Origin of the sequence: Halobacillus sp. ACCC02827, assembly GCF_030291935.1 — a bacterium.
Lineage (GTDB): Bacteria > Bacillota > Bacilli > Bacillales > Halobacillaceae > Halobacillus.
The window spans coordinates 1,048,221-1,270,961 of the sequence record NZ_CP128168.1 but is presented as its reverse complement, the minus strand read 5'-3'; the positions used below and the strand labels follow the sequence as shown (position 1 = coordinate 1,270,961).

Genomic DNA, 222,741 nt, shown 5'->3' with positions numbered 1-222,741 from the left:
CATAATACCCGTAGAAGGAGATGGCTGCGGCGATCGTTGTGTCCGCTTCTTCAAAACCCGGCTGGTACACAGGATCATTGACTGTCAGTGCGGCCATCGTGGCCAAATGACCGCCTGCCGAATTCCCTGCTAGGAAAATCTTATCAGGGTCTATATTGTACGTGCCGGCATGCATGCGCACCCAGGCAATCAGCTTCTTCACATCGATGAGCGGTTCCGGGAACTCCGCATTGGGAAGAAGCCTGTAGTTCGCACTGATGCAGACCCATCCACGCTTTACAAAGTGCTGGATCATCGGCAGCGATTGGGTGCTTTTCTTCCCGCTGACGAAACCGCCTCCATGCAGGTGAATCAAAACAGGAGCTCGATCCGGACAACGTTTGTGCCGGTATAGATCCATGCGGTTGCGTGAACCCTTATCCGCATAAGCAATATTGCGGGTCCTCTTCACTCCTCTCCATATCCGGAAAGGACCGAGGAATGCACGGACGGAAAAACTGTGCCTGATGCCGGCTTGCGCACCGGTTCGGCGCCATCCTTCAAGGTGTTCATCAAAAGCATGCCGGAGGATGGACGCTGTTTTTAAACTTTTTGAGATGCCCCATAGGACGGCCGCAGCAGATGCAGCCATGATCACCAAGGATACGGGGCCGAGAACCGAATTCAAATCCCCTTCGATTACAGCAAGAAAGGTGGATAAAAACAAAAACAACAGCAGATGAAAAGGTAGCTCGGTAAACATCAGCAGATACTTCCCCGGCGACCGAAAAGGCAGCGCCCACTTTCTTGGTACGACCGCAAAACAGACACCCGACGCATACAGCAGAGCTGTCACAAAGTAGCCCACCGGTTCCACTACGTCACTTCCTTCCACTATACAATGCCCTTCTCTCTATACCATTCAAGAATCTCCGCAGTGATTCCTTCTATTCTCGTTTGGATAAAAAAACAGGATCGCCTCCAATTAAGAGACAACCCTGCGTTTATTTTAGGATACAGCCTTTTCTGATGTTTTGCCTGTGAAGCGGCTATCCAATGCGAGCGGACCGCTGCCTCCGATAAGGAGTGCGATGGACATACTCAGAAGAGCAAGATCGAACTCGACTCCTCCGACGAAGCCTTGACCGATTTTAACAGTGAAGATCGCCCCTAGCATAACGATCATGAACAAGCCGGCGATGACACGGGTAGCGAGCCCGAGAATCATCAGCGCCCCTCCCAGAAGCTCAATGACGGCGACGGCATACGCCATCACCCCGGGAATGCCGAGACTGTCAAAGAAACCTGCTGTGTTGGATATTCCTCCGGAAAACTTCTGTGCTCCGTGGACGAGGAATATGATTCCCAGAACCACCCGTAAAATAGTCATACTTGTCGTTGTCTTCATTATTATTTCCTCCTTGATACACTACACTATGTAGTGCTTTGATTTAAAAATTTTTAGGGAAGGGCGATGATGAACATCCCCGTCATCCCTAAAAAGATGATGAAAGATAACAGTGCTGATCCTAATGGAACCGCTACTTTGACCTGCTCGTCCGGCTTAACCAGCTGCTGGATCCTATAATTGACCGCGGTATCGGCAAAAGAAACAGCGAACGAATGCGCCGCTTTTCCTTGTCCATTCCTGACGAGCTTCAAGAGCGCGGCACTCAGATACAAATCATTGTCCATCTGGTCAATCGAATATTGATCGGCTGCCAGCTCCTTACAGACATGATATTGTTCCGCCACCCACTTTAGTATCGGAATATACCAGAATGCTGCGGTAAGGGTCTGGATGAGTAATTTCTTCAACGGATCGAAATATCTTTGGTGATACCCTTCATGATAAACGACCGCACGAAGTTCATCCTTGTCCAAACCTGTTACCATTTCGGACGAGAGAATGATTTTCGGTTTCAGGAACCCGCATGTGAGCGCCATCCACTCGTCACTTTGGACAACGATCAGGTTCTTGTTCCCAAAGCCGGTCGCCTCTCTGACCTCGGTAGTCAACGGTTCATCACGCAGGGCTTCCATCCTCCGGTTAAACCGGTGATGGAGCCGGAACTGCCTTCCGATTTGGATCAGAAAAAGTACAATTGTCGAGATCGCAAGCAGCTGGAGAAGAGCATTCAGCGGCGACACGTCGATGGCCTGCAGCCAGTTGTGACAGACTTTTGCGATGTTTAAAAATAAATTATGGCTCGTCACCACATAGAAGCCGTACCATGACATCTGAGCAATGACCGCACTGATCAACAGAAACGACAGGATAAAAAGAAACTTGAGCTCCCTGATTTTCATTCTACTTCTCCTTATTCAGCTGCTGCACCTTCTTCTCCAGCTTCTCAAGCAAGCCGGGGTCCGCTTCCTCCAAGGCATCCAGCATGTGATTGACGGCAAGCGAACCGAATTCATCCATGATTCCTTTGGTCAGCTCTTTCGATTGATCGTTCAGGAATTCCTCTCTTGTAAGGACAGGAGTATATAACGATTTCCGCTTCTCTATCCGCTTTGTAAGCACACCTTTATCAACGAGACGGTTCATCACGGTCATGACCGTATTGAACTTCGCCTCCTGCTCCTGATCGAGTCTTTCTTTGACAGCTTTGATCGACATTTCAGATCCGTTCCAAAGCACATCCATTACACGCGCTTCCAGCGGTCCAAAGAAACGGTTCAGCCCTTTTTCATTTGTTTTGAACGGTTGAATTTTCATCTCTACACCTCTCAACTACAGATTGTAGTGTAGACTTCCCTCCCCGTCAAGACGCGAATTTTCCCCTTTGACTTTTCACACTACATCATGTAGTGTCTTGGTGAAGGAACTTTCCACTCTTTTTTAGAGGAAGAAGAAGCTTCCACACGATCGATAAGGGGAACAAGTACAACAGCAGAATCCCTGACCGATCATACGTTTACACGAAGGACAGGAGGACAACTCATGAAGAAGCCATGGATATGGATGTTGGTTTTTCTCGGCATCGTAGTCATCGCAGGAATCATCGGGGTCTATGCAGCAACGAATTCCGATGATGATACAGGGTCCGGGGATGCACCATCCGCAGACACCTATGAAGGACAGCCTTATCTTGGAGATGAGGATGCAGAAGTGAAGATTGTCGAGTTCGGAGACTATAAGTGCCCGTACTGCAAAGACTTTACCGCAAATACGTACCCATTGATCGATAAAGACCTCATCGAGACAGGAAAAGCGAAGTTCTATTTCGTCAACTACCCGTTCATCCACGAGGATTCCAAACGGTCGGCTGAATTCGCCGAAGTCGTTTATCAGGAACTTGGAAATGATACGTTCTGGGAATTCCATGACCTATTGTATGAAAAACAGAACCCTGGTGAAGAGCAGGAAGAAGTCTATACGGAAGACTACCTCGTAGAGACGCTGGAAAGCATCGCAAGCGAGGAAGAAGCACAAACCGTACTGGAAGCGTACCAGAACGGCGAAGGAGAAGATGCCGTCGAGCGCGACTTGGATCTGGTGAAAGAGTGGGGCGTCACCAGCACTCCTGCGCTGTTCATTGACGGCGAGCGCTTTGAAGGAAGCACGCATGAAGATTTCGTACAGGCTGTTGAGGAAGCACAGGGAGAATAATCGAAACAGGCAGAAGGAGCACATCTGCTCCTCTGCCTGTTTTATTTTTTCACTGCTTCAAATGTGATGACCTGATCGGGCTTTGACGGATACACTCCGCGCTTATAATCCGCAGATATCTCTTTCACCTCAAACCCGCACGCTTGCAGAACCAGAGAGAATTCCTCCACTCCGTACCACCGGGTCGGAAAACGCTCCTGTTCACTTTCCATCAGCTTCCCATTTCTCCACCGCTCATACCGATGATGCGAAACGACATACTGACGGATGTAATCCACTTCCACCTGCTTCGCTTCCAGCGTAATCGTATCCCCGTTCGGGCAGTCCCACTGCTTCACAGACACCTTCCCGAGTTGGATATCCGTCTCCAGAAAGACATCGAGGAGTAGTTTTCCTCCTGTTTTCAAATGATGATGAAACTGCCGGAGGGCCGCGATCGACTTCTCCCGTTCATGAATCAAAAGGAACGTCCCGGTCGGTACTACGATCGCTCCGTATTCCTCACCCAGGTCGAAGTCGGTCATATCCGCTTCGAAAAGCTTTGGAGCAAACCCGCTCTGCCGGCAGTTGGTACGGCAGACAGCGAGCATGTCCGGAGACAAATCGAACCCGTCCACGTCATATCCATTTTCAAGCAGCGGAATCAACAGCCGGCCGGTGCCGACGGCAGGCTCCAATAGTCTGCCGTTCACCCCGCCCAGATGGTCCAAATAAAATTCGATATCCCCGAAGGAGTGGCCGATCGGTTTATCCAGGTCATACACTTCTGCAGATAAAGAGTTGTAAAATCCGAACATTTCCTCACCTCATTTCAATCCTCATTTTCCAATGAGAGATTTATAAAGAATAATTTTCATGATAGAATGTAATACATAATTTTACATATCATTCACGAAATGACCTTCCCTTATTTTGTGATAACCAAAAAAAACCATTAAGGAGACTACTATGTTAAAAGAAAAAAAAAGTAAATGGACCATCCTCATACTAGCGGCCGCCCTCGTTTGTCTATCTATTTTCTCCATGTATCAGATGTTACAAAACTATTCCCAACAGGAGGTACATGATAGAGAAGAACTCTTAGCTGCTGTTATGTGGGAAATTACAAACGAAGACAGTGGCCTTGCGAAAGAAGCAATTGATGAAATTACTGTTATAAAAGCGAAAGCCGGCATTCCCCCGTTCAACTATGATGTAGCTGTCAATAAAAAGAATGGAGAACAGGTGCTGTATTCCTGGAAAGACGAAGAGAAAAGTGCTGTTCAACGAATAAATTAAGGAAAGGGAGCATCCTCTATTTAAACCAATACTCCTTCTTTTCTTACAGAAAATGAACAGCCCGCCCCTCACTGATCTTTCTTCTTGGAATTCGCCGCAAAAATACCACTGAACAATGCAAGGCAAATGGCAAACCATGTCCAAAAACTCATCCGTATCCCTCCGCTTTCCGACATCTCTCCTTACATATTTCTACAATGGTCAGGAGAAGTCCTCCGGCGAACAGGAATTGGTGATTACATCCTTCCACATGTGAGCCCTCTGTCCATCATCCACGTACATTTCATAGCCATTATCCATATAAAACCGGATAGCCTGTTCCCATTCCCGATGGGTTTCCAGCACCAGCTTCCTGTACCCGGTTTGAAACGCATACCTTTCCATAGAGCGCAGCATCCTTCTTCCTATCCCGGACCGCCTGAATTCCTTCACGACAGACATACGCACGAGCCTTGCCGTACCTTCGTCCTCTTTCACCACAGCTGCCGTCGCAACCACATGAGAATCAAAGACGGCGATAAGAAATTTACTGCCAGTCTTTTGATAGTTCAATAAAATATCATCCAAATCAGGATTCAGAGAATGGTCGATAAAGCCGAAATACTCTTCCATTCCGGCAAGGATCACCCGCTTCGCTTCTCTTTCAAATCGGCTTTCTATTTCCATGATTTTTATAGTTTCTGTATCTATCATCGTATCCTCCTTCATAAAAGAGTGCGAGCAAACGGACCATCTCCTCGACCGTTCTCAGAGAATGACATAATGCCCTGCGAGTAAAAGAAGGAGGACAGACACCATAAGCAGGAGCGTTACGACAAACTGCCTGGAGTTCTTAATATACATCCACTCAAGCAGAGCATGGAAACTGTTAAAAGCAACAATCCCACTGATAAATAACCAAAACCAGTTCTCAGCTGTCCGATCTATGCTCCATAACAGGAGGAGAAAGAGGATGAAGAATAGACGACTTCCCCACCGCTCCACTCTCCACGCTTTCGTCGTTGACAGGTCAACCTTGTTTACGCCTAACCACCGGTGGAGGTATTTATCCAACAGATACATAAGCAGACCAGCGCTGATAAAAAACAAAAGAATATCCATACCTATCCCTCTTCTTCCCGGAACAGTTCATCAAGGATACGCTCTTTATTTTCAAGGAAAGCCCTCGTTATTTGATAGTGATCCGTTTCTTCATAAGAGATCCGTTCGATTTTCCCGCCGTCGAACGAGAGGATATCCGCATTCGGGTAGCCCAGCAGGATCGGGGAATGGGTGGCGATGAGAAACTGGCTGTCCCCTTCTGTCTCCAAGTCATGGAGAATCTTTAAAAAAGAGAGCTGACGCTGCGGGGACAAGGCCGCTTCCGGTTCATCCAGCAAGTAAACCGCCTTCCCTTGGAAGCGGTTCGTAAACAGAGAAAGAAACGATTCCCCGTGGGACTGCTTGTGAAGGGAGCGGCCGCCGTAGCCTCCGAGCGCCCCCACTTCCTCGATATGAGTAGCGAAGTTGTAGAAAGATTCCGCTCGTAGGAAGAAGCCCCTGGACACTTTCGGCATCCACGAAAGCCTGATATAGTCACCGAGGTCAGACGCTGCAGCATGAACATCATACGTGTTATTGCGCCCGCCGCCGGCGGTGTGAAAGCCGCACATATCGGCGACGGCTTCCAGCAGCGTCGATTTTCCGGATCCGTTCTCCCCGACGAAAAATGTCACACGGCTTTTCAGATCGAGATGGTCAAGGCTCCGGATGGCGGGTATGGAAAAAGGATAAGCTTCATAGGATTCGATATTCTCTCGCAGGAGACGGATTTCTTTCAAAAACATATGCTGCCTCCTTTATTGTTGTTCTCTTTCTAATCAAGGGACGGGATAACTGCTTAACGATGAAAACGCCCGCGCCATTTTACTGGCGAAATCAAGCGGCGGTTCCACTGATTGGATGTGCATATACATGACAGTCGGATTCATATACAGCCAATGATTATGAAGCGCGCCCACAACCAGCCCCTGCTGGACAACCGCATTCATAAAACCCGGTATTTCCTCTTCTAATACCGCTACTTCCGCAAGACACAAAGCTCTTCCATTCATATCAAGGGATTCAAAAGAAAGACCGACAGGGACGACCGCCCGACTAGGACGGCCTTGAACCGCGGCCTGGAAAGTCCGATGCAGCGATACGGTACAGGTCCCGTGTTCCAAGCGGCTCCTGCCGTTTACCAGCTCAGCGAAATGATCACATAGGGAGGATGGCATGAAATCAGTCCTTCCTTCTTTTTATCCGTCCATGTATATTCGCTTGCTCAACGGTTCAGAAGAACGGTATCATTCATCGTAAAGAAACGACGTGATTTCCGTGATGACTTGATGCATGATGGTCAGAGACCTGAAGGGGTCCAACGGGACAGCCTCGAGCGAATGGTCCGCCTCTTGAATAGTAGTGACTTTTGCCTCTCCCTTCATTACCCGTTTCACCGTTTCTTCCATATAATGATGATCCTTGTCTCCTATGATGATAAGTATCTTGTTGGATACGCCTGCAAGTGTTGCTGCCAGAGAATCTTTCTTAAGCAGCGGCGTCAAGATGACGAAGTAAGCATCGGGATAATCATCAAACATCCTGCGCCCTAAAGCAAGTGTGCCGAGCGATTTCGCCACCACCACCATACGTGAGTAGGTCCGACCGAATAATACAGCACGGATTACCGCATCGACGTCTTCTGAAACCAATGCCGCAAACTTGTCATCATATAAATCAAGCCTCTCATCCATGTAATCGTAATGAATATGGACGATATCGGTACGCTTCTCAAGCATGCCCATCGTCGCGTAGTAAAACAGCGGTTTGTCATAGGTGTAACTGGATCCGGACAGCATGAAGCAGACGGTGTCGGATTGATTTTGAATATATGTGTAAGCGAGCTTTCTCCCTCTTATTTCTACTTCCCTCTTATCCACTTTCATACCCTTTTCTCTCCTCTCATCCACCACAGAAAAAACTCGGAAACCCCCAAGTCTGAACAACCCAATTTTACTTCCTATCTTTCCAGTTCTATGTATTCCTTCACGAGTTTCCAATCATCCGCTTCTTTCCTCCAAACGAACATACACTGTGCAGAAAAGGCGGTTCCCTGGATGACGTTGGTCTCCCTCCCGAGCACGATCTTCTCCTGCCCGTCCTTCCTCTCCCCTATAGAAGCGATTTCAAAAGTCTTCTCCGCCTCATCCATCTGCTTCAAGACAGCTTCCAAGTCATAGTCGTAGAAATATGGATCCGGCTGCAGAATATCCGACCGGGACCAATAACCGACGAAATCCCTGGACATAAACGCTCGTATGCCCGCAGCCTCCTTCGTAGCAAATCCCTCATTCCAAGCAGAAAAATACGCGTCCAGTACTTTTTCTATTTTTTCCATAGATATGCTCCTTTCTATGAATAGTCTTCAACGGTCGAACCGTTTGACCATGTAATACTGCGCGAATCCCTCCGGGTGATCCTCCAGTGTTCCGAACACCTCGAATCCATGCCGCTTATAAAAGTCCGGTGCCTGGAAGCTGAACGTATCCAAATGGATGAAGCGGCATCCTTTTTCGCGGGCGGCCGTTTCCATTTTTTCAAGCAGCGCACTTCCGTATCCTTTTCCTCTTAATGTTTCCTCCACCCAGAAGAATTCAATATGCATGTGATGCCAGAACATGTTCGCCGTAATTCCTCCGACGATCGTATCGTCGTCCTCTTTCAACAGGAAACTGATATCTTCATTCGGCGTCTTAAGCTCATCCGGCAGCATACGCATGTTATGTTCGATGACTTTCTCCCTTACATAATCCTCCAGTTTTTCTTCTTCTATGATTCTCAATTCTCCTCCTCCTTCCCGATTATGGATAATGACAGAGGGTAAACCCCTGTTTTTGCGCGCATTCCTGCATTTGTTTCACTAGATTGTCATGAGAAGACGCTGTTTCCCCCTGCGTTATTACACGTCCGTCCACCTCGAACTCCTCATAAATGAGAAAGCTGGAGCGATTAATCTTCCTCACAATGAAGGTATTGCATTCATATTCCCCGCTCCTTATATTGGGAGATTGGATAAAGGCAAGAATGCCTTCATAGTACTCCTGATCAGTAATTTCCGACTCGAGAAAAGCCTGCAAATCATCCATCATGTTCCCACCTCCATCACCAGTCGAATAAAGAATGGAGCGCCTTCCCGGCCATTCGGAGCATCCAAAGAAGGAGTCGGAACGGAAGCAGCAGCAATTCAGGGATGAATAACAGAATATCCAGCCAGTCGCCGGAATCAGACTTCCTTGCTTTCTTCCGTTTCCATTTACTTTTCCTATTCATCTCACTTCCCCCTCAATTTGGCAGGAATCCTTCTTTAAAGAAGCCGTACCATTCCTCGCGACCGCGCTCATCCATTACGTTCAATTCCGTAAGAATATCCCGCGAAAATTCCAGCGCCGCACTGCCGTTAGCCGTGATCAAACCGCTGCTGCGAACAGACTGCGCCTCTATATACAAGGAGTCTCCCTCATAAGCAGCCGCCCCTTCCTTCAAATATGCCAATGAGTTACCGGTATGCTTCCGATTATCAAGGAACCCATGCCTGCCGAGGAACGTCGCTGCATCACAGATGGCCGCTACCGGTACATCCAGGTCCAAACAACTCCGTACGAGCGCTTCCGCCTGCTGGTTTTTCTCTTCTCTCCATCCCGTCCCGCCCGGAAATATGACCATAGCAGGAGATGGGTCCAAGCGTTCGCCCAACTGATAATCGGGCAGCACCGTCATACCGCCCATCGACACTTTCGGTTCCTTATCAATGCCCATCGTTTCGATACTGTACCCCGTTCCCGGCTTATTCAACTCCGCCGTTATGTAGCCCACTTCCCAATCCGCATAACCATCTGTAACAAACACGAGCACCGTCTTCATCTGAACCCTCTCCCTTTATGAATCCTGTCTATTAACAATTTATCATTTATTTCATTTTTTTAACATATTTAACAATGGAAAGGAGCCCTCTTCCTTTGAGACAGCAAAAAAGCTTACCCATCAGGATAAGCTTTTTTACCATTATCATAGATCTCCGTTTCACTTCGACACAGCGAGAACCGTGCCAAGCGATACTCCGTTCAACAGACGCGTCGGCTCCCCGACACTGTACAGGTGAAGCGTGTGCATCGCACGCGTACAGGCGGTATAAAACAGCCGGCGCAGGTGCTCTTCTCCATAGACCCGATCCGATGCATCATAAATAAGGACCGCATCGAATTCAATCCCTTTTGCAAGATAGGATGGAAGGACGACCACACCCTGCTCGTATTCGTCCGTGCTTTTCTTAACGAGCTTAAGGTCGTCGACTGCCCCTAGTCCCTCAAAGGCATCCGCGCTTTCCCGAGCCGATTTACAAATGATGGCAATCGTATGGTGGCCTTCCTGTTTCAACGCAGCGACCCGGGACACGATCTCTGCATGCAGCTCTTCCCGGGTATCAAGCGTGGTCAGCGTCGGCTTTTCTCCTTCCCGCTCAAACGCCTTGATCTGTTCCCCTTCCGGCACAAGCTCTCTTGTGAATTCAATGATCTGCTTCGTCGACCGGTAGCTGCGATCCAGCGTAATGCTTTCTGTTTCCTCTGGTCCGTACAATCCACTCAGAAAATCAAAGTTCACCGATTGGTCCGCGTGGGCGAATATCGCCTGATTGAAATCTCCCAACACCGTCATGCGGGCGCTCGGGAACAATCGTTTGATGAACTCGAATTGGAACACCGAATAGTCCTGCGCTTCATCGATCAGCACATATTTGATGGCGTTATTTGACTGGAAGCCTTGAATAAGCTCCTTCAAAAGAAGGTAAGGCGTCGCATCTTCCTGATACAACTTCCCTTCCTTCAACGCCTCCTTCGTCATTTCACAAATACGGGACCATTCATGTGGTACACGACTGTCGTCCCACAACTTGTCATGGAGAGATTCATCGAAGATCTGACGATACAAGTTCTTGATATGGATGAACTGAAGCGCCTCGATCTTTCGGCGGAGCGGCTTCAACCTTCTACGGACGATCAAACGGGAAAGGACTTCCTGTTCTTTTTCATAAAATTTATACGTGCCGTCTTCGTATTCTTTTTCCTTATCCAGACGAGTATATACCTTCTGGAGATCATCTTTACTGAGCAGCTCGATTTCTTCCTGGACCCACGGCTTTTCCAGTTCCCTAACCTCGATCCGGTCGATCATCTCGAGAAGCCAGTCCTTCAGCTTCTCGATCCTGTTGTTGAAACGGAGATTTGTATCCTCCGTATAAAAGCGCTCGGCGATATCCGCTGCTTTGACCAGCGATTTTCCGCGAAACTTCAGCCCACGGAAAATCATGCCGGAGGACTCCAGCATGTCGCGGTATGTTTTCATCCCTTCAAAGAAAACGGAGGAGGCTTTAAATTGAGCACTTGCCCTTCTTACGCCGTAATCAGGGTCGTCCGTGCATTCCAGCATGTACTCCAGCTGCTCGTAAGGACCTTCCACGGAGAAGGAATCCTCGAGCCGGTACTCCAAATAGTCCTGGAATGTTTCCTGCTCCATATTTTCTTCCCCTAATTCCGGCAGGACGTGGGAGACGTAATTGGAGAACATAGCATTAGGAGAAAAAAGGATGATCTGGTCCGCTCTCAAGTTTTCCCGGAATTTATACAGGAAATAAGCGATTCGCTGGAGCGCGGCTGACGTCTTGCCGCTGCCCGCTGCGCCGTGCACCATCAGGAGTTTCCCTTTCACATGCCGGATGATCTTGTTCTGCTCTTTCTGGATGGTTGCAACGATGCTCTGCATGTGTTTGTTGGAACCCTGGCCAAGAACTCCCTGAAGTATTTCATCCCCGATGGTCACACTCGTATCAAACATGGACTCAATGACACCATTCTTAATGTTGTACTGCCACTTTTTTTCAAGCTCCCCGTGAATGCGGCCCTCCGGTGTGTGATAGGCGGCAGGGCCCGGCGCATAGTCATAATAGACACTTGAAATCGGGGCCCGCCAGTCATAGATGAGAATCGATTCATCGGCTTCATCCGTAATCGTCGATATCCCGATATGAACAGACTCCGCTTCCTCCTGACCCTCTTCTCGGAAATCGATCCGGCCGAAATACGGAACTTCTTCCACCCGCTTCAGCCTTTCCAAGCGGTGGAAGGCCTGTCTGTGCGTTCCCTGACTGACCGACAGATCCTGCGCCTGCTGTCTCATCCCGATGATCGTTTCCAGATAGTCGTCGAACGTATCCATGTTGATTTTCAGATCATCCCAAAAGTGCTTACGGATATGGATCACTTCTTCTTTCCGCTTGGCGGCGTCCGCTTCCAATACGCCGATCTGCCTTGCGATATCTGCCATCACCATATCCAAATATCTCTGTTCTTTCTGTATTTCGTCGCCCAAATCAAGTCCTCCTTTAGAAAAAAACGCATCCGCTATTGACTCCGCGCCCTTTTTAAGTTATAATTTATAATGGATACATATGTTCAATAGTTAAAATAGAGTCACTGATTAAATTTACCATACCTTTCTTCCCAATGCAATACTTTTTGAGAATATAGATAAAACCAGCGGAGCATAGAGCTCCGCTGGTTTTTTAATACCTGTCAACCGCGCTTCGATACCAAGGCCCGCACCTCTTCCACCAACGCTTCCAAGTCAGCGAGCGTATCCGCGGGATCTTTAGAGATAAGGGTGGACATCCGCTCGCCAAAACGGTCCGGCTTTTCTTCCATTCTGTCTATGTTCCATACCATCCACTTGAAAGAAGGATGCTGGACATACATCCGGTTCATGCCGAACAATACGCCCATCAACTTTTTCTGGACAAACGTCACAAGATCATAAAACATCAACCAGTCCCCGCGGGCCTTCAGCGCCTGTCGGTTGCTCCAGCGATTCGTCAGCTCGAGGTTTTCAGAAATCATCTTCGCTGCGAGCACATCCGGATAAGCATCCGTCCTTGTTTTCATCCGTTGCCCCTGCGCTTTTCCATAAAGAATCTTTCCATCCTGAATGGAAGACAGGATGCACTGTTTATCATAATCGAACTCTCCGTCTTCGACGACGTCTGTTATGTACCGTTCCACTGTCTCCGTAAGGAAACTGCTGATTTCAAACTTCAGCCCCGACTCGTCGGTGTAGGCTTCCGACCATTCTTCGTCTTCATATGGTTCGAAGCTCAGAATCGATCCACCCACCTCAGAAACCGGGCCGATTCGATCCTCCTCCGTCGGCGGCGCTTTCCAAAGGATGTGCAATTCAATGTCCGAAAACGCATCATCCCATCCGCGCGCGACCGATCCCGCAAGAAAGATCACCTCCACCTTCGGATTTTCCGCGTAAAACGCGGCCTGCGCCTCTGCTTTCTTTACCAGATCCGCTCCCCTCACAGGAAATAATCCTTGTAATAAATGATCGTGGCGATAAGAGCGACGATCGTATAAACGACAGCCGTATAAAAAACGACCGTCGGCCGGAAGGTCTGCTTATCCTTCTCCACTTTGATGCCCGTCTGTGCCTGGGCACTCAGACGGATGGCATCCGATGCAAATCCCCCGGAAGAATTAAAAAAGCCAACGGTGGTAGCCGCCGCTAAACCGGTAAGGAAGGCATAATCCATCACCGTTCCTCCCAAGAAGGCGGCAATAAGCCAGTTGGCCGCCGCTATAGCCACGATTGTCGCTGAAGACCAAAACACATGCTTCATCATCATCCCCCCCTTTATATTTTGTATACGTTTGAGTATATTAGATGTTTCAAAATATTCTAAATTCATTGCCCCTGTTAAAATTTAGTGTTGATATTATTACAAATAAGAAACTTCCAATTTAACACTCCGTATCGAGTTGTTTTCACATAGAGCTATGTGCTAATTAACTATATTAAATCAATGTGTAAACCACCAAACAAAATATAAAATTACTGAGATAATCAGTAGAATTCTACTACTAATTGCAGCTAAGGAAATATAACAACCTTGACGTACTTTTTACCACTGAATGACAAGAAATACAGCAGTAAACGACAATAATTAACACCATTTATTCTGGTTTAGTTAAGTCCCTGTAAACGCTAAACCAGAGTTAACAGTAGTGTAGCCACTACTGTTAAAACAACCCATCGTATTATTGAAGTTCTCATAATCAGGAATATCGGCTTGCCCTACACCTACTGTAATTAGTAATGCTAATAAAACTACTACTAAAGTAAACTTTATTAATCATAAATATTCTCTTTGTATAAGAATTACTTTTTATCTCTAGCTAAATTTGTTTGTTTCAGCCTTAAAATCGTATCCAGTATATCCGTTATCATAAAAATTACCAAAAGCAGTAGAATAGTCTCTTATTTTCCTGAAACTTGCCCCCCAAGTTGCAATAGATCCTCAAGCATAAATAACAGGTAACTTTTCCCTCGTTCCATTTGACTCCTTATTAAATTAAATCGTAATGTTATGTTTATTTTATTACAAAAAGGTTACATACAATATATACCAAATGATGGGTGATTATATTTTGAAGAAAATGTTTTTGTTACCCGTATTTTTCATTGTTTTATTTTTTGCATTGATTAGCTTTGGAACTTCAGCATCTGCATCGATTAGTACAACAGAAAATTCTGATGAATATACTGAAAACTTAATGGGACTTAATATAGTAATTCCGTATAAGAAGTCTGAGGTGAGTATTGAGAAATTTGAGGAGCCTTTAAAGGAAAAGTTATTCATCTATGATAAGGAGACTAATGAATTATTAAAAACCTTCACTGTTAAAGAAGAAATACCTCTATCTACACAAGATGTTAGTGCCCAAGATACATTTTTAACTGTCAGCGAATCACGAATAGATAATGATTTAGAAAGTACTTTGAGCGCACGCCTTGTAATAGAAGGATCAGGTTCCTTTAGACAAATTAATGAAGTAAGAGATACTTTCTGGCAAACATCTAGTGGAAATCACCAGCTAGTCAATAGAACATCTGATGCTATATCAACAACTGGTTCTTTTCCTACAACTGAAATTGAGGTGACTGGAGCTGCAACAATTGAAGTAGAAACTACTTATGAAGCATCCGCAGGATTTGAAGCAGCTGGATTTAGTGTATCTGGTGGAACAGGCGGCTCATATTTTGCTAGAAAAGATATTGCCGAAGGCTTTACTGAAAGAACATACTAAAGAATCAGGTTATAAAGTGGGTAGGAAATTCCTACTCTCTTATATATATTAGGAATGCACCTTTAACATTTGTTAAAATGTATAATAATCATATTTGTTTGGGGTGGATATTTTGTTTGTAAAACAAAAATCATCTTATTTGAAGGTTTTCTCGCTCCTTGTATTGACTACATTAATCGTAGGTTGTTCAGAAGCAAATTCCGGGGAAAGTGATAACCTTGAACAACAGATAGAAGAAAAACAAGAACACTTTGAAGAAATTATTGCAGAACAAGATGAAGAGTTTGGAAAACTAGTTTTTTATATTTTAGAAGATAGCGAAAACAACCAGGGAGTTGGCTTATCAATTTTCCAGGAAAGTAACGATGGAAATTGGGAGTATTCTAAAGGAACAGCACACTTGGCGTCTACAGGAGAAGTATATTCTTCCGACTATATCGAAATCGATGACTCAACAAAATTAGTTTATGGGTATATTAATGAAAAAGATTTTAATGATTTGAGTTTAGATAAGCTAGATGAAGTAAATGATGAGGAAATTGAATTAAATAGTTCTACTATAACCTATTCATTAGTAGACATTGATCAAGATATTAAGTTCACAAATTAAAACAAATAAAAAACCGCCAAAAGTGAGAGCTTTTTGTTCTATAGTTTTAAACCACGTGAATTAGCAACCTCAACACCTTATCTAAATGTCTATGTATATATTTAACAATTCATTTTCAACACAATGGATAAAGAGTACCTTTTTAAAAACACTTCGAAATTTTGTCTTCTAGACAACTGCGTTCTTGAATAAAAGAAATAGCTGAAGATTAACTATACAATTTTCAGCTATTGCCCCCGTTTACGTACGATATGAATCCGAGGTAACCGTAACGCTTATATCACCCAAGCACCCAATATAACGAACGAAGTACCAATGACTAAAACAAAACTCTTTGCTAAACTATACGGGGTTTTATTGAACAATTTAAAAAGACTTTCCCATTAGATATAGAAGCTTGAACCAAGGACACTTGTTCTAATTGTTCAAATATCAACAACAAACTTTAACTAAGCCTTTTCATTAAAAAAAGCCGGCAATCTGCCGGCTTTTCCCTTTATTGTCTATCTGAAGAATGACGATCAAATTTCTTCGGATTTTTCATAATGACCATTAACGAAATCAAGCTCAATACACCGAGGAAGAGAGCCGGAAACCCACCCAGATAAGAAAGCGTCCGAATCCCGTCCAACCCAAGGGTGGAAATGAAAATCAGCGCAACAGCACCTACAATCACACCCCACGTCACTTTGATGAAGACAGGAGCTTCCTGGGACCCCTCGGTTATCCCGGTGGAACTGATGCTTGCCATCGCATTCGTCGTCGAATCTGTTGCCGTGACAAATGAAATCATGACAGCAAGCAGGTAGATGATAATCAGAACACTTGCAAAGGGCAGCTCACTTAAAACAGCGTAACCGGCTGCCCCTGTTCCCTGTTCAGCAATCACTTCCGCCAGATCAACCTTCCCCGTCATTTGGAAATTAAGGGCGGTTCCACCCAGCACCGTCATCCATAGGACACTGAAAAAGCCGGGGATGACGAAGTTCATCATTATGACTTCTTTGACCGTATATCCGTAGGCGATCCTTGCCAGGAAAACCGCTGTTACAGGAGCCCAGGCCATCCAGTTCGACCAATAGAAGGTCGTCCAGCCGCTTGCCCAATCGTCGTTCGCTGTTTCTCCGGTGAACAGTGCTTTATCAAAGAAGTTCGACAGGAACCCTCCAAAGCTTTCCGTTCCCATACTGAACATGAAGACGGTCGGACCGAGAATGATAAGCGCAGCTATGATGATGTAGTACAAGTAGATATTAAAGTCAGCCAGCACCCGGATTCCCTTCATCAGACCCGTACTGGAAGAGACGATGAAGGCAATGGTCCCGATGATGGTGATGACTACCCAGAGCGATTTATCATTATCAATGCCGAACAGCGAGTTGATTCCTCCGCCCATATTCATTACGGACGTACCGAAGGAGGAAGCAATGGCCGCGGCTACTGCAAAAAGGATCACCGCATCGACGACCGTGTTGATTTTATCTTGATTGTAATTCCTGAGAGCCGGCGAAATTTGCGAGCCTACACTAAAGGAGCGCTTCATGTTGTAATAAGCGAAGGCAAACACGATGGTAGGGATGGAATAGAACGCATACGGGATGAATGTCCAGTGCAGATAGAGCGTTTCCATTGCAAAAATGGCCGCCTCCGCAGACATCGGCTCAATCCCAAGCGATTGTGGAGGAGAGGTGAAGTGAGAAATCGGCTCTGCTGTTCCCCAAAACAAAATTCCGGCAGCGATCGTCGTTGTCAACGTGATGGCAAACCATGTTTTCTTTCTAAGTAAAGGCTTCGCCTCTGCTCCCCCGATCTTCACGTTTCCAAGTGGAGAGAAGTACGCGAAGATAATCAGGATAACACAAGCGACGCCTGCAAGACTGTACACCCAGCCGAGCTCCTGCGTCATGAAGTTTTTGGCGACGGTCGTAACGTGTAAAAACCAATCATAGCTGACAAAGTTTAATATAATCGTAAGTAAGAGTAATACAAAGGCCGGCAAAAATACCAGCGGACGAATCCGCACCCTTTTTTTGCTACTCATATTTTTCCTCCTTGTTTTCAACAGGTTTTCTATGTTTCAGCAGACTTCCCTCTGCCGTTTCGTCATTATAAAAATGCAGACACCGCCGGACCGGTTCTTATTCCGGTCCGGCAGTCGACTACATCTAGAGAAGAAGCATTTACTTATCTTCTTTCGGGAAGATTGTCCCTTTATTCATGATGCCTTTCGGGTCAAATGCCTGCTTGAGCGTTTCCAAAATATAATAGGAAGAACCATATTCCTCTTTGATCCATGGGGTTCTGTGCTTTCCGACACCATGGTGGTGGACCATGGAACCGCCCGCCTTGATCGTTTCTTCTACAATGATCTTGTTGATCGGATAATGATATTTGGAGATTTCTTCTTCCGGCTTAATGTCAACAAGGTCGTAATAATAAACGAAATACATATTCGTACCGTTCATGTAACTGTGCGAGGAGTGACCGCCGAGCATAGTAATGTGAGGAATCTCTTCCCGCACGCGTTTGATGCACCGCTCATAAATATCATGAATGACGCCCCATGTCCCTGATACTTCTGTCGTAAATCCGATATTGTTCGTCTCTTTGATTTCTTTTCTCTCTTCCTGCACTTTTGCCGGTTCCCAATTCAGGTTCTCGAACCAGTTCTGAATCAAACGGCTTTCCACTTGTTCCGCCGGCCCGTGCTCGCTGACGATTTCTTCAATAGCTGCTCCCGTCACTTCCGCCAAAGCCTTCGGACCTTCCGCCATGAAGATAAGGACACATTTACCTTTCGAGAAATCAAAATGATCCGCTCCATCTTCCGGATCGTACAGCCGGGCCACAGACGGACGGTACCCCTGCACCATCACTTCCCGTAGAATTTCAAATCCTTTCTTCATATCATCCAATAAGTACCCGAAGTAGCGGTTGTTATCCGGCTGATACTTGAAGACCTTCACGGTCACTTCCGTAATGTAGCAAAGGGCTCCTTCGTTGCCGATGATGACATGACGAATATCAGGTCCTGCCGCGCGACGCGGGATGTTTCTGATTTTTGTCACTTCGCCATTCGGAAATACCGCTTCCAGACCGATCACCATGTCTTCAATGCCGCCGTACAAAGTGGAAAGCTGGCCGATACTACGCGTCGCTACCAGTCCGCCCATTTGAGCGAGCGGCTTCGACTGCGGAGAGTGGCCCGTCGTCAACCCTTGTTCCCTAAGCTTATCCTCCAACACTTCTAATGGAACGCCGCATTTGACGGTCGCCAGCATATCGTACGGATCGATGCTTACAATCTCATCCATTCCTGATCCATCGATGACGATGGAATTCTCCACAGCCGTCTCCAGACCACCTTCCGTAGCAGAACCGCCGGTACGAGGTACAGCGTTAATACCGTTGTCGTTCATATAACGAAGGAGATCGGATACTTCCTGCTCATCCTTCACTTTGACGACAGCAGCAGGAAGCGGCTGCGTGTAGATCCCGTGAATCGTTTCATATTTACGGAAACGGTCCACACTGTTTTCTTTCAACACTTCTTCTTCTGTAATGACCCTGTCTTCTGCAATAAATGCCTGGATGTCCTTTACAATCTGTTCTCTTGTCAATACCATAGTTAAAACTCCTCATCTTAAATTGATAGATTTATAGAAAACGGCAGCTTCTTACCGGTTGAAAAAGGCATGCGCCTGCTTCAAAACCGGGTCTGTATGTGCCGTTATTTGCTGGTACACTTCTTCATTAAACCGCGTATAAAAATCGTGCGTGTCCATGTCCGGCGAAAAACTGTCTTTGACCTTCACCATCTCCGTTATCGCCTGGTCGTAGTTCTCGTAGATCCCCAGCGCAACGGATGTATTAATCGCTGACCCGAGGCTTGCGGAACCGTTGATCACATTCCTGTCTGCCGGTACACCGAACACGTCGGCAAAAATCTGCATCATCAAGTCCCCGTTGGAGCCCCCGCCCGTAAGGATGATACGTTCCAGCCGTTCTCCCATCTCCGCGTACATAGCATCCATGTGGGCTTTCATCGTAAGGGCGATCCCTTCAAGAATCGACCGGTACATATGGGCACCTGTATGACGGACGTCGAAGCCGATCATCATGCCTTTCTTATACGGCTGCCCCGCAGGAGCCAGCCAGTCGAGAACGGTAAGGAGTCCGTCACTTCCCGGCGGAACACGGGAATCCGCTTCCGCGTTTAAGTAATCCTCCGGTGAAACCCCCGACGCTTCCGCTTTTTTCACGAGGTCTTCACCAAGCAGCTCTTTGAACCAGCTGACGGTCCACATACCCCGCCGGATTCCTCCACTTTCGTAGAGATACTCCTGCGGTACAGCAGAAAAGTTCGTCCAGTAATTCTCTGCTTCCTTCACATTCTGCCTACCGCCGTGCACCATCCCCGCTATGTACGTTCCCAGGGAAATCAGTGCCGTCTCTTGTGTGCGGATGCCCGCCCCAAGCGCTTCCACCGCTTTATCATTGGCGGTTGCAACAACCGGAAGCCCCTTCGGAATGCCGGTAGCCAAAGACGCCTCCTCCGTGATATGGCCGAGGATGGTTCCAGGAGGGTAGAGGTCAAAGAGCATGTCTTTCGACAGGTTGTATTGCTCATACAAGGAATCCTCTTCACTCCACCCCCACGTATCTGTATCTATCGGCCACTGGCCCTGGTAATTCCCTGCAGAATCCTTTTTCTCTCCAGTCAGCCGATGCGTGAGATAACCAGAGGATGTCGTGACGTAGGAAACTTCCGGATCTTCCTGTTCATATGGTTTGGAGACCCTCTCATCCATCCAGCTTTGGGCGGGGGAAGCAAGGCATCCGTCTGCTTTCAACAGACAGCGGACGAAGCGGATCGTGCACAACCCGACTCCGAGGATAGCTTCCCGGTCACCGGAGAACTGATCCATCGCCTTTTTCGATGCAGCAGCAAGGGAGTCCCAAAGATCATCTCCCGGATGCTCCACCTGCCCGGGTTCGGGAGTATCCACCGGCTTCAGCGGCTGTACTCCCCGGCTGACCGGGTTTCCTTTCAAGTCGTAGATCACCACCTTCGTACTCTGTGATCCTCCGTCGACTCCAATTATGTAGCGTTCCGTCATTTCGCCCCCAGCTCCTTTCTCCCTAATCAGCGGACAAGGTATCCTCCGTCCACTGCCATGATGTGTCCATTGACGTAGTCGGCAGCCCGGCTTGCCAGAAAGACGGTCGCTCCCATCAAATCAGCCGGTTCGCCCCAGCGGCTGGCAGGTGTGTGATCCAACACTTTCTGGTTGGCTGCCGGGTCATTGCGTGTGTTTTCCGTTATATCTGTGGCATAGTAACCGGGAGCGATCCCGTTCACTTGGATATTGTACTGAGCCAGTTCATCGCAATACGCCTTTGTAAGTCCGGCAATACCGTGCTTACTCGCCGTGTAGGCAGGAGAACCCTGTCCACCGTGGTAGGAAAACACCGAACAGATGTTGATGATCTTCCCTTGACGCTTCGGAATCATCACTTTCGCAGCCTCGTGACTCATTTCGAACGCTGCCGTTAAATTCACCTGCACCAACGGATCCCATTTGTCCCGTCCGAACTCGTTAAATTCTGCTACGGTATTCATCCCGGCACTGTTGACGACGATATCAAGCGCGCCCATCGTTTCCAGACAGCGGTCGACGATCCTTTTAGCGGCACCGTCTTCCGTCAAGTTCACTTCCATGAACTCCATCTTGGCTCCGGTCTGTTCAATAAGTTGCCTCGTCGTTCCATCGTCTTCTGTAAGACTCGGAATAAAAAGGTCCGCCCCTGCTTTCGCCAGGGCAAGAGAAAATGCACGACCCAAGCCTGTATTTCCACCGGTGACGATGGCTGTCTTTCCCTTCAAGGAAAAGAAATCCATCGAAAAATCGGTCATGTCCATATCTTCCACTCCTTCCTGAGCAGTTTTCGAGCAAAAAAAAGAGAGAAAAGCATACTTCCCCCAAGGAGGAAGTTACTTTTCTCTCGGCTCTAGTAACTCTAACTGTCTATAAGTATAGGCATAGTTACACAGACTGTCAAATTCGGACATGATTCCCTTCCCAAGGAGCCCTCCCCTTTTACTTAAACTAGTATTTGTATATAATAAAAAGAGAAATATGTGGATAAGGAGACTATTATGAGAGATCATGTCGAAGAAGCGCTGGAAGAAAATCCAGTCATCGCAGCTGTAAAAGATGACAAAGGATTAGAAGAAGCGATCCAGACGGATTGTACAATTATATTCATCCTGAATAGTGACATCATCAATGTAGGTGAGATTGTAGAGAAAGTGAAAACCCACGGGAAGCTTGCTTTCGTGCACATCGACCTGCTGGAAGGTACATCGAATAAAGAAGTTTCCCTGCAGTTCCTAAAAGAAAACACCCAGGCAGACGGGATCATATCAACGAAAGCACAAATGGTCCGCGCCGCCAAAAATTACGGTTTTTATACGGTTCACCGTTTCTTTCTTGTCGATTCCATTTCCTTTAAAAGCATCGATAAGCAGATTGCAAACTCCTCCCCCCACTTCATAGAAATCCTCCCCGGCATGATGCCGAAAGCAATCGGCTGGGTTAAAGACAAAGTACATATCCCCATTATCGCCAGTGGCCTTGTATGCGAGAAAGAAGATGTCGTAGAAGCGATCAAAGCAGGCGCCGTCGCCATATCATCGACAAATAATGAAGTCTGGTATATGTAAGAACAAAGAAGAGAGCTGTTCGCAAACAGCTCTCTTCTTTATTCTCAGCGGGGAGAATTCCAATCATTTCTCGGGAAATACTACAGCCGCTAAAATGCACTTCTTCTATCGCAGCCAATGGTTCGTGCAGGCCGGAATTCCGATTTTCCACCTTCATAAAAAATCTCTCTCCACAACCCTTCCCCTCCATCAGGCCATGCTTTCCGCCTTCGTTAACTGCTTACGGAGCGGGACTTTCGTACTCTCCGCCAACGGTTCGGATGCGAGGACTCTCTTCAGCTTCTCTTTATTATAACGGTCGTGAAATTTCACTTCGTTCACTTCCGCAATCGAAACGTCCCCTTTTTCCATCAAAAGTAAGACGTCCTCACTGGAAACATACCCCTCTTTCAGCACACGGAAGAGAAAGCCTGTAAAACCGGTATCCCTCATGCGGAGCACCATATCAGGCACCGCATACTTTGCCGCCAGCTTATAACAAGGATTTCTCGGTTCGGATATTTGGATGACAGCTTCCCCGAATGCATAGACGTCTCCGACATGTCCCTTCTCTTCGGTCAATCCGACACAAGTCAAGTTTTCTCCGAACAGCGCTGTCTCTGGAGGATCCTTGACGATATCCTTCCAATAAGGATAGTAATCATAAGGATAAAGGCAGAGCGCTTTGTCTTCTCCACCATGATCTTTATACGCCTGTTCATCCCCGGCCAAACCGACCTTTGTCAGGTAGACCGGAGCTACCGATGCCGCTTTCCTGATGGCGGATTCAAACGTTTTCCCACCATAGGTCAACGTTTCCACCTTCCCGTAATTCAACGCCTGCAGGACATATCTTACCATTATGTACTCCACTTCCTTCCCTACAAATAAACAGCGACGACAAGGACCAGTGCAACGAAAAGTACAAACCCTGATCCAGCCGCAGCCGACTTCCTCCGCCCTTCTGCCATAGCCCTAAACACCCGGACACCCGTTAAAAGCAGCAGGATGGCTGCCAGCACAAAACCTTCTTCCGGCATTTCCGGTCGAGTGAATATCAAAAACATGTAGCAAACGCCAACGATCCGTACGACCGCTTCCATAATCGAAAACCATTCGATGAGCGGCTTTCCGGTTTTCCATTCGAACTCCCTCTCCTTTCTCTAGGAGTCTCGTGGCAGCTTCTTCTCCATGGAAATATTCGTTTCTATGTAGCCTAACTTCTCATATAAGCGCCGGGCGATTTTGTTATGTCCGAACACGTGCAACCCGATCGTTGCCAGCCCGAGCTTCTCTGCTTCTGTTTCCAACGCACGCATCGCCCGCTCTCCGTGACCGAACCCGCGTTTACTCTCGTCCACTTTAATGTCGTAGATGAACCCTTTCTCAGGTGTCTGCCTGTAAAGCCAGATTACTCCGACCGCTTCCCCGTCCTCCTGCATGATGAACAGGTAATGATCCACCGTATTCACGCCGTCCGGAAGCAGCTGACGGAATTGCTCCTCCGACTTCTCCAGCGCTTCTTCTTCCTTCCAATTCCCCGCACGCACCTTTTCCTCTGCATATTCCCGTACAGACAGCTCTCGGTATTGGTGAAACTCTTCGTTCCTCATTGGAGATAATAGCATTAGAAATCCTCCTTCATGATTCTATCCCATCCACGTCAGCTGATCTCTTATCCAACTGTTTCGCAAATGTATAGGTAAGCAAAAGCGCGAGCAGAGCGATCCCCGCACACAGATACAGCGGGATATCCCAACGGACGTATGCCATCACAGCCGCCCACAAAATGACGATCAAATCGATGCCGAAAAATGCTTTCAAGTGCCTCAGCGTAAGCCACCCCTTTCTCCTCTGAACCTTCTACTCAACTATACGACAAAAACAGCCTCTCGTTTCAATAAATTTCCTTAATCTCTTCTACACCCTTACACAAGAACTCCTGTTACGTGCGGCATACAAAAAAAGCCGAGGGGGAAATCCCTAAGCCTTTCAATGTTTTCCATTTTCTCTCATCATCTGCTTCAATTCCTGCAGATCCTGCTTGATCCGTTCCATATCCCTGCTTTCCTCTTCGGCATGCTCAGACAGCTGCTGGGCATTATTGACGATTTCCCCGACGATAAGGTTGAGGATGATGAAAGCGGAAATGATAATGAACGAAACAAAATACAGCCAGGACCATGTTACTTCTGCAAAGATCGGCCGGAAGACGCCGCTTGCCCAGCTCTCCAGTGTGAACACTTGGAAAAGCGTCAGCGTGCTTAACCCGACATCTCCGAAATATTCCGGTGCAAGTTCGCCGAAGAAGCTCGTTCCGATGATGGCATAAACGTAAAAGATGATTCCCATTAAGAGCGTCACCGATCCAATCGCCGGAATGGCCATGAACAGTGCGGTCGTCAGCCTGCGTAACGATGGAACGACAGAAATCGTCCGCAGTACCCGGAGAACCCGGAGAATCCGCAGGACAGCGATGAAGTGGCTGTTGTATAAAATAAGCGTGCCGAATACGATGACAAAGTCGAAGATGTTCCACCCATCTCGGAAGAAACGCAGACGGTAGACCACTATTTTCATCAGGATTTCAATGGTGAAGATCGCCAGGATGACGATATCGAGAAGAATGAAGATATTCTCATAGGATGCGTAAATCCGCTCGTCTGTCGCAAGACCGAGCAGGACGGCATTGAAAAGGATGACCGCCAGAATGAAGTTTGTGAACGTTTTGCTTTCTACGATTCGCTGTAACTGAATAATGTACTCCCCGCTTTCCACCTGATTGCGTTATGTATAAAAACCCTTACCCAGGCGTCATGTTTTTTACAATCGTCTTCTTTATATAAGAATTCTCCTCGATAGTCAATGGATATTTCCGCAACTTTTCCAAACACAAAAAAAGCCTCCGGCAAGTATTCGCCGGAGGGTCTGTTTAATTCATATAACGTTCCTGCATCAGACGGTTCAAAATATGAAGCTCCTGAAGCAGCTCTTCCCCGACATTGGTCTCGAGTACCTTCTTCCGTTCGAGCTCCTTGTCGACGAGTCGCTTGACGGAAAGCACGTCCGTCCCGTTGCTCAGCACTTCTTCTTTTGAATTGAAGTGCTTGTGGGCGACGAGCTGCATGCCGTAGGAATTGTACAACAGCGTATACCCGGCAATTCCGGTCGTGGACTGGTAGGCTTTCGAGAAGCCGCCGTCGATGACGACCATTCTGCCGTTCGCTTTGATCGGATCCTCGCCTTCGATTTCCTTGATCGGCGTATGGCCGTTGATAATATGACCGTGCTCCGGATCCAAATCGAACTCCTCAAGGATCGTATGGCAGGTCTCTTCGTATTCACGAAGCGTATAGTACGGGTTCTTCACTTCTTTATGTGTCGCTTTATCTTTAATGAAATACCGCTCAAACGTCGTCATCGCCCGCTTCCCGAAGAGCGACGAATATTCGCCTGTCCATAGATACCAGACCATGTCTGTTGCGAGATCGTCGGTTTCCTCCGGATGCGCGAAGGAATGACGCAGGTAATACTCGAATTTATCGAGAAGCTCGCGGCCGCCGTACGTCTGATCTTCTATCGTCATTTTCTCCAGGTTGCCGTCTTCATCCAGCGGAATGCATCCGTGAATCAGAAGGTTTCCGTTATATTTCAAATACAGGTTCCCCTTCTTCATGAGGAATTTCATGTGTCGGGCCAATTTCTCCGAATGTTGGACGGAGAACAACAGCTTGTCGATCACTTCCTGCTCCTCTTCAAGGAGGCGGGCAGGATCTTCAGGGTCGACCGTTGAAAAACAAGTATTCTCCAGTGGATAGGCTTGGCCGTTGATGGTCAGCTCTTTGTTCTCCAGATCCATCTGCTCAAGAAGAAGCCTGTTCGACATGTTGAAATACGGACGGCGCTTGATGATCGGACTCTCCAGCTTGAACTGGATCATGGCGATCGCCTGGTGGATCTTCGTGATTTGTGCGATCTCATCATCCGAAAGCTTGGAATCGGTCTGCACTTTCGGACGGAACGCAGCATTTTCGTCATAGTATTTATCCGCCAGGTTCTGCAGCGGCCGCAGGTTGATTCCGTAAACGTCTTCGATGATATCGAGGTTGTTATAGCGCGCACAGATACGGATGATGTTGGCAAGGCAGACTTTGGAACCGGCGAAGGCACCGATCCATAAGACGTCATGGTTTCCCCACTGGATATCGACCGAGTGGTAGTTGATGAGCGTCTCCATGATTTTATCCGGTTCCGGCCCACGATCGTAAATGTCCCCAACGACGTGCAGGTGGTCCACGACGAGCTGCTGAGTCGTATAGGCAAGCCCGATGATCAGCTTGTCCGCCTGACCGAGCGAGATCACCTGCTGGACGATTTTATTATAGTAATCTTCTTTATTGTAGTAGTCTTCCGTTTTGTACAGCAGTTCTTCGACGATGTAGTCGAACTGCTGCGGAAGGGCCTTGCGGAGTTTCTTCCGTGTGTATTTGGAAGAGGCATAGGAAATCAGTTTCAGCATCCGGTCGATGATGAGCGTATACCATTGATTGAGCTCTTCCTTGTTACCAAAGCCGTTCTTGATGATCTTGATTTTTTCTTCCGGATAGTAGACCAGGGCAGCGAACTCGTTGATCTCTTCTTCTGTAAGATCGTCGGCAAACAAGTCCATGATCTTCTCCCGCACACGTCCGGAGCCGTTCCGAAGCACGTGCTGGAAGGACTGGTATTCCCCGTGCAGATCGCTGACGAAGTGCTCGGTCCCTTTCGGCAGATTGAGGATCGCTTTCAAGTTGATGATCTCTGTCACTACTTTCTCTTCACAATCGTATTTCTGAGCAAGTAAATCCAAATATTTCGCGTTCAAGACTATGTATCCCCTTTCTGAATCTATCCCTATCTATCTAATCCCTTACTTCCAGGATTACTAAGTGTTTAACCAACTGGAATCCATTTAAATCATAACATATTTTTGAAGCCTCAGAGGCCGGAAAGGCTTATAGATGGCATCTCCTTCCAAAATTTCCGTCGATATGATACGCTTCCATAAAGGAAAGATACAAAAGTCGGGAGGACTTTTATGAAGAAACGGACAAACCGAGAACGATATTGGATTTTACTGCCGCCCTTCCTCCTTGCCGCCGTCCTCACCTACCTTACACTCCCGGAGGATTACCGAGAATACTCCTTCCTCATCGTTCTCGCTTTCTGGATCAGCTACCACCTTTGGAATAGATATGCCTCCAGGCACAGACGCGAATAAGGACTGCTTCCGTCCTCTTGTCTACGACACCCGATACATAAAAAAAGCCTGACCCAACGGGGCCAGGCTATCTTTCTATCTATTATCATCTCTACTTAATCGCTCGTATTTCAGTCAAAAATGACATCAAGGTTTGCATCTTCCTTAATAGCAGGGTCAACATTTTCGTGGCCGTTGAGCTTGTCTACAGCGAAGTCAGCGACAGCATCCCCGACCTTCGCACCCGCTGCACCCGCTGCACCTGTCAGAAACGCCGTTCCGACGATGGCTGGTACTGCTTCAGGCTCTACGGTTTCCGCATTTTCTCCTGTGACTTTCTTCTGCTCTTCCGGACTTACTTCATTCGAAGCGGCTAAAGACGATGACATTCCCAATGATCCTAATACAACAGTCCCAGCTAGTGCAATAGCTCCGAATTTCTTATACTTCATGCAATTCCTCCTTGGTGTATTTTTACAATTACCAGCTTCTCATGCATCCGTCTATATGTCAAATTATAGTATTCTTGGGTTTAAAAGGTCGGAGAAAGCGGAACATAAAGATACATAGGAAGCCCGCATCATTCCCCGGATGATCCAATTGTCCACCCGCCGAAAAAGAAAAGCGCACTTGTCACCCAGCTGGATCCCAATGATGTGATGATCAGTAAAAGTCCGGCGGCGATGAACCAGGGTGCAATTCTTTTTTCAGGCCGTCCTTTCGCTAAAAGATAAAAGAGTACAAGCGTCCCGATGAACACAAGCAGCGTAGCTACTAAAAACGCCTGGTTACCGACCAGCCAATACTCTGTCCCGTTCAATCCGTTACGAGTGTCCACTAAGAACAATCCGGCTAACGTAGCGCCTGCAATCAGCATATTCAAAACGGACGCAGCAATCAAAGCGGCATAGGAGAACTTTTTCAATGTCGTCATCCTCTCTCGTTACCTTTGTCAATCATTACCATAACATAAAGGAGGCCGTCATGAACAAGCCAGGGCACCTCGTACTTATCCTAGCCGGAACGATTTTTCTAGTTTTCCACTTTACGATGCTCGGTCTTTCCGTCGGGCCGAACAACCCTGTTTCCGTCACCCACAGGGAAGCCATCAACCAGTATAAAGATCCGCTGTTCTATCAAAACTGGAACTTATTTGCCCCGGAGCCTATATCGAAGAATCATAAGATCCTCGTCAAATACCGGACGGATAGTGGAGAAGAATCGGATTGGAACGACATCTCCACCCCGATTCTCGATTCCAATCAACAGAACCGGTTCAGTGCCATTAACCGCGCAGCGAGGGTACCTTCCGGGATTTTCTTCAGCATTTACCGACCTAATGACCTCGTCATGGCCTACAGGAAGAAAACCGGGGAAGAAGAAGCGACCGATGTCGTAAATGAAGAGGTCATTGAACAACAGCGCAGCGAACAGATCGACGCCCTGTATCGTTTTGCCAACTCCTCCATTCCGCTGTTGACGGATGCCGGGGAAGTGAAGGAAGTGAATGTCCGGATCATGGAGGTCTCTCCTGTTCCTTATTCCGAGCGAAACAATCCTGATTATAAACGGGAAGCTCAGTACATCGATTTTGAATGGAGAGATTATTTCTATGTGGATTCATACGACGTCTGAAGGGAGCCCTCTACATGCTGAATAGAATAATCGACTGGTTCACCTCCCCTAAACATTTAATCGGTGCAAGTGTGACAAGGATCGTCCTCGGTGCGATCCTGGTTTACAACTATGTCATCAACTATCCATTAAGACACTTCTACTGGGCGGACAGCGGCGTCATTTCGAACGATATTTACAATACGATCTACCGGCTCCCTTTTTCGGTTTACGGCCTGTCTGACAGTGCCGCCTATTTCGAGGTCATGTTTCATGCAGGTTTGATTTTCTCTTTCTTGTTCATGATCGGGACCGGTGGCAAATTCACACAAATCATGAACTTCCTGTTCACCTTTTCACTCATTAACCGAAATGCGTTCATCAGTGACGGCGGCGATAACATCCTGTACTTGTGTCTTTTCTATATGCTGTTTATGAATGTTACGGCGTACTTCTCCGTTACGTTCCTTAGACGGCCGAAGTTCCTGGATCGATGGAAAGATACGTTTGCCATCATCCATAATTTCGGGCTTGCTTTCGTCGTCATCCAATTGTCCATCATGTATTTCACTTCGGGAATCTATCAGATCATGGGCGAACGGTGGAACAGTGGAACCGCGCTCTACTATATTCTGCAGGTAGAACAATACTCTTCCGAATTTTGGGAAGGCGTTCTCACAAGCAATACGTATTTCATCGTATTCTTCACCTATGCTTCCATCCTGATCAAATTGGCATTTCCACTCGCCCTGTTCAACAAATATGCGAAGTATATCATCATCGCAGGAATCATAGCGTTCCATATCGGAATTGCCATCGTCATGGGACTGATCACTTTCTCAGCCATCATGATAGGACTGGACTTCCTGCTGTTGAACAACAAGGAATATCAACGGGCTTGGACATGGATGAAGCGGTTCCGGGAGAAGCTGCCTGAGAAAATATCCGTAAAAGGGAGCAATGCTTCATGAAACGAAAAACATTCGAATTCTTATACGAGAATAGAAGCAGCAAAGGAATCGACGTTTGGCTTTCTGTGACGGACGATTGCCGGAATGTCACGTTCCCCGGCGCTTCTCCCACGCGCCGTACCAGCCATCCTTTCTTAGGGGATCTCTATTTCTTCCACTTGGATGGAAATACACAGCTTTCCATGAAGGCGGAGGCAGGTTATTGGGACCCGGTAGGAAAAAGCGCAGAAGAAAAAGCCTTCTTCCTCAGAAGCTCCTCCCTCATACCGGTTGATGAGGAGACGCTTCAAGAAGCACAACAAATCGTCCGTGACGCCGTTGACGATCATGCGAAAGTACGCCTTCTTTTCCGACACATCCGTGACCATTATAAATACTCAACGAAATTCAACAAACGGGGGGTTCCCTACTGTAAAGCTTCAAAAAAAGGAGACTGCGGAGAGCTTTCTGCGCTTCTCGCTTCCTACTGCCGTTCCCTGGGCATCCCGGCAAGAGTGCTCGTCGGGGCTTGGATGGGGAAGAATGAACCGCACGCCTGGAATGAGGTTTTCCTTGAAGGGAAGGGATGGACACCCATGGACGTAAGCATCGCCATGTGGACCTTTTTCCGGCATCCACTTCGCAATATCGGAGCGACCATCAAGTACGGAGTCTTCTCTAATAAAAAGAAATACGAAGAAGGTATAGAAGGAAACCGTGTCGTATTTTCCATCGACCCGGAACGGGAGCTTACCCCCTCTTACTCATCCGTCGATCCGCCGACAGACAGCTCCACCTATATGATTGGAGATACACGCCTCGCCTGGGGATTCGATTCGATTCAGAACAAAGCACCTTATATGCAGCCGATTTACCCGAGACTGAATGAAGAATATACGAAAATCAGTAATCGCGATCTCCTGGGGAATGTGACTATTAAACCGGCAAAAGCAGTCGACCGTACCACCCTGCTTATGAAAAAATATTCCTTCGTCGTTGGTGTTCTGCTCGTCTATGCAACCATTTTAATGGATTGGTTTTCCGTCGCTGTCTCTGCAAGTTACGCAGCGAGTGCCCTGTCGACTATTTCCCTTGGTATATTCGCCCTGCTTACCATCATCAGAAAAGAATACAACCTGCCGATTCTCGTCCTTTGTTTGTTATTCGTATTCTCTGCCGTCGGGTTAGTGTATTGAATAAAAGAAACACCCCATCCAAATCCGGTAGGGGTGTTTTTTTCTTTCTGTAAGAAGGTTGCTTTATAAATCCGCGAGCGGCACGATTTCCCCCGAGTGACTCAATACAGCATCATCACAGTCAAGCAGTCCGCAAAGGCAGTATCTGCCGGTCGTCCTGTCCAGCACATACGTCGGACGGAGCTTCAGCTTATCTTTCAGGAGCTCATACGCCTCTGTTTTTGTGTACTGCGCCGTGTCGGCCGCTTCGAACGCATCGAACATCTCCAGAAATGCGCCCGTGTCGATATGGGTAAGAACCTCTCCACCATCCTTGCTTAAGAACAGCTTCAGCTTCCTTTGGAAAACGGTCCTCGTCTTTTCCACTTCCTCCACCTCTGCGACGACATAACCATGGTCCCGACAGACGTTCTTCCAGCGCCATTTCCCACTGTCTTCCGGATGATTCATCCGCAGGAAGCGCACAATCGCCTTATCGACCCGATCAACCGTACCCGGTTCCAGCGGCTCAAGGTCCGGGTGGGGCTCCTGTTTTTTCAACTGCTCCAGGCTCACTTCTTCGGATAGATCGATTTCCTGCGTTTCCACCGTCCCCCGAAGAGGAGAAGAGTAAGTCAAAATCTCGTCCCGTTCCACCCTCTGCTCCGACCAAAAGAGCTGAAAAGGAAGCGTTTCCCTGCCGTCATTGGTCACATAGATTTCTTCGAGTGCAAACGCAGAGACGAAACATTCCTTTTCCATCACCGGGAATTCCAACAGCTGCAGCTGCTCCATGACAATCTCTTTCACCTTTTCCGTCGTGAGGGGAAGGACTCCACGTCCGCCTCTTCCTTTTTCGGGAACCGTCCGTGTATGGTGAAGAACACGAGCCTCCCTGCTTCATCAAGACGGATCTCGATCGTCCCAGCCGGAGTCGTACGTATCCCGTCGATCATACTATGGTACTGATACGTTCTTATCTCCCGGCTTGCCTGTTCCGTCTGCTCGGCCACGTTTACCCCGGTCTCTGTTTCGATCCAGCGTCGGACTTTTGCTTCATCATCCAGAACAATCGACTCCGCATGGGTCACCCCGCCTACAAAAATCACATGCTGCAGCTGCCCTGTATGGACATCGACTTCGATGCTCGCCGTCCCTTCCGGATTGAGATCTTCATCGTCCTGATCCGAATCGCTCGGAAACCATTCCATGCTGTAGATAAACTGTGTCTCCCGATTCGGACCTACCCTCCGATGAATGTGTTCCCGCGCGAGCGTATAATCGCGTAAACCGAATTGTTCCTTCACCTGTTCTGCCAATCCTTCCAACCGCTGTTCCATAGCCCCACCTCTTCATCATTTTCTGTTATGCATTTACGGGAGAGTTTTCATAAACGTTTCAAAAATAATAGAAACAGTGGGTATTGGAAACAAAAAAAGCATGGAACCCATGCTTTTCTTCTACTCCGTCTCCTGCTGATCCCTCTTTCCCTTCCATATCCCGTAACCGAAAAAGCCGCCTACCAGCGTAAATAGGACGACGGTAATAAGGAAATCCAACAAGGCAGCGACCGTAAAGCCTACGCCTCCGCGCATGATGAATTGATTGACGATGAAAAACAAAATTCCGGCCGGAAAGCCGAAACGGAGCATCCCTGTCTTTATATACTTGCTTTTCTTTAATTCCACGGTACACCTCTCCACAACATTTATTTTCTAGAAAAAGGGTATCACAGACATCTATGGAAGAGAAGCAGAAGGGCACCTCATAGCTGCAGCTCATCCGCCATAAGGTGCGTCTTACCGGAGGAGTGCTGACACTTTTCTTTCGTTTCCCTATACTGAGAACATAGAGAGAAAGCCAAGGAGGTGGAGCATGTGAAGATCCAACTGGATGTCGACCCGGGTTGCGAAGAGACGAAGGTGACCATCCACTGCAGCGAGCTTGATGACGATATCAAAGAACTGCTTGATTTCCTGAAAGCCGGTAAAACGGACCTGCTTACCGGTAAGCGCGGAGGAAAACAGCATCTCCTGAAACCGGAGGATGTCCACTATTTCCAGACTTCCGGGGAGCATGTTGTCGCAGAGAACGAAAAAGGGACGTTTACGATGAAGGAAAAACTGTATGAACTGGAACAATTGCTTCCATCAAGACGCTTCATCCGGTTGTCGAAGTCCGTCCTTGCCAATTTGTATGAAATCAGCCACTTCGAGCCTTCCTTCCACGGGACGCTCGCCGTCCATTTCAAGTCCGGAGCGAAAACCTACGCCTCGAGACACTACGTCAGTAAGATCAAAGAACTATTGAATAAGAACAGGAGGGAAAACAAATGAAAACATTTCTATTTCGCAGTTTCATCGGCATCTTCTTCGGAGCATTCCTCTCGGTCCTCACCACCTATGCCATCTTTTTCTTCGGAGATGTCACCGTATTCCAAGCCGATCCCTTTATCAAAAATTCACTCGGATCGATGTTCTGCGGCTGGTTCTTCTCCGTCACGCCGCTCCTTTTCGAAATCGAATCATGGAGCCTTTTCAGACAGACGGCCGTCCACTTCCTGATTGTGACGTGCCTGTTCTTTCCGCTCAGCGCCTGGGTCGGATGGATGCCGTTCACCTTGACAAGTCTGCTCTTCTTCATCGCCGTCTTTCTTGTCCTGTATGGAGTGATCTGGCTCGGGTTTTATCTCTATTTCCGTCATGAATCACGAAAGCTCAATCAACAGCTCGAGCATATAGAATGACAGAAAACATACAACTTCCGGTCATGGAACGCTTTTATTATAAGAGCGTTCCATGACCGGATTTTTCTTTTTCCTCTCCTCAAGCGAATTCTGAAAAAATTTCCAATAATAGATTGACTTTTATATCATTAAACGATATATTACATTTAACGATATATCATTAAACGATACAAATGAGGTGAAGAGATTGGCCAGAAACGATGCCTTGGATGCCGGGGAACTGACGGATACGTCCTTCTATATCCTCCTTTCCCTGCTGGAAGCCCGTCATGGGTACTTGATCATGCAGACGATCGAAGAGTGGACGGACGGTGAATTCACCATCGGTCCTGCCTCCCTTTATACGACGATCAAGAAGTTATTGAAAGCAGAGCTGATTGAGCTTGCGGAAGGTTCCGGGAAAAAGAAGACGTATATCGCAACAGCTGCCGGACGAGAACTGCTGAAATCCGATGTCGAGCGGCGCAGGCGAATGATCCGTCATGCCGAAGAGGTATGGCAGGAGAAGGAGGATGTTATCAATGAAGCGTAAATATATCATGATGGATGGACTCGCCTTTTCAGAAGGGAAAGAAATGGAGAAATTGGCGCGCTATGCGAAGAAAGGCTGGCATGTGGAACGCTTCCTGCTGCTTGGGTTCCGGCTTCGAAAGGGAGAACCGGAGGAGAAGCAGTTCGAAATCGATTATCGGGAGAGTCCGGATGAAGACTACTTCGATTTGTTTGAAGAGGCAGGCTGGAGACACGTATGTTCGTCGGTAGATTATATTCACCTTTTTACGGCGGAGCCGGAAACCACACCGCTCTATACAGATAAGACGAGCCTCCTGGAAAAGTATGAAACAGAGAAAGAGAAAGACGGGAAATGGGCCCTATGGTCGCTGGTTACGACCGTTCTTGCCTTCCTGCTGAGCGCCCTCAGCAGCGAGGCGGGGCTTCCTGCCTGGATCGGTGAGGCATTCGAATGGATAGGAATAATTGCCTTGTTCCCTACCATGATCACTGGAATGGTTTTCCTCGGCTTCGCATACCGCTGCCGGAAATTGAGAAAAGGAAGAACAGGAGCGAAAACGAATGTATAAACGAACGATACGGATATTTTTTACATGGCAGGACAATAAAGAAGCCGAATGGCTGCAATCGATGGCCAAGGACGGCTGGCATCTGGCCCGGTACCGCTTCGGCCTTTACACATTCATACAGGGAGAACCGGGCGAATACGTCTATAAACTGGACTACAGGAACGGGACGGACGAGGATATCGACAGCTATTTAGCTTTGTTCGAAGAAGCTGGATGGGAGAAGGTCGAGCGCTTCCACGGCTGGCACTATTTCCGTAAACCGCTCACAGCAAACGAAGACGCACCGGACATTTATACCGACCACGAGACGGAAGCGCATAAGTACAGGCTCCTCGTCAATCTGCTGATCCCGCTGTTCCTGGTTACTCTCGTTCTTGCTGCAACCATCTTCCAGCCTGGTGTCACCGGACATCCGATCTACACAGCTCTCAAAGTTTTGTATGGCTTTCTAATCGCCCTTTACGTCATCTCTATCGTCCAATTGAAAGTTAAGATCAACAAACTGACCCAGAACCATCTATAACAAAAGAGAGGAACCTGTGACAGGTTCCTCTCTTTTGTTCAGAAATCGACTTGCCGGATATCGCCCCATCCATATACAGCTTCCTCCAAATCGACACCATCGATGGTCACCGTCTGACTGTCGATCCGTTCCGCACCCTTCTTTTCGTAAAAAGCACAAGCAGGATTGTCTTCAAGCACCCGTACGAGGACAGACGCATCCCTATGCAGCAGCCCCGTCCTCCACGCATCAAGAAGCCGCGTTCCAAGCCCTTTCCCCTGGTGCTCTTTCCTGATGTAAAGTGCATAAACCTCCTGGTTAAATCCAGCATAAAGGCCGCTTCTTTCCTGCCCTCCATGAATGAAACCGACGATGCCCTCTGCCGGCACAGCGGCTACGTATACCTGTTCCGCAGCAATGATTTTTCGCCATTTCTTTTCCCGTCCCGCATAAGTCATCCTCTGCAAATAACTTTCCGGTACGATAGGACTGTATGTAGAATGCCACGTATCTACTTGAACCTCGGCCACTCCCAGAGCATCGCCCTGCTGTGCTTTTCTTATGTCCATATCCGACCTCCTGCATGATAATCAAGTATATGACCGTTTACGCTGCAACATCATTGGAGTGTAAGCCATGAACATAAAAAACTTTCTCCCTGCTTACTCCAGAAACAATTCCAAAAAAGTTATGGGATAATACATAAAAACAACATAAAAACCAAGGAAAACAATAAGACCGACATTTATAAACACAATACTTTTATACGTCTGCACCTTGAACTGCAGCCAATAACTTACCGCCCAAAGGATATAAATGAAAACGATGGCCACATTCTCCGCTGTGTAGGGGTCCGGCTGCGGGACAAAATGAGTACCAAAGAACAACATGGCTCCCGTACCTAACAAAAGAACAAAAATAACCGCGTTAATCGCATGAATGATCGGGTGTCTAATACTTTCACTCCTAACCTCATTTCCCCCTATCTTGTGAGATTGTGAGAGACGTTACTAAAGGAAGAATAATTCTACGCTTTCACAGCTCTTGTAGCAAGGAAGGTTTTGATATGATTATCCAATATTCTGGTTCCGCCGAAATCGTCTTCGTAAAATCCATTAAGGACAAACCCAGCATCGATCTGGCCCTGTATCTGATCTTCCAACGTATGAGCATACTCAATGGTCTGGTTTGATTTTATGTATGCTTCGACATCGCTTTCCGGCATATAATCAAGCGTCGACGACGGTACCGAGTGCTTCACATCCAGTATCCCTTCTCTTTCCTTGTCATCATCAAAAATCCATAACAGCGGATTGGTGAAACCAGTGATCAGGACACCACCACGGCTCAAAACCCTGTATGCTTCTTTCCAAACGAGGTGTACATCTTTCACAAACAAATTTGAAACCGGGTTGACGATCAAATCAAACGATTCATCCTCAAAGTCACTCAGATCTGTCATGTCCCCTTGTACAATCCTTAAAGACAATCCGTCTCTGTCTGCGACATTCCGATCCTGCTCCAGCTGCCTCTTAGAAATATCCGTCACCGTAACATCTGCTCCTGCCGCAGCGAGAACGGGTGCCTGTTGTCCCCCTCCGGAAGCCAGACAAAGGATTTTTACATCCTTCAACGATTCAGGAAACCAATTCCTGGGTACTTGTTTTTCCGTTGTCACGCTTATACTCCATTCATCCTTCTTCGCTTTTTCTATCACTTCCCTGCTTACAGGCTTTGTGTACTTGGAGCCCTCTTCTACTTTCTGGTCCCAGGCCGTACTATTCTGCTGCGTTGTATCCATGAAAGATCACCCCTGTAAAATTATGTATTCAATAAATATCATTGTAACATAGCAACTATGGTTCCAATGATATTTGGTTTATCTAATAACAGGAAACCCTACCTAAGCTCTTTATACATAATTACATGCGGCCCTAGGGAAGGATAGTCAAAAGCTTCTCCGAAAGGTTGAAAACCAAGCCTCTCATAATATTGCTTTACAGAAGTCCTGCCTTTACACCAAAGCAGATCTGCTGCAAGATGTTTCAATTCGCTCTCTCCAAAGGTCACTACCTCCCTTCCTGCTCCCTTCCCTCTATATTCTTCGACAGTAGCCATAGCCCTTAATCTATATGGATGAGAGTCTGCCAATTCCGGATGAGATTCAGGATAAAAAGAAGCCACACTGACCAATTCTCTTTTATGGAACGCACCTATATGAAATGCCCCGGAATCATGATCCGTATCATATTGACATGCCTGAAACGATTGATGTGGTCTGAGTATTTGATGTCGAAGATGGTACGTTTGTTCTGCTTTAATTCTTTGCACTTTGAAATGGATTTCCATTAGAAAAATCACTCCCATACTTGATTACAAGAGGGGTTCACCTAAGGCCTCTAAAAAACATCCCATCCCTTTGACTTCGGCCCCCCATCCACTTCTTTCCCTCCTGCTATTCTCTTCTTCATGCAGCCTGCAAAATGGTTCGAAACATCCTGATCATACTTCCATCTATCCATACATTCGTTAACCATTCGTCCCTCACCTGCTTCCATTCCTCTTCCAATCCATTGATGATCCTCCAGAGAGAGTTTTTTAATTTGGCAGGAGTTGCTCCCATAAAACTATTCGGTCCTGAAATTATCAACGAAAAAAGAGCGGAAGCCGTGCTCCGCTCTTACTTCTTCGGCCATAGGAAATGACTTAAAGCGATCAGGAAATCCGCTCCGAGGACAAGCGACCAGATCCGCCAGACGCCGAAGAGCGCTTCGGTTCTCTCCGGATCACCGATCAACCAGATCAACAGCCACAGGAAAGCGGACCCGATCGCATAAGCAAGGATGTGCTGCAGAAAGCTTTTGAAGTAGTGACGCGCATACTCCATCCCTTTGCGTTTCTTTGGTTTCGGACCGGATTTCGTAACATAATATTGAAAGCGTTCGTCCGCCCAGCGGATCATGCTCTTCCCGAACGCGATGGATACTCCGATATAAACCGCTGCTACAGCGTGGATCGTCGTCGCCGTCGCCCCACGGTAAAGGTCGATGCTTGTCGCGATGAGAAGAAGAAGATCGATCACCGGTGTAAGGGCGAGGAAGAACAGCCCTGCCTTCTCCTTTCCTGCGACGTAGCGAAGCACAAGTCCGAGCAAAATGACGACCCAAAATCCAATTTCACTGAAAACAATCAACCAGCCGATACCATTCAAAAGCTATCTCTCCTCTGCTGCCAAACTATGGTATCCTCATCATAAAGGATGACGTTACGTCACCTGCAAGTTTTTTTGGAGGTGTTTTGGAAAATGGGCTTACATACGACAGGAGAAGTAGCGAAACATTTGGATATTACGGTGCGCGCGGTCCGGTATTATGACCAGATTGGATTAGTATCACCTGCTGCCAAAGACCCTTCCGGCAGAAGGCTCTACTCCGAAGAGGAGGTCAGGGAGCTCGAGAAGGTGCTGCTCCTGAAGTCGCTTGCCATGGGGCTTGACGATATCGAGAAGATTCTCAAGGAGACGACGATTGCCGAAATCCTCACCCTTAATGAAGCGAAGCTTCGGGCATCGATCGCCGATCTGGAGCAGTCTTTGGGGCAGAACGAAGCATTGAAGAACTCGCTTCGCCTCGAAGGGACGATCCGATGGGACGCGCTGCTTCCGCTCGTACGGGACAACAAGCAGCGGACGGATCAAAACCGCTGGAACCATCATTTCAATGAAGAGGAGCAGATGCTTTTGAAGCAGGACCTTCCGAAAATGGAAGAAGCGGAAACGAAAAAATGGATCCGCCTGGTTGAGCGGACCCGGATATGTATCGAGCGGGGCATCGGTCCCGATTCAATTGACGGCCGCTTGATCGCCGAAGACTGCCTCGCCTTGTCTGCAGGCATGCTGGGAGATGACCCTGTTCTCATCGATAAATTCTGGCAGGCGCGTAAATCCGAGGAGACATCCGCAGAGCTCGGGCTCTATCCCGTGTCTCTGGATATTCTCACTTTTCTCGAGGAAGCGTTCCAGCATCTTCCTGAGCAAGCACTTCCCCATCCCGAACATACACGTGTTCCGGGTGGGGATGACTGAGAAAATCGTGATGGGAAATCGTCCATGCGTAAGCTCCCGCGTATTCGAAAATAACGATATCGCCGGCCCGCAGGTTGTCCACGTAGTCACCGCGAACGAGCACATCGTTCGGCGTACAGAGTTCCCCGGCGATCGTGACATTTCCCTTCTCTACACCAGGACGCTTGAAGGGATACGGCCATGATTCGACCGGATGAATGCGGAAAGGATGGCTCATCTTCCAGGCGGCCGGCAGCCGTAAATGATGGGTACCGCCCCGCACGACGGCAAACCATTGGCCGTGGTTTTCTTTGACATCCAGCACTTCCGTCACATAATAACCACTCGCTGCCGTCAAGTAACGTCCGATTTCCAGGATAAGCGTCCATCCCTCCGGATCCAGCCGGTGCATACCGGCGGCGAATGCTTTCCAGTCAAACGGTTCTTCCGGCTTCCAATAGTTGATACCGATCCCTCCGCCGATATCGATGATCGAGGCTTCCAACCCGTAGCGCCGGCGCCAATCGTCTGCTTTCTCTACGCAGAGCTGGACAAATCGCACGTGTGCTTCTGCATCGAGATTGTTGGACATGGCATGGAAATGAAAGCCTGCAATCGACACTCTGCTTTCTTTCTCCGACTGCTTGATGCAGGCCGCCACATCTTCCTCCGACATTCCGAACTGACTTGGAACACCGGACATCATGTGGTGGCTTTCCGGTACGTCGCTGCTTAAGTTGACGCGGAGCAGGACAGGAATGGATATACCTTTTTCCTCAGCTAAATGGGCAATGCGGTCCCAATCATGGGTGCTTTCGACGTTGATATAACGGACACCTTCCTCCAACGCAATCTCGATTTCGCACTGCTTCTTCCCTGGGGCACCGAAGACCATCGGCTTTCCATAGGCAGCCGCTTTGGCGATCTCTCCACCTGACGCGACATCAAACCCGTCGATGATCGGTGCGAGCGTCTTCAGAAGGTGTCGGTCCGGATTCGCCTTCATCGCGTAAAAGAAGGAACAAAAATCCGGGAGCGTCTCCTTGATCATCCCGGCATGCTTTTCGAGCCGGGTAAGATCATACACATAGGCACAGACAGGATTCGAATGATCCTGTCTTTCTTCTATATATCTTTCGATGGCTTTCATCTTTCTGTCATCCTTTAGCTAATGGATTCGGCACAGCATTATAGCCGTACCCTTTACTTGCTGTGAGACGCATCGTCGCGAGCGATTTATGCATGACGGCAGGCTGGTATAAAAACGCACGGTCCGTCTCCACCGCTTCCGGCGCATCTTCCATAAGCGACGTCAAGACACGATCGGACACCTCCCTCACAGCCATCCAATACTGCGCTTCTTCTTCAGAAGAGGTGACGAGCTGCTTGATGATCTCTCCGAAATGGTTTTGGAATACGGTGTAATACAGCTTGTTGTGCATATCAGAGATGTCGTTGGTGATCGAGACGGAATCCGGTGCGAAGGCGGGCTTCATTCCGTGAAACCGGAGTCGTTCTGTATATATCCTGGCCCCGCCCCAGTCCCGGAAGAAAAACCTGGTGAGCCGGCCGTCCTTGAAAACAGGAATGCTGTTCTGAAGATGGCCTTCCAGGGCGACTCCATATTTGACCATCAGCGTCAAATAACCGGGAAGCACTTTTTCTACATAGTCGATAAAGAATTCGAGCCGGGATAATGGTGAGTTCTCCACGATTTCTTGAATGATCGTTCCGTTGTACATCGGAGACTTCGCATACAGCGCCATCCCGGCAACGGCCGCCTCTCCCTGTTCCAGTTTGTCATCGATGCTTTCCCGGATCAGCATCGTCAAGTTCCTGCTTTTCAGCCGGTCATCCGTATGAAAAGCGGCTCCGCCAAGTTCATACAGGGGAAGAAAACCGTCAAGCTGCGGCTCCCGCTCAAGGATTGCCGCCAGCATTTCCGAAAAGACGGTCGTATTGAGCGCGGTCTGTGTAGAGATTGACCGGACTGTAGAAGTCATCTGGCTGTTGACGGCAAGCTTCAACACCGGGGCACCCTTCTTTTTGGAAGTGACCGTCCGGAAAGAGGAAGTGGCATCGACCGGCAGAACCGTTCCAGGAAGAAGAACAACGTCCCCGGAGGCACATTCTTCCTTATAAATGTCAGGGATGGCATGCTCGAACTGCCACGGATGGACAGGCAGAATCTCATAATCCTGAGCCGGAAGCCCTCTCGCCGCCAGTTCCTTCCCCGCCTCCTGTAAACACTCTGGATAGCAATCGGCAAGCATGGATGCCTGGGTCGTCTTGATCACCCGGTGCTGCCGGACGGCAACAAACCGGAGAGCGAAAGACTGTCGGAACTCAGGGGAATAGCGCAGTACATCCGCATAGCTCAGTCCCAGCTTCGTCTTCGCCCCAGGATGAAGATGGTGTCCGTCTGTGACAAGCTGTTCAAAGAAAAGACTCGGTTCCCTGTAATGGGAAAGGGCATATTCGGTTGTCGAAGTTCTGCCGGCAGCCTCTTCTCTCACGCTCGTCGCCCACTGCTCCTGATTCATCAACGCAAGTGTCAGATTCGCCGCTCCGTTATTAAGTTCCCTTAGGAACGTATCCACATTCGGATACTTTTCCCTGCTGAAAAGCAGTCGGGAAAGCTCCGACGCCGTTTCGACAGGGCGATAACTTCCAGCATCGAAATAGACGACTTCTCCGGTCGTGTGGACACGCTGGAAAGCAGATTCACCATCGATGGCGAACATTACGCCGTAAGTTCCGAATGTTACCGCTTGATAAGTAAGCTCGGGTTGGAAGTCATAGCCTTGCAGTCCGTTGTACATAGAGGGAAGGACGGCACGGTTCAACTGTCCTCCCTCCATTTTTACCGGAATCGCAGCGGCCTTCTCATACGCCCCGTCGATATTCTCACGGAAATAGGCATCGGACAGCTTTTTCACTATTCCTCTTCTGCCTTCCGGAAGGTATTCGAGAAATCTATCCACCTCTTCGGGATGCTGCTTCTGTAAAAACTGCAGACAATCCGCTTCTTCCTTCAACAACGATCGTTCTGTCACGGTCATCGTCCACGCACCTCGCTTTCCTTTGTAAACGGATTCGGCATATCTACATAGCGATTCTCCGTCACTTCATTCTTCAACCGCATCTGCACGAGCGCCTTCATCCGAGCCGGCCGGTGCAGGATTCGCTGGATATCTTCCCTTGCTTCTTCCGACAGGCGGGCGGCCGTTTCCTTGATTACCTTCTCCACTTCCGCCCACAGACCGTCTTCCGCACATCCGGTCTTTCTTGCCAACTGTACGATAATTTCACCGAGATGGTTATGCAGCACCGAATGGGTAAAGATATCAAGCAGCTCTTCGGTATCATCAGTCAGCAAATTGGTGCTTGCATCAATCGGTACATCACCGAAATGTTCAGCGAGCCGCTTCTCCAGCACGCGGATGCCGCCGTGATCACGAAGGATCGTCCGCAGCGGATGCCCGCCTTTGAAGACGACCACTGCATTCTGGAGGTGCGCTTCCATAGCGATCCCGTATTCTCCTAACAGATGCAGCACTCCAGGCAGAAGCGCTTCGGCATAGCGGCGGATGAAGGCACGCGGAGATCCTGCCCGTTCCGATGCTTCCTCCGCAATCGTTTTTCCGGACACGGGAGAAGGCGCGAGCAGGGACGCCCCCGGAATCGCTACTTCCTCATCACCTAATGCATGCTCCGGATTTTCCCTTACAACAGCCGCCAAATTTTTCTGAAAGAAATGGACATCCTCCACTCCTGTGGACGGTTGATAATGGATCGCTGCCGGTTCTTTCATGGTGCTCAAATGGGAGCGTAATGCTTCATCGGACTCAAGCAAATCCTTGAAGAATCGGGAAAGCATCGGCCCGTTGTAAGTGGATGCGGCAGACACCGTCCGCACCGCACTCGTCATTTGGATGTTGACGGCTGTTTTAATATGGTGCTTCCATTGATTATTTAACGGTGCAAGGGAGCGGAAGGAGATGAGCGCAGCTGTCGCAATGTCCGCGCCTTTTACACGCTTGATTCTGCCGGCTTCTATATCCGCTTGGTAATCCTTAACGATCGTATGCTTCCACTGCCATGGATGGACGGGGATTAAAGCATAATCATCAGGATGGTTTATCTCAGAAAGAAAGGCTTTTTCCACTTCTGGATATTCCGCAAAAAGAATATCTTTCACCGTTTCCCCCTCCATGAGGGTCTCCCGGAATAACTGTTTATGAACGGCGACGGGAATAACCGCCGGTGTCCCACCCCACTCCGGAGCATACAGCCTTGCTTCTTTTTCGGACAGGCCGATCCTCGTCCGGGCACATGGATGAATCGTGTGGCCCTGGATGACCAGCTGTTCGAAAAATGTCAGAGGACTGAACGCTTTTGATTTTTTTTGGAGAACATAAGAAAAAACATCCGATACACCGAGCGCTTCGGCTTCTTGTTCCACTTTCTGGTTCCGTTCTTCTGACGCGGTGAGTGCAAGTGCGAGATTCCGGACACTGTTCTTCACTTCTATATAGAAAGGATCATCCGTCGGCAGGAAGAGACCCAGGACCTGCAGCGGGTCCGTTATTTCGTGCACATCTTCTCCTTCCACATACTGAACGCGGGCGATATCGAGCTGCCCAAGCCTGTATGTATGGGTGATCTCTACCTCAAGTGCCGCTTTGCCGATTGGAAATGCGGCCCCGTTTGGAAGGAGATCGTATGGATAGGCCTCTTCCCTGATCATCGCCTGCACCAAAAGGTGAAGAATGATCCGGTCGGCTTGATTTTGTATGTAGGTGGTACAATTCGTTTCGTTATGCATTGGGGTTCTTTCCTTTCCATCTTGATACGGACTACCCTATTCCCTGTTTCCAGCCGGGTTAATCACCATAGGCTTAGCTTACGACGAGACGGGCACATTATGCCTGTTCGGATAGTTGAGAGGAACGCCATCTTCTTTTATAATTGAAAGTAGTTCTCATTTCCAGCGTTATGCCTGGAAAAATCCAAATTGTAGGAGTCATTTTCATGAATACTGCATGGGAGCAATTAAAACAGGACCACCGGTTCTATATCGGCACGGACCATGAACATAAAATTACACATGAGCTGGAAAGCCTTATCGACCATAAACCGGCATGCCGCGCTTTATTGGAAGCTCAGAACGAAGGGTTGGCAGCCCCCGACCTATCGATCACCGGGCTGTTGTTCGGGAAGATGTATTCGGTCATGACGATGGGCATGTACGAAACGATCGTGAAATACGGGCTCGTCATCGATGCTTCGCCTGAGAATATCGGCATCGAATGTTTGGAAAAAAATAAAATGAACTACGTCATCCGTGAAGAAGCGGTGGCTTCCATCGAAGACTTGACCGAAGAAGAAGTGAAGGATCGTATCCGCCGGTTCATTACGGAGAATCTTCAGCCGTTGTTCCAAACGATTGCGAAAGCATCGAACTGCAAATCGACGCACATGCGCTCGATCGTCAGTCACAACCTGCACCAACGGAGTCTCGCTTTCGCTGAAGAGCACCCGGAGAAGAAAGACTTCGCGGAAAAAGTCCTGCACTGGTTCACTTCCGAAGAGCTGTTTGAGGACGGCACGGTCAACCCGCTTCACTTCAAATTCCGCTTTTTCGAAAAGGAGAACGGTAAAGGGACCTACGTGCGCAGACACTGCTGCATGAAGTACATGCTGCACCAGGGAAACAAGAAGAACTGCTGCCCGACCTGTCCGCTCATATCCGATGAGGAGCGGGCGGACAGACTGTAGATAAAGCAGAGAAAAGATACAAAGGCTCTTTCCCATAGTCCCTTCTACTCACCCCTCCTACAAATGTAACATTTTGGAAAAAACATGTTTTCGATTGGTTTTATCTGGATATATAGCCTATGTGCGCACACAAAATATAACCAAAATCGGAAAGGATGTTTTTACAAATGGCAGACCGTTACAAGACTGGAGAACAGGCACCTGAAGCAGGAACATACCAATTTGACGGATTAGTAGATGGTGGCAGTGGAGATGTGACGGAAGATGAAAAACATATCGAACTGAGCAACGGGGATACATTCCCTCCGCTTCGTTCCAACAAAGAAGCTGCATATTGGAAAAAAGCCTGACCGAATGAACACATAAAAGGTCCTGAGCTCAAATCGAAGCTCAGGACCTTTCCTATGCCTTCATTTCTTCCGTCCGCCATCAATCACCTGGAAGGTGGTCTTATCATCCGGATGCCGGTCGAAAGCGACGATCGTAGCTCCGACTCCGATCCGAAATGATCCGTCCGGGTCTATGGAGAACAGCGTCCCTTCCTCTTTCACATGAATCGCCTGGACATTGTGTTTGGCGAACAGCTCCTGTATATCACCGATCAGCTCGTCCTTCCCATAAGTGAATCCCATGCCCATCCACTCCCTTGAAGTAAGTCATTGACTATAGGATATGTGACAGGCGGCCGGGACATACCTCCATTTCACTTAAACTTCCCGGATCAATGATTCCCCTCTTGTCTGTGCTTTATCATTCCACTGCCATCTTTCCCAAAGTTCCAATTTCCCTTCCTTCGTTAAGACTGGTGTCGAGACGCATGATCCGCCGCGGATTTCCTTCTGGTTATTGACATGGTTGTAGCGGAATTCCAGCGTATCGTCCTCCTTGACGATTCCCACCAGACTCCCTTTCACAATGTCGCCTCCGCTGTAATCCGCGTAAATGATGCTTTCTTCCTGATAATAATGGAACGTCGTTTCTGCGGATACTTCCCCGTCCTCCGTATTTTGGACGGATACAAATGTTTTGTTATGTACATCAATCATGTGTGCTTCCTCCTTTAGTTACGATTCTATTTCATTCGACATTCCGGAGGCATCCCCTCTGTCTCGGCCCTTTCTTTCTTATTTTTCCCGATGCCGTCTTTTTGACAGATCGAACATCATCGATTAGTATAGTCCCCATGGAAAACTACGTAGAAATTTTCAAAGTGTTGGCCAACGAAAAACGTTTGGAAATGCTCCGGTGGTTGAAGGATCCTATGACTTACATCGACAAGCCGGCCGACCACCTTTCGGAAACGATTCATCACAAAGGCGGCATATGTGTTGGAGATATCCAGGAACAGTCCGACATGTCCCAATCGACGGTTTCGCATTATTTGGCGATGATGCAGAAAGCAGGGCTGCTGGAATCCGAACGTCACGGGAAGTGGACCTACTACCGGAGAAATGAAGCGGTCATCCAGAAAGTGGCTGCCTACATGAAAGAAGAGCTGTGAGCTCTTTTTTTTGTTTTTCATATCGACATTATTCGAATTGTAGATATAACAGGAGGGGAAAAATCATGAAACTATGGATGTATATCGTCGCACTGATTGCAGGTTTGTCTTTGAGCATCGAAGGGGCGATCTATGGAGAACTTGGTCAATCCATCGGGAAGCTCGAAGCAAGCTTTTATAACTTTCTGGTCGGTTCCATTATCCTTGGAATCGTTCTCTTATTTTTAGGAAAAGGCTCCTTGTCCTACACCTTCCAAGCACCTAAATGGCAGCTGACCGGAGGACTGCTGGGAATGACCTACTTAACGATCTTGGTCATCGCCGTACCACTTGTCGGCGTCGGTGCAGCCATGATCAGCGTCATCGTCGGGCAAATGGCGATGAGCATGGTCATCGAGCATAAGGGATGGCTCGGCAGTAAAGCACGGAAAGTCAAAAAAGAAAAAATCATTGCCGTCCTATTGATGGCGGCCGCACTGATTCTGATTTATTAAGGAGGAGAAAAAATGGGGATTCTTTTAGTAGCAGCTTCTGTGATCGGTGGAGTGCTTCTCAGCTCCCAATCCTCGATCAACGGAGCATTCAGTAAACACGCAGGTACGTATGAGAGTACCTTTATGACTTTTTTCACCGGAGCGTTGATGCTGGCCATCGTCGTATTATTCTTCGGACAGGGGGATTTCCTCGCCGTCCTTGATGCGCCGAAGTGGCAGTTGACGGCCGTCTGGTTCGGTGTCGGATACTTGTTCCTCACCATTCTCGCCGTGCCGAAGATCGGTGTCATCGCAACGAATATTGCGACCGTCATCGGACAGCTTGTCGGAGGGATCATCATCGATCACTTCGGTTTGTTCGGCGGTCTCCAAATTTCTTTCGACTGGCAGCGGGGCACAGCGATCGTACTGATGCTGATCGCACTCCGACTGATCTATGTCGCGGATAAAAAGACAGTCCAAGAAGCAATGTAAGAACAGGAGCGGATGTTATCCGCTCCTTCCCTTTAGATCCTTTACGAACAAAACCCGCTCCACCCCTTTCCCGTCATAATCCGTATGCACCTTTACGCCATCCACTACTTTATCTCCAGGAACGACGGTAAATCCCATCCGTGTATGATAAGCGATTGATAAACGATTGACTGGAGACGTAATCGCCCGTACCCTTAACCTGCCATGCTCCACCGCTTTTTCAAAGAACCTGTCGTAAAGCGCGGCTGCTATTCCCAGCTTTCGATAAGCCGGGTCGACCCCCACAAAATGAATATACGCTTCCTCCTCCCGTGATTGGGATAAGAAACCGATTAGAAAGCCGACGATTTCCCCGTTCACCTCCACGATAAAGCTGGTGTCCTGAAAGTGATCAAAGAAAAGTTTCGGCAGGGACAGCTCCCTGCCTCCCCACCACGCTTTCATCTTTCTTGTGACGACGGCATGATCGGAGGAGGTGCAAAGGCGCATGGTCCCGTCTCCATTCCATTCCATCATTCTGCCCCCTTTTTTCTGGCAGCAACGAACCATAGGACAAGATCTTCCCGCTGTCCCGAGGGATCCATTTCCGTCTGAATATGCTCCCTGCATTCAAGCAGTGTGTAGCCGTCCGGAAGCTCGTCCATCACGGCCCGTTTATCATAGAAGCGCAGGGTCTTCCCCTTATGGTGGAACGTATGCGGCTCTACTTCCACCCCTGTTCCATAATTTTTCTTATCTGCTGTGGAAAGGCATGTAAACAACAGCAGGCCTCCCTTATGTAAATGCTTATCGCACGCTGCGAGCACCTTCTTCCGATCTTTCTCCAGAAAAAGAGGCAGGACGTTCGACAGGAAGACGGCATCAAAAGATTCCCCGGCAGCCATTTCCCGTATATCCATCCGCTCATACCGCAGCTGTTCCATTACCTCCGGTTTATCTGCCGTTGCCTGTCTGAGTGCCTCGGACGATACATCTGTTCCGAGCACATGGAAACCTCTCTCGGCAAAAGCGCGACTGTTCCGGCCGTACCCGCAGCCCGGTACGAGGATTGACCCAGCGCCATTCACGACGAGAAAAGGCAGAGCGAGTGCCACGGAAGGACACGGCTGATCGCCCCATAGTTTGCCTGCTTCATAACGTTTATCCCAATAGCTTTTTACCGTATTCATCTGCTTCCCCTCTTTCCTTGTTTGCGGCCGATCTTCACAGATACCCGCCTTCTTTCTTCATACATTCCACAAGATCCGAGTGCTGCCTTCACTTCTTCTTCAAACAAATGAGCATCTTCTCCAAGGTACTGCTTTTTTCCGAAAGACGTAGAATAATGGTTCCCGATGATGGATGGGATATCCCACCGGATCGTAACTTCGGGAAGTTCATATACTTCAAGATCGAAAGCGGACTGCTCTATTATTTGTTCGTGCGTTATTTCCGGATGGCTGTACGTCGTGTTTCCCGCCCGTCTTGTCGGTCCATACCAGCGGCGGACGACTTCGTTGAATGTCTCCTGCCATTCGGTGGCTGCTTTATCCGGTTCATAATCATCGATGACGGCTACTCCTCCGCCCGGCACGACGAACTCATACAGGGAATCGAGCGTCCCGGCACGATCCATCCAATGAAAAGCCTTCGCTATCGTTACGACATTCATTCTATGGAACTGATTCAGATACTCTTCTACGGTTCCGTGAACCCACGAAACATTCTCTTTTCTCTTCTTTCTTTGAAGCATTCGCGCCACATCGAGCATTTCTTGTTCTTGATCGACACCGATGACCTCCCTGCAGTGATCAGCGAGTCGGAGAGCAAGGTCACCCGGTCCACATCCGAGGTCGATCACCGTCTGTGACCCGTCAAGGGAGAAACGGTCATGGAGCAAGTGAAGGAGCGTTTCCGGGTATACCGGACGATAAGCGGCATAATAAACAGCTGTACCTCTGAATAAATCTTTCCCGTAATCTTTCAATTATCTTCTCCAGTCCTTTCACCATTGTACAGATACCTGAAACGAAAAAGTGGACACCAGCGCATGATCAGCATCATAGTCAGGGTGCATAAACATTTCCACTGTCTGGTCACCTTCTTGGAAATTATTACATATTATCCAAAACCGACATTTTGTCATTTAAAGACAGCAGCCTCCTAAACCCTTTGAATCCAAGCTTTAAGCAGTATGTAAAGACAATCTCTCTCCTCTATTATACAGAATAATCAAACATCTTTTGACATTTTGTTAATTGTCGAATAATTCCGAACTTGATATAGTGAGTACAACTAAGGAGGAGAGCAGCGATGGAAATCAATGATACGAGATACGAGAATCATATCAATACGCTTGCGGAGATAGGAAGAATCGGAGAAACCGGCGTCTGCCGCCTCGCCCATTCAAAAAAAGACCGGGAAGCGGTGGATATCGTCAAAGGCTGGATGGAGGAAGCCGGCCTTGAGACGAAGATCGATACATTCGGTAATCTGATCGGCCGGAAAGAAGGAAAAAATCCCGACCTTCCGATTTTGATGATGGGCTCGCACATCGATTCTCAACCCTACGGCGGCAGATATGACGGAACGGCCGGCGCACTGGCTGCTATTGAAGTGGTACATACGATGAAAGACAAAGGCATGCAGGCGGAGCGAACGATGGAAGTCGTCTGCTTTTCGGATGAAGAAGGTTCCCGCTTCAACAAAGGGGTATTCGGTGTTCGAGGATTGATCGGTCAGCTGGAGGAAGGCGAACTTCAACGGAAGGACAAAGAGGGCGTCACACGCTTGGAAGCGCTGCGGGAGTTCGGCGTCGAACCGGACCTTTCCCAAAGCCCGGTGTATAAACCAGGTGATATTGAAGCCTTCCTGGAAATGCACATCGAACAAGGACCTGTGCTGGAATCGAAGGACAAACCCATTGGTATTGTGTCTGCTATTTCTGGACCGATCTGGCTGACCGTTACCTTGGAAGGATTCGCCGGACATGCAGGGTCCGTACCAATGAACATGCGCCAGGACGCTCTTCTCGGGGCGGCATCCATCATTAAGAATTTCAACGCACTTATCCAAGAGGAAGGAACGCCGAACACGGTCGGGACCGTCGGAAGCATCGAGAACTTCCCGAACTCAAGGAACATCATTTCCGAGAAGGTCTCCTTCACGATCGATCTCCGCGATATCGATGTCGAAGCGCGTTCGAATTTGGAGAAAAAGACGCATGCCATCATCGAAACAGCTGCCACGGAATATAACCTGGAGTTCTCCGTCACGGAAGATACGAAGAGTGAACCGAGGTACTGCGCAGACTGGATCAAAGACATCATGAAGGAAGAGGACGATAAACTCGGCTATGACTCTCCCGTCTTGATGAGCGGTCCGTTCCACGATGCGTTGTTCATGTCGTACATCAGTGATTACGGAATGATTTTCGTCCGCTGCGAAAAAGGGATCAGCCACAACCCGCTGGAATTCGCAGAAATGGACGATTTGACTAAAGGGGTCGAACTGCTCTACCAAACAGCATCACGCATTGCCAACATCAACTAGGAGGGACAACGATGAAAGCGACACGAGTATTTATCAACGGGGAAGTGTTCACATCCGATCATCGCTTCTCGGTTCACGAAGCGGTCGCCATTGGCGGAAACCGGATTCTTGGAGTCGGTACAAATCAGAAGATACAAGCTTTCGTAGAAAGCGGTACGGAGGTGACAGACCTGGAAGGACGGACGTTGATGCCGGGGTTCATCGACGCGCACGCCCACCTCGAACTTTACGGAACGAATCAGCTCGGCTTAAACGCCAAAGCGGTCCATTCGATTCCGGAACTGCTGGACCAGCTCTTACTGGCAGCAGAGGATATACCGAAGGGACAATGGATCCGGGGCTGGGGGTATAACCAGAATCATCTGGCAGAACAGAGACACCTGACGAGAGATGATTTGGACAAAGTGTCCACCTCGCACCCGATCATCGTCGTTCGAACGTGCGGGCACATCTCCTGCGTCAACACGAAAGCTCTGGAACTGACGGGTATCACCGATTCAGTCGTCGATCCTCCAGGAGGTAAGTACCACCGTGACACCAGCGGCCGTTTGACCGGACTTTTAATGGAATCCGCCCATATGGCCATGTTCCAACACGCGGACTACTCCGAAGAAGAGGTCCAAAAGGGTCTGGCGATCGCTTCCGCTGATTTTCTTGAATTAGGAATTACAAGCGTCCACGATGCCGGCGGATATGGAACGAAGCATATCCGCTATCTCCAAAAAGCGGTACAGGAAAAGACGCTGAAGCAGCGCATATACGCTCTTTACGGTTCGCTTTCGGACTCCGTTTCCATGGTGGAGGCCGGCATCCGGAGCGGGATAGCTACAGGTATCGGGGATGATTTTTTCCGGATCGGGCCTGCCAAAGTGTTCATTGACGGCAGCAGCAGCGGTCCGACGTGCAAAATGCGGGAAGGGTACACAAGCAATCCTGCAGATTCCGGTATGCTCTACATGGATCAGCATGCCCTCGACAGAAGCCTTCTCTCCGCTTATGAACATGGCTGGCAGCTTACGGCCCACGCCATGGGTGATCAAGCAGTGGACATGCTTTTGACCACGCTTGAGAGAGCCCGGTCTGGACGTCCCGGCACACGTCACCGCATCGAGCACAGTGGGTTCACACCGGCTGATCTCGTCCAGCGCATGAAAGCAGTCCGGGCGATACCGATCCCGAATCCCGCTTTCCTGCACGAATTCGGTGACGGTTACCGGAAAGACTACGGGAATCGCATAGAAGCGATGTTCCCCTTGCACGCCTTCGCTCAAAACGATATCCCATTTGCAATCGGTTCGGACAGTCCGATTACGACCGCCGATCCGTTCGTCGGCATTCATGCAGCCATCACAAGACAATCGAAGTCCGGACGGTCCGTCGGCGCGGAGCAGGGAATCACTCTGGAAGAAGTGCTGCGGGCTTATACGTGGGGAGGAGCTTATGCAAGCGGTGAAGAGGATGTGAAAGGAAGCCTTAAGCCCGGGATGCTTGCAGACTTGATCATCCTCGATCGCCCTGTCCTGAATACTCCTATCCAGCAACTTCCTGAGGTGACCGTCGATGAGACGATCCTGGATGGAAAAACCGTCTTTCACAAACTAAAGGAGGATGTCTATTGAGCAAACAACAATTCGTTAAACTCTACTGTCTATCACTGCTTGCCCCTTTCTTATTGATGGTGTTTCCATTATTCGCCATCGGAAACAGGGAGACGCCCTTCATCATCGGGCTCCCCTTCTCCGTTTTCTGGGTGATCTTCTGGATCATCATCACATTCATTATCGTCCTATTCCTGTATCGTCTCGATCCGGACAAGGACGAAGAGGAGGTACAATGATATGACACAATGGCAGATCGCAATGATCATGATGATCGGTTATTTAGTCGTCGCCTTAATTATCGGTGTCCTGGCCGGGCGCAAACAGGACAAAGAGTCGTTGGAGGAATTCACCGTTGCAGGCGGAAATCTGGGACTCTTCGTCATGTGGTTCCTCATGGGAGGAGCCGTCTTCAGCGCTTTCTCCTTCCTCGGCGCTCCAGGATGGGCGTTCTCCCGCGGAGCACCCGCCCTGTACATCATCACCTACACCGCTTTCGCCATTCTTCCGTGGTACATAATTGGTCCGAAAATCGGTAAGATCGGCCGCAAGCACAACTTGTATACCGTCTCCGGCTTCCTGCAGAAGCGCTATTCCAGCCGCGGACTCGCGATGCTGATCGGTATCATTACACTGCTTGCTTCCATTCAATATTTAGCGACGCAGATGAAAGGAATGGCCTACATCTTCAACATCATGACCGAAGGAAGAATCCCGATTTGGCTGGGCGCCCTTCTTTCCTACGGCATCGTTGTCGTTTATGTCGCGACCGGCGGGCTCCGGGCGGCAGCCTGGTCGGATGTCTTTCAGGGAATTCTCATGATCGTCATTTCATGGACCGTCGGAATCACAATCGTCAACCAGCTGCATGACAGCATCCCGAACATGTTCCGAAATCTTACGGAATCGAATCCAGGCTTCCTCCAGATCGGAGCAGAAGGATCGACCATGTCAGCCATGGCCTATACGACAATGATTCTCGTATCGACCATCGGGTTCCTGATGTGGCCGCACTTATTCTCTAAATCCTACGCGACGAAAGCCCGGACGATCAAGAAGACAGTGCTTGTCTATCCGGTCTTCGCCCTGTTTCTAATTCCACTTTTATTTGTCGGTTTCGCCTCCGTCAACGTCATCGATCCCTCTCAGATCGGGTCACCGGATGAGATCCTTCCTTACTTGATCACGACCGTGATGAACCTCCCTGGATGGGTATACGGCCTTGTCGGTGCCGGAGCGCTTGCCGCCGCGATGAGTACGGCCGACGCCATCACCCACAGCGCCTCTCTTGAGCTGACGGACGGCTTCATCAAAAATGTCAAAAAAGATTTGTCATCGAAACAGACGCTTCTCATTATGCGGATCGGCGTCTTCGTAATCGGTGGACTCGCCTACTTCATCACCGTTTTCGGAGGACAGGGGCTTATCGCCCTGCTGCTCGGAGCTTATGGCTCCATCGTTCAATTTGCCCCGGGTGTGTATGCCGCCCTTTATTCTAAACGTGTCACTGCACCCGCTGTCGTAACCGGCATGATCGTCGGAACAATCGTCAACTACTACTACCAACTTGTCGCAGACAGCCAGCCGCTTGATATCAACCCGGGTATTCTCGGATTGCTTACAAATATTGCACTCGTCGTCATCGTCAGTGCCTTCACGCAGACGAAGGAGCTGGAAATGGCCGAAGAATACAGAAAGATAGGATCATGATAACAATCCCCGGCTTGCCTCGCAGCCGGGGATTCTTCATTCTATATCGTGTTTGTTTTTGATTTGAAGCTCAAGGACAATCGCTTCTTCCGCCTGTTTCAGATCTTCAGGAAAAGTGTGAGCGTCCCCTATCCCTGGTGCTTCTAAGGAATTACCGGTGGAACCTTTCACATAGCCCACATAAAGGGGGCGGCCTTTTTCGAGAGTTTCTTCCTGTTCAAGAGATTGAAAGATATATCCCATCTCCTCCTTCTCCCCTTGACCACTGTGACTGGAAGCCACATACCCTTCCGGGGAACCTATGATGAAGTCCACTCCTTCCTCAGACCTCAACAGCTGGAACGAATGAAGTGCTTCCTCAAAGTCCCCTCCTTCCCAGGATTCAAAAGTAGACAGCGCCTCTGCCGTTTCTTTCCCATTCTCATAGGTCGTCATGGAAGCGACGACCACCTCATCCTCTCCAATGCTTCCATCAAGCGTGTAGAACATTTTGAAATCCGCATAGATCTGTTTTGCCAATACTTCTCCTTCTTCCGAAAGCTCCGCCGGCTTCACGGTAAGTCCACTGGAAGCCTGGCTGTTTTGACAGGCGGCAAGTACAAACAGAACGCCCAACATCCATCGTGTTTTCTTCATGATGGTTTCAAACCTCTCCTCTCAGCTGTTCGTTGTAAGCTCGACCAGCTTCTCTTCCCTTAGAACGATTTTGACGTTCCACCTCGGATGCATGACGAGGCTCCCGTCCTCCTCCATCTCGAGTGCTATATGGATGTCGTCATCTTCTGCGGTAAGCACCGCCATCCGTTGATGGTCCTTATCTATGTATGGTTTCAAGCTCTTATCAAGAACCACATTCCATCCGAAAAAATCCATCCCCATTTCCTCCCTTTCCATCTCTTCAAAGTACACCGGAAGCGAAGAGAGCAATGGCAAGACTCAGCACGAATGAAAGGAACCAGTCCCGCTTCCCCGTCGTTTTTAGCAGCACATTCATTACAGAGCTGATGCTCATACATATGAAGAATATGATAACGATGAAAATGAAAGATACCAACAGTCTCCCTCCTCCCGATTATATCCTACCAGATTTTTGAAACAAACGTGTAGTTGATACGTATAGAAGAATATAATCTGGAGGTGTCGCACATGTATGAACATAAATTCATCAAGTTGGAACTATCTTCGTTACGCAGGAAGCCGGAAAATGACTACCACGAAGTCGTTCACGAACAGGCAAAGGACGGATGGGAACTGGTCCAGATCTTTGCACCAGGATCAAGCAGCTACGGCATTCCTTCCTACTATGAACTGATATTCAAACGCCAAAAAGAAACCTCCTGACTAAAGCCGTTCGTTGCAGAAGCACGCCCGGTGTTGATGTATGTAAAGAAAGAGGACACGAACCGGATGCCCATGGAAAACACCGCTTTTTCCGCAACCCCTCCTCTTATGAACAACAAAAAAGCTGCCATCCTCAAAGGGGCGGCAGCTTCCTTCAAAAATACAGCACATATAACAAGCCGGCAAGCAGGATTCGGTAGATGGCGAACGGAACGAGCTTGATCCGGTTGATCAGCTTCAGGAAGAAGCGGATCGAAATAAGCGAAAACACGAATGCACTGATGAAACCGACGGCAATGAACGGAAACGCATCAACCGTGAAGTATTCCAGGTTCTTCATCAAAGACAGCCCACTCGCACCGAGCATGATCGGGACAGCCATGATGAACGTGAAATCCGAGGACGCCCGGTGGCTCATCCCGAGAAGCACCCCTCCTGAAATCGTCGATCCGGATCTTGAGAACCCCGGCCACAGGCCGATACATTGAAACAGCCCCATTCCGAACGCCTGCCTGTATGTGATGCGGTCGACCGTCATCGTCGTGTGTCTCTGCCCTTTCTGATAATAATCGGCAAAGATCATAAGGACGGCTCCGGCAGCAAGGCCGATAATGACCGTCTGAACGGAAAAAAGATACGTATCGATATAATCTTCAAATAGGAATCCGAGGATTCCCGCCGGAATGATGCCGACGATGACCTGCGAAAGCTTCAGCTTCGGTCCGCTTCTATCCACGGGCTTCCCTACGTGAAGCATCTGTTTGAATTTGTCTTTGAAAATGACGACAACAGCAAGGATGGAACCTAATTGGATGACCACCTTGAACGTGTTGGCGACCGGTTCGCTGAACAACTCCCTGGAGTGCAGCCAAAGCTCATCGACGATGATCATATGCCCGGTCGATGATACAGGTGCAAACTCGGTCAATCCCTCTACAAAGCCGAGCACGACAGCAACAAGGAATACCCACAATACCATTTACGTCTCTCCTCTAATGCTTCCTTCTTTTCTTCTTCAAGTACAGCAGAACGAAGAGAAGGAAGGCTATCCCCAAAAGGATATAGATAATGGTAGAATACACGTCCATATAGCGGACGACTTCCGTCCAGGACTCGCCTACAGAAGCACCGACGTTGACAAGGACGACATTCCATATCAATGTCCCGAGCGTCGTCAACAGCAGAAAAATACCGAGAGGCATGTTCGACATCCCCGCCGGAATTGAAATCAAACTGCGGATCAGCGGCACGAACCGGCAGAAGAATACCGTCCACGGGCCGTACTTATCGAACCAGCGGTCTGCTTTCCGGACATCTTCCTTCGTCAATCTCAACACACGCCCGTAGCGGTCGATGAGCTTCTCCATCCGCTCCACATCGAGCTGGAGCCCGATTCCGTACAACACGAGCGCCCCGATCACAGAACCTGCCGTCGATGCCGCAACGACACCGGCCACGCTCATATAGGTCGAAGTCGTAAGAAATCCACCGAACGTAAGGATGACCTCTGACGGGATCGGTGGAAACACATTTTCCAAAGCGATCAGCAGTAAAATCCCTATGTACCCATAATTGTTCATCATATCCAACAGCCAGTTCTCCATGTCATTCCCCTACTCTTTTTTTCTATTCAATGAGGGCTTTTAAAACAAACACTTCTTTCTATAATAAAACTATTAGAAGACAAGCAGAAGTATTCGTCCCCCATCTTTACACAATATTTACAATACCACTTTCCAGGTAATTGAAAAAGCTCTGCATCTGACAAATCTGGTAAGTATATAGTCTTTAACTTCTTTTAAGAGGTGTATCAAAAATTAGAATTTATGATTGCAAGCTGCATACGAGAGAGCGGGCTCCGGGAAATGGGACGCTTTCCACGGGGCGGCCGGTGAGCCTCCTCATCGCGTTGCTCTTCCGGGGTCTCACCTGTTCCGCTAATCCCGCTGGAGTCTGCCCATTTCCCTCCGCCCTTTATCGAAAGTGGTATCTCTCCGCTATATCGTACATGGCTTCTTTAACAAACGAAAAGCCCCCTATCCAAGGATAGAGGGCTTACAGCTTATGCCTGTTTCATTTTCTCTTTATACTGATCGTACTCATCCTGTACGGATTGAGGCGGCTCTTTGCCGATCAGACTGACAATAATAATGGACAGGAAGGAGAATACAAATCCAGGGGCAAGCTCGTAAAGGTCGAAGATTCCACCTTCCAGGCTGCTCCAGACGATGACCGTGACGGCACCGACGAGAATCCCCGCTACTGCACCGTTACGCGTCATCCGCTTCCAGAACAAGGCAAGCAGAATCAACGGACCGAATGCAGCACCGAAACCTGCCCATGCATAACTGACCAGCTCAAGCACTTTACTATCGCGGTCATATCCAAGCAGGACAGCGATGAACGCAATTCCGATAACGGAAATGCGGCCGACGATCATCTCTTCTTTCTGGCTCGCTTCTTTACGGAAGATCGCTTTATAGAAGTCCTGTGCCAGGGCACTGGAAGATACAAGCAGCTGGGAATCGACCGTACTCATAATGGCAGACAGAATCGCTGCCAGCAGGAACCCGGCGACCCATGGGTTAAACAATACCTGCGAGAACATGATGAAGACCGTTTCCGAATTGGCAAGCGGTGCATCAGCGAAATAAGCGATACCGGCAAAACCGACAAATATCGCGCCGAACAGGGAAATGATCATCCAACCCATACCAATCATCCGCGCTTTCGGGATGTCTTTCGTTGAACGGATTCCCATGAATCGTACGACGATATGTGGCTGTCCAAAGTAACCGAGTCCCCAGGCAAGCAGCGACACGACACTGATGACCGTCACGCCGGAATAGACGTCAAGATAAGACGTATCCATATTTCCAATTGCCTGGACGGTTTCATTCCAGCCGCCAAGTTCTTGAATGGCAACAATCGGTATGATAATCAACGCAAGGAACATCAAGATTCCCTGGATAAAGTCGGTCCAGCTCGCGGCAAGGAACCCGCCGAACAGCGTATAGGAAAGAATAACAGCGGCACCTACCCATAAAGCAAGTCGGTAGTTCATACCGAAGGAGTTCTCAAGCAGCACCGCACCTCCTACGAGACTGGAAGATGTATAGAAAGTAAAGAAGATCAAGATGATGATCGCAGATAATACACGAAGCACTTTCGTATGATCGTGGAAACGGTTCTCAAAGAAATCCGGAACCGTGATGGAATCCTTAGCGACTTCGGTGTAGACACGGAACGGCTTGGCAACGAACTGCCAGTTCATGAACGCTCCGGTAGCAAGACCGATCGCAAGCCAGATCGAGTTCATTCCTGTGAGGTACATCGCACCAGGAAGTCCGAGCATCAGCCATCCACTCATGTCCGAGGATCCGGCACTCAGGGCGGCGACACCAGGGGTCAGTCTTCTTCCCCCAAGCACGTAGTCAGACAGATCGCTCGTCAACCGGGCGGCGACGTAACCGACGATCTGCATCCCTACGAGATATACAATAATTGCGATTAAGGTTTGAATGTTTATGTCCATTGGTGATTCACTTCTCTCCCTTTTCTGTAAAGAATGTAATGATGCATATGATAATTAACAACGGCATTGGAATAAGCAGCCAACACCATGTGGCAAGAGTTAAATCAAACTCCACAAATTACCCTCCTCGATGTTTACAACCTTATTTCAAAAACACATGTGGAGTAGTATAACATAAACGCGTATTCTGACAAAAACCGCACCATTTCGACGAAAAGAGGATGAAAGCGACACGATTCCCATCGGCCCCTTCCCCATCCGTCTCCATCCCATACCGCACCTTTGATAAAGCCCTTTCATGGGAAAAGTTCCGTCAATCACCCATTTTCTTTTAAACTGGTTAATTAGAACGCAATTCACATACACAAAAAAGATTAAAAAGACTTATATAAAAGTATATTTATTACATAAATCAATAATTGAACAGAACAAAATGGATGATAATGATAATATAAAGATTCTAAAGAACTAATAAAAATCCTTAAAAAGGAAAAGAACACCCGTAAAAAAAGCGTGCTTCCATTATCGGAAGCACGCTTTTTTCAATTATAACGACAGTTTCACTTTTCTGATCTGCCCGTTTTCTTTGCTCGCCACTTCGAAGCTGTGCGGGCCGTGCTGAAGAATCGTACCTTCTCCGGCATCGACATCGTTTTTCAGAATCCATCCCGAAATCGTGTCGACATCTCCGTTCTCGAGCTCCAGTTCAAAGTAGTGGTTCACGTCTACGATCGACACTTTCCCATCGATCAGAAAGCTCCCGTCTTCTTCCTTGACGATCTCTTCCTCTTCTTCATCGAATTCATCCCGGATGTCTCCTACGATTTCTTCAATGATATCTTCGACCGTAACGATTCCCGACGTGCCACCATACTCATCTGTAAGCAGGACGAGCTGCGTCTTTTCCTGCTGCATCCGCACAAGCAGTTCACGAATCGGTATATTCTCAAACACGCTCGTCACCGGACGGATGAACCTCTCCAGCGAATCGACAGCGTCTTGACGAAAGAGCTCTTTAATATGAAGCACACCGATCACATGGTCTTTATCCCCCTGAATGACGGGGTACCTCGTGTATCTCTCTTCTTTGATGAAGGAGAGGGATTCCTCTAAAGGATCTTCCACATCCACAACGGCGACGTCCGTCCGGGGGACCATGATTTCTTTGGCCAGGCGGTCATCGAAGTCGAATATGCGCTCGACATATTGGAATTCCGACTGGTTGATTTCCCCTTTTTCATAGCTTTCAGACAGGATGTGGCGCAGTTCTTCTTCCGAATGCACGTCATCCGACTCTTTCGCAGTCTTATATCCGAACAGACGGATCAGCATATTGGCTGATCCATTCAAAAGCCAGATCAGCGGGTACATAATTTTACTGTAAATAATCAATGGAGGCGAAAGCATCAGTGTAATGGATTCTGCCTTTTGGATCGCCATCGTTTTCGGCGCTAATTCTCCTAATACCACATGTAAGAACGTGATAATGAAAAACGCGATAGCAAAGCTGATCGTATGAGATAAACCAGATGGTAAGTCAAGGCCGCTGAACAGCGGATGAAGCAGGACTTCCAGCGTCGGTTCGCCGAGCCACCCCAGTCCAAGTGCCGTGATCGTGATTCCCAATTGACACGCAGACAAGTAATAGTCGAGGTTCCCTGCCACTTTCAGAGCCGCTTTCGCCCGCTTGTTCCCTTCGTCTGCCCGTGCTTCCAACCTACTCTTCCTTACCTTTACAATCGCAAATTCGCTTGCAACAAAGAACGCTGTCAATAGAATCAACAGAGCCACTGCTGCAAGCTTCATCGACGTTTCCATAACCTATCCCCTTTATTCATAATATGTGTATCCTTCCTTGATCCATTTGTCCACAAGACGCTGTTCTCCATCCTCGATAGGCTTTCTCCTCCCTGATACAGATCCGCCGGGGAACGGCTTTATTGGAATACAAAAAAGACCTTCACCGTTTATAACCAGGGTAAAGGTCTCTACATGTATGAGATTCCGACCTTTACCTTAAATGGCAAAGGTCTCGCAAACAACGGTACGTTGCCAGTTTAGCCGGCGATCATTTCCATGACCACGTATTGTCGACATCACTGTAAGCTACTCCCCTTTGGAGGATGACACGATCCTGTTCCCACAGGTATGACCTGTGGTAAGTGAGACTATCATACCCTATTCACCGCGGAACGTCAATCGGGTCTTTTCCCCGCTATAGTCTATGCTGCGGCGACAGGCGTGATGCACCTTTTTCCTCCGAATTCATACGTTACTACAATAACGATAATGAGGTGAGAGGTATGACAGGAAACGCGGATCCCACTTCTTCTGAAGCCGACTATTTCTTTGATGTCAATACAAGTCCTCTGTTTACAAAAGACGCTCATAACAAAATCAACATCTTAGGTCAGAAGCAGCTGAATACGCTGGAAGGTTCGTCCTTGCTCGATATATTCCTGACAAAAGGGAACGTCGTAGAGCCGCATTACCATCAAAACGCAGCAGAGCTGGTCTACTGCATTTCCGGTGCCGCCACTGTTTCTCTTCTTCAACCGTTTACGAAAGAGCTGCTGCATTTCCCTATTACCCCGGGGCAGGTCGCAAACGTCCCTCAGGGATGGTGGCATTATGAAGTCGCAACGGCCGACGACACCCACCTGCTCGCCATATTCGATGCACCGAATCCGGAAGTGATTCTCGGCTCTGATATCTTGAAATTTACCCCGCCGGAGGTCATGGCGCACACGTACTGCATGGACGAACAGAAATGGAAGGAAGTAACGGCACCGATCCAGCCGAGCACCTATATCGGTCCTTATTCCAACTGCACCCGGAGAACCGGTGCACAAGGGAGGTACCCGCAGCAGGCCGCTTATATCCCCCCCGTCTACTATTATCCTCCCTATATGTACTAAAACCATCTACCTCCGCCGGTAATAGAAGAAGGTAATCAGAATATAAATAATTACGGTGATGAAAATAAACACCACGCCGGAGACGATTTTTTCTGTTTCATAGAAATCAAGGTTTCCAGCGAAATGAAGCAGCCAGGAGCCAAGGGCGGTGCCGGCGATCCAATAATGAAACGATTCATCCTTCATTCGGTCCACCTCCTTCTCTATCTACGAAGGAGGGAGCTTGTTCGTTTCACTATATATAAAAATGGTTCTCATTTTAAATAGATGTATGAAAGCAAATAAAATAAGCTGGAGACGACGCTCCAGCCATAAAGGATTTCTACAATTTTTTCTTATACCAGCTGTCCATCGCCCCGTGTCCGGAACCGGCCAGCGCCTCTTCCAATAAGGAAAAGCCGAACTTCCGGTACAGACGGTTGGCAGCCTCCAGTTTCTCTACTGTCTCTAAATAACAGTACTCGTAATGGCGGGCCGCATAATCCAGAGCCGTCTCCATCAGTGCTTTAGCCGTCCCCCGCCCCTGCGCCTCCGGTTTCACATACAGCTTCTGCAGTTCACAGACTCCTTCTTCCTCAGCAAACGGTGCGATTCCGACACCGCCCAACACTTCCCCTGAATCATCCAGCGCCACCCAATACTCAGCAAACGGTGTCCTCTCGTAAAAATGGGACAGGTGAGGAAGCTCAGGGTCATAATAAGCAGTGCCGGGGATATCCAACCCGAACGATTCCAGGGACTGCTTAATAATCCGCTCCATCTCCCGGTCGTGCTTTTCCTTCATTCTAACAATCTGCATCGCTTTTCCCTTTCCTTCATTTCTATTTATATGAGAGGTGTCTCCCTCCAGAAGCACCTCACACTGCCCGTCTTCCAGTCGGACGACGGTTACGCTCGTCCCATGGATGAACGGCGGATCCCATAAAGAAGCGAGCGGTTTCCCGTTCAGTATCAGCATCATGCATTTAATGACGACTGCATGTGCGACGATCAGCACGTTTTGATTCGAATGATAGGCCAGCGAATCCAGGAAGGCGTCAATTCGTGATCGGAATGCCTCAAACGTTTCTCCACCGTGAGGAAGATAACGATGTGGTGCGTTCCAGAACATGTCGAAGCTTTCCGGAAAGTCCGTTTTGATTTCTTCCTGCGTCCGTCCTTCCCATTCTCCAAGGTGGATTTCCTTCAGCTTTTCCTCCAGATAGACGGGGATTTTCCGCTCTCCCCGGATCAACTCGGTCGTCTGCTGCGCCCGTCCACTCGGACTGGAATATACGGCGGCAAATTCGGTACTGCGGAGCCTGTCTCCAAGCGATGCGGCATCCTTTTCCCCTTGTTCCGTCAGGGGTGAATTCTGCCATCCCTGCATTCGTTTTTCCCTGTTCCACACGGTCTCCCCGTGCCTGGTTATGTATATCGTGACCACTGTAAATCCTCCCTTTTCCAAACATACATCTTAGATATTATTCGATGCTGCACCGTCCTTTTCCTTTTCCAAGCCACTTCCCACTCTCCATCAATAAAAAAACGATTACCCGGGCTCGGATAATCGTTTCTTCCTCTAGTTACCGATATAAACACTGTCACACGTGTTCGGCTGCGGCTCATAATAGCAGTGGTTCTTGAACTGGCCCGCGAACGGCTGATCGTACCACGTCGGTGGACACGGCCCATACGGATTGAAATACCAAAGAGCATACTTCGCCGGATGTTCCCGCCAGTAATCCAGGTTTCTTTTCGCTAACCTTTTTTCGATGGAACGGGCACGGTTGTAGAACAGATTCCCTTTTTGGACCGCTTCGAAAGAGTAGTTGTTGCCCTGCACTTGGAATATCACCTGACGGATCGTCCGCACATCCCGGAAGTCAAGGCAGTCCGCCTTGGCCCGGTTGACAATGACGTTTCCGACGTACAGCATGCCCTGCTTCCCTTCCCCTTCCGCCTCGGCCCGCATCATCCTCGCCATCAAAGCGACATCTGCATCTGTATATTTCACTCTCGGCATATTCTCACCCCACGAATATTCTATGACAGAAGCAGGCATTCATGCCACGTTTTTCACGAAGATCAGGCACGGGCGGCAAGCGTCTCTGTGAAGCGTTGGATTTCCGCCTTGAATTTCTCCTGCTCCTCAAGGAATGGATAATGATTGCTTTGTTCGAAAACGATCAGAGAGGCATCCGGAATGAGCTGCTCCATTTCTACGGAGTATTCAAGCGGACACTGCACGTCAAACTTCCCACAAAGAATTAAAACGGGCGTCGTGATCCACGGGAGCTTCCTCGTCACATCAAATAAAGGGAATTCACGGTTGAAGAAATTCAGCCGTTCTGAAGCGATCCGCTTATGTATCGGTTTATCGAAGAGAGCCGGATACGCATCCGGATCAACGAGGGAGAGTTTCGTCCGCTCCATTGTCCGCTCCTTCCGTTCCGCTTCCGACAGCGTATCGAGCTTCAACGTTTCGATCAGCTGCTGCATCTTCTCAAACTGCGGGTGGGAGGGGTTGTAAATACACGCCGGAGAAAGCGTAGCGTAGTCTCTGGCTGCAGAGCCTGTAATAACAGCCCCGTTCAATTTTTCCGAGAAGAAAATACCATAAAGGACACCAAGCATCCCGCCGATGGAATGGCCGGCAAATGCCCACTTCTCATAGTCCAGCGCTTCCCGGACCGCTTCCAAATCAAACACCGTCTCAAGCATGCCGAGTTGATAAGGCTCTTCCGCTTCAACCGAACCCCCTGCCCCGCGCAGGTTAATAAGATGAACGGTATGGGTTTCCGTGAACGTATCCGCGAAATAATCTCCCGTTTCATTGAATTCGGAATAATGATGGGTCACACATAAAGGCGCTCCTTTTCCTTTCGTAAACACTTCGAAAGCTCCTCTTTTCGTAGCCACTACCTCTCTCTTCCACATTTCCTTTCAGCCCCCTTCTATAATTCTGCCTCTCATCTTCCCCGTATCGATATCCGTCCCCCGCACCCATTCCTCCCATTGTACATCCAGCACTTCGTGTGACCGCGCAATCGTCGTCAGGATTCTTTTTGTCTCGTAATGGTAAGAAAAGGTATGCAGCGTTCCGAACATTTCTCTATAATGATGGAAGAATTGGGGAGAATCCGGATTCCGAAAATGATCGAACGCTGCCTTCTGATCCGGCAGGACAAGCTGTTCCATGTCCTGCTTTCTTTTCTGCGAAACGTGGACATTCTTTCGGTTTCTATCCATTAAAGGAGTACTATCGAAATGATTCGAACAGCCAAGGACATCATCCGAGCGATGAACGACTACCCTGCCAGGAGATGCTTCCACAATCACGCGGGCTCCCGTGTCGTCCCCGACCGAAAAGTTGTAACAGGCAGCATGTGGAACCTCTTTCAATACATCCACCGCTTCCTCCGCGTTCCGGCACTGATCCAGCACCATTCGAACGGCAAGCCATGGGGAAACGCCCTCCCTGTAGCTGTGATGACTGACGAAATGCAGTCCGATGACCACCCCGGCTTCATTGACGCCGTCATGCCTTCCCAACTGCTGCAGCGTATAGCCGGCAGATGCAAGGACATCTTTCGTCTGCTGAAGGAGAAAAACACCTTCGTATTGAGCGGGAGTAAAATCATAATTCCGCACATAATAGCCAGGTGTCAACAAAGAAGAACAGCCCATGCCCTCCGCTTTCGGGACGTCATATCCGCTGAACAAGGCGGCCGCTTCCGCATAAGAAATACCCACGCCGGCTGCCATGCCCTCAAGCTCTTCAAGGAGGACCGGATCGAAATGACGGAAGATGGCTCGACATTCCTCCATGTCAATCGATTCCTTTGTCATCGCTTTTATATTGTCGAGCATCGGATGGTCCCGCCAGTATCTCCCCAGCTCTTCCCCGGCTAGAAATGCGTCTTTCCGCACCTGTAAAACATCTACATAAAATTCAGTCATGCCTTTCCTCCTCTAAGGAAACCACTGGTTCCTCCCTTCTAGTGTAATCCTTTCGACCTCCCTCCGTCCTGTCCCTTCGTGCGTGATGAGGACAGGTCGGAAGAAACCTCCGCCATCAGAAAAAAGCCCCCCGTTTCCGAGGCGCTTTTTCCACCCTCTATTTCTTCAAGAGTCCGTGTGGATCAAGGACGAATTTCTTCGCCGCACCGTCATCGAACGCTTCATATCCTTGAGGTGCTTCGTCCAGACCGATCACGGTCGCATTCACCGCCTTGGCAATCTGCGCCTTCCCTTTCAAAATCGACATCATCAATCCTCTGTGATAGCGCATGACAGGCGTCTGACCAGTAACGAAGGTCTGTGCTTTCGCCCAACCGAGGCCGAAATCAAGCTTCAGCGTCCCACGGCGGGCATCCTCATCAGAGGAGCCCGGGTCTTCCGTGACGTAGAGTCCGGGAATACCGAGGCCACCGCCGGCCTTCGCCGCCTTCATCGCCGAATTCAGCACCGCGGCAGGAGCTTCCTCGTGGTTATGTCCGTGCGCTTCGAAGCCGACACAGTCGACAGCGGCATCCACCTCCGGAGCACCGAGGATCTGATCAATCTGTTCGGATAGATCATCATGCTTGGCAACATTAATCGTTTCGCAGCCGAAACTTCTCGCCTGCTCCAGTCTTTCTTCTATTAAATCCCCGACAATGACGGTCGATGCCCCGAGAAGCTGGGCAGAATGGGCTGCGGCCAGACCGACCGGGCCGGCACCTGCAATATAAACCGTCGAACCCATCTGTACCCCGGCCGTATAAGCACCATGAAAACCGGTCGGGAAAATATCAGAGAGCATCGTCAAATCCAGCATCTTCTCCATCGCTTCGTCTTTATCCGGGAACTTCAATACTTGGAAATCTGCATAGGGGACCATGACATATTCCGCCTGACCGCCGACCCATCCGCCCATATCGACATACCCGTAGGCCGACCCCGGCCGGTCGGGGTTCACATTCAGACAAATATGCGTCTTCCCTTCGATACAGTTGCGGCAGCGCCCGCAGGCTATATTAAATGGAACGGAGACGAGATCCCCTTTCTTCACAAATTCGACGTCCCTTCCCGTTTCCATCACTTCTCCGGTTATTTCATGGCCGAGCACCAGCCCTTCCGGGGCCGTCGTCCGTCCACGGACCATATGCTGGTCGCTCCCGCAAATATTTGTCGAGACCACTTTTAATATAACGCCGTGCTCACACTTCCTGCCGACATTCTTTGGATTCACTCCCGGACCATCCCGCAATACCAATTCTGGAAAATCAATTTCCTTTACCGTCACGCCACCGTTTCCTGTATAGGCCACCGCACGATTTCCACCCATGAGGATTCCTCCCTTATTTGTTAAATGACACCCTTGACTTCTCCGCCAAGCTCCACCTACCAAAAAAAGACAGCATGCTGGTACTTTCCCCGATCCGCAATAATGTAAACGATTTCCTTTTATGTAAGTATAAACAAAAGGCATTTCAGCTGCTGGGCGCTGGGAGTGGATAAAGGGAACAGCAGAGCCCGTGGAAAGCCGGAGCCCGCTCTTCAACAGAAAAACCACTTTTCCATCAAAGAAAAAACGCCTCCTGAAAAATCAGGAGGCGTTCCAATCAGGCACCTGCCCAGACGTCCTTGGCAAAGCGGCCTTCTTTCTCAAGTTGATTCAGCCATTCGACGGCTGTCTGCTCATCCGTATCATGGATATGTTGATAACTTCTTTGAAGCATTGCGGTCACCTCCGGTGCCATCCTGCTTCCGTCTCCACAGATGTAGAGATGCGCACCATTGTCAAGCAGGTCTACCAGCTTCGCTGCATCCTCTTCCATTATATGCTGGACGTAGCATTTCTCTGCACCGACTCTCGAGAAGACGGTGTGAAGAGTGACGATTCCTTCCGCTTCCGCTGCCTGCAATTCCTCTTCATAAAGATAATCCTCTTCCGGATGACGACACCCGAAGTACAGGTGCGCTTCTCCAAGCGTTTCACCTGCCTGTTTCTGAAGGCTGCGTTTCTGCAGAAAACCGCGGAAAGGGGCGACCCCAGTCCCCGGACCGACCATAATGATCGGCGTCTCCAGACTCTCCGGCAGGTGGAAAGCCGTTTCCGGTGTACGGATGAAACAGGCGATCCGGTCTCCCGGCTTCCGGTCGGCAAGGTAATTGGAACTTACTCCTTTGTAAATTCCTGTCCCGCTCCACGCTTCATCTTCGACGACGGACACGGTAATACTTGTTTCCCTGTCGTTTTTAGCCGGGGAGCTGGAAATGGAATAGTAACGGACTTTTAGTGCCGGCAAAAGCGCAAGGAACTGGTCAAATTCCATCATACTGGAAGGATAAATCTCCAACAGCTCCAGCATCGTCCGGCGTTTTTTCAGCACTTCGCTCTTATACGTTTCGTCTTCCAACAGTTCCTCAAGCTCCACTTTATGCGGTGGACAAGGGTTGCAGGCAGCAAGGGCACGAATCTGAGCCCTCGTTGCCGGTTCCTGCAGTTCGACGTGGGAAGCAAGCAGGTCCCCAAGCTTGATCGGCTGTCCGGATGGAAGGTGCTTCGCCTTCCCGGAACCCTCTTCAAGCAGGACGTAATCCTCCGCTTTCACATCAAAGCGGGTGCAGACACGAGCGAGGAGCTCTTCCCCATTTTCCGGAAGCACACCAAGGTGATCTCCTTCCTGGTAAGTCACTCCATCAGGAAGCTTGATATCAAGATGACGGGTGCTCCGGCTGCCTGATTTCTGCAGTTCGCGGTTCGCTGCTACTTCACTTGTAAAGGCATCGTAGGCACGGGCTACCGGTGTGTAGGACGTTCCACTGACGAACTTCAGAGCAATCGAGCTTGTGGAATTCTCTCCTGCTTCCACTTCCAATTCGAAATGAGCAGCCAAACCGTCCCACAGCTTCTCCTGCCATTTCTCGAGGTCACCGTCAAAATCATCGCCGGCATCCCCTTCCCCGCGCGGAACGATCCGTTCTGCACCTTTCGCTTCCATATAACGATCGATTTCCTGTGGAACCTTCTGGTAAGTCGTCGCCCAGTTGCGGTCTCCACATCCAAACACCGTGTAGGAAACGCCGTTCAACGCGCCTTCTTCTGCGGTTGAAATCCATTCCATGAACTGAACAGCATTGTCCGGAGGGTGACCGTTATAAGAAGCAGAAACGAAAATAACCGCTCCTTCTTCGGGCAGATCCCCGGTGCGGCTGTCGAGCGGGGCCGCATCCGTTGCAAACCCCAGGGAAGATGCTTTTTCAGCAAGCTCACGGGCGACTCCTTCCGCTGTCCCCATATTGGATGCATATAAGAACAGAAGCGGCGTCCCGTGTCCGTCATTCGTAATGGCAGGTGTATCATGTGCTTTTGTTTCCTGCCCTTTCGCCTCCGGGTTATAGAAGGCCGTTTTCTCCACACGCGGGCGTACCTTCATCGTCAGCCCTTCCGGCTTCAGTGTCAGCGTTTCTTTCACATCCAGCTCGTAGTTCGTATGGTCAATCAGCTCGAACTGCTGAAGGACCATACCGAGGACGATCGTCGCCTCATGCATGGCAAACTGCTGTCCGATACACGCACGCTGCCCGTTACCGAACGGTTTGAATGCATGGTGAGGAATTTTGGAAGGATCCTCAAACCGCTCCGGACAGAACGCTTCGACATCCTCTCCCCACACGGCTGTATCTCTGTGCAATTCCGGAGTCAAAAGCGTGAACACTTCTCCTTTTTGAGCGGAATATTTACCTGCCAGTGTCGTATCTTCCTTCGCATAGACGGTGAACGCCGGCGCGGTCGGCCATAGTCTCAGTGTTTCATTGAGGATCATGCGGGCATATTTCAACTGTTTCACCTGCTTATAATCCGGAACGTCATCGCCGAGCACGGCATCCACTTCTTCATAAGCTTTCTGAAGCTTATCGGGATTCTTCATAAGGAAGTAAAGCGCAAAGGAAAGCAGACCGCTCGTCGTTTCGTGTCCGGCAATGAGGAAGGTGAGCATTTGATAACGGATATTCTCATCACTCAGTCCTTCGCCCGTCTCAGGATCTTTCCCTTCCAGCATATGGGATAGCAGATCGTTTTCCCCGTTATCTCCATTCCGTTTCCGCTCCGCTATCAGCTCATCGGCAAGCTTGAACATATCATCGATATCCGCCTCGAACTGTTTCTTCGTCTTAAGCATCAGTTTATCCTGGAATGGGAGCCGCTGTGTCTGGCTCATGGATTCATCAAGAGCACGCACCATTTTCTCGACGAACGGGTGCATATCCTCTCTGTAAAAACTGTTGAAACGGAAATTAAATCCGCACAGACCGATCGTATCCAGGGTCAGGCGCGTCATATCTTCCGGGACATCAATTTCTTCGCTCGCATTCAATCGTTCCCACTTCTGAACGAGCTGGGTGGCGAGGTCGAGCATCTTGTCATGGTAGCCTTTCATCGCCTGCTGACTGAAGCTCGGCAGAAGAATCTGATGGGCTTTCTTCCAGTTCGGCTCGCTTGTTTCACTCGTAAACAGTCCGTCTCCTCCGAAGGCCCGTACTTTCTGGAGTGCAGGACCAACACTTTTATCGAAGCGTTTCTCATCGCAGATCTCCGCTGCGAGTTCCGCACTGGATACGAATGTACTCGTCCGTCCGGGGAACTCAAATTGATAGATCGGACCGAGTTCCTTCGCCATCTTCATAAACGTCTGGACAGGCTTTTCTTTATCCAGGGCCGGTAAGTTTCCTAATGGTCCATATGTTTTCGGTCTTGGCAGTTGATTGTATTGAGTCATGAACCGTCACCTCTTTCAATAATTGCGGAATGAACGTTCATTCCGTTTGTGGGTTAAGGAAGCTCCGCCCCATCAGGAATGATGGCGCACAGCGTCCCAACAGCTGTCTTCTACTCCACAGAGAAGCGCTTCATCCACTTTCAGATCACCAGAGCGGATCAGCTGCTGCAATTCGAGAAAACTGCCGAAAATAATGGCAATCAAGGCCATTGTCGGCAAATCGCGTATTTCTTTCGCTTTCTTCCCTTCCTCCACGAAGTCGCGGAGGATGCTCCACAATTCCGTAAACGCTTCTTCACTTCGTTCATCCAAAAAATAAGCAGCATTATGTGTTTTCAGGAAGTATAAAGCATGGTCATGCTCGTTCGTAAACCGGACCATCCGCTGGAACAGATGATGGAACTGTTCCCGGATACTTTTGTCAGCCGGATACCCTTCTTTAAGCATCGTAATGAACACATGCACATACTGTTGAAACAGCGTATTAACGAGGACTTCCTTATTATCAAAATACCGATAGATCGTCCCTGCCCCTACGTTCGCATCCTTCGCAATCATCGGAATCGTCGTGGCATCATAGCCGCGCTCGGCGAACAGGGTCAAGGCGCTGTCCAGAATGTCGTCTCGTTTCGTAGTTGCTGTCTTCATGGTGATTCTCTCCTCCAAAAAGCGGAATGATCATTCATTCCTAAATAAATTTTAGTACATTTTACCACTTGCTTCAATAAATCAAAGGACTTATGAAAAAGGACCTGAACAGCTGTTCAGAAATCTTTACAATCAAAACAGTTCAATTTTCAGATGGTCTGTTATATAATATTAACATTATCCACTTACAAGGAGGGGCGAGGATGAATAAACAGCTTAAGATATTGACAGCCATGTTGATCCTGGTCGCGTCGATGGTCATGGTCCATCATGTGCACAGCCCGAGTATGCAGGTGGATATCCAGAAGAATGTCGTCTTGGATAACGGAGAGTCCTCCGGGGACCTATCCCTGAACAAAGACGCCATTGCGGTCACATCTATTACCATTCTGGCCGCCACACTTCTTCTTGTTTACACTGCGGCGTATCAGTCGCAGACACGAAGACGGGTGTTCCTTACCCCGATATTCTATCAATCTAATTATGTGAGCGAAACTCCTTTGACCCATTGAACGATAATGATCAAAGGAGGAGAAAAACGATGCTATGGTTTCGTATGATTATGATTGGAATGTTCTCACTTACTGCAGGTTCTCTATTTATTTACCAAAGTGCGGAGATCTTCCACGCATTCACTGACTTTTTCCATAAAGAGAAGTAACCAAAAACCTTCCGGCCTCTTGGCCGGAAGGTTTTTTTATTTGTTTTTTAAAGTAATTCTCAGATCTTCTTTCGTTGTTCCTTACTATTACAGCAATCCAAACAGGCAGCGGCTGAGATCGAACCTGTATTGTTTACAGAGCGTACTCTTCCACTTTCAGATCTGTGATGGTGCCTTGATGGAAGAACAAGCGCCAGCGCCCCTCCATCAGCTTCCATATGGAACTGCGAAGGGTATTGCGTTCCCTTGTCTTCTCCTTAAGGTAGTAGGTGGTCAGCACCGTATCATCGGCGAGCGATTGGATTTCAAAATGATAGAGCTCCATCTCCCCCTGGACCACGCCTTTCTGACATGCTTCTCTATCGTATTTCTTTCCTGAGCTTCCGATTTCCCAAAAATCTTCCGCAAGAATCTCCCCTAACTTTTCCGGCGATTCTCTTACATCTGTTCTTAAATGACTCTCTTCCAACTGCTTAAAGTGTGATTTCGTATCGATGACCATGCTTCTCTGCCTCCCAAACTATCTTTTATATACCTTTACCTTATTCCACTAATTTACATTTCATTCTATCATTTCTTGTGTCCTTACGAGGTTTCCTGCTATACTTTTCCTATATTTTTCATACTTTTCTTTCCTCTTCAAGCCGAGATTTCAACCATCATATACATAAGAAGGGAATGTCCGCAATGACTACAATCGGATTCATCGGAACAGGCGTCATGGGTAAAAGCATGGCCCGTCATTTGAAAAAAGCAGGCTATGATATCCATCTTTACACAAGAACAAAAGCGAAGGCAGAAGAACTCTTGAAGGAAGGAATGGTCTGGGAGGATAGTGTTGCAGAGCTTGCCCGCCGCTCGGACATCATCCTCACGATTGTCGGCTATCCGACAGATGTTGAGGAAGTCTATTTCGGAAAAAACGGCATCTTAGAGCATGCAACAGAAGGTACCTACGTCATCGATATGACCACTTCTTCTCCTGCCCTTGCTTCAAAAATCGCGGATAAAGCGAAGGCTGCGGGCATCCACGCTCTCGATGCTCCCGTATCCGGAGGGGATATCGGCGCGAGAAACGGGACGCTTACCATCATGGTTGGTGGAGAACAAGCCGATTATGACGCCGTCCGTCCAGTGTTGGAAGTGATGGGAGCAAATATCGTCCTCCAAGGTCCGGCCGGTGCCGGCCAGCACACGAAAATGGCTAATCAGATCGCTATTGCAGCAGGCATGCTGGGCGTTACAGAGGCCATTCTATATGCCGAAGAAGCGGGGCTTGACCCGAAGCGTGTCCTGAAGAGCATCGAAGCAGGAGCGGCGGGGAGCTGGTCCTTGTCCAATCTTGCACCGCGTATGATCAATGAGGACTTCGCACCGGGCTTTTATGTGAAGCATTTTATCAAAGACATGGCGATCGCTATCGAATCCGCCGAGGCCATGGACATTCCTGTTCCAGGTTTGAAACTCGCCAAGGAACTGTACGACCGCTTCCAGGAGGCCGGGGGCGAAGACAAAGGAACCCAGGCCATCTACGACTATTACCGAATGATGCAGTCCTGACCTTTATCATGAAAAAAAGCCTTCATCCACTGGGGATGAAGGCTTTTTTCAAACTGTTGCAAAACTCAAACAGAAATCCATATTTATAACGTAAGTACACCGGTTCCCTTTTAAACTCCATTTCATCTTACTTATAACGAAACGAATGATTGAAGGAAAATTTCCGCAAAGGGCGGAAGGGCACGGGCAGACGCCAACGGGATTAGCGGAACAGGTGAGACACCGGAAGAGCAACGCGATGAGGAGGCTCACCGGCCGCCCCGTGGAAAGCTTCCCATTCCCCGTAGCCCTACTCTCCTCAAAGAATCAATTCTCTCATTTTATATCTTCAATCGGTTCGTCAAAGAGGTCGGTGAACTTGGCCACATTCTCATAGCTGAATTCGAAGGCCATCTTCACTTCGCCGAATCCCGGCTGGTAGAAATACCCCTGGACCTCGTAGCTGTTCTTGTTTTCCCTTACTTTGATCAGATGGAAGTAACGCTGGATGTATTGTGCCATCTCTTCCAGCTTTCTATTACGCACTTTAATCCATTGTTCTTTCAATTCATCTGTAGGAAAATCCGATTCTTTTAACATAGCTACACTCCTCTGAGAAAAATCCCATACTCGTATTCTCTTTATAGTCAATATGATATAAGAGCTCCGGTTTATTTTCAACTGGAATCCCGTCTATTTATCTAATTATTTCGAAAAAAACTTATTCAGGATACGTCTTCTGAAGAAAAGCGACGGACTGCCTGATCAGCTTCTTCAAAACAAGGGTGTCCACATCGGCGAGTTTATTAATATACACACATGCTTTTCCGGTCTTATGTTTCCCTAAGTCCGCAAGCCGTGCAGAGCGATCCGGATCTCCGGTCGCAAAATACAGGCTGATATTCGCTTTGCGCGGGGAGAATCCAACGAGGGGTGCATCGCCTTCATGTCCCGTCGGATATTTATAATGATAGGTCCCAAAACCGATGATGCTCGCCCCCCACATACGGGCTTCATAACCCGTCGTCTCCTCAAAGATCTTTACAAGCTCCCTGGCGTCTTCGCGCTTCCTCGGCTGCTCGACGGAATCAATGAAACTGTCGACATCCATCTCTGTCGGCTTTGTTTTTTGTTCATAAGCCATCGACCATCCCCTCCTTTTAAAAACATTTCTCCTTTGGAGAGGCATTCTCCTGCTTTTCTTTCCCAAATGGACTTGCCCCCAACCAAATGGAATATTATGCTTGTAAGTAGAGAATCAGTAGTTTTATAAGAAAGGGTGGGCTTTTTTTGAGTATCCGTTGGACAAGAAGCCGTGTTTTCGCTATGTTCACCACTGGTATTGTTATCGGGATCGGCGGTTTGATCGGGTGGGACATCCGGGCCTCTCATATGGAAGTGGAAGGGCTCGTTAATGCCTGCTACGATGCCGGCGGTCTTCCTCGTATAGAGAAGTCCGGTCTAAGCGTGACATTTTTTGAATGTGAATAAGAACATGAAAAAACCCGGGACGGTTCCATTCCCGGGTTTCACTGTATCTTCCTTACAGGTATTTGAATTTCCGAGAGATACTCCTCCGGGTTTTTCGTCACATAATCATCAATGATCACCCGTTCGATCGCTTCCCCGTTCACTTCATAGCCTTCCTCATTTAAATAATGGAAGATTGTCTCATAATGGTCCTTGACCGTCACACGTTTCTCTTTACAGTAAAGACAGACATACTCTTGGTCTGGAAGGACGGCGGCATGAGGTCCATCTGCCATTTCTTCCGAGAGAAGAAGAAGCGATTGGTGGGCATAGGTGTCCTCTGCCTTGATTTCTTCGACGTCCGCAGTCAGAGCGACACCACCGATGAAGATGGATGCACGCTTCCCACACTTGTTCTCAAGCGATCGCAGCGCAAGTTCCAACTCTTCCTTTGTACGTATGCACTCCCGCCACTCCAGAATGTGGCGCTCGGGAATTCTTTTAATAATCGGTACATTCCATGTCTGCAGCTGCTTTGCCCACTGCAGTTCCTCCTTACGGTTACGCGCCCGGCGCCTCACTTTCTGAAGAGCCTTGATCTGTCGGTCCGCTTCCTCTTCCTGCCGTTTCAACAGATGATAAAAGAAGTCGACATCTCTCCTATCAAATACATCCTTGATCTCTTTCAACGGGATGCCAAGCTCTCTTAAATAATGGATCGTATTTAAATGCTCGAATTGATCTGTGGAATAATAGCGGTACCCTGTCCGCTTATCCACTTCATGCGGTTTAAAAAGGTCAATCTCATCATAATAACGGAGAGTCTTGACGGGAAGGTTATGCAGCTTCGACATTTGACCAATGGTGAATTTCCGTTTCATCCCTTCCCTCCTTATCTCATTTTTTATATTTATTATAATAGAAGGAAAGAAGCAGAGGAATGATCCCCCGCTTCCGAATCCCCCTTATTTCGAGACGGCACTGTCGATCTCATCCACCATCATCTGAACGGAAGTCAATCCACCGCCGGATAAATACCAAATGTCAGGGTCCAAATAAACGATTTGATCTTCCTTGAATGCCGTTGTTTCTTTGACAAGGTCGTTCTCGATCGTCTGTTTGGCTGCAGCTTCTCCGTTCACTACAGCATCTCTGTCGACGACGAACAAATAGTCAGGATTGTTCTCGGCAATATATTCATAGGAAACATTCTGCCCATGTGTCGAAACATCCAGGTCTTCATCCACCGCAGGGACGCCGAATACATCATGGATGATCCCAAATCGGGAGCCCGGTCCATACGCACTTACTTTTCCGCCGTTGGATAGTGTGATTAATCCTTTCCCATCTATATCGGCTGTCTTCTCTTGGAGGGCCTTCATATTCTCCTCGACATCTAGCAACTGTTTTTCTGCTTCTTTTTCTTTATCGAAAATCTTACCAAACATTTCTACATTTCCTTTGAATGATTCCATGTAATTCTCCGCGTCCAGCTCCACATAGATGGTCGGAGCAATATCTTTAAAGTCTTCATATAGATCAGCCTGACGTCCGGATATGATGATCAAATCAGGGTCCATATCATAAATCGCTTCAAAGTCAGGTTCTTTTAATCCCCCGGCATTCTTATAGTCGGACGATTCGAATTTGGATAAGTAAGAAGGGATGTTCATCTGAGGAAGCCCTGTCACTTCCACACCCAGAGAGTCCAGCGTGTCTAATGTACCGAAGTCAAAAACGACGACATGTTCAGGATTCTTTTCGAGCGTCGTTTCTCCAAGCTCGTGTTCAATCGTAACCTCTTCCTTCTTCCCCTCTTCATCTGCGGAAGCTTTCTCTTCCGCTTCTCCACTGTTTCCGCATGCAGACAACAATAAAACAAGGGTAAGCATAGACAACAAACTTATTAATGATTTTTTCATATTCTCCACCTCTTCTTATGCGAAATAGACGCATATTTTATTTTGATTGATGTTTTGTACAGGAATGTCCATGTCATAGACATCACTCAGACACTCTCGGCAGATCATATCTTCGGCAGGTCCCTGGTTCCGTACTTTACCGTCCTTCAGTGCGACGATGTAGTCGGAGTAGACGCTTGCGAAGTTGATATCGTGGATGACGACGATGACGGTCTTGCCAAGCTCATCGACAAGCCGGCGGAGTACCTTCATAATCTGGACTGAGTGTTTCATATCCAGATTATTCAACGGTTCATCAAGCAGAATATACTCTGTATCCTGCGCAATGACCATTGCAATGAAAGCCCGCTGTTTCTGACCGCCACTAAGCTGGTCAATGAACTGATCCTGAATATCCCCGAGTTCCATATAGTCGATGGCTTGGTCTACTTTCTGCCAATCCTCCTTCTTCAATCGTCCTTTCGAATAAGGGAACCTGCCGAAAGAAACAAGCTCCCTGACTGTGAGTCTGACAGTGAGGTGGTTGGACTGACGAAGGATGGCGAGCTTTTTGGAAAGCTCCTGTGAATCCCACGCCTCTACTTCCCTGCCTTCGATCATAATCGAACCGGTATCACTTGAGAGAAGCCGGCTCATCATGGAAAGGACGGTGCTTTTTCCGGCTCCGTTCGGCCCGATCAACGAGGTAATTTTACCTTTTGGAATATCAATTGAGACATCGTCCACCACTTTTTTGTTTTCGTATGTTTTCGACACTGATAATACATTCATCGTAATCGATTCTCCTTTAACAAAAGTCGGATGAAGTATAAGCCTCCGACGAAGTTGATGATGACACTGATCGTCGTCGAAAATGTGAAGACGTGCTCCACCATCCATTGACCGGCGACGAGGGCGATGATCGAGATCAGTACAGAAGCCGTCATTAAATCCCTGTGCCGGTAAGTCGGAATGAAATGATAGGCGATATTGACAACAAGCAGGCCGAGGAACGTAATTGGACCGACAAGAGCAGTCGCGACAGCAATGAATACGGCAATGATTCCGAGAAGCTGCTTAATTACTGCATCATAAGGCACCCCAAGGTTGACGGCATGATCCCTTCCAAGGGACAGAACGTCTAAATATTTCATGAATCTCCATAAATAAAGGAACGCAAGGACCAGCAGGATCACACTGATTACCAGCAGCTCTGTCTGGACATTGTTGAAGCTCGCGAACATCTTGTCCTGGATCAAAAGGAATTCGTTCGGATCGATCAGTACCTGCATGAAAGAGGACAGGCTCGAGAAGAACGTCCCGAGAATGATACCGACAAGGAGGAGGAAATAGATCGGTCGTCCCTCCCCTTTGAACAACAGTTTATACAAGATCAGCGCGAAGCCGATCATCAGAACGATCGACAGCCCGAAGTTGACGTAGTTGTTCCAGAAAGTCAGATTCGCTGAGCCGAACAAAAAGATCAGTGCCGTCTGCAGCAACATATACAAGGAATCGAGACCGATCATACTCGGTGTGAGGATCCGGTTGTTCGTAATCGTTTGGAACACGAGTGTTGCGATGGCGATTGCCGCTCCCGTCAGGATGATCGCCGAAACCTTCATGAGCCGCCTCGGCAGGACATATTCGACATGCCGCAAATCTGTGAACAGGAACAAAGCGATGAACAGAACAGCTGCTGTGGTTAATAAAATGAATTTGTACTTATGCCGCATACGCTTTTCTCCTAAACAATAAATAGAGGAACAGACCGCTTCCGATGACTCCGACCGTCACGCCGATCGGGATTTCATACGGATAAATAATGATTCTTCCAATAATGTCACAGGCGAGGACAAATAATGCACCAAGCAGCGCCGTATGGCTGATACTGTTCTTTAAGTGGTCCCCCCTGTAGATTGAGACGATGTTCGGGACGATTAAGCCAAGAAAAGGAATCGATCCCACCGTCAGGACAACGACCGAAGTCATCAGTGCGACGATGAACAAACCTATGTAGACGACCTGCTTATGGTTCATCCCGAGATTCTTCGAGAAATCTTCGCCCATTCCCGCGATCGTGAATCGATGCGCAAAGAGGTATGCGAGAATGACAAGCGGGATACTGAGATAAAGCAGCTCATAGTCCCCCTTCAAAATCATTGAGAAATCGCCCTGGAGCCATGATCCGATGCTCTGGATCAAATCATACTGATAGGCAAAGAATGTCGTGATCGAACCGATGACATTCCCAAGCATGATCCCGACAAGCGGAATGAGGATTGCATCCTTCAGCTTGATTCCATCGAGAATCTTCATAAACAACATCGTCCCCGCCAATGCGAAGAGAAACGCAATCAACGTCTGGATTAACGGGCTCGCTGATGAGAACAAAAGAAGCGCCACAACGATTCCGAGCCGTGCGGAATCGATCGTTCCGGCAGTCGTCGGGGATACGAACTTGTTCCTGCTCAGCTGCTGCATAATCAATCCCCCGATCGCCATGCTCATGCCGGCGATAAGGATACTGACGAGCCGCGGGAATCTGCTCACCCAGAATACCTTCCACTGCGATTCATCCCATGTATGTACTTGGAGCATCGGCAGATCCGAAACACCGATGACGAGCGATAACCAAGACAGTACCGCTAAAAGAATGAATAAATACCTACGCTTCATACGATCGACTCTTCCTGTTTTTAATTGATAACGATTATCATTATCTATTACAAATAATACTATAAAGTCTCCAGTAGGTGGAAGGTCAATAGCATATGGACAAAAAGTCAATTTAGTTTAATTGATGGAGCAGAGGGAATAATCCTACCATCTCATTAAAAAGGAGTTTTGCTGCGACATGTCCCACTATATTGAAGTAGATCACCAGGTAGAGTTATATGTAGAGGATATCGGAGAAGGACAGCCGATCGTATTTCTGCACGGCTGGCCGCTCAACCATAAAATGTTTGAATACCAAATGAACGAACTTCCGAAGCAGGGCTATCGTTTCATCGGCATCGACATGCGCGGCTTCGGCAAATCGGATAAACCGGCTTCCGGCTACGATTATGATACGCTCGCTCATGATGTGAAGACGGTCACCCAATACTTGCAGCTGAAGGACTTCTATCTCGTTGGATTTTCCATGGGTGGACCGATCGCTGTCCGTTATGCAACAAAATATGCCGGAGAGGAATTAGCCCATCTCATTCTTGCCGGCGCGGCTGCCCCGAGCTTTACGAAACGTGACGGATACCCGTACGGCATGGAAACGGAGGAAGTAGATGAATTGATAGAAGCGATCAAGAATGACCGCCCTGCCGCCTTGAAAGACTTCGGCTCCGGTTTCTACCATTCCGAGTTGTCGGTATCATTTGAAGAATGGTTCCTCGGTCTTGGGTTGGAGGCATCCGCGCACGGAACGATCGCCTGCGCCGAATCACTGCGGGATGAAGACCTGCGCCACGAGCTCGGACAGATAAACGTCCCCACCCTCCTCATCCATGGGAAGAAGGATGAAATCTGCGACTTCGCTTTTTCAGAAGTGATGGACCAGAATATTCCGGACAGCACACTCGTCCCTTTTGAAAACAGCGGCCATGGGATGGTTTACGATGAAAAAGAAAAGTTCAATCAGCTTCTGATTGATCTCCTGAAATAAGCAAACACAAAGAGCCCGTATCTCTGACTTCAGAGACCGGGCTCTTTTACTGTGATTAAAAGGAACAGAGGCAGGGGAAACTATCCACTGCCTCGATCGGTCATCTCAGGCGATGACCATCCTTTTCGGATTAGCCAGCTCACGGATCAAAGGCAGACGCGAAAGATCCACGTTTCCACCACTGATAACGACACCGCAATGTTCATTGTCCAACGAACCGCATGTACGAAGCAGACCGGCAAGAGCCGTTGCGCCTGCACCTTCCACCAGCGTCTTCTCTCTTTCAAGAAGCAGCAGCATCGCTTCGGCAATTTCGTGTTCTTCCACCGTGATTACTTGATCCACGTATTTCTGGATGCACGTATAGGTCAATTTCCCATGCTCCTTCACCGCGATACCATCAGCAATCGTCTGAACAGACGTCAGCTTCTCCGGACCTTTCTTATAAAGAGCGTTATACGTCGAAGGCGCTTTGGCAGCCTGGACACCCACGATACGGATCTCCGGCTTCAGCTGCTTGGCTGCAAAGGCGATACCACTGATCAGCCCGCCGCCGCCGACAGGCACGAAAATCCGATCCAAATCGGGCTGCTGCTGAAGCATTTCGACAGCCACCGTTGCCTGCCCTGCCATAACTTCGTAATCATCGAACGGGTGAAGGAATGTCGCTCCCGTCCGCTCCTGTTCGATCAGAGCGGCCTGATAGGCTTCCTGGAACGACTCGCCTGTCAGGACGACGCGTGCTCCATATCCTTCCGTCGCTTCCACCTTTGCTTTCGGTGTATGCTCGGGCATGAAGATAACGGCCCTTATCCCGCGTTTTGCCGCCGCATAAGCGACACCCTGTGCGTGATTGCCGGCGGATGCCGCAATCACGCCGCAGGACGCTTCTTCCTCCGTCAAACAAGCCACCTTATACGACGCACCTCTTATTTTGAAAGCTCCTGTCTTCTGCTGATTCTCCATCTTCAAATAGACCGTCTGACCGGTTCTCGCATTGAAGGTCGATGATGTTTGAAGTGGTGTACGATGCACCACCTCCTGTAATTGTTCCTGTGCATCCATCACTTTAGCCAGCGTTAAGAAATCCCCAACGTCTTCACTCCTTTTGGTTTGTTTTCGTACTGGTCGATCTTATCCTCATACGTCAGCGTCACAGCAATTTCGTCCCAACCATTCAAAAGCATCTCTTTATGGTAGGCCTGGATATCAAAGGATACCTCTAAATCGCCGTCATCGATGACTTGATTCTCAAGATCGACCTTGAGCTCGTACTTTCCTTTTTCCGCCTTTTCCATCAGCTGATCCACAACCGGCTTCGGCATCTGAATCGGAAGAATTCCGTTCTTGAAGCAGTTGTTGTAAAAGATATCGGCGAAACTCGGCGCAAGGACGACTTTGAAACCGAAGTCCTGAATGGCCCAGGGAGCGTGTTCCCTGGACGACCCACAGCCGAAGTTTTCCCCTCCGACGAGAATGGAGACCCCGTCGTATTTCGGATCGTTCAAAGAAAAGTCTTCGCGTGGCGTCCCATCGTCATGGAAACGCCAGTTATAAAATAGGAATTGACCGAAGCCCTGCCGTTCGATCCGCTTCAGAAACTGCTTCGGTATGATTTGGTCGGTATCTACGTTCTCCCTGTTTAAAGGAAAGACAAGTCCTGTATGCTGTTTAATCGGTTCCATCTGCTCAACCTCCTACGGCACTGGCATATTTTCTGACGTCGACGAAATGTCCTTCAAGAGCCGCGGCTGCCGCCATTTCCGGACTGACCAGGTGAGTTCTCGCTCCGTTACCCTGACGCCCTTCAAAGTTACGGTTCGAAGTGGATGCACAACGCTCACCCGGCGGGACGATATCGTCGTTCATCGCCAGACACATGCTGCATCCGGCATCGCGCCATTCAAAGCCGGCCGTCAGGAAGATCGTATCAAGGCCTTCTTGCTCTGCCGCCTCCTTGACCGATTTCGATCCAGGTACTACGAGTGCACGAACTCCTTCGTGGACTTTGCCGCCACGGATGATTTCTGCTGCTCTTCTTAGGTCACTTAATCGGGAGTTAGTACAGGATCCGATAAACACATGCTGGACCGGAATCGATTCAATGGCCTGGTTCGGTTCCAGACCCATGTAATCGATCGCACGCTCGATGCCGTCGCGGTCTTCCGTCACTTTCTCCGGATCCGGAACGCTTCCACCGACAGGTACACATTGTGACGGGTTTGTGCCCCATGTTACCTGTGGTTCGATTTCATCGGCATGAATCGTCAGCGTCTGGTCGTAAGTCGCACCCTCATCAGAAGCAAGGGACAGCCACTGCTCTGCCGCTTCCTCGAAGTCTTCTCCAGCCGGTACGTAACGCTTACCCCGCAGGTAATCGATCGTCGTTGCATCCGGGCTGATCAAACCTGCCCGGGCACCAGCTTCAATCGACATGTTGCAGACGGTCATCCGCTCTTCCATCGTCAAATTGCGAACGGCTTCGCCGGTATATTCGATGACATGACCAGTACCAAAACGAACGCCGTATTTTCCGATGATGGCGAGAATCAAGTCCTTCGCTGTTACCCCGGTTCCAAGTCTTCCTTCCACCTTCACCTGAAGTGTTTTCGGACTGGCCTGCCAGAGAGACTGGGTTGCAAGGACGTGCTCCACCTCACTGGTACCGATACCGAAAGCAAGAGCTCCGAAAGCCCCGTGTGTTGATGTATGGCTGTCTCCACAGACGATCGTTTTCCCGGGCTGTGTCAATCCAAGTTCCGGGCCGATGACGTGGACGATCCCTTGATCCGGATGATGGATGTCCGCCAGGCGGACACCGAATTCCTTACAGTTCGCTTCAAGAGTCTCCATCTGTTTCTTCGATACCGCATCTTTGATGACATTACGATGGACCGTTGGAACGTTGTGGTCCATCGTCGCAAAAGTACGATCCGGGCGGCGCACCTTTCTCCCGCTCATACGCAGCCCTTCGAACGCCTGGGGAGAGGTCACCTCATGAATCAAATGCAAGTCGATATAGAGGAGGCTCGGTTTCCCTTCTTCTTCGTGGACGACATGCTGATTCCAAATTTTTTCAATGATTGTTTTTGGTTGACTCATTCCGTTCCGCTCCCTTCTTCCTGTTTATACATAACAGCGCATAATATTTTCCGTCGTATCACTGGCACGGATTTGATCGACGACTTTGGCAGCCAATTCACTGCCGCTCACCTGTTTTCCTTTTAACAAATGGATGTCCTGTGTATGATACCCCTCTCCAAGCACTTCCTGAACGGCTGTCTCCACCTGCTCCGCCTCTTCCTCCATACCGAAGGAGTGCTTCAGCATCATGGCGACGGACAAAATACTTGCCAGCGGATTCGCTTTATCCTGGCCGGCGATATCAGGCGCGGAGCCGTGGACCGGCTCGTAAAGGCCGACCCCTTTTTCATTGAGGCTTGCGGATGGAAGCATGCCGAGGGAACCAGTCAATACGGAAGCTTCGTCACTCAGGATATCTCCGAACATGTTCTCTGTCACAAGGACGTCGAAGTATGCCGGATTGGTCACAAGCTTCATTGCTGCCGCATCGACGAGCATATGCTCGACCGTCACGTCCGGATATTCCGCTTTCTTCTCCTCCACGACTTCGCGCCACATGCGGCTCGACTCGAGGACGTTCGCTTTATCCACAGAAGTGACGCGCTTCTTCCGCACGCGGGCACTTTGGAAAGCCTGATCTACAATTCGTTCGATTTCCCTGCGTTCATAGGCAAGGGTATCGACCACTTCTTTCCCGTCGTTGCGGCGCTCGCTCGGCTGGCCGAAGTAAAGGCCTCCCGTCAGTTCCCGGACAATCAGAAGATCGCTTTCTTTCACCACTTCTTCTTTCAACGGCGATGCATGGAGCAACTGTTGGAACGCTTTGACCGGGCGTAGATTCGCAAACAGCCCAAGCTGCTTACGGATGCCGAGCAAGCCTTTCTCCGGCCGCAGATGTCCAGGGAGCTTATCCCATTTCGGACCCCCGACGGCGCCTAAGAACACAGCGTCCGCTTTTTTTGCCGCCTTAACGGTATCATCCGGCAGCGGCGTTCCATGTTGATCGATTGCTGTACCTCCGATGTCATGACTTTCAAATGTGAAGGAATGCTGGTATCGGTCTGCGATGGCTTCCAGTACGTTTTTTGCCGCCTTCGTCACTTCAGGACCGATGCCGTCTCCCGGTAGTAGCACGATATGTTTCTCCATGTCCATCCCCCTTTGTTCATACTTGGATTTGTTCATAATCAGCAGAACGTTTCCGCTGGTAAAGTGTTCGGTTCACTGCGTTCAAGAAAGCATGAGCAGATGCTTCCAGCACATCCTGCGCCGAGCCGCGTCCGGATGCCGTCACCCCGTCGACGGATACTTGGACGTGGACCTCTGCAAGAGCATCCCGACCTCTTCCGACAGAGCTGAGCTGGTAGTCCTCGAGATGTACGTCCGCTTCGATCAGATCGTCGAGCGTATTATAAATCGCTTCGACACTTCCTTCTCCCGTGTTTGCCTTCTCCACTTCCTTACCTTCCGGCGTCGTCAGGAGAACCGTAGCAGTCGGACGATTGATGCTGCCGTATTGGACTTGGAATGCCTTCAGTTCGTATTTCGGCTGGTCCGCATGCTCTGTCTGCGTATCGATCAGAATCGCAAACAAATCCGCATCCGTGACCTCTTTCTTCTTGCCTGTCAACGTCTTGAACGATTCGAACGCTTCCTGTAGCTTCGTTTCATTCAACTCAAAGCCGAGCTCTTCTGCCTTTTGTTTAAAAGCGTGGCGGCCGGAGTGTTTACCAAGCACCATGTTTGTTGCTTCCACACCGACCATTTCCGGTGTAATAATTTCATAAGTGGAGGACTCCTTCAGCATACCGTCCTGGTGGATGCCGGACTCATGCGCGAAGGCGTTACGTCCGACAACCGCCTTGTTCCCGGGAACCATCATCCCTGTCAAACGGCTGACAAGTTCACTCGTACGCTTGATCTCCTTCAATACAAGACCTGTCTCCAAATCAAAACGATCTTTCCTGATCTGAAGAGCGACGGCGATTTCTTCCAGAGCGGCGTTGCCGGCCCGTTCCCCGATTCCGTTGATCGTCCCTTCAATTTGGCGGGCTCCGTTTTCGATGGCTGCCAGGGAATTACTGACGGCCATACCAAGGTCGTCATGGTTGTGCGTGGACAAGACTGCTTGACTTATATTCGGAACGTTTTCCTGTACGTAGCGGAACAGGCTGCCGATTTCATCCGGGGTCGTATAACCGACCGTATCCGGAAGGTTGATGACGCTCGCCCCGGCATCGATCACTTTCTCGATGATATGGACGAGGAAATCACGATCGGACCGTAAAGCATCCTCTGCGGAGAACTGGACATGCGGAAATCTCTCCTTCGCATAAGCGACCATTTCCACCGCTTTCTCGACGACTTCATCCGGCGTCTTTTTCAACTTGTGTGTCATATGAATCGGGGATGTCGCGATGAAAACGTGAAGACGGGGCTCCGCGCCTCCTTTTAAGGCTTCCCACGCGATATCAATATCCTTTTTATTCGCTCTTGCAAGTCCGGTGACCGAACAACCGCGGATCGTATCAGCAATCTCTTTGACTGAATCAAAGTCCGCCTGGGAGGAAGCAGGGAAACCTGCTTCCATGATATCCACACCCAGACGTTCCAACTGCTTGGCGATTTCCAACTTCTCCAAACGGTTCAAGTTGACACCCGGGGACTGTTCTCCATCCCTAAGCGTCGTATCGAAAACCTTAACGCGAGCCATGTGCGACCACATCCTTTTCTTTAGATTGTGACTTCTTAACGAAAGGCATTAACGCACGGAGCTCTCTACCCACCTTCTCGATTTGATGATTGTTTTCACGGTTTTCGATAGCTGTGAATTCCGGACGGTTGACCTGATTCTCTAGGATCCAGCCTTTTGCAAATTTACCAGTCTGGATATCCGTCAATACTTCTTTCATGCGGGCTTTCGTCGTTTCATCAACAACGCGTGGTCCGGAAACGAAATCGCCCCACTGAGCTGTATCGGAGATGGAATAGCGCATGCCTTCCAGTCCGCCTTCGTACATAAGATCAACGATAAGCTTCAGCTCATGCAGACACTCGAAGTAGGCAACTTCCGGCTGGTAACCGGCTTCTGTCAACGTTTCAAATCCTGCTTTCACAAGGCTTGTAAGTCCCCCGCACAGCACAGCCTGTTCCCCGAACAAATCTGTTTCCGTTTCTTCCTGGAACGATGTTTCCAATACGCCGGCACGACCGCCGCCGATTCCTTTAGCATAGGCAAGAGCAATTTCTTTCGCTTCTCCACTCACGTCCTGCTCGACTCCGATCAAAGCAGGTACTCCGGCACCTTCTTCAAATGTACGGCGGACAAGGTGACCCGGGCCCTTAGGAGCGACTAAGAAAACGTCAACGTCGGAAGGCGGTACGATTTGGTTGAAGTGGACGTTGAAACCGTGGGCGAAAGCAAGGGCTGCTCCGGCTTTCAAATTCGGTTTGATGTGCTCTTCATACACTTTCGGCTGATATTCGTCCGGAAGCAGGATCATGACAAGGTCTGCTCCTTCCACCGCATCAGCGACAGGCTTCACATCGACTCCATCTTCCACAGCCTGATCCCAAGACTTTCCTTTACGAAGACCGACGACAACGTCAAAACCGCTGTCTTTCAAGTTACGTGCGTGGGCATGACCTTGAGATCCGTAGCCGATGACAGCTACCTTCTTATTTTTTAGTACCTCATCATTGATATCGTTGTGATAGTAAACATGTGCCATTATTCATTCATCCCTTCTCGTTTTATTATTTTAGTAGTGAATAAGATTTTATTTCCGTCACCTGCGGCTGATGGCCGCGAGTGAAAGCGGTAAGTCCAGTTCTTGCTAATTCCTTGATGCCGTATGGGCGGAGGAGGTCGATCAGTGCATCGACTTTATCCGATTTACCGGTCACCTGAACGGTGATGCTTTCTTTGCTGACATCGATGATCGAAGCCCGGAATGGTTCGATGATCCCTTGAATTTCACTGCGGATCTGCGGATTGCTGATCACCTTCACCATCGCAAGCTCGCGGGCGACGATGGCTTTGTCTGTAATGTCTGATACTTTCAGAACATCGATCTGCTTATGAAGCTGTTTGGTGAGCTGCTCCAGCTTCCGCTCATCCTCTACTTCGACGACGAAGGTCATCTTGGATACGCCTTCTGTTTCCGTCCGCCCGACGGAAATGCTTTCAATATTGAACTGCCTTTTGGCAAGCAGCCCGGTCACCCGGTTCAATACGCCACTTCGGTTATGGACGGTGGCTGTGACAATCCGCTTCATCGTTTCACCCCAATCATTTCGTGTAGTCCTTTGCCTGGTGCGATCATCGGATAGACGTTCTCCTTCTGCAGAACTCGGCAGTCGATGACGGCAGGCTGGTCGTCTTTCAGTATTCTTGGAAGAACTTCCTCGAGCTGACTCTGCGTCTCAATTTTGTACCCGGGGATCTGATAGCTTTCTGCAAGCTTAACGAAATCCGGCTGGGTATCGATGATAGATTCCGAGTAACGCTCTTCGTAAAATTTCTCCTGCCACTGTCTCACCATACCGAGCGCCTGGTTGTTGACGATCAGCACTTTGACAGGCAGCCTGCGCTCCTGCAGGACGGATAGTTCCTGAAGCGTCATCTGGAATCCTCCGTCACCGACAACAGCGATACAGGTTGATTCCCGATCGGCCAGCTGAGCTCCGATGGCTGCCGGGAAACCGAATCCCATTGTTCCGAGTCCTCCGGATGTTACCCAGCGATTCGGTTTATCGAACGCGTAATACTGCGCCGCCCACATTTGGTGTTGACCGACATCCGTCGTCACCACCGCATTTCCTTCCGTGTATTCGTAGACTTTCTGAAGCAGCCATTGGGGAACGATATCTTCTTCCGGAAGGTCGTGCCATAACGGAAAGTCCTTTTTATTTCGAGTGATACCATCCATCCAGCCTTCATGATGAAGGCCTTCCACCGGTTTATCATTCAGAGATTCAAGCGCTGCCTTGGCGTCCGATACGATCGGAATGTGCGTCGGGATGTTCTTTCCGATTTCCGCCGGATCGATATCGATATGGGCGACGGTCGCATGCGGGGCAAAGTGCTTGAGATTACCGGTTAAACGATCATCGAAGCGGGAACCTATATTAATAAGAAGGTCGCATTCGTACAAAGCCATGTTCGCTGCATACGTTCCATGCATGCCCGCCATCCCCATCGACAGATCATCACTGCCGGGGTAACTTCCGAGCCCGAGGAGCGTTGTCGTCACAGGAAGCTGATAATTTCTGACGAATTTGATCAATTCCTCCGATGCCTGTGCATGAATGACGCCGGAACCTGCAAGCACGACCGGCTTCTCTGCCTTAACCAGCGCCTCGTGCAGCTTGTTGATCTGCAGCGGGTTCGGTTTGACCGTCGGCTGGTATCCCGGAAGATGGAAATCATTATCGATCTTCTTATGGTGAACCGTCGAGCTGATGTCCTTCGGGATATCGACAACAACAGGGCCCGGACGGCCGGTCGTCGCGATATGAAATGCTTCTTTCACCACTCGCGGAAGCTCTTCAATTTCCTGAATTTGATAATTGTGCTTCGTAATCGGCGTCGTGATCCCCATGATGTCCGATTCCTGGAAGGCATCGGTACCGATGACCCCTTTCGCTACCTGCCCTGTGAAAATGACGAGAGGAATGGAATCCATCATGGCATCGGCTATTCCCGTCACGAGGTTCGTCGCTCCCGGTCCGGACGTGCCGATGACGACTCCCGCCCGTCCAGAAACACGTGCATACCCTTCCGCTGCGTGGATTGCGCCCTGCTCGTGCCTGGGGAGCACGTGATCGAAGCTCCCCTCGGCGCGGTAGATGGCATCGTAAATCGGTAAGACTGCTCCACCTGGATATCCGAATAATGTATCAACGCCTTCCTCCACCAAAGCTTCGACGAGCAAATCAGCACCTGTTTTCGTCATGGTCTGCTCCTCCACGCTTGCTTGTGCCTTCATTTACATCCCTCCTGCATTTATGCTTAAAAGCTTATGCTTCTTCCAATTTATTTCGATAGTCGAATAAAAAAGAGACCTTCCCCCTCCTCAGATTCCGACACCACGGCAAGTGATATCAGAAAGTGAGGGGTGAAAAGGTCTCTATGTTTTCCACGGTACCACCCTCATTTATGAAGCCCGAAAGCTCCACCTCATGGAATCCGGGTATGGATTCCTTTTGATAACAGGTGCGGTGAAACACCTGGTCCTGCCTACTGAGATTCTGTTCAGCATGGACACTCAAGGACGATGTCAGAATAAGTTGTATTTCCGGGCTTCCAGCAACCCCGGCTCTCTGGGAATACAAATTCTTATTCCTTTATTCCTATCGACGTATTCGTCATCATTCAATTGTCAACGAACGTTAGCTTACGTGCGCTTTATCACTGCTGTACACTTTGTATCCATCTGTCGTCGTTACTTTCCTGAACTCCGAAAGCAGGTGATTGGTGACTACGCCTGGAGAACCATCGCCGATTTTCCTTTGATCGACTTCCACCACGGCGATGACTTCTGCTGCAGTTCCAGTCAGGAATACTTCATCAGCCACATACACATCGTGTCTTGTGAACGGTTGCTCTTTGATCTCATAGCCCTTCTCCTCGGCAAGATCCATGATCGCGTTGCGGGTGATCCCTTCGAGCGCTCCCAAATACGTAGGAGGTGTGAGGATTTTGCCGTTTTTAACGATAAAGATATTGTCTGCGGATCCTTCGGTAACATATCCTTGATCGTTAAGCATCAGAGCTTCATCCACACCCATTTGGTTCGCTTCCATCTTAACGAGGATATTATTCAAATAGTTCAATGATTTCACTTGCGGCGGAAGGACGTCCGGTCGGTTTCTCCGACTGGCGACCGACGCGAGCCTTACCCCGCGTTCATATAGTTCTTTCGGGAACAAAGCGAGTGCTTCAGCAATGACAACCAATCGGGGATTGGAACAGCTCCGCGGGTCTAAGCCCAGGTTGCCGGATCCTCTGGAGAGGACGACACGGATGTAAGCTGTTTCCAGTTCATTGCGGCGGACCGTCTCCGCGATAATCTCCGCCAGTTCCTCCTTTTCATATGGGACATCAAGCAGGATCGATTTAGCTGAATCGTAGAGTCGATTCAGGTGGTCATCGAGTTTGAAAATGTTGCCTTCATAGACTCGAATACCTTCGAACACCCCATCTCCATATAAGAAACCGTGATCGTAGACGGAAACGACGGCCTCTTCCTTTTTCACATACTGGCCGCTTAAATAAATCCACTGGCTGCTCATTCTCAGCACTCCTTTCTTTTATAGTTTAATGTTTGAAATCGTAAAAGATTCACTTTGAAAATATGGACCCTAAAAGGTCATTCCTGTTTACCTTTATAAGGGTCCCATTCGGGTCTTTCCACATGAACCAACCGGCCGATCGAAGATAATCGATGTGGTTGATTGAGGACTACTTTAAACCGATTTCGAAAGAAGGTCAACAGGTTTTGAGTAAATTTTCTGAACAGTTCCATTATTCCGATTATGCTAAAAGCGCTTTCATTGTTGCTGTGACTGTCCTGATCGTTCCAACACAGGCTTTCTTTTTTTCTTTTTTATCTTCTTTTCCCAAGGACAGCCCAGGCTGAAGACGTAAAAAAACCAACTGGAAATACCCTTCCAAATATACAGGGCATAGAGGGGGTTGCCACTGTTCTTCCGGCTACTTTTTCTATAAATAGTCATCCGCCCTTCCACATACGCCCTCTGCGACATATTTTGTCACATAGGAAAAGAAAAGGTGGTGAAAGTTATGGGCTGGTATGGCGGCTGTGGATACGGCGGTTACGGTTATGGCGGAGGTAGCACTTTCGTATTGATCGTTGTATTGTTCATCCTTTTGATCATTGTTGGAGCGTCTTTCTATAAGTGCTGATGCAGATGGACAGAACTACCTCTACCCGTTTTAAGTGGTTCTGTTCTAAGTAGAAGCATCTTTCCATTGCATAAAAAAATGGAGCCAGAAGTATTCACCACCTTCTGGTTCTCCATCAAAATTAAATGTATTTACGCGTTTCGATTTCTTTCCGATACATAACCGCACGCAGTCGTTCCTGGTCCTTGGCTGAGATCAGCGTGAACTTGGCCCAGTAGATATTTGTCCCTGTAGTCAGGTCTTCCTGCTTCTTCATGAGTTTAGCCTTTACATCAAAAGATTCTCCATTAAGCGTAAAAACGGTTTGAATAAAAATCCCTTCCTGAATAGGAAGACTGATGGGACTTGTAAACGTTATACTCGATGTTGTGATATTACTGACTGCCCCGCGAAAATATTTGTCGACGAGATTGTTATACTTTACATTATCAATTTGGGAAATCGTCACCTGGCAGTCTGTTTTTGTCACATCAACATTGTAGGAGTTCGGATCGACCGTGACCTTTTTCGCCTCTTTGATCTGTTTCTCCCAATTTTTCTTCTCCTTTTTCAATGAATCGATGATGCCGTCTTTCTTCTTGAACTTATGGACGAATACCATGAGGCTGATTAAGAGACCGGCATTCAACAAGACGGCGTACAGGACGACATAAATCATCCGATTACCTCCCTTAAAATAAACCAGAGCAACAACAGGGCCGTTTGGTGCGCTTAAAGACCTTCGACGTTTTTATATTTAATGATAAGGTCCACCCGGTTTTCCACACCGAGCTTATTATAGATGTTTTTGGTATGGCTTTTTACTGTATTGGCTGATATGTATAGTGTTTTGGCGATTTCTATGTTCGTCACACCTTTAAGCAGGAGGGTGAAGATTTTGTGTTCGCTGTAGGTCAGCGTATTGGAGATGGCGCAAGGTTCCGCCGGAAGCTGGGACTGAAGATCCCGAAGCAGTATTTTTACTTTTTGCCTTTCCAGTTGGTCAAGCGTGTTGTCATTTTTCCATGCGTATTCCAAGCTGTTCGATAGCGTGCTCATTTCCTCTTCCGTCATCACGAACGACTGGATTTTCTTCATGACTACCCCCGCTTTCTTCAGTTTTCCTCTTAATTACAATGTATCATTCGGACTAATACTTTCCCACTACTCCTCAAGGGTATAAAATCACCCCTTAGTAGTAATTTTTGGATAAAAATAAAATATTAATATTATTTTTATAGTGATTTACTTAGAATCAAATAACATATCAAACGATTATAAACTACATATTTACGGGGATTATATCATTGTTTGGTTCAGGGAGATGATTATTTTTGTATATTATATTGAAATAATGACAATACTATCAATGGCGACGGAGCCACCATGTATGTCATCACTGCACACCTCCGACGCAGACGAAAAACAGCCGTGGATCCTTTTCCACGGCTGTTTCTTTACGTTTTCCACGCTGTTTCTCTTTTATATTCCAAGTTGATGAATGTTTGTTCAAGCTCCGGGAGCGTCATTTCTTCCGTCCGTTTGCCTAAAGGGTCTTCCGTGTACCCGTAATACTTCAAGCGGTCGATCAGCACGTACCTCTTTCCACCTGTACCATGGGATAAATATGGGAGAAGCATTCGTATCAACTCCTAGAATGTATGGGATATAGAAATTAATTCTACACCTTTATCGAATATTCCTCTTATTCACGACTATTTCCTTCCATTTATTTCTTCCCGTTTCCATCCATGTGCGAAAATAAGTGTTTTCTCCTCAAAGAAAAAGGATAAGGATGGGTATAATGGAAAGGAGAGTGGGTCATTGGTGAAACATCAACGGTTAGTAAGAGACTACGTTCCGAATCAGCTGGAAAGCGAGGGGAAATCTTTCCGGACGAGAACATTGGAAACAGAGGAATATGAACATCTTCTAAGAAACCGCCTGAAAGAGGAAGTCGATGCTTACCATCAAACAGAAGAAAACCGCCATGCTTTGACGGCGCTGGCGGATATCCTAGAGGTTGTCCATGCGTTATCCTATACACACGGCGCCTCCATCGAGGAGCTGGAGCACATCAGACAGCATCGTCGGAAAGTGATGGGCGGATTTCTCACAAAGACGTTACTCATCGATGCCGGCGAATGAATCAATCGATCGGGTCCGCTGCTTTTCCGTAGCGGATGACATCATAAATCGCCATTCCGTCGCTCGGTTTCCCGTCTCCGGTCCGATAAGGAAAGAGGGAAAAGAAAATAAAGTACACAGAGAAATAGGTGAACTGATAGAAAAATAGATCGACAGGCAGCACTCCGCTGATGATGCAGGCATTCAAAATCAGGATGATGATCAGGTTGAAGCTGCTGCCTGCCAAATAAATAGCAACGTGCGCCCATTTTTTGTTATAGCGCAGCTTCTCATATTGGCACCATCCCTCCATGAAGTACATCCTCCGCACTTCCAGCGGCCCTAAACAGAACCACTTTTTCCCGGTACCAATGCAGAAACTGATCTTTCCTCCAAACAGCCTTGCAACCAACACGTGCCCTGCCTGGTGAATCAGCGTAACCAAAGGCAGTATCAAAAAGAAATTTATAATGAACATCGGAACATCATTCCATGTAAACATCGGTCTTCCTCCCTGCTAAAGCTAGATGTAACAGGAAGGTTCCCCTTTTTTCCGGGGACAAACCACATCTCGGAAAACTGAATCGATGGTCACAGCTTTTGGTAACTTCTCCAATAATCCGGCCTATTGTCGCAATAGTTCCAACACTTACTTGCGGGTTGTGCACCGGTATCAAATCGATTATGATGGGAATAGTGATTTTTTTTACAGAGGAGCGTATTTATGAAACGATCCATATACGGATTGACATTTGAACAACTGACGGACTGGATTACGGAACATGGCGAGAAGAAGTTTCGCTCAAAGCAAGTATGGGACTGGCTGTACCAGAAGCGTGTGACCGAATTCTCCCAAATGAAGAACGTCAACCAATCCCTCATTGATCTGCTTGATGAACACTTTACGATTGAAACGCTGACAGAGGAAATCATGCAGGAATCGAAGGATGGAACGGTTAAGTTCTTGTTTAAACTGGCAGACGGCAATGTTATTGAGACGGTATTGATGCGATTTAATTACGGGTTATCCGTTTGTGTGACCACACAGGTCGGCTGCAACATCGGCTGTTCCTTCTGCGCGAGTGGAATTCTAAGTAAAAACCGTGACCTCTCCAGTGGAGAAATCGTGGAGCAGATCATGCAGGTCCAACAATATTTGGACAAGAAGGGCAAAGACGAGCGCGTAAGCCACATCGTCGTCATGGGAATCGGCGAACCGTTCGATAACTACGATAACTTGATCGACTTCCTGAAAGTCGTTAATGACAAGAAGGGATTATGTATCGGTGCGCGTCATATCACGGTATCGACAAGCGGCATTGCACCGAAGATCTATGATTTCGCTGATGAAGGCATCCAGATCAACCTGGCGCTTTCCATCCATGCTCCAAATAACGAGCTGCGTACGAAAATTATGAAGATCAATAAGGCTTATCCTCTGGAGAAGCTGATGCCTGCGATTGATTACTATTTGGAAAAGACGAACCGCAGAATTACCTTCGAGTACATTTTGTTGAAAGACGTCAACGATCACAAGAAAGAAGCAGAACAGTTGGCAGCACTGCTGAGGGACAAGCGTCACCTCTCCTACGTCAACCTGATTCCTTACAATCCGGTGGCCGACCATCCGTATGACCGGAGCGAGAAGGATGCCATCCTTACGTTCTACCAAACACTGATGGACCGCGGCATCAACTGTGGTGTTCGAACCGAGCACGGCACCGACATCGACGCTGCCTGCGGACAGCTGCGAAGTAAACAGATTGAAAAAGAAAAAGCACGCAAAAAGAAAAATACACAAACAAACTAAAAGCACGAGGCCCCGGCCTCGTGCTTTATTAGATTTCTTCTCCTATACCTCTTTCAAACGGGGGTTGTGTGTGCTCATAGATGACATACTGCTTTCGGCGGCTGTACCAGTGTTGAAGAGCGGCGGCATCCCTTCTCCGCAGGTCCTTCATATTCACCGTCTTCCCATGTTTCGACCGATTTCTGATCTGAATCGTTGCTGTGCCGGCGGCCCGCTGCCACGGCCAGCTTGTTGAACAGACCTCCGTAATCCTGCCGGCTTTCGTCAAATACGTCCGGTTTTGGAAAACGCCGCTCCGGATTTCGATCACATCCTCCTCCCACCCCACGTTTACAGGATAATGATGAAGGAAAGTCCAGAATAAAATTACGCAGAGACCGAACGGTCCCGCAGCGTATAAAGGTAAATCTATCGAGAAAAGTACCCAGGATAAGAAAATCAACAGTACCCCGACGATGAAACAGAAAGCCGCAGTCATCCTCATCACAGGCTTTCTCATCTTCGGTTTCACCGCATATTCGGGAAGTAGATGAAAGAGTATTCCCCTCGCCTGCCGTTCCGGTAAGTACGGAAAAAGGGAAGCACGGTCTTCCTCCTCCTCTTCCCCTGTATTTGCAAGAATGAACGTCACTTTCATTGTTCGAGTCATTCGCTTCCATAACCCCTGCCGGATAATGACAGCCTGAACGGAAGCTTTGGAAAAAGAAATCGTCTTCTCTTCCACGCTTCCTCTTGTTATGTAAAGATGCCTTTCATCTGACGCGATTCTATAATTTCCATACTTTTTATACGTGCGGAAGATTCCGAACACCGCCGACCCAATCATACAGCCGATAATGAACGCAGATACTTGAAACGGTGTAAGATCCTCATGTATCCAGTTCCATACATCCATCCAGTTCATATCAAAAAACTTCGAAAAAAGCGAAAGAAGAAAGGGGATAAAAAAAACGAAGCTTAAGGAAGTGAAAGACGCCATCATCACATCCTTCTTCCCTGCCTGGAAATGTACAACCCTGCCCGGATTTGCTGCTTTCCACTCTTCTGCGGCCGGAGGATGATCCTTGACGGCAGACGTTTTCTCCTCCTCTTTTCGCTCCACGTTCCATCCGTATTGAAACAGAGCTTCCAATCGGTCCGCCTCCTCGAGCGTCAGGGAGCGGAAAACCCATTCTGATTCCCCTTCCTGTGACGATCTTAATTGAAGCATCGTCCTCCCGAAAAGCTGATACAGAAATGGAGATTTTCTCTCCACCCCGGTGATGCTGTCGTATGGGAGCGTCTCCTTATTTCTTCTAACCAACCCCCTCTGCCACTCTATATACCCTTCTCCCAACGAAAACTTTGTCCCCCACCAGCGGAAGAAAAGATACAATGGGCTTACGGTGATTCCACCTATGTAGACATACCTCGCATACTCAAAAAACCATCCTACGCTGTCTCCCTTAATCCAAAACAGGAGGACATAGAAAAACAGACCATTTACAAGGAGTTGCAAAAAATCAAACACGAAAACCGTTGGATGCTCCCGCTGTGCTTTAATAGTCACCCGCCTCCTTCACGCTTCCGAACCGCGCCGCTTTCTCCTTCAGTTCTTCCGCATGTGCCCTGCTGAGGTAAGGAATGTCATGAACGGAAGTGAGCGTCCGTACCTTGACTGTCCACAAATCGTCCTTCTTCTGAAGCAGCCCTTGATCCATCTGAACATATACGATTTTACTCATTGGGATTTGACACAGTTTCTGCCTGAGACCGCCCTTTCGCATATGCAGAAATTCCTCATTCCAACCATATTCCCAATTTCTGTACAATAACCGGGTATGATAGATGGACACCGGCAGGGAAAGAAAGACAAAGAGGAAGATACTCCAAAGCATCCATCCGATCCAGTCCGCCCAACCGTACACATGATCCACATACAGCAGCACAGCAAGGATACCGAGCACGGCAAAGGTTGCCAGCGCTTCTGTTAGGACGGCTAATTTAACCGCTTTTTCCGAGACTCTGTTTTCTGTTTTCATCCCTTCCACTCTCCCCCTTCCTTTATTCTTCCTGATTTCAATTTAATGGAATTATTTAAATAAAGCAATATATTTTTATCGATAAACAATAAATAATTGTTGATTTAAATAAATTTTGGTATAGTTACTAGAGCTCTACTACACGTTGAAAGGGGATTTCCCAAACTATGAACCCGTTATATAAAATAGGGTCGATAGCTGCTTTGGTGCTTTTTTATTTGGTGTGTCTGCTCAGTATCTTCATGCTTGCCTCCAATATCGGCTACATATGGTACCCAAACAGCGCCTTCACCGCTTCACTCGGCGCATTCGATCCGCTTTATACTTATTTCGAACTGCACTTCGACACCACACCCGTTGTCTATACGGAACCTTCTTTCCGCTGGCTGTCTTTTGCATCAGAAGCGACGATGACGGTCTTTGCCCTTTTATTTTTATGGTTCCTTCACCAGTTGCTGAAAAATATTCATCATGCCGGATTATTCACGGAGTCAAACGTTACGGTATTGTTCCGCTTCGGCCTTACCGTTTCCATTCTTGGAACAGCATTTGGATATATGGATTCCCGGCTTTCTTCTGCAGCCATTACGGCGCTTGATGTCCGGAACGGCTCAATCGAATTCACCAGCCTCTATCACTTGGATATGCTTTTCGGGGGCATCGTGCTTTTGATCATCGCCTCCGCATTGAAGACAGCCGTCCGCGCAGTCGAAGAGAATAAGAAAACGATATAAGGCGGTTTACTATGATACGAATTCAATTGGATGTCATGATGGCAAAAAGAAAAATGTCGCTGAACGAACTCTCGAAAACGGTCGGGATCACTCCCGCCAACCTGTCAATCTTGAAAAATGAAAAAGCGAAAGCTGTCCGCTTCACGACGCTTGACGCGCTGTGTAAGGCACTCGACTGCCAGCCCGGTGACCTGCTGGAATACGTAGAGGAATAGTTTCTCAAAAACAAAACCCTTCATTCTACAAACTTCTACAAAAATAGCGATAGCTTCATAGACATGCATCCGCTATAATCCTCTTAGTATTATAAATTTTTTCCAGTAGAGGAGAACATGAAACGAATGAAAAAGACTTTCAGCATCGCGTCATCCATTTTGATCGCAGCCACCGTCCTTGCTACCCCTGCCGCAGCATTTGAAAAAGAAACGCCGGAAATGTGGAAGGCATATCAGGAAAGTAAGGAGCACAAAGTGCAGCTCGCAGCCGAAGAAGACTGGTCCATCACCTATGAAGAAGAGCCGAATGACACATTCGAGCAGGCTCAACCCCTCGAGATCGACAGCTTCATTATCGGCACGTTGACCGATTCCGACAAAGACATGTATAAGATCGAAGTCATCGGCGACCGCCCGGTGGAGTTATCTACCGGTGTATTTTCGACCTTGGAAGATGGAACGGAAATGGAGCTGAACGGCGTCCTCTATGATGCCGATGGAAACAGAATCGAAGCGGAGTTCGAGGATATAGATGAGTATGGATTCGGCGCTTTCTACACGGTCCACCCCGGCACCTATTATATCGAGGCTTCCGACCTGGCAAATCTGGATAACGGGGAAGAATACGGCGTGACTGCTTATGTGTATGTACCGCAGGCAGAAATCGAACGTATTTCCGGAGCCGATCGTTACAAAACAGCAGCTAAGATCGCTATTCGTAAAACCGGTGGCTATCCGGCGGCAGATGTCGTCCTTGCTACAGGCACAGATTATCCTGATGCCCTCGCGGGTGCACCGCTGGCATCCTGGATGGATGCCCCGATTCTTCTGACAAAGAAAGGAAAGCTGCCACAAGTGACGGAATACGCACTGGAAACGCTGGATACGGAACGGGTGACCATACTCGGAGGTACTGGTGCTGTATCCAAAGATGTGGAGAACTATTTGAAGAAGAATCTTGGTCTGGAAGTGGAACGGGTAAGCGGAACGGACCGGTTTGAAACAGCAGCCGCCATCGCCGAGCTGCTTCCGCCTTCCGACGCTGCCATCGTTACCTACGGACGTAACTTCCCGGACGCCTTATCTGCTGCTCCGGTTGCAGCAACTTACGGCCTGCCGATCCTTTTGACAGAAAAAAATTCCCTGCCGAAAGCGACAGAAAAACAGCTGAAGCAGTATGAGCATAGTTTCGCAGTCGGCGGCAGGGGAGCCATCAGCGCAGGCGTATTTAAGAAGCTTCCGGATGCGCAACGGATCGCTGGGTCCGACCGTTATGAAACATCCGTTGCAGTTGCAGAGACGTTCGAGATGGATAACCAATTCGTCCAGATCGCGACAGGCGCAGATTTCGCAGATGCCCTCACAGGATCTGTCTATACGTTTGGCGAGCCGGTGCTGCTGACACCGAAAAAGCAGCTCGCCCCAAGCGTAAAAGCCTATTTTGAAGCAAATGAGACAACTTTCTTCCGGATTTTCGGAGGAACCGGAGCAGTCAGTGAAAAAGTCGAAGACGAAATCCGCTCCCTTTTCGAATAAATAAAACAAGAGATCAGCCATTCCGGCTGATCTCTTTCTATTGGTTGAAGCGTCAGGATATAGGATCGGACGCGTCTTCCTTCCCTGCTTTTATTACCTTACTGCGCTGCCACGTCCGGATCATACTCGGTACTCCTGCGGCCATACTTACAACAAAACTCCACATAGCGTACATCCAGTTCCCTGTAAGTAACGAAACAATAAGGAAGAACAACAGCTGACCGACCAATGCAAACCAGGAAGCGATCCAGGCAAAAGTCATATTTTCTTTCACAGACAGACCTTCTTTCTGCTTAAATTTTCTCCGTAGGCACTGTTAATGCGTGCTGTATTAAAGTAAAAGCCTCTTCTGCGGATGAGAACCGAAAAGCATAGCCATACGTAATCGGCCCCGCCCCTCCATTATCACGGACCGGGAACTGCTTGAAGGACGTGTTATGATTCATGCCCGCGGAAGCTCTCTCCAATTCCTTGTCCGCTTCGACAGTCAACGGATCCAGAACGACGGTTATCGTTTTGTTCGGTAATAGGTAGAGATACTTCCCACTCGGTCCATGTTCCAGTTCCGTTGATTTCTTGGTAACATTCGTCACACGGTAACCCGCGTCGATCAATCGCTTAATAATATTCCCCATCGATTCAAGCCCCTTCCAACTACTATCATTCTATGTAATAACAAACCTGCATCCGATTGCCGTCAGGATCCCAGAAGTCGAAAAAGCGATTGTCCTTATCTGTTTGAACCGCACTTGTTTTCACTCCACGCTGCTTCAACACGTTATGGACCTGTTCTGCATCCTCAACAAAGAAGATAGGATAACTTCCTCCACTCTCCGGAACTCCTTCTTCCAGCGTAATTGGCACCCCTCCGGCCTCCGGGGCCAAGACACGGTATCCGTTCCCTCGGAAAACTTCTTTAAGATCAAGAGATTTCTCGTACCAGCAGCCTGCCCGTTCGATATCTTTCACCATCAGACATACTGTATCCAATCGTTTCAACACCATCGAGATGCCTCCTTATTCAGGACGAAGCGAGCGTTCCCTGCTCTGTTACCCGCTCTCCTCTTTCGTATAAATCGTGCAGCTCCAATGCTCCGTACTCGCCTTCCTTTTTCCGGACCAGCCGTCCCGGCGCAGTTCCCTTGCAATCAACCGGTTGAAAATACCGTGTCCTACAAGCACCGTATCTCCATGCTCTGCTGCTGCCTCACTCAGGACTTCCGCAGCTTTGTGTGCCCTCGCACGGGCGTAATCAATCGATTCGCAATTGTTCGTATATCCGAATCTCCAGAGGATTCTCAAGGCGACAAGCCACCACTTCGGAGGCTGCCGCCACGTCGGACCCTCGATTTCCGGGAGATCCACTTCATCAAAAAGCGGATCTTGAATAATCGTTCCCCGGGCCTTCAGATGCTTTGCCGATTCAATAGCACGTGCCCGGTGACTGGTGAAGAGGCACGCAGAACCGGATACTTTCCTTACAAGAAAGAAGTCATATTCCTTCTCCACGACTACTCCAGCTGCATCATAACCTTTAACCCAATCGTTGAACTCCTCCCCGGTGATGGGTTCATTGTTTACCCATGCCGATTTCCCATGTCGAATCAAAGCTATTTCCATCTTCAACCTCCTCCCATGAGATGAGACCCTTATTCCCGGCCTTCATATCTGGAAGCTGTAACCATTATGTATGAAGAAAGAGAGCATATCATCCGAGGGATATGCTCTCTACTTCCTATTCGTCCCTTTTGAACAGTTCCTTATAACTAGTGCCGAGCGTCAAGGCTCCCAAAAGCCCGAAGGCTCCGGCAATCAGCCATACGACACTCTCTGTCGGTGTGTCCGATTGCAGAAGACCGGCCAGTAACCCGAATAAGACGATGACAGCCAACGTTATTTTCTTTTTCAAAAAGAACCCTCCTGTAAGTTTCGCTACTACATGTACGAATTCCTTCCGGTAAACGTTCCCTATCAATTCCACTTCTTCAGCGCATGCCACAAACCTTTCAGCTTCCGCTCAATCGGACGGTCCTTTCCTTCCTGCTGCTTCTGCCATTCATTGTAACTTGCAACCGCAATCAGGACAAGTCCCGCCATCAGCAGGTACACCCACCATGGAACGTTTCCCCAGTATGGTTTGGTTTGATAAAGGACGTTGAAAATAAGAACGCCCATACCGACGAAGAAATACGATTTGATTTTGAACTGCATACCGGCGACCATCGACAGAAGGGAAAGACCTCCGATGATCCATGCATCCCAGATCGTATGGCTCTTTATCGCGTCAACAACGAGATAAGCAGCGACAAGGAGGACTGCGGCGGATTGGATTTTGTTCATCACACCAGGTGCATCCGACCACAGCTTTTTCCTCATGAGAGCGAGTACGACAAGGAGCGGAAGCACTTGAAGCTCCGCCATGAATATGTCCGGAATGGAAGTCTCGTATGCCAGAAGAATAAGCAGGTAGGATGCGTATAAACTACCGGCTCCGGCCGTATAAGAAATTCTGTCTGCATTCCGTCCCATCCATTTGGATGCATTGACCCACAGCCATGCCGTCAAAGCAAGAAGCGGAAGGATCCGAATCCATACCGAATCATCACCGAACGACAAACCGTTCAGGAAAAGCAGGTACACAAGCGCAGAGAAAGAATACGCGTCCACCTCATAATTAGAACCGATGAGCATGCGGTGGAATTTCTTCCCTGCAGCAAGAAGCAGAGCTACACATCCAAGGACGACAACAATTTTGATCCCACGATCCCACGCCTGGTTCTCCAGGAGATCGACCAAAATCAAAAGCGGCGCAAATCGGACGATGCTCCAATTTCTCCGGTGCAGGAAATAAAGGATAGAAACCGCATAGGCGAGCGGGAGGAGAAATTCCCAAGGCGCCCACGTCTGTCGGAAGACAGTAAAGTACAAGAGACCGAGGATGGAAAACGGAATCCAATACCATTCCAAGCGGCTTTTCCAAACCAAGGGAAGGACTGCCCAAGCACCAAGAAACAGCGCACTTGCCACCATGAAGGTATACCCGCTGAACACATCCTCATACAGAGAATAGTAGCTTCCCAGTGTGAAGAGAAACAGGAAGACTACACTCATCCCGAAGTACAGCATCAGCTTGATTTCCCACTCCCTCTCTGCCTTCCACGCACTGAAAAGATAGACAGCGGCCGGAACGACAAGCAGGATGGGATGGACCGCCGGTTCGGGTGTGACCTGATCAAACAGACAGGCGAGGATAACAAGCGGATGGACGGCGTGTCCGGTCCAATAGAAGTTTGGCTGCATCCCTTCCCACTTCGTGCGTCCAAACTCTCCAAGAGCGACCATCACTACAGGGGCGAACGCAGTAAAGATAAGTAAAGACGCAAAGCTCTCTAGTGAGAGCGGTTCGGCTAATGAAAAGTAAAAGAATAAAGTGACGATGGATACCGCAATCCAAAGCGATGACTGACCGGTGGAACGGATGAGCCAGTACAGCATAGCCGTGCCGCCAAGTAAAATCAGCGGAGCGATGAACATCCGGTCCACGTCGGCCGTACCGAGAAAAATTATACCGAAAATATACGCACCTTGACCGATGTTAAAGCTGGACTTCGACAGGCCGTTCTCACCGGTCCGCTTCCAGAAAAGATGCAGCAGGCAAAGGAGTACACCGGTCAAAGCCAGGTGGAACGGGACGCCGAATGTATCGGCATAGCCGGGCACCCACTCGATCACCTTTAAATACAATGCACCAGAGGCCGCAAGCCAGGAGGCCGGCTGGATCCATACGACAGCTTTTTCTACAGATTCTGCCGACTGTTTCCACTTCACCACATAGGCAAGACAACCGACAACAAACAGCTGGAACGCGCTGTATCCGTATAGAAGTTCATAAAAGCTGTAGCAGATGGTTCCTGCCATAAGGACTGCCGATACCACGAGACTGCTTTCCTTCACCGATTGGAGCCAAGGCTGTTTCGTCCAGAGTCCGACATAGAGGAGGGTGACAACAGCCGTCAGGAACAGCTCCAGGAACAGTGGGAAGACCGCGATCTGCTCCCATACCTGCCACAAGCCGACATAGAAGAATACCGGCGCCATGTAGCTGAATAATGGATAACGAAGCAGATTGGCCAGCACAAGGTAGTTGCCTGCCACGACTAAATAAGCGGCGGCAAACATCCAGGAACTTTCGCCTTCTCTGAGTAAAACACTCTCGTAGCTTATATATAAGAAGGCACAGAACGAGACGACGGCACTTGTATAACGGAACACCTTCTGAATAAAGTCGTGATTCCGGAAAGCATAGGCGAAGCCGAGATAAACTCCTCCAGCGACGGCGTAAACGACCCCGTCCACAGCCTGAAGCGGTGTATGGTCGACGAGTTGATAAACGGCATACACGAACATGACGGAGAAGACGAACTGATATTCCTTCGTACGGTACACGAATACCATCGCCATATAAATACAGGCGGTAAGCAGAAGGTTAAAGCTGTACAGCACCTCATTTTCGAAAAAGAATAAAAGCAGCATCGTCGAAAGGATCAAATTCAACTGAGCATATAAAGGCAGTTCTTTCGTAAACAGACGCCACTTGTCAAACGTGCCGTATTTCGTATAAATCACCAGCAGCCCTGCATTGAATACCATTAGAAACGTATAGAAAACGTCTATGGACAGTGGCAGAGCACCCAATGCAAAACCGACCGTCAACGAAAGAAAGACGAGCGATATCCAGACATACAGACGCGATTGATGATCGAACGCATGCTTTACGTATAAAGGAAGCGGCAGAAAGGCACCTAAAAATCCGAGCAGGTATCTCCCTTCCCCCGTCAAAGAGAGGAAGCTCCCGAACAGCTCGAAATACCCGATGGCGACGACAGCGATCGGAATCAACAGACTTCCGAGCGTCAAAAAGGCGAAGGCCGTCTTTTCGATCTTCAAGAACCGCTGCGTTCCATAACTGAGACTGTAGAAGAACAAAGAAACGAACGCGATGGAAAACACCTTCATCCCTGCCCCCATCTGGTCCCACTGGCTTGTCGCAACGATCAACCCGGTAATGAGAAGGAGCGCGACACCAAGAATGAGTGACCACGTAATATTCCGCTCGCGGACCTCTTCCTTTGATTTCCTTACAGGTTCCGGCTTTTTAACAGCAGGAGACGGCTTCTCCTGCACCGGTACAGGGGGATCGACACGCACGTCCTCCTTATTCTCACGTTCCACTCTTCTGTCGTGCAGGTACTTTACACTCGCATCCATGACCGTACGATACGTTTCTTCGGATAAGTAATCCTCCCTCCGAAGATGAGCCAATCTCTCTTTAAACACATCATGCTGTGTATCTTCTGATGAATGATTCATAGCATCCTCCCCTCTCCCTCTATCTTACGAACCGGACGCTCCGGCTTATGCAGACGTGTGGATCTGCCTTTATGGGTGGCCGATCGTTATGTAATTCAAATAATAGTTGACCGCCATCAACAAAAAGAAGCTGAAGAGCATGACGGTATTGACGATCATCAGCCAATACTTCTCAATAAACGCGGCAAAGAGAATCCCGATTGGTCCGAACAGGAAGGTAGCCATCCAAAGCGGGCTGTCCGACCGGAAGAACAGATTCGGAATCCAGACGATGATACAGATCAAAAAGCATACCAGTGAGGAAATGTAATAGATTCTTTTTCTTTCCATCGCACCAAAAACCCCCAACTAATCTATGATGTAACATACACGAAATGGAAATTCTATCTTATCGTACCACAGCTTGGAATTCTATGACGAAATTTGTATAAAATAAGGGACTTCCCGGCTGTTCTTCTACATAAAAAAAGTCCGGTCCTATACTAAGAACCAGACTAACAGGCTGTGGAGAGGTATCATTTTTCAGGGTTTGATGCGGGAAACAGGCGCTTCAAACAAAAAAAGTAAATGAGACGGTCAGCGGATAATGAAATCCCCCGACTTCGTATCTACTGTTAAAGCAGGCGCCTTACCGCTTCCACGCATCCCTTTCAAGCGGTGCTCTTCCTTCTCTTCATATACGAGGTCATCCAGACGAACGGTGCCGTCACCGGAATGAGATGCGAATTGGACCTCAAGATTTTTCGGTTCCTTTCCTTGGTAATCCCAAGCCACATCCCCACTGTGGGTCTTTATGTCTGCCGTTCCATGAATCGAAGGCTCCTTCACGAGCACATCGCCGGAATGCGTGGATAAACCCAGCTCTTTCCCTGACAGTTCTTCGAAACGGAAGGAGCCGCTTTGGGAGTTCCAGTCACCCGAACCTACCTCATTTTGTTCCAACGACACATCCCCGCTCTCTGTTTTCCAGTGCAGGGTGGAAAACTCGGTGTCTACCATTTGAAAATCACCGGAAGCAGTATCTACGTCCGCCTCCTTCCCCTTCAGAGACTCTATCCGGATATCGCCGGACTCGCTTTTAATCGTGACGGATGCAAACAGTTCTTCAGGAATCGCGATCTCCACTTCCGGTCCTTTTGATTGAAGACCGAACGAGAGATTGACAGACGGTCCGGAGTCAAGCTGCTGAAGTGTCCACGTCCTTTTCCCTTCCTTTACAGCGTACATCTCTTTATTCCGTTTATTAGCAGGGCCCTTATACACCAACGTCAGTTCCTCTCCCTCTGCAGGAACGAGATGAACATCCATCGATGTCACGTCCATCTTAAGATTCTTCAGCTCTGATATGTCGTACTTCTCTGTTGCCTGTACTTCTTCCGCATCAATCACGAATAAAGAGACGATGCTCCCGATCCCACTTACGACGAACACACTGACTAATACGATCCACCACTTCTTCATGCTCATTCTCCTTTAATGAGATGCCTATTGTATTTCAGATACGTCAAACTTCCTTTATACAGCCATTTACCTAAATGCCACAAACCGATCATCAGCATGATGCCGCCGCTGCCCATCGTCATCGCCATGAAAAAGTCGGCAAAGATATTAGAATACGTCCGGGTGATGAGCATGAACAGGAAGGCAAACGGCGTCAATGCCAGTGCTGCTGCCGTAGCGACCAAGCCGACATAAATCCCGAGAATGCCTAGTGCCGGACCGAGTACGATGACAAGGTTAAAAAGGCTCAAACTGAGACTTGCCAGAATGGCACGGAAGATATTCGGAAAGGTGCGATGCTTCTCCGCCTTCTCTATCAATGTACTCGCGATATATTCCTTCGCTACCTGCTTCGGGTGCCCCAGTTCACGGATTACCTCCTCCTCTTCCCTGCCTTCCTTCATCCCGACGCGGATGTGTTCCTCGTAATCAAATAAGATTTCCTTTCGTTCCTCTTCCGGGAGACCGCGCAGCTCCCGTGCCAATCGATCCATGAATACGGCCTTCTTCATTCCTTCATCCTCCTTTTATCCATCAACCCATTGACGGCTTCCGCTAAACGCGTCCATTCCTCCATGAGCGTTTCCATCCTCTGTGTTCCTTCTTCGGTCAACTGGTAGTATTTCCTCGCCGGCCCCTCCCTCGACGGAGCCATATACGTGTCCAAGTACGCCTCTTTCGTCAACCTCCGGAGCAGGGGATACAACGAGCCCTCCCCGATCTCCATATGTTCGGATATATTTTGAGCGAGCTCGTAGCCGTACTGATCTTTCTCTGCAATCAAGATCAACACACACAGCTCAAGCGCCCCTTTCTTGAATTGTATATTCAGTCTGACACCAACTTTCCATTTGTTGGTATAAGAATATCACTCAGTAGTGAACATTGCAAGGTACTGGATGAAAAAAAATGAAAGTCCTGAGACTTTCCATGGACCCGCTAAGCCTGGGTTTCTTTTTTCTCCAAAAAATACTTGATCCCTGCCACCGTCCCGATACCGAGCAGGGCGTAATGCAGTCCTGTCACTGTGGACTGCGGAGTAATGCCGTTCTGCCAGAAAGAAAATGCAACCCCGAGCACGATAGCAAGAATCGGAATGAACCGGTTCGGTACCCTGTCCGTCTGCCGGATGGCATAAAGGACGAGCGCAAGGCCTGCATACGGTGTGAACCCTGTCATGAAGTCCATCATCATCCTCATTTCTTTATTAAGACATATACTTATACGTATTCACAGCCAATCCTTTCAAGTACGCCAACGACAAAAAGCGTCCTGCTTCCATCAGCAGGACGCTCTTCTTATATCTGTTGAATGCCCTCTACAAGCGTTTCAATCAGGAAATTCAAGTCTTCTTCTTCGATGACAAGCGGTGGAGCAAGCGTCAGAACATTATTGAACCCGGCAACGGTCATCCCGTTCTTGCCAATGATGATCCCCTTCTCCTTGCAGTAACCGATGACTTTATTCACCTTGCTTATGTCGAGCGGATCCTTCGATGCCTTATCCCGGACAAGCTCGATCCCTACAAGAAGCCCCTTCCCTCTCACATCTCCGACATGCGGGTGGGACTGGAGACGGTCGGATAATTCATTTCTTAAAAGGGACCCCAACTGTTTCGAACGATCGAAAAGATTCTCCTGTTCCATAATTTCAATGTTTTTCAGCGCGACGGCGCAGGCGGCAGGATGACCACCGAACGTATTGATATGACGGAAGAAATCATACGCATCCTCCCCCGAGAACGCCTCGTAGATATCCCGGCGGACAGCTGTGGCAGACAAAGGCTGATAGGCACTCGTAATTCCTTTCGCCATCGTAATGATATCCGGTTTCACACCATAATTCATGAAGCCGAACGGTTCGCCCGTGCGTCCGAAACCGCAGATAACTTCATCGACGATCAGAAGCGCCCCGTGCTTCTCGCATACCGCTTTCACTTCTTTTAAATATGATTCCGGCGGTGTAATGATTCCACCTCCGGTGATGATCGGTTCCATGATGACGCCGGCGATGGATTCGCTCATTTCCCATGTCATCACTTGATCGATTTCCTTCGCTCCCCATCGGTCTGATTCATCGTGGTTATTCCGGTACGTATCCGGCGGAGCGACATGGAGGAATCCCGGGGCGAGCGGTTCGTACTTATACTTTCTTTGTGCCTGACCTGTTGCAGAAAGGGCAGCGGCGGAATTGCCGTGGTAAGCCCTGTAGCGGGAAATGAATTTAGAACGATAGGTATCCCCTTTTTGCTGATGATACTGCCGGGCAATCTTGAAAGCCGCTTCATTCGCCTCCGAGCCGCTGTTGGAGAAGAAGATAACGTACTCATCTCCGAGCATTTGATTAAGCTTTTCCCCCAGCTTGATGGCGGATTCATGACTCTGGCTCATCGGCATATAGGACAGCTGTTTGATTTGATCATAAGCCGCCCGGGCAAGCTCCTCCCGTCCGTAGCCGATGTTCACACACCAAAGGCCGGACATCGCATCCAGATAACGGTTGCCGTCGACATCCGTGATCCAGGCGCCTTTCCCCTCTTTTACAATCATCGTTTCCTTAGGATTGTACGGCTTCATGCCGTGCCATACATACTTCTCATCCTGCGCGTGCAGTTCACTTTTAACATCCGCTTTTGCCATCTTGCCGCCTCCTTTATTTGGTTACTTCCATTATCTGATATGACAAAGGCAGGCGCATTAGACATTGTGTCAAACACTCAACGTTCCATTTAAACATTTTGACTATAAAAAAAACGCATCCCAGTGGATACGTTCTGTTCAGCCGGTTAAGAGACTTAAAACAACAAATATAAGGATGTAAGAACAGCCTTTGAGTACAGGGAGCAGGGAAGTGGGCAGACTCCGACCTAAAGGAGAAAGCAGGAAGAAGGCTCGCCTGCCGTGCCCTAGAGAGCGCCCCATTTTCCGGGAAACACCACCTTCTCCTATTATCCCTCTTCAACAAGTCAGGTACACACGTGTTTTCAATGGATCGTTTCCTGATATTCATGAGCGAGGAGGGCAAATTCGATGACCTGCCTTTTCTCAGACTCCATAAAATCAGCGCCAAGAAGCATTTCCAGCTTTTCCAGTCGATGGTAAAGCGTCTGACGGACGACAAACACCCGGCTGGCCGTTTCCTTCTTGGATCCGTTGCATGCTAAGTAGACCCGCAGCGTTTCCAATAGATTCGTATGATGCTTTTCATCATAGTCAATGATCGGCTCCAGGTATTCATGGACGAGACTGTCGAGACTGCTGTGTTTATGTACGAGGGAGATCAGCCGGTACATGTGCATATCATCATAAAAATACTTTTCGTTCCCGCATGGAAGCTTATCCTGAATTCCGAGTGTCTCCTGGGCCGTCTCGTAGCTCTCCCATAATTGATCCAGACGCTTCACATATTTCCCACCTGCAATTTGGAAGGATTCGATGCTCGAATCATGAAGCATGCTGATCTTGCGCAGCCGGTCGATTCCCTTCTTCAAACGCGGCTTCCACTCTTCTCCGTCCTTCTTATCGAGAAGAATAAAGGTCAGCAAATGGCGTTTCTCGACAGGAAATACGAAGTAACCGTTCTGATCGAAAATGTTATGAAGCAGCATATTTAAATACGTAATATCCGGATTGTTGGCCTGTGATTCACTCATATGCAGCTTCACGGTCAAAACGATAGCGCCGGAGATTTCCGAACGGATTTTATAATGGGTAAGATGATCTCTGATTTCCTCCATGGTGTGCACCCCCTGCAGCCATTCGACGAGCCATTCCGTCTCCTTGGCTTTCCGCTTCTCCTCGGTGTAGAGCTCCCGGAGCAGATATTGAGCAAGCGCCGTTGCTGTCCGGTCAAGGAGAAGGGATTCAAATTCACCGAACTCTCTCCGGTTGCACACTAAATAGATCGAAGCGAACTCGCGGTCGAAAACGTGAACCGGCTGTTTGATCACGTGCTTCGACTGTTCCTTCGACCGGCGGTTCAGATCAGAAATAACCTTCTCCCGATCCACTTCCCGAAGTCCGGGAATGGTTACGACTTTATGATCTTTCGCAATATAAACCAGCTGGCAGTTGACATACTGCTGGAGATATTTAAGAATTTCAAAATAATTGTCAATAGCAAGCACGCGCTTATTCAGTCGCTGCGCGTAATCTTCCAGATTCGATATGAGTTCGTATTGATGATTGATTAAATTGGCGTGGATATCCTGAGTAATCTCGACGAACGAGACCTCCTCTTCGAAAACGATGATCGGGAAATCATTTTCCTCTGCAATCGACAGGGCTTCATCAGATATGGCGTGAATGAAGCTGCCTAACTCGATGCAGATGCCTGCAACTTTCCGGTCGATCAGCTGATGAAGAAGGTGGACAAACAACCCGTCGTCATCCTTCCAGCCGAAGCCGGTGGATAATACAAGCTCTCCGCCTTTCAAATTACTGCGTACATCAATCATTTCGAATACATGGACCCACTTGACCAGGCGGTTCATTCCATTATGTCCTGCAATGACCTTTGCAGAATCGAAGTGCTTTCTGTTCAAGACATCCTTCATTGAAATGCGATACTTCATAGAAATACCCCTCTTCCAAAGTACTACAAACTATCAGAAAAATCTAATTAATTGTGAGAAAATCTTACAAAACAGAAAAATCCTCCTATACATTTCTTGCATGCCGGACTATTTACACAGGTGAAGCGCGATGTCACCCAATCATGACATAAACGCAACCGTCCGTTGACAAGATGCCTTTGGAATTTTATAGAAACTCTTCCCTTCCTTCTATACAATAAGAGTATAAGAAACGAGAGGGGTTTACAGATGACGTTTGGTGAGAAGGTCCGAAAGTTAAGAAAAGAAGATGGATTGTCGCAGGAGGCATTAGCAGAGGAATTGGATACGACAAGGCAGGCAGTGAGTAAATGGGAAAATGATCAAGGTTACCCTGATACAGAAAAACTTCTTACGATCGCCACCTATTTCGGAGTTTCCATCGACTACCTATTAAAGCAGTCCTACGGAACAAGTGCACCGGAAGCAGAAACCTATTACGTCAGTGATGAAATGGCGGAAGGATACGTTGATCAAATGACGAAAATGGCACGGCCGTTTTCTTGGAGTGCAGTTCTGATAGCCTCTGCCTTTGTCCCTTATTTACTTTTCACCCGTCCGGCGGTGTACGCATTTCTCATCGTGCTGCTCGGGAGTGCAGGTCTGCTTACCTTTATTTATGCCGTGTCCAAAGAATCGAAGAAGTACGACTTTCTAACCACAAAGCCGCTCACGTTCGACCATACTTACCTCAGTCAGTTGACGGAACAATACGAGCAGATAAAAAAGCGATTTTCTATATGGATCGGCGTCGGCATCACTTTTATCATCATCGGGGTTCTATCCTTTGCATTAGAGGAGAACGGGATTACACAAGGGTATTTAACAGCATACTACCCGGTTTTCGTGCTTTTGATCGGAATTGGTGCAGCAGCTCTCTTCCGGACGCTCCCTGTATTGGCCGCTTATCAACTGCTTGTGCATAATGAACAACATATCCAAGCTCTCCAAGCACGCTCTGAGAAGAAATGGCGGAAATTATGGAAAGAATGGTTTTAAACAGAAAACAGCCGGCGCTAACGCCGGCTGTTCAGGTTGTCCAGAAACGTTAAATTGCCTTAACGTGGGGTACAGGCAGAATCGTTCTTTATCATAAAGCACTCGATCTACCCTTCGTCTACTAAAAAGGAACCTTTCTCACGCAGCTGCAGCCTTATGAAATCCCGGCCTTCTTCTGCTGCTGAACAAGAATCGTGGAAAAGTATTTCCGGGAATCCGGATGGAGAATATGCAGCCTCTCCGTTTCCGCTCTCGTGGAATCGTTTCCCTGATAATCGAACTCAAGGAAAGCACCATCAAGATTCTCCGTCACCCCTTTGATGATATATCCCTGCTCCAGTAAAAAATCGATTTTCTCCCGTTCCGCTTCAAATTCCTGATAACTGGACATGTCCATCTCCTCCTTTTAAGCTTCTGCTTTCGGTTTAAATTCATCCGTTCCGGTTTTCTTACCCAACCGTTCCTCGACAAAGCGCTCCCCTATTTCCCAATCCCGGCCTACTGTAATACCCAGGTAGTCCTCATCACTAGGGTTGTCGATCTCTGCCTGCCGGTGTTTGTTGAAGTACCAGTATTTTGCAAGGACATAATAAATGGCGGCACCCGCAGCGAATCCGACGAAGAAGGAATACGTACTGAAGGAATAGGCAAGCACACTTCCTATTACCCAGGAAATAATTCCGGCCCAATTCACACCCCCGTCATAACGGTACTGGCCTTTATGTTCATACAGATCGTAAACATTCATCCGCCGTTTACGCAGGAGATAGTAGTCTGCAAAAATGATGCCGACTATGACGGAAAGAACTGCGGCAGCAATAAGCAGGACGGACATGAGCAGGTTAAAAATACTCCACGGCTGAATGATAGTCCCTATCAGACCGGCCATAAATACCCCCGCCCAAAACGGCAGCTTCGGTCCGCCCACGTTAGAGAAAATAGTGGCAGCAGGTACAATATTTGCAGAGACGTTCGTCGACCATTGAGCGAGAACAATCATAAGCAAAAGAATACCAAGAACGAGCCCGCTGGCAGACTCCTGCAGGGCGACGACCGGGTCGAAATTGGAAACGGCAATATAGGAAACCGCTCCGAGTACGACAATGAACGTCTGTGTCAGCGGCAGGGCGACGAGGCTGCCTACGAGCGCACCTTTATTCCTTTTCACCCAGTTCCGCTCATGCTTCGGAGCTTTGATGAAGCGGGAAATCGATGAAATATCGGCAGCAAGCGTCGACCAATACCCCATGTTTCCGACTACGACGATCATAAAGGCTGTGAAGGCGGCTCCTCCGGTAACCGGGCTTTCCACCCATGACCAAATGTCTTTGTTCTGAGCAGCCGCTTCTCCGGACAGGTTAAAGAACATCCATACGCCAATCAGGATAATGATTGGAGCTGCCAAATCAGCAAATTTCTCTACAGCTTTAATACCCAACGCAGTATTGAATAATTGAAATAAAGCAAAAAGAACGTAACAGATGAACCAGTTATCAAAGCCTGTGAGGATGTTCAAAATTCCATTGATGGCCGTCGACCCGAAATACGTATTGATTCCAAACCACATCGAGGCAGCAACTCCTCTTACGATCGAGGGAAAGTGCGTGCCGATCGTACCGAACGGTGCTCTCATATAGACAGGAAAGGAAATACCATGTTCAATACCTATATCCGCCGTGAGCGTAATGAAAAGCCCGATCAGAATGGTTCCAATCAGCGTACCGAGGACGACCCAAATCAAGGAAATGGACTGAACACCTGCTCCACCGATGGCAAAGGCGGCTAACACAACTGCCATCCCAACCCACATGAATGTAAATCCGAGCGTACTGATTTTCCTTTCGCGGTGAGGAATCGGCATAAGGTCCGGCGACTTTAAATGGTTGTTACTTTTGTCCATAGTCGGACTCCTCCTACTTATAAATTTGAGGCGGCCGCCCTTAGGAGAGGGCGGCCGGACCATCAATTCTGGTACAGTTCCTGCTGATTTTCTTTCCTTTCCCCAAAGCGGGCCCGCTTCAAGTAGCTGCCGCTTCCAATTTCACCGACGAACTCCTTGTCCTTGATGACGTACGATCCGCGTGACAAAACGCTGACAGGTTGTCCTGTTACTTCCATCCCCTCGAAAGGATTGTAGTCGGCAGCCATATGGCTTGTATCGACGGAAATCTTCCGCTCAATATCCGGATCAAAAATGACGAGGTCGGCATCAGCGCCGATGCTGATCGTCCCCTTCTGTGGGAAAAGGCCAAACGTCTTCGCAATCCGGGTGGATGTGATGTCCACGAACTGGTTCAGACTGATTCTGCCCTTCTTCACACCTTCTGAGAAGAGGATCGTCATCCGGTCTTCGATAATCGGTCCTCCATTCGGTATTTTCGTAAAATCGTCCTTGCCCATGTCTTTCTGACCTTTGAAATCAAACGAACATTGATCCGAACCGAGCGTCTGCAGCACACCTGTTTTCAAAGCATTCCACAGCACATCCTGATGTTCCTTTTCACGGAGCGGAGGGGACCAGACGTATTTCGCCCCTTCAAAATCCGGCTTCTCTAAATAGGATTGATCGAGAACCAAATATTGTGGACACGTCTCGCCAATGATGTGATAGCCTTTTTTCCTTGCTTCCGCTATCTCTTTGACCGCCTGTCCGCAGGAGACGTGGACGACATAGAGCTGGGAGTCGGCAAGCCCTGTCAATTGCGCAGCGCGTCCGGTCGCTTCCCCTTCCACTTCCGGCGGCCTTGTCAACGCGTGATAAATCGGCTCCGTCTGGCCGGCTGCGAGTGCCTTATTAACAAGATGTTCGATGACATCTCCATTTTCCGCATGGACCATGACAAGCCCACCGAGCCGCTTCGCTTCTTCCAGCGTCCGGAATAATGTTCCATCGTCTGCTTGGAACACGTTCTTGTAAGCCATGAAAACTTTGAAGGAAGTGATGCCCTCCTCATCGATCACGCTCGGAAGCTGTTCCAAAACGCTCTCATTCATTTCGCTGATCATCAAGTGGAAACTGTAGTCGATGACCGCCTTATCTTTGGATTTTGCATGCCACTCATCAATGGAGTCCTGAAGCGGTTTCCCTTTGTTCGTCAGACAGAAATCGATCACGGTCGTTGTCCCGCCGTGAGCCGCCGCAATGGTCCCCGTTTCAAAATCGTCTTTACTTACCGTGCCGCCGAACGGCATTTCCAAGTGAGTGTGCGGATCGATGCCGCCCGGAAAAACGTATTTCCCTTCCGCATCTACGACTTCTGCCCCCGCTTCGGATAACTGGTTACCAATCAAAGCGATCTTTCCATTCTCTACAAGAATATCGGCCTTGTAGGAATCGGATGCCGTTACGATCATTCCGTTTTTGATGAGTTTCTTCATTCTATCCCTCCGTATATTATTTGATTAAATCGACGTCACACGCTGCTGCGGCACCGATGGCTGTCTGCCGCTCGTTCCAAGTCATCGGCGGCTTGCCGTTGGCATACTCCACCATATCGATCGCCCCGTCGACAGGACAGACGATCGAACACAAGTTGCACCCGACGCAGTCTTCTTCCCTGACACGAAGGATATCGTTTCCGCCCTCATCCTTCAGCATATCGATACACTGGTGGGACGTATCTTCACAGGCGATGTGGCACTTATTGCAATTGATGCACACATCATTATTGATCTTTGCGACAATTTGATGATTGAGATCAAGGTTCCCCCAATCCGAATACTTCCCGACCGATTTGCCGACGAGGTCCATGACGGAATCTATGTTCTTCTCGTCCAGGTAGTTGTTCAAGCCGTCAATCATATCTTCGACGATACTGAATCCATGGTGCATAGCCGCTGTACAAACTTGGACACCGGTTGCTCCCATGAGCATAAACTCAACAGCCTCTCTCCAGCTGGATACGCCGCCCATACCGGAAATCGGTACGTTTATTTTCGGATGGCGCGCACATTCCGCTACCATATTGAGTGCGATCGGCTTAACAGCAGGACCGCAATAGCCGCCGTGCGCCCCTTTCCCGGCTACGTTCGGTATCGTGTCCCACGTATCAATATCGACACCCGCAAGGCTGTTGATCGTATTGATCATACTGACCGCATCAGCTCCCCCGTTAACAGCAGCTTGTGCAGTGAAGGTAATATCGGTAATGTTAGGAGTTAATTTGACGATGACCGGCGTCTGCGCCACTTCTTTCGCCCACATCGTCTGCTTCTCCACAAGCTCCGGGACCTGCCCCGATGCCGCTCCCATCCCCCGTTCGGCCATTCCGTGCGGACAGCCGAAGTTGAGTTCCAATCCATCGACACCGACATCCTCCACACGTTTGACGATTTCATGCCACTTCTCCTGAGTCGGTTCGACCATCAGGGAAGCGATGATCGCGTGGTCCGGGTATTTTTTCTTCGTTTCATAAATTTCCTTCAAGTTGACTTCGAGCGGCCGATCTGTGATCAGCTCGATATTATTGAATCCAGCAACTTTCTTCCCATTGAAATTCACGGCTGCGAAACGGGAGGAAACGTTCAAGATCGGCTCCCCGAGCGTCTTCCATACCGCACCGCCCCATCCTGCTTCAAAAGCACGCTGCACTTGGTAACCTGAGTTCGTTGGTGGAGCGGATGCCAGCCAGAATGGGTTCGGAGATTTGATTCCTGCAAGATCCAAACGTAAATCTGCCATAGATGAAAGCCTCCTCTTTTATTCGTTTATCTCATCAACGTTGGTGCCGGTGCGAGTTTCTTATGAATAGCCATAGCCGCCTCTTTCCCCTGCTGAGCAGCTGTGACGACCATCGCCTCTCCTTGTCCTTTAGCGAAAATGACATCGCCTGCCGCGTAGACGTTTTCCTTAGACGTCTGCAGCGTTTCCGGATCGACTTTAAGCACGCCATTGGCATGATCCAGTCCAAATTGCTCCAACATTTCCGTATAGCGATTTTGACCGATTGCTTTAATGACGACATCCACATCCATCGTGAACTCGGAATCCTCTACCGGGGCCGTCTTCCTTCTTCCATCCGCTTCCGCTTCGCCGAGAGCCATCTTCATACACTTCAGCCCGGAAACCCTGCCCTCTTCATCACCGATTACTTCCACAGGCTGTGTCAACCAGTGGAAGGAGACATCATCCTGTTTTGCGAAATCATATTCGAAATCGTACGCGGTCATTTCTTTCGCTGTCCTTCTGTAAACGATTTTTACATCCGCGGCTCCTTTACGCGCTGCGCAGGTGGCGGCATCGATGGCCGTGTTTCCCGCTCCCACGACAATGACGTTCTTACCGAGCAGTTCCTTCGTGATCGGCTGTGTCTTCGTTTCTTTCACAAATTCGATGGCATCCCGGACACCCTCCAGCTCTTCTCCAGGGATGCCCAGCATCGGTACATGACCCATGCCGATGGTCAGGACTACTGCATCATACTTCTCTTCCAGCTCCGACAGGCTCACATCCACGCCTACCTTTGTATTCGTGCGGATTTCTACATCCAATTTCCGAACTTGGTCGACTTCCCAACGCGAAACGTCCTGGGGCAGACGGAAAGAGACGATGCCGTATGTATCGAGTCCTCCCGCTTCTTTCTCTGCCTCGAATATCGTCACTTCATAGCCGAATCGTGCAAGCTCACGAGCTGATGCCAGACCAGCCGGCCCACCCCCGATTACCGCCACTTTCTTCCCATTCTTCTCCCCCGGCTTGAACAGCAGCTGCTCATTTTTGATTGCCCAGTCTGTGGCAAACCGCTGCAGATCACCAATAAGGATCGGTTCTGTCGAATGGTTGAGCACACAAGCACCTTCGCATAACTCTTCTGTCGGACACACCCTCGCACACGTCGCTCCGACCGGATTCGCTTCCATGATCGTCGTCGCTGACCCTTTCAAGTTTCCGGAAGCGATCTTCTTAATGAACTTCGGTATATCTATACTTGTCGGGCACGCTTTGATGCAGGGAGCGTCATAGCAGTATAAGCAGCGGTTCGATTCCTCCATCGCCTCCTGTGTATTCAGGCCGGTATGGACCTCCTTGAAATTCGCCTGCAGATTATCGAGAGAGATACCCTTGCTTTTCAACTGAGTCAATGCTTTTCCCTCCTCTTAGTAATCGTCCATATAAAAAAGTCCTGTATAAAACGACCGATGTTCCTTCGTTCTACACAGGACTTCCAAGTGTTCGTGTTGTTATGGGAGCAGCTGTCCCATTTTCTCGTAGGTTTCTGGTCTTCGATCCCGGTAAAACTGCCATGTGTCCCGGACTTCTCGGATGAACTTCTTGTCCATCTCTCCGATGATCACCTCATCCTTATCCCGACTTCCTTTAGCGACGAAATCCCCCCTCGGATCGACAAGGTACGATTGTCCGTAGAATTCCCCCATATTCCATGGTCCTTCATAACCGACGCGGTTAATCGCTGCAAGGTAATAGCCGTTTGCTACCGCATGAGCCGGCTGTTCGAGTTTCCAAAGATATTCGGAAAGACCTGCAACAGTCGCAGACGGGTTGAACACAACCTCTGCGCCGTTCAAGCCGAGTAATCTCGCCCCTTCCGGAAAATGTCTGTCATAGCAGATATACACGCCGACTTTTGCAAAAGCGGTATCAAATACCGGGTACCCGAGGTTGCCGGGCTTAAAGTAATACTTCTCCCAGAACCCGTGTCCCTCGTCTCCTACTCCGACATGAGGAATGTGCTGTTTTCGATATTTACCAAGGTACGAGCCGTCTGCGTCAATGACAGCAGCTGTGTTGTAATAGGTTGCAATCCCTTCTCTTTCATAGATAGGAAGAACGATGACGACACCGAGCTCCTTCGCGATTTCCTGAAAGCGGATGGTAGTCGGTCCGTTCGGAATTTCCTCAGCGGCCTCGTACCACTTCGGGTTCTGCTCGGAACAGAAATAAGGACCGTAAAAAATCTCCTGCAGACAAATGATCTGCGCCCCTTTACCCGCCGCCTCCCGGACGAGCTTCTCATGCTTTTCAATCGCTGCCTGCTTGTGTACTTCGACTGGCTCGGAACCATCAACGTCATGAGACGCCTGGATCAAGCCGATTTGAACGTTATCAGACATAACTATTCCTCCTTATGTAAAGGTTGTTGTCTAGATAGAACATCGTGAACAAACGCGGGCCGGCACCCCATCTTGCCAAAAAAGAAAAAAGTATTGAATTTTCAGTATTTTATAATTACTTTACACGATATGAAAAGAATTTCCATTATACATAGTGTAAAAAGTTTGTCAGGTAGAGTTGTATATTTTGTAAAAAGATGGGATTTAACTATATATGGAAAGAAGGGGGGACCGAGAAGTTTGATGATAAAGATAGAGAGAAACGGAAACCCTCCCGGATTTCCGTTTTTGTATTAGAACCAGCGCTGTGTCAGCATTTTACGTTTGGTGTAGAAGTTTAAGCCGTCCTTCCCGTTTGCATGAAGATCTCCATAAAATGATTTCTTGTTCCCGGAGAATGGGAAGAAAGCCATCGGGGCAGGTACATTCACATTGACCCCAAGCATCCCGGCGTCCATGTCTTCCCGGAACTGCTGGACAGCCTTCCCGCTGGATGTATAAATAACGGCGCCATTGGCGAATTCGGATTGATTGGCCGTTTCGATTGCTTGCTCCAATGTATCTACACGGACGATGCTGAGGACAGGAGCGAAAATTTCATCTTTCCATATTTTCATATCCTTCGAGACGTGATCGAAAATAGTCGCACCGAGGAAGTAGCCCGATTCATGCTCTCTAAGCTCGACTCTGCCGTCACGGACGAGCTTCGCATTGTCAGCCTCCCCTGCTTCAATATAGCCGAGCACCCTCTCCCTGTGCGTTTCCCTGATGAGCGGACCAAGGCTCGTCTCTTCTTCCAGGCCGTTTCCGACATTCAATGCATCCGCCGCCTCTTTCAGTTTTTGGACGAGACCATCAGCGACATCTCCGACCGCAACGACGACGGAGCAAGCCATACAGCGTTCGCCTGCACTGCCGAAAGCGGCGTTGATGATTCCTTCCACGGATTTTTCCAGGTTACAGTCAGGAAGAACGATGGAATGGTTCTTCGCACCGGCAAGAGCCTGAACACGCTTACCGTGATCGGCGGCTGTACGGTACACATACTCAGCAACAGGCTGGGACCCGACGAAGGAAATAGCGTCGACTTCCTCATGCTCAAGCAGACCGTTGACGACGTCATGCGCACCATTAACGATATTGAGCACCCCTTTCGGAAGTCCTGCTTCATGGATGAGCTCGACGAGCATTTTCGCAAGGATCGGCGTCCGCTCCGACGGTTTCAATACAAACGTATTTCCACATACAAGAGCAAGGGGGAACATCCATAACGGTACCATCATCGGGAAGTTGAACGGTGTGATCCCGCCGACGACCCCGACCGGGTAGCGGTACATCCCCGAGTCAATGCCCTCTGCGATGTCCGGCAGCACATCCCCCATCATCAGGCTCGGTGCACCGGCCGCAAATTCGACACATTCGATGCCGCGCTGCACTTCCCCGGTTGCATCTTTCAACGTTTTCCCATTCTCCTGAGTCAGAGCCTTCGCCAATTCCTCGCGATTTTCAATAAGGAGCTGTTGGTATTTGAACATAATGCGGGCCCTTTTTGGCACAGGAACCTTCTTCCAGCTTTGGAAGGCCTTCCGTGCTGATTGGACGGCTTTGTCTACGTCCTCCTTGGAAGAAATCGGAACCTGAGCGATGATTTCTCCTGTAGCCGGGTTAGGGACTTCTTCCACTTTTCCATTTTCCGCTGCTACCCACTCGCCGTCGATAAAGTTCTGGATGGTCACTTGATTTGATTTCGAGAAAGTCGTTTCCATTCGATCACCTCTATGGATAGATTCTGATGCTCTTCTCTTATTATAAATTCTGAAAATTTTAACATCAATGGACGAAGTGTCAAATGGATACCGATGGAAATTAACAGTGTGACGAATTCCCACGAAATTCTCTACGCTTTCGGGATATCAGGGAATCCACTGGATATTCTAATAAAAAATGGATGGAGGAGGATTATCGATGACGAATCAGAAGAAAGCAATCCAGCCGGAACAGCACCAGGAACGCCAGCCGGGGCTGGAAAGTGAGATGAAGCCGTTACCTGTTTATGTGGACAAAAAGTACAAAGGGAGCGGTAAATTATCAGGAAAAACAGCCCTGATCACAGGAGGGGACAGCGGTATCGGGAGGTCTGTCAGTCTGTACTTCGCTAAAGAAGGTGCAGATATTGCCATCCTTTATCTGGATGAGCATGAGGATGCCGCGTTTACGAAGCAGCTTATTGAAGCAGAAGGACGAAAATGTGTCTGCATCAACGGGGATGTCGGCAGAGCAGATTTCTGTGAATCGGCGGTGGAACAGGCGAAGAAGGCGCTCGGACGCATCGATGTCCTTGTAAACAATGCGGCCATGCAGTTTCCCCAAGGTGACCTGACTGCCATAACCAACGAACAGATGGAAAAAACGTTCCGGGTCAACTTCTTTTCTTACTTTTATATGGCGAAGGCGGTCCTTCCTCACATGAAGAAAGGAAGCAGCATCATCAACACTTCTTCCGTGACAGCATATCAAGGAAATGAACAACTGATCGACTATTCCGCAACAAAAGGAGCCATCACCACCTTCACCCGTTCCCTGGCCAAGTCCCTTGTTGGTAAAGGAATCCGCGTCAACGGGATCGCACCCGGTCCGATATGGACCCCGCTCATTCCTGCCAGCTTTGATAAGAAGCAAACGGCTGAATTCGGGTCGGATAATCCAATGGGACGCCCGGGACAGCCGTATGAACTTGCGCCGGGTTATGTATATTTAGCAAGCGAAGATTCCAGTTACGTCACCGGTCAGATGCTCCACATCAACGGCGGTGTCCCTGTGAACGGATAAGGAGGCTTACCGGAAGCCCGGCAGGAAGCGCCACGTCTAGATAGGAACGCTAAAAGAGCTTCTTCAGGCTGTTGGTAAACCCTAAGCTATGGACGGTAGAGATAAAAAACTTCCGTCCATTAAACGTGCGAACCAACCCCTGTAGATAAAAGAAATAAAACAAAAAATAGACTTTTATAATTAAGGATGGAGGGGAATAGAGCAGACTCCTGTGGGAACTGCGGCACAGGTTAGACCCCGGAGCCCGCTCGCTCCCTATGAAAGTACTTGTTCAAGAAGCTGATAGAAAGCTTTCAATCAGCTTCTTTTTTATTCCATTCCATCCGCTCCGTGTTATAATAGACAAAATCTATTACATAATTGTTAGATTAAGGATGGTGTCGGCCATGGTTAATAGTTATTGTCACTGTTTCAGCAATGAAGAAGCGATTGCCAGAGGTGCAGCGGAAAATCGCTCCTACCTCGCCTGCGCATTCGTAAAGGGCCAATTCGGTGCCGTCGAGTTCAGCTTTCGAACAGGGTACATTGACAATCGAAAAGAGCCGGAATACACAACTTTCTACAAGGTATCAGAGGACTTGGAAGACGACGGGGAAACACCTAAGAAAATACATATATACAGCAAGTCCCCCTTAACGAAGGATGAACAGAAACCAGTCGAAAAACCATTTCTCCGCGACTCTGAACTTTATTATTCTTACAAGATCGACCTTAAGCTTGAGAAACTGCGGTGTATGCATCATCATCCGGATGACTATTACAGACTCCTTAGATCACACGAATTGTTCGAAGAAATGAAAACGATCTATGCTCACATTTTCAAATGCTCCCCTTCGGATATAGAAGGAGATAATTTCAACGTGTTGATCGATTAAAAAAAGAAGGGATTGGGAACATCATCGATCACCTCAAACGCTGATTGATGCGGTCCAATCCCTCCACTTTCGCTCTTTCTGTATTCAATTCCCTGCGAAGCAAAACGTTCTCTGCCGTCATTCCTGCCAAAATCGAAACTCCGATCAGACTTCGGAGTACGTCCGGTTCAGGTATAAGATAAGTCACAGCAAATACCGCGGCAGCGGCACCGATCAGGAAGTCTGCCAGAAAACCTAAATAGATTCCTCTCGGCCGAGCCCTCTTCTTTGGGTACACCAAAACCTTTCCATTTCTCATCAAATGAGCAATAACACCGGTAAGCCCTCCTACCAGACCTGCTATGACGAGTGTGTGCATTCATCGTCCCCCCCTGGACTTAAAAAAAAGCGGTGACAGACAGATAATAGAAACATATTTCCATATGCACTAATCATCCGCCGATCACCGCCTCTATCAACACTTCCACACAACGAAAGGCAAGCTATAGCATTATAATGAACATGATATGTCTAGTATACATGTCTTTTTTCAGAAAATAAACAATATTTTGGATATTTTTTGCATTTCTTACTATTTTATGGGATAGAAAGCCGTTTGGATATATAAGCATGGAGCTCTTCCTCGTAATAAAGAACTTCTTCTTTCGTCGATGCTTCGACCATTTTTGTTCGGAGACGGAGGAACTCTTCCTTCTCTTCCAACTGCAGTACGGTGGCCTGCGTGTGTACAGCATCCAAAAGCGACTGGATTTCCCGGTAATAAGCACGTACCTCTTCCATCGAATCAGCTTCCTTTAAACGTTCCACCAATCTGTCATACGTCTGTTTTTGCAATTCATTCATTTGAAAAATAAAGGACACCTCCACCTTATCCTTTTTTTGAACATTGACCCCTATACCATCTCTCTTTTTATAAAACGACTTGTTTACAGAATAACCAAAAAAAGCGGAGATAACTAGTTCAAAAATCCCCTATTAAATGTTAATATCCTTTAACTGCTTATTTACCAAGGGTTCAATCCAAGAAAAAAAATTGAAGATATTTCACACGCTTTTAGAGTAACCATCCTTAAATAAGGGAAAACATAAAATTGTATACTACATAATGAAAGCGGGGATGCTGCATGCAAAAAACGCCGAATTCCACCAGGATGCGCGTCAACGTACGGGACAGTTTCTGGTTTCTGCCGATGATCTACGGCATATTTTCCATTATCTCCGTTATCCTTATGACGATTGCGGACTTTTATCTGCTTCCGCTCATTCAAGACTTCGTACCGAATATCGTCTTGACGAATCAGGATATAGCGAGTTCTCTGTACAGTGCGCTCATCACAGCTATTTTAACGATGACGACGATCAGCTTTTCCACCATCATGGTCGTACTCACCACCTACACGACACAATTTTCACCGCGGACGCTGCAGGACTTCATGAAAAACCGCTTCACCCAGCACGTTCTGGGTGTCTATTCATTCGGATTCATTTTCGCATTGCTGAACTTATTACTTTTGACCGAAGATAAGAAAAAATTGATGGCAAGTCCTTTCTTCACGGTCGTCGTGTCCATCTTCTGTCTTGCCTTTTTTATTTTGTTCATCCATCACTCCTCCCGCTTCGTGCAGGTGAACAACCTGATCAGCGAAATCAGGGACAGGACGTCCGGATTGATCAGGAAAACATACCAGGACAAATCCTATAAGCAAAGCGGGGAATGGTCGGAAGATGCACTGCATTCCATCCGCGCAGGAGAACCATTCTTTATAAATTCCAAAGTGACAGGATACATTCAATATATTCAGATCGGCCCTTTGATCAAATGGGCGAAGAGAGAAGATGCCGTAATAGAAGCAACTTTCCAAATCGGGGATTACATCCAAAAAGGTATGCCTCTCTTTAAATTATGGTCCAGGCATGAAGTCGACAATGATCAGAAGTGCACTGAATATCTGTTGATCGGCAACGAACGTGTCGACAGTCAGGATTTGGAGTTTTCGATCGAGAAGCTGGTTGAAATATCGGTGAAGGCTATTTCTCCGAGTATCAACGACCCTCATACGGCTATCAACTGTATCAACCGGATCGGATCTCTCCTTTCCGAATTAGGCAGGGAATTTAAGCCTTACCGGTATTTCATTGACGCAGACGATGAACTCCGCCTTATCATGGAGCCGCGTCACTTCGAAGAATACTTGTACAAAAGCTTTTACCAGATCCGCATTTACGGCAGTCACGATATTTCCGTCATGAACGGAGTGCTTGAAGCCTTATATAAAGTCGCTCTTGTCAACGGAAATGCAGTCAAGGAAGACGTCTGGAGATTTACCGAGTATATGCAGAAAGCGATCGAAATAGATGAAAATGAACTGGATTATGCTTATTATTCCAAACAGGTGGATAAAGTGAAGCAGGCTTGTTCGATGAACAGCTGATCCAAAACGGACGTCTGATCCTCTGATCAGGCGTCCTTCTATTCCTAAAGCTATTCAAACCGTTTCGTCCACTTCTTCAGCTTTTTGTATCTGTTGTGCTGCTCTTCATGAAAGCGAAGAAGCTGCCTCTGAATTCTCGTCAATCTTCCCATGACCTGCCGCAGATACATATACTTGTAATCCTCATAGATCCCCGGATCCACGTCAACGACCTCCATAAAAGGGGAATTATCCAGATCAATTAAGAACGCAACTTCTCTAATGATCGATCTGTGTATCCTTTGGCCGTTGTACTCCACGCCATCCATATCCAATCCACCGAGTGAGTCCAGGACACGCGTGAGTGACTGTTGCAGCATTTCTTCATCTTTGACTTCGGCATCTTCATAAAATTGAAAACCGTCGATCGCTCTTTGCAACTGACCGCTCAGCACAGCATGAACTTTCCAATAACTCTCTATTTCCTCTTTTTTCCTGACAGCAATATCGTATCGGAATTGACTCCGCATAATATAAATGGCTACTGCTCCGGAAACGACAATTCCTAGAAACGTCGCAAGGAAGGAAACATCTGTCCATCCCTCCATCACCGCCGCCTCCTCTCTTCCCTGTATATTATTCTTACAAAAAGAAAAAGTGTGCTTGCACAGGTTGGATAATCATGGTATATTCCAATTACCTTGTAATGCAAGATAGCAAGGCATTCTTACACCCCACTATCTTGTTAAACAATATAGTGAAAGGAGGAAAAGGGTTGTCATCTAGCCAGATATTGAAAGGAATTCTGGAGGGATGCCTCCTCGCCATCATTAATAAAGGAGAAACATACGGATACGAAATGATTGAAAAACTGGACCGTTACGGTTTCTCTATGGTGAAAGAAGGAAGCATTTACCCACTGTTGCTGCGAATGAAAAAGCAGGGATTAGTGGAAACACACCAGAAGAAACTTCCCTCCGGGGGACCAAAACGGAAATATTACACCATCACAGAGGAAGGCAGACAAGAGCTTGCCGCATTCACGGAACGGTGGCATACGATTTCCATGGGTGTAAACCAACTGATCAAGGAGGAACAAAATGGAAAATCTGTCGAAGGAAAGTAGTCGGTTTCTAGAAAACCTCAGGCTCTACCTGATTTCAAGCGGAAAAAATGAAACAGAAACAGAGGCGATTGTTGAGGAACTGCACGATCATTTATCCAAAGCAGAGAAGCAGGGGAAGAATGTTAAAGATATTATCGGCCAGTCTCCAAAAGCCTATATGGAGCAATTGTCCGGAGAAATGGAAATCGACTTCAAGGCAATGGCCCGCTACATCCCCCTCATCGTGTTCGGAGGGATGGCCTATTATGTGTTGGGCGACATGATCGACGGAAAGCGATCCTACTCGATGATTGAACTCATCGGTTATCCGGCACTTTCGGTGGCTTTCTTATTCATGGTCGCTGCCGGCTTCCGTGCTCTTGCCTCCCGTTCATGGGGAAAAGTAGGGGAATATTCTGTGTGCGGTGCCCTCGGCATCATTCCGATAGCTATGTTCATAGGCCTTATCTTCCTGGATCGTTCGGTCGCATCCCCATCCATTGCCTTGAATGACACCGCCGTTCTTACAGCAACGATCGTCCCGATTCTATTTTTTATCGGTGCGGCGATATGGATGAAAACGTGGCTTTTCATCGCCATCCCGGCCATTCTTTTTCTTCCGCGATTGGTTGTCCCTTGGTTGAGCATAGGGGGAGAAACTTCGTTAATTGTAGAATCGGTGCTCATCTTTGGTGGTATGGCCGTGCTCCTCTTCCTGATGAACAAAAAAGACAATAACAAAAGCGCCCATCATGGATGAGGCGCTCTTTGCACGCTGCCGAGAATCGACGGTGCGCGGTTGTCTTTGAGCTGTCGGAAGACCTTTGTTAAAGTAGTACATTCACTCCCATTAAACCGATGATGCTGAGGCTGTACAGCCACCACCCCAGGATCTTGTTATGCTTGGAGACTTCTTTGTTCCGATGTACTTGGATGAATTTGTAAGATATAATGAAAAACACCACAATGGTTACTAAAATAATTGGATTCATTTTTATAAACCTCACCTTATCAGAACTTCCTCATCGTGCTGAAAACCCCTAATATACGACCACTGTCTATTGAGGCCATTACTGCTCCCTGGAGCAACGATCATGGTGCCAGCAGGCGTTTCATGTAATGAAAAAGCTCCTCCTGCTTCATAGCGACCGGTTCCTTGGACACCGCGTGATACATATTCATCCCATAACCGATCAAAAGGAACAGCTCTGAAACTTTTTTCGCATCCACATGTGGACCGATTACACCGTGTTCCTTGCCGAATTCAATCCACTGTTTCGACTGCTGAAAGGCAGATTGATGGTGCTCCTGCAGCAACTCCGCTACCTTGGAATCGTGGCGTTGACTGATCAAATACAGAAATATCTCCTTACTTACGTCCTCTTCATCGAAGTGGAATGTGTCGAGTGTCTGTCTTAAAGGAGAATCGAGTTCCGGACGTTCCTTATCTCCAGCCGCCTCATAAAAGCGCTCGTTTGCTGATCTCAGCCCCCTGCTCATCAATTGAGCGAACAGCTCGTTTTTACTTTCCACATAATGATAAATGCCGCCCTTCGTCAGTCCGGTCCGTTCCATGATATCCTTCAGTGTCGTCTTTTGACAGCCTTTTTCTTTTATTAAACGCTCCGTTTCATCAAGCAGCTTTTCCCACGTTTGTTGAGCTTTCATACCTTCACCTCTCCTCCATCATACAAAACCGACCAATGGTTTGTAAAACTCCTTTACAAACCGACGGTCGGTATGTAAACTTGATATTATAATAAAAGAAAGAAGGTCATCCCATGTTTCCATTCTTTTTATTCCTTCATATTGCTGCCGGTTTCAGTGCCTTATTCCTGCTGTGGATCCCTTTGTTCACGAAGAAAGGCGGAAAGGTACACAACCGCTTCGGATGGCTGTTCGTCATCGCCATGACCATCGTCAGCGTTTCAGCAGCCTCCCTTGCCGTCATCCGAATATTCTTCCAGCCGGATACATCCCCCGAACGAATGGCATTTTCCACGTTCCTGCTCTTCATTTCGTTGTTAAGTGCTACGACTGCCTATTACGGCATACGCGTTTTACGCTTCAAAAAGAAAGAAGCCGTCCACCGCCATCCCCTTGATCTTGCCGCTTCTATTTCCTTGCTGCTTGGAGCCATCTGCTGCATGGCCTATGGATTTGCAATCGGGAATGGGTTAATCAGTTATTTTCCTATCATCGGCTTATTCCTTGGTGGAAGCCAGCTCGCGTACTGGCTTCGTCCGATGCGCTATAAACGCAGCTGGATTATTGAACATTTAGTCGGCATGCTCTCTTGCTCCATCTCCACCATCACCGCTTTTACGGTCTTTGGCGCACCAAGGCTATTGAATCTTGATCAGGGCAATTTCCTGCTATGGCTGCTGCCGACTATGATCTTCACCCCGCTCATCGCTTACTTCACGCGGAAATACACGCCCACGAAGAAAAAAACGTTGGATAAAGCCGCTTCCTTGTGAACATTCAGGTCCCGGTTTCAACCGGGAAAAATGTATGGGACGTCCCGGAATAATCGCGGCCCGAAAAGCTCACATTAAGCCTATACGTTTCCCAAAGGGTGAATGGGTGATCATAAATGAAAAATATTAGTAACTGGATTGCGGTACTGGTCTTACTATTCGTGTGTATCAGCACTACGTACAGTCACGCATCCGAGTTGAAACGTCCACGCTCTTTTTACGAAAATCAAGGGTCTGCTGTCTGGGAAGTGCCTAACCCCTCCAAGAGTGTTGCCATTACCTTTGATGACGGACCAAGCGACACCTATACACCTGAAATCTTGGATCTGCTTGACAAATATGATGCAAAAGCGACATTTTTTGTAATGGGGTCAAGAGCAGAAGAAAATCCTGACGTCATCCGGCAGACCGCTTTGGCCGGCCATGAAATTGCCAACCATACGTACAGTCATGGCAGCATGCCAAGGATGAGTACGACAGAAATTAAAGAAGATCTGAACCGGACGAATGACGTCATCGAAGGAATTACCAACACATCGACGACGTTATTCCGGCCGCCGGGAGGATATTATGACACGCGGATCATTAATGCAGTCAACGAAGAAGGCTATACCTTCGTCCTCTGGTCCTGGCACCAGGACACCTATGACTGGAAGCAGCCGGGGGCGGGTAAAATCGTCGCAAACGTTCTGACGAAAGTGCAGAACGGGGACATCATCCTATTTCATGACGGCGGTGGGGACAGATCTCAGACCGTCCAGGCTTTAAAGAAAATTCTTCCGGGATTGAAGAAGCGCGGATATCAGCTGGTGACGGTTTCCGAGCTGATGCGCATGGACCCGCGTTACCAATATCTGAAGGAATTGAATGTAGAGGAAACATGGAACTGACTCCTCTTCCTGAAGACAAACTCCGTGTGGATGAGTTTGTCTTTTTTCTTATACTCCAATTAAAATGGACGGAACAGCACCTACTGCGTCCTGGACATTAGTATGAATAATAGAAATTTCTCCTCTACGCCCTTATACGAATATGTAGAGAGTCCAGGTTCACGATAATAGTATTATGACGGAAAAGAGGCATCCTTATGATTTATATTTATAACGATTACGGCGGTACTCATACCACGTCGATTGCAGCAGCCTATCATCTCGGTTACTTACAAAAGGGGCAGACCCTCGATAAACAAGACATTTTAGAGATTCCCTTTTTCAACAAATTGACAAAAAAAGACGCAGGGAGACTGCTTTTCCACGGACAGGATTCAAAGGGCCATGACGTCTACACCATCGGACGAAAATCCCAGAATCTAGTCGTGCCTGCGCTGAGCGACCTCTGCCAGATCTTCTTCCAATTGTTCGATATCGAAGACCGCATCGTTTTCAGCAACACTTCCCCTACCGTTCCGTTTGTGATGTCGATAGGTGGAGGATTATCCAGGGGGCTCGGTATCGATTCCCTCGGTGTTCCTCTCCTCGTTAAAGGGGCCCAAAAGTGTCACCCACTGATTGCCAGCCTTGTTGAGCATACGATTAAGACCGCAGAAGAAGATACGGATGAATCAATCCTTGTTTTAGAAAATGATGACTTCCACATTTAAAAACATAAAAAAGAAACCCATAAGGGTCTCTTCTTTCCTGTATTCCATTACCATTGAATATTGGGCTGCGGGTTACTCAATTCAGGGTTCGCCGTATTTGCATCATTGATATCATTATCAATCAGCGTGTTGAAGGTATTATTGGATACAAAAAAACCAACCGTTATTCCAGCTGCGTTGTTGTTCTTACCCTGCCAAGTCCAATCAGGCTGGTTGACCTGACCCGTTGCTATCGTCGAGTTTTCATTCGTCGCATTTACTGCTATTTGATTAAAAACTAAAGAAAGTGGCATTGTTGCACCTCGCCTCACATTTTCCTACATCTTATTCCCTGTGCATGGAAGTGTGTTTCGTTAAGAACGGATTCCTTCATCAGAACGACCACTTTTGAACTGCTTCGTTTAACGAAGCAGTTCGGGAGGAAGAGAGATATATACCATATTAAAGGTGGAATCTTACATGAAAGTAAAAAATTATATGGCTGTGCTTTTCTTAGGGATGGCCGTAACCATGGCAGCTTGCAGTTCCAATGCCGAAACAACCGATGAAGACGATCCGTCAGCAACAGAGCAGTCACAGGAAACCGATGTAAAGGATAAGACGAATGCGTCTGATGAAGCGAACGAAGAGACAGATAAAGAAACCGCTTCTTCATCAGAAGCGGAGAAAACGGCAGAAGGAGAGGACACACGTCCTTTCACAAAAAAATCTTTTGACTCAGAAAGACAAGCTGCCGCTTACATCGAAGACTATCGGAAGATCGAACAGACGAATATGGAACTCGGCCACGGCATTAAAGCTTCGAGAGACGCCGGTGCGGGTCATGAACACATTCTTTGGAACGAAGGGAATTGGTTGATCGAAACGGATTTCCCCCTGGATGATCAATACGCTAATGCTGACTATCCGGACAATGAGAAACTCGCAGCTGATATCGTGGACTATTTAGAGGACCACTACCTCCCTGCCCCGGAGGATAGAGGTGTCATCAAGATCAACGGATTTGCCGATTCCAAGCAGACACTCATCCAGTGGCAGGATGGAAAAGTCGTGTATGAGAAGAAGTCAAAGGAAGCACACCCGCTTGATCTAATTAAGCAGGCTGTCGAGGAAGGAAAAGGGTAAAAAAAGAGGAATCGCGGATTTTCCATCCGGGATTCGCGCAAAATAAAAAGCCTTCCTCGAAAAGAAGGCTTTTCCCTTTAAAGGAGCTCTTGAATATCCTGTTCTATTTGCTCAGGCTTTGTCTTCGGAGCGAACCGTTTTACGACATTCCCCTTACGATCGACAAGGAACTTGGTGAAGTTCCACTTAATATCACTTCCAAGCAGACCCTTCTGCTCCGTCTTCAGGTACTTATATAACGGGTCAGCATCTTTCCCGTTCACTTGGATCTTCTTGAAAAGCGGAAACGTGACGCCAAAGTTGATTTTACATTCCTGTGCCATGTTTTCATCTGAAACCGGCTCCTGATTCATGAATTGATTACAAGGGAAGCCGAGCACGCGCAGCCCTTCCAATTCGTATTTCTGATGAAGTGCCTCCAACCCCTCGAACTGGTTTGCAAGGCCGCACTTCGTCGCCGTGTTGACAATCAACAGCACGTTACCTTCATAATCACCGAGGCTGACTTCTCCCCCGCTTTTATCCTGGACTACATATTCATAGACAGACATTCTCCTCCACCTCCTGTATCTATCATACAATACTGCCGGCTTTCCACCTTCTATTTTGCTTCATAAAAAGAGCCCTGCCAAAAGCAGAGCTACGATCTTCCTTTTCCTGAATCAGCATATTTCTCCGTTAATTTCTTCTGGATGAAGAAAGCCGCCAACAGGCTTAATCCAATTAACGGATACTTTACCAAGGGTTCCGCTACTAAAAAATACAGCAGAGAGTATAAAATAACCCACCCTGCAATAACTAATGATGTGATAGCTGCCTTGCTGATAAAGCATCCCTCCTATGGTGTTTCGACTACCGGCTGTCCTCCCCATTGATAAGTGATGATGACTGGGTCAGGCGTATTCAGAGTTAAAATCAAACCAACTATAGATTCCGCTGCAAACGTTCCGACAGCTACCCAGATACCAGGGAAGAATTGGCCTAAAGCTAAACCTGCCGCTCCCACTCCAAGACCGATTAAATACCCTACCATGTCCCCTGTTAATGACAATTCTGCTCCCCACCAATGAAATTCAATGTCATTCTCACCAAATTCGACATCCTGGGCAGAAAAGCCATCCGTCACAGGAGTAACCGCCGCAACCTTCACACTCTTTGTATCCGCAAGATAGGTGCCGTCTCTAAAATCAACGTTTTTCATGGCGGAATTTCGATCCAGGACAACTCTCCAAATATCCATCGCTTGTTCCGAACCGACTTCTTCTATTAAACCGATTAAATCAATTTTGTATTGATAGTACACCGGCTTTGTTCCATCCTCTATTATATATTGCTTGTCACCAGGGTTAGGGATCTCTTTTCCATCACCAGGTAAGTACGGGCAATCCGGGTCATTATCCCCTGCGCAATCATCCGCTGTCCCAGCCTCCTGTTTCTCTCCATTTGATCGTGTGATGGTAATGTAAGGATCTGCTTTTTCAATGATTTCATTGGGTATAGACGTCGTTTTTTCTGACGCATATATGACTCTATTCCCTTTTCCTTCCTGAAAGAACACAAAAGTTCCACTGAAAAACAGCACAGCGCATACGATCAAGGACACTGACCGAAGGATACTTTTCAATAATAACTCCTCCTCACCTGTATTAAGGACTACTTACCCTCCGGCGGGCAACAGAAACATAATTTTTAACTTTATTGTAATTATATGTAAAAATAATAGGTTTATTGGAATTAAAAAAACTCTTGTTAGAACCTCTGATTCATTAACAATGAAAAAGAGCTAACAAGAGCTTATATCTCATTCCTTTATTGAATTTTCTGCAGTTGGATCAGTCGGATGACTTCCTCATCCTCAGCGGTTTCAACCGGGACGAGCTTAGTGGATTCTATGATTTCATTGTAGAAATCTTTCCCTGCCGGATATTTCCCATCCCAGCGCAGCGGAACATTATACACATTGATGGTGCCGTCCCCATTTCCACTATACGTGACCGATCCATCCACCAAACGGGAGCCGGCCAACTGGATGACGTCCTCGGGGTAAACAGCACTGGTTTCGTCATCAGGATTCAGCTTCTCTCCCGCAGGAATGATTCGGACGTTCAATTCATCAATATCCTGATTCGGACCGAGCTGGAGCCAAACCCGTGCATACTCGATCTGCTCATCCGAATACTTCGACAGGGCATCGTCGCCGGCCGGCTTTTCACTGTGCTCGTAATCCTGGATCAGAGTAACGGTGGATTCCCCGTCATAGGATACCCAATTAACCGAATCGACCCGTCCTTTCTCTTCCGGAAGTTCCTTCATGATCCGGGCTGCTACATCGAAGAGACTTTCTATGTCTTCCTCCACTTCTGACTGACCGTTCTGAAATTTCTTGTCCATTTCCTGACTATATGCTTCTGTGTCCGGCATCAGGTTGACGGTAAGATTCGTCACACCGGAATCACTCTCCCAGACATCTGTTTCATAATGTGCCTGATCAACTTTGTAGTTCTCCTGCAAATATGTATCGATAGAGTTGGAAGATGAATCACTTGCCGCTTCTTCCGCATGTGCCTCTTCTGTCGACGAAGACGAATTTTCCTCCCCATCTTCTTTCGGATCGGACGATGATTCTTCTGCAGCGACCGTTTCCTCGACGTTATCATCCGATGCTTGATCGTCGTTCTGTCCTTCCTCCCCGGAGCAGCCGGACAGGACGAGGCCTGTCATCATACAGGCTGTTAAAACAATGATTCTTTTTTTCATTCGTTACCCTTCCTTCAGATACAAATTAAGTAGAATAAACCGGAACCCCGTCTGGATACCAGCGGGAAACTTAGTTTCTTCTACCGACTCCCAAATCTGCATTTTCCAAACTTGTGCTGTCCGCTCCATTTGGAACTACATGCCGACTTTATCGTATCATATTTTACATAAAATACCACACTTCACTTTCACATAAAAAAAGATGACCAGCTGTAAAAGCGGTCACCTTTCCTTCATGCAGGGACTTCTGTTCCTACTGATGTTTCCTCATATCCTCTGTGGCAGATATTTAAGAACAGTCCGACTGCCCCCATATCAATGAGGATGGAAGAACCACCGAAGCTCATAAACGGAAGTGCAATTCCCAGGGACGGAAGGACAGCCATGTTCGTCAGGATGCTGATGATAAAGTGCAAAGAAATAACCACAGCAATCACTAACGCTGCTAACTTCCCCTGCCCAGGTTTCACTTGTTTCCACATATAAATCATCCGAAGGACGAATAAGCTGATGAGGAACAGCAGGCTTATTCCAGCAAGCCAACCAAAAGAATGGATGACGTATACGAAAATATAGTCCGTATGAACTTCAGAAAGAGTGCCTGCGTTCATAGAGAAACCTGCTCCGAACCACCCGGCCGAACTCAAAAGGCTGGATATTTCAATGCTGTTTCGTACAGCCTCCGGTGCAAAGTAGGAAAATGGAGCAAAGTCAAATGCAAAGAGGAAGACGGGAACAGCTGCTGAAGCTGTAACAAAACCAGTCACCTGCCTAAAACCGGCTCCGGACGCTGTCATGACTACTAAGCAGATCAACAAACAAAGGGTGTACGAGACAACTCCCATCATTGCCAACAGCACAACCGGAAGGACAAGTATTCCTATGCCGATCACTCCATCAGCAGGCTTCTTCCAATTCCAAGACTCAAAGATGCCTGCTAGAGCTACTCCGACAATTAAAGCACTTATACCGGAAACGTCGAGCATAGCTATACCTATATCCAAATAAGGAGCTCCCCCTGCCCGGACACCGATAAATAAACTGAGCAGGAGTATCGAAATGGCACCTGCATAGATGTAGGAGGAACAGCGCAGGATACGCGAATAATCAAGGCAGTAGAATACTGCCAGAAGCGCCGCACCCGCCAAATAATAAATTAAGCTGTTGGTAAATATAGATCCGATCATTCCATCAGGAGTATAGGATTGAATGAAATACATGGAAAGCAAGCCGACGATCGAAGTGATAAATACGGGCAGAATGATGGTCATCTCCACTTTTCTTCGATGGGTTCTATGAAGCTGCTTTCCTATTTCATCCGGGTCACCCATTTGAGAAAAGGCTTGATCCAGCGCTTCCTCTTCTGAACATCCATTACGCAGAGCATTCTCTTTAAGCTCCATCAAATGATCTTCTATTTCCAGTTTAATCTCTTGATGGAGACTCTTATTCTTAATTCGCCGGCAAACCTTATCTATGTACGCTGTTATCGGATTTTCCATGTTATTCCCATGCCATCCTTTCCCACGCTAATATATCGTCTACCGCCACTTTAAACGTAGACCACTCTTCTCGTTTCTCTTCCATAAACACTCTGCCTTCTGCGGTTAATCGATAATACTTTCTCTTTCTCCCGGTATCCCCCTGCCCCCAATACGACTCGATTACTTTATTTTTTTCAAGGGAATGCAGCAGTGGGTAAAGTGTCCCTTCTTTCAGACTAAATACCCCGTTCGACTTCTCTTCCATCACCCTGATCAATTCATACCCGTACATGGGCCTGTTATTGAGCAGGCTGAGGATGAGGATGGAGGTGCTGCCTTTCAATAACTCCTTGTTGACCTTCATTTGTCCATCACTCCTCATACCTAGAATTACTATGCATAGTTTATCTAGGTATAAGGATATGCCGTCCTCAAGCGTTTGTCAATAAGATGACAAATAAAAATCGAGACGTCTTTAAAAGAAGCGCCTCGATTCCACGGTTTGGACTATATTTTATTCCTGTTCTCTTGACCGATTGGAGCTGAAGCAGGTCGTCCTTTATTTTTGTATCCCATTCCAGAAAGTACCCCAGGAATCATCCAACCGTTTCCTATACACGTCATAAGGGAAATTCATCAAATAGATTAACGTTCCATCCAATATACACAAATAGGAAGTGAGTATCACTTCAAAATCTACGAATGTATCGTTCCCATCTTCTTCTTTGAAAATGGTATGAAGAAGGTGCTTAATTGCATGCTCCATCTCCAGATACTTACTATTTATCAACTCTTTGAATGGTTCGGGAGGAATAATAAAGAACCTTCTTACAAACAGCCCGATACTATTATTATAGAAATACTTATTCAGATCGATCAGCAGGTGATACAGCTTTTTTTCCATATCATAAGAGGACAGTTCCTGATACTGCTCCGAAATGAATGCGACATACTTAGCCATCGTTAACTCAACAACTTCTTCAAACAAATGGTCCTTGCTGGAGAAATAAGCGTATATAGACGGCGCCTTTATATTCGACTTTACTGCAATGTCCTTCAGTGAGGTTTGCTCATATCCTTTATCCGCAAAGGTGACTAAAGCATTATCAAGTATTCTTTTCTTCGTCTCTTCCCCTTTTGACATGCTTACAACTCCTTTTCATACACGCACTTCAAGCGTTCATCAGAGTTCACTATGTCATAAGTTCCTTTATTTTTCAATAATATTTCGTTTCTCGATAATCTTAGCTGTGGCCACTGTTCCTACAAAAAGCAAAATCCCTATCAGTAAAAGGACATCGCTCAGCCAGGTAGTAGACAATTTAATGGCCAAAAGGCCGGTCATCGCCATCATGTTTATACCAATAGCGTCCAATGCTACCGATTTATCAGCTTCCGACGGTCCTTTCATCGCACGAATCACTAATATTAAAATAGAGATGGCAACCGTGATGATGCATAGATCCACTGTGAAAATAAGGATATCTGTCAATGTCCCTCCCCCTTCCTCCATGAATTAAGAAACAAATTTTAATCCTACAATGCAGGAGATGACACCAATAACGAGTGCAATCTTTTTAGGATTTTTTTGTTCATGAAAGAGGAACATTCCTAAAAGAACACTCCCGGCAGCTCCCACACCAGTCCATATCCCATAGCCGACGCTTATTGGGATAGACTTTAAGGATAAGGATAGTAAAAGAAAACTGGATGCCATGAAAATTATAAAAATCAAGGTCGGCTTGAGTTTGGAAAACCCCTCCGATAATTTCAGGAAGATTACGCCCCCAACTTCCATCAACCCTGCCATAATCAAAATAAACCAACTCATATTAAACGCTCCTTTCCGCTTCTTCTTCCGGTTGTTCTCCAACTAACTTAAGACCGATGATGCAGCTGATTAATACTACCAGTAACAATACTTTCAACACGCTCACGCTGTCCTCGAGGAACAACATCCCCAATACCCCCGTACCAAATGCTCCTATACCTGTGAAGATCGCATACGCTGTTGATACCGGTAAAACGGACAGCGATTTGGAGAAACACCAAAAACTGAAAATGATTAAGATGACTGTCGGGATGACGTAAAGGATGTTCGTGAAACCTTCTGACAGTTTCAATCCGAATGCCCAACCTATTTCACTCAGACCAGCTAAAACAAGATAGAACCATGCCATTATTAAAATCCTCCTATAATAAAAAATCTAACGAACGTTAGTTAGATTTTATGATAAATATCATCCACTTTCAAGTATCAATACTTAAAAGTGACTGCTGAACATGTGGAAGCGGAAAGCATACTAAACAAATTGAAAATATACCCGATATAAGTACAACTACTTTAACGACCAGAGGGCGTGTAAATTTGGAAAACATTAGAGAAAGGAACACCAAAGGTAATTACTCCGGTATGACCAAGAGAAGGTTGAATGCAACAGACCTCTTAGGCATAGTAATTGCTGCGATATTTATACCAAAAATCAGTTTTAATGAATTATCTGGTATAGAAACACTGGCTGGCGGGATTTTGCTTTTGTGGCTGGTATTAATCCTTATAAAACTGCTTGTAATCCTGAAAAGAAGAGCCTGAATGCTCTTCTTTGCCGAGTTTCTATTTATCTTACTGTGTATATTAAGTTATGGATTATCTTCTTCATAGGTAAGTGCATGGAAATCAAAGAATGGTAAGTGTTTTTTCGAAGAGCAAGGAAGGGTAATTAAAAAATCTCGGCCACAGGTACTGAAATAAATAGAAATGACGCAGCCTCTCCTTTTTGAGAAACTGCGCCATCCCAGCACTTTGTAAGATGATTCCGATTGGGCTCGAACCAACGACCTCCACCCTGTCAAGGTGGCGCTCTCCCAGCTGAGCTACGGAATCGTATGTAGTATTTTGTCGGCGTTTCCTGCTGACAAGTAATAATATACTATGGATCGAGAAAGATGTCAACGGATATTAAAAATATTTTTAACAAAATGTAAATTCCCTTCTTTTCCTCTATTAAATCCTCCTTTCTCTTCCATTCAACTTTTTACACAATAGTATGATAAAATAAGTGAGAACACGTTTACATTGGATATAGGAAGGGAAATTTTTTGTGAATTTCCCTGTTGTGAGGAGGTGGCTGGAATTTGGGTAGGGAAGGATCCATGACAGAGTATGAAATAGAAAGTGTCTACTTACAGGAGACGATGAAGCTGAAGGTGTACAAGCCGAAGAATTTCTCCTCCTTGTATAAATACCATTTCTGTATCATGCAGGATGGAAACGACTACTTCCAAATGGGACGGGCGGCGACACTCAGTGATAAGCTGCACCGCGACAACCGGATAGAGAATACGATTTTCATCGGCATCCATTATCAGGATAAGTACGACCGCCGTGAAAAGTATCATCCGGACGGTTCACGTCAGGGCGATTATGTGAATTTTCTCATTCGGGAAGTCGTTCCGTTTCTTGATGAAGAGCTCCCCGGCTACCATATGGGCCGTGGACGCACGCTTGCCGGAGATTCGCTTGCCGGCACGCTCGGCTTGATGACGGCAGCCAAGTTTCCGAATATTTTCGGTAATGTTATTGCACAGAGTCCTTATGTGGATGAGCATGTAATGGAGGTACTGGCGTCTGCCCGCGACTTCTCCGCGCTTACGATCGACCATACGATCGGCAAGGAAGAAACATCCGTTGTCACGACAGACGGAGACACGCTGGATTTCCTTACTCCGAACCGCGAGCTCCGCGACTTTCTTGAACGTCAGCCGCTCAGCTATACGTATCATGAATTGGACGGAGATCATACATGGGGCTCTTGGCAGCAGGATTTTGAACGTGCTTTGTTGAACATGTTTGGGAAAGAATAATGGAAACATATAAAGGAAGAATCAGGAGGGTTAGCCTAATGAAATACGGCATTGCAGTTTTTCCATCGAAAAAAGTACAGGATGTGGCGAATTCTTACCGCAAGCGTTACGATCCCCATTATGCGCTTGTTCCCCCGCACATTACGATGAAGGAGCCGTTTGAAGCGGATGAGGCGGAAATTGAAAACACCATCATCCCTGAATTGAAGGAAATCGCTAAAGAAACACAGCCTTTCTCCTACGGCGTCTATAAAGTCAGCTCTTTTTCACCGGTGACCAATACTATTTATTTGAAGATCGATCCATCCGAAGAGATCTTCGCTTTGAACGATAAACTACATGCCGGCCAGATGCCGGAAGAGCGTGCGTATCAATTCGTTCCGCACATCACGATCGCCCAGAAGCTTTCGGATGAGGAATTCTCTGATGTATACGGCAGCCTGCGTATGCTTAAATTCGATCTTCAGGATGAAGTGGACCGCTTCCAGCTTCTTTATCAATTAGAAAACGGTGCATGGAGCGTTTATGAAACGTTCCGCCTCGGCCAAGGGTGATCTGCTTTGATGGACATCGTTAAAGTCACCAAAGACAGCCAGCGTCAGGATGCTTATTATGTCAGGCGCACGGTTTTCGTAGAGGAACAGCACGTCCCGGAGGAATTGGAGATTGACGAATTGGAAGAATCGGCGATTCATTTCGTCGGATATGAGAGCGGAGAACCAGTCGCCGCGTCCAGACTCCGCTTCGTGAACGGGTATGGGAAGCTCGAGCGAATCTGTGTCATGAAAGATCAGCGCGGCCGTTCATACGGCAGAAAGATGATCGAAGAAATGGAAGCCGTGACGCGTGAATACGCGTATGACAAAGCGAAATTGAATGCACAGACCCAGGCAGAGAAATTTTATGAATCGTTAGGATATGTCACCATATCCGGGGAGTTCATGGATGCCGGCATCCCGCACGTGACCATGGTCAAAAAACTAAGCTAGAAAAAGCCGCCTTTCCCGGCGGCTTTTCTTTTGCCTTCTACTTCTGTTTAAGCATACATTTTTTTGACTACAATGGAGCGTATAAGAAGTTATAAGGGATCGTGACAATATGGATTATATAAACATCACAATAGAAACACTGTTCGGCTTTGTCGCCCTCTTCATCATGACAAAAGTACTCGGTAAATCCCAAATTACACAGATTACGGCGTTCGACTTCATCGCGGCTCTTGTCCTAGGGGAGCTGGTCGGTAATGCTCTCTATGATCCGGAAGTCGGCGTCCTTGATATCGGGTATGCCATCCTCTTATGGAGCATTCTTATCTATACGACGGAAATCATCACGGAGAAGTTCAAAGGGACAAGGAAACTGCTTGAAGGTATGCCCTCCCTGATCATCTACAAAGGAAAAATCGACAGAGAGCAGTTGAAGAAAAACAAACTCGATCTCGACCAGCTCCAACACCTGCTTCGTTCGAAAGACGTGTTTTCCATGAAGGAAGTCCAGTATGCTCTTTTGGAAACGGACGGTACGATGTCTGTTTTGAAAGCATCGCAGTTTCAGAACGTGACGAGGGACGATATGAAACTGACACCGGAAGAGGTGCCGCTGCCGAGGACCATCATCAGCGACGGTGAGATCATTTGGGACAATCTGCTGGAAGCTGGTTTTGACGAAGCCTGGCTCGAGCGGCAGCTGAAGGCACAGAATTACAACGAGCCCAAGGAAATCATGTATGCCGAATATACAGACGGCGACAAACAGTTATATATTCTCAGCATGTGAAGCAGAGTGGAACATCCAGCGGTTCCCCTCCACGCGGTCCTCGATGAGGCCCGCTTTTTTCAATCCGATCAAATAGGCCGTGACGGCCGTCCGATATAAAAGAAACTGGGAAAGCCCCTTCGTTTCCACTTCGTACCGGCTGCACATCGCCGTGAGCACCTCTTCCTGTGATACTCCGTCACGGCCTCTGATAAATCGATGCAGCCAATGGAGAATTCCTTCATGATAGGCGATATTTGCATCGATTACAGCCGTATGATCTGTTTCATACTCCCCGTGCCCCGGAAGGGATCCTTCACATGGAATATCCCGAAGCTGCCGAAGACTCTCCAAAGCAGCATGTGCATCTGTTAAATAAGGGATTTTGTGCTTATGTAAGGTATCGATGCCGAAATAGCTGTCGGCCGCATATAACACTCCTTCCACTTTAATACCGAGCTGATGATAGCTGTGGCCCGGAAGAAAAAACGCCTCCCCTTCCATCTCCCCTATTGGAAATTTCCCTGCACCTACCACATCGTCTATCCGAACTGGCGGCCCCTGCAGAAACTTATTGTTGAGCTCTGGAACCGGATCGTTGCCACCGGACAAATAGAGCGGCTCCAGCTGCGGATAGCGTAAGACAGCCTCTTCAAGCGGAGCAGCCATCGTATGGACATCATACTGTTCCTGCACATACGATGCGCCTCCGTAATGATCCGCGTGTGCGTGCGTAATAAAAAGGTGCGTCAATGGAAGATCCCTTTTCCTGATCTCCTTGAGCACCTTTTTTATAGAAGAGCGGTCGAGTCCCGCGTCTATAAGCAGGCCACTCTCCCCTTTATTTACATAGCCGATATTGACGGAACCTTTCCAGTAGAAACAATGGTCGTTCATCGCAGTAAATGACACGTCCTCCACCCTTTCAGCGTTTTCATACTTCTTCGCTGAAACGGCGTCCTTTTCCTGTCATTTCCGAGAAAACATTCTCCACTTTCTTCGGAGACGGCTGCTCGGATGCATGAAAGCGGCCGGATGTGTATAGCGTTGAGAGCGGTTCATACTTCTGCTTTTCTACCTCCGGATGATCACCGTGTCGGAGCTTTGATGCGAGGTCCGCCTGAAAAACCTTCTCTATGCCATATGAAGTCCGGTGTGCTTCCACGACCCGTTCCTGATAATCCTGATACTGATAGAAATGGACCGGCAGAATATATCCCATCCTGCTCCCTCCTTTTCTTTCTATACCCGCATTCCGCCTATGCTACTCACTCAAAGAACCCTTCCATTTTTCCTATTTGCTTATTCAGGAAAGCTTCCATGTCCGTCATCCGCTTATCGAAGCGCCCCTCCCAGGCTTGGAAGTCCTTCTCCCACTGGCCGAATTTCTTCTCCGGTTGACGGATGATGCCATAGTTTTTCGACGTTTCCATATTTATTTCCTGCAATACATCAAATAACGTCTTATCCTTTTTTTCCTCACTCACAGCCGATCGGTCCACAGGTACAACATCGACTGGATCCCGGCGACGGCTAACAGCCAGATGAGCCATTCTCCGTAAGGAACAATCATATAGAAGAGAAGCATTAGCAGCGAGGACCAGACACCGACACACCACTGGCAGCTGAGACCTTCCCCGATAAACCCTTTCGGTTCAATCCACTCTTCCTCGATTCCCTCTTCATTCTTGACGATTTTTGTTTCCATAAACGGTTTCCGGAGCCATTCAAAGATATAGTCCGCGACCAACAAACGGGTCAAACGGAAGCTGGCCAGACCGATCAACAGAAATTCAAACACACTTAACATATACCTTCATCCTCTCCATGAAGAAAAAGCCACTACGCTTTTGGTAGTGGCCGACAAACCGAAACGGATCAGAACCAGCGGAATCCTCCGCGGCGATCTGAAGATTCATCATCTTCTTTTTTATGGTGTTTTTCTCTGGAGCTGCTTTCTTCTGCAGCCTCTTCTCTATGCCGGCGTCCCCCGAAAAATGGATCGACGAAATCGTCTCTGTCCTTTTGACCGTGGTGGTCAGGACGATGGTGCTGTGGTTCGATGATGACGTTATCTGCTTTAATGATAAGATCCTTCACATGGATGACCTTTTTCTTTTCAGACATTCCATTCACTCCTTATTCGAATTCACTGTTAATCTATGGTGTTTGCCCTGATTGGGTATAGTCGTCTGCCCATCCATGGAAAAAAACTTGCCGTTTTGTTGAAAAGGGTCAAATGCCCACACCGACAAAGCGCACCGACATATTGTAGTAAAGACGATACGTCAATGCGTATGGAAAGGGGAAAATAATAATGAGCTGTGGTAAAAATTACGATTCAGGCTCTTGTGTAATCGATATTCTTAAAGATATCGTCGATGCACAGAACGATGTGATGCATGATTGCACAACAAGCTGTGAGCAGTCAATCGCTGATCTTCTAGGTGACACGGGCGGAGGTTCCGGATTCGATACGGTTCCTGTCATCCTATACTGCAAAGATGGATGCAAACCTTTCAAAGGATACGGTTCTAAGCGAAGCGGAGAAGGCTGTGACGTAAGAGGAAGCTTCTTCTTCCGCGTTAAATCCGTAGACAATGACGGATGTGCAATCCTCGAACTTCTATTCGCCGACCGTTGGCACCGCGGGGATGACGAAGAGAGTGGAGACGAGGACTTCCGTGGAAAACACGACTGCGATCCTAAATCTCCAGCAGACCAAAGCTGCCGCAACCTGCGCGCTTCCGGAATCTGCATCACGGTTGATTTGAACTGCTTCTGCCACGTAACTTGTCTGCCGGCAGCAGCCACACTATAAAACAAAAACCGCGCCCACAAAGCGCGGTTTTTTATGCATTTAGAAACCGAGAAGACGGATGTCCGTAATGTCCGCAAAGGGAACCGTCCGCTCGAACGGCCGCTGGAACACTTTCATATGCACCACACCATCCTGATAATCGGTGATGTAGCCTTTGTACTGCTCTTCCGCTGTTTTCACTTCACACTTCATCTTCGGCACGTGGGGAGAAAGCTTGAAGAAATAGTTCACTTTCTCTTCCAGGGACAACTCATGGAACCCCTGCCTTCGTTCCCGCGACGTAGGCGTCCGCTTCTCTTCCTGTCCCGCTTTACTGGCAGGAGGATCGTCGGGCGCTTGTTCCTCCTCCTTCTTCAGCTTCGACAATTCTTCCACATGCGGTGCTTGTTGACGGCGCATCCTTGTCTCTTTCTCTTGAGCCGATGTTTCTTTCGCTGCCGGTTCCGCTGATGGCACACTCGCGTCCACCGACTTCCGCTGCGTCCGGAAGCTCGTTTGCATCGGAACTTCCGCCGGCTTCAATTTTGGCTGTACAATATAAAGCATAGGCTGCTGTGCAAGGCGTTTCTCTTCGGCCATAGGGATCTCTCCTTTTCCATTCGATCATCATTCTATGTATATGCCCAAGTTCCCTTTCATGTTCACTTTTCCTGCATTATGACAAAACCTTTCCATCAAAAAAACGCCTTCCTGATTAGAGAAAGGCGTTTTTCCTATGATTAATTGGATTTTCAGTAGGCGACGGTACTGAAGCCGCCATCAACGTGAATAATTTCTCCGGTCACTCCGCGGGACAAATCACTCATGAGGTAATACCCGGTATCCCCCACTTCCTCCTGCGTCACAGGACGGCGGAGCGGAGCACGTACTTCAATGACCTGAAGAATCTGATTGAAGTCCCCGACACCTTTGGCGGACAAAGTACGGATCGGACCTGCCGAAATGGCATTGACGCGAATGTTGTGTTTGCCTAAATCATTGGCCAGGTACTTCACGCTCGCATCCAGACTAGCTTTGGCTACACCCATGACGTTGTAGTTCTTCACGACCTGTTCTCCGCCGAGATATGTCATCGTAAGGATGCTGCCGCCCTCCTTCATCAACGGTTGGGCTGCCCGTGCAACAGCCGTTAAGGAATAGGAGCTGATGTTATGGGCCGTCAGGAAACCGTCCCTGCTTGTGTTCAAATACTCATTCTTCAGCTCTTCCCTGTTGGCGAAAGCGATACAGTGCGCAAGTCCGTGGATGACGCCTACATCTTGTCCGATTTGTTCAAATGTCTGGATGATCGCTTCATCGTCCGTTACATCACACTCATATACAAGGGATTCCGGTCCGCCTTCCAATGTATCAGCAAGGTCTTGCACAGCTTTCTTGAAACGCTCGGATGCTACGGTGAAAATGAGACGTGCTCCTGCCGCATGCAGCGACCTTGCTATTCCCCAGGCGATGCTCCGCTTGTTAGCGACACCCATGACGACGTACGTACGATTTTCCAAAGAAAAATTCATCCGTTAAATCCTCCTAAATTAGCATTTGATATTAGTACCTGCTCCTATTTTAACGGAAAGGCTTACATATGACAATGTACAAAAAAGAGCCTCCCAATCATTGGGAGGCTTCTTCTCAGCACCATTCACAGTATTCTAATTCTGCTTTTAATTCTTCTACATATTCATGGGAACCGGTGACAATCAGGCGGTCACCCATTTTCAGTTCGGTATCTCCATGAGGGACGATGGAATCTTTTCCTCGGAAGATACGAACCATAATAACGTCCCCGGTGAAAGGAAACTCACGGAGGTGAGTGCCGTTATAAATGGAATTATTCATATTGATCTGATACAACGCGTTCTCCTGAGTTGTAAGGATATCCAGGACATTCGGCGCTTCAATCATGGCTTTAAGCAAGGCTTTCGTCGACAGGAATACAGAGAACACACTTACGTTCAAGTCCTTCATTTCCTGAGCGAGGTCGGTGGATTCGATTCTTGCGATGACGCGCTCGACTCCCTGCTCTTTCGCAAAGCGGGCAATCTTGGCGTTCCGCTCTTCATCCCCTGTCGATGCGACGAGAAGATCGACATCGAATACTCCGATTTCCTTCATCTGCTCGACATCATAGTCATCGAGCTCCTTGATATCGAAGCACTGCCTCGTAATCCGGTCATCGATCTTATCCATTTTCATATGATAGAGGTGCGTTTCATACGCGTTGACGTCAAGCTCTCTCACGACCGGCAGCGTCATCCGGTTGGAACCGACGAAAGAAACGACCGTTTTGTGGTCTTCCTCTTCAAATCTGCCGTAGATTTTCTTGAAGAGAATCGGTCCGATCAGGCATGTCAAGACGGCGACGAGAATAAGCGCGCCTTCCATCTGATCATCGATCATTCCTTCACGCTTCCCGATCGCCGCTGCAGCGATGACAAGGGAAAGCGTCGAAGTGAGGATGAATCCCGAACCGAATACGGTCTTCATGTCATACCACTTGCTGAGAAGCAGGGCAGGTACGACCTTGGAGACGAGCAAGGCCAAGAACAAGAGCGGTATTAAAAGAAGCACTCTCGTATCTGTAAACAAGCTCCAAATATCGATTTCCACACCGACCATTACGAAGAAGATCGGAATAAGGAAACCGTAACCGAAGCTGTCCAGCCGCTTGACCATTTCCGGGTTTGGAGACAATAGAGATACTAACGTCCCGGCAAGGAACGCACCGAGGATGTTTTCTGCCCCTACCTGTTCCGACAGGGCTACAAGCAGAAGGATCAGCGTGAAGACCGCACGGGTATCGATCTGAATCGTCCCTTTGGTCATCGTTTCTACATAGGACTGATGACGGAACTTCTTGCCAATGTAATAGAAAAGCACACCGGCTGCGAACAGAATCAACAAGAGCCACGTATTTCCTCCGCTCTCTCCATAAATGGAGACAAATACCGCAAGGAGAATCATCGTCACCAGGTCTGCAATGACGGCTATCAACAGAATCGTCTGTCCGATCGTTGTCTTCATCATTTGGGCATCTTTCAAAGTAGGAACGACGACACCAAGGGATATCGTTGAAATAATCAACGTCATTAAGAAGGCATTATCGATGAAGCCGGCCCATACGAAGGCGAACGACAAGGCCAGGGATATGACGAAGATCCCCAGGAATACAAGCGTCGCCACCCAGACCGGGTTCGGAGCACCAGTATTTTGGTTTTCCGGTTTTGCTTTCTTTTTCTTTCTTGCGAAAATCGAAAAATCAATCTCCAGACCGCTTAAGAACATCAGGAAGATGAACCCAAGCGTCGAGAGTATTTCAAGCCAGCTCCCCTGATCAACGAGGTCAAATCCACTTTGACCAATGATCAAGCCGACGATAATTTCAGCTACTACCACCGGTATCATCGTTAATTTAAATCGGTGTAGTAAAATTGGTGTAAGGAATGCGGCGATAATGACAATAACGAGCGAAGTTACTGAAGCACCATGTTCCATACGTACCCCCCTCTCCAACTATTCCTAGTTGATGATTTTTTATATTTATCATCTTCTTTCTTCTATACTGCCTATTCCTTCATGTTTTCATTTCCCCATTCTTTACGTATCTGCTTAAATAAGCAGGTTCATGAAGGCGGTGGCCATTCCGAAATAAATAAGAATGGAAATTAAGTCGTTCAGCGTCGTAATGAACGGGCCGGAAGCAACTGCCGGATCGACGTTCAGGCGGTGCATGATCAGCGGTACAAGCGAACCAGCCAACGTAGCCACAATCAGCGTCAATAGAATGGACAGTCCAACGAGGACACCCAGGAAAAAGTTCCCCTGCCATATATATACAATCAACATCATGAGAACACCGCAGACAATCCCGCTGATTAAACCCGTTCCCGCTTCGCGCATCATCATTTTGATTTTTCCCTGTTTTTCAAATTCACCAGTTGCAATACCGCGAACGGCGACGGCAAGCGCCTGTGTGCCGGTATTCCCCCCCATTCCTGCAATCAGGGGAATGAAGATCGCTAAAATGGCGACTTTATCCAACGTTTCTTCAAAACGACCGATCAGACTGGCGGTCAAACTGCCGAGGAAAAGCAGAATGATCAGCCATGGCAGCCGTTTCTTCGCTGAGGAAAAGGCATTATCATCCGGACTGTCAACATCAGAAATGGCGGCGAATTTAGAATAGTCATCACTCGCCTCTTCTTCCATGACGTCCATAATATCATCGACGGTGATGATTCCGAGCAGATGGTCCTGGAAGTCCACGACCGGCAGGGCCAGGAAATCGTAGTCACGGACCATCCGTGCCACTTCTTCCTGATCATCTCCCACTGAGACCGATACCACCCGTTCATTCATCACGTCGGCAATCAGCCAGTCTTCTTCCGAAATAATCAAATCCCTTAAGGAGATAACTCCTGCAAGACGCTTATCCTCATCAATGACATACGTATAGTAAATCGTCTCGGCGTCAGGTGCTTCGGTTCTTAAATGGACCATCGCTTCTTTGATGGTCATGGTCGCATTGACCACGACATATTCCGTCGTCATGATCGACCCGGCTGTTTTTTCTTCATAATGAAGCAGGTCCTTGATTTCATCCGCAGCTTCTTCGTCCATGATCGTCAAGAAGCTTGCCACTTTGTCCTTATCCAATTCATTAAAGATGTCGACTGCATCATCGGCGGACATTTCTGCAAAGACCTGGGCGGCGAAGGTCGGATCCATTTCGGAGAAAAACGGTTCAATCTCTTCATAATCAATATGTTCCATAAAATCCGCTACTTCTTCCGGTGACAGGTACGTATAAATCTGCAGACGAACGTCTTCGTCCCTGCCTTCGAATATCCTTGCTTGATCATATGGATGTAGTTCCAAGAACTCCGCCCGGAACTGATCGATATGATCATTGAACAGCGCATCTTTGATATTCGCCCAGACCTGCTGGCGTTCTTGGTCATCTAAGTGTTCCATAAGCAACCCTCCCCGGCGTCTATTTCATTTTTGACCGTTTAATCTTAATGGCGTAAAGCCCTTTTGTCAACGGAAGTCATTTTTTTGTCATTTTTCTTTTTGCTTCGACCAAAATCCTGCATAATCGTAGTGTAACAGAAGCCTGCTCAGGATGGGAGCGAAATACTGAATGGCGGCTGGAGAAAAGGTTTACAATTGATTAGGATGGGAAAAATAGGAGCGATATATAGCAGAAGGGACGAATTTGAATGGCCTACGATATCATTGGAGATGTTCACGGATGTCTCGACGAACTGAAGCAGTTGTTTGCAGAGCTCGGGTATGGCTGGCATTCCGGAATACCGGTACATCCAGAAGGACGCATACCCGTATTCGTCGGTGACATAACCGATCGGGGACCTGATTCGATCGGCTGCATCCGTCTCGTAACGGAGCTTGTCGAACAGGAGAAAGCCCTCTATGTACCAGGCAATCATTGCAACAAGCTCTACCGTTTTTTTCTTGGTAACGGTGTTCAGGAGAAACACGGACTGGAAACAACGACAGCAGAATACCGCAGCCTGCCGAAGGAAGAACAGAAGGAGATTAAACATCGGTTCAAACAATTATATGAGCAGGCACCGCTCCACCTGATACTAAAAGATGCACATGCAGTAGTGGCCCACGCCGGTATCCGGGAAGAAGATATCGGTCGAAAAAGCAAACGAATAGAGACATTCGTCTTATATGGCGACATTACGGGAGAAAAGCTTCCAGACGGAAGGCCGGTAAGGCGGGACTGGGCTCAGGAATATCACGGAGACCGCTGGATCGTCTACGGTCATACCCCGGTCCGTGAGCCGCGATTTGTCAATCAAACCGTAAACATCGACACCGGCTGTGTTTTCGGCGGGGACTTGACGGCCTTTCAACTTCCGGAGGAAACGATCGTCCGTATCCCTTCGTCTATGCCGTTCATGGAAGAGAAATTCAGCTATTAAAAAATCCGAACGACTTTGCTTTCTTCCTGTAAGGCATGCAAAGGGTCGTTCGGATTTTTATTTTTCTTTCATGTAACTGCTCCATATAGAAGGGGCTTTAGAATCGAAGCTCATAGACTCTCCTGTCCAAGGGTGCTGCAACTTCAGATGATAGCAGTGAAGCGCCTGCCCTGCCAGCTTATCTGCTTGTCGCGCCCCATAAAGAGTATCACCGACCAGCGGATGCCCGATATGTGCCATATGGACACGAATTTGATGCGTTCTTCCCGTCAACAGCTGAAAGGCAACTTTGGACACCCTGCCACCCGTCTCCAGCACATCATACATCGTTTGTGAAGGCTTCCCTTCCGGGTCAACCGTTCTTCGGATGATGGAATCGTCCGCTCTCTCAATAGGTGCGTCGATTAACCCCTTTTCCGGTTCCGGTAGGCCTTCCACCAATGCTTGATAAAAGCGGTCCACCAGTTTAGCCTTTCTCGTCAGCAGCATGTGACTGTATGCATGTTTCGCGACCAGCATCAGCCCCGATGTGTAGGTGTCGAGTCTCGTGACAATATGGACGGTGCATGGGTGACCGATTTCCTCATAATAAGCAATCAGATGACTGGCAATGGACGGTTCCTTTTTGTAAGGAGGAACGACGGCAATGCCGGACGGTTTATCCAATACAAGAATATCCTCATCTTCATAAAGGATAGCAAGCGGACCTTCCACCGGCTCAATTGCTCCCCGTTCTTCTGCAGGGAACACGACCGTGAGCGTCGAGGCGCCTTTCAAAGGCTGCCACATTTCTGCTTCTTTTTCATCGATGAAGATATGTCCGTTCATGCGGACCCGCTTAAGAAGCTGACGGGAGAATCTGCCCTTCCCCCGCAGGAAGTCCCTTACCGATCGTCCCGCGTCGGACGGGTCGATGTCCCACTTCTTTTTGATATTACTGCTCATGCTCATCTGCGACAAAGGAATCGTGAACCCTTTTCCAGAACGGGAACGGACGGAAGCGGGCGAAGCGAACCTTCTCTTCTGCTACACGGAACTGAATCGATTTCACATCTTTGTACGTACGGGAAATATGATCGAGCGTGAAAAGGAAGCTCCGGTCGTTCTTCGGCTTGAACATGCAGGTGTGATGGCTCGGCAGAATCAACGGCGAGCCGATCGTCCGGAAGACACGGTTGTTGATGGATGCCATTTCTGCAATCTGGAAGGCTTCCAGCGACGGATGAAGGATGGCTCCTCCCAATGCTTTGTTATAAGCCGTACTACCGGAAGGAGTCGATACACAAAGACCATCTCCACGGAACGTTTCAAAATGATCGCCTTTGATCTCGATATCCATGACCACAGATCCTTCTGCCGTCTTGATGGTACACTCATTCAAAGCAAGGTAGCGATCTTCTTCTCCGCCTCCGTGCGGACGGATCGTTACTTCCAGGAGAGGGTACTCCACCACTTGGAATGGTGTTTTGGCGATTTCAATGATCAACTTCTCCATTTCTTCCGGCATCCAGTCGGCATAGAAGCCGAGGTGGCCGGTATGGATACCGATGAAGGCTGTTTTATCAAGGCGGTGGACATAGGTGTGGAAGGCTTCCAGCAACGTACCGTCCCCTCCTACAGAAATCGCTAAATCCGGTTCCTCTTCGCTGTATTCCAACTGGAATTCGGTTAAATAGCTTTTTATTTTGCTGCGGATTTCATTCGATTTCTTATCTCCTCTGGACAAGATGGAGAACTTCATCGGTGACCACTCCTTTACGAATTGTTCGTATTCTTCTTCTGTTCTTCTTTCTTCATGAAGACGCGCTGCGCTTCCTGGACTTCGCTCTTGATCTTTGACATCTCTTCATCCAGCTGAAAGGCAGCTTCTCCAGCCCGCTTCAGGCGGGACTTGATTTCTGAAGGTATTTTTCCCGAGTATTTATAATTCAATGAGTGCTCGTTCGTCGCCCAGAAGTTCATCGCCAGCGTGCGGATCTGAATCTCTGCCAACACTTTCTTCTGGCCGTGGATCGTTTCCACAGGATAGAGGATGACGACATGAAAAGAACGATATCCACTGTCTTTCTTGTCCGAAACATAGTCCTTCTCCTCGACGATTTCGAAGTCCTGCCTGTTCCGCAGCATGTCGACAACGGCATAGATGTCGTCCACGAACTGTGTCATCACACGTACGCCGGCTATATCCTGCAGTTCATCTTCAATATTCTCCGGATTGATGCCCTTCCGTCTTGCTTTCTGGACAATGCTTGACCGGGGCTTGACTCGGCCTGTTACGAATTCAATCGGCGACTGCTCTTCTTCGTACTCGAACTGCTTCCGCATTCCCTTTAATTTGATTTTTAATTCTTCCACCACTTGTATATAAGGTGCCATAAATATTTCCCAATTCATTCAGCGCCCACCTTTATGTATCCAATCTTCATAGTAATTATGTGCGTTTTCTTTCCTATTCATTGTATCATAAAGTATAGCGACGGAATAAGCAGTACGTCTGACTATTTCCCATAATCAGGAGGTTTTTACATGTCCCAGGAAATTGAAATCGAATTCAAAAATCTGCTAACAGAAGCGGAGTATAACCGTATTTATCAGTTTCTCCCATTCGAATCGGTTGAACTTATGGAACAAACCAATTATTATTTTGAAACAGGTGACGGGCAATTGCGGGGGAAGGGCGCTGCACTAAGGATCCGCAAGAAAAACGGCTCCTGGACCATGACTTTGAAAGAGCCTCACAAGGACGGACTTTTAGAGACTCATGCACCTTTGACAGAAGAGGAAGCGAACCTATGGATCCAGAACAAAGGTCCGAAGAAAGCAGATATCTCCCGTCAATTGGAGGGGCTCGGCATCGATCAGGACCGCCTTCACTACCTCGGTTCGCTTACCACACGGAGAAAAGAACTGCCTTATAACGGAGCTCTTGTCGTTCTTGATCACAGTCTTTATTACGATAAGGAAGACTACGAACTGGAAGTGGAAGCTCCATCGAAAGAGGCAGGTTTACAGGTCATCAAGCAAATTCTGGAGGCGTGCAAGATTCCCGAACGGCAGACAGATAATAAGATCAAACGCTTCTACCAAGCCAAGCTGCAATCAGAATAGTTGCCGTCCACACCTCCCCATTGCTAAAATGGACTCACAGACAGGACAGGAAGGGATTATATGCAACAACGTGGTACGATTTTCGATGAAATAGGAAAAGATAAAATCGATCAGCTCGTCGAGGCTTTTTATGCACGGGTACAGAAGCACCCGGACTTAGTACCGATTTTCCCCAATGATTTCAGCGAAACCATTCGTAAACAAAAGCAATTTTTGACACAGTTTTTTGGAGGTCCGCCCCTCTATGTAGAAGAGCACGGTCATCCGATGCTCAGGGCGAGACACCTGCCATTTGAAATAACTCCAAAGAGAAGAGATGCCTGGCTGTCATGCATGTCGGGAGCCATGACGGAAGTGGGCATAGAAGAACCCCACCGCTCCTTCATGTTTGAGCGATTAACGATGACAGCCAACCATATGATGAATACACCTGAGGATGAGAAAGGAGAATCGATGTGAGTTGGAAAAGCTTGAGCAGTGAAAAAGAGACAAATACCACAACAAGCGGCTTCTTCGATTTATTGAAACGGCCTATAGAAATTTATGTCTTCATCGATCCTCTCTGCCCGGAATGCTGGTCCATGGAACCTTTTCTCAAGAAGCTCAACATCGAATACGGCCGCTTCTTCACCATAAAACCGATCATCAGCGGCAAGCTGGCTAATCTGCATCAAAATAAAATGAAGAAACCGGAAAATCTGAAGCAGGCCTGGGACCATACGGCGTCCCGTACAGGTATGTGCTGTGACGGCGATGTCTGGCTGGAAAATCCCGTCGCTTCCCCTTTCGCAACGGCTCTCGCAGTCAAAGCAGCGGAATTGCAGGGAAAAAAAGCAGGCATGCGCTTTCTTCGCAAAGTACAGGAATATGTATTCCTTGAGAAGCAGGACATCTCTGATGAGAAGGTACTCATCGAATGTGCGGAACAGAGCAAACTGGATGTCAGGGAATTCAAGAAAGACATCCATTCAGATGCTGCGAAACGGGCCCTCCAATGCGACTTGAAGCTCGCTCATGAAATGGAGGTTGATTCCACGCCGACCATCGTCATTTTCAATGAGTCAGAAGAAGACGCCGGACTGAAAATTACCGGACTGTATGCTTACGATGTGTACGTGAAAGTGTTGAAAGAAATGCTTCAGAAAGATCCAAAGCCTGGTGTAAAGCCCGCTTTGGAGGATTTCTTGCAACACTATCGCTTCGTAGCGAATAAGGAGATCGCCGTCGTGTACGACTGGACGGAACAGGAAGCGAAACGGGAAATGAAGAAGTTGGTCCTGAAGCAGAAAGCAAGAGAAGTGCCTGTCAAACACGGTACTTTCTGGAAATATATGAACTCTTGAACAGTAACAGCTCCCGCATCCAGCGGGAGCTGTTTTTACATAGAATCCCCCTGACAAGCATAGGATGATTCAAGGAGGTGTGTCTGTATGATGAAACTATGGATGGCGGTCCTTTTTCTTCTTATCATTCTGATGCTTCTGCTGCTTCACCTGCTCGCCTTAATGAAGATGTTCCCGTTATACGTCACATCGCCGCTCCTCTTTGCAGCTATCTACCTGACTATTTCCCTGTTTACTCACAAGAAAACCTTCCGAGGTTTTAAATGAGCACGCTACATAGTTTTTCAAAAAAAGAAGCGCCCGGAGCAGCCCGGACGCTTCTTTTCCTTTATGCTTTCTGCAGCAATTGTTCCATTTCATTCAACTTCTCTTCAAACACGTCCAGTGCAGCAAGAATCGGATCTTTGGAGGTCATATCTACGCCGGCGCGTTTCAACACCTCGATCGGGTAATCACTGCTGCCCGCCTTAAGGAAGCTCTTATAGCGGTCGACCGCTGGTTCGCCCTCTTCCAGGATCTGCCCCGCCAGTGCCTGTGCGGCTGCATAACCTGTAGCATACTGATAGACGTAGTATCCCATATAGAAGTGCGGGATGCGCGCCCATTCCAATCCGATGTCGTCATCAATGACGATATTGTCACCGAAATACTTCTTATTCAAATCATAATAGATTTCTGTCAGCTTACCGGCTGTAAGAGCCTCCCCGTTCTGGGCCTGAATATGAATTTCATGCTCGAACTCCGCGAACATCGTCTGACGAAAGACGGTTCCCCGAAAGCCTTCCAGAAAATTATTCAACAGGTACAGCTTTTCCTTGTCACTGTCAACTTTGTTCAAAAGATGATCGTTCAACAGCGCTTCATTACAAGTAGATGCAACCTCTGCCACAAAGATGGAGTAGTTACCGTAACGATATGGCTGGTTCCGGTGCGTGTAGTAACTGTGCAGGGAGTGGCCGAGCTCGTGAGCAAGGGTGAACAAGTTGTTCACGTTGTCCTGCCAGTTCATAAGGATGTAAGGGTTGGTACCGTAGTGGCCCGAGGAATACGCACCGCTCCGTTTTCCTTTATTCTCTTCGACATCGATCCACCGATCTTTAAATGCTGACTGAAGGATCTCCCCGTACTCTTCTCCAAGCGGTTTCAGCCCGTCCAGCACAAGCTTCTGCGCTTCTTCATAAGAAACTTCCATTTCCGCATCCTTAACAAGCGGTGTATATAAGTCGTACATATGCACTTCATCCAACCCGAGGACCTCTTTACGCATTTCTGCATAACGATGTAATAAAGGCAGCCGTTCATGAACTGCTTCAATCAAGTTGTCGTATACGGATTCAGGGATGTTGTTGTTATCAAGCTTCGCCTGACGAGCCCGGTCATACTTCCTTACCGTCGCATTGAAATTATTCTTCTTCACATGCCCGCTGAGCGTGGAAGCGAACGTATTCTTAAAGGAACCGAACGTGTCGTACATCGCTTCAAACGCACGCCTGCGTACATCTCTGTCATCTGATTTCAAGAATCCGACATAGCGGCCGTGCGTGAGCTCCACGTCTTCCCCCTTCTCGTTTTTAATCACAGGGAAAGTAATGTCCGCATTGTTAAGCGCTCCGAAGGTCTGGGAAGGATTCGCCCCGATTTCCGAAAAACCAGCCAACAGCTTCTCTTCCTGTTCACTGAGCACATGTGCCCGCTGCCGCGTAATCTCATCAAGGGTGTGTCTGTATAATTCCAACGGCTTGTAAGTATCAAGGTATCCTTTAACCGTACCTTCCGGCAGCGCAAGAATTTCAGGAACGATGAAGCTCATCGCAGAGGCGAGTTTGGTAAACAGCGATTCCGCTTTCGCATTCATCTCCTGATAATGAGAGTTCGTCGTATCCTGATCGTTCCTCATATGGGCATAAGTATATAGACGGCCGATGCGATTCGAAATTTTGTCCTGGAAATCAAGCAGTTTGTAAAGCTGCTCGGCCGATGCTCCTAAATTCCCCCGATAGTTGTCCAGTTCGGGAAGCATTCCCTCAATCGCTTTCAGCTCTTCATACCATTTCTCATCCGTTTCAAATATAGCCTCGAGGTCCCACGTTTTTTCTACAGGAATCTCCTCACGTTTTGGTAATTGTTTCGTTGAAGACATGTCCAACATCCTCCTTCATAAAAAGATCATCTTATAATGGTTTCTCGATTTTTCAAGTAATCCCTTCACAAACCGAAACATTTTATAAACGCCCCAGCTGTGCTAAGGTTTGTTCGTCTTCCTTTAGTCCGGCTTCCATATGGGTATGGAAGGTCAGCTGCCTGTTCTTCACCCACTTATTCTTCCCTGTTTTACGCACGATATTTAAAGCGTGGAGCTGCTCTAAATACTGCATGGAAAGCGAAGGCTGATAACCATTGATCGTCTCTGGGACTTCCACTTCGGGTAATTCAATGATTGTTTCATACGAAGCAGGAAGAAAATGTTCAATCAAAAGTTTCGTCTGCCATAGATACGCCTTCCCTCCCAGCTGTACCTGTCCCGGCACCGGGAGAAATGCAGCACTTGGAATCAAAGAGAAGTGAAGACCTTTTAAGTATAAATACTGGCGGTATTGACGCTCGGAAGAACTTTCCTCTTTACGGTAAACCGTGCGATTAACATACCACATCTGCTGTAAATAATCATGGAAAACGTTTCTAGGAAAGGGGGCTGGGGAGGAGAATAACTGCGGAAAAGAGAGGTGTGAAAGAGGGACTTTCTTTATGCTGCCTATCGTCATTCCCATACCGAGAGAGCCTTGCGGATAGACGAGAATTATCTCTTGTTTGGAAATATCGAGAAAAAACAGTTGGTACCCGTGAGGGAAGTGATACATGCAAGTACGGAGGAAATCATTGAGGATAAAGCGATGGGGGCCTTTTTGACAAAAGTGACGGCTGCTGAGAATCCACAAAGGGAAAATTCCCATCGATTGATACGCTTTTGTTCGTTTTATAATGTCTTTTTGGGGAATGCGTGAACATTGGTACTCCAAGGCGATCCGTCTGCGCGGCAGAGTCAGCAATACGTCCGGGCGCTTCCCATTCGAAAGCCTCTTCTCTATTGCTGCCTCCTGCCCCTGCTGTTTAAGCCAGTGGAACAGCTGCCACTTTCCGCGCTCATGCTCCTCTGTTTCCCCTCCACTCCCTGCCGCACACTCACTGTCAGGACGATGGGCGAAGTGCGGGGTCACCTTATTTCCGGCTCTGATCAGGACTCGCTCCTTACATACAGGGCAATGGTACGTGTCGTTTCTCATGGAATCAATCATACTTTTAGATACTTGGTACAGGGATAGAATTTCCCCTTTGCTGTCTAACGCATACATCAACAGCTTCACCTCCACCCCTACCTTTCGACAAAAGAAAGTCCTTCCCCTTTTTATCAAATAAAAAAAGCACACAAAACTGTGTGCTTCTTGCATCAATCAACAGGGAAGTGCTGTTTGATGGAAGATAAGGCGTCTGCTTCGAATATGGTTTTTCCATACTCTTCAAGCCTGTGTATAGTCAGAGAAGATTCCTGGCCATACTCCATCAATTGACTCAGAATATTTTCCTGGTCGTCATCACTCATATTTTCATCTTGGAATTGAATATATAGATAGTATCGATCCTCGAAATGGAACAACTTCTGCTCCATACTTTCCGGTGAAGATACGTAGTGACTTAATTGAATGATGTCTTCGAAATCCTGGAACTTCAACGTAAATGCTAAAGGCTCGTCAGAATCGATTTCCTCATCCTCATCTTCATCATCCTGATCATCTTTCGCATGGAATTTATCATCCAATAATGATTCCAGCTTATCGTCAATCGGCAGATCGATTTCTTTCCCGTCTTCCTGAGGCAGTTCAAGCTTTTGGCCGTCTTGAGACACTTGGGCTTTCGTGACAATTACCTCTAGGCCTTTGTCCATTGCCTGTACTTGAATCCAAAGCGGACCATCCGCGTGGAAATTCTCCTGGTCGTTGACTTCATCCATCATTTCCCAGAACAACTGCTCACTGCGCTCACGGTTATACCAGATCTCTTCTCTGTCGAAACCTCTTTGCTCAACATCTTGATATGTTACGTAAAACTTCACGGTGTTTTCATTGATACGTTCAATTTCCATAACGTCTCTCTCCCTTCTTATCATGTTTTAAGGGGGAAGGGAACACTCACCCTTGCGTTCGTTTTAGAACCTTACCCGTTAGGCCCTGGCTTCAACCGTTGAGATGTGTAGAAAGTAAGGGTTGATGTATTCCTATTGTATGACAGGAATGTCTAAATGGAAAACAAATTGCTCGAATTCAGCATATAACCATATAAGACATGAATATCATGACAATAAGGCCGTCTTACCGGGTGGTTGAGTTATCATTTTAGCCTATTCCCCTAAGTTTGTCACTACATAGCCAGGAGGATTATCACATGAACTGGGACTTGCTTGAACCACTGTTGATCATCATCAGTATCGATATTATTCTCGGCGGAGATAATGCGGTCGTCATCGCACTCGCGAGTCGAAACCTCCCCCCGGAACAAAGGAACAAGGCCATCATCCTCGGGACAGGCCTCGCGGTCGCCGCCAGGGTGCTGTTAACGATGGTTGCTCTTTATCTTCTCCAAATTCCTTATCTTCAATTAATCGGAGGGCTGTTACTTTTCTATATCGCCATCAAACTCTTGACAGACAATGACGAAAACGACCATATCAAAGCCGGTGACAGTCTGTTCGCAGCTGTTAAAACCATCGTCTTCGCCGATATCGTCATGGGATTCGATAATGTGCTTGCCATAGCAGGTGCCTCGCACAACAACATCATCCTCGTTGTGATCGGTCTGCTCGTTTCCGTCCCAATCATCGTTTGGGGCAGCAGGATTATCCTTCATTTAATGGACAAGTTCCCGATGCTCATCTATTTCGGTGCCGGCATTTTGACCTTTACAGCGGCAGAAATGGTGCTGGAAGACCGCCATGTCCTCCACTTTGCAGAGCAAATGCCGATCATCCACCAAGTGTTCGCTCCTTTCATGGTCATTTTGGTTATTACATTAGGATATTTCGCGAACAAAAGGAAGGGAACGGCGATATGAAAACCGGGCTCGAACCATATAAAAAGAAAAAAGCTGGAGAGGCTACCGCCTTCCAGCTTTCTTCATTTATTAATTGACTAAGCGTTGTGCTTCTTTCAATTGGAACGTACGAACGCTGCGTGGAAGGAATCGACGAATTTCGTCTTCGTTGTATCCTACTTGCAGACGTTTGTCATCCAGAATGATTGGACGGCGCAGCAGACCAGGGTTTTCTTGAATAAGATCGAACAAATCCTGCATCGGCAGCTGGTCAAAGTCCACTTTCAATTTTTGGAATACCTTAGAACGTGTGGAAATGATCTCTTCCGTTCCATCCTCAGTCATACGAAGGATTTCCTTGATCTCGTCCAACGTTAGCGGCTCAGAAAAAATATTTCGTTCCGTATAAGGAATATCGTGCTCTTCAAGCCAAGCCTTTGCTTTACGGCATGATGTACAACTTGGTGAGGTATAAAGTGTAACCATATAGATACTTCACTCCTCAATAATTTATGGTGTTATTTAATTACTTCTTTCTTTGTAATCAATATAATCTAACCTTGATTCTACTATAACACATCTGTCAAGCATTATCTATATAAAGTTCAACAAATATGTGACAATACGATTCAAAGCGCGTTTCCTTTAAAGAATTACCCGTTTTATCACACCGTTAAACATAAAAAACAACCATTCTGCATTTTTTTCATTTTCAACTACGTGTTTTTATTGAAAATACCCACCTTAGGATGGCGGGTATTTGTTCTATAAATCAGTTTTTCGTTTTGTCCAATTCCTTTATGATATTCTCCACATCTCTATCTTCATCTCTGGTCAGCACTTCATCCACGTGCTGATACGATTTCCCGTAGAACTCTTCGTCCTTGTAAGTATGGATTTCCGTGTACATCGCTTTCATTTTTTCGTAAATCTCTTCTTCGGAAGCATCTTCCGGTGACCAGTAGAGAATTTCCATGGCATTGACTTCGTTCGTTGCAAGAGACCTTCGTGTATAACCAATGGATTGGGCGTGTTTAAAGCCTTCCCTTTGATAGAAGCGGAGTCTTTTCTCCGTATCCGTGTCGGTATAATCGACCGGTTCTACTTCCAGGATGATCGGCTTTCCTTTCGCTTTCATTTTCTTGATGAGTTTGTGACCAAGTCCCTGACCACGTGAAGCAGAGGAGACATATACATAGTCGATGAAAAGGAAAGTATCGAACTCGGCATACATTAAAACGTGATGCTCTCCTTCATCTTTAAAATATACGTCGCTTTTCTCTTTCAATAGTGCTTCCATGTGTTCTTTTGATTTCATTTCCTCAACAGGAAAATACTCGTTCAACTTCTCATACCAATTCATTGATCTACTCCCTTACAATTTGTCCCTTTTATTATAACGAATAATTCAACTTATGTTAAATGGCGCCGGATGCGCTCCTGCTGTTTTTAGGATATGGAACTGCCATCGATCTATTCAAACGGCCACAAGTATTAATACCCTGTTCTCAAGAAGATCAAACACCAAAAAAGGACCAGATCTCTCTGGTCCTCCCCTTTAATTCATCGGCGTATAGTCGACATTGCTGGTGTAATTGTTACCGGCATTCCAAAGCAGGAATTCATCAATACCGTTTTCATTCAACGCTTTGATCTGTGCTTCCACCTCTGCTTTTCCGTACTGCTTCGTCGCTCCCGAATACAGCCACGGCGCCTCAAAATCCTGAAGCCAAGGACGTGAAGTCGGCTTGTCTTCCAGTTTCCCCAGCACTTCATTTTCCACCTTGGCATATTCATCAATCAGACGGTACGGTTCTTCGTCGGGTTTGGCAATTCCGAAGTAGGACCCCCAGTGACTCGGATAGATCATTGATGAAATGACATCGACATTGCTTGATATTTTCGAGAAGTTCTGTCCGATATTCGGAGCTTCCGGAATCGTCGCCGCATAGCCGAAGATGTCAACAGAGACATCGACATCGTAGGCTTTCAATTCACCCTTCGCATATTCGACGAAATCGGTGACCGCCTGGACTCGTTTCTGTACATGATCCATCTCCAAATCCGCATACTTCCCTTGACCGTATGTAAGGATGTCTTCCCTTTCTCCGAAACCTTCCGGGAAACGGACGTAGTCGTACTGGATTTCCTCGAAGCCGAGCTCTGCCGCCTGTTTGGCAAGCTCTACATTATACTCCCACACTTCTTCCATGAACGGGTTCACAAAAGATTCCCCTTTGCCGTTCTTCCACACTTGACCGTTTTCTGTAAAAGAAAGGTCCGGTCTTTTTTCAGCGAGCAGACTGTCCTTGAATACGACAACACGTGCGATAGGATAGATACCTTTCGATTCAAGCTCCTCAAGCATCGCCCGCGGATCATCGATGAACGGCTCCGCCACTTCTGCATAAGGGGACCCTTCTTCCGGCTCAAACGTGATATTTCCATGGTCTTCTTTAATATCGATTACCATGGCATTCAATTCTGTATCCTCCACGAGCTTCGTAAGTTCTTCCATCTTCGCACCGCCTGCTGAAGGACCTGTTACATAAATCCCCCGGACGGCATCCGGATACTCGAAGTCAAGTCCCGACTGATACGTGAACCTTGCTGCTTCCCCGGAATCCGGCAAGGCTTTAATTCCAAGCTGCCGTTCCGTCATGATGCCGGCTTCTCTTACTTCTTTATTATCTTCCTCTTCTGCCTGGACATAAGAGAACGGAAGAACCACTCCTGCCAGAATGGCAGCCGCACATATCCCAAGCCTGCGAAATTTCCTCATTAATAACCTACTCCCCTATCCTCTAGATACTCTTCATTATAAAGAAGGTTGTAATTATATAACAGGGATGGAAACGAATTTCTTCCAATTTTCTACAAACCCCTGTTCCAACGGACACGGCCGCAAAAATAAAGACACCTGCCGAATCGGCAGGTGTCTTCTTTCTTTATTGATGTACGACACCATATTCTTTCTGGTATTGCTCGAATTCCTTCGTCGTACATAACACGAAGTGACCTGGACGGACTTCACGGAATTCCGGCTCTTCACTCGTATCGTGCTTGCTAGGGTCATACGTGAAACGCTCACGGTTGCGCTCATAATCCGGATCCGGAAGGGGGATAGCGGATAAAAGCGACTGCGTGTACGGGTGGATCGGATTCTTGTAAAGATCATCTGCATCAGCAAGTTCCACCATTTTACCGAAGTACATAACCCCGATTCGATCACTAATGTATTTCACCATGGAAAGGTCGTGGGCGATGAACAGGTACGTCAAACCTTTATCCTTCTGAAGTTTCTTCAACAGGTTGACCACCTGTGCCTGGATCGACACGTCAAGAGCAGAGATCGGCTCATCGGCAATGATGAAGCTGGGTTCTACTGCAAGCGCCCGTGCGATTCCGATTCGCTGGCGCTGTCCGCCGGAGAATTCATGTGGATAACGGTTGGCGTGCTCTTTGTTCAATCCGACCGTTTCCAGCAGTTCATACACGCGCTCACGTCGAGCTTTATCGTTCTCTGCAAGTCCGTGAATGTCCATCCCTTCAGCGATGATGTCCTCGACTTTCATCCGCGGGTTAAGAGACGCATATGGATCCTGGAAGATCATCTGCATTTCCCGGTTGAATTTTTTCAAATCCTCCCGACTTTTCTTACCGTGGACGTTCTCTCCATCGAAGATGACCTCTCCGTCTGTTGCATCATAAAGACGGATGATCGTGCGCCCGGTCGTCGATTTCCCACAACCGGACTCTCCAACAAGCCCGAACGTTTCGCCTTTATAAATTTCAAAGTTCAAACCGTCTACAGCTTTGACGACACTGTTCCGACCAGTTTGGAAGTGCTGCTTCAAATTCTTGATTTCAAGTAGTTTTTCTCGTGTCATACACGTTCACCTTCCGATTCACTCTTTGACTTCGCCATACCTTCCATCCGCTTCTTAACTGCAGCAGGCGGATCGATATCCGGAGCATTTTCATGCAGGAGCCACGTTGCTGCATAGTGGGTATCACTCACCTTGAACATCGGCGGCTCTTGTTCGAAGTCAATCTTCATTGCGAATTCATTTCTGGCTGCAAACGCATCGCCTTTTGGCGGATGCAAGAGATCGGGCGGAGATCCCGGAATGGCATAAAGCTCTTCATCTGCACTGTCCAAAGAAGGCATAGAGCCGAGCAGTCCCCATGTGTACGGGTGTTTTGGATTATAGAAGATATCATCTACCGTACCGATCTCTATGATCTTACCAGCGTACATGACAGCAACTCTGTCCGCGACATTTGCAACGACGCCGAGATCGTGTGTAATGAAAATCGTAGCAGAATCTGTTTTCTTTTGAATCTCTTTCATCAACTCAAGGATCTGTGCCTGAATCGTTACATCAAGGGCTGTGGTCGGCTCATCCGCGATCAACAGTTTAGGGTTACAGGCAAGGGCGATAGCAACGACAACACGCTGTCTCATTCCACCTGAGAATTGGTGCGGATACTGCTTTATACGGTTCTCCGCATCAGGGATTCCGACAAGCTCAAGTAATTCGATCACGCGTTTACGCGCTTCGGTCTTACCCATTTTTTGGTGCTTGATCAAGCCCTCCATAATCTGGTTTCCGACTTTCATCGTCGGGTTCAAAGACGTCATAGGGTCTTGGAAAATCATAGATATTTCTTTCCCGCGGATTTTCTGCATTTGCTTTTCGCTCATTTTCACCAGGTCACGGCCTTCAAAAAGGATTTCTCCTTCTTTGATGCGCCCGGGCGGCTTCGGAATCAGCTGCATCAGTGCTTTCGTCGTTACAGATTTACCGGAACCGGATTCGCCGACAATCGCCAGCGTCTCCCCTTTTTTCAAATCGAAGTTAACCCCACGTACAGCTTTTACTTCACCGCCGTAGGTGTCAAATGATACATGCATATTTTTTACTTCTAGAAGTTTTTCCATCTTGTACACCTACCTCCTACTCGCGCATCTTCGGATCAAGTGCATCACGAAGACCGTCTGCAAGCATATTGAATGCAATCATGATAAGCGAGATTACAATCGCCGGGAACAACAGGATGTGCGGATAAATCTGAAGGGATTTGAATCCGTCATCAATCAGCGTTCCAAGTGATGCTGTCGGCGTCGGCAGTCCGAGACCGATGAAGCTCAAGAAGGCTTCGAAGAAAATGGCACTTGGAATCGTAAACATCGTATTGATGATAATCAATCCGGTTACGTTCGGTACCAAGTGTTTTCTCAGGATGCGATTATCCTTCGCTCCAAGCGTTTTCGATGCGAGCACAAATTCCTGGTTTTTCAATTTCAGCACCTGGCCTCGTATGATACGGGCCATCGATATCCACCCGGTGATCGTCAAGGCTATCGTGATGGATAAAATACCCGGCTCGAGTATTAAAATCATCAGGATGACGACAACGAGGTTCGGAATTCCCATCAGAATTTCAATGACACGCTGCATATAGTTATCGACGCGGCCGCCGTAATAACCGGAAATACCACCGTATGCAACCCCGATTACCATATCAATCGCTGCTGCCAGTAAGGCGATATACAAGGAGATCCTCGTTCCCATCCAAGTCCTTGTCCACAAATCACGTCCAAGACCGTCTGTCCCGAACCAGAATGATTCATCATTCATATCTTTAGCACCGTAAACGTCGTATACGGCTTCCACCTCTGCAGGCTCCCCGTTGGAACCATCATTCAAAACTTTCGTCTGAATGAAATCTTCCTGGTTGTTGAAACGCATCATCGCTTTCGTTTCAGCTTGTTCAACTGTACCGGCGCTTTGTACGGAAGTCAGCGTACCATCCATACCAAGCCAGCCGAGCCCTTCCACTTTAGGTGGCATCTTCGCACGGGACAAATCCTGCTCATACTGTCCATAGTCATTCATGTATGGACCAAAGATCGCCATGACACCTAAGGCAATCAAAATGAACAGCCCGATCATCGCACCTATATTCTTGCGAAGGCGGATGAAAGAATCCTGCCAGAATGACAGGCTGGGTCTTGAAATACCTTCGTTATCCTGTTCTTTCGTATTGACGGGTACAAATAAATCTTTCGATGGTTTTTGATTATCCATATGGACTACTTCCCTTCTGCCAGTCGGATTCTAGGATCAATGATTCCATAAAGAAGATCAATGATTAAGATAATGACAATAAACAGGAAGGAGATTAACAAGGTTGTCCCCATGATAATCGGAAAGTCATTCGTATTGATCGCTTTAACGAATTGTTCACCAATCCCAGGTACGGCGAAAATATTCTCGATGACAAGCGTACCGGTAATCAAGCTGACCGCAAGTGGCCCCAGTACTGTAATAAGTGGAATCAACGCATTCCGGACGCCGTGTTTCAATACAACTCCGAATTTGTTGACACCTTTCGCACGTGCCGTTGTGATATAGTCTGAGCTCATGACTTCAAGCATTTCCGTCCGCATGAAACGAGCGGCAATTGCTATCGGGAATATGGCAAGGGCTACGGTAGGAAGAACCGTGTACTCCCAGCTTCCCCAAAGAGCAACAGGGAACCAACCAAGTTTTACACCGATGTAATATTGAAGAATACCTGCAAATACGAAAGAAGGGATAGATTTCCCGATGACTGCAATGAATGTCGATAGGTAATCCATGAACCCATTATGATAAATGGCCGATATGATTCCGAGAAGCATCCCGAAAATCGTACCGATGATCATCGCTTGCACGCCGAGCTGCATAGACGGGCCGACCCGTTCCATCATGATCGTCGTCACTTCACGATTATCGAATTGGAAGGAGATTCCCAAGTCACCTTGAGTCAAGTTGACCATGTAATTAAAATACTGTACAGGAACCGGGTCATCCAATCCGTACTTCTCCAACACAACCTGCTGTTGCTCTTCTGACAATTTATCTGCAGCACTTAGGGGAGTACCTGGTAAAAACTTCATCAGGAAGAACGTAAAGGTTGCAATAAGAAACATCGTTATAACCATATAGACCAATCGTTGTAGTATATAACGTGCCATATGAACACCTCCGTTTAAGTAAACCCTATCTCTTATTTTTCTATCTCTGTCGAAATTAACTGAATTTTGTTTATAATTAGAATATTTCCTTTTCAGGGAAAAAGAGAGCATATGCCAACGCGCTGGTCATATACTCTCTCCCTTATAAAAGAAACTTATATGTGGTTAGTATGGTGCGCGCTATTATTTACCTTCGATATAAGCATACTTGTAAGTGTAGTCAGGTCCCATCGGGTTGACAATTACACCTTTAAGGTACGGCTTATAAAGTTGTGCCTGAGCACGTTGGTAAAGTGGAGCAAGGACTGCATCTTCCTGGATCAAAAGTTTCTCCGCTTCAAGGAACGCTTCGAAACGCTCAACCGGCTCAAGAGCTAGTTCGTTGTTCGCTTTTTCAATCAACGCATCATATTCTTCGCTGGAATAACCAGTCATGTTATTTCCACCGTCTGTTACCCACATGTTCAAGAATGTGTTCGGATCGATGTAGTCAGGACCCCATCCGGAGTTCTGAAGCTCATAGTTCATGCTTGTGTCACGCTCAAGACGCTCTTTGAAAGGTACGGAAGTGACGTTAACAGTCAAGCCTTCCAATTTCTCAAGCTGGTCTTTGATGTAAGCATCCATCTGCTTGGCAACTTCTGTATCGCCGCCAAGGTATTCCAATTCAAGTGTATCTTGACCAAGCTCTTCTTTAGCCGTAGACCAAAGCTTCTGCGCTTCATCAAGGTTGTACTCGATCAGGTCACCGTTAATATCGCGGAAGTCTTCTCCGGATTCCGGATGGTTCGCGAACTTGGCAGGAATGTCACCAACTGCAGGGATGGAACCGTTGTTCAGAATAACGTCAACCATGCTTTGACGGTCGATCGCCATTTGAATCGCTTTACGTGCATTTACGTTACCAAGAATTTCGTTTTCCTGGTTCATCTTCAAGTAGAACAATGTCGGCTCTTCTTTGACGCCGAACTCTTCAGAAGTCTGGTACTGATCGACGAACTCGGAAGAAAGGTTCACACGATCGACTTCCCCAGTTTCATAAAGGTTTACAGCCGTTGCTGTATCTTTAACAACTTTGACGTTGATTGTATCAAGCTTCACGTTTTCTGCATCCCAGTAATCTTCGTTCTTCTCAAGCGTCCAGCCTTCGCCGTGGTTCCACTCTGTCATAACGAATGGTCCGTTATAGACAAGCGTGTCCGCTTCAAGCGCATATTGATCGCCCTGTTCTTCAACGAATTTCTGGTTCAATGGAAGGAACGTACCGAACGTAGTCAAAGACTCGAAATAAGGAATCGGTTTTTCCAACTCAACTGTCAATGTATAATCACCGTCTGCTTTTACTCCAAGATCTTCAACTGGAGTATCACCGGCAGCAATTGCTTCTGCATTTTTGATTACGCCACTCATCATATATGGACCATACTCGGAAGCAGTATCCGGGTTAACCGCACGCTGCCATGCATATACGAAATCGTTCGCTGTTACAGGATCGCCGTTTGACCAGACAGCGTCCTCACGAAGAGTGAATGTCCAAGTAAGACCGTCTTCACTTACTTCATGTTCTGTAGCGATACCAGGTTCCGCTTCTGCACCTTCACCAAGACGATAAAGCCCGTCCATTGTAGATCCAAGGAATTGGAACGCTACTGCGTCCGTAGCAAGAGAGGAATCCATTGTAGGAATCTCTGCTGTGTCATAAAGGTTAAGTACTTGCTCGCTGTCTGGTGATGCTTCCCCATCAGACGAGCTGTCGGATGAATCGTCTGAAGAACCAGACGTATCGTCCCCGCCGGAACATGCCGCGAGGAACATGCTTAGTACCAGTGCCAGTACTAGCAGTAACCAATTTGTCTTTTTCATGTAGAAAATGACCTCCCCTAAAAATTTTCTAAAAATTTGCCGTGGCTCGTTGTCCACATATCGAATTATACAAGTTTTCTAACTATTTTGCATTACCTAATTTTTCGAAAAGACACAGAATTCCCATCATTATTACGTTTCAATGACACTAAATGAGTCTTTTAGCCTAGTTTATTTTACAATGTTAAAGACTGAAAATAACTAATTATAAGGACTAATGTATAAAAAATGATTAGGTATCGGAAAAGGTTATTATTTATCCCAGTTCTTCATACAAGGAAATGCATATCCCATTCAAAATAGAATTTTCAGTCTATTGAATCCGCTTTACAATTCCATCCATGCAGGGTACATGCTATAATTGATACGAGTTTGTATGAAAGGTGTGACCTTTGTTGAGTATCATAAGAAATAAGTGGCTGATGATTCTTTTTAACTTCGCCCTGGTCACAGGACTCTTCTTCCTGTTGTCTCCAGAGCATGATTTATTCCATTATATAAATCAATTGTTCTATCTTGCTTATTTCTACTTGTTCATCGGTATTCTTATGTGGGTGATCCGAGGCGGGTTCTTTGACGGAATCGCATACGGCTTTCGCCGGTTTTACAGTACGATGTCCAAGCAGAAGGATTATCTGGACGATTGGAAAGAGAAGCCGCTTCCCTCCCAAACGATCGGGCGGTCCTGGCTGCGCTTCTTCCTCTTTCAGGGAAGTGTATTGACCGTAGGACTGCTTGCTTTACTCGTTTTTTATTATCAGGGATGAAGAGTTGATGGAATGCGATTTCTGCGATATAATTAGAAACTACTTAAATAAGACTGAAATGCTTGGATGAAGGATAAGTACATCTGTCTCCCCATTCATACAGAGAGGTTGCGGCTGGTGGAAGCAATCATGGGAACGGGTTGGAATTGGGCCTTCGGAGCAGCTTTTGACGTAAATCGGCGTTAACGATTGAAGCTGACCTGTATCGCATACAGGTAATTAGGGTGGCACCGCGGTATATTCGTCCCTTCCATGTTATTGGAAGGGGCGTTTTTGTATGCAGAAACGAATAATTCATAGAGGTGATGACAAATGAAGACAATCTTTTCAGGGATTCAACCAAGCGGAACGTTGACACTAGGGAACTATATCGGAGCAATGAAGCATTTCACAGAATTGCAGGATGACCACAACTGTTACTTCTGTATTGTGGATGAACATGCTATAACCGTTCCACAGGACCGGCTGGAACTCCGCCGTAACATCCGCTCTCTTGCGGCGTTATACTTGGCTTCCGGAATTGACCCGGATAAATCAACGCTGTTTATCCAATCCGAAGTGGCCGCACATACGCAGCTTGGATGGATGCTCCAGTGTGTCAGCTACATTGGGGAATTGGAGCGGATGACGCAGTTTAAAGATAAGTCGGCCACGGGAAGTAAAGAAGGAGTTTCTGCCGGCCTGTTGACCTACCCACCGCTGATGGCATCCGATATTCTTCTGTACAACACAGACATCGTCCCAGTCGGGGAAGATCAAAAACAGCATTTGGAGCTCACACGTAACCTGGCGCAGCGCTTCAACAATAAGTACAATGACATTTTTACAGTGCCGGAAGTACGGATTCCAAAAGAAGGCGCACGCATCATGTCGCTTCAGGATCCGACGAAGAAAATGAGTAAATCGGACTCCAATCAGAAGGCATTCATTTCCATGCTGGACGATGAGAAGAAGATTCTTAAAAAAATCAAGAGTGCCGTGACGGATTCCGATGGAGTTGTCCGTTACGATAAAGAGAATAAGCCGGGCGTCTCCAATCTGTTGACCATTGAATCCGTCTGCAGTGGTACACCGATCGCTGATTTGGAACAGAAGTACGAAGGGAAAGGCTACGGAGACTTCAAACAAGGGGTGGCTGATGCTGTCATCGCTGTACTGAAACCGATTCAGGAACGTTATGAAGCACTGATCGATTCCGATGAATTAGACGATATACTTGATCAGGGAGCAGATAAAGCATCGTATGAAGCACAGAAAATGCTTCGTAAAGCGAAAAAAGCAATGGGCCTCGGTCGCGTGAAGAAGAAGTAAAGAGAAAAAGCCAGAATTGAGTGGTGTTACTCAATTCTGGCTTTTCATATGCTGTGAAACGCGTTCCTGTTCACCCTGCCAAATCGTTTCAAAGAAAGGCTGCCCTTTTACCATCTTCCGGCACAGCTCCTCATGGATCATCGACCAGCCTCTGCACGTACCTTCATATAAACGGTCCCACGCTTCTTCTGTAGAAAATTCTTTGATAATTGGATATTGGGACGGATCCCATTCAGTCAGCCAATATCTGATTTCCTCTGGATGATCCGAGTGTTTCAACTGATCGAGCGCCATCATCAACAACTGCTTCAACTGCCGTTCTCTACGCGTCAAACCGGACATTTTTCCTGGTGGAAGTGAAAGAATATGATGCTCCTTCCACGCACTTCCTTCTATTGAATAGGTTTCCGGTTCTTTTCCCTGAACCATCTCGAATACTAAACGCTCCTGTCTCGGTATGAGACGGCTCTTCTTCACGGGAAGAGTATAACCAATCGTGTCAAAGACAATGATGTCCTTTCCATTCGTGACGACAGCTGCGTATTCGACCGTGTGCCGCTCCTGATTTTTCTTCATGTACGTCTTTCGGTGGATCGCTTGCAGAAAGGATGCCGGCAGGTCTTGTAGATCGTTCTCAATAAAATGGAAAAGTTCATCATTCACCAGAACTAAGGGTATCTGATCGATCAACTCGATCCCATCTTCTTTGCGCCATTCATGGAACCGGCACACGTTATACCCATTCTCTTCACCTTCGAACCAGTTCACCCACAGATCATGCATGTATAACATTTCGGACCCTCACTTTCACTTCAGTGATCTCTTTTGGTTACATTATGACCATTGGTGGCTTTTTTATTCTTTACAACCATATTTTAGAAAATTAATCTTTCATGAGAAGCAAAGCTGTCGTAATGAGCAGGATGCCGGCAGGGAATAAGTAACATTCCACCCGGGTCCGAATCAGAATAAAGAACTCTATCCAACTCATACCGGCCGGGACGAGGTTCAAATACGTAATCGTCACCGTTCCACCGGCGACGGCAAATCCGAATCCAGTTAAAAGCAGCAGCCAATACCACATCCGCCTCATCCCCTTCTCCTTGTCCTCCTATGGATATCTTATGAACGTTAGTCATGGGACATGCGGGTATTTGCTCTTAAAACCTGGTCTTTACTTCCTTTCCATTTAAAGGTACATTTATATGGAACAGGTATCATGGACGAAAGGATGATGATCGTTGTCACAGAAACGCACCTTGCGAAAAAGGCGGAGAAAGCGCCGTAAACGCAAGGCCATACTTGCAATCCTGTCTTTAACGTTCTTATTGTTTATTAGTTATTCTGCCTATGAATATTTATCCGGGAAGCATGAAGCGATGGAAAATCAGGCTTCAGCGGAAGATGGAGAAGGAATCGATTTCGAGGAAAGCCCCTACAAGGATTCTTTCCGGGGCGTCGATAACGGAGACGAAAAGATGACGATTCTGCTGTTAGGAACAGACCAGCGAGGAACGGAAACGGCTCGGACAGATACGATTATGCTGGCTGAATATAATAAAGAGAATCAAGATGTAAAGATGGTATCCTTAATGAGAGATACGTACGTGGATATTCCAGGGCACGGATACAACAAGCTCAACGCAGCCTTTGCCATCGGTGGTCCTGAGCTTCTCCGGGAAACGATTGTAGATAATTTCGCAGTTGAACCGGAGTACTATGCGATCGTTGATTTCAAAGGATTCACCCATATTGTGGACACGCTCGCTCCGGACGGTATTGAAGTGGATATCGATAAGGATATGTACTACGAAGCCGGCGGTGACGGCACAAAAATCGATTTGAAAGCCGGAAAACAGCAGCTTGACGGGGAAGAATTGCTTGGCTACGTAAGATTCCGCAGTGATATCCGATCGGATTTCGGTCGTGTGGAAAGGCAGCAGGAAGCAATCGGATTGTTGAAAGATCAGCTGGTATCCTTCAGCGGTGTCCTGAAAGCACCACGCTTAATCGGTACGGTCCAGCCTTATATTGATACAAATATCGAAGGGACCAAAGTAGTGGATATAGGGAAGGATATCCTGCTTCACCCTCCCGAAGATATCGAGACACTCAGCATTCCGACAACGGACAACGTTTGGAACGAACGAAAAGAATATCCAATCGGATTAGTACTCAATCATGACGAAGATAAAACACAGAAGACGCTCCGCGCCTTTCTGGACGGAGATACGGAAGAACCCGAGAGCCCTTGAGGCTTTCGGGTTTCTTTATTTGCTGACAAAGGTGTGATGGAACATCTAAAACCATGTGATTCTTCCTTCTAATAAAGGGTAATAAGACAAAAAACCCGACAGCCTCGTGGCTGCCGGGTTTTAATCAGTCTTGGTATTTCTGGAAAATCAGGGTCGCGTTGTGACCACCAAACCCAAGCGAGTTACTCATAACCGTATTTACTTCCTGTTTTCTTGCTTCGTTCGGTACGATATCAAGATCACACTCCGGATCAGGTGTTTCATAATTGATCGTCGGTGGCAGTATGCCGTCATTGATGGCTTTCAGTGAGATGACCGCTTCCACTGCTCCTGCCGCTCCAAGCAGGTGACCCGTCATTGACTTCGTCGAAGAAATAGCAAGCTTCTTCGCGTGCTCTTGAAAGACAGTTTTCGTTGCAAACGTCTCAAACTTATCATTAAGCTCCGTGGACGTACCATGGGCGTTTACGTAATCGACAGCTGTCGGTTCAAGACCGGCATCTCCCAACGCCTGTTTCATGGCACGGGCCGCTCCATCGCCTTCCGGTGCCGGTGATGTGATGTGGTAAGCATCTCCGGTAGAGCCGTACCCTGTAATTTCACCATAAATTTTCGCACCACGCTTCTTCGCTGACTCCAACGTTTCCATAATAAGAATTCCTGCGCCTTCTCCCATGACGAATCCGTCACGGTTCTTATCAAAAGGCCGGCTCGCTGTTTTCGGATCCTCATTCAAGGAAAGCGCACGCGCAGCGGCAAAGCCTGCGAAGGACATCTTGTTCATTGGTGCTTCCGTCCCGCCGGCAATCATGATGTCAGCGTCTCCACGCTGAAGTACCTTGAACGCATCACCGATCGAGTTGGCGCCGGATGCACATGCCGTAACGGTACAAGAGTTAATGCCTTTCGCACCTAGAGAGATAGATACTTGTCCAGCGGCCATATCAGGAATCATCATCGGGATGAAGAACGGGCTGACACGACGGTATCCTTTCTTCTGGAACGTCTCGAACTGGGATTCATATGTTCCCATTCCTCCAATACCGGAACCGATCCAGACTCCCGTACGAGGTGCAATCTCATCCGTAATTTCAAGGCCGGCATCTTCCACCGCCATGTGGGAAGCGACCATTGCATATTGAACAAATGGGTCCATCTTCCGTACTTCTTTACGTTCGATGTACTTGGAAGGGTCAAAATCTTTGAGCTCTGCCGCGACGTGTACCGGGTAGTCCTCTTTGTTTACTTTCGTAATTTCGCCGATTCCAGAAACACCGTTCTTAATACTCTCCCACAATTCGTCTACTGAGTTACCGACGGGGGTCACCGCCCCCATTCCGGTAATGACTACTCGTCTTTTATCCATGACTATTCTATTCCTCCTTGGTTACTTGCCCCATCGAAGGGCAACGGCTCCCCATGTGAGACCGCCGCCGAATCCGACAAGAACGACTAAATCGTTTTCTTTTATTTTACCTGCCTTCACGTCTTCTGACAAAGCGATTGGAATCGATGCAGAAGATGTGTTGCCGTAACGCTTCACAGCTGTGGACATTTTCTCTTCCGGAATGCCCAGGCGCTGCCTTGCTGCTTCCATTATTCTTATGTTTGCCTGGTGTGGGACTAAGTAATCGACATCCTGCTCACTAAGGCCGATTTTTTTCACGACATTGACAGAGGATTCCGGCATCTGGCGGACAGCAAATTTGAATACTTCCCGTCCATTCATGTAGATGACATCTTCCGGCGTCTGATAGAGGTTCGGTCCTCCGTTACCGTCGGATCCAAGTTCGAAGGAAAGGATCCCCTTATCTTCACTTACCGGGCCGATGACAGCAGCTCCCGCTCCATCTCCGAAAAGGACGCACGTATTTCGATCGGTCCAATCCGTAATCTTGGAAAGTTTCTCTACACCTACCACCAGCACATTCTTATAGGCATTTGTCTCAATATACTGTTTGGCCGTGATAACACCGTACATGAATCCTGCACACGCAGCACTAAGATCCATCGCTGCTACTTTAGGTGCGCCGAGGCTTTTCTGAAGCTTTGTCGCTACAGATGGAAATGGTGTGTCCGGAGTAACGGTGGCAACGAGGATCATATCCAGTTCTTCCGCTTTCATATCCGCATCTTCCAGCGCAGCTTCAGCTGCACGAAGTGCCAAGTCGGACGTATCCATATCGTCGGACGCGATCCTGCGCTCTTCGATCCCGGTACGTGTCCGGATCCATTCGTCACTTGTATCGACTATTTTCTCTAAATCTTTATTTGTAAGAACTTTTTCCGGTGCGTAGTGCCCGACACCTAAGAATCCTGCTCTCATATGTTCATCCCCTTAAGGTAATATCTGAATATCTATTATCAATTCTTATGACTTGGTACTAATTTTAATTCATCTCCTTTTATTCTGCAAGTCGCAAAAGGAGCGAAGCAGTGCGCAGCCCACAAAATATAAGGGTTCCTGTCATAAACTGCATGTAGAGGGAGGTGCAGTGGATGGAGAATAACAGAAAGTCTCCTTTCGATAATTTCTGGGGGTTTAATCCGTCAGAAGAGCGCAAAGAGAAAACGACAGAAACAGAAGGTCAATCCAAACCAAACTGGCCCGATTTGTTTGAAGAAGCATCAAAAACTTGGAAATCCGTGTCACCGATGATCAAGCCGATGTTCGACCGTTTTAAGAAATAACAAAAAAACTCGGGGGCAAAACTCCCGAGTCTTTTCAGATTGCTGAGAAACTTAACGGATAAGAAAAGATTAATACATAGGCAGCAATGGTTGAAAGAAAACGTGGCTTTGAAAAATACAAGGGCAATCCCGCCCCTCACATCCCCAAACCACTTCTTCATCATGCTGAAAAACTGGCGAGTAAACAACTCCCGAGTTTTTACCGGTTTGGCAATTCTCCTGTCTCTTCATAATAAGCGACTGCTTCATCCATCTCTTTCTGAAAACCGACAGGAACATCAGAGCTGTAGGTGCCCATTTCGATCGCTCCTTCTTGAAAATCAAAGGTCAGCGACCCTCCTGTCAGGTTTCCGTCGACATATCGCTCCATCACCAGTTCATACACTTCATCAATCCGCTGGATGGTACTTGTTAATACGGCGTTCTCTGCAACGGAAGACCGGTCTTTCACATAACCGATGGCATACTTCCCGTCCTGCTCTGCCTGCTTGATGATGGAGATATCGAATAAATCACCCGCAGGGTAAAAGACATCCGCGCCATTTCTCTGCATCGTGCTGTAAATTCCAAGAGCCGTCTGTGTGTCACTCCAACTGTTGGTGAGAGACACAGAAACATCTGCTTCCGGATTCTGATAGAGTACCCCCTCATAGAACCCCTCTAATTCCGGCTGCCATTCGAAAGCGCCGATCAAACCGATTTTATCGGATTTTGTCATCTCTCCAGCAACCATCCCTGCGAAGAAGCCCATCGCCCGCGAACTGAAATTAAGGCTGGTGACATTATCCGCTGAGAATTCACCATTAAAATAAACAAATTCCACATCAGGAAAAGAAGCATGGAGCTCTTTAAAGTGACTCTCATAAATATTTCCGTGCCCGAAGATGATATCTACGCCCTTATGGACAAGATCCTCGACGGCCGCTGCCGTCTGATCATACGTTTTTATATTCTCCTTATAATAGACGTCCGCATCAAACTCTTGCTCAATCATCTGAAGCCCCTCATATCCACGCTCCCCGAAGCCTTGATCATCCGCCGTCGTTTCGATCAGCATGCCGACGTCTGAATGTTCGCCGTAGCCCGGGAATGATCCGCACCCTGCCAGAAGAACGAGGACGCATAGAAATAGGCTGTATCTTCTTTTCATTGTCAGCACCCCTGTACAAACCCGCTGGTTCCTTCTTTTATCATTATTCTACATGTTTCGATAGAAGAAAGTAAAACAGCGATTAGTAAAAAACAGGGTCAGACACGTTCCAGGAGCTTCCGACAGCGCCAGGTTGCTTCCACTCTCTCCTCCAAAGACTCCTCTTCCATATTCCGGGTGAGGTAGGACGGAAGCAGCGTCTTGACGAAGTCTCCGACGTACACTGCTTCCGTCTCCTCTATCCATTTTCTTAAATCTCCTTTCTCCTGGAATGAATGGTCCGCCATCGGCATCCACTCTCCATAAAGAGCCGGGATTTCCACTCTCTCCTCTCTTTGGGATGTCACAATCCTCACCTTCCCTTTCTTGATATCCACCTCGACTTCTGATCCACTATTATGCATATGGTTCTCTTTGTCCGATTTCTGAAAAAAGTGTTGAAAGTTACTGTTTCTGCCGACGTACATATATAAAAGATCACTCCGCTTGTCTTTGATCGGATCGATCCCTATAACTACATGCCCTTCCTGAAGAAGCTCTTTACACACGTGATACCCTATCCAATGAAAACTGGGATGGACAACGACTACCACAGCTCCGCCCCCTTCCTCTTACTGTTACCATTTTATTCACACTTCCCTTGAATCATGAAGCGATTTCATATTTCTTTTTCTTCCTCGTTCTGCTAAGATAGACGTTAGAATGGATAAATGAGGTGAACATTGATGCGGATGATTTGGACGATTGTTTGGGCCTTTCTTTTAAGCTTCATGTCTGCTTATGTAGTCAGTAACATGTCAGGAAGCGACTTTGCTTTCTCGCAGGTAATTACGATGACCATCCTTTTCACCCTTGCTGCTGTGGTATTGGGAGAAGGTCTCATCAAAGACGAAGCGTAAGTAGTAAACGTTGCTATCAATCGATGGCAGCGTTTTTTTCATACCGGATACCATTTTCCCTGTACAAAAATGGTCGGCATTACTCATTACATAGCAACTCGACAGCGTTATAGTGAACGGGTGAGTTTTTACTTTCAGGAGGATTTAATGATGGAAGAAATTTGGCTTTTGATTAAATATTTGTTTTTAGGAATATTCCAGGGTTTCACAGAACCAATACCGATTTCCTCAAGCGGGCACCTTGTCATCGCACAAGACCTTCTTGGAATTAAACTAGAAGGTCTGAGCTTTGAAGTACTCGTCAACTTCGGATCCTTGATCGCCGTTTTGATCATTTACCGCGAGGATCTGCTCCGGCTGATCCGGAATGGGATCGGGTACATCATCAGTCGTGATGAAAGACAGAAGGATGACTTCGACTTCATCATTTATTTGATCATCGGTACGATCCCGGCAGGTGTGTTGGGTATACTGCTCGGCGATGCTATCGAAGGCTTATCCACCGTTAAAACAGTGGGGATCACCTTGATCATTACCGGTATTGCCTTATGGCTGATCCGCAACATGCGCGGTCGCAAGGGAGATGCCCAAATGACTTGGAAGGATGCTGTCATTGTCGGTTTAGGACAGGCAGTCGCTCTTATACCGGGAATCAGCCGATCCGGTGCTACAATCGTCGCCGCCATGTTCTTAGGAATGAAACAGGAAACCGCACTTCGCTTCTCTTTCCTTTTATACATTCCGGTGAGCCTTGGAACGATGCTCCTCTCCATTGAAGATGTATTCGCCAGTGCGGATTCAGGAAGCGTGTGGCTTGCGTATGGGCTTGCTTTTCTTGCATCCATCGTTGCCTCCTACTTCTCTCTCCGTTGGTTCATGAATATCATGGCCAAGGGAAACTTGAAGTATTTCGCCTTTTACTGTTTCATCGTCGGTGGACTGGTCGTTCTATTCCTGTAAAAAGTATTCAGAAAGAAAAAAGGCTCCGCGTTTCCATAACGCGGAGCCTTTTCTCATATAGGGGATGTACCGCTTTATCCACCGCTTACAGGAGGGATAAAAGCTACCGTATCTCCTTCTTTTACGATCGTTTCTTTTTGAGCGAATTCTTCATTGACCGCTGTCATACTTGTCATAACCTGTTCCACACCAAACTCCTGCCGCACCGTTTCCTTCAAGTCCTCTACTGTTAAACCCGCCGCATCAAAGGACCATTCTCCTTCACCGATTTGTTCCTTTAAGCCAGCAAAAAAAAGAATACGATTCACATTCCATCCCCCTTCCCTGGTACACCGGGGACGATTTCTTTTTGATCCCCGATCCAGCTGTCGCCATCTTCCCAATGTTCTTTCTTCCATATTGGGACAATCTCTTTTATCCGTTCAATTGCGTATCTGCTCGCCTCATAGGAATCAGCCCGATGCGGGGTCGAAACAGCAATGACGACCGCGATATCGGATATTTCAAGACGGCCGGTCCGGTGGACGATCGCCGTTTGAATGTCCGGCCATCGTTCTTCCATTTCCCGGGCAATCTGCTCGAGCTTCTTCTCCGCCATAGCGGTATAAGCTTCATACTCCAAGTAGAGCGTCTGCTTTCCTTTAGTAAACTCCCTGACCGTTCCGATGAACGTATTGATGGCTCCTGCTTCCGGCCTTGTAACTGTATGGACAAGAGAACCGACATCAATCGGTTCTTCTGTTATCCAGCACCTCTTCTCCCCCATCAAGATTCCCCCTTAGCAAGTTCCAGCACTTCCGGTAAGCGTTTTCTCCAATCTTTCAGAGCGATAACGGAATGAGAGACATGAGCCGTCAACGTTTCATCCCACGTGATGACGAGCTTGATGTTTGTCAAGTTATCCAACAGTTTCAAGTCTTCCACCCTTTTGATGATGACCGCCTTCGGGTAGTGCTCTTCCTTATATCCTTCCACCGTAATCAAATCAGGCGAAAAATGGCGGTAAATATCCACTAGATGGTCCAGAGCGAAATCATCATCATGGGACAATTCCATCTGGAACCGGCGCGGGCTGTCTACCCCTGTTAAGAATGAGCCGCATTCATGAAGCCGGTAGCTGTCCGTTTCATGGTGCATCACTTTTAACGGCTCTTCATGAGTATGGTGCTTGATTGCCGCGATTTTCTCGCCACGATCCGTACCATAGGCGATCAAATCCGACAATAAGGTGGTTTTTCCACTGTTTTTATATCCGACGATTTGAAACACTGGTGCACGTTCCATATCTCTCCCCTCCTTCATAAGCGTAATATGTAAAAACCCCTGCCGTGTTACCTACGGCAGGGGCGGACCATCCTTCGATCAATCCGGAATACCAAGAGCGATTTTCGCGTAGCGACTCATACGATCCTTCGTCCAAGGCGGATTCCAGACAATATTCACCGATATCTCATTCAGTTCAGGAAGGTCTGCAAGGCAGCGCTTTACATCCTGTTCAATGTGACCGGCCAGCGGGCAGCCCATCGCAGTCAAGGTCATCGTTACCTTTGTATTGCCATCCTCATCTATATCGACGCCATAGACTAAGCCTAAGTTCACGATATCAATGCCGAGTTCCGGGTCAATGACATTCTCAAGGGCACCCATTGCGTTTTCTTCTAATGCAGTTCTATCCACTTTTGTTCCCCCTTCACAATTGTTCAAACCTTATTATAAACAAAAATCCTGCCGGGACAAAATATTCCCTACCATCAAAGGACGAGTTCCAGCCAGTTGACCAACTCAAGAATGGCGAAACGGCTGACTTTATGATCACGCCCGACCTCTCTCAAGAAACGGATATTCTCCGGATTCTTATATTGGCTGATCGCTTCATTATAGAAATCATAGGAGTGCTCAAATGGAACAACAGGATCGGCATCTCCGTGCCAGAAAAAGAGCGGCCGGCTGTAAAGCTTATCCTTCTGCAGGGATAAATCGATGCCTGCAAGCGAATGATAGAGCTCATCTAACTCCTCTTGTGTCAGAGGCAGCTCGTATCCGTTGTTTTTTACATCTTCAATAAGCTTCTGAGCGAATTCGACCGGTTTGGGTGAACCCATCATGACCGCAGCCGCCTGAATCCAGGGGTACATCGTCAAAGCAGCGCTCGTAGTGATTCCCCCCATCGATGTTCCGCCGATACCAATTCTGCGGTTTTCGAGCAGTTCCATGCGATCGAGTTCATCTTTCATATCCTGAAGCTCTTTCAAGTTTTGATACACGATCTCCCAAAATTTGAGGCTGAGCTCTTCTTTGGACAAATCCTCCTCGCGTTCGCCATGATACGCGCTGTCCGGGAGGATGACGCGGTACCCCTTCTGCGCAAGCAGATAGGCTTGCGGGAGGTTATGTTCTTTCGCTGAGGTGAAGCCGTGGAAATAAATGAATACCGGGAGCGCCTCGTTCTCTTTGGAAGAGTCGACGACTGTCAGTACTGGTATATCTTTCAATGTGTTCCGATAAACTCCGATCATTGCCATGGTTCCTTTCTGAAAATCTTTACCTGTGCTTTAGGCGCGATTAATAAATTTCCTATATAATACACATCGTAACACTGCTGTCATCAATTTGGAAGTCATAGGCAGCGTTCACAGAAATTCTTTACAACCTGCCTGAGAACCCGCTACACTATACATACAAATGAGGTGAAGCTAATGAAACAGCATTTGATTGCGTTGGATCTAGACGGAACATTATTGACAGATGATAAAGTCATCAGTGGCAAAACAAAAGAAACCGTGCTTCAGGCCATGGACCAAGGCCATATCGTCGTAATTGCGACAGGAAGGCCGCACCGGGCAAGTATCGATTTCTATCACGAACTTGGTCTGGATACTCCAATGGTGAACTTCAATGGTGCGTTCATCCACCACCCTAAGGACCATAAATGGGATGCGCTGCATTCTCCGCTCGGCATAAGAACGGCGCATAAGATCATTCATACCTGTCAGGAACTCGGTGTAAAGAATATTCTTGCGGAAGTGAAGGATGACGTTTACCTCGACAGGCACGACGAAGAAATTCTGCGGATTTTTCAAACAGATATTAAGCCGACCGTTGGAAGGCTGCAGCATCACTTGAAAGATGACCCTACTTCCATTCTTATCCACCCGGAAGAAGAGAAAATCAAACGTCTGAGACAGGAACTGGATCAGCATGCAGAATTGATCGATCACCGGAAATGGGGCGCGCCGTGGCACGTTATCGAAATCGTCCGGGCCGGTATGAACAAAGCGGTCGGTCTTGATAAAATTGCGCGCTACTTCCATATCCCGAAAGAACGGGTGATCGCTTTCGGTGATGAGGACAACGATTTTGAAATGATCGATTATGCGGGGATAGGCGTCGCCATGGGGAACGCCATCGATGAGCTGAAAAGCATGGCTGATCACGTCACCGCTACGAATGAACAAGACGGCATCGGAACGTTTCTTAATGACTATCTTCAAATAAACAAACGGGCGATCTAGGTACATTTTTCCTCGTGTAAAAAACCGCCCTGCCGCCATACTAAGCTTGAACGTGAAAGCGTTCAGGCTTTTTTATGACAGGAGGGTCTTGTCATGGAGCAGCAAAAGAATGACAATCGCAACGAGAAACGCGGGTCGGAAGTGCCATCCTTCGATGAACGTAAATTGGAAGCGGAAAAGCTGACAGATGCGGATCGAAAACAGATGGAAGCCGATCAGCACACCGTAGGAGGGTTTTAACGATGGAAAGAAACCTTTTTGAAAATGCGCGCGAAGCGGTCAACCGTTTCACTCAGCGTCGTGATACGAACGGCGCCAGCCAAGAGGATATGAAAGCCGCTAAAGATGCTATCCAGTCTGCATATAGCCAATGTTCTCAAGAAGAGAAACAACAGCTACAGCAATTGGAGCAGCAAATCGAAGCGCATAACAACAGCTTGCGATAACAAGGAAAGGCCGGACTATTTCCGGCCTTTTTTTATTGCGGGTACGTTTATTTTTCATGTAAGCGGGTACAGTACATTACCCCCTAATGATTTTCTAAAACAAAGCAGCGCCTGATACTTATACATATCAGGCGCTGCTTTGTTTTATTCAAGTGCGGAAGCGGCTGAAGGACATCTTCAACGTGATGGCATACAAAGCATGACCGATAAGCCACTGTGTAATGGCCGCCCCATCAGTCAGACCCGGCGTCTCTTTCACAGCAAGGATCGTGAGTGGAACATAAGTAAATGCAGCAAACAGTGTCAGTCCGACGGCAAGCAGCCATCGATTCCGATTGGTTTTACGCAGGCGATACATCAATAAGTACGCATAGATGATTCCGATTGCCCACGATATGAGGATATGGAAAAACCATTCCATAAAGACAGGCCAATCGATATCACCTAGGACAGGGATGAAGTCTACATTCATAAGCAGCGTGTACACTCTCATTCCTGTCACCTGCTCTACAAACCACAGGTACAGACCCAGCACAATTCCTGATGTCGTTCCGATAAAGAGACCCCAACGAATCATACGCTTCCCCCACATCTTAATAGGCTTCCTGTTTCCTCAATTCCCGCAGCAGATTTTCTAAAACCTGTTTAAGTTCCCGGTAATCGCCGTCGAGCATTCGGAAGTACAGCGCTCTTAAGAAGTGTTTGCTGTTATTGATGATGATATCCTCATCGGGATCTTTCCAGCTTTCCCGCTCATAAAGTAGTGATTCCAGCCATTCCACTCTTTCCGCATGACTGATTTTCCGGAACATCATCAATACCGCCGTCACCATCCGTTCTTCCTCATCAAACAGATACGGTTTGTCGATCATGAATTTATCGCGGATGATCGGAAGCATATCGAGAATGTCTTCCCTTGTAATTTCTTCACACGCTGCCGTACTGTATACCGCATCCGCTGCATGAGCCATCGCATGAGCCCAACCTTTGTCTTTGACGCAGGCACGGGTATCTTTCTCCTGGGGAACATATTTCTTCAGGCTGTCCCAAACCCGCCGGATATCTTCTTCTTTCAGGAACGGATCTTCCCGGTGCTTGTCCATGATCGGTGGAATCAGAAGCACGGAATAGCTGCGCTTGAACACGGCGTCTTCTTCATTTTTGGACATCGCTATCCGGTAAAACAAATAATTTTTATTTAAAATCGATTGGAGAATATTCTTTAATTGTTCGTTGGTGTAATGGTTTCTGGCAATAAAGGATGTAAAAACCGGACGAATAAGATCCTCCCTGAGAACAGGATGGACAGATCCGATTTTTTGTAGCATCATAGTCGTGAGCTCTTGTAAATTCTGGCCGTCCTGCAATGTATAATCATTGTCTTTGATCGGCTGCAAGACATCGATTAATCTCGTTTCCATAACACACCTCCTGAAAAGTGATATCATTGTATCACAGATGCGGCCGGTTCTGAATTGAAGTGTTTTACTATTTAGGTGGGCGCGATTTTTTGGTAAGATAAGAGCAGAGTGAAGAAGGAGGATACGATGATGGCTATACAAGTACAAGAAACACCTAATCCAAATGCTCGTAAATTCACGGTGGAAAAGCTTATTTTCCAAGGAGACGGCAGCGTTTCCGTTATGCCGGGACAAACGAGTGAACATACAATCATGAACGATTTGATGGAGCTCGACGGCGTCGACAACGTCTTTGGTTTCCAAAATTTCATCACGGTCAATAAACTTCCCCAAGCCGACTGGGACGAGTTGAATCCAAAAGTGAAAAGCACGCTCGAAGAACACGGATATTGATTTCAAAAAAACCACCATACCCTCGTATGGTGGTTTTTTTTCTATTAGAATCGATCCAGTGGAATGTAGTTCAAGTTCTCAGGCAGACCGTCCCCATTTTCCGTAAACATAGTGAGGGTGATCGTGCCGAAGTCCGGAAGTTTGTCCTCTGGAATGGTGACACTTATTTCAAAAGGTGTCCAGGAAGACGACGCCCCTACCTGTTTTTCGGAAGGCTCCACCTGCACATTATGTCCATCTTCCACGGTATAAATGAAGGTACCGTTGGAAACATTGGCTTCCCCTTTAACCACATAGGATCCATTGTCCCCTGACACGGTAAGAGACCGGAACGTTTCCCCATCTCCGCTGTAACTGTCCTCGACGGGCGGAGCTGCTTCCTCTGTCTCTTCCGAAGGCGTCTCTTCCTCTGTCGACGCCTGATCCTGATTAGATTCTTTCTTATCCGGCTGCACCGTGAATTCCTGCGTCACTTGGAACGGATTCGCCTCGAGGGATTGGTCATTGATGGTATGTACAAGGATTGTCATCGTAACCTCATACTTCCCGGGCTGTTCGATCCCTTTCCATGTATCCTCAGCCTGATACGTGCCTCCGCCGGCAAGTTCTTCCGTCGTCAGCGCCTGTGTGAACATTTGACCATCGGAATACTTGTACACCGTTTCTCCTGATACATTCTTCACTTCCACTTCGTATTTCTGACCGGAAGTAAAGCCCAAAATCACTGGATCTTCTCCTGTATTTTTAAGCGAGAATTCGAAGGTTGCTGCGTCGCCGGATGCATTTACTGCCGCATCCATTTCAATCTGATCGAGCAATGTCTCCATATCAATCTCCGCCTCCATATCCGGTGAAGCTGATGCTTCCGTCTCTTCTTTTTCTTCTCCGTCTGCTTCTTCCTGGCCTGAATCATTTGTACAGGCAGCCACCAACAACAACAAGAGGGCCCCTAACAAAATGGCAAGAAATTTTTTCATTTCGCCACTCCCTATCTATTCTATTCAATGAATAAGACGTCCTCCGGCTGGAAAACGTTACATCATTTATCATCTTTTCGGAAGAAACCGAAGATACCTGTCGTTTGAACGATGTTGGTAAACGCCTGCGGGTCCACTTCCTGGATAATATGCTGCAAATCATACAGCTCGTATCTCGTAATAACCATGACAAGCATATTCTTGTCCTGTTGGGTGAAGGCTCCTTTGGCAGGCAGCGTGGTAATTCCACGAACCATGCTTTTATGGATTTCCTTCTCCAGGGCAGCAGCCTTTGTCGTGATGATCATGGCCGTCAACTTCTCGTGACGCGTATGGATCGCATCAATGACCCTTGTCGTTACGTAAAGAGTTAATAATGTATAAAGCGCGTTTTCCGGTTCATATAAAATACCGGCTACCGCAATAATTACACTGTTAATGATAAGAAAATAAATACCGATCGGGCGGTCCTTCATACGGGACAGCACCATGGCGATGATGTCCAGGCCTCCGGTGGAAGCACCCCATTTCAACGTGATCCCGACACCGGCTCCACCGATAACACCGCCGAACACGGCGTTCAGTATAATATCTCCGGAAAGCTGCTGCACGGGGATGACTTCGAGGAACAACGTCGTGAACGCAACAGAAATGGCGCTGTAGACGGTGAACCCTTTCCCTACCTTATACCAGCCCAATATGGCGACAGGGATGTTGAGCACTAACAGGACAAGTCCCGTACTCACACCAGGAATGCCCAGAAAATCACTGGAAATACTCGTCAAGAGCTGGGAAACCCCCGTAAATCCGCTTGCATAAACATTTGCCTCTATTAAGAATAAGTTAAGGGACAACGCATTTAATAACGATCCCAGTAAAACAATTAATATTCTTCTAATTTCTACAACAAACAATCGTAAACCTCCTTACCTTCCTGAATTCATCTATTCATTTTTATCACCGACAATTCGTAAAATCAAGTCAAACTTTGGAGAACTTTGCAAAGTTTTCGCAAACATGGTTTTTGGAGGAATTTGTTTTGACTATAAAGGGCGACTATGCCTAAACTGATAGTACTATAATAATATAGAAGGTGACGTTTATGACTGTACAAATAGTATGTGATTCGGCTGCCGATCTGGACTTGGAAACGACAGACCGTTTATCGATCCACTCCCTGCCTCTGAAGGTTATTATGAACGGCGAGGAATATGAGGACAGAACGTCGATTGAACCAAAAGAAGTTTATGACCGGATGCGCGCGGGGGAATCATTGAAGACAGCGCAGGTATCCCCGCAGGCTTTCCGTGATGCTTTCACCAGCTATGCGGCAGAAGGACAACCATTCATTTATTTCGCTTTCTCATCGGAACTGTCCGGTACCTATCAGACTGCCAAAATGGTCGAACAGGAAGTAAAAGAAGAGTACCCGGAAGCTGTCTTTGATGTCGTAGACACGAAAGCAGCCTCACTCGGCTACGGTCTTGTCATAATGAGAGTGGCCGAACTGGCAAGCGACGGTGCTTCTTATGAAGAAATCCTTAAGACAGGGACATATCACGCCGAGCATATGGAACACATCTTCACGGTTGATGATCTGGAATACCTCCAGCGAGGGGGCCGGGTAAGCCGGACTGCGGCCTTTGTCGGCGGTCTTTTAAAAATCAAGCCGCTCCTCCACATGGAGGATGGGAAGCTGATTCCGCTTGAGAAAATCCGCGGCTCGAAGAAAGTTCTGAAACGAATGTTGGAAGTTATGGATGAACGCGGCGTGGATTTGAGCGGCCAGCGGATCGCCATCAGCCACGGGGACGACGTGGAACGCGCAGAACAGCTTGCTGCTATGATCAAGGAACAGTTCGGTGCCGAAACCATCCATATCGGCTATGTCGGAGCCACGATCGGTGCTCATGCCGGACCTGGAACCATCGCGTTATTTTTCCTGAATGATCGTTATCAATAAACATTCCCTATAAGCGGAGCCTTTAGTCCATGTAACCGGCCCCTGCAGGAAAACAACAGCCGGAAATCAAGTAATATCACTTGGTTTCCGGCTGTTCTCTTGTACTCCCGATATCCAATCGACCTTTGAGCTGATTGATACCCAATTGGGCGATATGATTGTTCGTTTCCAACTTCTCACATGTCAATTGATCTATGAAAAAGACAGAGGATGGATTGGCGCGTCCCCCGGAATTCAAAGCAGCCATTTCCTTTTCCATATCCTCCACACGCTTCATCAATCGATCGATTTCCTGCTCATAAGTGGAAAGGATCTTCGTCAAGTATTCATCTAATGCATTCAGAATATGTTCCGTCTGCACGCCGTTATGATTGATACCCCTGCTGCTTCCCATTCCTGTTTTTGGAGTATGTATAGTTTGTTTAGATTGGGCTGCTTCCAGTTTGGAGATCCTTTTGTTCAAAGCTTCTAATGACAGACTCCCATTATTCATAAAAAGGGATACACCTCCTCTCCAACTATCCTTTCTAAGCGATCATTCGATGGTGATATTTCTATGGGTGTCGGGACTTCTTGGATAATTCAACATCATAAGCCCGTTTATGAAAGTGGCCTTGACCTGTTTATTGTCGATGGTATCCGGTAGTGGAATCGTTTTCTCAAAAGGCCCTAAGGCGCGTTCCTGCTGCACCGGTACGGCCCCTTCAATCGGCAGGTTCACCTGCCCTTTAATGCTCAAATTCGATCCGCTCCCGGATAACTGGATATCTTCTTTCCTAACCCCCGGCATTTCTACAAAGATTATGACATGAGTGTCTGTCATAAAAACATCCGCTGCCGGATAAGAAGACGGGGAGGAGCCCCCTCTATTCTGTATATTTACAAGATCTTCTGCCTGATCCAAGTTGGCCTTCTCGAATATGTGTCCCCAGAATGTGCTGGTCTGGTATTGCTGTGCGACATCCAGCCATTCCTTTAAACGATCCATTTCCACTTGCGCCCTCCCCCTTTCTCATCTCTACAGTTGATTGGTCAAAGGCAGAGACGGGTTGGCATTCTGATCTTGGTCACTTACATCCGGGTCTATGATAGCGTTCGCGTTGCAGGAACTCGTTACCGAACAATCTCCAAGGGAGAAGTTTGCACCATACAGCTTCGTATTCGCCGTGTGGCTGTTATGGACGACCGCTCCGATATCGATATTACCGTTCTGTGTCACACCATTTGTCTTTATATTAAACACACTGATTAAAAAGGGCATTTCCTCGCATCCTTTCCTCGTTATCCTTGAACTGAATTGGTATTGGTCGGGTTTGCAACTTCCCCCATATCGTTCATATCCGGGTCTATAAAGACGTTCTCCATTCCGGATGAAGTCGGGGAGACATCCCCATATGAAGAGTTCTGTCCTTGGGATTTAGTATTGGCCGTTGGAGAATTATGAAAGGCATCACCAATGTTAAAGGAACCGTTACTGGCTATACTGTTGATCTTAATGTTGAAAATGTTAATGAATGACGGCATCGCTATCTCCTCCTGTTCCCTCCGTTACTATCACTATATGCAGCTTTGGGCTATTCGTGTAAAAGAAGACGGAATGACGGAAGTGACTTCCTAAATGAAAAACCGTGGAGTACTCACTCCACGGTTTGATCCTTCCTATTTTTAATACTTATCATCGTGACACTGAATACGAAGATAAGCAGTACTCCTCCGACGAATCCGATGAAAAGCCAATTGTAGCCTTTATCTGCTTCCACCACAAATACGTCCGCCGTCTCCCTCTCCATGCCGATTCGGTAGACGCCGTCCCGCTGTTCCCGGATAATGCCGTCCTCCAGCAGACCGCTCAGCTGCAGACCGCCTTCCAAGTGATCCAGCTCCATCGTCTTCGTAGCTTCTGCATTATTGATGGCTATGATCAGCCGCTCTCCTTCATAGGACCTTTCGTAAACAAGCAGCCCATCTTCGTTATACAGCTCATGAACGCTCCCCTTCGTCAGTGCAGGGAATTCCTCCCTCATGGAATGGAGTTTTTCAATCCGCTGACTGAGGGCTTCTTCTCCTGCTTTAAAATTCATCATGGGAATTTCAGACGGATCCCCACCATCATCCAAAGGGATCTCGCAACCGTAATAAAAGCGCGGCGTGCCAGGAATCGTATAGAGGTACGTCCAGGCAAGCTGGAGCCGGGTAACCGGATTCTGTCCCCCTTCCACCGCTTCATGCGTAAAACGTGACCCGAGGAAGTCATCCAGTTCCCAAATCTGTCCTCCCTCTCCAAGCGCCAGCGGCTCAAGCGACGCTCCCGCCGCTTGGAAAACATCCCGGAGCGTTTGCTGTTCTTCCTTCTCTTCATCGTAAGTTTCTGAGAATACCAGGAGGTCATTTTGAGGAGCAGCTCCCCCGGAAGTAATCAAGCGAAAACCGTCGACATCGGTTTCTTCTTCCCATTTCTTCCATACCTCGCTATAATAATCTGCTACCTCCGGATTGGAAGTATCAAGCTTCGGGAGTCCGTCGAACCAGGAGTCGTCTTCCAGCGTTTCCTCTAGAAACCAGCTGGATTTACGTTGGTCTTCGAGCCACGGGTGAGCGTTACCTACAAAGCCGTACGGCATGTCAAAGATGACCTTCATTCCTTTTTCATGGGCTTCTGTCACCAGCTTTCGCGCGTCTTCCATCGTACCGAAGTGCTCTTCCACCGTCTCATAGTCCGTTACTCCGAAGCCATGAAACCCGTCCGATTCGCTAGACATGATCGGAGATAGCTGAATAGTCGTAAAGCCTAGTTCTTTTATGTAGTCCAACTGGTCTCTTACCCCGGACAAGTCTCCCCCGTGATAGGCGGAAGGGTCCTCCAGGTCCAACTCCCCGTCATTCGCTGTCGATCCGTTCATGAAACGGTCCACCACGATATAATAGATACTTTCCTGCTGCCACTTCTCTTCTGCCTGTACTGTTAAAGCGCTGCCAAAAAACAGCGGGATCAGTAGAAAAGCGATGATCATCCTTTTCATCCGGACGCCTCCTTCCTCTTTTTAGGTTAGCGGTCGCAGTCGTAAAGGTCAATTTATTCTGACAATCTTTTCAAAAAACAAAAAAGCCGCTTGAGACAGCGGCTTACAGTTGAACCTTGTAGGTCCGGAGCCAATGATCGATTTGACATAAGTGCGCGATCAGCTGAGGACCTGTCATCAATTGCCCGAACCACGGTGTATCAATGGATTTCCCTTCCGACTCCTTCAATTTACGTACTTCTTCCCTGTCGAATATGTTGAAGAGAGGAGCACCCTGGTCACTCAGGACATCGTCCATCCATCGGCATACTGCTTTCGTGTAATCCGGGTGGAATGTCTTCGGATACGGATTCTTCTTCCGGAACAAAACCTCATCCGGGAGAATACCTCTCAACGCTTCACGCAGCAATCCTTTCTCCTGATTCTTATAAAACTTCATGCTCCATGGTACATTCCAAACGTATTCCACCAGGCGGTGATCGCTGAACGGAACCCGTACTTCAAGACTCGCCCCCATACTCATCCGGTCTTTCCGTTCAAGCAGCGTCTGCATGAACCAATTCATATTTAAATAGGACATCTCTCTATGTTTGCGGGCACCTTCCGATTCGCCTGCAAGAACCGGCGTTTCCGCAATGGTTTCCTTATATCGTTTGAGCATATACCATTCAATATCAATATCACCTTTAAGATCGCTGCGAACGAGAGAGACGCGTTCATCCAGTGACCGGATCCACGGAAAACCGTTCCGCTCTTTATCTTCTTTCCGATAGAACCAAGGATAACCGCCAAAGATTTCATCCGCACATTCCCCAGACAGCGCCACCGTCACATGGTTCTTAATTTCCTCACAAAACCAAAGGAGAGAAGAATCTACATCGGCCATCCCAGGTAAATCTCTCAACTCAACGGCCCGTTTCAAGCGCCCCACCAAATCCTCTGTTTTCGCTTCCATTACAAGGTGATCGGTGCCGTGACTGTCACGGACCATATTGATGAAGGCTTCATCCCGGTCCGGCTGAAAAGCGTTCTTCTTGAAGAATTTATCCTGGTCTTTATAATCAATCGAGAATGTCTGCAAAGCCCCGCGCCGTTCCTGCTTGTATTGTTCTGCTGCCACCGCTGTAATGGCGCTGGAGTCGACCCCGCCGGACAGGAAGGTTCCAAGCTTCACGTCTGAGATGAGCTGACGTTTGGACGCGTCCATGAATAATTCCCGCACCCGCTCTACCGTCTGTTCGAACGTGTCTTCATGCGGTTCGCTTTTCACGTTCCAATACCGACTGGTCGTGAATCTGCCTTTTTCCCATACGGCACTATGACCGGGGCGGATTTCCTGAATCTCTGTAAATATCCCTTCCCCAGGTGTACGGGACGGTCCAAGGGATAGAATTTCATGTAGGCCGTTTCGATCGACCGTCGGGCGGACGTCGGGATGCGCAAGAATGGCCTTCATTTCCGAAGCGAACAAAACGCCGTTACCTCTGTCACTATAGAACAACGGTTTAACACCGAGACGGTCGCGCGCGAGAAAAAGCCGCTGTCTTTGCCGCTCCCACACACTGAAAGCAAAAATGCCGTTCAAACGATCGACACAATCAGGTCCCCACTCCATGTAACTGACGAGAACGACCTCCGTATCCGAATGGGATGAAAAACTCCACCCGCACGCTTTCAGTTCCCCCCGGACGTCCTCGGTATTATAAAGCTCTCCATTATAGCAGAGAACGAACTCTTCGTCCCTTGCCTTCCGGATCATCGGCTGTTTTCCACCTTGAGGATCGACGACGATCAAACGCTGGTGTCCGAAGGCAGCCGGACCCTCTATCCATTTCTGATAATCATCCGGTCCACGGTGCTCCAGTGTTTTCGCCATATCTTCCAATATCGCTGTTTTACCATCGGTTTTATGTGCTAGATCCACCCATCCGACAATGCCGCACATCTGATCCACCATCCTTTTCATAACATGCGTTCCATATAAAAAAGCATCACAACTCATTCTATGAACACGTCTTACCTGTTATGCGGGAGGAAGGCAGCCTGCTCTGCCGGCAGAAATAAACGTCATAAAACTATTGACAATACAATTGAGAATGATTATCATTATAAGTATCAAGTGATCCCGTTATCCCCCAAGTAACGGAGAACATCAGACAAATAGTTTTGCCCCCTTTTTATAAAAAATAAAACGCTGCCTGCAAATAAGCAGGCAGCGTTATTTTTTTATGCCGGCAGAATTCCCATCGGCAAATAGCCGAATCCGAGAATGATTGCCAGAATGACCGCAAGGACAAGCTGTCCCCACCAGATGCCGGCAGGTTTGCCCTTCGTCGTCTTCACACACGCCATTTCCATCGCCGTAATTGCCCATAAACCTGCAAGTACTTTAATGATAACGAGCGCCCCGTAAACGGAGTAGCTGGCAAACAGCGATCCACCGGAATATAGAATGAGCAGGTAATCCAACCGAAGGATCATATGGGAGATCTTCGCCGCTTTCGCTTTTCCGCTCTTCGTGAATGAAACAACAAGGATGATCAACACGAGTGCGAGTACCCATGAAGTGATATGTAAGTGAGCCATGTTCTTCTCCTCCTTTGCATAAGTATCTATTGCTATGATACCACGATTGTTTCGATATATCCTATCAAAAAGTGTTCCTTTCCCAATTACACTCCCCTCCATTTCGTGCATCCCGCACCCTTTCACAGGACTATTTGACGAAACCTTTCCAATAGTAAGAAAACAGAAAGGAAACCTGTTATAATGATGGAAGATTCAAATGAATTTGGAGGGATAGCATGTCTGTAATCAGTAGTCGTCACATTATTGATCAAACCCAGGAATACGGAGCGAAGAATTATCACCCGCTTCCGATTGTCATCGCAAGAGCCGAAGGCGTATGGGTGGAAGATCCTGAAGGAAATCGTTACATGGATATGTTAAGCGCTTACTCAGCCGTGAACCAGGGACACCGTCACCCGAAAATCATCCAGGCCTTGAATGACCAGGCCGGACGTGTGACGCTCACTTCACGTGCTTTTCATAATGATCAGCTCGGGCCGTGGTACGAGAAGATCTGCAAATTGACGAACAAAGAGATGGCCCTGCCGATGAACACAGGTGCAGAAGCGGTGGAAACAGCGATTAAAGCGGCACGCCGATGGGCTTACGAAGTGAAGAACGTACCCGATAACAAGGCGGAGATTATCGCTTGTACCGGTAACTTCCACGGCCGGACGATGAGCGCCGTTTCTCTCTCATCTGAAGAAGAATACAAGCGTGGTTTCGGTCCGATGCTTCCTGGAATCAAACTGATTCCTTACGGAGATGCGGAAGCTTTAAAAGAAGCGATCACCGAAAATACCGCTGCCTTCCTCTTTGAACCGATTCAAGGGGAAGCCGGTATCGTCATTCCTCCGGAAGGATTCCTAAAAGAAGCGTACGACATCTGCCGGGAAACGAACGTCCTTTACATTGCCGATGAAATCCAGGCAGGTCTTGGACGGAGCGGCAAGACGTTCGCCTGCGACTGGGAGGATGTCACACCGGATATGCTGATTCTCGGTAAAGCACTTGGTGGAGGAGTCTTCCCGATTTCCTGCGTTGTCGCTGACAAAGATGTCCTCGGTGTATTCAACCCAGGCTCGCACGGTTCGACATTCGGAGGAAACCCACTCGCTTGTGCGGTGTCTGTCGCTTCTCTGGAAGTATTGGAAGAAGAGAAACTCGCAGATCGTTCCCTGGAACTCGGCACCTATATGATGAAGGAATTGAAATCAATCGCTAATCCGAAGATCAAAGAAGTTCGCGGAAAAGGGTTATTCATCGGAGTTGAACTGACTGAGCCGGCCCGAAAGTATTGTGAACAGTTGAAAGAAAAAGGGCTGCTGTGCAAAGAAACACATGAGAACGTCATCCGCTTCGCCCCTCCGCTCATTATCGACAAAAAAGATCTGGACTGGGCGATTGAACAGATCAAATCCGTCTTATCCTGATAAAAAAGAGACAGCTCTGATACAGAGCTGTCTCTTTTCATTGTCAAGAACCGTTAAGGCAAGGAATACCATCCATAAGTTAAAGAAACGAATACAGGTGAGACCCAGGAAGAGCCCGGCGATCAGGAATCTTTCTGTCCATCCCCTGCAAAGCACCCCTCTTCTCTCTCCCTTGAACAATTCCCACTTTATTTCACTTCAGAAATCTTCTTCTGCTTCCAGGGAGCTAGAACGATGTCGACAAATAACGTTTCCCGTCGTTCCAATAAAAGACCGGTATTCTCTTGAACATGATATCGGCTTAACCCGATGTCGACATGATAGTTCGAAGAACCGCTGTCATACCTTTCGTATTTCGCTTGAAGTACGACTGCTTTTTCCGTTTCAGGCCACATCGTAGTCGCTCGATCCAGCTCATAAATACCCTCTCCCGAATCTCGTAAAATCAGGAAAACCCGCTCTCCCTCCTTCAACTCTTCTTCCACTTTCCAACGATCCTCAGGAATTGTCTCTACTTCGTATTCGAGTCGTATGTAATCACCGTAAAAAGGATCCCGGGGATCGATCGGCTCGGTTCGCAGGGTAATTTCTTTCCCCCATATGTCCATCGCATAGTAGGAAGCGGACATCGTTGCAAGGAAGAGCACCTGTAGAAGGACCAACGCGTAATACCACTTCCGCTTAGTCATGCTCTACCCCTCCTCTATAAATTGTCCGCCGCTTCTTCTCAAGGAAGAAGCTGAGAGCAAATAAGAGTAATCCTCCCAGGAAGAAGAACAAGGAGCGGTCGAGAAAATTCCATGCCAGTTGAAAATAAGCAACAAGGGTTGCAATCAGGAAAGCCGCCGTACCTTTATTCACCCATCTGGACACTTCCTGCCTGTAGCCTGAGATGAGCCAGAGCAGTGCATAGATGAACAGCAGTCCAAGGGACAGGAAATCACCAAACATAAAGCGGAAGACAGGAACGAAAAGCAGCAAATCAATCCAGTAATAGTTAGTGGAGCTGACAGCCGATCGCACCACTGCAAAGACGAACAGCACCGCCCATACCAAGAAAAAATAAAGGGAAGACTCCGTTAGTTCCCCAACGTACACGTTTCCAAGGAAGAAAGCCTGAAAAACAAGAATAATAAATACAGCCAGAATACTTACGGTCTTCAGTAGATGCTTCGCTCCTTTACGAATAAGAAAGTCACCCGCTACATACAGGAACAAGAACAGTGCAAGCAGCCAGTAGTATGGAATGCCTTCACTGAATACGAGGACGATCGACTGGATGACAAACCCGATACCGAATGCTGCCTGACTCCTCTCCCCCTGCTCCTGGTACACAGCCCATCCTATGCCGAAAAGGAAGAGGACCCCGATCCATAAATGATAGTCCTGATGGAAGAGACCGCTGTATAACTGCCCCACAGAGAGGATGACGAGCGTCGTATAGTAAAACGGCACCTCTCTGAATAAAACATATAAACTGAAGGCGGCGAGACCCCAAAGAAAGAACGGAAGAGCACTATAGGAGCTGTAATGATACATTTGCCCGATTAAGAACAAGCTGGCACCGAAAATCATGACAGCGACAATGATCAATGACGTTCCGATCTGCTTCGATCTTTTATGATAAACCTGCTCACCCGCCACATAAAAACCGAGCAGCGAAACGATTAAAATGGCCATCCTGCCGATATTCGTCAAGTAAGACCAATTGGAGGCCACGAATGTCAAGAAGCCGAGTCCGATGAAAATGGCTGCAAAAAGGACAAGTATCGGTTTACTCTGCTTTTTCGGATAAAGCCCCATTAGTTGTTCCCGTTGACTTTCTGTGATAATGGACTGCTCCACCCATTTCTTACTTTCTTTATTAAGCTGTTCCCGGTTCATCCCTAACGCCCCCTTCTCCTATGAAGTTGCGGAACCTTTCCGCTTCAACGTTTGTTTCTTTCCGTACGTCCCTGTTCTCCATACCCACTCCAGAGGTCCGTAACGAAATTTCTTCATCCACGCCCTGCTGAGAAAGATTTGGACGATGAAGAACGCCGCGACGATCAGCGCGCTCTCAAACGGCGGAACGGTCCCGTACAGACCGAAGCCTACGGAATAAAAAAGCACGAAACTGAGGAGCGATTGGAGGATATAGTTGGACAGGGACATCCTCCCCACCCAAGTCAGCGGCCTTGCTATTTTCGCACCGAACTCCGTCCGGAACAGTAGTGTAATAGATAAAATATAAAAAATGGCAGATGCCGATCCGCCGATACTGTCCTGCGCAAGGTGGAACCATTCCGGGTTACCAAAGAAATGTGGTACCGCCTTGAACAAAAAGAAGATCACTCCCGTCGCCGCCCATAAACGAATGATGGAAGCCATGTGGTCCAGAGGCTCATGCAGGAAGCGCTTTCTGCAGACATACATGCCGAAGAGAAACATCGGAATTAAACTGAGAGCGAGAAAAGGAATATTTCCCCATTGATTAGCATACGCCCAATCGCTCCAGTTCTGCCGCCATATGTCCGGAAAGGAACCAGACCCATAATTCATTTTTGCTTCCACGATCGCTTCTTGATTAACGATACCCTGGATTTGATCCCTTACGGTGTAGAGGCTGAATGTGAGCGGAATAACGAGGAAGGACAGCATTCCAAATGCCCAGTGGAGCAGTGTCCGGTCTTCCACACGGAAAAAGAAGAGAAGCACCATGCCGAGTACCCCGTAAGAAAGAAGGATATCTCCGTGCCAAATAAGGAAGGCATGAATCATCCCAAAGCAGATCAAGACGACCAGACGGCGGAAAAGGACAGAACGATAGGCGAGCCCCCTCGACTCCAATCGGTCCTTCATCATCTGCATGCCAAAGCCGAACAGAAAGGAAAACAATGTGTAGAAGCTTGCTTGAAAGAAGATATCGATGAACGTCTGTACCGAATGGCTGAGCGTCGAAGACCAATAAACTGCTTCGCCTCCATACAGGAAGTATGGAGCATTGAAAGCAGGTACATTGACCATGAAGATACCGAAAATGGCAAGACCTCTGGCCGCATCGACCCAATCCAGACGTTCGGTGTCATGTAAAGGTGAAGCGGTCGTTTTCATATGTATTCCCCCTATGAAGATTATTTTACTTTTATTACGTCATTTAGACAACGACGTTTCATAATATGTGGAAAGGAGTTTTTTCATATGCCAGCTAAAGTAGGTGCCGTCAAAGTCATATCCATTTCGTCATCCAGTATTTTCAACATCGGCGATGTGTACAACATGGCTCCTCAAGCCATGGCTAAAACATTTGCCGGCGGCGGTTCGTTCAACACCGGTGACGGGATCCGCATCGATTTGAACAGCGCCAATACGTATATCAACGACTCGGAAGTAATCGATCAGCCGATCTTTAACAACGCATAGGGGGGATTCCATGAACCTTACCGTCCATCAATCGATCTATATCCATATATTAAGAATCGGCTCTGTCTCGAACTCCTCGGTCGTCCAGATAGGAAGCTCCGGCGTCATTCAGGCGAAGGCCGATCTTTATAACTCCGGGAAGTTTACCTCTCCTGCTCAGGAAGCCCAGCCGGTCGAAGGAGAAGTCGTCATTCCAGAAACAGCAGCAGGGTCGCTGGTTCCATTTTCCATAACATAGTACGTCCCTTTTTCTCATACATATGAGACAGGGGGTGAACGCATATGAATCCTTATCAATCATGGCAGGCGTGGGTCCAGCAGATGATGCAGCAGATGGAACAACAGCAGAAGGTGATCGAACAACTCCAGAAACAGGTGGAACAAATGAAAGACACGGATCCCCCACCGAAAACCGTCATTGAAAAAATCGAATACCACTTCGACCAATTGAAAATCGAGACGTTGGAAGGCACTCTCCAGATCGGCCTGACGCCAAACGGGTCCGACCTTTCTGATATCGGCGACCTTTACAGCAATCCACAACACCAGGCGCTTCAATCGGATGAGCAAGTACTTCATGCCCTGCAGAATTATATGGCTTCCGATGTTCCGCCATGGATGGACCAATATATATGCGATCACAACGTCCCTATCCGGGAAGACCATAAGGAACGAATGATCACAGATATAAAGAAACAGCTGCCTAGACGGCTGGAAAGCTATCGCAGCCACAATCCACAGCTTCCTGCAGAGACGATCTATCACCAGATCAAAACAGAAATTCAGGAGTCTATGGCTCAATATTTCCAAACACTTGAAGGGGATGATAAACCGTGAACCATGTTGTGCACAACTACGGCCTGCATGTCGGGAACATCCATGTGACAGGTGTCTCGGCATCTTCCGTCTTTCTGATCGGGGATAACAAAACGATCCGCCTCCAGTCTTTCTTCGATACACCACCAGAATCGCTGATTATCGGTCCATTCGAAGAGGTACTGGAAGACTCCAACGTAGAGATGGAACCGAATGGTTAAGAGAATGGTCTTTACGGATGAGGTAGAGGTGCTTTCCGTGTTAATCTCCTCTGTTTTTGAAATTGGGGACGTCTACCGATTTGCCCCCTTTTCCAAAGTACTGGCTGTCCAAAAAGAGGGATCGGTATTTCAATCGGATCCATTCCGCTATGAAGATTTCTCCATCTTTGCCAGAGAGTCTTCCCCGCCTCTCCCTCCCGTAGACATCGACACGTATCATTACCCAACCGGATCGATACACGTCGATCGTATACGAATCATTGGGGTTTCCACCGCATCGGCACTGCAAATCGGCGGTATTGACCATATTGACTCTGTCAACTACACTAAGCACTTCCGTATTCTGTTAGACGAACGTTAACAGCCCACCCTGCATATTGTAGATATATAACGCAGGAATCGCACCACGAAGGAGGCGATTGCGATGCCGGCTATCGTCGGTCCCATCAGTATCAACAGCGTCGGCGGAGGCGTAGTCAACTTTGGAGATTCGTTTTATCTGTCTCCGAAAAGCAGTTCCAAAACGAATTCCGGTTCCGGAGCACTGAATACCGGAAACTGGATCATTACGAACAACGGTCTGAGCTCTACGAACCCATTTGACCCGGACGTTAACGACCAGAATATTACAGCCAACGCGTAGAAGCGACCCACACGAGAGCGAGCAGCGCTCGCCCTTCTACCAGGAAAAGCCAGGGCGAAACGCCCTGGCTTTTCCTTTTCCGCATAGAGGTAATGTCGTCTACTTCCGCCTCCGTCGGTTGGATTTTCTTGTGGTGATTCTTTTCTCCGGGTCCTGCTTCTGCACCCAGCGGATATATTTCTGCATATCCGGATGATCCTTCAGCCTCTCCAACGAATGATAGAAGCCTGCCAGTTCCTCATTAGTGAAATGGGCATGAATTTGACGGTGACAGGCACTGCACAGCATGACCGTCGGACCATCTGTGCCTCCATATTGTTTCGGGACCAGATGGTGTTCCGTTGTCTTCACCGGAGAGCGGCCGCACAAATCACAGGTCTCCTCCATCAGCATCGACCTCCACGACAAGCGACTTGTCAAAGAAGTAAAGACAAGCTTTGTGTACTTTCTGCTTCCATATTTTCTCCAAAGCGGTACGATATAATCCCAGCTGCGTCCGGTAACGATCGGCCATCTGTTTTTCGGCAGCGAGCGGATCGTCCGGTAGCTTGTCTGATTTATAGTCGAGGATCATCCAACCATCTTTGTAAGGGACAATCGCATCGATGACCCCCTGGATAAATACCTGTTCCTCTGCACCTGCGTCCCATTCTTTGTAAACCTCTCCTGCAGGTAAAGTCAAACTGAACGGCACCTCCCGTTCTACGCTTTCCGCCTGGAGAAGAAACGCACCGACATCCGTTTGAAAGAAATCAGCAATCGCGGCGAAGTCGACCGCTTCCGCCTCTTCCCTGCGAAGAATTTCTTTGTCGACCAATTTTTCTGTATATTCCTCCACTTGAAGCGGTGTCCATACCTTTGTCAGCGGGAGGTGCTGCATCACCGCGTGCATCGCTGTTCCGCGTTCTGCAGCCGTCAGCGTTTGTTCTTCCTGCATGAAGCGCGGGCGTTTTACAATCGGTGGACGATAGGGGACGAGCAGCTGGTCGCTCGAATATTCGTCCAACGTTTCCCGCTGCCGTTTGATTTCCGTTACCGTCTGCTTCGCCCTTGTATAAGCGGCTTTTTCATGAGGATAGACGAAATTCAACCGTTCAGTAAGGTTGTCGCCACTCTCTTCCATGGCAACCGGCTGCCACTCCTCCACCGCTTTCTTGAGTACTTCATCCCTCTGCTCCTTCACCTCATCAAGCTCGGAGAATTCACTTCCGTGTGCAATTTGTACACGCCACTGGGAATTATCATAGCGTATCTCATCCGCTGTCGATACGCCGACTTCCCCGCGCAGCTCATCTGCAGCATCGTGCCGGATAAGGGCCGGCCCTACCCAGTCCAAATAGGATTTCGCAGCCAAACGTTCATGCGGAGGAAGCGTCCAGCCTTTCACCTCCGTAAATTCCTGCCATTTCGTCTGTTTTTTCTCAAAAGAGGCGACGTTACCGACCATGACAAGCTTCTCTTTTGCCCTTGTCAGTGCAACGTACAGGACACGCATCTCCTCTGCGAGGAGCTCCCTGCGCTTCGCCTCCTTCAACGCATGATAAGCAAGCGTCGGATACATGATCCGCTTAGCCGGATCGATATAGCGGGATCCAAATCCGTAATCCTTGTGAAGCAGATAGCGGTTCTTAAGGTCCATCATGTTGAACTGCTTATCCATTGCTCCAAGAATGACGACAGGAAATTCCAGCCCTTTACTTTTGTGAATCGTCATGATGCGGACGACATCCTCCTGCTCCCCGAGTGCCTTGGCTGCACCCAGATCGTCGCCCCGCTCTTCCATCCGCTCAATAAACCGCAGAAATCGGAACAATCCACGGAAGGACGTCGTCTCATAACTTCTTGCCCGGTCATAAAGAGCACGGAGGTTCGCCTGACGCTGACGACCTCCCGGGATTCCTCCGACAAAATCATAGTATCCGGTTTCCCGGAAAACTGCCCAAATTAATTCGGACAAGGCTCCTTGACGCGCTTGTTCCCGGAAACGCTTCAGCTGGGTCATAAACGCATCAATTTTCCGACCGAGCTCATCTTTTTCCACATAGGCTTTCAAAGCTTCATAGTACGTACTGCGCTTCTTCGCAAGCCTGATCCGGGCAAGGTCGTCTTCATTCAGTCCGACAAGCGGCGACTTCAGGACGGAGGCGAGCGGAATATCCTGCATCGGGTTATCGATAACTTTCAAAAGGCTGAGCATCACTTTTATTTCAATGGCCTCAAAATAGCCTGTTGATAATTCTGCATAAATCGGGATTCCCTGCTGCTTCAACTCGTCAACAATGGTCGGTGCCCACGTCATCGAACGCATTAGAATGACAATATCCCTGTATTGGATCGGCCGCTTCGTTCCTGATTCCTTATCAACGACTTGAAGCGGTTCATCTCCGTCATAACCGAGCCATTTCCGAATCATCTTTCCATAGGCACGGGCTTCCAGTTGAGCCTTCTCCAAATCTTTGTACCCCTCATCCTCCACGCCATCTCCTTCCTGGGATTCGCGGTCAATCAGGAAAAGCTCAGCATCGGCATCGTCGGCTGTCAGTTCGTCATAAATGGCGTTACTGTAAATGAGTTCGGCATCCTTCTCATACTCCATTTCCCCGACTTCCTCATCCAATACCTGCCGGAAGATGTAGTTCGTCGCATCCAGCACCTGCTTCCTGCTTCGGAAGTTACGTGCAAGATCAATTCGCTCTCCTTCTGACTCTTCCGTTCCATACTTTTTGTATTTGTTGAGGAATAAGGCCGGTTCGGCATGCCGGAATCGGTAAATGCTCTGTTTGACATCTCCGACCATGAACAAGTGCCCCGCTTCGTCCCCCTCCGTAAGAAGGCGAAGCAGCGTTTCCTGAACGAGGTTCGTATCCTGATATTCATCAATCAGCACTTCCGTATACTGGCGCTGGAAGCTTTCGGCTACACTGGAAGCGACGAGACGATCCGGTGATGCCTCTTCATGAAGCAGAATGTTGAGACAGTAATGCTCCAAATCCGAAAAGTCCACGAGCGCCTGTTCCTTCTTCCTCTGTTCGTATCCTGCTTTAAAGTCTTTTACGATCACAGCAAGCTGTTCCATGACAGGATAGAGAGCCTGCATATCTTTCAAATAGCTGTCGAGCGTCCGGGAAAACCACTCATCCCGCAGGTCATTCCATCGTTTCTTATAGCGGTCCCGCACCTTTTTCGCCTTTTCCTTCTTGGCAGGGTCGCAGTCCATTTTTTTACGGGAGAGCGCCGCGAACTTTTGGTCGCTCATGAAGCGCTGCATCTCCTCCCACGAATGGGCAAGCGCCCCTTTGGCGTGCTGGATCAACTCCAAATCTGTATCTGCCGTTTCTCCATAGGCGGACGGCCCATCCGGCTCCCTCGTCAACTCCACCAGAAGAAGGGCTTCTTCCTCCATCGCTTTCAGCTGACTGACGACTTCCTGTTTCAACAGTTCAAGCCAAGGCAGATCCGCTTCGGATTCTACATTCTTTACATCGTACATGCGGACCATGTCATCAAGCCATTCCTCCGGCCAGGGGTTCTGGGTCGCGAATGTATAAAGATCCAGAATCAGTGTCTCCATGTCCAAGTCGCTTCGATCACTGGAGAAACGCTCGACGATATCGAAGAACTTGTCCTGTTCTTCTCCTTCTTTCCCATACCACTCTTCAAACAGCTCCTCAAGCACCTCCTGCTGAATCATATCCGCTTCTACTGTATCCGCAATTCGGAATCCGGGATCAAGATCCAGCATATAAGCATAGCGGCGGACGACGTCCATACAAAAGGAGTGAAGCGTCGAAATCGATGCATTCTGTAACAGCGCGAGTTGCTTTTTCAAATGATTGGACCCGGGGTTCGCCTCCAACGCCTTCGCAAGCGCCTGCCCGACCCTGTTACGCATTTCCTGCGCTGCCGCATTCGTGAATGTAACGACTAAGAGCGAGTCAATATCGACAGGACGCTCTGCATGCAGGAGCTTCTGGATAATCCTCTCAACGAGTACCGCCGTCTTTCCTGAACCTGCAGCCGCAGAGACGAGGATATCCGAACCGTGTGTGTAGATGGCACGTTCCTGTTCTTTTGTCCAGCTGACCATCACTCATCCCCCCCTTTCTTCCTTAATCTCTCCAGTACATCATCATCCTTCATATCCTGAAGTTTACGGTACTGGTGTTCTTCCATCGACGGATCGAACTGACACACGGAGCGGTAGGAACAGAACTCACAGGCGACCTGTTGATTTTTCTGGAAAGGATCAAGGTCGACTCTGCCGTCGGTAATCTTCGTTCCTGCTTCCACCATTAATCCCCGAATATAGTTCTTCAACTGCTCGAATCGTTCGGCGTCCGCCGTCTGCGAACTCTTATAGAATCCGCCGTTCGCCTTCAACGCAGCAGGTACAATCTGGCTGTAGCCTTTCTCAAGTCCCGTATCCATCATCTGGACGACCCGTTCATTTTCAAGCAGAAGACCCTGCATCTTAAACTTCTTGAAAATCTCTTCTTCGATTTTCTCATCCTGCAGCAGCTGTTTGCCTGTGATCATCGGATTATGAACGTGGAAATAAAGCACTCCGGCAGGCGTCGCCTGCATGCCGAGCCAGTTCTCCGCATTCGTCAATACAACGTCCAGATAAGCCAGCATCTGCAGAGACAACCCATAGAAAACATCGACGAGGTTCAGTCCTTTGCTGCTTGATTTATAGTCGATAATGCGTAAATAAAGGTCTTCTTCCGAGAGGGCTTTATCGACCCTGTCGATCCGTCCTCTCAGCATCAAGTCGAAACCGTTCGGAAGCTGGAAGTTAAGCGGCGGGAGCTTGGCATCTCCACCGGTACCAAACCCGAGTTCTAAACCGACCGGAGAGAAGTTGCTTTTTCTCGCCTGCTCGCTGAGCACAAATGCCGCGCGGGCGATGACCTGCTCCAGCTTCTTCTGAATATACTGATAGCGGTTCGAGCTGCGCAGAATCTGATTTTGCAGAATCGGAGCAAGCTGTTGGGTCGCCTGGGCAGCATACTGGTCTGTTTCCATGCGGTTCAATTGGGCAAAGTCGCGCCCCTCCGACTGCACCCACTCTGTGATCTGTTTCAGCGCCTCATGAAACAATTGACCGATATCCGGCGCATCCAGTTTATAGGTGCGCCGTTCGTCCAACTGAAGACTATGCTGGGCGAAGTATTGGTAGGAACAACGGTGATAGGTCTCCAGACGGGACACGCTCGTCTTCACCGTCTTCTCGAATAACTGCTTCGTCGTCTCCTTGGCCAAATCGACCGGTTTATTTTTATAGAACAAGCTCTGCAGCACTCTGTTTGTCAGACCATGTGCCGGTTCGTTTTCCATATACCAATGGAGCACATCCCACCAGACAGGCTGCATGACATATCCCTTTAAATAGCGGGAGAACTGCGAGGTGAGCGCAGACCGGGTCTTGGCCGGATTTGTGATGAAGCGGGTCGCATCATACAAATCATCCGGGTCCTGAAGAAGGACATGCTCCCGGCAGGATGGAAACAGTTCTTCCATACGTTGTATGAGCGTGGCGGGAACTTTCGACTTCCCTTCTTCATTGCTTAACGGATAGCTGATCCACAGCTTGTCTCGTGCCATCGTCAATGCCAAATACACATAAAAACGATCATCAAGGAGCTGGCGATTGCTGCCGTCTGCGAGCTTCAGTCCGAATCCAGCCAGCAAGGAGCGTTCCTCTTCAGATATCATCCCATCGCTCGGCGGCTTCATCGGCCACATACCATCGGTCACACCAAGCAGGAAAGCGGCTTTGATACCTGTCATCCTTGACCGGTCCACACTACCTACGATGACATGATCCATACTCGGCGGGACATGAGCGAAGTTCAGCGACTCCAGTCCGCTTTCCATTGTACTGCGGAAGACCTGAAGAGACATTTTCTCCTCTCCTGCCATTTCCACCATTTCATCGAGCAATTGCAAAAAAGCATCCCACACCTGCCCCTGCTCGCGGCCTCTCTCCAGCTCCCCGGATTCATCATAGAAATCGCGCCATTTCTCAAGACGTGCCGGCACTCCGGTCCTTTCCAGCCATAAATAAATCGCCCGGGCGCGCTCTTCGATTGTCTCCGCCGCCCGCAGACTCTCATCGAATTCCTGAAGACCGGAACGGACTTGTTCACGGTAGGCGTTGATGCGCGCCTGCTTCTCCTTTTCTTCATCCGTCTGAGACGTTTGCTCAAAACCACGGAACCGCTGGTACACCCATGGGTTATCGGAAAACCACTGCGTCCTGGAACGGATCCCGTATTCCAGCACATAGTTCTCCAGCTCATCAATGGCATCTTCCGAAAGCGGATATTTCCGGTCCGTCGCCGGGATGAAACCTGTTTTAAGAAGCCGGAAGACCGCATCATAGCGGAAATTCCCTTCTACGACATCGAGGCCCGAGCGAATGAATTCCATCATCGGGTGATTGAGCATCGTTCGTTTCTCGTCGATGAAGACCGGGATTTCATAGTCATCAAACAGCGTTTCAATAACGCTGTGATATACCTCCGGCTCCCGCATGAGGATGGCGATATCTTTGTAGCGGTAGCCTTGGTCGCGAACGAGGTGAAGGATCTCCTGGGCCACACCCTCCACCTCCGCACGGGGATGGACCGCTTCTGCAAGCTTGATCGGCACTTCTCCCTCGAAGGCGTGTGCCGGACGCTTATCGTAAAACTCTTCTAAATGAAGAAAGGCCGGCTGTTCCTTCATCCTTCCGACTTTATGATCTAGGATTTCCACACCTTCCACCTTTGCCCCCGTTTCTTCTGCGAGAGCTTTCAAATCTAAATACGTCTGCTTCGTTTCGTGGAAAAGATCGAGCTCAGGATTCTGCTCGTCCTCCGGAACCTCTGTCGTGAGGGTGACATGGACGGTCTTCACTTTATCTAAGAGAGCAGCAATTACTCCGTACTCCTGAGGCGTGAAGCTGTGGAACCCGTCGATGTACACATCCGCCTCATCCAAGAACGAAGCGCCCGGAACTTTGGAAGCAAGCAGCTCCAACTGATCTTCACTGTCTATGTACGTATCACGGAGTGCATCAACAAGACGATCATAAATATATGTCAGGTCCTCCAGTTTGTCGCGAAGCCCCTGCTCCTGGCTCGTACGATGGACAAATTGATCCAGAGCTTCCATTTGATTCTGCAAGTCCCCGGGCATGATCCGGTAGCGTTTGAATTCCGTGATCATCGTTTCCAGCTGTTCAATGAACCCCTGTTTTTCCACAGCTTTCTGAAACACCCGCCAATCCGATGTCCGCTCTTCGACGATTTTCCGCAGCATCATCTGGACCCCGGTCGAGGTGATGAATTTCTTCGTGCCGCCGCCTGTTTCCTGAAGAACGCGCCAAGCCAGACGGGAGAAGCTGAACACTTGGGCACGTATCGATCCTTCCACTCCCTCCCGTTTTAACAGTCCGTATTCCTGCTGGAACGTCATCTGCTCCGGGACGATGTACACGATCGCCCGTCCGGTCGGGTCTTTTTTTAATTTTTCTTCGATTTCCGCAAGACAGCGGCTGCTCTTCCCTGCTCCTGAACGTCCGAGCAAAAAACGTATTCCCATCCGATTTCTCCCCTTTTTGTTTTTTTATATGTTATGTCTCATTTTATCATTTCCCCGGCATGTATGAGGCCTGGAGCGCTCATCCACGACACAAAAAAAGGAACCGCCGATAAAGGCAGTCCCTTGAAGCCTGTCAAAATTGCACTCCCAGCTGATTGAAAGGCCAGTAACGGACATCGACCTTTCCGACCACCTGCCTTACTGGAACAAAACCGAAGTAACGGCTGTCCAAGCTGTCGCGCCGATTGTCTCCCATCACAAATATGTGACCATCCGGCACCTTCTTTTCCCCCGTCACTTCTTCAAGCGTGAAGTCCTCCGTAAACGGCATTCCGTCATGTGGACGCAGTGGATCGAGATACCCTTCATCCATTCTCTTTCCGTTAATGTACAGTTGATCATCCCTGACAGCAACCTCATCTCCGGCAACACCAATCACACGCTTCACATAATCTTCTTCGGCATTCGCGTGAAATACAATGACCTGCTGTCTGCCTACATCACTCCAGTCGTAGACTACTTTATTCACCATCAACAGATTGCCGTCATAGAGCGTCGGTTCCATTGATTCCCCGTCTACGATGTAGCTTGCGAACAAATAGTTTCGGAAGACGAAGGCCAGTACCAGTGCGAGAAGTACGATCCGGATAGCTCTGCGGTATTTTCTCATCCTCTGATCCTCCAGGTAGTTATACTACAAACATTCTACCCTTACGAGAATGAAAATAACCTCAGCGGTATGTTTTTTCGTCCATCTTCTTCTGGATTCTCTTCTCGAGGTATTTCCCGAGGATCCAGAAGAGAAGGATACATACACCTACGACAATCGATTTCATAGGATTCTGCGCGAACGAGGCTATGCTTGCACCAATATAGGATATGGTAAAGATCATCACGGATTTCCCCAGCAGAACAGCGAGTATGAATTGCTGCTTACTGACGTTTGACAGTCCCGACACAATATTGATGATCGAGGATGGTGAGAATGGGAAACACATGAGAAGAAACAACGGACCGAACCCGTGCTCCTCTACCCATCGAACGACCTTCCTGACCTGTTTCTGGTTCGTGATCTTTTGAAAAACACGCTTGTCCCCTAGCCGTCTGAAAATGAGGAAGACCCCTATAGATCCAAGAACAGCACCAAGCCAAGAGTACAGGAATCCCTTGAACAACCCGTACACCACCGAATTAGCCAATACAAATGCAACCAGCGGAAGAAAAGGCAAAAATGCCTCCAGCAGTGGAAATAAGATCCCCGGCACCGGACCGAACTTCTCCAACCCTTCCAGCTGCCTGATGATATAATCGAATAATTGATCGTTCTCAGCAAGGTTGCGCCACTGATCGATCTTTCCCGTCACACTATTCATGTTGCAGCTCCTTATGTACCTGCCTTCGATGCAGTCTTTATTTTCTATTTTAACCAAAAAGACCGCTCTCCGCCAGAACTCAACGTATTCCCCGCCCCTGTAATCCCATTTTTAATTCCATTTTATTCCTCTCCCAAAAACCCGCTTGCATAATTACAGGTCCAGCGTGGTATAATACAAATAAGAACAAACGTTCGCTTTTCGGAGGGGAATGGAATGAGGTATTTGAAACAACAAGAACTGGATCTCGCATCCCGCTACTTATTTCTATCTATGGCGATCACCGTGATCCGGCAGGACAGAAAACATGTGGAGCAGGGGAAATTCAAAATCAAAGAGCCTTACATGGAGATGCTTGGAAAGATGGAGGTGGAAGCACGGAAAGAGCGGAAGGAATTGAGAAAGCAGATGGACCAGCGGAATCTGCAGGTCGTGGAATCCGGACGTAATGATTCCTTCACTTCCTTCCTGTTCCTTGCCCACGGGTATGAAGAGAAACGAAACTACTTCAACCCGGCTATAAGGAAAAAGGTCGAGAATATCCTATTTGAACTTATGAGAAGGTCTCAGCAATCCGGTCAGCCTGGCGGAACCGGTCCTGCAGGATAACCTGCAGATGGGCGGCGCGCTGAATCTGATTGGCAAACATCCCATAAGATACAGGCAGATTCACGGATTCTCCATTTGTAAAATGGACCGTAATCGTATGGTCGGGTTCAGAAACGTAGGTGAGGACGTATTTGTGGGCAATCCAGGTGCAATCCTTGCGTTTTGGGGAAATAATAGGGAAGAAGTAAATGCTCATGGCTTCGGAAACCACAATCGGGGGTTTATGCGTGTAATTGGTCACCTGCTTTGTCCCGGCAAGACGTCCTTCCAGACTGCTTGCAAAATATCGACAGGAATCATCAACGATATCGCTCGGGCACTTGGTCATATCAAACCTGTCTCCAAGCTCGAGCACTTCCGTGTAGACTTGTCCATCCTCGTTTTCTTTTGCAAGCAGCGCCATCGTGTGGGAATTGATTTCATAATCTTCCATTCGAATATACGTCATCCAATTCAATCCTTTCCATTCAAGTTGCGGTCGTCCATCCACATAGGTCGAACTGACCGCTTATCTTCTTCAATTTACCAAAAATAGTCCGAAAAGTCTAAACTTTCTCGAAAAATGTTTTTTTCACTCTGTTATACTACAATTATTGATCTTTCCATTTGCTTTTCCTTCTTCTTCTGAAGAACGGGCCTCCTGACCGAAGCCGGGGTTAAGTAAGGTGAAGAATTCAAGCTCCGGCTGAAGCTTTTGTTTTTCTTTCTGTCTGTCATTTTCCAACATGATCATCCCCTCTATCTCGCTAACTGCGCCATCCATCGCCGCCTTTTCCAAATCGATCCGCTCCAAAACCAAATCCAAGGAGGATTTATTATGTGGAACCGCAAAAAGAAACAGACCGGCGGAAAAGAGCCGGAACAAAAAGACCTATCCATTCATGATATCCGGAAAGCCGTCCATTCCTATGCCGACGCGAAACCGAAAGAAGTGCCGCTCAGCGTGCTCATCCAGGATGATTTAACACTGGATTATGAGCTGCTCTTCCCCTACCTGCACGCTGTCCCTAAAGACACGTTTTACATGTCACGCGAAACATATCAACTGTTCGAGGAGCAGGATAAGGACCTGGCTCATGACATTGACATGGTCCAGCATGCCCTGGATCTCTATATGAAGCAGACACAGGAGCTTCCCATCATCGATGGAGATCCATATAAACGGATAAGTTATTATAAGCTGGAGAGACTCGGCCTGTTACCGTATCGTCCGGAAAGGGATTTCTATCTGACAAAAGAGGAATATATGATCACCTATCAAAAACCGGGGGGATGAATGATCTGGATAAAAAAAAGACCAATGCTCACGTGAGCATTGGCAAAAAGAGACGACTGGTTAACTTTTGAGTGAGGGAATAAATTGTTTGAAAAAGTTCTTTTGAGAGGAAAGCACTTTTTCAACGCTGCACTCATCAGTAAGCAAGTTACTGACCTATTTATGACAACCAATCATAAATAGTTGAGATAAATAAGCATCAGCGCTTATCTGATTCTATTGTAATATATTCTTTCTCCTATATCACCGAAAAAAAGTTGCGGTATTCCGCAAATCCATTGCGAATTTTCAAATAAATTACAACCGAATACCCACTTACCTATCCGCCCTCAGGCACCGATGACCTGGTCCTGTTCGCGTTTCAATTCCGCTTCCTGCTGTTCGTATTGCTGATGGAGAGATTCTAGTTCTGCAACAGCTGCATACGTCCTGCTTCGTAAATCTTCTACTTCTTTCTGGGATGCTTGAATTTTATTTTGGACGAACCAATCAACGACCAGACTGTCAAAGAAGTAGTCAGCTGCAGCCCATCCGCTGGAAACTTCCAATTTCACTTCATAATGGTCGTGAAGATCGTCAAGCTCATTTGCGAATGTCCGCAAATATTGTTGCGCTGTTCGGATGTAGCGATCCGCATCATCCAGTTCGGAATGTTTGACGGCGGTTGTCCAAAAACCGCCGCCAACCATATCGAGTACGCCCCAGTTCTCTGCTGATGACAGAGAAGTTGCAGCTTCGTCCAACGCCGAACCCGCCTGCTTTCCTGCCGTTACAGCTTCCTCTATTTCCACAAGTTCTGCTTGAAGGAAAGAACGCTGGTTTCCAAGCTCTATTATTTTTCTTCCTTTTTGACTGCCTTTTTTAATCAAATTTGCTTTTTTCTCCTGGTAACAGCGATCGTACTCCCTCTCAGGATTTCCAAGTGCAGAGATGGCGGCTTCCATCCCGGAAATCTCCCGCTGAATCTCTTTAACCGCCTGTTTTACCTCCCTCCACTTAAGACGCGCTTCGACAACCTCACGCTTTTCTTTCTCCATCCGTTCCAGCTTTCTTCCACTCACGGTAACGAAGAGGTTCATTAGACTCATCTTCTCGAGTTTCTCTACGTCTTCCTCCTCTTCTTGCAGCTTATGCCGGAGTGCCTCCTCCTTAAGCCGAAGCGCCTCCGCTTCTGCGATTCGTTTCTCCCTTTTACGCTCCAGCTGATCTTTTTCGTACATCTTCTTCTTTGCATCCATCAGCAAATCATGTAATTCTGCCATTCCAGTCACCTTCCTTTTTATCTCTTCTACCTTTTACGAGGGATGATAGCTTTTGGTTCCCATTTTATGTCATACAAAATAATCACGGAAGGCCAATTCCTCCAGAAGGTGGAAGGAAAGCGGGCAGACTCCAGCAGGATCAGCGCAACAGGTGAGCCCCTGGAAGCGCGACGCGATGGAGACTCATCGGCCACCCAGGCGGAAAGTGTCCTTTTTCCGGATCCCGCTGCTCCTCTCCATAAAAACAGCCAACCAAAAAGACGCTTTCTTAGAAAACGTCCTTTTAGTGGTAGAACTGTATTTAGATGAAAGCCGTCCACACCGGTCAGGAATTGGTGAGTTGTTCGCGAAGATTCCTGCGAAGTATTTTACCTGTCGTATTCTTCGGCAGCTCTTTCATGAACTCGATTCTCGAAGGACGTTTGTATTTGGCCAGTTTTTCCTTGCAGTAGTTTTTCAGCAGATCCTCCGTAAGCAGTGGGTTCTTTGAAACGACAAAACTGATCACCGTCTCTCCCTGCTCCGGATCGGGCGCACCGACAACCGCTGCTTCTGTTATATCTTCATGGTGGTAAAGAACTTCTTCCACTTCCCTCGGGTACACATTGTAACCGCCGACAATGATCATATCCTTTTTCCGATCGACGATATAAATATAACCATCCTCGTCCATCCGGGCCATGTCTCCCGTATAAAGCCAGCCATCGCGGATTGTGACAGCCGTCTCTTCCGGAAGCTTATAATACCCTTTCATGACGTTGGGACCTTGGACAACGAGTTCTCCAACCTCTCCCGTGTCGACCTCTTCCCCGAGCTCATCCACGATTTTATTAACAACATTCTTTATATTCATACCGATCGAACCGGGCTTCCTTGGACGGTCCAGCGGATTGAATGCGGTTACAGGAGACGCTTCGGAGAGCCCGTACCCCTCAGAAATACGCACTTCAAACCGCTCTTCAAAAGATTGAAGCAGAGAAACAGGCATAGAAGACCCCCCGGAGATACACAAACGCATATGGCGGAATGTCGGCTCCTGTCCTGCACCGGTTTGGAGCAGATAATTGTACATCGTCGGAACTCCGGCGAATACGGTAGCCTTATGCTCCTCTGCGACGGCAAAAACTTCCTGAGGAGAGAACTTAGGAACGACGAGCACCGTTCCACCATTCATCAAAGGGGCATTCAAGCTGACCGTCAAACAGAACACGTGGAACATGGGAAGTGTCGCTATGACACGGTCCTCCGCGTTGATCGCTAAGTAATCCGCCACGTCTGTGGCGTTGGAATACAGGTTCCGATGGGTGAGCATCGCTCCCTTCGGTTTTCCGGTCGTACCGGATGTGTAAAGAATGACGCCCACATCCTCTTCGTTTAAAGGCGGCCCTTCAAACAAAGGGTCTCCTCCTGCGACTACACTTGTAAACGATTTCATTTTTCCCGAAAGCGAAGAAGCGGAATGATCGATCCCGGACCCTGTGTCCGCAGCGAAGTAATGAAGGATATCCAGGGACTCATCCATATACTCAAACTGCTCAAGGAGGATGTCCATCGTAATGACAGCCTTCACATCGCCATTCTTTAAAATATAGCTCATTTCATCCACGGTATAAGTCGGATTGATCGGGATGACCGTCGCTCCTGCACGAAGGGAACCGTAAAGACCGATCATAAACAGAGGACTATTCCCACTCACAAGCGCGATATGATCCCCGCTTCCATATCCAAGCTGCGACAACGCACCAGCAAATTTCGTAACCGACGAATCAAACTCCTGGTAACTGACCCGTTTGCCCTGAAATATGTAAGCATCGCTCTCGGGCTGTCTGCCGGCGGTAAGCGACAGCTGTTCGCTTAAGTTCATGCATGCTCCTCCTCAATGAATGAATAATCATTCAATTTATTAATTTTCTATATAATTATAAAATACTGACAATTATTTAGCAACTTTTGCAAAATAATAGAAAAACACCGGTGCGTCCTATCCGCACCGGCGTCCTCCTTAATAAATCATTTCCAGAAAATCTTCTTTCGTTATCTTCCCAAGGTAGTACGACACATCCATGTCATCTAAAGCCGCAGAAAGCGATTGACGGTCATATTTCGTACCGATCAGCGCATCTTCCACTTCTGAGATGTCACCAACGCCGAAGAAGTCTCCAAAGATCTTCGCATTCTGTATATACCCCTTCGTCACGTCCAGACGAATGTCATAACTGCCGGCACCTTCGATACGCTTCGTATGCTGAATGTTGAATTTCGGTGATTTTCCGTAATTCCAATCCCAGTTCTTATAGCGCTCCTCCGCAATTTTGTGGATATTCGCCCAGTCGTCTTCTGTCAGCTTGTACTGTGGTACATCGGCTGCGTCTTCGACATCAAAAATATAGCGGAGAATTAATTCTTTGAATTCCTGCATGGAGATCTTTTCGTCCATGAATTCAGAGATGTTGGCCACGCGGCTGCGAATGGATTTAATACCCTTCGATTTTATCTTCTCTGTCTTGACATTCAGGGCAGAGACGACATTCTCGATTTCTGAATCCAGCATCAGCGTGCCGTGACTAAACATTCTTCCCCTGGTGGAAAACTGAGCGTTTCCTGAAATTTTGCGACCGTCCTCAGCGACAATATCGTTACGCCCGGACAACTCAGCGTTGACACCGAGTTTCTTAAGCGCCTGCGTTACCGGTTCTGTAAACTTCGCGAAATCATGGAAACTGTCTCCGTCGTCTTTCGTAATGAAACTGAAATTCAAGTTTCCAAGGTCATGATAAACGGCACCGCCGCCGGAAAGCCGGCGTACCACATGAATGCCGTTCTCCTCGACGTAGTTCGTGTTGATCTCTTCCACCGTGTTCTGGTTCTTTCCGATGATAATCGACGGTTCGTTGATATAGAACAGCAGATACGTTTCGTTAATATCCAGGTTTTTCAAAGCGTACTCTTCAATAGCCAGGTTGATTCTTGGATCGCTAATTCCTTCATGATCGATAAAAAGCATACCGTTCACCCTTTCAGTCCGTTATTCCCTCTCTTATTGTAAGCGTTCCGACAAAGTTAGACAATGATTTTACCCATCCCAGGACCATCCTTCCTCTGCTAGGTGGATCGTTCCCGAAAAAACATCCTCCGCCTCCTGCTTCAGTTTTGTCCAGGAGCCGAAGTGCGGGAGATGGCTGAGCAGGAGTGTATCGACACCGGCGTCTCTTGCAATCGTCGCTGCTTCCGTACTCGTCATATGTCCGGGACCTTTCCCGTCCATTCCTTTGTAGAAATTCGTATCGGTAATAAGCAGATCTGCATCCTTAGCAAATCGTGCCCAGGTTTCTTTATAACTCGTATCCGCTGTATAGACGACCGTCTGCTCTCCATCGGTTATTCTCATGCCGTAACACGGAACAGGATGTGCTGTTGGGTGAAAGTCTATACGGAAAGGACCGACATGCAGCGGCTGCTCCGGCTCATAGGCGATTCCTTCTGTGTATTGATGGGTCAGGGCGGAAAACTTCTCTTCGTCTTCCAGATGTCCATAAATCGGCAGGGTCTCCTCCGTCTGTTTCAGGTTATTGTGAACAAGCCACGCATACTGCAACGGACCTACATCCGCCATATGATCCTGATGATAATGGGACAGGACAACCGCATCTACGTCTTCCAGTTTCCGAAACTGCTGGAGCCTGGACAATACACCGCTTCCGCAATCCACCAGCATGGAGAAGCCGTCTTTCTCAAATAAATAGCCGGACGTCGCACTTCCAGGACCGGGAAAGGCACCCCAATAGCCTATTACTGTCAATTTCAATTCACTCACTCCCTGTATCTTTTTTCCTATTTTTCAATTGTTTTATAACAGTTGGTTGATTTCTGAATATTGTTATAATACAATGATTTTACATTAAAAGTAATTGGAGGCGTTTACAAATGATGAATATTCTAGAATTCTTCCGCAACCTACCGAAAAAACACTGCTCTACCTGTGGGCAGGTTATCGATGAAAAAGCAGACTGCTACGGAAACCTCTGCGACGAATGTGACCATCCGGCCCGTTAATCTTATTATTCCACAAATATCATAAGAAAGAACAGGAGATTTCAAGCAGCCGAGGCTGCTCTTTTTTTTTGCACAAAAAAAACCACCCGGCAGAGTTTCTACTGGATGGAGAGTTTCTTTCGCTTCGTGGAATTGCGGATAAGTAATTGATGAGGGTAAACATACCTTCTCGGCATGACGGCTCCTGGATGGAGAAGCTGCTGAATCAGTATTTCAACCGTTTTATCCGCCATCTCCGTGACAGGTTGTTCCACCGTCGTGACAGAAGGTACCATCAGAAGGGAAATCATTTGATTATCGAAGCCGATGACTGCCAGGTCTTGTGGAATGCTCCAATCCGATGATGCCGATTCATAGATAAGCCCCGCGGCCACTTCATCTGATCCTGTGAAGACCCCGTCGATGTATGGATGATCTTCTTTGATGAAATGGAAGACCTTCTGTCCGTCCCCCACATCCATCGCCCAATCAACAGCAACCACTTCCGTCAGGTCCATTCCTGCTTCTTCCAATGCCTGATCGAACCCATGCCGTCGCTCCCTCACAAGATGCGACCCCGGACCTCCACTGACATAAGCAAAATGGCGGCAGCCCTGTTCAATGAGATGGGAGGTGGCTTCGTAGGCGGCCTGCCTATGATCCATATGCACCATAGGAATAAGCGGCTCGTCCATATATTCATTACAAAAAACAATCGGACCGGACTCCAAATACGGCTCCACTTCCTTCCAATCATTAACGACAGAAGCCATAATCATCCCATCCACCTGCTTGGTTTTCAACAACTGCAGATAGTCTATTTCTTTTTTCTTGGAATCGTGTGTCTGGCAAACAATGACCTGATAACCCCATTCCGACGCTTTCTCCTCAATTGCCTCGATTAAGTTTCCGAAGAAAGGATTCGTGAGACGAGGCAGGAGCACAGCGATCGTTTCCGTCCTTTGACTGCGGAGCCTTCGAGCAGAAGAGTTCGGGACATATCCCAGTTCCTTCATCGCCTGAAGGATACGCTGGCGTTTCTCCTCCGTAACGTAAGGTTGATCATTGATAACCCGGGATACTGTTGTCCGGGACAATCCCGCAAGTTTTGCTACATCTTCAATTGTAGCCATTCCTACTCCCCCTTGATGTTATCTTGAAAACGTTTCCAATTATCATGATACTAATCCTTCCACCATCTTGCAAGCCCTTTCACTATACGAATCATAATATTTTTTCCTTTTTATGTAATGGATCATAGGTGCTGCGCGCTTAACGTACGATTATTAAAAGGAAAAAAAAGGGAGTGTAAGCGTGGAGAAGGTCCTTATTTTCGCAGATCCCGGAGTGGATGATGGATTCGCCCTGCTTTATGCACTTAACCATCCGGACATCACCGTTACAGGTATCGTTGCAGATTATGGGAACGTCAGCCAGGAAGATGCTTTAAAGAACATCACGTTCCTGCTTGACCTGACCGACCAGCAGCAAATTCCAGTGATTGTTGGAGCAAAAAGACCGCTGTCAGGAAATCCTCCCGAGTATTTTTATGACATCCACGGAGTACACGGCCTTGGGTTTGTCGTCCCTGACAAATGCATCCAGCGCATCCACCCATTCCAGAAAATCTATCAAATCATCGATCAATATCGATCCGAATTGACCATCATCAGCCTTGCACGGCTGACTTCCCTCGCCCTCGCGTTCATACAAGCGGAGAGCAATGTAACGAAAGTGAAACAGACGCTTCTTATGGGCGGAGCTTTCCTCGTTCCCGGAAACCGAACGCCGCTTGCAGAAGCAAATATATACGGCGACCCACACGCAGCCGCGACGGTCATATCCAACAGCCGCAATACGACGCTCCTCCCGTTAAACGTCAGCAACCGGGCTATTGTTCCGGATCACATGATTGAATCCATTGCGAAGCAGGCGTCCGGTCCATATAGCAGCATCCTTATTCCGATGATGCGCTACTACAGCAAACAGTACGAAAAAATCCTGCCTGATGCAGGCGGTGCACCTCTGCACGATCTAATTGTTTTCTCCTATTTAATGCATCCGGAGTACTACCAGGTCGTCCATAAACAGGTCGAAGTCGTAACTGCCGGTCCATCTAAAGGGCTGACCTATGCTGATTTCCGCGCCGCTCCGGAGAAGGTACCGGGATCACCGGTCCACACCATTGCCCTTGATTTCAACAAGGAGCTTTTCCTCGACGACATCATGAAGGTGTTGGCATAGAAAAAGCTGCCGCACGTGTGCGACAGCTCCAGTTAGTTATTCAAATAGTCCACGACTTTCCGGACAGCCGCTTCTCCTTGATCGATACAGTCCGGCAGACCGATACCGTAAAAAGAACCACCAGCCAGATACACCCCCGGCAGGTGTTCGGCCATTTCTTCCGTCACGTGCTTCAGTCGATCCTTATGACCGACTTTGTATTGCGGCATACCGTGATGCCAGCGGGTGACAACGGAGAATTCAGGGGCTGCCGTTATGTTCATCGTCTTGTTCAAATCCTTAAGGACTAACGCTTCTATCTGCTCGTCTGACAGATCGACCACTTCCTGATCGTCCGGTTTCCCGACATAGCAGCGCAGAAGGACTTTCCCATCAGGGGTGGAATGCGGCCACTTCTTGTGGGTCCACGTACAAGCAGTGATTCGGAAATCACTGTTCCTCGACACGACAAAGCCCGTCCCATCAATATCCTTCTTAATAGCAGATGCGTCAAAAGCCATCGCAATGTTGGCGACAGACGTTGCATTCTTCTCCTTGAACGGCTCGAAGAAATCATACTGCGAGAACAAACGGCGGACAACGAAATGCGGAACCGCCAGAACGATCGCATCTGCCTGTTTGACCGTGCCGTTACTTAAGAGAAGGTGATACCCTTCCTCTTTCTTTTCAATATGATCGACACCTGTCCCTTTATGAACAGAGCCAGGTTCTAAATGATCCTCAACCGCATCAACGAGTGAACCAAGTCCGCGCTTCAGCGTACGGAAAGCACTCGGCTTCTTCTGTCCTTTGACAGGCTTCGGGATCTTCCGCGTGGCACGAAGTCCTTTGATTAAGCTGCCATATTCCTGCTCCAAATCGTAGAAATCAGGGAACGTGGCCTGCATGCTCAATCGATCGATATCTCCGGCATAGATTCCCGATAAAAGCGGCTCTACCAGGTTCTCGACAACCTGATTGCCGAGACGGCGGCGGAAGAAAAGTCCGAGCGACTGATCGCCTTCCACGGTTTTCTTCGATTTGATCAAGTCCATCGCCGCCCGCACTTTGCCTGCCGGAGTAAACAGTCCGGAAAAAAGAAACGGCCGAATCCTGGTGGGTATTCCCATAAAGGAACCGCTCGGCATCTTATGAAGCCTGCCGTTCACAAGAATGTACGACTGACCGGTCCCGTTTGGAACAAGCTCACTTCCAAGGCCTACCTCCCTTGCTAGGCGCCCTGCGGATTCTTTTCTCTCAAGGAAAGAATCGGGGCCACGCTCAATCGTGAAACCATCCTTCTGATACGTATGAATTTTACCTCCGAGGCGATCACCGGCTTCCATGAGCTGAACATTCATGTCCTTCCCGGAAGACTTCGCCTCTTTCTGAAGATAATAAGCTGCCGTTAAACCGGTGATACCGCCACCGATGACAACAACATCCTTCTTCTGTCCCATCCGTATCCCTACTCTACTTCAGCCAAGACGACTTCGGCCAAGGTCTGAATAAATTGAGGATTGGTATTCGGCATTTCCGGACGATAGTAATTCGCTCCAATTTCGTCACAGACGACTTTACACTCATAGTCGTTGTCGTACAGAACTTCGAGATGATCCGATACGAAACCGACGGGAGCATAGACGAAGCTGGTGTAACCGTTCTTCTCATACAGCTCTTTCGTCAAGTCCTGCACGTCCGGACCGATCCACGGATCCGGGGTGTTCCCTTCACTCTGCCAGCCGATTTCATATTGTTTAATTCCTGTAGATTCAGAGATGAGTTCTGCTGTCTTCTTCAACTGATCCGGGTATGGATCGCCGCCTTCAAGAATTTTCATCGGCAGGCTGTGAGCAGATACGATCAAGCACGCCTTCTCCCGTTCTTTTTCATCCATCTTGGCATACTCCGCTTCAATAACGCCGCTCCAATAATCGATAAATCCTTCTGCATCGTACCAGCTCTCGACAGATTGGATGGAAATGCCGTGTTTGTCCGCTTCTTCTTTTGCGCGACCGTTATATGATTTGACGCTGTACGTGGAATAGTGTGGGGCGAGAACGATGGAGACAGCCTCCGTAATCCCGTCTTGCGCCATTTGTGCCACCGCATCTTCCACGAACGGTTCAATATGTTTCAATCCAAGGTAAAGCTTGAATTCCACTTCATCCTGGATACCATTCAACTTATCTTCCAAAGCTTTTCCTTGGTCTTCTGTAATTTTAGCAAGAGGAGATATGCCGCCGATGGCGTCATACCGCTCGCGCAAATCCTGAAGCAGTTCTTCAGACGGTTTACGTCCTCTGCGTATATGAGTGTAGTACCTTTCCAAGTCCTCTTCTTTATAGGGCGTTCCATAGGCCATCACTAACAGCCCCATGCGTTTTTTTGCCATGCTTATACACCTCTTCCGCTCTTTTTCGAATAATCATGAATCAGATTCGTCAATCGCTTCAGCGTTTCAGGCTTGATGTCCGGCGTCACACCGTGACCAAGGTTGAAGATATGGGCGGGATGCTTCCTGCCTTCATCAATGATACGTTTGGCACGCTCCTCGATCACTTCCCAGTCCGAAAGCAAAAGGGAAGGATCCAAGTTGCCCTGAAGCGGTTTTGTGATTCCGGCTTCTCTTGCTTCTGTAATCGACATTCTCCAGTCGAGACCGATGACGTCCACAGGAAGGTCATTCCATTCGTTGATCAAATGACGGGCACCGACACCGAACGTGATCAACGGGACTCCTTCTTCTTTCAATTCAGAGAAGATCCGCTCCATGACAGGCTTGATATAAGTGCGGTAGTCTTCAACATTAAGGGAACCGACCCAGGAATCGAAGATCTGGATCGCTTTCGCACCAGCGGCGACCTGTGCCTTCACATAGGTAATCACCATGTCCGCCAATTTCTCCATCAGCTTGAACCAAGTCATCGGCTCACTGTACATCAACGCTTTCGTCTTATTATAGTTTTTGGACGGTCCGCCTTCAATCATATAGCTTGCGAGAGTGAAAGGTGCCCCGCTGAAACCGATCAACGGTACGGTCAGCTGTTCTCTCGTAAGCAGCCGGATCGTATCCATGACATAAGGTACATCCGACTCCGGATCGATGGACCCTAGTTTCTCGATATCCGCTTTACTTTTGATCGGGTTATGAATCACCGGCCCGATGCCTTTCTTGATCTCGACATCGACACCGATCGCCGGGAGCGGAGACATGATGTCTTTATAAAGGATAGCTGCGTCCACCCCGTACTGTTCAACCGGAAGCCTTGTTACATAAGCACAAAGCTCCGGTTCATGAGTAATTTCGAACAGCGAATATTTCTCTTTCAATTTCCGATATTCCGGTTGGGAACGTCCGGCCTGACGCATAAACCAGACCGGAGTATGATCCGTCTCTTCCCCTCGAAATGCTCTCAATATCGTATCGTTTTCGATTTTATTCATCCTAAGGACTCCTTTATCACGTTCATCATTTATCCGCTTTCAACTATAACGATTTATCTTTTATGTGTATAGAAAAAAGGATAATTTGTCACTATTTTGTACTTTTTAACACGAGTCATCCGAAGGTAACGACGTTGGACCGGCGTCCTTCTTTCCCTGTTAATGGGTCATAAGGGACGATATAGTACGATTCCTGCTGGAACAGACGGAATCCATTGATCTTGTATTCTCCTTTACCAGTCACTTCTCCAACCTTAACATCTTCTCCGTTTTCCATTTTAAAAATACGGTAGATAATCCGGTCATCCTCAGGTACAGACCAGGTG

262 protein-coding genes, 1 tRNA gene and 1 other annotated feature (2 of these 264 running past the window's edge) are annotated in these 222,741 nt (G+C 47.9%); of the genes, 79 read left to right on the top strand and 184 right to left on the bottom strand.

The features are described 5' to 3' along the window. The 4 genes from QRD89_RS06755 to QRD89_RS06740 all read right to left on the bottom strand — a co-directional run. Positions 1-874: the 5' portion of an alpha/beta hydrolase gene (locus tag QRD89_RS06755; protein WP_286096566.1), read on the bottom strand. The gene continues 275 nt to the left of window position 1, outside the view; the window shows 874 of its 1,149 coding nt (coding positions 1-874); it begins with the start codon at positions 872-874; its stop codon lies beyond the left edge, outside the window. A gap of 114 nt (positions 875-988) precedes the next feature. Then, positions 989-1,387, bottom strand: a complete 399-nt coding sequence (locus QRD89_RS06750; RefSeq protein WP_008637340.1) for a DoxX family protein — start codon at positions 1,385-1,387, stop codon at positions 989-991. Between the two features lie 53 nt (positions 1,388-1,440). Then, positions 1,441-2,289 (bottom strand): M56 family metallopeptidase, encoded by an 849-nt coding sequence (locus tag QRD89_RS06745; RefSeq protein WP_286096565.1) that lies wholly within the window; start codon positions 2,287-2,289, stop codon positions 1,441-1,443. 1 nt (position 2,290) lies between these two features. Further along, entirely contained in the window at positions 2,291-2,704 is a 414-nt protein-coding gene (locus QRD89_RS06740) for a BlaI/MecI/CopY family transcriptional regulator (protein WP_062513067.1), read from the bottom strand. A 225-nt stretch (positions 2,705-2,929) separates the two neighbouring features. On the opposite strand from QRD89_RS06740, the gene QRD89_RS06735 reads away from it, so the two are divergent. Continuing rightward, a complete protein-coding gene (locus QRD89_RS06735; RefSeq protein WP_026578471.1) occupies positions 2,930-3,598 on the top strand; it encodes a DsbA family protein in 669 nt (222 codons plus the stop codon). 41 nt (positions 3,599-3,639) lie between these two features. Here the strand turns inward: QRD89_RS06735 and QRD89_RS06730 are convergent, their stop codons facing one another. Then, complete coding sequence (locus tag QRD89_RS06730; RefSeq protein ID WP_286096564.1) at positions 3,640-4,395, bottom strand: class I SAM-dependent methyltransferase; 756 nt, start codon at positions 4,393-4,395, stop codon at positions 3,640-3,642. A 151-nt stretch (positions 4,396-4,546) separates the two neighbouring features. On the opposite strand from QRD89_RS06730, the gene QRD89_RS06725 reads away from it, so the two are divergent. Continuing rightward, positions 4,547-4,876, top strand: coding sequence for a hypothetical protein (locus QRD89_RS06725; protein ID WP_286096563.1), 330 nt, complete (start codon positions 4,547-4,549; stop codon positions 4,874-4,876). A 201-nt stretch (positions 4,877-5,077) separates the two neighbouring features. Here QRD89_RS06725 and QRD89_RS06720 read toward each other — a convergent pair whose 3' ends face one another. The 13 genes from QRD89_RS06720 to QRD89_RS06660 all read right to left on the bottom strand — a co-directional run bounded on the left by QRD89_RS06720 (position 5,078) and on the right by QRD89_RS06660 (position 13,625). Further along, positions 5,078-5,569, bottom strand: coding sequence for a GNAT family N-acetyltransferase (locus QRD89_RS06720; RefSeq protein ID WP_286096562.1), 492 nt, complete (start codon positions 5,567-5,569; stop codon positions 5,078-5,080). Positions 5,570-5,623: 54 nt separating this feature from the next. Continuing rightward, positions 5,624-5,977, bottom strand: coding sequence for a DUF4181 domain-containing protein (locus QRD89_RS06715; RefSeq protein WP_008637325.1), 354 nt, complete (start codon positions 5,975-5,977; stop codon positions 5,624-5,626). Positions 5,978-5,979: 2 nt separating this feature from the next. Then, on the bottom strand, positions 5,980-6,702 hold the full coding sequence (locus QRD89_RS06710; RefSeq protein ID WP_286096561.1) for an AAA family ATPase: 723 nt from the start codon (positions 6,700-6,702) through the stop codon (positions 5,980-5,982). Positions 6,703-6,735: 33 nt separating this feature from the next. Further along, positions 6,736-7,134 (bottom strand): DUF1259 domain-containing protein, encoded by a 399-nt coding sequence (locus tag QRD89_RS06705; protein WP_286096560.1) that lies wholly within the window; start codon positions 7,132-7,134, stop codon positions 6,736-6,738. A gap of 69 nt (positions 7,135-7,203) precedes the next feature. After that, the gene (locus QRD89_RS06700; protein WP_286096559.1) at positions 7,204-7,842 is read right to left on the bottom strand and encodes an alpha/beta fold hydrolase; all 639 of its coding nucleotides are present in this window, start codon (positions 7,840-7,842) and stop codon (positions 7,204-7,206) included. Positions 7,843-7,916: 74 nt separating this feature from the next. Then, complete coding sequence (locus tag QRD89_RS06695) at positions 7,917-8,294, bottom strand: DUF4440 domain-containing protein (RefSeq protein ID WP_026578464.1); 378 nt, start codon at positions 8,292-8,294, stop codon at positions 7,917-7,919. Positions 8,295-8,321: 27 nt separating this feature from the next. After that, on the bottom strand, positions 8,322-8,738 hold the full coding sequence (locus QRD89_RS06690; protein ID WP_008637316.1) for a GNAT family N-acetyltransferase: 417 nt from the start codon (positions 8,736-8,738) through the stop codon (positions 8,322-8,324). Between the two features lie 19 nt (positions 8,739-8,757). Continuing rightward, complete coding sequence (locus QRD89_RS06685) at positions 8,758-9,045, bottom strand: hypothetical protein (RefSeq protein WP_008637314.1); 288 nt, start codon at positions 9,043-9,045, stop codon at positions 8,758-8,760. A 13-nt stretch (positions 9,046-9,058) separates the two neighbouring features. Further along, a complete protein-coding gene (locus QRD89_RS06680) occupies positions 9,059-9,226 on the bottom strand; it encodes a hypothetical protein (RefSeq protein WP_161484894.1) in 168 nt (55 codons plus the stop codon). Between the two features lie 12 nt (positions 9,227-9,238). Continuing rightward, positions 9,239-9,817, bottom strand: coding sequence for a type 1 glutamine amidotransferase family protein (locus QRD89_RS06675; protein ID WP_286096558.1), 579 nt, complete (start codon positions 9,815-9,817; stop codon positions 9,239-9,241). A gap of 159 nt (positions 9,818-9,976) precedes the next feature. Then, positions 9,977-12,319, bottom strand: coding sequence for an RNA polymerase recycling motor HelD (gene helD / locus QRD89_RS06670; protein WP_286096557.1), 2,343 nt, complete (start codon positions 12,317-12,319; stop codon positions 9,977-9,979). 203 nt (positions 12,320-12,522) lie between these two features. Next, positions 12,523-13,308: a DUF4037 domain-containing protein gene (locus QRD89_RS06665; protein ID WP_286096556.1), complete on the bottom strand. Its 786-nt coding sequence runs from the start codon at positions 13,306-13,308 to the stop codon at positions 12,523-12,525. Continuing rightward, positions 13,305-13,625: a hypothetical protein gene (locus tag QRD89_RS06660; RefSeq protein WP_026578460.1), complete on the bottom strand. Its 321-nt coding sequence runs from the start codon at positions 13,623-13,625 to the stop codon at positions 13,305-13,307. The genes QRD89_RS06665 and QRD89_RS06660 overlap by 4 nt, the downstream gene beginning before the upstream one ends. Before the next feature lie 808 nt (positions 13,626-14,433). Between QRD89_RS06660 and QRD89_RS06655 the strand changes: the two genes are divergently transcribed. Together QRD89_RS06655 and QRD89_RS06650 are read left to right on the top strand one after the other, a co-directional pair. Then, positions 14,434-15,093, top strand: a complete 660-nt coding sequence (locus QRD89_RS06655; protein ID WP_152413443.1) for a hypothetical protein — start codon at positions 14,434-14,436, stop codon at positions 15,091-15,093. 112 nt (positions 15,094-15,205) lie between these two features. Beyond that, positions 15,206-15,703: a hypothetical protein gene (locus tag QRD89_RS06650; protein ID WP_286096555.1), complete on the top strand. Its 498-nt coding sequence runs from the start codon at positions 15,206-15,208 to the stop codon at positions 15,701-15,703. Positions 15,704-16,199: 496 nt separating this feature from the next. Here the strand turns inward: QRD89_RS06650 and QRD89_RS06645 are convergent, their stop codons facing one another. From QRD89_RS06645 to QRD89_RS06630, 4 genes are all read right to left on the bottom strand, one after another. Next, complete coding sequence (locus QRD89_RS06645; protein ID WP_008638082.1) at positions 16,200-17,744, bottom strand: BCCT family transporter; 1,545 nt, start codon at positions 17,742-17,744, stop codon at positions 16,200-16,202. A gap of 139 nt (positions 17,745-17,883) precedes the next feature. Further along, positions 17,884-19,329, bottom strand: coding sequence for an FAD-binding oxidoreductase (locus tag QRD89_RS06640; RefSeq protein WP_286096554.1), 1,446 nt, complete (start codon positions 19,327-19,329; stop codon positions 17,884-17,886). 51 nt (positions 19,330-19,380) lie between these two features. Continuing rightward, on the bottom strand, positions 19,381-20,823 hold the full coding sequence (locus QRD89_RS06635) for an FGGY-family carbohydrate kinase (protein WP_286096553.1): 1,443 nt from the start codon (positions 20,821-20,823) through the stop codon (positions 19,381-19,383). A gap of 26 nt (positions 20,824-20,849) precedes the next feature. Further along, on the bottom strand, positions 20,850-21,626 hold the full coding sequence (locus QRD89_RS06630; RefSeq protein ID WP_286096552.1) for an SDR family oxidoreductase: 777 nt from the start codon (positions 21,624-21,626) through the stop codon (positions 20,850-20,852). A gap of 237 nt (positions 21,627-21,863) precedes the next feature. Between QRD89_RS06630 and QRD89_RS06625 the strand changes: the two genes are divergently transcribed. Further along, positions 21,864-22,430, top strand: a complete 567-nt coding sequence (locus QRD89_RS06625; protein WP_008638075.1) for a glycerol-3-phosphate responsive antiterminator — start codon at positions 21,864-21,866, stop codon at positions 22,428-22,430. Between the two features lie 189 nt (positions 22,431-22,619). Here the strand turns inward: QRD89_RS06625 and QRD89_RS06620 are convergent, their stop codons facing one another. The 6 genes from QRD89_RS06620 to QRD89_RS06595 form a co-directional block, all read right to left on the bottom strand. Beyond that, entirely contained in the window at positions 22,620-23,270 is a 651-nt protein-coding gene (locus tag QRD89_RS06620; RefSeq protein ID WP_286096551.1) for an MOSC domain-containing protein, read from the bottom strand. A gap of 20 nt (positions 23,271-23,290) precedes the next feature. Then, positions 23,291-23,512, bottom strand: coding sequence for a hypothetical protein (locus QRD89_RS06615; RefSeq protein WP_286096550.1), 222 nt, complete (start codon positions 23,510-23,512; stop codon positions 23,291-23,293). A 60-nt stretch (positions 23,513-23,572) separates the two neighbouring features. Continuing rightward, a complete protein-coding gene (locus tag QRD89_RS06610) occupies positions 23,573-24,037 on the bottom strand; it encodes a GNAT family N-acetyltransferase (protein WP_286096549.1) in 465 nt (154 codons plus the stop codon). Positions 24,038-24,050: 13 nt separating this feature from the next. Then, the gene (locus QRD89_RS06605) at positions 24,051-24,233 is read right to left on the bottom strand and encodes a hypothetical protein (RefSeq protein WP_026578452.1); all 183 of its coding nucleotides are present in this window, start codon (positions 24,231-24,233) and stop codon (positions 24,051-24,053) included. Positions 24,234-24,401: 168 nt separating this feature from the next. Next, entirely contained in the window at positions 24,402-25,187 is a 786-nt protein-coding gene (locus QRD89_RS06600) for an ion transporter (RefSeq protein WP_286096548.1), read from the bottom strand. 154 nt (positions 25,188-25,341) lie between these two features. Beyond that, on the bottom strand, positions 25,342-27,273 hold the full coding sequence (locus QRD89_RS06595; RefSeq protein WP_286096547.1) for a fructose-1,6-bisphosphatase: 1,932 nt from the start codon (positions 27,271-27,273) through the stop codon (positions 25,342-25,344). Between the two features lie 213 nt (positions 27,274-27,486). Here QRD89_RS06595 and QRD89_RS06590 point away from each other — a divergent pair, with 213 nt between their 5' ends. Then, positions 27,487-27,669 carry a hypothetical protein gene (locus QRD89_RS06590; RefSeq protein ID WP_026578449.1) on the top strand — a complete coding sequence of 61 codons (183 nt, stop codon included), beginning with the start codon at positions 27,487-27,489 and terminating at the stop codon, positions 27,667-27,669. A 110-nt stretch (positions 27,670-27,779) separates the two neighbouring features. On the opposite strand, the gene QRD89_RS06585 is transcribed toward QRD89_RS06590, so the two are convergent. Continuing rightward, positions 27,780-28,100, bottom strand: coding sequence for a hypothetical protein (locus QRD89_RS06585; protein ID WP_008638064.1), 321 nt, complete (start codon positions 28,098-28,100; stop codon positions 27,780-27,782). 128 nt (positions 28,101-28,228) lie between these two features. Continuing rightward, positions 28,229-28,582: a hypothetical protein gene (locus QRD89_RS06580; RefSeq protein ID WP_286096546.1), complete on the bottom strand. Its 354-nt coding sequence runs from the start codon at positions 28,580-28,582 to the stop codon at positions 28,229-28,231. Positions 28,583-28,632: 50 nt separating this feature from the next. On the opposite strand from QRD89_RS06580, the gene QRD89_RS06575 reads away from it, so the two are divergent. From QRD89_RS06575 to QRD89_RS06565, 3 genes are read left to right on the top strand one after another with little or no spacing between them, the layout of a single operon-like run. Beyond that, positions 28,633-29,283 carry a DUF5819 family protein gene (locus tag QRD89_RS06575; protein WP_008638061.1) on the top strand — a complete coding sequence of 217 codons (651 nt, stop codon included), beginning with the start codon at positions 28,633-28,635 and terminating at the stop codon, positions 29,281-29,283. A 14-nt stretch (positions 29,284-29,297) separates the two neighbouring features. Continuing rightward, the gene (locus tag QRD89_RS06570; RefSeq protein WP_026578446.1) at positions 29,298-30,233 is read left to right on the top strand and encodes an HTTM domain-containing protein; all 936 of its coding nucleotides are present in this window, start codon (positions 29,298-29,300) and stop codon (positions 30,231-30,233) included. Then, entirely contained in the window at positions 30,230-31,408 is a 1,179-nt protein-coding gene (locus QRD89_RS06565; protein ID WP_286096545.1) for a transglutaminase-like domain-containing protein, read from the top strand. The genes QRD89_RS06570 and QRD89_RS06565 overlap by 4 nt, the downstream gene beginning before the upstream one ends. Before the next feature lie 63 nt (positions 31,409-31,471). Here QRD89_RS06565 and QRD89_RS06560 read toward each other — a convergent pair whose 3' ends face one another. The 3 genes from QRD89_RS06560 to QRD89_RS06550 form a co-directional block, all read right to left on the bottom strand. Then, positions 31,472-32,197 (bottom strand): hypothetical protein, encoded by a 726-nt coding sequence (locus tag QRD89_RS06560; protein WP_286096544.1) that lies wholly within the window; start codon positions 32,195-32,197, stop codon positions 31,472-31,474. Beyond that, positions 32,194-32,727, bottom strand: coding sequence for a hypothetical protein (locus QRD89_RS06555; RefSeq protein WP_286096543.1), 534 nt, complete (start codon positions 32,725-32,727; stop codon positions 32,194-32,196). The genes QRD89_RS06560 and QRD89_RS06555 overlap by 4 nt, the downstream gene beginning before the upstream one ends. 120 nt (positions 32,728-32,847) lie before the next feature. Next, entirely contained in the window at positions 32,848-33,075 is a 228-nt protein-coding gene (locus QRD89_RS06550; protein WP_008638048.1) for a hypothetical protein, read from the bottom strand. A gap of 189 nt (positions 33,076-33,264) precedes the next feature. Here QRD89_RS06550 and QRD89_RS06545 point away from each other — a divergent pair, with 189 nt between their 5' ends. From QRD89_RS06545 to QRD89_RS06525, 5 genes are all read left to right on the top strand, one after another. Next, positions 33,265-33,723, top strand: coding sequence for a LytTR family DNA-binding domain-containing protein (locus QRD89_RS06545; protein WP_008638047.1), 459 nt, complete (start codon positions 33,265-33,267; stop codon positions 33,721-33,723). Then, positions 33,720-34,133, top strand: a complete 414-nt coding sequence (locus QRD89_RS06540) for a DUF3021 domain-containing protein (protein WP_026578441.1) — start codon at positions 33,720-33,722, stop codon at positions 34,131-34,133. The genes QRD89_RS06545 and QRD89_RS06540 overlap by 4 nt, the downstream gene beginning before the upstream one ends. A 187-nt stretch (positions 34,134-34,320) precedes the next feature. Then, a complete protein-coding gene (locus QRD89_RS06535) occupies positions 34,321-34,665 on the top strand; it encodes a PadR family transcriptional regulator (RefSeq protein WP_286096542.1) in 345 nt (114 codons plus the stop codon). After that, positions 34,655-35,215, top strand: a complete 561-nt coding sequence (locus QRD89_RS06530; protein ID WP_286096541.1) for a DUF2812 domain-containing protein — start codon at positions 34,655-34,657, stop codon at positions 35,213-35,215. The genes QRD89_RS06535 and QRD89_RS06530 overlap by 11 nt, the downstream gene beginning before the upstream one ends. Continuing rightward, positions 35,208-35,738, top strand: coding sequence for a DUF2812 domain-containing protein (locus QRD89_RS06525; RefSeq protein ID WP_062513029.1), 531 nt, complete (start codon positions 35,208-35,210; stop codon positions 35,736-35,738). Before QRD89_RS06530 ends, QRD89_RS06525 begins: the two co-directional genes overlap by 8 nt. A gap of 38 nt (positions 35,739-35,776) precedes the next feature. On the opposite strand, the gene QRD89_RS06520 is transcribed toward QRD89_RS06525, so the two are convergent. The 5 genes from QRD89_RS06520 to QRD89_RS06500 form a co-directional block, all read right to left on the bottom strand. Further along, the gene (locus tag QRD89_RS06520; RefSeq protein ID WP_286096540.1) at positions 35,777-36,286 is read right to left on the bottom strand and encodes a GNAT family N-acetyltransferase; all 510 of its coding nucleotides are present in this window, start codon (positions 36,284-36,286) and stop codon (positions 35,777-35,779) included. 458 nt (positions 36,287-36,744) lie between these two features. Next, the gene (locus tag QRD89_RS06515) at positions 36,745-37,518 is read right to left on the bottom strand and encodes a class I SAM-dependent methyltransferase (RefSeq protein WP_286096539.1); all 774 of its coding nucleotides are present in this window, start codon (positions 37,516-37,518) and stop codon (positions 36,745-36,747) included. A gap of 98 nt (positions 37,519-37,616) precedes the next feature. Next, complete coding sequence (locus QRD89_RS06510) at positions 37,617-38,066, bottom strand: GNAT family N-acetyltransferase (RefSeq protein ID WP_026578436.1); 450 nt, start codon at positions 38,064-38,066, stop codon at positions 37,617-37,619. A 50-nt stretch (positions 38,067-38,116) separates the two neighbouring features. Further along, the gene (locus QRD89_RS06505) at positions 38,117-38,254 is read right to left on the bottom strand and encodes a hypothetical protein (protein ID WP_286096538.1); all 138 of its coding nucleotides are present in this window, start codon (positions 38,252-38,254) and stop codon (positions 38,117-38,119) included. Positions 38,255-38,397: 143 nt separating this feature from the next. Then, a complete protein-coding gene (locus QRD89_RS06500) occupies positions 38,398-38,928 on the bottom strand; it encodes a hypothetical protein (RefSeq protein ID WP_286096537.1) in 531 nt (176 codons plus the stop codon). 93 nt (positions 38,929-39,021) lie between these two features. Here QRD89_RS06500 and QRD89_RS06495 point away from each other — a divergent pair, with 93 nt between their 5' ends. Continuing rightward, positions 39,022-39,801, top strand: coding sequence for a MerR family transcriptional regulator (locus QRD89_RS06495; protein ID WP_008638020.1), 780 nt, complete (start codon positions 39,022-39,024; stop codon positions 39,799-39,801). Here QRD89_RS06495 and QRD89_RS06490 read toward each other — a convergent pair. The 3 genes from QRD89_RS06490 to QRD89_RS06480 are packed head-to-tail and all read right to left on the bottom strand — an operon-like array spanning position 39,713 to position 44,608. Next, positions 39,713-40,930 (bottom strand): type III PLP-dependent enzyme, encoded by a 1,218-nt coding sequence (locus QRD89_RS06490; protein ID WP_286096536.1) that lies wholly within the window; start codon positions 40,928-40,930, stop codon positions 39,713-39,715. The genes QRD89_RS06495 and QRD89_RS06490 overlap by 89 nt on opposite strands. Before the next feature lie 7 nt (positions 40,931-40,937). Next, positions 40,938-42,842, bottom strand: coding sequence for an IucA/IucC family protein (locus tag QRD89_RS06485; protein ID WP_286096535.1), 1,905 nt, complete (start codon positions 42,840-42,842; stop codon positions 40,938-40,940). Continuing rightward, a complete protein-coding gene (locus tag QRD89_RS06480) occupies positions 42,839-44,608 on the bottom strand; it encodes an IucA/IucC family protein (protein WP_286096534.1) in 1,770 nt (589 codons plus the stop codon). Before QRD89_RS06480 ends, QRD89_RS06485 begins: the two co-directional genes overlap by 4 nt. Before the next feature lie 206 nt (positions 44,609-44,814). Here QRD89_RS06480 and QRD89_RS06475 point away from each other — a divergent pair, with 206 nt between their 5' ends. Together QRD89_RS06475 and QRD89_RS06470 are read left to right on the top strand one after the other, a co-directional pair. Next, a complete protein-coding gene (locus QRD89_RS06475; protein WP_286096533.1) occupies positions 44,815-45,561 on the top strand; it encodes an IucA/IucC family C-terminal-domain containing protein in 747 nt (248 codons plus the stop codon). 167 nt (positions 45,562-45,728) lie between these two features. Beyond that, positions 45,729-45,911: a YjzC family protein gene (locus QRD89_RS06470; RefSeq protein WP_008638014.1), complete on the top strand. Its 183-nt coding sequence runs from the start codon at positions 45,729-45,731 to the stop codon at positions 45,909-45,911. 60 nt (positions 45,912-45,971) lie between these two features. On the opposite strand, the gene QRD89_RS06465 is transcribed toward QRD89_RS06470, so the two are convergent. Continuing rightward, positions 45,972-46,193, bottom strand: coding sequence for a hypothetical protein (locus QRD89_RS06465; protein ID WP_008638012.1), 222 nt, complete (start codon positions 46,191-46,193; stop codon positions 45,972-45,974). A gap of 75 nt (positions 46,194-46,268) precedes the next feature. Continuing rightward, on the bottom strand, positions 46,269-46,607 hold the full coding sequence (locus QRD89_RS06460; protein WP_286096532.1) for an avidin-fold protein: 339 nt from the start codon (positions 46,605-46,607) through the stop codon (positions 46,269-46,271). A gap of 137 nt (positions 46,608-46,744) precedes the next feature. Here QRD89_RS06460 and QRD89_RS06455 point away from each other — a divergent pair, with 137 nt between their 5' ends. The 3 genes from QRD89_RS06455 to QRD89_RS06445 all read left to right on the top strand — a co-directional run bounded on the left by QRD89_RS06455 (position 46,745) and on the right by QRD89_RS06445 (position 48,030). After that, positions 46,745-47,062 (top strand): ArsR/SmtB family transcription factor, encoded by a 318-nt coding sequence (locus QRD89_RS06455; RefSeq protein ID WP_026578431.1) that lies wholly within the window; start codon positions 46,745-46,747, stop codon positions 47,060-47,062. 65 nt (positions 47,063-47,127) lie between these two features. Further along, positions 47,128-47,556: a DMT family transporter gene (locus QRD89_RS06450; RefSeq protein ID WP_008638006.1), complete on the top strand. Its 429-nt coding sequence runs from the start codon at positions 47,128-47,130 to the stop codon at positions 47,554-47,556. 12 nt (positions 47,557-47,568) lie between these two features. Beyond that, positions 47,569-48,030 (top strand): DMT family transporter, encoded by a 462-nt coding sequence (locus QRD89_RS06445; RefSeq protein ID WP_008638005.1) that lies wholly within the window; start codon positions 47,569-47,571, stop codon positions 48,028-48,030. 15 nt (positions 48,031-48,045) lie between these two features. On the opposite strand, the gene QRD89_RS06440 is transcribed toward QRD89_RS06445, so the two are convergent. Genes QRD89_RS06440 through QRD89_RS06430 form a run of 3 tightly spaced genes read right to left on the bottom strand, consistent with a single transcriptional unit; the run spans position 48,046 to position 49,996 of the window. Continuing rightward, positions 48,046-48,543, bottom strand: a complete 498-nt coding sequence (locus tag QRD89_RS06440) for a GNAT family N-acetyltransferase (protein ID WP_286096860.1) — start codon at positions 48,541-48,543, stop codon at positions 48,046-48,048. Further along, on the bottom strand, positions 48,543-49,199 hold the full coding sequence (locus QRD89_RS06435; protein WP_286096531.1) for a class I SAM-dependent methyltransferase: 657 nt from the start codon (positions 49,197-49,199) through the stop codon (positions 48,543-48,545). Before QRD89_RS06435 ends, QRD89_RS06440 begins: the two co-directional genes overlap by 1 nt. Then, complete coding sequence (locus QRD89_RS06430; RefSeq protein ID WP_062513005.1) at positions 49,196-49,996, bottom strand: class I SAM-dependent methyltransferase; 801 nt, start codon at positions 49,994-49,996, stop codon at positions 49,196-49,198. Before QRD89_RS06430 ends, QRD89_RS06435 begins: the two co-directional genes overlap by 4 nt. 326 nt (positions 49,997-50,322) lie before the next feature. Between QRD89_RS06430 and QRD89_RS06425 the strand changes: the two genes are divergently transcribed. The 4 genes from QRD89_RS06425 to QRD89_RS06410 are packed head-to-tail and all read left to right on the top strand — an operon-like array spanning position 50,323 to position 54,869. Continuing rightward, positions 50,323-51,561, top strand: coding sequence for a M20 family metallo-hydrolase (locus QRD89_RS06425; RefSeq protein ID WP_286096530.1), 1,239 nt, complete (start codon positions 50,323-50,325; stop codon positions 51,559-51,561). A gap of 11 nt (positions 51,562-51,572) precedes the next feature. Next, on the top strand, positions 51,573-53,180 hold the full coding sequence (locus QRD89_RS06420) for an amidohydrolase (protein ID WP_286096529.1): 1,608 nt from the start codon (positions 51,573-51,575) through the stop codon (positions 53,178-53,180). Then, the gene (locus tag QRD89_RS06415) at positions 53,177-53,398 is read left to right on the top strand and encodes a DUF3311 domain-containing protein (protein ID WP_008637993.1); all 222 of its coding nucleotides are present in this window, start codon (positions 53,177-53,179) and stop codon (positions 53,396-53,398) included. The genes QRD89_RS06420 and QRD89_RS06415 overlap by 4 nt, the downstream gene beginning before the upstream one ends. A gap of 1 nt (position 53,399) precedes the next feature. Continuing rightward, positions 53,400-54,869 carry a sodium:solute symporter family protein gene (locus QRD89_RS06410; RefSeq protein ID WP_026578426.1) on the top strand — a complete coding sequence of 490 codons (1,470 nt, stop codon included), beginning with the start codon at positions 53,400-53,402 and terminating at the stop codon, positions 54,867-54,869. A 36-nt stretch (positions 54,870-54,905) separates the two neighbouring features. Here QRD89_RS06410 and QRD89_RS06405 read toward each other — a convergent pair whose 3' ends face one another. From QRD89_RS06405 to QRD89_RS06395, 3 genes are read right to left on the bottom strand one after another with little or no spacing between them, the layout of a single operon-like run. Next, positions 54,906-55,505 (bottom strand): hypothetical protein, encoded by a 600-nt coding sequence (locus tag QRD89_RS06405; RefSeq protein ID WP_026578425.1) that lies wholly within the window; start codon positions 55,503-55,505, stop codon positions 54,906-54,908. Between the two features lie 21 nt (positions 55,506-55,526). Continuing rightward, positions 55,527-55,742, bottom strand: a complete 216-nt coding sequence (locus QRD89_RS06400; protein ID WP_286096528.1) for a hypothetical protein — start codon at positions 55,740-55,742, stop codon at positions 55,527-55,529. Positions 55,743-55,767: 25 nt separating this feature from the next. Further along, the gene (locus QRD89_RS06395) at positions 55,768-55,923 is read right to left on the bottom strand and encodes a hypothetical protein (RefSeq protein WP_161484892.1); all 156 of its coding nucleotides are present in this window, start codon (positions 55,921-55,923) and stop codon (positions 55,768-55,770) included. A gap of 92 nt (positions 55,924-56,015) precedes the next feature. Between QRD89_RS06395 and QRD89_RS06390 the strand changes: the two genes are divergently transcribed. Further along, positions 56,016-56,210: a DUF4177 domain-containing protein gene (locus tag QRD89_RS06390; RefSeq protein ID WP_008637989.1), complete on the top strand. Its 195-nt coding sequence runs from the start codon at positions 56,016-56,018 to the stop codon at positions 56,208-56,210. A 154-nt stretch (positions 56,211-56,364) separates the two neighbouring features. Here QRD89_RS06390 and QRD89_RS06385 read toward each other — a convergent pair whose 3' ends face one another. The 4 genes from QRD89_RS06385 to QRD89_RS06370 all read right to left on the bottom strand — a co-directional run bounded on the left by QRD89_RS06385 (position 56,365) and on the right by QRD89_RS06370 (position 61,563). Then, a complete protein-coding gene (locus tag QRD89_RS06385) occupies positions 56,365-57,189 on the bottom strand; it encodes an undecaprenyl-diphosphate phosphatase (RefSeq protein WP_008637988.1) in 825 nt (274 codons plus the stop codon). A 13-nt stretch (positions 57,190-57,202) separates the two neighbouring features. Beyond that, a complete protein-coding gene (locus QRD89_RS06380; protein ID WP_008637986.1) occupies positions 57,203-57,814 on the bottom strand; it encodes a DedA family protein in 612 nt (203 codons plus the stop codon). A 458-nt stretch (positions 57,815-58,272) separates the two neighbouring features. Then, complete coding sequence (gene putP / locus QRD89_RS06375) at positions 58,273-59,745, bottom strand: sodium/proline symporter PutP (protein WP_008636458.1); 1,473 nt, start codon at positions 59,743-59,745, stop codon at positions 58,273-58,275. Positions 59,746-60,291: 546 nt separating this feature from the next. After that, the gene (locus QRD89_RS06370) at positions 60,292-61,563 is read right to left on the bottom strand and encodes a hemolysin family protein (protein ID WP_026578422.1); all 1,272 of its coding nucleotides are present in this window, start codon (positions 61,561-61,563) and stop codon (positions 60,292-60,294) included. A gap of 485 nt (positions 61,564-62,048) precedes the next feature. Here QRD89_RS06370 and QRD89_RS06365 point away from each other — a divergent pair, with 485 nt between their 5' ends. After that, a complete protein-coding gene (locus QRD89_RS06365; protein ID WP_286096527.1) occupies positions 62,049-62,663 on the top strand; it encodes a cupin domain-containing protein in 615 nt (204 codons plus the stop codon). Between the two features lie 6 nt (positions 62,664-62,669). On the opposite strand, the gene QRD89_RS06360 is transcribed toward QRD89_RS06365, so the two are convergent. From QRD89_RS06360 to QRD89_RS06320, 8 genes are all read right to left on the bottom strand, one after another. Beyond that, the gene (locus QRD89_RS06360) at positions 62,670-62,849 is read right to left on the bottom strand and encodes a hypothetical protein (protein WP_286096526.1); all 180 of its coding nucleotides are present in this window, start codon (positions 62,847-62,849) and stop codon (positions 62,670-62,672) included. Positions 62,850-62,985: 136 nt separating this feature from the next. Continuing rightward, positions 62,986-64,089, bottom strand: a complete 1,104-nt coding sequence (locus QRD89_RS19220; RefSeq protein ID WP_353477936.1) for a GNAT family N-acetyltransferase — start codon at positions 64,087-64,089, stop codon at positions 62,986-62,988. A 135-nt stretch (positions 64,090-64,224) separates the two neighbouring features. Continuing rightward, on the bottom strand, positions 64,225-64,668 hold the full coding sequence (locus tag QRD89_RS06345; protein WP_026578419.1) for a cell wall hydrolase: 444 nt from the start codon (positions 64,666-64,668) through the stop codon (positions 64,225-64,227). A gap of 62 nt (positions 64,669-64,730) precedes the next feature. Then, complete coding sequence (locus tag QRD89_RS06340; protein ID WP_008636471.1) at positions 64,731-65,582, bottom strand: alpha/beta fold hydrolase; 852 nt, start codon at positions 65,580-65,582, stop codon at positions 64,731-64,733. Positions 65,583-65,588: 6 nt separating this feature from the next. Then, entirely contained in the window at positions 65,589-66,605 is a 1,017-nt protein-coding gene (locus tag QRD89_RS06335) for a C45 family autoproteolytic acyltransferase/hydrolase (protein WP_286096525.1), read from the bottom strand. 157 nt (positions 66,606-66,762) lie between these two features. Continuing rightward, positions 66,763-67,974 carry a formaldehyde dehydrogenase, glutathione-independent gene (gene fdhA, locus QRD89_RS06330; RefSeq protein ID WP_008636474.1) on the bottom strand — a complete coding sequence of 404 codons (1,212 nt, stop codon included), beginning with the start codon at positions 67,972-67,974 and terminating at the stop codon, positions 66,763-66,765. A gap of 277 nt (positions 67,975-68,251) precedes the next feature. Further along, entirely contained in the window at positions 68,252-71,413 is a 3,162-nt protein-coding gene (locus QRD89_RS06325; protein ID WP_286096524.1) for a bifunctional cytochrome P450/NADPH--P450 reductase, read from the bottom strand. 72 nt (positions 71,414-71,485) lie between these two features. After that, a complete protein-coding gene (locus tag QRD89_RS06320; protein WP_008636476.1) occupies positions 71,486-72,061 on the bottom strand; it encodes a TetR/AcrR family transcriptional regulator in 576 nt (191 codons plus the stop codon). Between the two features lie 203 nt (positions 72,062-72,264). Between QRD89_RS06320 and QRD89_RS06315 the strand changes: the two genes are divergently transcribed. Continuing rightward, on the top strand, positions 72,265-72,573 hold the full coding sequence (locus QRD89_RS06315) for a hypothetical protein (protein ID WP_008636477.1): 309 nt from the start codon (positions 72,265-72,267) through the stop codon (positions 72,571-72,573). 282 nt (positions 72,574-72,855) lie between these two features. Here the strand turns inward: QRD89_RS06315 and QRD89_RS06310 are convergent, their stop codons facing one another. Continuing rightward, entirely contained in the window at positions 72,856-73,224 is a 369-nt protein-coding gene (locus QRD89_RS06310; protein ID WP_286096523.1) for a nuclear transport factor 2 family protein, read from the bottom strand. 185 nt (positions 73,225-73,409) lie between these two features. Between QRD89_RS06310 and QRD89_RS06305 the strand changes: the two genes are divergently transcribed. After that, a complete protein-coding gene (locus QRD89_RS06305; RefSeq protein WP_008636479.1) occupies positions 73,410-74,282 on the top strand; it encodes an NAD(P)-dependent oxidoreductase in 873 nt (290 codons plus the stop codon). Between the two features lie 315 nt (positions 74,283-74,597). On the opposite strand, the gene QRD89_RS06300 is transcribed toward QRD89_RS06305, so the two are convergent. Further along, a complete protein-coding gene (locus QRD89_RS06300) occupies positions 74,598-74,861 on the bottom strand; it encodes a hypothetical protein (protein ID WP_008636480.1) in 264 nt (87 codons plus the stop codon). Between the two features lie 121 nt (positions 74,862-74,982). Beyond that, positions 74,983-75,405 carry a DUF1801 domain-containing protein gene (locus tag QRD89_RS06295; RefSeq protein ID WP_008636481.1) on the bottom strand — a complete coding sequence of 141 codons (423 nt, stop codon included), beginning with the start codon at positions 75,403-75,405 and terminating at the stop codon, positions 74,983-74,985. 146 nt (positions 75,406-75,551) lie between these two features. Here QRD89_RS06295 and QRD89_RS06290 point away from each other — a divergent pair, with 146 nt between their 5' ends. Beyond that, positions 75,552-75,752 carry a hypothetical protein gene (locus QRD89_RS06290; RefSeq protein ID WP_026578414.1) on the top strand — a complete coding sequence of 67 codons (201 nt, stop codon included), beginning with the start codon at positions 75,552-75,554 and terminating at the stop codon, positions 75,750-75,752. 38 nt (positions 75,753-75,790) lie between these two features. Here QRD89_RS06290 and QRD89_RS06285 read toward each other — a convergent pair whose 3' ends face one another. The 5 genes from QRD89_RS06285 to QRD89_RS06265 form a co-directional block, all read right to left on the bottom strand. After that, a complete protein-coding gene (locus QRD89_RS06285; protein ID WP_062512984.1) occupies positions 75,791-76,612 on the bottom strand; it encodes a MerR family transcriptional regulator in 822 nt (273 codons plus the stop codon). Positions 76,613-76,696: 84 nt separating this feature from the next. Then, a complete protein-coding gene (locus tag QRD89_RS06280) occupies positions 76,697-77,653 on the bottom strand; it encodes a siderophore ABC transporter substrate-binding protein (RefSeq protein WP_286096521.1) in 957 nt (318 codons plus the stop codon). Between the two features lie 15 nt (positions 77,654-77,668). Next, on the bottom strand, positions 77,669-78,424 hold the full coding sequence (locus QRD89_RS06275; RefSeq protein ID WP_286096520.1) for an iron ABC transporter ATP-binding protein: 756 nt from the start codon (positions 78,422-78,424) through the stop codon (positions 77,669-77,671). After that, positions 78,421-79,368, bottom strand: a complete 948-nt coding sequence (locus QRD89_RS06270; protein WP_286096519.1) for an iron chelate uptake ABC transporter family permease subunit — start codon at positions 79,366-79,368, stop codon at positions 78,421-78,423. The genes QRD89_RS06275 and QRD89_RS06270 overlap by 4 nt, the downstream gene beginning before the upstream one ends. After that, complete coding sequence (locus QRD89_RS06265) at positions 79,358-80,311, bottom strand: ABC transporter permease (RefSeq protein WP_008636488.1); 954 nt, start codon at positions 80,309-80,311, stop codon at positions 79,358-79,360. Before QRD89_RS06265 ends, QRD89_RS06270 begins: the two co-directional genes overlap by 11 nt. A 178-nt stretch (positions 80,312-80,489) precedes the next feature. Here QRD89_RS06265 and QRD89_RS06260 point away from each other — a divergent pair, with 178 nt between their 5' ends. Beyond that, positions 80,490-81,293, top strand: coding sequence for an alpha/beta fold hydrolase (locus QRD89_RS06260; RefSeq protein ID WP_286096518.1), 804 nt, complete (start codon positions 80,490-80,492; stop codon positions 81,291-81,293). Between the two features lie 105 nt (positions 81,294-81,398). Here QRD89_RS06260 and ilvA read toward each other — a convergent pair whose 3' ends face one another. The 9 genes from ilvA to ilvE all read right to left on the bottom strand — a co-directional run bounded on the left by ilvA (position 81,399) and on the right by ilvE (position 91,673). Beyond that, positions 81,399-82,358, bottom strand: coding sequence for a threonine ammonia-lyase (gene ilvA / locus QRD89_RS06255; protein ID WP_035388525.1), 960 nt, complete (start codon positions 82,356-82,358; stop codon positions 81,399-81,401). Between the two features lie 14 nt (positions 82,359-82,372). Beyond that, positions 82,373-82,978, bottom strand: coding sequence for a 3-isopropylmalate dehydratase small subunit (gene leuD, locus QRD89_RS06250; protein WP_008636491.1), 606 nt, complete (start codon positions 82,976-82,978; stop codon positions 82,373-82,375). Between the two features lie 4 nt (positions 82,979-82,982). Continuing rightward, the gene (gene leuC, locus QRD89_RS06245; protein ID WP_026578407.1) at positions 82,983-84,395 is read right to left on the bottom strand and encodes a 3-isopropylmalate dehydratase large subunit; all 1,413 of its coding nucleotides are present in this window, start codon (positions 84,393-84,395) and stop codon (positions 82,983-82,985) included. 24 nt (positions 84,396-84,419) lie between these two features. Then, a complete protein-coding gene (leuB, locus tag QRD89_RS06240) occupies positions 84,420-85,526 on the bottom strand; it encodes a 3-isopropylmalate dehydrogenase (RefSeq protein ID WP_062512976.1) in 1,107 nt (368 codons plus the stop codon). A gap of 16 nt (positions 85,527-85,542) precedes the next feature. Beyond that, positions 85,543-87,090 (bottom strand): 2-isopropylmalate synthase, encoded by a 1,548-nt coding sequence (locus tag QRD89_RS06235; protein ID WP_008636497.1) that lies wholly within the window; start codon positions 87,088-87,090, stop codon positions 85,543-85,545. Beyond that, entirely contained in the window at positions 87,077-88,108 is a 1,032-nt protein-coding gene (gene ilvC / locus QRD89_RS06230) for a ketol-acid reductoisomerase (protein ID WP_008636499.1), read from the bottom strand. Before ilvC ends, QRD89_RS06235 begins: the two co-directional genes overlap by 14 nt. A 25-nt stretch (positions 88,109-88,133) precedes the next feature. Then, complete coding sequence (ilvN, locus tag QRD89_RS06225; RefSeq protein WP_008636501.1) at positions 88,134-88,655, bottom strand: acetolactate synthase small subunit; 522 nt, start codon at positions 88,653-88,655, stop codon at positions 88,134-88,136. Continuing rightward, positions 88,652-90,367: a biosynthetic-type acetolactate synthase large subunit gene (gene ilvB / locus QRD89_RS06220; RefSeq protein WP_286096517.1), complete on the bottom strand. Its 1,716-nt coding sequence runs from the start codon at positions 90,365-90,367 to the stop codon at positions 88,652-88,654. The genes ilvN and ilvB overlap by 4 nt, the downstream gene beginning before the upstream one ends. Positions 90,368-90,770: 403 nt before the next feature. After that, on the bottom strand, positions 90,771-91,673 hold the full coding sequence (ilvE, locus tag QRD89_RS06215) for a branched-chain-amino-acid transaminase (RefSeq protein ID WP_008636505.1): 903 nt from the start codon (positions 91,671-91,673) through the stop codon (positions 90,771-90,773). A gap of 511 nt (positions 91,674-92,184) precedes the next feature. Between ilvE and QRD89_RS06210 the strand changes: the two genes are divergently transcribed. Continuing rightward, positions 92,185-92,307, top strand: a complete 123-nt coding sequence (locus QRD89_RS06210) for a YjcZ family sporulation protein (RefSeq protein ID WP_008636509.1) — start codon at positions 92,185-92,187, stop codon at positions 92,305-92,307. 121 nt (positions 92,308-92,428) lie between these two features. On the opposite strand, the gene QRD89_RS06205 is transcribed toward QRD89_RS06210, so the two are convergent. The 3 genes from QRD89_RS06205 to QRD89_RS06195 all read right to left on the bottom strand — a co-directional run bounded on the left by QRD89_RS06205 (position 92,429) and on the right by QRD89_RS06195 (position 93,926). Then, on the bottom strand, positions 92,429-92,965 hold the full coding sequence (locus QRD89_RS06205) for a hypothetical protein (RefSeq protein ID WP_286096516.1): 537 nt from the start codon (positions 92,963-92,965) through the stop codon (positions 92,429-92,431). Positions 92,966-93,018: 53 nt separating this feature from the next. Beyond that, positions 93,019-93,384 (bottom strand): response regulator transcription factor, encoded by a 366-nt coding sequence (locus QRD89_RS06200; protein ID WP_286096515.1) that lies wholly within the window; start codon positions 93,382-93,384, stop codon positions 93,019-93,021. 359 nt (positions 93,385-93,743) lie between these two features. Then, on the bottom strand, positions 93,744-93,926 hold the full coding sequence (locus tag QRD89_RS06195) for a hypothetical protein (RefSeq protein ID WP_008636515.1): 183 nt from the start codon (positions 93,924-93,926) through the stop codon (positions 93,744-93,746). Positions 93,927-94,110: 184 nt separating this feature from the next. On the opposite strand from QRD89_RS06195, the gene QRD89_RS06190 reads away from it, so the two are divergent. Beyond that, entirely contained in the window at positions 94,111-94,434 is a 324-nt protein-coding gene (locus tag QRD89_RS06190; protein WP_035388459.1) for a nucleoside triphosphate pyrophosphohydrolase, read from the top strand. A gap of 1 nt (position 94,435) precedes the next feature. Here QRD89_RS06190 and QRD89_RS06185 read toward each other — a convergent pair whose 3' ends face one another. Beyond that, the gene (locus QRD89_RS06185; protein ID WP_008636517.1) at positions 94,436-94,915 is read right to left on the bottom strand and encodes a site-2 protease family protein; all 480 of its coding nucleotides are present in this window, start codon (positions 94,913-94,915) and stop codon (positions 94,436-94,438) included. A gap of 222 nt (positions 94,916-95,137) precedes the next feature. Between QRD89_RS06185 and rlmN the strand changes: the two genes are divergently transcribed. Further along, positions 95,138-96,223: a dual-specificity RNA methyltransferase RlmN gene (rlmN, locus tag QRD89_RS06180; RefSeq protein WP_062512970.1), complete on the top strand. Its 1,086-nt coding sequence runs from the start codon at positions 95,138-95,140 to the stop codon at positions 96,221-96,223. Between the two features lie 28 nt (positions 96,224-96,251). Here the strand turns inward: rlmN and QRD89_RS06175 are convergent, their stop codons facing one another. Beyond that, entirely contained in the window at positions 96,252-97,733 is a 1,482-nt protein-coding gene (locus QRD89_RS06175) for a PH domain-containing protein (protein WP_286096858.1), read from the bottom strand. Positions 97,734-97,761: 28 nt separating this feature from the next. Next, positions 97,762-98,244 (bottom strand): PH domain-containing protein, encoded by a 483-nt coding sequence (locus QRD89_RS06170; RefSeq protein WP_286096514.1) that lies wholly within the window; start codon positions 98,242-98,244, stop codon positions 97,762-97,764. A 167-nt stretch (positions 98,245-98,411) separates the two neighbouring features. Here QRD89_RS06170 and QRD89_RS06165 point away from each other — a divergent pair, with 167 nt between their 5' ends. The 3 genes from QRD89_RS06165 (at position 98,412) to QRD89_RS06155 (ending at position 100,729) form a co-directional block, all read left to right on the top strand. Further along, on the top strand, positions 98,412-98,978 hold the full coding sequence (locus QRD89_RS06165) for a DUF2975 domain-containing protein (protein ID WP_286096513.1): 567 nt from the start codon (positions 98,412-98,414) through the stop codon (positions 98,976-98,978). 11 nt (positions 98,979-98,989) lie between these two features. Beyond that, the gene (locus QRD89_RS06160) at positions 98,990-99,193 is read left to right on the top strand and encodes a helix-turn-helix domain-containing protein (protein ID WP_286096511.1); all 204 of its coding nucleotides are present in this window, start codon (positions 98,990-98,992) and stop codon (positions 99,191-99,193) included. Positions 99,194-99,310: 117 nt separating this feature from the next. Continuing rightward, positions 99,311-100,729, top strand: coding sequence for a cell wall-binding repeat-containing protein (locus tag QRD89_RS06155; protein WP_286096510.1), 1,419 nt, complete (start codon positions 99,311-99,313; stop codon positions 100,727-100,729). A 52-nt stretch (positions 100,730-100,781) separates the two neighbouring features. Here QRD89_RS06155 and QRD89_RS06150 read toward each other — a convergent pair whose 3' ends face one another. The 13 genes from QRD89_RS06150 to QRD89_RS06090 form a co-directional block, all read right to left on the bottom strand. Next, positions 100,782-101,003, bottom strand: a complete 222-nt coding sequence (locus QRD89_RS06150) for a hypothetical protein (RefSeq protein WP_286096509.1) — start codon at positions 101,001-101,003, stop codon at positions 100,782-100,784. A 19-nt stretch (positions 101,004-101,022) separates the two neighbouring features. Continuing rightward, on the bottom strand, positions 101,023-101,364 hold the full coding sequence (locus QRD89_RS06145) for a hypothetical protein (RefSeq protein WP_286096508.1): 342 nt from the start codon (positions 101,362-101,364) through the stop codon (positions 101,023-101,025). 25 nt (positions 101,365-101,389) lie between these two features. After that, positions 101,390-101,734, bottom strand: a complete 345-nt coding sequence (locus tag QRD89_RS06140; protein WP_286096507.1) for a VOC family protein — start codon at positions 101,732-101,734, stop codon at positions 101,390-101,392. A gap of 45 nt (positions 101,735-101,779) precedes the next feature. Further along, positions 101,780-102,349, bottom strand: coding sequence for a histidine phosphatase family protein (locus tag QRD89_RS06135; RefSeq protein ID WP_286096506.1), 570 nt, complete (start codon positions 102,347-102,349; stop codon positions 101,780-101,782). A 115-nt stretch (positions 102,350-102,464) separates the two neighbouring features. Further along, on the bottom strand, positions 102,465-102,638 hold the full coding sequence (locus QRD89_RS06130; protein ID WP_161484891.1) for a hypothetical protein: 174 nt from the start codon (positions 102,636-102,638) through the stop codon (positions 102,465-102,467). 62 nt (positions 102,639-102,700) lie between these two features. Further along, complete coding sequence (locus tag QRD89_RS06125; RefSeq protein WP_286096505.1) at positions 102,701-106,099, bottom strand: SCO7613 C-terminal domain-containing membrane protein; 3,399 nt, start codon at positions 106,097-106,099, stop codon at positions 102,701-102,703. Between the two features lie 69 nt (positions 106,100-106,168). Continuing rightward, positions 106,169-106,429: a hypothetical protein gene (locus QRD89_RS06120; protein ID WP_008636549.1), complete on the bottom strand. Its 261-nt coding sequence runs from the start codon at positions 106,427-106,429 to the stop codon at positions 106,169-106,171. A 246-nt stretch (positions 106,430-106,675) separates the two neighbouring features. Continuing rightward, complete coding sequence (locus QRD89_RS06115; RefSeq protein ID WP_286096504.1) at positions 106,676-107,560, bottom strand: DUF4097 family beta strand repeat-containing protein; 885 nt, start codon at positions 107,558-107,560, stop codon at positions 106,676-106,678. 2 nt (positions 107,561-107,562) lie between these two features. Further along, the gene (locus tag QRD89_RS06110; protein WP_008636551.1) at positions 107,563-108,111 is read right to left on the bottom strand and encodes an HAAS signaling domain-containing protein; all 549 of its coding nucleotides are present in this window, start codon (positions 108,109-108,111) and stop codon (positions 107,563-107,565) included. After that, positions 108,108-108,431 (bottom strand): PadR family transcriptional regulator, encoded by a 324-nt coding sequence (locus tag QRD89_RS06105; RefSeq protein ID WP_026578393.1) that lies wholly within the window; start codon positions 108,429-108,431, stop codon positions 108,108-108,110. The genes QRD89_RS06110 and QRD89_RS06105 overlap by 4 nt, the downstream gene beginning before the upstream one ends. A 107-nt stretch (positions 108,432-108,538) precedes the next feature. Further along, complete coding sequence (locus QRD89_RS06100; RefSeq protein WP_026578392.1) at positions 108,539-108,793, bottom strand: phage holin family protein; 255 nt, start codon at positions 108,791-108,793, stop codon at positions 108,539-108,541. Between the two features lie 104 nt (positions 108,794-108,897). Next, complete coding sequence (locus tag QRD89_RS06095; protein ID WP_286096503.1) at positions 108,898-110,238, bottom strand: aspartate aminotransferase family protein; 1,341 nt, start codon at positions 110,236-110,238, stop codon at positions 108,898-108,900. Positions 110,239-110,582: 344 nt separating this feature from the next. Further along, positions 110,583-112,172, bottom strand: a complete 1,590-nt coding sequence (locus tag QRD89_RS06090) for a PucR family transcriptional regulator (protein WP_286096502.1) — start codon at positions 112,170-112,172, stop codon at positions 110,583-110,585. Positions 112,173-112,421: 249 nt separating this feature from the next. Here QRD89_RS06090 and QRD89_RS06085 point away from each other — a divergent pair, with 249 nt between their 5' ends. Continuing rightward, a complete protein-coding gene (locus QRD89_RS06085) occupies positions 112,422-113,210 on the top strand; it encodes a helix-turn-helix domain-containing protein (protein ID WP_286096501.1) in 789 nt (262 codons plus the stop codon). A 154-nt stretch (positions 113,211-113,364) separates the two neighbouring features. On the opposite strand, the gene QRD89_RS06080 is transcribed toward QRD89_RS06085, so the two are convergent. The 7 genes from QRD89_RS06080 to QRD89_RS06050 all read right to left on the bottom strand — a co-directional run bounded on the left by QRD89_RS06080 (position 113,365) and on the right by QRD89_RS06050 (position 122,047). Continuing rightward, positions 113,365-113,601 (bottom strand): hypothetical protein, encoded by a 237-nt coding sequence (locus QRD89_RS06080; protein ID WP_286096500.1) that lies wholly within the window; start codon positions 113,599-113,601, stop codon positions 113,365-113,367. Between the two features lie 15 nt (positions 113,602-113,616). Continuing rightward, complete coding sequence (locus tag QRD89_RS06075; RefSeq protein ID WP_008636558.1) at positions 113,617-115,110, bottom strand: NCS1 family transporter; 1,494 nt, start codon at positions 115,108-115,110, stop codon at positions 113,617-113,619. 62 nt (positions 115,111-115,172) lie between these two features. After that, the gene (gene hydA, locus QRD89_RS06070; protein WP_286096499.1) at positions 115,173-116,588 is read right to left on the bottom strand and encodes a dihydropyrimidinase; all 1,416 of its coding nucleotides are present in this window, start codon (positions 116,586-116,588) and stop codon (positions 115,173-115,175) included. 16 nt (positions 116,589-116,604) lie between these two features. Beyond that, complete coding sequence (preA, locus tag QRD89_RS06065) at positions 116,605-117,891, bottom strand: NAD-dependent dihydropyrimidine dehydrogenase subunit PreA (RefSeq protein WP_008636560.1); 1,287 nt, start codon at positions 117,889-117,891, stop codon at positions 116,605-116,607. Positions 117,892-117,917: 26 nt separating this feature from the next. After that, positions 117,918-119,291: an NAD(P)-dependent oxidoreductase gene (locus QRD89_RS06060; protein ID WP_026578387.1), complete on the bottom strand. Its 1,374-nt coding sequence runs from the start codon at positions 119,289-119,291 to the stop codon at positions 117,918-117,920. Between the two features lie 99 nt (positions 119,292-119,390). Continuing rightward, positions 119,391-120,281: a nitrilase-related carbon-nitrogen hydrolase gene (locus tag QRD89_RS06055; RefSeq protein ID WP_286096498.1), complete on the bottom strand. Its 891-nt coding sequence runs from the start codon at positions 120,279-120,281 to the stop codon at positions 119,391-119,393. A gap of 293 nt (positions 120,282-120,574) precedes the next feature. Next, a complete protein-coding gene (locus tag QRD89_RS06050) occupies positions 120,575-122,047 on the bottom strand; it encodes a CoA-acylating methylmalonate-semialdehyde dehydrogenase (RefSeq protein WP_008638093.1) in 1,473 nt (490 codons plus the stop codon). A 199-nt stretch (positions 122,048-122,246) separates the two neighbouring features. Between QRD89_RS06050 and QRD89_RS06045 the strand changes: the two genes are divergently transcribed. Then, on the top strand, positions 122,247-123,110 hold the full coding sequence (locus QRD89_RS06045) for an SDR family oxidoreductase (RefSeq protein WP_008638095.1): 864 nt from the start codon (positions 122,247-122,249) through the stop codon (positions 123,108-123,110). A gap of 386 nt (positions 123,111-123,496) precedes the next feature. After that, positions 123,497-123,985: a DUF1187 family protein gene (locus tag QRD89_RS06040; RefSeq protein ID WP_008638099.1), complete on the top strand. Its 489-nt coding sequence runs from the start codon at positions 123,497-123,499 to the stop codon at positions 123,983-123,985. A gap of 28 nt (positions 123,986-124,013) precedes the next feature. Here QRD89_RS06040 and QRD89_RS06035 read toward each other — a convergent pair whose 3' ends face one another. Together QRD89_RS06035 and QRD89_RS06030 are read right to left on the bottom strand one after the other, a co-directional pair. After that, the gene (locus QRD89_RS06035) at positions 124,014-124,343 is read right to left on the bottom strand and encodes a DUF4257 domain-containing protein (protein WP_008638100.1); all 330 of its coding nucleotides are present in this window, start codon (positions 124,341-124,343) and stop codon (positions 124,014-124,016) included. Between the two features lie 218 nt (positions 124,344-124,561). Continuing rightward, positions 124,562-124,828, bottom strand: coding sequence for a hypothetical protein (locus QRD89_RS06030; protein WP_008638101.1), 267 nt, complete (start codon positions 124,826-124,828; stop codon positions 124,562-124,564). A 281-nt stretch (positions 124,829-125,109) separates the two neighbouring features. Here QRD89_RS06030 and QRD89_RS06025 point away from each other — a divergent pair, with 281 nt between their 5' ends. Then, positions 125,110-126,417, top strand: a complete 1,308-nt coding sequence (locus QRD89_RS06025) for a DUF2254 domain-containing protein (RefSeq protein WP_286096497.1) — start codon at positions 125,110-125,112, stop codon at positions 126,415-126,417. A 50-nt stretch (positions 126,418-126,467) separates the two neighbouring features. Here the strand turns inward: QRD89_RS06025 and QRD89_RS06020 are convergent, their stop codons facing one another. Next, a complete protein-coding gene (locus tag QRD89_RS06020; RefSeq protein ID WP_008638103.1) occupies positions 126,468-127,004 on the bottom strand; it encodes a hypothetical protein in 537 nt (178 codons plus the stop codon). Positions 127,005-127,171: 167 nt separating this feature from the next. Here QRD89_RS06020 and QRD89_RS06015 point away from each other — a divergent pair, with 167 nt between their 5' ends. Both QRD89_RS06015 and QRD89_RS06010 read left to right on the top strand, forming a co-directional pair. Continuing rightward, the gene (locus QRD89_RS06015) at positions 127,172-127,522 is read left to right on the top strand and encodes a PadR family transcriptional regulator (RefSeq protein ID WP_008638104.1); all 351 of its coding nucleotides are present in this window, start codon (positions 127,172-127,174) and stop codon (positions 127,520-127,522) included. Beyond that, the gene (locus QRD89_RS06010) at positions 127,497-128,261 is read left to right on the top strand and encodes an HAAS domain-containing protein (protein ID WP_286096496.1); all 765 of its coding nucleotides are present in this window, start codon (positions 127,497-127,499) and stop codon (positions 128,259-128,261) included. The genes QRD89_RS06015 and QRD89_RS06010 overlap by 26 nt, the downstream gene beginning before the upstream one ends. A gap of 67 nt (positions 128,262-128,328) precedes the next feature. Here the strand turns inward: QRD89_RS06010 and QRD89_RS06005 are convergent, their stop codons facing one another. Next, a complete protein-coding gene (locus QRD89_RS06005) occupies positions 128,329-128,493 on the bottom strand; it encodes a hypothetical protein (protein WP_286096495.1) in 165 nt (54 codons plus the stop codon). 100 nt (positions 128,494-128,593) lie between these two features. After that, entirely contained in the window at positions 128,594-129,169 is a 576-nt protein-coding gene (locus tag QRD89_RS06000; RefSeq protein ID WP_286096494.1) for a TetR/AcrR family transcriptional regulator, read from the bottom strand. A gap of 113 nt (positions 129,170-129,282) precedes the next feature. Here QRD89_RS06000 and QRD89_RS05995 point away from each other — a divergent pair, with 113 nt between their 5' ends. The 3 genes from QRD89_RS05995 (at position 129,283) to QRD89_RS05985 (ending at position 131,581) form a co-directional block, all read left to right on the top strand. Continuing rightward, positions 129,283-129,981 carry a DUF2306 domain-containing protein gene (locus QRD89_RS05995; protein WP_286096493.1) on the top strand — a complete coding sequence of 233 codons (699 nt, stop codon included), beginning with the start codon at positions 129,283-129,285 and terminating at the stop codon, positions 129,979-129,981. Positions 129,982-130,097: 116 nt separating this feature from the next. Beyond that, positions 130,098-130,871 (top strand): polysaccharide deacetylase family protein, encoded by a 774-nt coding sequence (locus QRD89_RS05990; RefSeq protein ID WP_286096492.1) that lies wholly within the window; start codon positions 130,098-130,100, stop codon positions 130,869-130,871. 197 nt (positions 130,872-131,068) lie between these two features. Further along, on the top strand, positions 131,069-131,581 hold the full coding sequence (locus tag QRD89_RS05985) for a DUF3189 family protein (RefSeq protein ID WP_286096491.1): 513 nt from the start codon (positions 131,069-131,071) through the stop codon (positions 131,579-131,581). A gap of 47 nt (positions 131,582-131,628) precedes the next feature. On the opposite strand, the gene QRD89_RS05980 is transcribed toward QRD89_RS05985, so the two are convergent. Then, positions 131,629-131,874, bottom strand: a complete 246-nt coding sequence (locus QRD89_RS05980) for a hypothetical protein (RefSeq protein ID WP_062512927.1) — start codon at positions 131,872-131,874, stop codon at positions 131,629-131,631. A 166-nt stretch (positions 131,875-132,040) separates the two neighbouring features. Here QRD89_RS05980 and QRD89_RS05975 point away from each other — a divergent pair, with 166 nt between their 5' ends. Then, complete coding sequence (locus tag QRD89_RS05975) at positions 132,041-132,706, top strand: hypothetical protein (RefSeq protein ID WP_286096490.1); 666 nt, start codon at positions 132,041-132,043, stop codon at positions 132,704-132,706. 77 nt (positions 132,707-132,783) lie between these two features. Here the strand turns inward: QRD89_RS05975 and QRD89_RS05970 are convergent, their stop codons facing one another. The 10 genes from QRD89_RS05970 to QRD89_RS05925 form a co-directional block, all read right to left on the bottom strand. After that, positions 132,784-133,257, bottom strand: coding sequence for a glutathione peroxidase (locus QRD89_RS05970; RefSeq protein ID WP_286096489.1), 474 nt, complete (start codon positions 133,255-133,257; stop codon positions 132,784-132,786). Between the two features lie 287 nt (positions 133,258-133,544). Then, positions 133,545-134,330 (bottom strand): hypothetical protein, encoded by a 786-nt coding sequence (locus QRD89_RS05965; RefSeq protein WP_286096488.1) that lies wholly within the window; start codon positions 134,328-134,330, stop codon positions 133,545-133,547. 185 nt (positions 134,331-134,515) lie between these two features. Further along, entirely contained in the window at positions 134,516-135,463 is a 948-nt protein-coding gene (locus QRD89_RS19265; RefSeq protein WP_502875683.1) for a YdeJ family lipoprotein, read from the bottom strand. A 233-nt stretch (positions 135,464-135,696) separates the two neighbouring features. Further along, positions 135,697-136,965, bottom strand: coding sequence for an FtsW/RodA/SpoVE family cell cycle protein (locus QRD89_RS05955; protein ID WP_286096487.1), 1,269 nt, complete (start codon positions 136,963-136,965; stop codon positions 135,697-135,699). A 1-nt stretch (position 136,966) separates the two neighbouring features. Then, complete coding sequence (locus QRD89_RS05950) at positions 136,967-137,311, bottom strand: PadR family transcriptional regulator (protein WP_286096486.1); 345 nt, start codon at positions 137,309-137,311, stop codon at positions 136,967-136,969. 195 nt (positions 137,312-137,506) lie between these two features. Next, positions 137,507-138,091, bottom strand: coding sequence for a TetR/AcrR family transcriptional regulator (locus QRD89_RS05945; protein WP_008638116.1), 585 nt, complete (start codon positions 138,089-138,091; stop codon positions 137,507-137,509). 66 nt (positions 138,092-138,157) lie between these two features. After that, positions 138,158-138,439 (bottom strand): monovalent cation/H+ antiporter complex subunit F, encoded by a 282-nt coding sequence (locus QRD89_RS05940; protein WP_008638118.1) that lies wholly within the window; start codon positions 138,437-138,439, stop codon positions 138,158-138,160. A 24-nt stretch (positions 138,440-138,463) separates the two neighbouring features. Beyond that, positions 138,464-138,778 carry a DMT family transporter gene (locus QRD89_RS05935; protein ID WP_026578380.1) on the bottom strand — a complete coding sequence of 105 codons (315 nt, stop codon included), beginning with the start codon at positions 138,776-138,778 and terminating at the stop codon, positions 138,464-138,466. A 1-nt stretch (position 138,779) separates the two neighbouring features. Continuing rightward, positions 138,780-139,127, bottom strand: a complete 348-nt coding sequence (locus QRD89_RS05930; RefSeq protein ID WP_008638120.1) for a DMT family transporter — start codon at positions 139,125-139,127, stop codon at positions 138,780-138,782. A 631-nt stretch (positions 139,128-139,758) separates the two neighbouring features. Further along, positions 139,759-139,831: transfer RNA gene (locus QRD89_RS05925), tRNA-Val, on the bottom strand. 251 nt (positions 139,832-140,082) lie between these two features. On the opposite strand from QRD89_RS05925, the gene QRD89_RS05920 reads away from it, so the two are divergent. From QRD89_RS05920 to QRD89_RS05905, 4 genes are all read left to right on the top strand, one after another. After that, positions 140,083-140,811, top strand: a complete 729-nt coding sequence (locus QRD89_RS05920) for an alpha/beta hydrolase (protein WP_008638700.1) — start codon at positions 140,083-140,085, stop codon at positions 140,809-140,811. 38 nt (positions 140,812-140,849) lie between these two features. Continuing rightward, positions 140,850-141,365 carry a YjcG family protein gene (locus tag QRD89_RS05915; protein WP_008638702.1) on the top strand — a complete coding sequence of 172 codons (516 nt, stop codon included), beginning with the start codon at positions 140,850-140,852 and terminating at the stop codon, positions 141,363-141,365. A gap of 9 nt (positions 141,366-141,374) precedes the next feature. Next, the gene (locus QRD89_RS05910; protein ID WP_062512918.1) at positions 141,375-141,800 is read left to right on the top strand and encodes a GNAT family N-acetyltransferase; all 426 of its coding nucleotides are present in this window, start codon (positions 141,375-141,377) and stop codon (positions 141,798-141,800) included. A 109-nt stretch (positions 141,801-141,909) separates the two neighbouring features. Then, positions 141,910-142,587, top strand: coding sequence for a DUF421 domain-containing protein (locus QRD89_RS05905; protein ID WP_286096485.1), 678 nt, complete (start codon positions 141,910-141,912; stop codon positions 142,585-142,587). Here QRD89_RS05905 and QRD89_RS05900 read toward each other — a convergent pair. From QRD89_RS05900 to QRD89_RS05880, 5 genes are all read right to left on the bottom strand, one after another. Beyond that, a complete protein-coding gene (locus QRD89_RS05900) occupies positions 142,567-143,478 on the bottom strand; it encodes an MBL fold metallo-hydrolase (protein WP_286096484.1) in 912 nt (303 codons plus the stop codon). The two genes, QRD89_RS05905 and QRD89_RS05900, sit on opposite strands and share 21 nt — an antisense overlap. Before the next feature lie 22 nt (positions 143,479-143,500). After that, the gene (locus tag QRD89_RS05895; protein WP_008638706.1) at positions 143,501-143,788 is read right to left on the bottom strand and encodes a hypothetical protein; all 288 of its coding nucleotides are present in this window, start codon (positions 143,786-143,788) and stop codon (positions 143,501-143,503) included. 46 nt (positions 143,789-143,834) lie between these two features. Then, complete coding sequence (locus QRD89_RS05890) at positions 143,835-143,999, bottom strand: hypothetical protein (protein WP_193743891.1); 165 nt, start codon at positions 143,997-143,999, stop codon at positions 143,835-143,837. 50 nt (positions 144,000-144,049) lie between these two features. Continuing rightward, entirely contained in the window at positions 144,050-144,376 is a 327-nt protein-coding gene (locus QRD89_RS05885; RefSeq protein WP_008638708.1) for a DUF1360 domain-containing protein, read from the bottom strand. A 68-nt stretch (positions 144,377-144,444) separates the two neighbouring features. Beyond that, entirely contained in the window at positions 144,445-144,693 is a 249-nt protein-coding gene (locus tag QRD89_RS05880) for a hypothetical protein (protein WP_008638709.1), read from the bottom strand. A 190-nt stretch (positions 144,694-144,883) separates the two neighbouring features. On the opposite strand from QRD89_RS05880, the gene QRD89_RS05875 reads away from it, so the two are divergent. Then, positions 144,884-145,387: a CotY/CotZ family spore coat protein gene (locus QRD89_RS05875; protein ID WP_026578375.1), complete on the top strand. Its 504-nt coding sequence runs from the start codon at positions 144,884-144,886 to the stop codon at positions 145,385-145,387. A gap of 39 nt (positions 145,388-145,426) precedes the next feature. Here the strand turns inward: QRD89_RS05875 and QRD89_RS05870 are convergent, their stop codons facing one another. From QRD89_RS05870 to mgtE, 4 genes are all read right to left on the bottom strand, one after another. Further along, positions 145,427-145,966, bottom strand: a complete 540-nt coding sequence (locus QRD89_RS05870; protein ID WP_286096483.1) for a CotO family spore coat protein — start codon at positions 145,964-145,966, stop codon at positions 145,427-145,429. Positions 145,967-146,118: 152 nt separating this feature from the next. Beyond that, entirely contained in the window at positions 146,119-146,898 is a 780-nt protein-coding gene (gene fabI, locus QRD89_RS05865) for an enoyl-ACP reductase FabI (protein ID WP_286096482.1), read from the bottom strand. A 115-nt stretch (positions 146,899-147,013) separates the two neighbouring features. Further along, the gene (locus tag QRD89_RS05860) at positions 147,014-148,876 is read right to left on the bottom strand and encodes a monovalent cation:proton antiporter family protein (protein WP_008638718.1); all 1,863 of its coding nucleotides are present in this window, start codon (positions 148,874-148,876) and stop codon (positions 147,014-147,016) included. A 114-nt stretch (positions 148,877-148,990) separates the two neighbouring features. Further along, positions 148,991-150,355, bottom strand: a complete 1,365-nt coding sequence (gene mgtE, locus QRD89_RS05855) for a magnesium transporter (protein ID WP_008638720.1) — start codon at positions 150,353-150,355, stop codon at positions 148,991-148,993. Between the two features lie 248 nt (positions 150,356-150,603). On the opposite strand from mgtE, the gene prpE reads away from it, so the two are divergent. Then, the gene (gene prpE / locus QRD89_RS05850; protein WP_286096481.1) at positions 150,604-151,335 is read left to right on the top strand and encodes a bis(5'-nucleosyl)-tetraphosphatase PrpE; all 732 of its coding nucleotides are present in this window, start codon (positions 150,604-150,606) and stop codon (positions 151,333-151,335) included. 57 nt (positions 151,336-151,392) lie between these two features. Here prpE and QRD89_RS05845 read toward each other — a convergent pair whose 3' ends face one another. The 3 genes from QRD89_RS05845 to yjbM are packed head-to-tail and all read right to left on the bottom strand — an operon-like array spanning position 151,393 to position 153,729. Continuing rightward, positions 151,393-152,280, bottom strand: coding sequence for an RluA family pseudouridine synthase (locus QRD89_RS05845; protein ID WP_236096541.1), 888 nt, complete (start codon positions 152,278-152,280; stop codon positions 151,393-151,395). Beyond that, positions 152,270-153,076 carry an NAD kinase gene (locus QRD89_RS05840; protein WP_008638727.1) on the bottom strand — a complete coding sequence of 269 codons (807 nt, stop codon included), beginning with the start codon at positions 153,074-153,076 and terminating at the stop codon, positions 152,270-152,272. Before QRD89_RS05840 ends, QRD89_RS05845 begins: the two co-directional genes overlap by 11 nt. A 14-nt stretch (positions 153,077-153,090) precedes the next feature. Then, positions 153,091-153,729: a GTP diphosphokinase gene (gene yjbM / locus QRD89_RS05835; protein WP_008638730.1), complete on the bottom strand. Its 639-nt coding sequence runs from the start codon at positions 153,727-153,729 to the stop codon at positions 153,091-153,093. A 132-nt stretch (positions 153,730-153,861) separates the two neighbouring features. Here yjbM and QRD89_RS05830 point away from each other — a divergent pair, with 132 nt between their 5' ends. The 4 genes from QRD89_RS05830 (at position 153,862) to QRD89_RS05815 (ending at position 156,053) form a co-directional block, all read left to right on the top strand. Then, entirely contained in the window at positions 153,862-154,443 is a 582-nt protein-coding gene (locus QRD89_RS05830; protein ID WP_008638731.1) for a CYTH domain-containing protein, read from the top strand. A 60-nt stretch (positions 154,444-154,503) separates the two neighbouring features. Further along, the gene (locus QRD89_RS05825) at positions 154,504-154,902 is read left to right on the top strand and encodes a globin domain-containing protein (RefSeq protein ID WP_008638732.1); all 399 of its coding nucleotides are present in this window, start codon (positions 154,504-154,506) and stop codon (positions 154,900-154,902) included. Continuing rightward, positions 154,899-155,786, top strand: coding sequence for a ClpXP adapter SpxH family protein (locus QRD89_RS05820; protein ID WP_008638733.1), 888 nt, complete (start codon positions 154,899-154,901; stop codon positions 155,784-155,786). The genes QRD89_RS05825 and QRD89_RS05820 overlap by 4 nt, the downstream gene beginning before the upstream one ends. 87 nt (positions 155,787-155,873) lie before the next feature. Further along, entirely contained in the window at positions 155,874-156,053 is a 180-nt protein-coding gene (locus tag QRD89_RS05815; protein WP_008638734.1) for a hypothetical protein, read from the top strand. A gap of 61 nt (positions 156,054-156,114) precedes the next feature. Here QRD89_RS05815 and pepF read toward each other — a convergent pair whose 3' ends face one another. From pepF to mecA, 3 genes are all read right to left on the bottom strand, one after another. Then, positions 156,115-157,926, bottom strand: a complete 1,812-nt coding sequence (pepF, locus tag QRD89_RS05810; RefSeq protein WP_026578367.1) for an oligoendopeptidase F — start codon at positions 157,924-157,926, stop codon at positions 156,115-156,117. Positions 157,927-158,008: 82 nt separating this feature from the next. Continuing rightward, positions 158,009-159,136, bottom strand: a complete 1,128-nt coding sequence (locus tag QRD89_RS05805; protein ID WP_286096857.1) for a competence protein CoiA — start codon at positions 159,134-159,136, stop codon at positions 158,009-158,011. Positions 159,137-159,231: 95 nt separating this feature from the next. After that, positions 159,232-159,924: an adaptor protein MecA gene (gene mecA / locus QRD89_RS05800; RefSeq protein WP_008638737.1), complete on the bottom strand. Its 693-nt coding sequence runs from the start codon at positions 159,922-159,924 to the stop codon at positions 159,232-159,234. 299 nt (positions 159,925-160,223) lie between these two features. On the opposite strand from mecA, the gene QRD89_RS05795 reads away from it, so the two are divergent. Then, on the top strand, positions 160,224-160,889 hold the full coding sequence (locus QRD89_RS05795; protein ID WP_008638740.1) for a TerC family protein: 666 nt from the start codon (positions 160,224-160,226) through the stop codon (positions 160,887-160,889). Between the two features lie 69 nt (positions 160,890-160,958). Here QRD89_RS05795 and spxA read toward each other — a convergent pair whose 3' ends face one another. The 8 genes from spxA to QRD89_RS05755 form a co-directional block, all read right to left on the bottom strand. After that, a complete protein-coding gene (gene spxA / locus QRD89_RS05790; protein ID WP_008638741.1) occupies positions 160,959-161,354 on the bottom strand; it encodes a transcriptional regulator SpxA in 396 nt (131 codons plus the stop codon). A 286-nt stretch (positions 161,355-161,640) separates the two neighbouring features. Continuing rightward, positions 161,641-162,231 carry a GNAT family N-acetyltransferase gene (locus QRD89_RS05785; RefSeq protein WP_008638742.1) on the bottom strand — a complete coding sequence of 197 codons (591 nt, stop codon included), beginning with the start codon at positions 162,229-162,231 and terminating at the stop codon, positions 161,641-161,643. Between the two features lie 195 nt (positions 162,232-162,426). Then, on the bottom strand, positions 162,427-163,650 hold the full coding sequence (locus QRD89_RS05780) for a putative glycoside hydrolase (protein WP_286096480.1): 1,224 nt from the start codon (positions 163,648-163,650) through the stop codon (positions 162,427-162,429). A gap of 166 nt (positions 163,651-163,816) precedes the next feature. Then, positions 163,817-164,758 carry an ABC transporter ATP-binding protein gene (locus tag QRD89_RS05775; protein ID WP_286096479.1) on the bottom strand — a complete coding sequence of 314 codons (942 nt, stop codon included), beginning with the start codon at positions 164,756-164,758 and terminating at the stop codon, positions 163,817-163,819. Further along, complete coding sequence (locus QRD89_RS05770; RefSeq protein ID WP_008638747.1) at positions 164,755-165,813, bottom strand: ABC transporter ATP-binding protein; 1,059 nt, start codon at positions 165,811-165,813, stop codon at positions 164,755-164,757. Before QRD89_RS05770 ends, QRD89_RS05775 begins: the two co-directional genes overlap by 4 nt. 16 nt (positions 165,814-165,829) lie before the next feature. Then, a complete protein-coding gene (opp3C, locus tag QRD89_RS05765; RefSeq protein ID WP_008638749.1) occupies positions 165,830-166,963 on the bottom strand; it encodes an oligopeptide ABC transporter permease in 1,134 nt (377 codons plus the stop codon). A gap of 5 nt (positions 166,964-166,968) precedes the next feature. Next, positions 166,969-167,895, bottom strand: a complete 927-nt coding sequence (gene opp3b, locus QRD89_RS05760; protein WP_008638751.1) for an oligopeptide ABC transporter permease — start codon at positions 167,893-167,895, stop codon at positions 166,969-166,971. Positions 167,896-168,078: 183 nt separating this feature from the next. Then, positions 168,079-169,758 (bottom strand): peptide ABC transporter substrate-binding protein, encoded by a 1,680-nt coding sequence (locus QRD89_RS05755; protein WP_062512909.1) that lies wholly within the window; start codon positions 169,756-169,758, stop codon positions 168,079-168,081. A 395-nt stretch (positions 169,759-170,153) separates the two neighbouring features. On the opposite strand from QRD89_RS05755, the gene QRD89_RS05750 reads away from it, so the two are divergent. Beyond that, positions 170,154-170,525: a DUF3899 domain-containing protein gene (locus QRD89_RS05750; protein ID WP_008638755.1), complete on the top strand. Its 372-nt coding sequence runs from the start codon at positions 170,154-170,156 to the stop codon at positions 170,523-170,525. A gap of 54 nt (positions 170,526-170,579) precedes the next feature. After that, positions 170,580-170,777: a binding site (T-box leader), on the top strand. 60 nt (positions 170,778-170,837) lie between these two features. Then, positions 170,838-171,836, top strand: a complete 999-nt coding sequence (gene trpS, locus QRD89_RS05745; RefSeq protein ID WP_062512907.1) for a tryptophan--tRNA ligase — start codon at positions 170,838-170,840, stop codon at positions 171,834-171,836. Between the two features lie 30 nt (positions 171,837-171,866). On the opposite strand, the gene QRD89_RS05740 is transcribed toward trpS, so the two are convergent. Together QRD89_RS05740 and QRD89_RS05735 are read right to left on the bottom strand one after the other, a co-directional pair. After that, a complete protein-coding gene (locus QRD89_RS05740; RefSeq protein WP_062512905.1) occupies positions 171,867-172,628 on the bottom strand; it encodes a YjbA family protein in 762 nt (253 codons plus the stop codon). 91 nt (positions 172,629-172,719) lie between these two features. Continuing rightward, positions 172,720-172,920, bottom strand: a complete 201-nt coding sequence (locus QRD89_RS05735; RefSeq protein WP_008638761.1) for a YuzI family membrane protein — start codon at positions 172,918-172,920, stop codon at positions 172,720-172,722. Positions 172,921-173,077: 157 nt separating this feature from the next. Here QRD89_RS05735 and QRD89_RS05730 point away from each other — a divergent pair, with 157 nt between their 5' ends. Continuing rightward, positions 173,078-174,091: an LCP family protein gene (locus tag QRD89_RS05730; RefSeq protein WP_064503465.1), complete on the top strand. Its 1,014-nt coding sequence runs from the start codon at positions 173,078-173,080 to the stop codon at positions 174,089-174,091. A gap of 124 nt (positions 174,092-174,215) precedes the next feature. On the opposite strand, the gene fabF is transcribed toward QRD89_RS05730, so the two are convergent. Both fabF and QRD89_RS05720 read right to left on the bottom strand, forming a co-directional pair. Beyond that, complete coding sequence (gene fabF, locus QRD89_RS05725; RefSeq protein ID WP_008638763.1) at positions 174,216-175,457, bottom strand: beta-ketoacyl-ACP synthase II; 1,242 nt, start codon at positions 175,455-175,457, stop codon at positions 174,216-174,218. A 21-nt stretch (positions 175,458-175,478) separates the two neighbouring features. Beyond that, a complete protein-coding gene (locus tag QRD89_RS05720) occupies positions 175,479-176,417 on the bottom strand; it encodes a beta-ketoacyl-ACP synthase III (RefSeq protein ID WP_062512899.1) in 939 nt (312 codons plus the stop codon). A gap of 173 nt (positions 176,418-176,590) precedes the next feature. Here QRD89_RS05720 and QRD89_RS05715 point away from each other — a divergent pair, with 173 nt between their 5' ends. Next, a complete protein-coding gene (locus QRD89_RS05715) occupies positions 176,591-176,782 on the top strand; it encodes a hypothetical protein (protein ID WP_008638765.1) in 192 nt (63 codons plus the stop codon). Positions 176,783-176,981: 199 nt separating this feature from the next. Here the strand turns inward: QRD89_RS05715 and QRD89_RS05710 are convergent, their stop codons facing one another. Next, positions 176,982-177,932 carry a BMP family ABC transporter substrate-binding protein gene (locus QRD89_RS05710; protein WP_286096477.1) on the bottom strand — a complete coding sequence of 317 codons (951 nt, stop codon included), beginning with the start codon at positions 177,930-177,932 and terminating at the stop codon, positions 176,982-176,984. A gap of 98 nt (positions 177,933-178,030) precedes the next feature. After that, positions 178,031-178,525, bottom strand: a complete 495-nt coding sequence (locus tag QRD89_RS05705; RefSeq protein ID WP_286096476.1) for a hypothetical protein — start codon at positions 178,523-178,525, stop codon at positions 178,031-178,033. A 132-nt stretch (positions 178,526-178,657) separates the two neighbouring features. Here QRD89_RS05705 and QRD89_RS05700 point away from each other — a divergent pair, with 132 nt between their 5' ends. After that, positions 178,658-178,831, top strand: a complete 174-nt coding sequence (locus QRD89_RS05700; RefSeq protein ID WP_008638770.1) for a YjzD family protein — start codon at positions 178,658-178,660, stop codon at positions 178,829-178,831. A 150-nt stretch (positions 178,832-178,981) separates the two neighbouring features. After that, positions 178,982-179,791 (top strand): undecaprenyl-diphosphate phosphatase, encoded by an 810-nt coding sequence (locus QRD89_RS05695; RefSeq protein WP_008638772.1) that lies wholly within the window; start codon positions 178,982-178,984, stop codon positions 179,789-179,791. Positions 179,792-179,865: 74 nt separating this feature from the next. Here the strand turns inward: QRD89_RS05695 and moaD are convergent, their stop codons facing one another. The 5 genes from moaD to QRD89_RS05670 form a co-directional block, all read right to left on the bottom strand. Further along, positions 179,866-180,099 carry a molybdopterin converting factor subunit 1 gene (gene moaD / locus QRD89_RS05690; protein ID WP_008638774.1) on the bottom strand — a complete coding sequence of 78 codons (234 nt, stop codon included), beginning with the start codon at positions 180,097-180,099 and terminating at the stop codon, positions 179,866-179,868. Beyond that, the gene (locus tag QRD89_RS05685) at positions 180,096-180,557 is read right to left on the bottom strand and encodes a molybdenum cofactor biosynthesis protein MoaE (RefSeq protein WP_026578360.1); all 462 of its coding nucleotides are present in this window, start codon (positions 180,555-180,557) and stop codon (positions 180,096-180,098) included. The genes moaD and QRD89_RS05685 overlap by 4 nt, the downstream gene beginning before the upstream one ends. After that, the gene (gene mobB, locus QRD89_RS05680) at positions 180,557-181,075 is read right to left on the bottom strand and encodes a molybdopterin-guanine dinucleotide biosynthesis protein B (protein WP_008638778.1); all 519 of its coding nucleotides are present in this window, start codon (positions 181,073-181,075) and stop codon (positions 180,557-180,559) included. Before mobB ends, QRD89_RS05685 begins: the two co-directional genes overlap by 1 nt. 78 nt (positions 181,076-181,153) lie before the next feature. Continuing rightward, a complete protein-coding gene (locus QRD89_RS05675) occupies positions 181,154-181,438 on the bottom strand; it encodes a metal-sulfur cluster assembly factor (RefSeq protein WP_369815262.1) in 285 nt (94 codons plus the stop codon). 104 nt (positions 181,439-181,542) lie between these two features. Beyond that, complete coding sequence (locus QRD89_RS05670) at positions 181,543-182,307, bottom strand: alpha/beta fold hydrolase (protein ID WP_286096475.1); 765 nt, start codon at positions 182,305-182,307, stop codon at positions 181,543-181,545. A 180-nt stretch (positions 182,308-182,487) separates the two neighbouring features. Between QRD89_RS05670 and QRD89_RS05665 the strand changes: the two genes are divergently transcribed. From QRD89_RS05665 to QRD89_RS05655, 3 genes are all read left to right on the top strand, one after another. Next, entirely contained in the window at positions 182,488-183,303 is an 816-nt protein-coding gene (locus QRD89_RS05665; protein WP_008638784.1) for a Cof-type HAD-IIB family hydrolase, read from the top strand. A gap of 93 nt (positions 183,304-183,396) precedes the next feature. Further along, positions 183,397-183,543: a hypothetical protein gene (locus QRD89_RS05660; RefSeq protein WP_008638785.1), complete on the top strand. Its 147-nt coding sequence runs from the start codon at positions 183,397-183,399 to the stop codon at positions 183,541-183,543. 2 nt (positions 183,544-183,545) lie between these two features. After that, positions 183,546-183,749: a DUF3813 domain-containing protein gene (locus QRD89_RS05655; RefSeq protein WP_026578358.1), complete on the top strand. Its 204-nt coding sequence runs from the start codon at positions 183,546-183,548 to the stop codon at positions 183,747-183,749. 148 nt (positions 183,750-183,897) lie between these two features. Here the strand turns inward: QRD89_RS05655 and QRD89_RS05650 are convergent, their stop codons facing one another. Continuing rightward, positions 183,898-184,326: a hypothetical protein gene (locus QRD89_RS05650; protein WP_035388518.1), complete on the bottom strand. Its 429-nt coding sequence runs from the start codon at positions 184,324-184,326 to the stop codon at positions 183,898-183,900. A gap of 16 nt (positions 184,327-184,342) precedes the next feature. After that, on the bottom strand, positions 184,343-185,170 hold the full coding sequence (locus QRD89_RS05645) for a DUF2785 domain-containing protein (protein WP_008638791.1): 828 nt from the start codon (positions 185,168-185,170) through the stop codon (positions 184,343-184,345). 129 nt (positions 185,171-185,299) lie between these two features. Between QRD89_RS05645 and QRD89_RS05640 the strand changes: the two genes are divergently transcribed. Beyond that, positions 185,300-185,563: a NifU N-terminal domain-containing protein gene (locus QRD89_RS05640; protein WP_008638793.1), complete on the top strand. Its 264-nt coding sequence runs from the start codon at positions 185,300-185,302 to the stop codon at positions 185,561-185,563. A gap of 44 nt (positions 185,564-185,607) precedes the next feature. Here QRD89_RS05640 and QRD89_RS05635 read toward each other — a convergent pair whose 3' ends face one another. Together QRD89_RS05635 and QRD89_RS05630 are read right to left on the bottom strand one after the other, a co-directional pair. Next, positions 185,608-186,540 (bottom strand): BsuPI-related putative proteinase inhibitor, encoded by a 933-nt coding sequence (locus QRD89_RS05635; protein ID WP_008638795.1) that lies wholly within the window; start codon positions 186,538-186,540, stop codon positions 185,608-185,610. Between the two features lie 62 nt (positions 186,541-186,602). Then, positions 186,603-187,454 (bottom strand): YitT family protein, encoded by an 852-nt coding sequence (locus QRD89_RS05630; RefSeq protein WP_008638797.1) that lies wholly within the window; start codon positions 187,452-187,454, stop codon positions 186,603-186,605. 188 nt (positions 187,455-187,642) lie between these two features. On the opposite strand from QRD89_RS05630, the gene QRD89_RS05625 reads away from it, so the two are divergent. Then, on the top strand, positions 187,643-188,503 hold the full coding sequence (locus QRD89_RS05625) for a DegV family protein (RefSeq protein ID WP_062512892.1): 861 nt from the start codon (positions 187,643-187,645) through the stop codon (positions 188,501-188,503). 76 nt (positions 188,504-188,579) lie between these two features. Here the strand turns inward: QRD89_RS05625 and QRD89_RS05620 are convergent, their stop codons facing one another. The 7 genes from QRD89_RS05620 to QRD89_RS05590 form a co-directional block, all read right to left on the bottom strand. Further along, positions 188,580-188,996 (bottom strand): hypothetical protein, encoded by a 417-nt coding sequence (locus QRD89_RS05620; protein WP_026578356.1) that lies wholly within the window; start codon positions 188,994-188,996, stop codon positions 188,580-188,582. A 42-nt stretch (positions 188,997-189,038) separates the two neighbouring features. Further along, positions 189,039-189,491, bottom strand: a complete 453-nt coding sequence (locus QRD89_RS05615) for an Hsp20/alpha crystallin family protein (RefSeq protein ID WP_236096556.1) — start codon at positions 189,489-189,491, stop codon at positions 189,039-189,041. Positions 189,492-189,521: 30 nt separating this feature from the next. Beyond that, positions 189,522-189,764, bottom strand: coding sequence for a spore germination protein (locus QRD89_RS05610; protein WP_026578354.1), 243 nt, complete (start codon positions 189,762-189,764; stop codon positions 189,522-189,524). A 20-nt stretch (positions 189,765-189,784) separates the two neighbouring features. Further along, positions 189,785-190,027, bottom strand: a complete 243-nt coding sequence (locus tag QRD89_RS05605) for a spore germination protein (protein ID WP_286096474.1) — start codon at positions 190,025-190,027, stop codon at positions 189,785-189,787. A 113-nt stretch (positions 190,028-190,140) separates the two neighbouring features. Then, positions 190,141-191,523: an alpha-amylase family glycosyl hydrolase gene (locus QRD89_RS05600; RefSeq protein WP_286096473.1), complete on the bottom strand. Its 1,383-nt coding sequence runs from the start codon at positions 191,521-191,523 to the stop codon at positions 190,141-190,143. A 103-nt stretch (positions 191,524-191,626) separates the two neighbouring features. Beyond that, the gene (asnB, locus tag QRD89_RS05595) at positions 191,627-193,468 is read right to left on the bottom strand and encodes an asparagine synthase (glutamine-hydrolyzing) (RefSeq protein WP_286096856.1); all 1,842 of its coding nucleotides are present in this window, start codon (positions 193,466-193,468) and stop codon (positions 191,627-191,629) included. Between the two features lie 281 nt (positions 193,469-193,749). Then, entirely contained in the window at positions 193,750-194,109 is a 360-nt protein-coding gene (locus QRD89_RS05590; protein WP_008638804.1) for a YisL family protein, read from the bottom strand. A gap of 218 nt (positions 194,110-194,327) precedes the next feature. On the opposite strand from QRD89_RS05590, the gene QRD89_RS05585 reads away from it, so the two are divergent. Further along, positions 194,328-195,524, top strand: coding sequence for an ornithine--oxo-acid transaminase (locus QRD89_RS05585; protein WP_286096472.1), 1,197 nt, complete (start codon positions 194,328-194,330; stop codon positions 195,522-195,524). Positions 195,525-195,712: 188 nt separating this feature from the next. On the opposite strand, the gene QRD89_RS05580 is transcribed toward QRD89_RS05585, so the two are convergent. The 3 genes from QRD89_RS05580 to QRD89_RS05570 are packed head-to-tail and all read right to left on the bottom strand — an operon-like array spanning position 195,713 to position 198,617. Next, positions 195,713-196,213, bottom strand: coding sequence for a GDYXXLXY domain-containing protein (locus QRD89_RS05580; RefSeq protein ID WP_026578350.1), 501 nt, complete (start codon positions 196,211-196,213; stop codon positions 195,713-195,715). Next, positions 196,206-197,408 carry a DUF2157 domain-containing protein gene (locus QRD89_RS05575; protein ID WP_286096471.1) on the bottom strand — a complete coding sequence of 401 codons (1,203 nt, stop codon included), beginning with the start codon at positions 197,406-197,408 and terminating at the stop codon, positions 196,206-196,208. The genes QRD89_RS05580 and QRD89_RS05575 overlap by 8 nt, the downstream gene beginning before the upstream one ends. 18 nt (positions 197,409-197,426) lie before the next feature. Further along, on the bottom strand, positions 197,427-198,617 hold the full coding sequence (locus QRD89_RS05570; RefSeq protein WP_286096470.1) for a DUF418 domain-containing protein: 1,191 nt from the start codon (positions 198,615-198,617) through the stop codon (positions 197,427-197,429). 87 nt (positions 198,618-198,704) lie between these two features. Between QRD89_RS05570 and QRD89_RS05565 the strand changes: the two genes are divergently transcribed. The 6 genes from QRD89_RS05565 to QRD89_RS05540 all read left to right on the top strand — a co-directional run bounded on the left by QRD89_RS05565 (position 198,705) and on the right by QRD89_RS05540 (position 200,606). Next, positions 198,705-198,926: a spore germination protein gene (locus QRD89_RS05565; protein ID WP_008638811.1), complete on the top strand. Its 222-nt coding sequence runs from the start codon at positions 198,705-198,707 to the stop codon at positions 198,924-198,926. 10 nt (positions 198,927-198,936) lie between these two features. After that, entirely contained in the window at positions 198,937-199,164 is a 228-nt protein-coding gene (locus tag QRD89_RS05560; RefSeq protein ID WP_062512877.1) for a spore germination protein GerPB, read from the top strand. A gap of 44 nt (positions 199,165-199,208) precedes the next feature. Continuing rightward, positions 199,209-199,763, top strand: coding sequence for a spore germination protein GerPC (gene gerPC, locus QRD89_RS05555; RefSeq protein WP_008638814.1), 555 nt, complete (start codon positions 199,209-199,211; stop codon positions 199,761-199,763). After that, positions 199,760-199,963, top strand: coding sequence for a spore germination protein GerPD (locus tag QRD89_RS05550; RefSeq protein WP_008638815.1), 204 nt, complete (start codon positions 199,760-199,762; stop codon positions 199,961-199,963). The genes gerPC and QRD89_RS05550 overlap by 4 nt, the downstream gene beginning before the upstream one ends. Then, on the top strand, positions 199,956-200,324 hold the full coding sequence (locus QRD89_RS05545; RefSeq protein WP_062512875.1) for a spore germination protein GerPE: 369 nt from the start codon (positions 199,956-199,958) through the stop codon (positions 200,322-200,324). The genes QRD89_RS05550 and QRD89_RS05545 overlap by 8 nt, the downstream gene beginning before the upstream one ends. A 63-nt stretch (positions 200,325-200,387) precedes the next feature. Continuing rightward, on the top strand, positions 200,388-200,606 hold the full coding sequence (locus QRD89_RS05540) for a spore germination protein (RefSeq protein WP_008638817.1): 219 nt from the start codon (positions 200,388-200,390) through the stop codon (positions 200,604-200,606). Between the two features lie 99 nt (positions 200,607-200,705). Here the strand turns inward: QRD89_RS05540 and QRD89_RS05535 are convergent, their stop codons facing one another. The 5 genes from QRD89_RS05535 to QRD89_RS05515 form a co-directional block, all read right to left on the bottom strand. Continuing rightward, complete coding sequence (locus tag QRD89_RS05535) at positions 200,706-200,993, bottom strand: HNH endonuclease (RefSeq protein WP_008638821.1); 288 nt, start codon at positions 200,991-200,993, stop codon at positions 200,706-200,708. Beyond that, positions 200,977-204,693, bottom strand: coding sequence for a helicase-exonuclease AddAB subunit AddA (addA, locus tag QRD89_RS05530; protein ID WP_286096469.1), 3,717 nt, complete (start codon positions 204,691-204,693; stop codon positions 200,977-200,979). The genes QRD89_RS05535 and addA overlap by 17 nt, the downstream gene beginning before the upstream one ends. Continuing rightward, positions 204,693-208,193, bottom strand: a complete 3,501-nt coding sequence (gene addB / locus QRD89_RS05525; RefSeq protein WP_286096468.1) for a helicase-exonuclease AddAB subunit AddB — start codon at positions 208,191-208,193, stop codon at positions 204,693-204,695. The genes addA and addB overlap by 1 nt, the downstream gene beginning before the upstream one ends. Before the next feature lie 133 nt (positions 208,194-208,326). After that, positions 208,327-208,863: a signal peptidase I gene (gene lepB / locus QRD89_RS05520; protein ID WP_008638835.1), complete on the bottom strand. Its 537-nt coding sequence runs from the start codon at positions 208,861-208,863 to the stop codon at positions 208,327-208,329. 61 nt (positions 208,864-208,924) lie between these two features. Continuing rightward, positions 208,925-209,566, bottom strand: coding sequence for a TVP38/TMEM64 family protein (locus tag QRD89_RS05515; protein WP_008638837.1), 642 nt, complete (start codon positions 209,564-209,566; stop codon positions 208,925-208,927). 216 nt (positions 209,567-209,782) lie between these two features. Between QRD89_RS05515 and QRD89_RS05510 the strand changes: the two genes are divergently transcribed. Further along, entirely contained in the window at positions 209,783-210,175 is a 393-nt protein-coding gene (locus QRD89_RS05510; protein WP_008638839.1) for a YhjD family protein, read from the top strand. Here the strand turns inward: QRD89_RS05510 and QRD89_RS05505 are convergent. Both QRD89_RS05505 and QRD89_RS05500 read right to left on the bottom strand, forming a co-directional pair. Next, positions 210,120-210,623, bottom strand: a complete 504-nt coding sequence (locus tag QRD89_RS05505; RefSeq protein WP_152413409.1) for a competence protein ComK — start codon at positions 210,621-210,623, stop codon at positions 210,120-210,122. The genes QRD89_RS05510 and QRD89_RS05505 overlap by 56 nt on opposite strands. Before the next feature lie 123 nt (positions 210,624-210,746). Then, on the bottom strand, positions 210,747-210,968 hold the full coding sequence (locus tag QRD89_RS05500; protein WP_152413410.1) for a hypothetical protein: 222 nt from the start codon (positions 210,966-210,968) through the stop codon (positions 210,747-210,749). Between the two features lie 24 nt (positions 210,969-210,992). On the opposite strand from QRD89_RS05500, the gene QRD89_RS05495 reads away from it, so the two are divergent. Beyond that, positions 210,993-211,451: a DUF3939 domain-containing protein gene (locus QRD89_RS05495; RefSeq protein ID WP_026578345.1), complete on the top strand. Its 459-nt coding sequence runs from the start codon at positions 210,993-210,995 to the stop codon at positions 211,449-211,451. Positions 211,452-211,780: 329 nt separating this feature from the next. Here QRD89_RS05495 and QRD89_RS05490 read toward each other — a convergent pair whose 3' ends face one another. The 4 genes from QRD89_RS05490 to QRD89_RS05475 all read right to left on the bottom strand — a co-directional run bounded on the left by QRD89_RS05490 (position 211,781) and on the right by QRD89_RS05475 (position 216,518). Continuing rightward, positions 211,781-212,713, bottom strand: a complete 933-nt coding sequence (locus QRD89_RS05490; RefSeq protein ID WP_286096467.1) for a hypothetical protein — start codon at positions 212,711-212,713, stop codon at positions 211,781-211,783. 325 nt (positions 212,714-213,038) lie between these two features. After that, positions 213,039-214,577 (bottom strand): fatty acid--CoA ligase family protein, encoded by a 1,539-nt coding sequence (locus tag QRD89_RS05485; RefSeq protein WP_286096466.1) that lies wholly within the window; start codon positions 214,575-214,577, stop codon positions 213,039-213,041. 138 nt (positions 214,578-214,715) lie between these two features. Then, positions 214,716-215,717, bottom strand: a complete 1,002-nt coding sequence (lplA, locus tag QRD89_RS05480) for a lipoate--protein ligase (RefSeq protein WP_286096465.1) — start codon at positions 215,715-215,717, stop codon at positions 214,716-214,718. A gap of 69 nt (positions 215,718-215,786) precedes the next feature. After that, complete coding sequence (locus QRD89_RS05475) at positions 215,787-216,518, bottom strand: MBL fold metallo-hydrolase (RefSeq protein ID WP_286096464.1); 732 nt, start codon at positions 216,516-216,518, stop codon at positions 215,787-215,789. Between the two features lie 119 nt (positions 216,519-216,637). On the opposite strand from QRD89_RS05475, the gene yhfH reads away from it, so the two are divergent. Continuing rightward, complete coding sequence (gene yhfH, locus QRD89_RS05470) at positions 216,638-216,766, top strand: protein YhfH (protein WP_081594845.1); 129 nt, start codon at positions 216,638-216,640, stop codon at positions 216,764-216,766. Positions 216,767-216,864: 98 nt separating this feature from the next. Here yhfH and QRD89_RS05465 read toward each other — a convergent pair whose 3' ends face one another. Beyond that, complete coding sequence (locus QRD89_RS05465; protein ID WP_008638866.1) at positions 216,865-217,878, bottom strand: LacI family DNA-binding transcriptional regulator; 1,014 nt, start codon at positions 217,876-217,878, stop codon at positions 216,865-216,867. Between the two features lie 181 nt (positions 217,879-218,059). Here QRD89_RS05465 and QRD89_RS05460 point away from each other — a divergent pair, with 181 nt between their 5' ends. After that, entirely contained in the window at positions 218,060-218,989 is a 930-nt protein-coding gene (locus QRD89_RS05460; RefSeq protein WP_286096463.1) for a nucleoside hydrolase, read from the top strand. 32 nt (positions 218,990-219,021) lie between these two features. Here the strand turns inward: QRD89_RS05460 and hemY are convergent, their stop codons facing one another. The 4 genes from hemY to QRD89_RS05440 form a co-directional block, all read right to left on the bottom strand. Beyond that, complete coding sequence (hemY, locus tag QRD89_RS05455; protein WP_286096462.1) at positions 219,022-220,428, bottom strand: protoporphyrinogen oxidase; 1,407 nt, start codon at positions 220,426-220,428, stop codon at positions 219,022-219,024. An 8-nt stretch (positions 220,429-220,436) separates the two neighbouring features. Then, on the bottom strand, positions 220,437-221,363 hold the full coding sequence (hemH, locus tag QRD89_RS05450) for a ferrochelatase (RefSeq protein WP_008638872.1): 927 nt from the start codon (positions 221,361-221,363) through the stop codon (positions 220,437-220,439). 2 nt (positions 221,364-221,365) lie between these two features. Next, a complete protein-coding gene (hemE, locus tag QRD89_RS05445; protein WP_008638874.1) occupies positions 221,366-222,415 on the bottom strand; it encodes a uroporphyrinogen decarboxylase in 1,050 nt (349 codons plus the stop codon). Between the two features lie 115 nt (positions 222,416-222,530). Beyond that, positions 222,531-222,741 carry the end of a transglycosylase domain-containing protein gene (locus tag QRD89_RS05440; protein ID WP_286096461.1) on the bottom strand. 1,934 nt of this gene lie beyond the right edge of the window, so only the last 211 of its 2,145 coding nucleotides appear in the window; its start codon lies off the right edge, out of view; the stop codon is at positions 222,531-222,533.

Excerpts from the sequence above, each read along its gene's own strand:
- gerPC (WP_008638814.1), top strand. The coding sequence starts at position 199,209 with ATGAATCCTTATCAATCATGGCAGGCGTGGGTCCAGCAGATGATGCAG.
- QRD89_RS06680 (WP_161484894.1), bottom strand. The coding sequence starts at position 9,226 with ATGAATAGGAAAAGTAAATGGAAACGGAAGAAAGCAAGGAAGTCTGAT.
- QRD89_RS06345 (WP_026578419.1), bottom strand. The coding sequence starts at position 64,668 with ATGCCGAGAGTGAAATATACAGATGCAGATGTCGCTTTGATGGCGAGG.
- addA (WP_286096469.1), bottom strand. The coding sequence starts at position 204,693 with ATGGTCAGCTGGACAAAAGAACAGGAACGTGCCATCTACACACACGGT.
- QRD89_RS05970 (WP_286096489.1), bottom strand. The coding sequence starts at position 133,257 with ATGTCTGTCTATGAATATGTAGTCCAGGATAAAAGCGGGGGAGAAGTC.
- QRD89_RS06615 (WP_286096550.1), bottom strand. The coding sequence starts at position 23,512 with ATGGAAGCGGTCGTACGGATCGTTGGCGTTTGCTACATGTTTTTGATA.
- QRD89_RS06715 (WP_008637325.1), bottom strand. The coding sequence starts at position 5,977 with ATGGATATTCTTTTGTTTTTTATCAGCGCTGGTCTGCTTATGTATCTG.
- QRD89_RS05845 (WP_236096541.1), bottom strand. The coding sequence starts at position 152,280 with ATGAGCAGTAATATCAAAAAGAAGTGGGACATCGACCCGTCCGACGCG.
- QRD89_RS05710 (WP_286096477.1), bottom strand. The coding sequence starts at position 177,932 with ATGAAAAGAAGATACAGCCTATTTCTATGCGTCCTCGTTCTTCTGGCA.
- QRD89_RS05720 (WP_062512899.1), bottom strand. The coding sequence starts at position 176,417 with ATGAGAGCAGGATTCTTAGGTGTCGGGCACTACGCACCGGAAAAAGTT.
- QRD89_RS06315 (WP_008636477.1), top strand. The coding sequence starts at position 72,265 with ATGAATAAACAGCTTAAGATATTGACAGCCATGTTGATCCTGGTCGCG.
- QRD89_RS05985 (WP_286096491.1), top strand. The coding sequence starts at position 131,069 with ATGATTTATATTTATAACGATTACGGCGGTACTCATACCACGTCGATT.
- ilvC (WP_008636499.1), bottom strand. The coding sequence starts at position 88,108 with ATGGCACATGTTTACTATCACAACGATATCAATGATGAGGTACTAAAA.
- QRD89_RS06530 (WP_286096541.1), top strand. The coding sequence starts at position 34,655 with ATGAAGCGTAAATATATCATGATGGATGGACTCGCCTTTTCAGAAGGG.
- QRD89_RS05915 (WP_008638702.1), top strand. The coding sequence starts at position 140,850 with ATGAAATACGGCATTGCAGTTTTTCCATCGAAAAAAGTACAGGATGTG.
- QRD89_RS05535 (WP_008638821.1), bottom strand. The coding sequence starts at position 200,993 with ATGGAGGAGACCTGTGATTTGTGCGGCCGCTCTCCGGTGAAGACAACG.
- QRD89_RS05695 (WP_008638772.1), top strand. The coding sequence starts at position 178,982 with ATGGAAGAAATTTGGCTTTTGATTAAATATTTGTTTTTAGGAATATTC.
- QRD89_RS06300 (WP_008636480.1), bottom strand. The coding sequence starts at position 74,861 with ATGTTAAAAGAATCGGATTTTCCTACAGATGAATTGAAAGAACAATGG.
- QRD89_RS05950 (WP_286096486.1), bottom strand. The coding sequence starts at position 137,311 with ATGAAGGTCAACAAGGAGTTATTGAAAGGCAGCACCTCCATCCTCATC.
- QRD89_RS06280 (WP_286096521.1), bottom strand. The coding sequence starts at position 77,653 with ATGAAAAAATCATTAATAAGTTTGTTGTCTATGCTTACCCTTGTTTTA.
- mgtE (WP_008638720.1), bottom strand. The coding sequence starts at position 150,355 with ATGGAACACTTAGATGACCAAGAACGCCAGCAGGTCTGGGCGAATATC.
- ilvE (WP_008636505.1), bottom strand. The coding sequence starts at position 91,673 with ATGAGCAGCCAGTGGATTTATTTAAGCGGCCAGTATGTGAAAAAGGAA.
- QRD89_RS06305 (WP_008636479.1), top strand. The coding sequence starts at position 73,410 with ATGACTACAATCGGATTCATCGGAACAGGCGTCATGGGTAAAAGCATG.
- QRD89_RS06170 (WP_286096514.1), bottom strand. The coding sequence starts at position 98,244 with ATGAAAACAGAAAACAGAGTCTCGGAAAAAGCGGTTAAATTAGCCGTC.
- QRD89_RS06005 (WP_286096495.1), bottom strand. The coding sequence starts at position 128,493 with ATGAATCCAATTATTTTAGTAACCATTGTGGTGTTTTTCATTATATCT.
- QRD89_RS05605 (WP_286096474.1), bottom strand. The coding sequence starts at position 190,027 with ATGCCGTCATTCATTAACATTTTCAACATTAAGATCAACAGTATAGCC.
- QRD89_RS06260 (WP_286096518.1), top strand. The coding sequence starts at position 80,490 with ATGTCCCACTATATTGAAGTAGATCACCAGGTAGAGTTATATGTAGAG.
- QRD89_RS06080 (WP_286096500.1), bottom strand. The coding sequence starts at position 113,601 with ATGTCCAGTTATCAGGAATTTGAAGCGGAACGGGAGAAAATCGATTTT.
- leuD (WP_008636491.1), bottom strand. The coding sequence starts at position 82,978 with ATGGAACCGATTAAACAGCATACAGGACTTGTCTTTCCTTTAAACAGG.
- QRD89_RS05815 (WP_008638734.1), top strand. The coding sequence starts at position 155,874 with ATGATGAAACTATGGATGGCGGTCCTTTTTCTTCTTATCATTCTGATG.
- hemY (WP_286096462.1), bottom strand. The coding sequence starts at position 220,428 with ATGGGACAGAAGAAGGATGTTGTTGTCATCGGTGGCGGTATCACCGGT.
- QRD89_RS06095 (WP_286096503.1), bottom strand. The coding sequence starts at position 110,238 with ATGGCAAAAGCGGATGTTAAAAGTGAACTGCACGCGCAGGATGAGAAG.
- rlmN (WP_062512970.1), top strand. The coding sequence starts at position 95,138 with ATGAAACGATCCATATACGGATTGACATTTGAACAACTGACGGACTGG.
- QRD89_RS06460 (WP_286096532.1), bottom strand. The coding sequence starts at position 46,607 with ATGATTGATGTACATAACAAAACATTTGTATCCGTCCAAAATACGGAG.
- QRD89_RS06565 (WP_286096545.1), top strand. The coding sequence starts at position 30,230 with ATGAAACGAAAAACATTCGAATTCTTATACGAGAATAGAAGCAGCAAA.
- QRD89_RS05700 (WP_008638770.1), top strand. The coding sequence starts at position 178,658 with ATGCGGATGATTTGGACGATTGTTTGGGCCTTTCTTTTAAGCTTCATG.
- QRD89_RS06645 (WP_008638082.1), bottom strand. The coding sequence starts at position 17,744 with ATGAGTAGCAAAAAAAGGGTGCGGATTCGTCCGCTGGTATTTTTGCCG.
- QRD89_RS06505 (WP_286096538.1), bottom strand. The coding sequence starts at position 38,254 with ATGGTTAACGAATGTATGGATAGATGGAAGTATGATCAGGATGTTTCG.
- QRD89_RS06205 (WP_286096516.1), bottom strand. The coding sequence starts at position 92,965 with ATGATTTATGTCGTCCTGTACGCCGTCTTGTTGAATGCCGGTCTCTTA.
- QRD89_RS06450 (WP_008638006.1), top strand. The coding sequence starts at position 47,128 with ATGAAACTATGGATGTATATCGTCGCACTGATTGCAGGTTTGTCTTTG.
- yhfH (WP_081594845.1), top strand. The coding sequence starts at position 216,638 with ATGATGAATATTCTAGAATTCTTCCGCAACCTACCGAAAAAACACTGC.
- QRD89_RS05495 (WP_026578345.1), top strand. The coding sequence starts at position 210,993 with ATGTGGAACCGCAAAAAGAAACAGACCGGCGGAAAAGAGCCGGAACAA.
- QRD89_RS05945 (WP_008638116.1), bottom strand. The coding sequence starts at position 138,091 with ATGTCAAAAGGGGAAGAGACGAAGAAAAGAATACTTGATAATGCTTTA.
- hemH (WP_008638872.1), bottom strand. The coding sequence starts at position 221,363 with ATGGCAAAAAAACGCATGGGGCTGTTAGTGATGGCCTATGGAACGCCC.
- QRD89_RS05670 (WP_286096475.1), bottom strand. The coding sequence starts at position 182,307 with ATGATCGGAGTTTATCGGAACACATTGAAAGATATACCAGTACTGACA.
- QRD89_RS05570 (WP_286096470.1), bottom strand. The coding sequence starts at position 198,617 with ATGAAAACGACCGCTTCACCTTTACATGACACCGAACGTCTGGATTGG.
- QRD89_RS06055 (WP_286096498.1), bottom strand. The coding sequence starts at position 120,281 with ATGTCTGATAACGTTCAAATCGGCTTGATCCAGGCGTCTCATGACGTT.
- QRD89_RS19265 (WP_502875683.1), bottom strand. The coding sequence starts at position 135,463 with ATGAAAAAAAGAATCATTGTTTTAACAGCCTGTATGATGACAGGCCTC.
- QRD89_RS05715 (WP_008638765.1), top strand. The coding sequence starts at position 176,591 with ATGGAGAATAACAGAAAGTCTCCTTTCGATAATTTCTGGGGGTTTAAT.
- QRD89_RS06695 (WP_026578464.1), bottom strand. The coding sequence starts at position 8,294 with ATGGAAAAAATAGAAAAAGTACTGGACGCGTATTTTTCTGCTTGGAAT.
- QRD89_RS06035 (WP_008638100.1), bottom strand. The coding sequence starts at position 124,343 with ATGCACACACTCGTCATAGCAGGTCTGGTAGGAGGGCTTACCGGTGTT.
- QRD89_RS05980 (WP_062512927.1), bottom strand. The coding sequence starts at position 131,874 with ATGCCACTTTCTTTAGTTTTTAATCAAATAGCAGTAAATGCGACGAAT.
- QRD89_RS05675 (WP_369815262.1), bottom strand. The coding sequence starts at position 181,438 with ATGGGTGCCCTTGAGAATGTCATTGACCCGGAACTCGGCATTGATATC.
- QRD89_RS05955 (WP_286096487.1), bottom strand. The coding sequence starts at position 136,965 with ATGGAAAATCCGATAACAGCGTACATAGATAAGGTTTGCCGGCGAATT.
- QRD89_RS05660 (WP_008638785.1), top strand. The coding sequence starts at position 183,397 with ATGGAGCAGCAAAAGAATGACAATCGCAACGAGAAACGCGGGTCGGAA.
- QRD89_RS06145 (WP_286096508.1), bottom strand. The coding sequence starts at position 101,364 with ATGGGGAATATTATTAAGCGATTGATCGACGCGGGTTACCGTGTGACG.
- QRD89_RS06735 (WP_026578471.1), top strand. The coding sequence starts at position 2,930 with ATGAAGAAGCCATGGATATGGATGTTGGTTTTTCTCGGCATCGTAGTC.
- QRD89_RS06400 (WP_286096528.1), bottom strand. The coding sequence starts at position 55,742 with ATGGATTTTTTCGGATGGAATGTGGTTCTTGATAAGAGCTTGAAACCA.
- trpS (WP_062512907.1), top strand. The coding sequence starts at position 170,838 with ATGAAGACAATCTTTTCAGGGATTCAACCAAGCGGAACGTTGACACTA.
- lplA (WP_286096465.1), bottom strand. The coding sequence starts at position 215,717 with ATGCTTTTTATCGATCATGAAGGAATTAGCGATCCAAGAATCAACCTG.
- QRD89_RS06435 (WP_286096531.1), bottom strand. The coding sequence starts at position 49,199 with ATGAATACGGTAAAAAGCTATTGGGATAAACGTTATGAAGCAGGCAAA.
- QRD89_RS05665 (WP_008638784.1), top strand. The coding sequence starts at position 182,488 with ATGAAACAGCATTTGATTGCGTTGGATCTAGACGGAACATTATTGACA.
- QRD89_RS05935 (WP_026578380.1), bottom strand. The coding sequence starts at position 138,778 with ATGAGTTGGTTTATTTTGATTATGGCAGGGTTGATGGAAGTTGGGGGC.
- QRD89_RS06725 (WP_286096563.1), top strand. The coding sequence starts at position 4,547 with ATGTTAAAAGAAAAAAAAAGTAAATGGACCATCCTCATACTAGCGGCC.
- QRD89_RS06470 (WP_008638014.1), top strand. The coding sequence starts at position 45,729 with ATGGCAGACCGTTACAAGACTGGAGAACAGGCACCTGAAGCAGGAACA.
- QRD89_RS06155 (WP_286096510.1), top strand. The coding sequence starts at position 99,311 with ATGAAACGAATGAAAAAGACTTTCAGCATCGCGTCATCCATTTTGATC.
- spxA (WP_008638741.1), bottom strand. The coding sequence starts at position 161,354 with ATGGTTACACTTTATACCTCACCAAGTTGTACATCATGCCGTAAAGCA.
- QRD89_RS05590 (WP_008638804.1), bottom strand. The coding sequence starts at position 194,109 with ATGGCTCACTTACATATCACTTCATGGGTACTCGCACTCGTGTTGATC.
- QRD89_RS06390 (WP_008637989.1), top strand. The coding sequence starts at position 56,016 with ATGTATGAACATAAATTCATCAAGTTGGAACTATCTTCGTTACGCAGG.
- QRD89_RS05545 (WP_062512875.1), top strand. The coding sequence starts at position 199,956 with ATGGTTAAGAGAATGGTCTTTACGGATGAGGTAGAGGTGCTTTCCGTG.
- leuB (WP_062512976.1), bottom strand. The coding sequence starts at position 85,526 with ATGGAGAAACATATCGTGCTACTACCGGGAGACGGCATCGGTCCTGAA.
- QRD89_RS06750 (WP_008637340.1), bottom strand. The coding sequence starts at position 1,387 with ATGAAGACAACGACAAGTATGACTATTTTACGGGTGGTTCTGGGAATC.
- QRD89_RS06630 (WP_286096552.1), bottom strand. The coding sequence starts at position 21,626 with ATGGACATGACCGATTTTTCGATGGATTTCTTTTCCTTGAAGGGAAAG.
- QRD89_RS06115 (WP_286096504.1), bottom strand. The coding sequence starts at position 107,560 with ATGAAGAAGTGGTGGATCGTATTAGTCAGTGTGTTCGTCGTAAGTGGG.
- QRD89_RS06275 (WP_286096520.1), bottom strand. The coding sequence starts at position 78,424 with ATGAATGTATTATCAGTGTCGAAAACATACGAAAACAAAAAAGTGGTG.
- QRD89_RS06365 (WP_286096527.1), top strand. The coding sequence starts at position 62,049 with ATGACAGGAAACGCGGATCCCACTTCTTCTGAAGCCGACTATTTCTTT.
- QRD89_RS06165 (WP_286096513.1), top strand. The coding sequence starts at position 98,412 with ATGAACCCGTTATATAAAATAGGGTCGATAGCTGCTTTGGTGCTTTTT.
- QRD89_RS06590 (WP_026578449.1), top strand. The coding sequence starts at position 27,487 with ATGAAGAAACGGACAAACCGAGAACGATATTGGATTTTACTGCCGCCC.
- QRD89_RS06425 (WP_286096530.1), top strand. The coding sequence starts at position 50,323 with ATGGAAATCAATGATACGAGATACGAGAATCATATCAATACGCTTGCG.
- QRD89_RS06120 (WP_008636549.1), bottom strand. The coding sequence starts at position 106,429 with ATGGAAAGAAAAAGAATCTATTACATTTCCTCACTGGTATGCTTTTTG.
- QRD89_RS06410 (WP_026578426.1), top strand. The coding sequence starts at position 53,400 with ATGACACAATGGCAGATCGCAATGATCATGATGATCGGTTATTTAGTC.
- prpE (WP_286096481.1), top strand. The coding sequence starts at position 150,604 with ATGGCCTACGATATCATTGGAGATGTTCACGGATGTCTCGACGAACTG.
- QRD89_RS06045 (WP_008638095.1), top strand. The coding sequence starts at position 122,247 with ATGACGAATCAGAAGAAAGCAATCCAGCCGGAACAGCACCAGGAACGC.
- QRD89_RS05995 (WP_286096493.1), top strand. The coding sequence starts at position 129,283 with ATGTTTCCATTCTTTTTATTCCTTCATATTGCTGCCGGTTTCAGTGCC.
- QRD89_RS06090 (WP_286096502.1), bottom strand. The coding sequence starts at position 112,172 with ATGAAGTATCGCATTTCAATGAAGGATGTCTTGAACAGAAAGCACTTC.
- QRD89_RS06125 (WP_286096505.1), bottom strand. The coding sequence starts at position 106,099 with ATGAATCATTCATCAGAAGATACACAGCATGATGTGTTTAAAGAGAGA.
- QRD89_RS06285 (WP_062512984.1), bottom strand. The coding sequence starts at position 76,612 with ATGAAACGGAAATTCACCATTGGTCAAATGTCGAAGCTGCATAACCTT.
- QRD89_RS06640 (WP_286096554.1), bottom strand. The coding sequence starts at position 19,329 with ATGGTATTGACAAGAGAACAGATTGTAAAGGACATCCAGGCATTTATT.
- mecA (WP_008638737.1), bottom strand. The coding sequence starts at position 159,924 with ATGGAAATTGAACGTATCAATGAAAACACCGTGAAGTTTTACGTAACA.
- QRD89_RS05560 (WP_062512877.1), top strand. The coding sequence starts at position 198,937 with ATGAACCTTACCGTCCATCAATCGATCTATATCCATATATTAAGAATC.
- QRD89_RS05620 (WP_026578356.1), bottom strand. The coding sequence starts at position 188,996 with ATGAATAATGGGAGTCTGTCATTAGAAGCTTTGAACAAAAGGATCTCC.
- QRD89_RS05795 (WP_008638740.1), top strand. The coding sequence starts at position 160,224 with ATGAACTGGGACTTGCTTGAACCACTGTTGATCATCATCAGTATCGAT.
- QRD89_RS06195 (WP_008636515.1), bottom strand. The coding sequence starts at position 93,926 with ATGCTTCTCCCATATTTATCCCATGGTACAGGTGGAAAGAGGTACGTG.
- QRD89_RS06185 (WP_008636517.1), bottom strand. The coding sequence starts at position 94,915 with ATGTTTACATGGAATGATGTTCCGATGTTCATTATAAATTTCTTTTTG.
- QRD89_RS05930 (WP_008638120.1), bottom strand. The coding sequence starts at position 139,127 with ATGGCATGGTTCTATCTTGTTTTAGCTGGTCTGAGTGAAATAGGTTGG.
- QRD89_RS06335 (WP_286096525.1), bottom strand. The coding sequence starts at position 66,605 with ATGACTGAATTTTATGTAGATGTTTTACAGGTGCGGAAAGACGCATTT.
- yjbM (WP_008638730.1), bottom strand. The coding sequence starts at position 153,729 with ATGAATTGGGAAATATTTATGGCACCTTATATACAAGTGGTGGAAGAA.
- QRD89_RS06020 (WP_008638103.1), bottom strand. The coding sequence starts at position 127,004 with ATGGAGGGATGGACAGATGTTTCCTTCCTTGCGACGTTTCTAGGAATT.
- QRD89_RS06340 (WP_008636471.1), bottom strand. The coding sequence starts at position 65,582 with ATGTGGAAGAGAGAGGTAGTGGCTACGAAAAGAGGAGCTTTCGAAGTG.
- QRD89_RS05600 (WP_286096473.1), bottom strand. The coding sequence starts at position 191,523 with ATGAAAAGGATGATCATCGCTTTTCTACTGATCCCGCTGTTTTTTGGC.
- asnB (WP_286096856.1), bottom strand. The coding sequence starts at position 193,468 with ATGTGCGGCATTGTCGGATGGGTGGATCTAGCACATAAAACCGATGGT.
- QRD89_RS05640 (WP_008638793.1), top strand. The coding sequence starts at position 185,300 with ATGGCTATACAAGTACAAGAAACACCTAATCCAAATGCTCGTAAATTC.
- lepB (WP_008638835.1), bottom strand. The coding sequence starts at position 208,863 with ATGAGAAAATACCGCAGAGCTATCCGGATCGTACTTCTCGCACTGGTA.
- QRD89_RS05875 (WP_026578375.1), top strand. The coding sequence starts at position 144,884 with ATGAGCTGTGGTAAAAATTACGATTCAGGCTCTTGTGTAATCGATATT.
- QRD89_RS06320 (WP_008636476.1), bottom strand. The coding sequence starts at position 72,061 with ATGAAGACAGCAACTACGAAACGAGACGACATTCTGGACAGCGCCTTG.
- opp3b (WP_008638751.1), bottom strand. The coding sequence starts at position 167,895 with ATGGCACGTTATATACTACAACGATTGGTCTATATGGTTATAACGATG.
- QRD89_RS06575 (WP_008638061.1), top strand. The coding sequence starts at position 28,633 with ATGAACAAGCCAGGGCACCTCGTACTTATCCTAGCCGGAACGATTTTT.
- QRD89_RS06325 (WP_286096524.1), bottom strand. The coding sequence starts at position 71,413 with ATGACTCAATACAATCAACTGCCAAGACCGAAAACATATGGACCATTA.
- QRD89_RS06485 (WP_286096535.1), bottom strand. The coding sequence starts at position 42,842 with ATGACCGTGACAGAACGATCGTTGTTGAAGGAAGAAGCGGATTGTCTG.
- QRD89_RS06635 (WP_286096553.1), bottom strand. The coding sequence starts at position 20,823 with ATGACGGAACGCTACATAATTGGAGTCGACGGAGGATCACAGAGTACG.
- QRD89_RS06110 (WP_008636551.1), bottom strand. The coding sequence starts at position 108,111 with ATGAAGAAGGCCGTATTCATGGATCGATTGGCACGGGAGCTGCGCGGT.
- QRD89_RS06310 (WP_286096523.1), bottom strand. The coding sequence starts at position 73,224 with ATGGTCATCGATACGAAATCACACTTTAAGCAGTTGGAAGAGAGTCAT.
- QRD89_RS06010 (WP_286096496.1), top strand. The coding sequence starts at position 127,497 with ATGGAAAATCTGTCGAAGGAAAGTAGTCGGTTTCTAGAAAACCTCAGG.
- QRD89_RS06685 (WP_008637314.1), bottom strand. The coding sequence starts at position 9,045 with ATGATGGATGATTTGCAGGCTTTTCTCGAGTCGGAAATTACTGATCAG.
- QRD89_RS05615 (WP_236096556.1), bottom strand. The coding sequence starts at position 189,491 with ATGGATCGTTTAAAGGAATGGCTGGATGTCGCACAGCAATACCAGACC.
- QRD89_RS06025 (WP_286096497.1), top strand. The coding sequence starts at position 125,110 with ATGCAAAAAACGCCGAATTCCACCAGGATGCGCGTCAACGTACGGGAC.
- QRD89_RS05830 (WP_008638731.1), top strand. The coding sequence starts at position 153,862 with ATGTCCCAGGAAATTGAAATCGAATTCAAAAATCTGCTAACAGAAGCG.
- pepF (WP_026578367.1), bottom strand. The coding sequence starts at position 157,926 with ATGTCTTCAACGAAACAATTACCAAAACGTGAGGAGATTCCTGTAGAA.
- QRD89_RS06265 (WP_008636488.1), bottom strand. The coding sequence starts at position 80,311 with ATGAAGCGTAGGTATTTATTCATTCTTTTAGCGGTACTGTCTTGGTTA.
- QRD89_RS06675 (WP_286096558.1), bottom strand. The coding sequence starts at position 9,817 with ATGAAGACGGTGCTCGTGTTTGTTACAGATGGTTATGCGGATTGGGAA.
- QRD89_RS05740 (WP_062512905.1), bottom strand. The coding sequence starts at position 172,628 with ATGTTATACATGCATGATCTGTGGGTGAACTGGTTCGAAGGTGAAGAG.
- QRD89_RS06490 (WP_286096536.1), bottom strand. The coding sequence starts at position 40,930 with ATGAAAGCCATCGAAAGATATATAGAAGAAAGACAGGATCATTCGAAT.
- QRD89_RS06660 (WP_026578460.1), bottom strand. The coding sequence starts at position 13,625 with ATGAAGCATGTGTTTTGGTCTTCAGCGACAATCGTGGCTATAGCGGCG.
- QRD89_RS06270 (WP_286096519.1), bottom strand. The coding sequence starts at position 79,368 with ATGCGGCATAAGTACAAATTCATTTTATTAACCACAGCAGCTGTTCTG.
- QRD89_RS06480 (WP_286096534.1), bottom strand. The coding sequence starts at position 44,608 with ATGCATAACGAAACGAATTGTACCACCTACATACAAAATCAAGCCGAC.
- mobB (WP_008638778.1), bottom strand. The coding sequence starts at position 181,075 with ATGGAACGTGCACCAGTGTTTCAAATCGTCGGATATAAAAACAGTGGA.
- QRD89_RS05565 (WP_008638811.1), top strand. The coding sequence starts at position 198,705 with ATGCCAGCTAAAGTAGGTGCCGTCAAAGTCATATCCATTTCGTCATCC.
- QRD89_RS06585 (WP_008638064.1), bottom strand. The coding sequence starts at position 28,100 with ATGAAGTATAAGAAATTCGGAGCTATTGCACTAGCTGGGACTGTTGTA.
- QRD89_RS05770 (WP_008638747.1), bottom strand. The coding sequence starts at position 165,813 with ATGGAAAAACTTCTAGAAGTAAAAAATATGCATGTATCATTTGACACC.
- fabF (WP_008638763.1), bottom strand. The coding sequence starts at position 175,457 with ATGGATAAAAGACGAGTAGTCATTACCGGAATGGGGGCGGTGACCCCC.
- QRD89_RS05975 (WP_286096490.1), top strand. The coding sequence starts at position 132,041 with ATGAAAGTAAAAAATTATATGGCTGTGCTTTTCTTAGGGATGGCCGTA.
- QRD89_RS05510 (WP_008638839.1), top strand. The coding sequence starts at position 209,783 with ATGAGGTATTTGAAACAACAAGAACTGGATCTCGCATCCCGCTACTTA.
- QRD89_RS06100 (WP_026578392.1), bottom strand. The coding sequence starts at position 108,793 with ATGATGATGGACTTCATGACAGGGTTCACACCGTATGCAGGCCTTGCG.
- QRD89_RS06360 (WP_286096526.1), bottom strand. The coding sequence starts at position 62,849 with ATGAAGGATGAATCGTTTCATTATTGGATCGCCGGCACCGCCCTTGGC.
- QRD89_RS06085 (WP_286096501.1), top strand. The coding sequence starts at position 112,422 with ATGACGTTTGGTGAGAAGGTCCGAAAGTTAAGAAAAGAAGATGGATTG.
- QRD89_RS05655 (WP_026578358.1), top strand. The coding sequence starts at position 183,546 with ATGGAAAGAAACCTTTTTGAAAATGCGCGCGAAGCGGTCAACCGTTTC.
- QRD89_RS06235 (WP_008636497.1), bottom strand. The coding sequence starts at position 87,090 with ATGGCTCGCGTTAAGGTTTTCGATACGACGCTTAGGGATGGAGAACAG.
- QRD89_RS05685 (WP_026578360.1), bottom strand. The coding sequence starts at position 180,557 with ATGGGGGAGAAGAGGTGCTGGATAACAGAAGAACCGATTGATGTCGGT.
- QRD89_RS06520 (WP_286096540.1), bottom strand. The coding sequence starts at position 36,286 with ATGGACATAAGAAAAGCACAGCAGGGCGATGCTCTGGGAGTGGCCGAG.
- QRD89_RS06475 (WP_286096533.1), top strand. The coding sequence starts at position 44,815 with ATGAATACTGCATGGGAGCAATTAAAACAGGACCACCGGTTCTATATC.
- QRD89_RS05465 (WP_008638866.1), bottom strand. The coding sequence starts at position 217,878 with ATGGCTACAATTGAAGATGTAGCAAAACTTGCGGGATTGTCCCGGACA.
- QRD89_RS06075 (WP_008636558.1), bottom strand. The coding sequence starts at position 115,110 with ATGGACAAAAGTAACAACCATTTAAAGTCGCCGGACCTTATGCCGATT.
- fdhA (WP_008636474.1), bottom strand. The coding sequence starts at position 67,974 with ATGGGTGGAAATCGTGCGGTGGCCTATACAGGAAACGGTGGCGTGACG.
- QRD89_RS06050 (WP_008638093.1), bottom strand. The coding sequence starts at position 122,047 with ATGGAAACGACTTTCTCGAAATCAAATCAAGTGACCATCCAGAACTTT.
- QRD89_RS06610 (WP_286096549.1), bottom strand. The coding sequence starts at position 24,037 with ATGCTATTATCTCCAATGAGGAACGAAGAGTTTCACCAATACCGAGAG.
- QRD89_RS06710 (WP_286096561.1), bottom strand. The coding sequence starts at position 6,702 with ATGTTTTTGAAAGAAATCCGTCTCCTGCGAGAGAATATCGAATCCTAT.
- QRD89_RS05540 (WP_008638817.1), top strand. The coding sequence starts at position 200,388 with ATGCCGGCTATCGTCGGTCCCATCAGTATCAACAGCGTCGGCGGAGGC.
- QRD89_RS05755 (WP_062512909.1), bottom strand. The coding sequence starts at position 169,758 with ATGAAAAAGACAAATTGGTTACTGCTAGTACTGGCACTGGTACTAAGC.
- putP (WP_008636458.1), bottom strand. The coding sequence starts at position 59,745 with ATGGACATAAACATTCAAACCTTAATCGCAATTATTGTATATCTCGTA.
- QRD89_RS06040 (WP_008638099.1), top strand. The coding sequence starts at position 123,497 with ATGGTTAATAGTTATTGTCACTGTTTCAGCAATGAAGAAGCGATTGCC.
- QRD89_RS05580 (WP_026578350.1), bottom strand. The coding sequence starts at position 196,213 with ATGACTAAGCGGAAGTGGTATTACGCGTTGGTCCTTCTACAGGTGCTC.
- QRD89_RS05635 (WP_008638795.1), bottom strand. The coding sequence starts at position 186,540 with ATGAAAAAATTTCTTGCCATTTTGTTAGGGGCCCTCTTGTTGTTGTTG.
- QRD89_RS05880 (WP_008638709.1), bottom strand. The coding sequence starts at position 144,693 with ATGTCTGAAAAGAAAAAGGTCATCCATGTGAAGGATCTTATCATTAAA.
- leuC (WP_026578407.1), bottom strand. The coding sequence starts at position 84,395 with ATGAGTCAACCAAAAACAATCATTGAAAAAATTTGGAATCAGCATGTC.
- QRD89_RS06140 (WP_286096507.1), bottom strand. The coding sequence starts at position 101,734 with ATGGTGTTGAAACGATTGGATACAGTATGTCTGATGGTGAAAGATATC.
- hemE (WP_008638874.1), bottom strand. The coding sequence starts at position 222,415 with ATGAATAAAATCGAAAACGATACGATATTGAGAGCATTTCGAGGGGAA.
- QRD89_RS06720 (WP_286096562.1), bottom strand. The coding sequence starts at position 5,569 with ATGATAGATACAGAAACTATAAAAATCATGGAAATAGAAAGCCGATTT.
- QRD89_RS06625 (WP_008638075.1), top strand. The coding sequence starts at position 21,864 with ATGAGAGATCATGTCGAAGAAGCGCTGGAAGAAAATCCAGTCATCGCA.
- QRD89_RS06495 (WP_008638020.1), top strand. The coding sequence starts at position 39,022 with ATGGGCTTACATACGACAGGAGAAGTAGCGAAACATTTGGATATTACG.
- QRD89_RS06420 (WP_286096529.1), top strand. The coding sequence starts at position 51,573 with ATGAAAGCGACACGAGTATTTATCAACGGGGAAGTGTTCACATCCGAT.
- QRD89_RS06570 (WP_026578446.1), top strand. The coding sequence starts at position 29,298 with ATGCTGAATAGAATAATCGACTGGTTCACCTCCCCTAAACATTTAATC.
- QRD89_RS06555 (WP_286096543.1), bottom strand. The coding sequence starts at position 32,727 with ATGGAACAGCGGTTGGAAGGATTGGCAGAACAGGTGAAGGAACAATTC.
- QRD89_RS05780 (WP_286096480.1), bottom strand. The coding sequence starts at position 163,650 with ATGAGGAAATTTCGCAGGCTTGGGATATGTGCGGCTGCCATTCTGGCA.
- QRD89_RS05775 (WP_286096479.1), bottom strand. The coding sequence starts at position 164,758 with ATGACACGAGAAAAACTACTTGAAATCAAGAATTTGAAGCAGCACTTC.
- QRD89_RS06210 (WP_008636509.1), top strand. The coding sequence starts at position 92,185 with ATGGGCTGGTATGGCGGCTGTGGATACGGCGGTTACGGTTATGGCGGA.
- QRD89_RS06135 (WP_286096506.1), bottom strand. The coding sequence starts at position 102,349 with ATGGAAATAGCTTTGATTCGACATGGGAAATCGGCATGGGTAAACAAT.
- QRD89_RS05895 (WP_008638706.1), bottom strand. The coding sequence starts at position 143,788 with ATGGGATATATTCTGCCGGTCCATTTCTATCAGTATCAGGATTATCAG.
- QRD89_RS06620 (WP_286096551.1), bottom strand. The coding sequence starts at position 23,270 with ATGGTAAGATATGTCCTGCAGGCGTTGAATTACGGGAAGGTGGAAACG.
- ilvN (WP_008636501.1), bottom strand. The coding sequence starts at position 88,655 with ATGAAGCGGATTGTCACAGCCACCGTCCATAACCGAAGTGGCGTATTG.
- QRD89_RS06730 (WP_286096564.1), bottom strand. The coding sequence starts at position 4,395 with ATGTTCGGATTTTACAACTCTTTATCTGCAGAAGTGTATGACCTGGAT.
- QRD89_RS05585 (WP_286096472.1), top strand. The coding sequence starts at position 194,328 with ATGTCTGTAATCAGTAGTCGTCACATTATTGATCAAACCCAGGAATAC.
- QRD89_RS05575 (WP_286096471.1), bottom strand. The coding sequence starts at position 197,408 with ATGAACCGGGAACAGCTTAATAAAGAAAGTAAGAAATGGGTGGAGCAG.
- QRD89_RS05905 (WP_286096485.1), top strand. The coding sequence starts at position 141,910 with ATGGATTATATAAACATCACAATAGAAACACTGTTCGGCTTTGTCGCC.
- QRD89_RS06740 (WP_062513067.1), bottom strand. The coding sequence starts at position 2,704 with ATGAAAATTCAACCGTTCAAAACAAATGAAAAAGGGCTGAACCGTTTC.
- QRD89_RS05645 (WP_008638791.1), bottom strand. The coding sequence starts at position 185,170 with ATGGAAACGAGATTAATCGATGTCTTGCAGCCGATCAAAGACAATGAT.
- QRD89_RS06525 (WP_062513029.1), top strand. The coding sequence starts at position 35,208 with ATGTATAAACGAACGATACGGATATTTTTTACATGGCAGGACAATAAA.
- QRD89_RS05505 (WP_152413409.1), bottom strand. The coding sequence starts at position 210,623 with ATGACGTATATTCGAATGGAAGATTATGAAATCAATTCCCACACGATG.
- QRD89_RS06510 (WP_026578436.1), bottom strand. The coding sequence starts at position 38,066 with ATGGAAATCCATTTCAAAGTGCAAAGAATTAAAGCAGAACAAACGTAC.
- QRD89_RS05890 (WP_193743891.1), bottom strand. The coding sequence starts at position 143,999 with ATGGAAACGTCGAAAAACTATGGCATCATCCGTCAACCGGAGAAGAAA.
- QRD89_RS05860 (WP_008638718.1), bottom strand. The coding sequence starts at position 148,876 with ATGGAACATGGTGCTTCAGTAACTTCGCTCGTTATTGTCATTATCGCC.
- QRD89_RS05870 (WP_286096483.1), bottom strand. The coding sequence starts at position 145,966 with ATGGCCGAAGAGAAACGCCTTGCACAGCAGCCTATGCTTTATATTGTA.
- QRD89_RS05515 (WP_008638837.1), bottom strand. The coding sequence starts at position 209,566 with ATGAATAGTGTGACGGGAAAGATCGATCAGTGGCGCAACCTTGCTGAG.
- QRD89_RS05825 (WP_008638732.1), top strand. The coding sequence starts at position 154,504 with ATGCAACAACGTGGTACGATTTTCGATGAAATAGGAAAAGATAAAATC.
- QRD89_RS06405 (WP_026578425.1), bottom strand. The coding sequence starts at position 55,505 with ATGAAGAAAACACGATGGATGTTGGGCGTTCTGTTTGTACTTGCCGCC.
- fabI (WP_286096482.1), bottom strand. The coding sequence starts at position 146,898 with ATGAATTTTTCTTTGGAAAATCGTACGTACGTCGTCATGGGTGTCGCT.
- QRD89_RS06440 (WP_286096860.1), bottom strand. The coding sequence starts at position 48,543 with ATGGAATGGAATGGAGACGGGACCATGCGCCTTTGCACCTCCTCCGAT.
- QRD89_RS05490 (WP_286096467.1), bottom strand. The coding sequence starts at position 212,713 with ATGGCAGAATTACATGATTTGCTGATGGATGCAAAGAAGAAGATGTAC.
- QRD89_RS06705 (WP_286096560.1), bottom strand. The coding sequence starts at position 7,134 with ATGCCATCCTCCCTATGTGATCATTTCGCTGAGCTGGTAAACGGCAGG.
- QRD89_RS05650 (WP_035388518.1), bottom strand. The coding sequence starts at position 184,326 with ATGATTCGTTGGGGTCTCTTTATCGGAACGACATCAGGAATTGTGCTG.
- ilvA (WP_035388525.1), bottom strand. The coding sequence starts at position 82,358 with ATGGATGCACAGGAACAATTACAGGAGGTGGTGCATCGTACACCACTT.
- QRD89_RS06380 (WP_008637986.1), bottom strand. The coding sequence starts at position 57,814 with ATGGAGAACTGGCTGTTGGATATGATGAACAATTATGGGTACATAGGG.
- QRD89_RS06455 (WP_026578431.1), top strand. The coding sequence starts at position 46,745 with ATGGAAAACTACGTAGAAATTTTCAAAGTGTTGGCCAACGAAAAACGT.
- preA (WP_008636560.1), bottom strand. The coding sequence starts at position 117,891 with ATGGCAGATTTACGTTTGGATCTTGCAGGAATCAAATCTCCGAACCCA.
- QRD89_RS06370 (WP_026578422.1), bottom strand. The coding sequence starts at position 61,563 with ATGGAAACGTCGATGAAGCTTGCAGCAGTGGCTCTGTTGATTCTATTG.
- QRD89_RS06580 (WP_286096546.1), bottom strand. The coding sequence starts at position 28,582 with ATGACGACATTGAAAAAGTTCTCCTATGCCGCTTTGATTGCTGCGTCC.
- QRD89_RS06000 (WP_286096494.1), bottom strand. The coding sequence starts at position 129,169 with ATGAAAGCTCAACAAACGTGGGAAAAGCTGCTTGATGAAACGGAGCGT.
- QRD89_RS05840 (WP_008638727.1), bottom strand. The coding sequence starts at position 153,076 with ATGAAGTTCTCCATCTTGTCCAGAGGAGATAAGAAATCGAATGAAATC.
- QRD89_RS06445 (WP_008638005.1), top strand. The coding sequence starts at position 47,569 with ATGGGGATTCTTTTAGTAGCAGCTTCTGTGATCGGTGGAGTGCTTCTC.
- QRD89_RS06030 (WP_008638101.1), bottom strand. The coding sequence starts at position 124,828 with ATGAATGAATTGCAAAAACAGACGTATGACAGATTGGTGGAACGTTTA.
- QRD89_RS05805 (WP_286096857.1), bottom strand. The coding sequence starts at position 159,136 with ATGTATGCGTTAGACAGCAAAGGGGAAATTCTATCCCTGTACCAAGTA.
- QRD89_RS05610 (WP_026578354.1), bottom strand. The coding sequence starts at position 189,764 with ATGCCCTTTTTAATCAGTGTGTTTAATATAAAGACAAATGGTGTGACA.
- QRD89_RS05990 (WP_286096492.1), top strand. The coding sequence starts at position 130,098 with ATGAAAAATATTAGTAACTGGATTGCGGTACTGGTCTTACTATTCGTG.
- QRD89_RS05735 (WP_008638761.1), bottom strand. The coding sequence starts at position 172,920 with ATGTGGTATTGGCTGCTGCTTTTAACTGGATTCGGATTTGCCGTCGCC.
- QRD89_RS06160 (WP_286096511.1), top strand. The coding sequence starts at position 98,990 with ATGATACGAATTCAATTGGATGTCATGATGGCAAAAAGAAAAATGTCG.
- QRD89_RS05785 (WP_008638742.1), bottom strand. The coding sequence starts at position 162,231 with ATGAATTGGTATGAGAAGTTGAACGAGTATTTTCCTGTTGAGGAAATG.
- QRD89_RS06295 (WP_008636481.1), bottom strand. The coding sequence starts at position 75,405 with ATGGCTTATGAACAAAAAACAAAGCCGACAGAGATGGATGTCGACAGT.
- opp3C (WP_008638749.1), bottom strand. The coding sequence starts at position 166,963 with ATGGATAATCAAAAACCATCGAAAGATTTATTTGTACCCGTCAATACG.
- QRD89_RS06200 (WP_286096515.1), bottom strand. The coding sequence starts at position 93,384 with ATGAAGAAAATCCAGTCGTTCGTGATGACGGAAGAGGAAATGAGCACG.
- QRD89_RS05885 (WP_008638708.1), bottom strand. The coding sequence starts at position 144,376 with ATGTTAAGTGTGTTTGAATTTCTGTTGATCGGTCTGGCCAGCTTCCGT.
- QRD89_RS06540 (WP_026578441.1), top strand. The coding sequence starts at position 33,720 with ATGAAAACATTTCTATTTCGCAGTTTCATCGGCATCTTCTTCGGAGCA.
- QRD89_RS05910 (WP_062512918.1), top strand. The coding sequence starts at position 141,375 with ATGGACATCGTTAAAGTCACCAAAGACAGCCAGCGTCAGGATGCTTAT.
- QRD89_RS06515 (WP_286096539.1), bottom strand. The coding sequence starts at position 37,518 with ATGGATACAACGCAGCAGAATAGTACGGCCTGGGACCAGAAAGTAGAA.
- QRD89_RS06465 (WP_008638012.1), bottom strand. The coding sequence starts at position 46,193 with ATGGGATTCACTTATGGGAAGGACGAGCTGATCGGTGATATACAGGAG.
- ilvB (WP_286096517.1), bottom strand. The coding sequence starts at position 90,367 with ATGAAGGCACAAGCAAGCGTGGAGGAGCAGACCATGACGAAAACAGGT.
- QRD89_RS06745 (WP_286096565.1), bottom strand. The coding sequence starts at position 2,289 with ATGAAAATCAGGGAGCTCAAGTTTCTTTTTATCCTGTCGTTTCTGTTG.
- QRD89_RS05485 (WP_286096466.1), bottom strand. The coding sequence starts at position 214,577 with ATGAACTTAAGCGAACAGCTGTCGCTTACCGCCGGCAGACAGCCCGAG.
- addB (WP_286096468.1), bottom strand. The coding sequence starts at position 208,193 with ATGGGAATACGTTTTTTGCTCGGACGTTCAGGAGCAGGGAAGAGCAGC.
- QRD89_RS06700 (WP_286096559.1), bottom strand. The coding sequence starts at position 7,842 with ATGAAAGTGGATAAGAGGGAAGTAGAAATAAGAGGGAGAAAGCTCGCT.
- hydA (WP_286096499.1), bottom strand. The coding sequence starts at position 116,588 with ATGAAGAAACTCATCAAAAACGGAATGATCGTAACGGCATCCGATTCC.
- QRD89_RS06385 (WP_008637988.1), bottom strand. The coding sequence starts at position 57,189 with ATGGTATTGTGGGTATTCCTTGTTGCTGTCGTGCTCGGCTTTGTAGAG.
- QRD89_RS05625 (WP_062512892.1), top strand. The coding sequence starts at position 187,643 with ATGACTGTACAAATAGTATGTGATTCGGCTGCCGATCTGGACTTGGAA.